228 protein-coding genes, 1 tRNA gene and 2 pseudogenes (2 of these 231 only partly in view) are annotated in these 222498 nt (G+C 66.9%); 104 read left to right on the top strand and 127 right to left on the bottom strand.

What is annotated here, in order from left to right; all coding sequences use genetic code 11:
* From ACAH01_RS05470 to trpC, 5 genes are all read right to left on the bottom strand, one after another.
* Positions 1–255, bottom strand: the start of a protein-coding gene (locus tag ACAH01_RS05470) for a 3-dehydroquinate synthase II (protein WP_153554044.1). Its footprint begins 912 nt before the window's first position; the window shows 255 of its 1167 coding nt (coding positions 1–255); its start codon is at positions 253–255; its stop codon lies beyond the left edge, outside the window.
* Positions 256–387: 132 nt separating this feature from the next.
* Positions 388–1194: a 2-amino-3,7-dideoxy-D-threo-hept-6-ulosonate synthase gene (locus ACAH01_RS05465; RefSeq protein WP_153554043.1), complete on the bottom strand. Its 807-nt coding sequence runs from the start codon at positions 1192–1194 to the stop codon at positions 388–390.
* A gap of 26 nt (positions 1195–1220) precedes the next feature.
* Entirely contained in the window at positions 1221–2051 is an 831-nt protein-coding gene (gene trpA, locus ACAH01_RS05460; RefSeq protein ID WP_170095034.1) for a tryptophan synthase subunit alpha, read from the bottom strand.
* Positions 2052–3299 carry a tryptophan synthase subunit beta gene (gene trpB / locus ACAH01_RS05455; protein ID WP_372480496.1) on the bottom strand — a complete coding sequence of 416 codons (1248 nt, stop codon included), beginning with the start codon at positions 3297–3299 and terminating at the stop codon, positions 2052–2054. It abuts the gene before it with no gap.
* Entirely contained in the window at positions 3292–4095 is an 804-nt protein-coding gene (gene trpC, locus ACAH01_RS05450; protein WP_372480495.1) for an indole-3-glycerol phosphate synthase, read from the bottom strand. The genes trpB and trpC overlap by 8 nt, the downstream gene beginning before the upstream one ends.
* 180 nt (positions 4096–4275) lie before the next feature.
* On the opposite strand from trpC, the gene ACAH01_RS05445 reads away from it, so the two are divergent.
* From ACAH01_RS05445 to ACAH01_RS05435, 3 genes are all read left to right on the top strand, one after another.
* Positions 4276–4740, top strand: a complete 465-nt coding sequence (locus ACAH01_RS05445; protein ID WP_170095037.1) for an MGMT family protein — start codon at positions 4276–4278, stop codon at positions 4738–4740.
* Between the two features lie 169 nt (positions 4741–4909).
* The gene (locus tag ACAH01_RS05440; protein ID WP_018257935.1) at positions 4910–5212 is read left to right on the top strand and encodes a UPF0175 family protein; all 303 of its coding nucleotides are present in this window, start codon (positions 4910–4912) and stop codon (positions 5210–5212) included.
* A complete protein-coding gene (locus ACAH01_RS05435) occupies positions 5209–5727 on the top strand; it encodes a hypothetical protein (RefSeq protein ID WP_170095038.1) in 519 nt (172 codons plus the stop codon). The genes ACAH01_RS05440 and ACAH01_RS05435 overlap by 4 nt, the downstream gene beginning before the upstream one ends.
* Here ACAH01_RS05435 and ACAH01_RS05430 read toward each other — a convergent pair.
* From ACAH01_RS05430 to ACAH01_RS05415, 4 genes are all read right to left on the bottom strand, one after another.
* Entirely contained in the window at positions 5724–5951 is a 228-nt protein-coding gene (locus ACAH01_RS05430) for a PLDc N-terminal domain-containing protein (RefSeq protein ID WP_208627365.1), read from the bottom strand. The two genes, ACAH01_RS05435 and ACAH01_RS05430, sit on opposite strands and share 4 nt — an antisense overlap.
* A 330-nt stretch (positions 5952–6281) precedes the next feature.
* Positions 6282–7580, bottom strand: coding sequence for an aspartate--tRNA(Asn) ligase (gene aspS, locus ACAH01_RS05425; protein ID WP_372480494.1), 1299 nt, complete (start codon positions 7578–7580; stop codon positions 6282–6284).
* 35 nt (positions 7581–7615) lie between these two features.
* Positions 7616–8707, bottom strand: coding sequence for a glycosyl transferase family 2 (locus ACAH01_RS05420; RefSeq protein ID WP_372480493.1), 1092 nt, complete (start codon positions 8705–8707; stop codon positions 7616–7618).
* Between the two features lie 38 nt (positions 8708–8745).
* Positions 8746–9882 carry an MFS transporter gene (locus ACAH01_RS05415; protein WP_372480792.1) on the bottom strand — a complete coding sequence of 379 codons (1137 nt, stop codon included), beginning with the start codon at positions 9880–9882 and terminating at the stop codon, positions 8746–8748.
* Positions 9883–9999: 117 nt separating this feature from the next.
* Here ACAH01_RS05415 and ACAH01_RS05410 point away from each other — a divergent pair, with 117 nt between their 5' ends.
* Positions 10000–10167 (top strand): HVO_0758 family zinc finger protein, encoded by a 168-nt coding sequence (locus ACAH01_RS05410; protein ID WP_170095042.1) that lies wholly within the window; start codon positions 10000–10002, stop codon positions 10165–10167.
* On the opposite strand, the gene ACAH01_RS05405 is transcribed toward ACAH01_RS05410, so the two are convergent.
* From ACAH01_RS05405 to ACAH01_RS05350, 12 genes are all read right to left on the bottom strand, one after another.
* Entirely contained in the window at positions 10168–11253 is a 1086-nt protein-coding gene (locus ACAH01_RS05405; RefSeq protein ID WP_372480492.1) for an aldo/keto reductase, read from the bottom strand.
* 32 nt (positions 11254–11285) lie between these two features.
* The gene (locus ACAH01_RS05400) at positions 11286–12458 is read right to left on the bottom strand and encodes a bifunctional oligoribonuclease/PAP phosphatase NrnA (RefSeq protein ID WP_372480491.1); all 1173 of its coding nucleotides are present in this window, start codon (positions 12456–12458) and stop codon (positions 11286–11288) included.
* Positions 12459–12519: 61 nt separating this feature from the next.
* Positions 12520–13413, bottom strand: a complete 894-nt coding sequence (locus ACAH01_RS05395; RefSeq protein ID WP_372480490.1) for an SDR family oxidoreductase — start codon at positions 13411–13413, stop codon at positions 12520–12522.
* Between the two features lie 3 nt (positions 13414–13416).
* Positions 13417–13845, bottom strand: coding sequence for a DUF5791 family protein (locus tag ACAH01_RS05390; protein WP_372480489.1), 429 nt, complete (start codon positions 13843–13845; stop codon positions 13417–13419).
* A gap of 33 nt (positions 13846–13878) precedes the next feature.
* A complete protein-coding gene (locus tag ACAH01_RS05385; protein ID WP_372480488.1) occupies positions 13879–16986 on the bottom strand; it encodes a hypothetical protein in 3108 nt (1035 codons plus the stop codon).
* Positions 16986–17864, bottom strand: coding sequence for a hypothetical protein (locus tag ACAH01_RS05380; RefSeq protein ID WP_372480487.1), 879 nt, complete (start codon positions 17862–17864; stop codon positions 16986–16988). The genes ACAH01_RS05385 and ACAH01_RS05380 overlap by 1 nt, the downstream gene beginning before the upstream one ends.
* Entirely contained in the window at positions 17861–18250 is a 390-nt protein-coding gene (locus ACAH01_RS05375; RefSeq protein ID WP_372480486.1) for a hypothetical protein, read from the bottom strand. The genes ACAH01_RS05380 and ACAH01_RS05375 overlap by 4 nt, the downstream gene beginning before the upstream one ends.
* Complete coding sequence (locus ACAH01_RS05370) at positions 18231–18695, bottom strand: hypothetical protein (RefSeq protein ID WP_372480485.1); 465 nt, start codon at positions 18693–18695, stop codon at positions 18231–18233. Before ACAH01_RS05370 ends, ACAH01_RS05375 begins: the two co-directional genes overlap by 20 nt.
* Positions 18696–18729: 34 nt before the next feature.
* Positions 18730–20424: a hypothetical protein gene (locus ACAH01_RS05365; protein ID WP_372480484.1), complete on the bottom strand. Its 1695-nt coding sequence runs from the start codon at positions 20422–20424 to the stop codon at positions 18730–18732.
* Positions 20421–22274 (bottom strand): ATPase, T2SS/T4P/T4SS family, encoded by a 1854-nt coding sequence (locus ACAH01_RS05360; RefSeq protein WP_372480483.1) that lies wholly within the window; start codon positions 22272–22274, stop codon positions 20421–20423. Before ACAH01_RS05360 ends, ACAH01_RS05365 begins: the two co-directional genes overlap by 4 nt.
* A 22-nt stretch (positions 22275–22296) precedes the next feature.
* Positions 22297–22752 carry an ABC transporter gene (locus tag ACAH01_RS05355; RefSeq protein WP_372480482.1) on the bottom strand — a complete coding sequence of 152 codons (456 nt, stop codon included), beginning with the start codon at positions 22750–22752 and terminating at the stop codon, positions 22297–22299.
* Positions 22749–23333, bottom strand: coding sequence for a hypothetical protein (locus tag ACAH01_RS05350; protein WP_372480481.1), 585 nt, complete (start codon positions 23331–23333; stop codon positions 22749–22751). The genes ACAH01_RS05355 and ACAH01_RS05350 overlap by 4 nt, the downstream gene beginning before the upstream one ends.
* An 80-nt stretch (positions 23334–23413) precedes the next feature.
* On the opposite strand from ACAH01_RS05350, the gene ACAH01_RS05345 reads away from it, so the two are divergent.
* The gene (locus ACAH01_RS05345) at positions 23414–24490 is read left to right on the top strand and encodes a tubulin/FtsZ family protein (protein ID WP_153554021.1); all 1077 of its coding nucleotides are present in this window, start codon (positions 23414–23416) and stop codon (positions 24488–24490) included.
* Between the two features lie 69 nt (positions 24491–24559).
* On the opposite strand, the gene ACAH01_RS05340 is transcribed toward ACAH01_RS05345, so the two are convergent.
* A complete protein-coding gene (locus ACAH01_RS05340; protein WP_372480480.1) occupies positions 24560–25903 on the bottom strand; it encodes an alkaline phosphatase family protein in 1344 nt (447 codons plus the stop codon).
* 371 nt (positions 25904–26274) lie between these two features.
* A complete protein-coding gene (locus tag ACAH01_RS05335) occupies positions 26275–26808 on the bottom strand; it encodes an inorganic diphosphatase (RefSeq protein WP_018258046.1) in 534 nt (177 codons plus the stop codon).
* A 240-nt stretch (positions 26809–27048) separates the two neighbouring features.
* Between ACAH01_RS05335 and ACAH01_RS05330 the strand changes: the two genes are divergently transcribed.
* On the top strand, positions 27049–27408 hold the full coding sequence (locus ACAH01_RS05330) for a PadR family transcriptional regulator (protein WP_153554019.1): 360 nt from the start codon (positions 27049–27051) through the stop codon (positions 27406–27408).
* 19 nt (positions 27409–27427) lie between these two features.
* Here ACAH01_RS05330 and ACAH01_RS05325 read toward each other — a convergent pair whose 3' ends face one another.
* Both ACAH01_RS05325 and rnhA read right to left on the bottom strand, forming a co-directional pair.
* Positions 27428–28024, bottom strand: a complete 597-nt coding sequence (locus ACAH01_RS05325) for a rnhA operon protein (protein ID WP_153554018.1) — start codon at positions 28022–28024, stop codon at positions 27428–27430.
* A complete protein-coding gene (rnhA, locus tag ACAH01_RS05320; RefSeq protein ID WP_372480479.1) occupies positions 28017–28610 on the bottom strand; it encodes a ribonuclease HI in 594 nt (197 codons plus the stop codon). Before rnhA ends, ACAH01_RS05325 begins: the two co-directional genes overlap by 8 nt.
* Before the next feature lie 171 nt (positions 28611–28781).
* Here rnhA and ACAH01_RS05315 point away from each other — a divergent pair, with 171 nt between their 5' ends.
* The gene (locus ACAH01_RS05315; protein ID WP_153554016.1) at positions 28782–29258 is read left to right on the top strand and encodes a DUF5797 family protein; all 477 of its coding nucleotides are present in this window, start codon (positions 28782–28784) and stop codon (positions 29256–29258) included.
* An 82-nt stretch (positions 29259–29340) separates the two neighbouring features.
* Here the strand turns inward: ACAH01_RS05315 and ACAH01_RS05310 are convergent, their stop codons facing one another.
* The 3 genes from ACAH01_RS05310 to ACAH01_RS05300 form a co-directional block, all read right to left on the bottom strand.
* Positions 29341–30381, bottom strand: coding sequence for a DUF5787 family protein (locus ACAH01_RS05310; protein ID WP_372480478.1), 1041 nt, complete (start codon positions 30379–30381; stop codon positions 29341–29343).
* A gap of 66 nt (positions 30382–30447) precedes the next feature.
* Positions 30448–30867 (bottom strand): hypothetical protein, encoded by a 420-nt coding sequence (locus ACAH01_RS05305; protein WP_170095058.1) that lies wholly within the window; start codon positions 30865–30867, stop codon positions 30448–30450.
* A gap of 105 nt (positions 30868–30972) precedes the next feature.
* A complete protein-coding gene (locus ACAH01_RS05300) occupies positions 30973–31401 on the bottom strand; it encodes a bis(5'-nucleosyl)-tetraphosphatase (RefSeq protein WP_153554013.1) in 429 nt (142 codons plus the stop codon).
* 226 nt (positions 31402–31627) lie between these two features.
* On the opposite strand from ACAH01_RS05300, the gene ACAH01_RS05295 reads away from it, so the two are divergent.
* From ACAH01_RS05295 to ACAH01_RS05285, 3 genes are all read left to right on the top strand, one after another.
* Positions 31628–31789 (top strand): hypothetical protein, encoded by a 162-nt coding sequence (locus ACAH01_RS05295; RefSeq protein ID WP_164731970.1) that lies wholly within the window; start codon positions 31628–31630, stop codon positions 31787–31789.
* A 134-nt stretch (positions 31790–31923) separates the two neighbouring features.
* Positions 31924–32250: an uS10/mL48 family ribosomal protein gene (locus ACAH01_RS05290; RefSeq protein ID WP_153554012.1), complete on the top strand. Its 327-nt coding sequence runs from the start codon at positions 31924–31926 to the stop codon at positions 32248–32250.
* A 185-nt stretch (positions 32251–32435) separates the two neighbouring features.
* Positions 32436–33413 carry an aldo/keto reductase gene (locus ACAH01_RS05285; protein ID WP_372480477.1) on the top strand — a complete coding sequence of 326 codons (978 nt, stop codon included), beginning with the start codon at positions 32436–32438 and terminating at the stop codon, positions 33411–33413.
* A gap of 152 nt (positions 33414–33565) precedes the next feature.
* Here ACAH01_RS05285 and ACAH01_RS05280 read toward each other — a convergent pair whose 3' ends face one another.
* Together ACAH01_RS05280 and ACAH01_RS05275 are read right to left on the bottom strand one after the other, a co-directional pair.
* Positions 33566–33985 carry a DUF371 domain-containing protein gene (locus ACAH01_RS05280; RefSeq protein WP_153554010.1) on the bottom strand — a complete coding sequence of 140 codons (420 nt, stop codon included), beginning with the start codon at positions 33983–33985 and terminating at the stop codon, positions 33566–33568.
* 25 nt (positions 33986–34010) lie between these two features.
* Positions 34011–34184, bottom strand: a complete 174-nt coding sequence (locus ACAH01_RS05275) for a hypothetical protein (protein WP_170095060.1) — start codon at positions 34182–34184, stop codon at positions 34011–34013.
* A 108-nt stretch (positions 34185–34292) separates the two neighbouring features.
* Between ACAH01_RS05275 and ACAH01_RS05270 the strand changes: the two genes are divergently transcribed.
* The 3 genes from ACAH01_RS05270 (at position 34293) to ACAH01_RS05260 (ending at position 38021) form a co-directional block, all read left to right on the top strand.
* Positions 34293–36119: a hydrolase gene (locus tag ACAH01_RS05270; RefSeq protein WP_372480476.1), complete on the top strand. Its 1827-nt coding sequence runs from the start codon at positions 34293–34295 to the stop codon at positions 36117–36119.
* A gap of 254 nt (positions 36120–36373) precedes the next feature.
* Positions 36374–37264, top strand: a complete 891-nt coding sequence (locus tag ACAH01_RS05265) for a coiled-coil protein (RefSeq protein WP_153554008.1) — start codon at positions 36374–36376, stop codon at positions 37262–37264.
* Positions 37265–37355: 91 nt separating this feature from the next.
* Positions 37356–38021, top strand: coding sequence for a LysE family translocator (locus ACAH01_RS05260; protein ID WP_372480475.1), 666 nt, complete (start codon positions 37356–37358; stop codon positions 38019–38021).
* Here the strand turns inward: ACAH01_RS05260 and ACAH01_RS05255 are convergent.
* A complete protein-coding gene (locus ACAH01_RS05255; protein ID WP_153554007.1) occupies positions 38018–38737 on the bottom strand; it encodes an HD domain-containing protein in 720 nt (239 codons plus the stop codon). The two genes, ACAH01_RS05260 and ACAH01_RS05255, sit on opposite strands and share 4 nt — an antisense overlap.
* Before the next feature lie 640 nt (positions 38738–39377).
* Here ACAH01_RS05255 and ACAH01_RS05250 point away from each other — a divergent pair.
* On the top strand, positions 39378–40103 hold the full coding sequence (locus ACAH01_RS05250; RefSeq protein WP_170095063.1) for a GNAT family N-acetyltransferase: 726 nt from the start codon (positions 39378–39380) through the stop codon (positions 40101–40103).
* Positions 40104–40186: 83 nt separating this feature from the next.
* Here the strand turns inward: ACAH01_RS05250 and ACAH01_RS05245 are convergent, their stop codons facing one another.
* On the bottom strand, positions 40187–40366 hold the full coding sequence (locus tag ACAH01_RS05245; protein ID WP_170095064.1) for a hypothetical protein: 180 nt from the start codon (positions 40364–40366) through the stop codon (positions 40187–40189).
* Between the two features lie 115 nt (positions 40367–40481).
* Here ACAH01_RS05245 and ACAH01_RS05240 point away from each other — a divergent pair, with 115 nt between their 5' ends.
* Positions 40482–40898, top strand: coding sequence for a Rieske (2Fe-2S) protein (locus tag ACAH01_RS05240; RefSeq protein WP_015764031.1), 417 nt, complete (start codon positions 40482–40484; stop codon positions 40896–40898).
* A 16-nt stretch (positions 40899–40914) separates the two neighbouring features.
* Here the strand turns inward: ACAH01_RS05240 and ACAH01_RS05235 are convergent, their stop codons facing one another.
* Both ACAH01_RS05235 and ACAH01_RS05230 read right to left on the bottom strand, forming a co-directional pair.
* On the bottom strand, positions 40915–41205 hold the full coding sequence (locus tag ACAH01_RS05235) for a transcriptional regulator (RefSeq protein WP_015764032.1): 291 nt from the start codon (positions 41203–41205) through the stop codon (positions 40915–40917).
* A gap of 205 nt (positions 41206–41410) precedes the next feature.
* Entirely contained in the window at positions 41411–42046 is a 636-nt protein-coding gene (locus ACAH01_RS05230) for an FAD-dependent oxidoreductase (protein ID WP_208626706.1), read from the bottom strand.
* A 178-nt stretch (positions 42047–42224) separates the two neighbouring features.
* Here ACAH01_RS05230 and ACAH01_RS05225 point away from each other — a divergent pair, with 178 nt between their 5' ends.
* The gene (locus tag ACAH01_RS05225) at positions 42225–43988 is read left to right on the top strand and encodes a 2-oxoacid:acceptor oxidoreductase subunit alpha (protein ID WP_372480474.1); all 1764 of its coding nucleotides are present in this window, start codon (positions 42225–42227) and stop codon (positions 43986–43988) included.
* A complete protein-coding gene (locus ACAH01_RS05220) occupies positions 43985–44848 on the top strand; it encodes a 2-oxoacid:ferredoxin oxidoreductase subunit beta (protein WP_170095068.1) in 864 nt (287 codons plus the stop codon). Before ACAH01_RS05225 ends, ACAH01_RS05220 begins: the two co-directional genes overlap by 4 nt.
* A gap of 177 nt (positions 44849–45025) precedes the next feature.
* Here the strand turns inward: ACAH01_RS05220 and ACAH01_RS05215 are convergent.
* Together ACAH01_RS05215 and ACAH01_RS05210 are read right to left on the bottom strand one after the other, a co-directional pair.
* A pseudogene (locus tag ACAH01_RS05215) lies at positions 45026–45217 on the bottom strand (AAC(3) family N-acetyltransferase); the annotation flags it as partial.
* Positions 45218–45648: 431 nt separating this feature from the next.
* Positions 45649–46815 (bottom strand): hypothetical protein, encoded by a 1167-nt coding sequence (locus ACAH01_RS05210; RefSeq protein WP_372480473.1) that lies wholly within the window; start codon positions 46813–46815, stop codon positions 45649–45651.
* Between the two features lie 127 nt (positions 46816–46942).
* Between ACAH01_RS05210 and ACAH01_RS05205 the strand changes: the two genes are divergently transcribed.
* The 3 genes from ACAH01_RS05205 to ACAH01_RS05195 are packed head-to-tail and all read left to right on the top strand — an operon-like array spanning position 46943 to position 49451.
* On the top strand, positions 46943–48175 hold the full coding sequence (locus ACAH01_RS05205; RefSeq protein WP_372480472.1) for a digeranylgeranylglycerophospholipid reductase: 1233 nt from the start codon (positions 46943–46945) through the stop codon (positions 48173–48175).
* Between the two features lie 51 nt (positions 48176–48226).
* Entirely contained in the window at positions 48227–48970 is a 744-nt protein-coding gene (locus tag ACAH01_RS05200) for an ATP-NAD kinase (RefSeq protein WP_372480471.1), read from the top strand.
* A gap of 52 nt (positions 48971–49022) precedes the next feature.
* Complete coding sequence (locus ACAH01_RS05195; protein WP_170095072.1) at positions 49023–49451, top strand: hypothetical protein; 429 nt, start codon at positions 49023–49025, stop codon at positions 49449–49451.
* A gap of 449 nt (positions 49452–49900) precedes the next feature.
* Here ACAH01_RS05195 and ACAH01_RS05190 read toward each other — a convergent pair whose 3' ends face one another.
* From ACAH01_RS05190 to ACAH01_RS05155, 8 genes are all read right to left on the bottom strand, one after another.
* Positions 49901–50173, bottom strand: coding sequence for a hypothetical protein (locus ACAH01_RS05190; RefSeq protein ID WP_170095073.1), 273 nt, complete (start codon positions 50171–50173; stop codon positions 49901–49903).
* Complete coding sequence (locus tag ACAH01_RS05185; protein ID WP_153554092.1) at positions 50166–50480, bottom strand: hypothetical protein; 315 nt, start codon at positions 50478–50480, stop codon at positions 50166–50168. Before ACAH01_RS05185 ends, ACAH01_RS05190 begins: the two co-directional genes overlap by 8 nt.
* Positions 50481–50544: 64 nt before the next feature.
* The gene (locus tag ACAH01_RS05180; RefSeq protein WP_170095074.1) at positions 50545–51312 is read right to left on the bottom strand and encodes a cytochrome bc complex cytochrome b subunit; all 768 of its coding nucleotides are present in this window, start codon (positions 51310–51312) and stop codon (positions 50545–50547) included.
* 2 nt (positions 51313–51314) lie between these two features.
* On the bottom strand, positions 51315–52118 hold the full coding sequence (locus ACAH01_RS05175; protein ID WP_170095075.1) for a cytochrome bc complex cytochrome b subunit: 804 nt from the start codon (positions 52116–52118) through the stop codon (positions 51315–51317).
* Positions 52119–52122: 4 nt separating this feature from the next.
* On the bottom strand, positions 52123–52977 hold the full coding sequence (locus ACAH01_RS05170; RefSeq protein ID WP_372480470.1) for a ubiquinol-cytochrome c reductase iron-sulfur subunit: 855 nt from the start codon (positions 52975–52977) through the stop codon (positions 52123–52125).
* 2 nt (positions 52978–52979) lie between these two features.
* Complete coding sequence (locus ACAH01_RS05165) at positions 52980–53396, bottom strand: hypothetical protein (RefSeq protein WP_372480469.1); 417 nt, start codon at positions 53394–53396, stop codon at positions 52980–52982.
* A complete protein-coding gene (locus tag ACAH01_RS05160; protein ID WP_372480468.1) occupies positions 53396–54073 on the bottom strand; it encodes a halocyanin domain-containing protein in 678 nt (225 codons plus the stop codon). The genes ACAH01_RS05165 and ACAH01_RS05160 overlap by 1 nt, the downstream gene beginning before the upstream one ends.
* A gap of 61 nt (positions 54074–54134) precedes the next feature.
* Entirely contained in the window at positions 54135–54998 is an 864-nt protein-coding gene (locus tag ACAH01_RS05155; protein WP_372480467.1) for a hypothetical protein, read from the bottom strand.
* Between the two features lie 114 nt (positions 54999–55112).
* On the opposite strand from ACAH01_RS05155, the gene ACAH01_RS05150 reads away from it, so the two are divergent.
* Entirely contained in the window at positions 55113–55598 is a 486-nt protein-coding gene (locus tag ACAH01_RS05150) for a hypothetical protein (RefSeq protein ID WP_153554099.1), read from the top strand.
* A 19-nt stretch (positions 55599–55617) separates the two neighbouring features.
* Here the strand turns inward: ACAH01_RS05150 and nth are convergent, their stop codons facing one another.
* Complete coding sequence (gene nth / locus ACAH01_RS05145; RefSeq protein ID WP_372480466.1) at positions 55618–56304, bottom strand: endonuclease III; 687 nt, start codon at positions 56302–56304, stop codon at positions 55618–55620.
* Positions 56305–56567: 263 nt separating this feature from the next.
* Positions 56568–57029: a redoxin domain-containing protein gene (locus ACAH01_RS05140; protein WP_372480465.1), complete on the bottom strand. Its 462-nt coding sequence runs from the start codon at positions 57027–57029 to the stop codon at positions 56568–56570.
* Positions 57030–57138: 109 nt separating this feature from the next.
* Between ACAH01_RS05140 and ACAH01_RS05135 the strand changes: the two genes are divergently transcribed.
* Positions 57139–57672, top strand: coding sequence for a GNAT family N-acetyltransferase (locus tag ACAH01_RS05135; protein ID WP_170095082.1), 534 nt, complete (start codon positions 57139–57141; stop codon positions 57670–57672).
* Between the two features lie 33 nt (positions 57673–57705).
* On the top strand, positions 57706–59148 hold the full coding sequence (locus tag ACAH01_RS05130; RefSeq protein WP_372480464.1) for an RtcB family protein: 1443 nt from the start codon (positions 57706–57708) through the stop codon (positions 59146–59148).
* An 82-nt stretch (positions 59149–59230) separates the two neighbouring features.
* Here ACAH01_RS05130 and ACAH01_RS05125 read toward each other — a convergent pair whose 3' ends face one another.
* Positions 59231–60373, bottom strand: a complete 1143-nt coding sequence (locus ACAH01_RS05125; protein WP_372480463.1) for an acyl-CoA dehydrogenase family protein — start codon at positions 60371–60373, stop codon at positions 59231–59233.
* Between the two features lie 61 nt (positions 60374–60434).
* Positions 60435–60824, bottom strand: coding sequence for a hypothetical protein (locus ACAH01_RS05120; protein ID WP_170095085.1), 390 nt, complete (start codon positions 60822–60824; stop codon positions 60435–60437).
* A 133-nt stretch (positions 60825–60957) separates the two neighbouring features.
* Between ACAH01_RS05120 and ACAH01_RS05115 the strand changes: the two genes are divergently transcribed.
* Positions 60958–61758: an RIO1 family regulatory kinase/ATPase gene (locus ACAH01_RS05115; RefSeq protein ID WP_208626726.1), complete on the top strand. Its 801-nt coding sequence runs from the start codon at positions 60958–60960 to the stop codon at positions 61756–61758.
* 6 nt (positions 61759–61764) lie between these two features.
* On the opposite strand, the gene ACAH01_RS05110 is transcribed toward ACAH01_RS05115, so the two are convergent.
* A complete protein-coding gene (locus ACAH01_RS05110; RefSeq protein WP_170095087.1) occupies positions 61765–62646 on the bottom strand; it encodes a DMT family transporter in 882 nt (293 codons plus the stop codon).
* Positions 62647–62707: 61 nt separating this feature from the next.
* The gene (locus tag ACAH01_RS05105) at positions 62708–63295 is read right to left on the bottom strand and encodes an NAD(P)/FAD-dependent oxidoreductase (RefSeq protein ID WP_372480462.1); all 588 of its coding nucleotides are present in this window, start codon (positions 63293–63295) and stop codon (positions 62708–62710) included.
* Between the two features lie 150 nt (positions 63296–63445).
* Here ACAH01_RS05105 and ACAH01_RS05100 point away from each other — a divergent pair, with 150 nt between their 5' ends.
* On the top strand, positions 63446–65401 hold the full coding sequence (locus ACAH01_RS05100; protein WP_372480461.1) for a methyl-accepting chemotaxis protein: 1956 nt from the start codon (positions 63446–63448) through the stop codon (positions 65399–65401).
* A 34-nt stretch (positions 65402–65435) separates the two neighbouring features.
* Here the strand turns inward: ACAH01_RS05100 and ACAH01_RS05095 are convergent, their stop codons facing one another.
* The 9 genes from ACAH01_RS05095 to ACAH01_RS05055 all read right to left on the bottom strand — a co-directional run bounded on the left by ACAH01_RS05095 (position 65436) and on the right by ACAH01_RS05055 (position 75817).
* Positions 65436–65915, bottom strand: a complete 480-nt coding sequence (locus ACAH01_RS05095) for an SRPBCC family protein (protein ID WP_208626730.1) — start codon at positions 65913–65915, stop codon at positions 65436–65438.
* 50 nt (positions 65916–65965) lie between these two features.
* Entirely contained in the window at positions 65966–67219 is a 1254-nt protein-coding gene (locus ACAH01_RS05090; RefSeq protein ID WP_372480460.1) for a Glu/Leu/Phe/Val dehydrogenase, read from the bottom strand.
* 84 nt (positions 67220–67303) lie between these two features.
* A complete protein-coding gene (locus tag ACAH01_RS05085) occupies positions 67304–68134 on the bottom strand; it encodes a CoA ester lyase (protein ID WP_372480459.1) in 831 nt (276 codons plus the stop codon).
* A 106-nt stretch (positions 68135–68240) separates the two neighbouring features.
* Positions 68241–69371, bottom strand: coding sequence for a zinc ribbon domain-containing protein (locus ACAH01_RS05080; protein WP_372480458.1), 1131 nt, complete (start codon positions 69369–69371; stop codon positions 68241–68243).
* A gap of 42 nt (positions 69372–69413) precedes the next feature.
* Positions 69414–70565 carry a PP2C family serine/threonine-protein phosphatase gene (locus ACAH01_RS05075; protein WP_372480457.1) on the bottom strand — a complete coding sequence of 384 codons (1152 nt, stop codon included), beginning with the start codon at positions 70563–70565 and terminating at the stop codon, positions 69414–69416.
* Positions 70562–71782, bottom strand: coding sequence for an FHA domain-containing serine/threonine-protein kinase (locus ACAH01_RS05070; RefSeq protein WP_170095095.1), 1221 nt, complete (start codon positions 71780–71782; stop codon positions 70562–70564). Before ACAH01_RS05070 ends, ACAH01_RS05075 begins: the two co-directional genes overlap by 4 nt.
* A gap of 25 nt (positions 71783–71807) precedes the next feature.
* Positions 71808–72989: a VWA domain-containing protein gene (locus tag ACAH01_RS05065; RefSeq protein WP_153554117.1), complete on the bottom strand. Its 1182-nt coding sequence runs from the start codon at positions 72987–72989 to the stop codon at positions 71808–71810.
* A 61-nt stretch (positions 72990–73050) separates the two neighbouring features.
* On the bottom strand, positions 73051–73431 hold the full coding sequence (locus ACAH01_RS05060) for a hypothetical protein (RefSeq protein WP_372480456.1): 381 nt from the start codon (positions 73429–73431) through the stop codon (positions 73051–73053).
* Positions 73424–75817, bottom strand: a complete 2394-nt coding sequence (locus tag ACAH01_RS05055; RefSeq protein WP_372480455.1) for a penicillin acylase family protein — start codon at positions 75815–75817, stop codon at positions 73424–73426. Before ACAH01_RS05055 ends, ACAH01_RS05060 begins: the two co-directional genes overlap by 8 nt.
* Positions 75818–75967: 150 nt before the next feature.
* Between ACAH01_RS05055 and ACAH01_RS05050 the strand changes: the two genes are divergently transcribed.
* The 4 genes from ACAH01_RS05050 to ACAH01_RS05035 all read left to right on the top strand — a co-directional run bounded on the left by ACAH01_RS05050 (position 75968) and on the right by ACAH01_RS05035 (position 77201).
* The gene (locus ACAH01_RS05050) at positions 75968–76252 is read left to right on the top strand and encodes a hypothetical protein (RefSeq protein ID WP_372480454.1); all 285 of its coding nucleotides are present in this window, start codon (positions 75968–75970) and stop codon (positions 76250–76252) included.
* An 83-nt stretch (positions 76253–76335) separates the two neighbouring features.
* Positions 76336–76530, top strand: a complete 195-nt coding sequence (locus ACAH01_RS05045) for a hypothetical protein (RefSeq protein ID WP_372480453.1) — start codon at positions 76336–76338, stop codon at positions 76528–76530.
* Between the two features lies 1 nt (position 76531).
* The gene (locus ACAH01_RS05040; protein ID WP_372480452.1) at positions 76532–76978 is read left to right on the top strand and encodes a hypothetical protein; all 447 of its coding nucleotides are present in this window, start codon (positions 76532–76534) and stop codon (positions 76976–76978) included.
* A gap of 58 nt (positions 76979–77036) precedes the next feature.
* A complete protein-coding gene (locus ACAH01_RS05035) occupies positions 77037–77201 on the top strand; it encodes a hypothetical protein (protein WP_170095101.1) in 165 nt (54 codons plus the stop codon).
* Between the two features lie 297 nt (positions 77202–77498).
* Here the strand turns inward: ACAH01_RS05035 and ACAH01_RS05030 are convergent, their stop codons facing one another.
* The 3 genes from ACAH01_RS05030 to ACAH01_RS05020 all read right to left on the bottom strand — a co-directional run bounded on the left by ACAH01_RS05030 (position 77499) and on the right by ACAH01_RS05020 (position 79791).
* Positions 77499–78467, bottom strand: coding sequence for a phosphoadenosine phosphosulfate reductase family protein (locus ACAH01_RS05030; protein WP_153554123.1), 969 nt, complete (start codon positions 78465–78467; stop codon positions 77499–77501).
* A gap of 180 nt (positions 78468–78647) precedes the next feature.
* The gene (locus ACAH01_RS05025) at positions 78648–79247 is read right to left on the bottom strand and encodes a hypothetical protein (RefSeq protein WP_170095102.1); all 600 of its coding nucleotides are present in this window, start codon (positions 79245–79247) and stop codon (positions 78648–78650) included.
* Positions 79248–79452: 205 nt separating this feature from the next.
* Positions 79453–79791 carry a 2Fe-2S iron-sulfur cluster binding domain-containing protein gene (locus ACAH01_RS05020; protein ID WP_170095103.1) on the bottom strand — a complete coding sequence of 113 codons (339 nt, stop codon included), beginning with the start codon at positions 79789–79791 and terminating at the stop codon, positions 79453–79455.
* A 231-nt stretch (positions 79792–80022) separates the two neighbouring features.
* Here ACAH01_RS05020 and ACAH01_RS05015 point away from each other — a divergent pair, with 231 nt between their 5' ends.
* Positions 80023–81396 carry a geranylgeranyl reductase family protein gene (locus ACAH01_RS05015; protein ID WP_170095104.1) on the top strand — a complete coding sequence of 458 codons (1374 nt, stop codon included), beginning with the start codon at positions 80023–80025 and terminating at the stop codon, positions 81394–81396.
* A gap of 4 nt (positions 81397–81400) precedes the next feature.
* Here the strand turns inward: ACAH01_RS05015 and ACAH01_RS05010 are convergent, their stop codons facing one another.
* From ACAH01_RS05010 to ACAH01_RS05000, 3 genes are all read right to left on the bottom strand, one after another.
* Entirely contained in the window at positions 81401–82672 is a 1272-nt protein-coding gene (locus ACAH01_RS05010; RefSeq protein WP_372480451.1) for an amidohydrolase, read from the bottom strand.
* A 76-nt stretch (positions 82673–82748) separates the two neighbouring features.
* Entirely contained in the window at positions 82749–84653 is a 1905-nt protein-coding gene (locus tag ACAH01_RS05005) for a beta-CASP ribonuclease aCPSF1 (protein WP_372480450.1), read from the bottom strand.
* Between the two features lie 334 nt (positions 84654–84987).
* Positions 84988–86046: a hypothetical protein gene (locus tag ACAH01_RS05000; RefSeq protein ID WP_372480449.1), complete on the bottom strand. Its 1059-nt coding sequence runs from the start codon at positions 86044–86046 to the stop codon at positions 84988–84990.
* A gap of 105 nt (positions 86047–86151) precedes the next feature.
* On the opposite strand from ACAH01_RS05000, the gene ACAH01_RS04995 reads away from it, so the two are divergent.
* The 10 genes from ACAH01_RS04995 (at position 86152) to ACAH01_RS04950 (ending at position 100107) form a co-directional block, all read left to right on the top strand.
* Positions 86152–86640 carry a hypothetical protein gene (locus ACAH01_RS04995; RefSeq protein ID WP_170095108.1) on the top strand — a complete coding sequence of 163 codons (489 nt, stop codon included), beginning with the start codon at positions 86152–86154 and terminating at the stop codon, positions 86638–86640.
* Positions 86641–86689: 49 nt separating this feature from the next.
* Positions 86690–87415 (top strand): hypothetical protein, encoded by a 726-nt coding sequence (locus ACAH01_RS04990; protein WP_372480448.1) that lies wholly within the window; start codon positions 86690–86692, stop codon positions 87413–87415.
* Positions 87416–87499: 84 nt separating this feature from the next.
* The gene (gene proS / locus ACAH01_RS04985; protein ID WP_372480447.1) at positions 87500–88954 is read left to right on the top strand and encodes a proline--tRNA ligase; all 1455 of its coding nucleotides are present in this window, start codon (positions 87500–87502) and stop codon (positions 88952–88954) included.
* Positions 88955–89231: 277 nt separating this feature from the next.
* Positions 89232–91112: a right-handed parallel beta-helix repeat-containing protein gene (locus ACAH01_RS04980; protein ID WP_372480446.1), complete on the top strand. Its 1881-nt coding sequence runs from the start codon at positions 89232–89234 to the stop codon at positions 91110–91112.
* A 437-nt stretch (positions 91113–91549) separates the two neighbouring features.
* Complete coding sequence (locus ACAH01_RS04975) at positions 91550–92803, top strand: Glu/Leu/Phe/Val dehydrogenase (protein WP_153554133.1); 1254 nt, start codon at positions 91550–91552, stop codon at positions 92801–92803.
* Positions 92804–93068: 265 nt separating this feature from the next.
* The gene (gene gltB, locus ACAH01_RS04970; protein WP_372480445.1) at positions 93069–97655 is read left to right on the top strand and encodes a glutamate synthase large subunit; all 4587 of its coding nucleotides are present in this window, start codon (positions 93069–93071) and stop codon (positions 97653–97655) included.
* A gap of 164 nt (positions 97656–97819) precedes the next feature.
* Positions 97820–98107 carry an AbrB/MazE/SpoVT family DNA-binding domain-containing protein gene (locus ACAH01_RS04965; protein WP_372480444.1) on the top strand — a complete coding sequence of 96 codons (288 nt, stop codon included), beginning with the start codon at positions 97820–97822 and terminating at the stop codon, positions 98105–98107.
* Between the two features lie 3 nt (positions 98108–98110).
* Positions 98111–98590, top strand: a complete 480-nt coding sequence (locus ACAH01_RS04960; RefSeq protein WP_372480443.1) for a type II toxin-antitoxin system VapC family toxin — start codon at positions 98111–98113, stop codon at positions 98588–98590.
* Positions 98587–99084 carry an NUDIX hydrolase gene (locus ACAH01_RS04955; protein WP_372480442.1) on the top strand — a complete coding sequence of 166 codons (498 nt, stop codon included), beginning with the start codon at positions 98587–98589 and terminating at the stop codon, positions 99082–99084. Before ACAH01_RS04960 ends, ACAH01_RS04955 begins: the two co-directional genes overlap by 4 nt.
* 36 nt (positions 99085–99120) lie before the next feature.
* Positions 99121–100107, top strand: coding sequence for an NAD-dependent epimerase/dehydratase family protein (locus tag ACAH01_RS04950; RefSeq protein ID WP_372480441.1), 987 nt, complete (start codon positions 99121–99123; stop codon positions 100105–100107).
* Positions 100108–100321: 214 nt separating this feature from the next.
* Here ACAH01_RS04950 and ACAH01_RS04945 read toward each other — a convergent pair whose 3' ends face one another.
* A complete protein-coding gene (locus tag ACAH01_RS04945; protein WP_372480440.1) occupies positions 100322–101263 on the bottom strand; it encodes a hypothetical protein in 942 nt (313 codons plus the stop codon).
* Positions 101264–101404: 141 nt separating this feature from the next.
* Between ACAH01_RS04945 and ACAH01_RS04940 the strand changes: the two genes are divergently transcribed.
* Positions 101405–102463, top strand: a complete 1059-nt coding sequence (locus ACAH01_RS04940) for an NAD(P)-dependent glycerol-1-phosphate dehydrogenase (protein WP_170095117.1) — start codon at positions 101405–101407, stop codon at positions 102461–102463.
* A gap of 142 nt (positions 102464–102605) precedes the next feature.
* On the opposite strand, the gene ACAH01_RS04935 is transcribed toward ACAH01_RS04940, so the two are convergent.
* Positions 102606–103010 carry an SHOCT domain-containing protein gene (locus ACAH01_RS04935; RefSeq protein ID WP_170095118.1) on the bottom strand — a complete coding sequence of 135 codons (405 nt, stop codon included), beginning with the start codon at positions 103008–103010 and terminating at the stop codon, positions 102606–102608.
* 182 nt (positions 103011–103192) lie between these two features.
* Positions 103193–103660, bottom strand: coding sequence for a hypothetical protein (locus ACAH01_RS04930; protein WP_372480439.1), 468 nt, complete (start codon positions 103658–103660; stop codon positions 103193–103195).
* An 840-nt stretch (positions 103661–104500) separates the two neighbouring features.
* Here ACAH01_RS04930 and ACAH01_RS04925 point away from each other — a divergent pair.
* Positions 104501–104686: a hypothetical protein gene (locus ACAH01_RS04925; protein WP_170095120.1), complete on the top strand. Its 186-nt coding sequence runs from the start codon at positions 104501–104503 to the stop codon at positions 104684–104686.
* 296 nt (positions 104687–104982) lie between these two features.
* On the opposite strand, the gene ACAH01_RS04920 is transcribed toward ACAH01_RS04925, so the two are convergent.
* Positions 104983–106773: a prolyl oligopeptidase family serine peptidase gene (locus ACAH01_RS04920; protein WP_372480438.1), complete on the bottom strand. Its 1791-nt coding sequence runs from the start codon at positions 106771–106773 to the stop codon at positions 104983–104985.
* 151 nt (positions 106774–106924) lie between these two features.
* On the opposite strand from ACAH01_RS04920, the gene ACAH01_RS04915 reads away from it, so the two are divergent.
* Complete coding sequence (locus tag ACAH01_RS04915; protein ID WP_170095122.1) at positions 106925–107758, top strand: hypothetical protein; 834 nt, start codon at positions 106925–106927, stop codon at positions 107756–107758.
* An 11-nt stretch (positions 107759–107769) separates the two neighbouring features.
* Here ACAH01_RS04915 and ACAH01_RS04910 read toward each other — a convergent pair whose 3' ends face one another.
* On the bottom strand, positions 107770–108498 hold the full coding sequence (locus tag ACAH01_RS04910) for a Yip1 family protein (RefSeq protein ID WP_372480437.1): 729 nt from the start codon (positions 108496–108498) through the stop codon (positions 107770–107772).
* A gap of 123 nt (positions 108499–108621) precedes the next feature.
* Between ACAH01_RS04910 and ACAH01_RS04905 the strand changes: the two genes are divergently transcribed.
* Entirely contained in the window at positions 108622–109680 is a 1059-nt protein-coding gene (locus ACAH01_RS04905) for a glycosyltransferase family 4 protein (protein ID WP_372480436.1), read from the top strand.
* A gap of 100 nt (positions 109681–109780) precedes the next feature.
* The gene (locus ACAH01_RS04900; protein WP_372480435.1) at positions 109781–111664 is read left to right on the top strand and encodes a DEAD/DEAH box helicase; all 1884 of its coding nucleotides are present in this window, start codon (positions 109781–109783) and stop codon (positions 111662–111664) included.
* Positions 111665–111753: 89 nt separating this feature from the next.
* On the opposite strand, the gene ACAH01_RS04895 is transcribed toward ACAH01_RS04900, so the two are convergent.
* Positions 111754–112371 (bottom strand): class I SAM-dependent methyltransferase, encoded by a 618-nt coding sequence (locus ACAH01_RS04895; RefSeq protein WP_170095125.1) that lies wholly within the window; start codon positions 112369–112371, stop codon positions 111754–111756.
* 149 nt (positions 112372–112520) lie between these two features.
* On the opposite strand from ACAH01_RS04895, the gene ACAH01_RS04890 reads away from it, so the two are divergent.
* Complete coding sequence (locus ACAH01_RS04890) at positions 112521–112670, top strand: hypothetical protein (protein ID WP_372480434.1); 150 nt, start codon at positions 112521–112523, stop codon at positions 112668–112670.
* 268 nt (positions 112671–112938) lie between these two features.
* Here ACAH01_RS04890 and folP read toward each other — a convergent pair whose 3' ends face one another.
* The 6 genes and pseudogenes from folP to ACAH01_RS04860 form a co-directional block, all read right to left on the bottom strand.
* Entirely contained in the window at positions 112939–113730 is a 792-nt protein-coding gene (folP, locus tag ACAH01_RS04885; protein WP_372480791.1) for a dihydropteroate synthase, read from the bottom strand.
* A 459-nt stretch (positions 113731–114189) separates the two neighbouring features.
* Positions 114190–115380: pseudogene (locus ACAH01_RS04880) on the bottom strand (folylpolyglutamate synthase/dihydrofolate synthase family protein); the annotation flags it as partial.
* A 214-nt stretch (positions 115381–115594) separates the two neighbouring features.
* On the bottom strand, positions 115595–117286 hold the full coding sequence (locus ACAH01_RS04875) for a glycosyl hydrolase family 18 protein (RefSeq protein WP_372480433.1): 1692 nt from the start codon (positions 117284–117286) through the stop codon (positions 115595–115597).
* Positions 117287–117480: 194 nt separating this feature from the next.
* The gene (locus ACAH01_RS04870) at positions 117481–118032 is read right to left on the bottom strand and encodes a hypothetical protein (protein WP_372480432.1); all 552 of its coding nucleotides are present in this window, start codon (positions 118030–118032) and stop codon (positions 117481–117483) included.
* 39 nt (positions 118033–118071) lie between these two features.
* Positions 118072–118653, bottom strand: a complete 582-nt coding sequence (locus ACAH01_RS04865; protein ID WP_372480431.1) for an SHOCT domain-containing protein — start codon at positions 118651–118653, stop codon at positions 118072–118074.
* A gap of 56 nt (positions 118654–118709) precedes the next feature.
* Positions 118710–123476: a PAS domain S-box protein gene (locus ACAH01_RS04860; protein WP_372480430.1), complete on the bottom strand. Its 4767-nt coding sequence runs from the start codon at positions 123474–123476 to the stop codon at positions 118710–118712.
* Between the two features lie 316 nt (positions 123477–123792).
* Here ACAH01_RS04860 and ACAH01_RS04855 point away from each other — a divergent pair, with 316 nt between their 5' ends.
* The 3 genes from ACAH01_RS04855 to ACAH01_RS04845 are packed head-to-tail and all read left to right on the top strand — an operon-like array spanning position 123793 to position 125005.
* Positions 123793–124026, top strand: a complete 234-nt coding sequence (locus ACAH01_RS04855; RefSeq protein ID WP_346775264.1) for a HalOD1 output domain-containing protein — start codon at positions 123793–123795, stop codon at positions 124024–124026.
* Between the two features lie 2 nt (positions 124027–124028).
* Positions 124029–124184 carry a hypothetical protein gene (locus ACAH01_RS04850; protein WP_170095132.1) on the top strand — a complete coding sequence of 52 codons (156 nt, stop codon included), beginning with the start codon at positions 124029–124031 and terminating at the stop codon, positions 124182–124184.
* A 50-nt stretch (positions 124185–124234) separates the two neighbouring features.
* Positions 124235–125005, top strand: a complete 771-nt coding sequence (locus ACAH01_RS04845) for a PAS domain-containing protein (protein WP_170095133.1) — start codon at positions 124235–124237, stop codon at positions 125003–125005.
* A gap of 168 nt (positions 125006–125173) precedes the next feature.
* Here ACAH01_RS04845 and purH read toward each other — a convergent pair whose 3' ends face one another.
* Positions 125174–126754, bottom strand: coding sequence for a bifunctional phosphoribosylaminoimidazolecarboxamide formyltransferase/IMP cyclohydrolase (purH, locus tag ACAH01_RS04840; protein ID WP_372480429.1), 1581 nt, complete (start codon positions 126752–126754; stop codon positions 125174–125176).
* A 111-nt stretch (positions 126755–126865) separates the two neighbouring features.
* On the opposite strand from purH, the gene ACAH01_RS04835 reads away from it, so the two are divergent.
* The 3 genes from ACAH01_RS04835 to purB are packed head-to-tail and all read left to right on the top strand — an operon-like array spanning position 126866 to position 129890.
* Positions 126866–127429 (top strand): hypothetical protein, encoded by a 564-nt coding sequence (locus tag ACAH01_RS04835; protein WP_372480428.1) that lies wholly within the window; start codon positions 126866–126868, stop codon positions 127427–127429.
* 47 nt (positions 127430–127476) lie between these two features.
* Positions 127477–128469 carry a PrsW family intramembrane metalloprotease gene (locus ACAH01_RS04830; protein WP_372480427.1) on the top strand — a complete coding sequence of 331 codons (993 nt, stop codon included), beginning with the start codon at positions 127477–127479 and terminating at the stop codon, positions 128467–128469.
* A 38-nt stretch (positions 128470–128507) separates the two neighbouring features.
* A complete protein-coding gene (purB, locus tag ACAH01_RS04825; RefSeq protein ID WP_372480426.1) occupies positions 128508–129890 on the top strand; it encodes an adenylosuccinate lyase in 1383 nt (460 codons plus the stop codon).
* An 88-nt stretch (positions 129891–129978) separates the two neighbouring features.
* Here the strand turns inward: purB and ACAH01_RS04820 are convergent, their stop codons facing one another.
* Complete coding sequence (locus tag ACAH01_RS04820; protein WP_372480425.1) at positions 129979–130431, bottom strand: helix-turn-helix domain-containing protein; 453 nt, start codon at positions 130429–130431, stop codon at positions 129979–129981.
* A 153-nt stretch (positions 130432–130584) separates the two neighbouring features.
* Between ACAH01_RS04820 and ACAH01_RS04815 the strand changes: the two genes are divergently transcribed.
* The 5 genes from ACAH01_RS04815 (at position 130585) to ACAH01_RS04795 (ending at position 134976) form a co-directional block, all read left to right on the top strand.
* A complete protein-coding gene (locus tag ACAH01_RS04815; RefSeq protein ID WP_372480424.1) occupies positions 130585–131199 on the top strand; it encodes a hypothetical protein in 615 nt (204 codons plus the stop codon).
* A gap of 46 nt (positions 131200–131245) precedes the next feature.
* Positions 131246–132574, top strand: a complete 1329-nt coding sequence (locus ACAH01_RS04810; protein ID WP_170095140.1) for an MFS transporter — start codon at positions 131246–131248, stop codon at positions 132572–132574.
* A gap of 138 nt (positions 132575–132712) precedes the next feature.
* Positions 132713–133603: an alpha/beta fold hydrolase gene (locus ACAH01_RS04805; protein WP_372480423.1), complete on the top strand. Its 891-nt coding sequence runs from the start codon at positions 132713–132715 to the stop codon at positions 133601–133603.
* Positions 133604–133642: 39 nt separating this feature from the next.
* Positions 133643–134344, top strand: coding sequence for a helix-turn-helix domain-containing protein (locus tag ACAH01_RS04800; RefSeq protein ID WP_170095142.1), 702 nt, complete (start codon positions 133643–133645; stop codon positions 134342–134344).
* A gap of 8 nt (positions 134345–134352) precedes the next feature.
* On the top strand, positions 134353–134976 hold the full coding sequence (locus ACAH01_RS04795; protein WP_372480422.1) for a phosphoribosyltransferase: 624 nt from the start codon (positions 134353–134355) through the stop codon (positions 134974–134976).
* A gap of 28 nt (positions 134977–135004) precedes the next feature.
* Here the strand turns inward: ACAH01_RS04795 and ACAH01_RS04790 are convergent, their stop codons facing one another.
* Positions 135005–136165 (bottom strand): M20 family metallopeptidase, encoded by a 1161-nt coding sequence (locus ACAH01_RS04790; protein WP_372480421.1) that lies wholly within the window; start codon positions 136163–136165, stop codon positions 135005–135007.
* A gap of 3 nt (positions 136166–136168) precedes the next feature.
* On the bottom strand, positions 136169–137410 hold the full coding sequence (lysA, locus tag ACAH01_RS04785; RefSeq protein WP_372480420.1) for a diaminopimelate decarboxylase: 1242 nt from the start codon (positions 137408–137410) through the stop codon (positions 136169–136171).
* A gap of 167 nt (positions 137411–137577) precedes the next feature.
* Between lysA and ACAH01_RS04780 the strand changes: the two genes are divergently transcribed.
* From ACAH01_RS04780 to ACAH01_RS04770, 3 genes are read left to right on the top strand one after another with little or no spacing between them, the layout of a single operon-like run.
* On the top strand, positions 137578–138252 hold the full coding sequence (locus tag ACAH01_RS04780; RefSeq protein WP_372480419.1) for an SCO family protein: 675 nt from the start codon (positions 137578–137580) through the stop codon (positions 138250–138252).
* Complete coding sequence (locus ACAH01_RS04775; protein ID WP_372480418.1) at positions 138249–138770, top strand: TlpA family protein disulfide reductase; 522 nt, start codon at positions 138249–138251, stop codon at positions 138768–138770. The genes ACAH01_RS04780 and ACAH01_RS04775 overlap by 4 nt, the downstream gene beginning before the upstream one ends.
* A 1-nt stretch (position 138771) precedes the next feature.
* Positions 138772–139431 (top strand): cytochrome c biogenesis CcdA family protein, encoded by a 660-nt coding sequence (locus ACAH01_RS04770; RefSeq protein ID WP_372480417.1) that lies wholly within the window; start codon positions 138772–138774, stop codon positions 139429–139431.
* Positions 139432–139502: 71 nt separating this feature from the next.
* Here ACAH01_RS04770 and ACAH01_RS04765 read toward each other — a convergent pair whose 3' ends face one another.
* Together ACAH01_RS04765 and ACAH01_RS04760 are read right to left on the bottom strand one after the other, a co-directional pair.
* Positions 139503–140426 (bottom strand): ferritin-like domain-containing protein, encoded by a 924-nt coding sequence (locus ACAH01_RS04765; RefSeq protein WP_372480416.1) that lies wholly within the window; start codon positions 140424–140426, stop codon positions 139503–139505.
* A 263-nt stretch (positions 140427–140689) separates the two neighbouring features.
* Positions 140690–141520 (bottom strand): 2,3,4,5-tetrahydropyridine-2,6-dicarboxylate N-succinyltransferase, encoded by an 831-nt coding sequence (locus tag ACAH01_RS04760; protein WP_372480415.1) that lies wholly within the window; start codon positions 141518–141520, stop codon positions 140690–140692.
* A 287-nt stretch (positions 141521–141807) separates the two neighbouring features.
* Here ACAH01_RS04760 and ACAH01_RS04755 point away from each other — a divergent pair, with 287 nt between their 5' ends.
* Positions 141808–143088, top strand: coding sequence for a hypothetical protein (locus ACAH01_RS04755; RefSeq protein ID WP_372480414.1), 1281 nt, complete (start codon positions 141808–141810; stop codon positions 143086–143088).
* A 54-nt stretch (positions 143089–143142) separates the two neighbouring features.
* Here the strand turns inward: ACAH01_RS04755 and dapB are convergent, their stop codons facing one another.
* Positions 143143–143901, bottom strand: coding sequence for a 4-hydroxy-tetrahydrodipicolinate reductase (gene dapB / locus ACAH01_RS04750; protein ID WP_170095151.1), 759 nt, complete (start codon positions 143899–143901; stop codon positions 143143–143145).
* Entirely contained in the window at positions 143898–144824 is a 927-nt protein-coding gene (gene dapA / locus ACAH01_RS04745) for a 4-hydroxy-tetrahydrodipicolinate synthase (RefSeq protein WP_208626831.1), read from the bottom strand. Before dapA ends, dapB begins: the two co-directional genes overlap by 4 nt.
* Positions 144825–145249: 425 nt before the next feature.
* Between dapA and ACAH01_RS04740 the strand changes: the two genes are divergently transcribed.
* The 9 genes from ACAH01_RS04740 (at position 145250) to ACAH01_RS04700 (ending at position 155667) form a co-directional block, all read left to right on the top strand.
* Positions 145250–146164, top strand: a complete 915-nt coding sequence (locus tag ACAH01_RS04740) for a polysaccharide deacetylase family protein (RefSeq protein WP_170095153.1) — start codon at positions 145250–145252, stop codon at positions 146162–146164.
* Between the two features lie 53 nt (positions 146165–146217).
* Entirely contained in the window at positions 146218–147222 is a 1005-nt protein-coding gene (locus ACAH01_RS04735; RefSeq protein WP_372480413.1) for a GNAT family N-acetyltransferase, read from the top strand.
* Between the two features lie 127 nt (positions 147223–147349).
* Positions 147350–148936 (top strand): beta-N-acetylhexosaminidase, encoded by a 1587-nt coding sequence (gene nagZ, locus ACAH01_RS04730; RefSeq protein ID WP_372480412.1) that lies wholly within the window; start codon positions 147350–147352, stop codon positions 148934–148936.
* Positions 148937–149188: 252 nt separating this feature from the next.
* Positions 149189–150382: a BMP family ABC transporter substrate-binding protein gene (locus ACAH01_RS04725; RefSeq protein ID WP_372480411.1), complete on the top strand. Its 1194-nt coding sequence runs from the start codon at positions 149189–149191 to the stop codon at positions 150380–150382.
* Between the two features lie 52 nt (positions 150383–150434).
* On the top strand, positions 150435–151988 hold the full coding sequence (locus ACAH01_RS04720) for an ABC transporter ATP-binding protein (protein ID WP_372480410.1): 1554 nt from the start codon (positions 150435–150437) through the stop codon (positions 151986–151988).
* Complete coding sequence (locus tag ACAH01_RS04715; RefSeq protein WP_372480409.1) at positions 151985–153115, top strand: ABC transporter permease; 1131 nt, start codon at positions 151985–151987, stop codon at positions 153113–153115. Before ACAH01_RS04720 ends, ACAH01_RS04715 begins: the two co-directional genes overlap by 4 nt.
* The gene (locus ACAH01_RS04710; RefSeq protein WP_372480408.1) at positions 153112–154167 is read left to right on the top strand and encodes an ABC transporter permease; all 1056 of its coding nucleotides are present in this window, start codon (positions 153112–153114) and stop codon (positions 154165–154167) included. Before ACAH01_RS04715 ends, ACAH01_RS04710 begins: the two co-directional genes overlap by 4 nt.
* A 57-nt stretch (positions 154168–154224) precedes the next feature.
* The gene (locus ACAH01_RS04705; RefSeq protein ID WP_153554176.1) at positions 154225–154722 is read left to right on the top strand and encodes an NYN domain-containing protein; all 498 of its coding nucleotides are present in this window, start codon (positions 154225–154227) and stop codon (positions 154720–154722) included.
* 108 nt (positions 154723–154830) lie between these two features.
* Positions 154831–155667 carry a hypothetical protein gene (locus ACAH01_RS04700; protein WP_372480407.1) on the top strand — a complete coding sequence of 279 codons (837 nt, stop codon included), beginning with the start codon at positions 154831–154833 and terminating at the stop codon, positions 155665–155667.
* A 40-nt stretch (positions 155668–155707) separates the two neighbouring features.
* Here the strand turns inward: ACAH01_RS04700 and ACAH01_RS04695 are convergent, their stop codons facing one another.
* The gene (locus tag ACAH01_RS04695) at positions 155708–155890 is read right to left on the bottom strand and encodes a hypothetical protein (protein ID WP_372480406.1); all 183 of its coding nucleotides are present in this window, start codon (positions 155888–155890) and stop codon (positions 155708–155710) included.
* A gap of 200 nt (positions 155891–156090) precedes the next feature.
* Between ACAH01_RS04695 and ACAH01_RS04690 the strand changes: the two genes are divergently transcribed.
* From ACAH01_RS04690 to ACAH01_RS04680, 3 genes are all read left to right on the top strand, one after another.
* Positions 156091–156582, top strand: a complete 492-nt coding sequence (locus ACAH01_RS04690; protein ID WP_372480405.1) for a PUA domain-containing protein — start codon at positions 156091–156093, stop codon at positions 156580–156582.
* A 120-nt stretch (positions 156583–156702) separates the two neighbouring features.
* Positions 156703–157101, top strand: a complete 399-nt coding sequence (locus tag ACAH01_RS04685) for a nascent polypeptide-associated complex protein (RefSeq protein ID WP_372480404.1) — start codon at positions 156703–156705, stop codon at positions 157099–157101.
* Positions 157098–157832, top strand: a complete 735-nt coding sequence (locus ACAH01_RS04680) for a tRNA (adenine-N1)-methyltransferase (protein ID WP_153554182.1) — start codon at positions 157098–157100, stop codon at positions 157830–157832. Before ACAH01_RS04685 ends, ACAH01_RS04680 begins: the two co-directional genes overlap by 4 nt.
* A gap of 47 nt (positions 157833–157879) precedes the next feature.
* Here ACAH01_RS04680 and ACAH01_RS04675 read toward each other — a convergent pair whose 3' ends face one another.
* The 4 genes from ACAH01_RS04675 to ACAH01_RS04660 all read right to left on the bottom strand — a co-directional run bounded on the left by ACAH01_RS04675 (position 157880) and on the right by ACAH01_RS04660 (position 160867).
* A complete protein-coding gene (locus ACAH01_RS04675; protein ID WP_372480403.1) occupies positions 157880–158590 on the bottom strand; it encodes a lysostaphin resistance A-like protein in 711 nt (236 codons plus the stop codon).
* Between the two features lie 125 nt (positions 158591–158715).
* Positions 158716–159330 (bottom strand): hypothetical protein, encoded by a 615-nt coding sequence (locus ACAH01_RS04670; RefSeq protein WP_170095162.1) that lies wholly within the window; start codon positions 159328–159330, stop codon positions 158716–158718.
* 45 nt (positions 159331–159375) lie between these two features.
* Positions 159376–159699: a transcription factor S gene (locus ACAH01_RS04665; protein ID WP_153554185.1), complete on the bottom strand. Its 324-nt coding sequence runs from the start codon at positions 159697–159699 to the stop codon at positions 159376–159378.
* Positions 159700–159829: 130 nt separating this feature from the next.
* Positions 159830–160867 (bottom strand): hypothetical protein, encoded by a 1038-nt coding sequence (locus ACAH01_RS04660; RefSeq protein WP_372480402.1) that lies wholly within the window; start codon positions 160865–160867, stop codon positions 159830–159832.
* Between the two features lie 222 nt (positions 160868–161089).
* On the opposite strand from ACAH01_RS04660, the gene ACAH01_RS04655 reads away from it, so the two are divergent.
* Positions 161090–161374: a DUF5789 family protein gene (locus ACAH01_RS04655; RefSeq protein WP_372480401.1), complete on the top strand. Its 285-nt coding sequence runs from the start codon at positions 161090–161092 to the stop codon at positions 161372–161374.
* 113 nt (positions 161375–161487) lie between these two features.
* On the opposite strand, the gene ACAH01_RS04650 is transcribed toward ACAH01_RS04655, so the two are convergent.
* The 4 genes from ACAH01_RS04650 to ACAH01_RS04635 all read right to left on the bottom strand — a co-directional run bounded on the left by ACAH01_RS04650 (position 161488) and on the right by ACAH01_RS04635 (position 163765).
* Positions 161488–161760, bottom strand: coding sequence for a preprotein translocase subunit TatA (locus ACAH01_RS04650; protein ID WP_372480400.1), 273 nt, complete (start codon positions 161758–161760; stop codon positions 161488–161490).
* 23 nt (positions 161761–161783) lie between these two features.
* The gene (locus ACAH01_RS04645; RefSeq protein ID WP_015764138.1) at positions 161784–161987 is read right to left on the bottom strand and encodes a hypothetical protein; all 204 of its coding nucleotides are present in this window, start codon (positions 161985–161987) and stop codon (positions 161784–161786) included.
* 41 nt (positions 161988–162028) lie between these two features.
* The gene (nreA, locus tag ACAH01_RS04640; RefSeq protein WP_372480399.1) at positions 162029–163327 is read right to left on the bottom strand and encodes a DNA repair protein NreA; all 1299 of its coding nucleotides are present in this window, start codon (positions 163325–163327) and stop codon (positions 162029–162031) included.
* A gap of 66 nt (positions 163328–163393) precedes the next feature.
* Positions 163394–163765 carry a hypothetical protein gene (locus ACAH01_RS04635; RefSeq protein WP_170095167.1) on the bottom strand — a complete coding sequence of 124 codons (372 nt, stop codon included), beginning with the start codon at positions 163763–163765 and terminating at the stop codon, positions 163394–163396.
* Between the two features lie 169 nt (positions 163766–163934).
* On the opposite strand from ACAH01_RS04635, the gene ACAH01_RS04630 reads away from it, so the two are divergent.
* Together ACAH01_RS04630 and ACAH01_RS04625 are read left to right on the top strand one after the other, a co-directional pair.
* A complete protein-coding gene (locus tag ACAH01_RS04630; RefSeq protein WP_372480398.1) occupies positions 163935–164573 on the top strand; it encodes a hypothetical protein in 639 nt (212 codons plus the stop codon).
* A gap of 914 nt (positions 164574–165487) precedes the next feature.
* Positions 165488–165670: a hypothetical protein gene (locus ACAH01_RS04625; RefSeq protein WP_372480397.1), complete on the top strand. Its 183-nt coding sequence runs from the start codon at positions 165488–165490 to the stop codon at positions 165668–165670.
* 117 nt (positions 165671–165787) lie between these two features.
* On the opposite strand, the gene ACAH01_RS04620 is transcribed toward ACAH01_RS04625, so the two are convergent.
* Together ACAH01_RS04620 and lonB are read right to left on the bottom strand one after the other, a co-directional pair.
* A complete protein-coding gene (locus ACAH01_RS04620) occupies positions 165788–166606 on the bottom strand; it encodes a lysostaphin resistance A-like protein (RefSeq protein WP_372480396.1) in 819 nt (272 codons plus the stop codon).
* A gap of 4 nt (positions 166607–166610) precedes the next feature.
* Positions 166611–168692 carry an ATP-dependent protease LonB gene (lonB, locus tag ACAH01_RS04615; RefSeq protein ID WP_170095172.1) on the bottom strand — a complete coding sequence of 694 codons (2082 nt, stop codon included), beginning with the start codon at positions 168690–168692 and terminating at the stop codon, positions 166611–166613.
* 158 nt (positions 168693–168850) lie between these two features.
* Here lonB and ACAH01_RS04610 point away from each other — a divergent pair, with 158 nt between their 5' ends.
* The 3 genes from ACAH01_RS04610 to ACAH01_RS04600 all read left to right on the top strand — a co-directional run bounded on the left by ACAH01_RS04610 (position 168851) and on the right by ACAH01_RS04600 (position 172875).
* Positions 168851–169399: a nicotinamide-nucleotide adenylyltransferase gene (locus ACAH01_RS04610; protein WP_372480395.1), complete on the top strand. Its 549-nt coding sequence runs from the start codon at positions 168851–168853 to the stop codon at positions 169397–169399.
* Positions 169399–170163, top strand: a complete 765-nt coding sequence (locus ACAH01_RS04605; RefSeq protein ID WP_372480394.1) for an S-adenosyl-l-methionine hydroxide adenosyltransferase family protein — start codon at positions 169399–169401, stop codon at positions 170161–170163. The genes ACAH01_RS04610 and ACAH01_RS04605 overlap by 1 nt, the downstream gene beginning before the upstream one ends.
* Before the next feature lie 288 nt (positions 170164–170451).
* Positions 170452–172875: a DUF5059 domain-containing protein gene (locus ACAH01_RS04600; RefSeq protein ID WP_372480393.1), complete on the top strand. Its 2424-nt coding sequence runs from the start codon at positions 170452–170454 to the stop codon at positions 172873–172875.
* 210 nt (positions 172876–173085) lie between these two features.
* Here the strand turns inward: ACAH01_RS04600 and thsA are convergent, their stop codons facing one another.
* Positions 173086–174648, bottom strand: a complete 1563-nt coding sequence (gene thsA, locus ACAH01_RS04595; RefSeq protein WP_372480790.1) for a thermosome subunit alpha — start codon at positions 174646–174648, stop codon at positions 173086–173088.
* Positions 174649–174810: 162 nt separating this feature from the next.
* Here thsA and ACAH01_RS04590 point away from each other — a divergent pair, with 162 nt between their 5' ends.
* Positions 174811–175620 carry an amidohydrolase family protein gene (locus ACAH01_RS04590; protein WP_170095176.1) on the top strand — a complete coding sequence of 270 codons (810 nt, stop codon included), beginning with the start codon at positions 174811–174813 and terminating at the stop codon, positions 175618–175620.
* 26 nt (positions 175621–175646) lie between these two features.
* On the opposite strand, the gene ACAH01_RS04585 is transcribed toward ACAH01_RS04590, so the two are convergent.
* Together ACAH01_RS04585 and ACAH01_RS04580 are read right to left on the bottom strand one after the other, a co-directional pair.
* A complete protein-coding gene (locus ACAH01_RS04585) occupies positions 175647–176567 on the bottom strand; it encodes a glycosyltransferase family 2 protein (RefSeq protein WP_170095177.1) in 921 nt (306 codons plus the stop codon).
* A gap of 83 nt (positions 176568–176650) precedes the next feature.
* On the bottom strand, positions 176651–177355 hold the full coding sequence (locus ACAH01_RS04580) for a class I SAM-dependent methyltransferase (RefSeq protein ID WP_153554199.1): 705 nt from the start codon (positions 177353–177355) through the stop codon (positions 176651–176653).
* 217 nt (positions 177356–177572) lie between these two features.
* On the opposite strand from ACAH01_RS04580, the gene ACAH01_RS04575 reads away from it, so the two are divergent.
* From ACAH01_RS04575 to ACAH01_RS04565, 3 genes are all read left to right on the top strand, one after another.
* The gene (locus tag ACAH01_RS04575) at positions 177573–177842 is read left to right on the top strand and encodes a helix-turn-helix domain-containing protein (RefSeq protein WP_018256205.1); all 270 of its coding nucleotides are present in this window, start codon (positions 177573–177575) and stop codon (positions 177840–177842) included.
* A 103-nt stretch (positions 177843–177945) separates the two neighbouring features.
* Entirely contained in the window at positions 177946–178728 is a 783-nt protein-coding gene (locus ACAH01_RS04570; RefSeq protein ID WP_372480392.1) for an MBL fold metallo-hydrolase, read from the top strand.
* A gap of 36 nt (positions 178729–178764) precedes the next feature.
* Positions 178765–179454, top strand: coding sequence for a YkgJ family cysteine cluster protein (locus ACAH01_RS04565; RefSeq protein ID WP_170095179.1), 690 nt, complete (start codon positions 178765–178767; stop codon positions 179452–179454).
* On the opposite strand, the gene ACAH01_RS04560 is transcribed toward ACAH01_RS04565, so the two are convergent.
* Positions 179451–179861, bottom strand: coding sequence for a TRAM domain-containing protein (locus ACAH01_RS04560; protein ID WP_372480391.1), 411 nt, complete (start codon positions 179859–179861; stop codon positions 179451–179453). The genes ACAH01_RS04565 and ACAH01_RS04560 overlap by 4 nt on opposite strands.
* A gap of 219 nt (positions 179862–180080) precedes the next feature.
* Between ACAH01_RS04560 and ACAH01_RS04555 the strand changes: the two genes are divergently transcribed.
* The gene (locus ACAH01_RS04555; RefSeq protein WP_372480390.1) at positions 180081–181328 is read left to right on the top strand and encodes an RNA-guided endonuclease InsQ/TnpB family protein; all 1248 of its coding nucleotides are present in this window, start codon (positions 180081–180083) and stop codon (positions 181326–181328) included.
* A gap of 167 nt (positions 181329–181495) precedes the next feature.
* A complete protein-coding gene (locus ACAH01_RS04550) occupies positions 181496–181903 on the top strand; it encodes a hypothetical protein (protein ID WP_372480389.1) in 408 nt (135 codons plus the stop codon).
* A gap of 63 nt (positions 181904–181966) precedes the next feature.
* Here the strand turns inward: ACAH01_RS04550 and ACAH01_RS04545 are convergent, their stop codons facing one another.
* The 3 genes from ACAH01_RS04545 to ACAH01_RS04535 all read right to left on the bottom strand — a co-directional run bounded on the left by ACAH01_RS04545 (position 181967) and on the right by ACAH01_RS04535 (position 184978).
* Positions 181967–182881, bottom strand: coding sequence for a M48 family metallopeptidase (locus ACAH01_RS04545; RefSeq protein ID WP_372480388.1), 915 nt, complete (start codon positions 182879–182881; stop codon positions 181967–181969).
* A 160-nt stretch (positions 182882–183041) separates the two neighbouring features.
* On the bottom strand, positions 183042–184277 hold the full coding sequence (locus ACAH01_RS04540) for an ABC transporter permease (RefSeq protein WP_170095182.1): 1236 nt from the start codon (positions 184275–184277) through the stop codon (positions 183042–183044).
* Positions 184277–184978 (bottom strand): ABC transporter ATP-binding protein, encoded by a 702-nt coding sequence (locus tag ACAH01_RS04535; RefSeq protein WP_153554206.1) that lies wholly within the window; start codon positions 184976–184978, stop codon positions 184277–184279. The genes ACAH01_RS04540 and ACAH01_RS04535 overlap by 1 nt, the downstream gene beginning before the upstream one ends.
* A gap of 99 nt (positions 184979–185077) precedes the next feature.
* Here ACAH01_RS04535 and ACAH01_RS04530 point away from each other — a divergent pair, with 99 nt between their 5' ends.
* The 3 genes from ACAH01_RS04530 (at position 185078) to ACAH01_RS04520 (ending at position 187534) form a co-directional block, all read left to right on the top strand.
* A complete protein-coding gene (locus ACAH01_RS04530) occupies positions 185078–186148 on the top strand; it encodes a DUF2092 domain-containing protein (RefSeq protein WP_372480387.1) in 1071 nt (356 codons plus the stop codon).
* A gap of 193 nt (positions 186149–186341) precedes the next feature.
* Positions 186342–186563 (top strand): hypothetical protein, encoded by a 222-nt coding sequence (locus tag ACAH01_RS04525; RefSeq protein ID WP_372480386.1) that lies wholly within the window; start codon positions 186342–186344, stop codon positions 186561–186563.
* A 131-nt stretch (positions 186564–186694) separates the two neighbouring features.
* Complete coding sequence (locus tag ACAH01_RS04520; RefSeq protein ID WP_372480385.1) at positions 186695–187534, top strand: pantoate kinase; 840 nt, start codon at positions 186695–186697, stop codon at positions 187532–187534.
* A gap of 36 nt (positions 187535–187570) precedes the next feature.
* Here ACAH01_RS04520 and ACAH01_RS04515 read toward each other — a convergent pair whose 3' ends face one another.
* Positions 187571–188977: a sugar porter family MFS transporter gene (locus ACAH01_RS04515; RefSeq protein ID WP_153554209.1), complete on the bottom strand. Its 1407-nt coding sequence runs from the start codon at positions 188975–188977 to the stop codon at positions 187571–187573.
* A 190-nt stretch (positions 188978–189167) separates the two neighbouring features.
* Between ACAH01_RS04515 and ACAH01_RS04510 the strand changes: the two genes are divergently transcribed.
* The 5 genes from ACAH01_RS04510 to ACAH01_RS04490 all read left to right on the top strand — a co-directional run bounded on the left by ACAH01_RS04510 (position 189168) and on the right by ACAH01_RS04490 (position 195275).
* Positions 189168–189911: a 4-phosphopantoate--beta-alanine ligase gene (locus ACAH01_RS04510; protein ID WP_372480384.1), complete on the top strand. Its 744-nt coding sequence runs from the start codon at positions 189168–189170 to the stop codon at positions 189909–189911.
* 90 nt (positions 189912–190001) lie between these two features.
* Positions 190002–192602: an AAA family ATPase gene (locus ACAH01_RS04505; RefSeq protein WP_372480383.1), complete on the top strand. Its 2601-nt coding sequence runs from the start codon at positions 190002–190004 to the stop codon at positions 192600–192602.
* 201 nt (positions 192603–192803) lie between these two features.
* Positions 192804–193727 carry a sulfide-dependent adenosine diphosphate thiazole synthase gene (locus tag ACAH01_RS04500; RefSeq protein WP_372480382.1) on the top strand — a complete coding sequence of 308 codons (924 nt, stop codon included), beginning with the start codon at positions 192804–192806 and terminating at the stop codon, positions 193725–193727.
* 176 nt (positions 193728–193903) lie between these two features.
* On the top strand, positions 193904–194026 hold the full coding sequence (locus ACAH01_RS04495; protein WP_255318004.1) for a hypothetical protein: 123 nt from the start codon (positions 193904–193906) through the stop codon (positions 194024–194026).
* 4 nt (positions 194027–194030) lie between these two features.
* The gene (locus tag ACAH01_RS04490) at positions 194031–195275 is read left to right on the top strand and encodes an RNA-guided endonuclease InsQ/TnpB family protein (protein ID WP_372480381.1); all 1245 of its coding nucleotides are present in this window, start codon (positions 194031–194033) and stop codon (positions 195273–195275) included.
* 180 nt (positions 195276–195455) lie between these two features.
* Here ACAH01_RS04490 and ACAH01_RS04485 read toward each other — a convergent pair whose 3' ends face one another.
* A complete protein-coding gene (locus tag ACAH01_RS04485) occupies positions 195456–195923 on the bottom strand; it encodes a bifunctional nuclease family protein (protein WP_153554213.1) in 468 nt (155 codons plus the stop codon).
* An 88-nt stretch (positions 195924–196011) separates the two neighbouring features.
* On the opposite strand from ACAH01_RS04485, the gene ACAH01_RS04480 reads away from it, so the two are divergent.
* The 3 genes from ACAH01_RS04480 to ACAH01_RS04470 all read left to right on the top strand — a co-directional run bounded on the left by ACAH01_RS04480 (position 196012) and on the right by ACAH01_RS04470 (position 197287).
* A complete protein-coding gene (locus ACAH01_RS04480) occupies positions 196012–196305 on the top strand; it encodes a hypothetical protein (RefSeq protein ID WP_372480380.1) in 294 nt (97 codons plus the stop codon).
* Positions 196306–196423: 118 nt separating this feature from the next.
* The gene (locus ACAH01_RS04475) at positions 196424–196963 is read left to right on the top strand and encodes a hypothetical protein (protein ID WP_372480379.1); all 540 of its coding nucleotides are present in this window, start codon (positions 196424–196426) and stop codon (positions 196961–196963) included.
* Between the two features lie 66 nt (positions 196964–197029).
* A complete protein-coding gene (locus ACAH01_RS04470) occupies positions 197030–197287 on the top strand; it encodes a hypothetical protein (protein ID WP_012807550.1) in 258 nt (85 codons plus the stop codon).
* Between the two features lie 4 nt (positions 197288–197291).
* Here the strand turns inward: ACAH01_RS04470 and ACAH01_RS04465 are convergent, their stop codons facing one another.
* From ACAH01_RS04465 to ACAH01_RS04430, 8 genes are all read right to left on the bottom strand, one after another.
* On the bottom strand, positions 197292–197555 hold the full coding sequence (locus tag ACAH01_RS04465) for a DUF3194 domain-containing protein (RefSeq protein ID WP_153554216.1): 264 nt from the start codon (positions 197553–197555) through the stop codon (positions 197292–197294).
* Positions 197556–197948, bottom strand: a complete 393-nt coding sequence (locus ACAH01_RS04460) for a prefoldin subunit beta (protein ID WP_012807552.1) — start codon at positions 197946–197948, stop codon at positions 197556–197558.
* Between the two features lie 73 nt (positions 197949–198021).
* Complete coding sequence (locus tag ACAH01_RS04455) at positions 198022–198786, bottom strand: aldo/keto reductase (RefSeq protein ID WP_170095191.1); 765 nt, start codon at positions 198784–198786, stop codon at positions 198022–198024.
* 39 nt (positions 198787–198825) lie between these two features.
* Positions 198826–199218 carry a hypothetical protein gene (locus ACAH01_RS04450; RefSeq protein ID WP_372480378.1) on the bottom strand — a complete coding sequence of 131 codons (393 nt, stop codon included), beginning with the start codon at positions 199216–199218 and terminating at the stop codon, positions 198826–198828.
* A 106-nt stretch (positions 199219–199324) separates the two neighbouring features.
* Positions 199325–201670 carry a bacterio-opsin activator domain-containing protein gene (locus tag ACAH01_RS04445; RefSeq protein ID WP_372480377.1) on the bottom strand — a complete coding sequence of 782 codons (2346 nt, stop codon included), beginning with the start codon at positions 201668–201670 and terminating at the stop codon, positions 199325–199327.
* Positions 201671–201791: 121 nt separating this feature from the next.
* The gene (locus ACAH01_RS04440; RefSeq protein ID WP_372480376.1) at positions 201792–202037 is read right to left on the bottom strand and encodes a KEOPS complex subunit Pcc1; all 246 of its coding nucleotides are present in this window, start codon (positions 202035–202037) and stop codon (positions 201792–201794) included.
* A 1-nt stretch (position 202038) separates the two neighbouring features.
* Positions 202039–202173: a DNA-directed RNA polymerase subunit P gene (locus tag ACAH01_RS04435; RefSeq protein ID WP_012807557.1), complete on the bottom strand. Its 135-nt coding sequence runs from the start codon at positions 202171–202173 to the stop codon at positions 202039–202041.
* Positions 202173–202454 (bottom strand): 50S ribosomal protein L37ae, encoded by a 282-nt coding sequence (locus ACAH01_RS04430; RefSeq protein ID WP_049940679.1) that lies wholly within the window; start codon positions 202452–202454, stop codon positions 202173–202175. The genes ACAH01_RS04435 and ACAH01_RS04430 overlap by 1 nt, the downstream gene beginning before the upstream one ends.
* Before the next feature lie 218 nt (positions 202455–202672).
* On the opposite strand from ACAH01_RS04430, the gene ACAH01_RS04425 reads away from it, so the two are divergent.
* Positions 202673–203419 carry a TMEM165/GDT1 family protein gene (locus tag ACAH01_RS04425; RefSeq protein ID WP_372480375.1) on the top strand — a complete coding sequence of 249 codons (747 nt, stop codon included), beginning with the start codon at positions 202673–202675 and terminating at the stop codon, positions 203417–203419.
* Here the strand turns inward: ACAH01_RS04425 and ACAH01_RS04420 are convergent.
* From ACAH01_RS04420 to pth2, 5 genes are all read right to left on the bottom strand, one after another.
* Complete coding sequence (locus tag ACAH01_RS04420; RefSeq protein WP_153554224.1) at positions 203416–204138, bottom strand: DUF2103 domain-containing protein; 723 nt, start codon at positions 204136–204138, stop codon at positions 203416–203418. The genes ACAH01_RS04425 and ACAH01_RS04420 overlap by 4 nt on opposite strands.
* Before the next feature lie 78 nt (positions 204139–204216).
* A complete protein-coding gene (gene truD, locus ACAH01_RS04415; protein WP_372480374.1) occupies positions 204217–205563 on the bottom strand; it encodes a tRNA pseudouridine(13) synthase TruD in 1347 nt (448 codons plus the stop codon).
* A 105-nt stretch (positions 205564–205668) separates the two neighbouring features.
* A complete protein-coding gene (gene psmB / locus ACAH01_RS04410; RefSeq protein ID WP_153554226.1) occupies positions 205669–206382 on the bottom strand; it encodes an archaeal proteasome endopeptidase complex subunit beta in 714 nt (237 codons plus the stop codon).
* A complete protein-coding gene (psmA, locus tag ACAH01_RS04405; protein ID WP_153554227.1) occupies positions 206375–207118 on the bottom strand; it encodes an archaeal proteasome endopeptidase complex subunit alpha in 744 nt (247 codons plus the stop codon). The genes psmB and psmA overlap by 8 nt, the downstream gene beginning before the upstream one ends.
* Before the next feature lie 89 nt (positions 207119–207207).
* The gene (gene pth2, locus ACAH01_RS04400; RefSeq protein ID WP_170095197.1) at positions 207208–207546 is read right to left on the bottom strand and encodes a peptidyl-tRNA hydrolase Pth2; all 339 of its coding nucleotides are present in this window, start codon (positions 207544–207546) and stop codon (positions 207208–207210) included.
* A 147-nt stretch (positions 207547–207693) separates the two neighbouring features.
* Here pth2 and dcd point away from each other — a divergent pair, with 147 nt between their 5' ends.
* The 3 genes from dcd to ACAH01_RS04385 all read left to right on the top strand — a co-directional run bounded on the left by dcd (position 207694) and on the right by ACAH01_RS04385 (position 209909).
* On the top strand, positions 207694–208284 hold the full coding sequence (gene dcd, locus ACAH01_RS04395) for a dCTP deaminase (RefSeq protein WP_170095198.1): 591 nt from the start codon (positions 207694–207696) through the stop codon (positions 208282–208284).
* 96 nt (positions 208285–208380) lie between these two features.
* Positions 208381–209277 (top strand): thiamine-phosphate synthase family protein, encoded by an 897-nt coding sequence (locus ACAH01_RS04390; RefSeq protein WP_170095199.1) that lies wholly within the window; start codon positions 208381–208383, stop codon positions 209275–209277.
* Positions 209277–209909: a class I SAM-dependent methyltransferase gene (locus tag ACAH01_RS04385; RefSeq protein WP_372480373.1), complete on the top strand. Its 633-nt coding sequence runs from the start codon at positions 209277–209279 to the stop codon at positions 209907–209909. Before ACAH01_RS04390 ends, ACAH01_RS04385 begins: the two co-directional genes overlap by 1 nt.
* Before the next feature lie 22 nt (positions 209910–209931).
* On the opposite strand, the gene ACAH01_RS04380 is transcribed toward ACAH01_RS04385, so the two are convergent.
* The 3 genes from ACAH01_RS04380 to ACAH01_RS04370 all read right to left on the bottom strand — a co-directional run bounded on the left by ACAH01_RS04380 (position 209932) and on the right by ACAH01_RS04370 (position 213116).
* Positions 209932–210696, bottom strand: a complete 765-nt coding sequence (locus ACAH01_RS04380) for a DUF6775 family putative metallopeptidase (RefSeq protein WP_170095201.1) — start codon at positions 210694–210696, stop codon at positions 209932–209934.
* 338 nt (positions 210697–211034) lie between these two features.
* A complete protein-coding gene (locus ACAH01_RS04375) occupies positions 211035–212582 on the bottom strand; it encodes a (R)-citramalate synthase (RefSeq protein ID WP_372480372.1) in 1548 nt (515 codons plus the stop codon).
* A 153-nt stretch (positions 212583–212735) separates the two neighbouring features.
* Positions 212736–213116, bottom strand: coding sequence for a DUF192 domain-containing protein (locus ACAH01_RS04370; protein WP_153554233.1), 381 nt, complete (start codon positions 213114–213116; stop codon positions 212736–212738).
* A gap of 78 nt (positions 213117–213194) precedes the next feature.
* Between ACAH01_RS04370 and ACAH01_RS04365 the strand changes: the two genes are divergently transcribed.
* From ACAH01_RS04365 to ACAH01_RS04355, 3 genes are all read left to right on the top strand, one after another.
* On the top strand, positions 213195–213761 hold the full coding sequence (locus ACAH01_RS04365) for a hypothetical protein (protein WP_372480371.1): 567 nt from the start codon (positions 213195–213197) through the stop codon (positions 213759–213761).
* Between the two features lie 49 nt (positions 213762–213810).
* Positions 213811–214362, top strand: a complete 552-nt coding sequence (locus ACAH01_RS04360; RefSeq protein WP_372480370.1) for a GMP synthase subunit A — start codon at positions 213811–213813, stop codon at positions 214360–214362.
* A gap of 77 nt (positions 214363–214439) precedes the next feature.
* Positions 214440–216299, top strand: a complete 1860-nt coding sequence (locus ACAH01_RS04355) for a DUF2070 family protein (protein ID WP_372480369.1) — start codon at positions 214440–214442, stop codon at positions 216297–216299.
* Positions 216300–216667: 368 nt separating this feature from the next.
* Here the strand turns inward: ACAH01_RS04355 and ACAH01_RS04350 are convergent.
* A tRNA-Ser gene (locus ACAH01_RS04350) sits at positions 216668–216753 on the bottom strand.
* A gap of 123 nt (positions 216754–216876) precedes the next feature.
* On the opposite strand from ACAH01_RS04350, the gene ACAH01_RS04345 reads away from it, so the two are divergent.
* Positions 216877–217833, top strand: coding sequence for an AAA family ATPase (locus tag ACAH01_RS04345; RefSeq protein WP_372480368.1), 957 nt, complete (start codon positions 216877–216879; stop codon positions 217831–217833).
* Positions 217834–217835: 2 nt separating this feature from the next.
* On the opposite strand, the gene ACAH01_RS04340 is transcribed toward ACAH01_RS04345, so the two are convergent.
* From ACAH01_RS04340 to ACAH01_RS04320, 5 genes are all read right to left on the bottom strand, one after another.
* The gene (locus ACAH01_RS04340) at positions 217836–218351 is read right to left on the bottom strand and encodes a hypothetical protein (protein ID WP_372480367.1); all 516 of its coding nucleotides are present in this window, start codon (positions 218349–218351) and stop codon (positions 217836–217838) included.
* On the bottom strand, positions 218348–219703 hold the full coding sequence (locus tag ACAH01_RS04335; RefSeq protein ID WP_372480366.1) for a DUF58 domain-containing protein: 1356 nt from the start codon (positions 219701–219703) through the stop codon (positions 218348–218350). The genes ACAH01_RS04340 and ACAH01_RS04335 overlap by 4 nt, the downstream gene beginning before the upstream one ends.
* A complete protein-coding gene (locus tag ACAH01_RS04330) occupies positions 219703–220278 on the bottom strand; it encodes a hypothetical protein (protein ID WP_372480365.1) in 576 nt (191 codons plus the stop codon). Before ACAH01_RS04330 ends, ACAH01_RS04335 begins: the two co-directional genes overlap by 1 nt.
* Positions 220275–221216: a DUF4129 domain-containing protein gene (locus ACAH01_RS04325; RefSeq protein WP_372480364.1), complete on the bottom strand. Its 942-nt coding sequence runs from the start codon at positions 221214–221216 to the stop codon at positions 220275–220277. Before ACAH01_RS04325 ends, ACAH01_RS04330 begins: the two co-directional genes overlap by 4 nt.
* Positions 221217–221350: 134 nt before the next feature.
* Positions 221351–222498, bottom strand: the 3' portion of a protein-coding gene (locus ACAH01_RS04320) for a hydantoinase B/oxoprolinase family protein (protein WP_372480363.1). 442 nt of this gene lie beyond the right edge of the window; only the last 1148 of its 1590 coding nucleotides appear in the window; the start codon falls outside the window, past its right edge — the gene reads right to left on this strand; the stop codon is at positions 221351–221353.

The following is a 222498-nucleotide window of genomic DNA, read 5'->3' as shown; positions in this document are numbered from 1 at the left end:
GCCGTCGCCCTCGCCGTCCTTGCCGACGACCCGAGCGTCGGGTTCGGCTTCCTCGCCCTCGGCGTCCATGACCGTCACGTCGCCACCGGCGAAGGCGGCGACGTTGACCTCGCCGAGGTCCCGGACGCGGGCCACGTCGTGTTCGTCGACCAGCACCCAGTCGACCCCGGCTTCGAGGCCGGCGGTGATTCGGCGCTTTCGGGTCTCCCAGTCGCCGACCTCGCTGTCGGCCTTGAGCCACACGCTTCGTGTCATTGTCCCACCTCTCGAATCGGTCCCGCTTGAACGTGGCGAATGCGGGCAATCGGCCCGGCTAGAGGGATCGCCGTCGGCGCGTCACTGTCTCGGCGGTCAGAAGTCGCCAGCGGTGGTCGCGTTCGTCGTTCGCTACGCCTCGACGGCGAGTCCGGCCGCACGGAGCGCGTCGGCGGCCTCGCTGTCCTCGTGGACGACGCTGGCGACGGCGCGAGCGATCTTCTCGGGTTCCTCGTGCTGGAAGATCGAGCGTCCCATCGAGACGCCCGCCGCACCGGCGTCCATCGCCCCGCGGACGATGTCGAGGGTCTCCTCGTCGGTGCCCTTCGAGCCGCCCGCGATCAGGACTGGCAGTGCGGTCGACTCGACGACGCGCTCGAACGTCGCTGGCGTGCCGCTGTAAGCGGTCTTGACGAGGTCGGCGTCGAGTTCCTCGGCCAGTCGGACCGCGTGGCCGAGGTCCTCGGCGAACAGCTCTGGGTCCTCGTCGCGAACGTCGTGGCCGCGGGCGTAGGCCATCGCCAGCACCGGCAGCCCGTACTCGCGGGCCGCGCTGGTGACCTCTGACAACTGTGAGATCTGGTCAGGTTCGTGCTCGCTGCCGACGTTGATGTGAAAGGAGACGGCGTCGGCCCCGGCCCGGATGGCGTCCTCGACGGTGCCGGTCGGCCGTTTGTCGCTCTCGTCTGGCCCGATCGATGTCGACCCGTTGAGGTGGACGATGTAGCCCGCGTCGTTCGTGTTCTCGTGGACGCGATCGGCGACCCCGCGCTGGGTGAGGACGGCGTCCGCGCCGCCGGTCGTGACCGCGTCGATCGTCGATTCGATGTCGACGAGGCCGTCGACGGCCCCGAGTGTGATGCCGTGGTCCATGGGGACGATGACGTGTCGCCCCCCTGTCCCGATCCGCGCCAGTCGTGCTGCTTTCCCTGCGGTCATGTTGTGCGAATGTGTGGCAAGTACGATTATGTTCCTTCCGGTTGCGGCCGATTCTGTGCGCCCCGAAGCGCGCCCTGCTTCAGTTCGCGGGCCTTCTGTTCGAGGCGTGCTGCGACCTCGTCGGCGGGGTCGCCGTTCTCGTGTCCCTGGGCCACGATGTCGACCAGCGCGGAGCCGACGATGATGCCGTCGGCACCGGCCGAGACGATCCGCTCCGCGTGATCGCCGTTCTTGATGCCGAAGCCGACGGCCTTTGGCACGTCCCACTCGCTGATGCGGGCGAGGCTCTCCTCGGTCGCGTCGTCCACGTCGTCGCGCGCGCCGGTGACGCCCAGTCGCGCCTGCACGTAGACGTACCCCGAGGTCTGATCCATCATCGACCGGAGCCGGTCGCCCTTCGTGGTCGGTGCGACGATGAAGATCAGGTCCAGTCCGTACTCGTCACAGGCCGCCCGGAGCGGTCCGGCCTCCTCGGCTGGCAGGTCCGGCACGACGAACCCCTCGATACCGACCTCGGCGGCCTTCTTCACGAAGGGCTCGGGGCCTTGCCCGGAGCCGTACTGGTAGATGAGGTTGTAGTAGGTCATACAGACCAGCGGCACGTCCACGTCCAGCTCCTCGACGAACTCGAAGAACCGATCCGGACTCATCCCGGCGTCCAGCGAGCGGACGACGGCCTCCTGGATCGTCGACCCCTCGGCGATCGGTTCGGAGAACGGCAGCCCGAGTTCGATCACGTCCGCGCCCCCGCGAGCGAGCGCCTCGACGTACTCGATCGAGGCGTCGTAGTCGGGGTCGCCAGCGGCGAGGTACGGGACGAAGGCAGGTTCGTCGGCGAAAGCTCGCTCCAGTCCCATCTAGATCCTGCCTCCGATCTCGTTGAAGATCGACATGTCCGGCGCGATGTCCAGATCGCGCTTCTGGGTCTCCTCGATGACGGTTTCGAGGTCCTTGTCCCCCCGGCCGGAGACGTTGACGATCACGGTGTCGCCGAGGTCGTCGTGGTGCTCTTCGAGGTAACCGAAGGCGTGGGCAGTCTCCAGCGCCGGGATGATCCCCTCGTCCTGGGAGAGTCGGTGGAACGCCGTCAGTGCGGTGTCGTCGTCGACGTTGACCGGCGTCACGCGCCCCTCGTCGACGAGGTGGGCCAGTTCCGGACCGACGCCCGCGTAGTCCAGCCCCGCCGAGACGGAGTGTGACTCCATGATCTGGCCGTCAGAGTCCTGTAGGAGCTTCGTGCGCGCCCCGTGGAGCACCCCCTCGTCGCCGGTCGACAGCGACGCCGAGTTGGGTGCGACGCCCTCCTCCTCGTCGACCGACAGCGAGGAGCCCCCGGCCTCGACGGCGTAGAGATCCACACCCTCGTCCGGAACGAAGTGGTGGAACGCGCCCATCGTGTTCGAGCCGCCGCCGGCACACGCCAGCACGGCGTCGGGTAGCTCGCCGGTCTGTGCCTGGATCTGCTCGCGGGCCTCCTCGCTGATGACCGACTGGAAGTCCCGAACCATCGCCGGGAACGGAGCCGGCCCGACCACCGAGCCGATGACGTAGTGGGTCGTCTCGACGGTCGTCGCCCAGTCTCGCATCGTCTCGCTGATCGCCTCTTTGAGCGTTCCCCGGCCCGTCGTCACGGCGTTGACCTCGGCGTCGTTGATCCGCATTCGGAAGACGTTGGGCCGCTGGCGGGCGATGTCGGTCTCGCCCATGTAGATCTCGCAGGGCATGTCGAGGTGGGCCGCGGCCATCGCCGTCGCCGTGCCGTGCTGGCCAGCGCCGGTCTCGGCGACGATCCGCTCTTTGCCCATGTACTTCGCCAGGAGGACCTGCCCGAGCGCGTTGTTGAGCTTGTGGGCCCCGCCGTGGAGCAGGTCCTCGCGCTTGAGGTACACCTCGGTGTCGTAGCGCTCCGAGAGCTGGTCGGCCCGCTGTAAGGGCAGGGGCCGGCCGCCGAAGTCCGCCAGCCGCTGGCGGAACTCGTCCATGAAGCCGTCCTCGTTGTCGATCACGTACCGCTCGTAGGCGTCGGTCAGCTCCTCGATGGCCGGCATCAACGCCTCAGGTACGAACTGTCCGCCGTAGTCGCCGAATTTGGATTCGCTACTCATGTGTATTCGTCGCTGTCGTCAGTCGTCGCGTGTTCGCTGTCACGTCTGTCTCCTCGGCCGGTGTGCCGTGGTCCATGATCGCAGAGCCGACGAGCAGGGCGTCGGCCCCGGCCCGGCGCATCCGGGCCACGTCGGCCGGGCTCTGGATGCCGCTCTCGGCGACGAGGGTCACGCCCTCGGGTGCGTCCGGTGCGACTCGCTCGAAGGTGCCCAGATCCACCGCCAGCTTCGCCAGATCGCGGTTGTTGACGCCGACGATCTCCGCGCCGGCCTCGATGGCCCGCGCCAGCTCGTCGGCCGTGTGGGTCTCGACGAGGACCTGGAATCCCCGCTCGCGGGCGGCCGAGAGCAGGTCCGCCAGATCTCCCGTGCCGGGCTCGTCGAGAAAGCGCACGATCAACAGGATCACGTCCGCCTCGACCACGTCTAACTGGTCCTCGTGGAGGACGAAATCTTTGCGAAGGACCGGCACGTCGACGGCCTCACGGATCCGGGCCAGCGTCGCCGCGGACCCACCGAAGTGCTCTGGCTCGGTCAGCACGGAGAGGGCCGCCGCCCCGCCCTCGACCATCTGCTCGGCCAGCCCGACCGGATCCGCCGTGCGTTCGCCCGCCGCAGTCGGACTCGTCGGCTTTACCTCGGCGATCACCGGGACGCGACCGTCCGCCTCGGCGTCCGCGAACGCGTCGGTCAACGACCGGGGCTCGACGTCGACGCGGCCGTCGGCACCGCCACGCTCGCGGGCCGCCGCCAGGATCGCCTCGACCGCCGGTGCGATCTCCTCACTATCGCCCATTACTGTACACTAACGGACAGAGTTGCACATAAGACTTGCCCTTGGCGACGACGCCCTCGGTTCGCTCGCTGGCCCTCGGTGGGTCCGGTTTGCTGGCGGGTACCCGTCGGCGTCTCGGACGGCGACCGGTCGTCGATCGGGAGCCGAATCTTCAAGACGCGACCGGGCGAGTGATCGGACATGGCCAGCCCAGATGCGGGAATCTACGCGCGCGAGTTCGAGTTTCTCGACCGGTACGTCCAGTTCGGGGCGGCGGGCGAGAAGATCATCCAGCTGTCGTTCCCCGAGCAGCCGGCAGCGGAGAGTCGAGCCGACCACGACCTCCTCGACCGAATCGAGGCGTATCTAAGCAACGAGACGGACGATTTTCGTGACGTCGACGTCGGCCTGACCGTCTCTACCGAGCGCCGGAGCGTGCTCGAAGCGGTCCGGGAGATCCCTTACGGCGAGGAGGCCGGCGTCGACCAACTCGTTCGGATGGCCCCAGTGCTCGATCCGAACGACGACGAGAGTCGACGGATCGTCAGGGAGGCCCTCGCGGACAACCCGGTCCCACTGGTGATCCCCGACCACCGCGTCCGGGACGGCCCCAGCGGCGCGCCGCCGGCAGTCGAGCAGAAACTCCGGAGCATCGAGGGACTCTGAGACGGATTATTGTAGATCTTTACCGGATTGACCGCACACCGTGGTGCGGTCGACCGGGAAAACGGCTACAATAATCCGTATGAGACGCGTTCGGGACGACACTCGCCTTCGACCGGGCGCGGACCCGAGGGCCACACGTTTATGTAATACGGCGTAGTTGGACGCAAACATGCCGACGATCAGTGCGCGTCTCTCCGACGAGGAGCAGGCAGAGCTGGACGCCGTCGCAGAACTGCTCGCAGAGGACCGCTCGACGACGATCAGGAAGGCCCTCGACGAGGGGCTGGAGACCCTCCGGATTCGGGTCGCGGTCGAGCGCTACCAGTCCGGCGACGTGTCGGCCGCCGAGGCCGCACAGCTGGCCGATCTCTCGATCGCCGAGTGGCTCGACGTGGCCCGGGAGCGGAACCTCACGACACAGCTCGCGCTGTCGGATCTGGAGCTCGACGCCGACACCGCGACGGAGCTATGAGTCGGATCTACGTCGGTCCGACGGCGGTGTACAGCCTCGGACAGGTCGGCGAACTCTCTTTGCTGACCTCTTTCGACGGCGACGTCGTCGTGCCCCAGCCCGTCCGGGAGGGCTCGACCGTCGAGCCGACGGCGACGAACCTCGACGAGTTGCTCGACGGCGACGACGTACGAGCGATCACCGAAGCCGACGCCGACATCGAGCACGCGCAGCGACTCCTCGGCGAGAAGGACGTGGGGACGGCGGCGTCGGTGATCGCGGGAGTCCTGGCGCGTCGGGACCCCGACGATCGATCGGCCGTCGCCGTCGTCTCGGAGGATCGGACCGTCCGCCAGATGTGTCGCGGACTCGGTGCCCAGGTCACCAGCAGCTTCGGCGTCGTCGTCCGGGCGACGCTAGAAGACAAGTACCTGAGCCCGCGACAGGCAAAGCGGATCGTCCGCCGGATCGACCAGCACGGGATGCACCTGACCGGCGAACTCCGCGAGCGCGCCGTCGGCGAAATCGGCGACTAGGGTGACACCGCTTGGGACGCCGACGAGTCCTCGCGAACGAGGATGTAGATCAGCAGTCCGATGACACCGCCGACGAACGTGACGACGGCCCACAGCGTCGCGGTGTCCATGCCGCGGTCGGTGGCGTCGGTGTACACCCAGTACGACACCCACACCCACAGCGCGGTGATTGCGAGGCCGAACAACAGAAACACCAGGAAGAATCCAGCCTGGAGGGGGACCATTTGGAACACGCGTGGCTGGTGTCGTGGGTCCAATAAAAATCGTGTGGTAGCCGTCGAGAGCCGCTCGCTACGGACTGAGTCGCTGCCGATCTGACGAGACTCGCCTCGCTCGCCTCGTTGGTTCCCAACGTCTTCGCCCTACGGGCTCAGACGTTGGCGATCTCGCGGGAACACCTGAAGACGGTCCTGCTCGCCTCGCGTTGCTCGGCTGCGCGGGCCTGCGACTTCCGAGCACCCGCTCAACTGCCAGCGACCAGTCCTAGGGACTGAGTCGCTGCCGATCTGACGAGACTCGCCTTGCTCGCCTCGTTGGTTCCCAACGTCTTCGCCCTACGGGCTCAGACGTTGGCGATCTCGCGGGAAGAGAACGGCTTCGCGGATGTTGCCGAGTCCGAGCATCGTCATGATGAGGCGTTCGCCGCCCAGTCCCCAGCCAGCGTGTGGGGGCATGCCGTACTTGAACATCTTCGTGTAGTAGTCGAAGGCTTCGGGATCGAGACCCTGCTGTTCGAACCCTTCGACGAGGTGGTCGTAGCGGTGTTCGCGGGCACCGCCCGAGACCAGTTCCATCGACGGGTGCATCATGTCGAAGCCGGTCGAGACCTCGTCGTCTTTGTCCATGATGTAGAACGGCTTGATCTCGCTTGGCCAGTCGGTGATGAAGTAGTGCTCGCCCACGTCCTGGCCGAGCGCGTGTTCGCCCTCGGTCGGCAGGTCGTCGCCCCAGACGAGCGGCTCGTCGAGTTCGCCGGTGGCATTGATGCGCTCGATTGCCTCCTCGTAGGTCAGGCGCGGGAACTCGCCGTCGGGTGCCTCGAACTCGTCGGCCAGGTCCAGCGCTTCGAGCGCGTCCTGACAGTTCGCCTCGACGGCCTCGTAAGCGGCCTTGACGACGGCCTCACAGGCGTCCATCGCTTCGGTGTGATCGGCGAAGGCCGACTCGAAGTCGATCGAGGTCGCCTCGTTGAGGTGGCGCGGCGTGTTGTGTTCCTCGGCGCGGAAGATCGGGCCGATCTCGAAGACTCGCTCCAGTCCAGAGCCGACCATCAGCTGCTTGAACAGCTGGGGGCTCTGGTTCATGAACGCTTCCTGGCCGAAGTAGGTGATCGGGAACAGTTCCGTCCCGCCCTCGGTGCCGGTGGCGACGATCTTGGGCGTGTTGATCTCCGTGCAGCCGAGTTCGCGGAACTGTTCGCGCACCGCGCGCAGCACTTCCGCGCGGATCTCGAAGATCGCCTTGACCTCGTCCTTGCGGAGGTCCAGCGTGCGGTTGTCCAGTCGGGTCGACAGCTCGGCGTCGACCTTGCCGGAGGGGTCGAGAGGCAGTTCGGGGTCGGCCTCGCTGATCACGTCGACCGACGCGGGCGTGACCTCGACGCCGGTCGGTGCGCGGGGCTCTTCTTCCACGTCGCCCGTCACGGAGATGACGGACTCGCGGTGGACGTTCAGACCCGTCTCGACGAGGTCGTCGTCCATCTCGTCTTTCTCGAACTTGACCTGAATCTTTCCGGTCGTGTCTCGGAGGATGAGGAATGCGATGCCACCGAGGTCGCGCACCTCGTGGACCCAGCCGGCGACGGTGACCGTGTCACCGGGCTCGGCGTCTGCCGTGTACGTTCGATCGTCCATGGGCGTTCGTTTGACGGGCGGGACTTAAACTCCGTTTATTCTCTCTCGTCGATTGCGTCCCGTGACAGTCCGCGGATCGTCTCGGGAGCCACGTCACAGCGATCCCAGGCCGGCAGTCGACGGTCCTCACCGGGGTCGGCCACCCCACGGACGTACTCCCGGACCTGCTCGCGCTCGCTGGCAGCGTCGTAGGCCAGCCCGTTGAACCGCGCGTCGGCGGCGTACTGGTCGACGAGCGCGTCGGCAGCGGTCGTGTACGCGTCCCGGAGGCGGTCGTAGTCGACGGCGACGCCCTGGTCGTCGAGCACCCGGAAGAGCGCACTCCCGACCGCCTCGCACATGTCGCCCAGTCCCGACGGGCCGCCGACCGAACGGTGGTCGTGCTCGTGGGTCCCCAGGTCGACCTGTGCGCTGCCGGAAAAGCCCGCCGCGTCGTAGGCGTCCCCGAGCGTGCCGATCTCCAGTCCCCAGCCGGGCTGGGCGCGGAGCGATCTGGCGACCGCGCTCGTCGCGGCGAACTCGCCGGCCAGCGCGTAGCGGAACGACAGGAGGTAGTCGATCACCGGATGATCGACCGTCTCGTCGAGGGCGCGCAAGAGCGGGCGGACGAACAGGCGAAACAGCCGCCCGTAGAGCCGTCCGTCCTCGACGCGGGCGTAGTAGCCCTTGGCGAAGCTGTGGTCGCCGGCCAGCGGTGCGAGCAGCTTCGGGACGTGCTCGGCCCCGTAGCTCGTGGCGTCGGCGTCGTGGACCACCACGTAGTCGTGGCGCGCGGCAACGCCCAGCGCGAGCCACACGTCTCGGCCTTTGCCGGCCTCGGCGACGAGGTCACGCTCGCGGAGGTGCTCCTCGACGCGGGGCGCGTTGCACCACAGTACCTCGGCGTCGAAGTCGAAGCCGTCGATCCACTCGGTCACCGCGACCACCTCGCCCGGGCTGGCCCGCAACGGGACGTACACCTGCTCGGGATCGACCGACGCCACCGTCGAGAGGACGTGCTCGGCCGCGAGGCTGGCGTGCTCGCGCTCGGTCATGGGGACGACGACCGCGGCCCGATCGGTCGGCGCGTCGGGGTTCGTGCCGTCGTAATCGTGTAGCGTAGCGATCCGTTCCTGGACGTACTCCATCACCACTCACTTCGACTCCGTGGGCAAAAGCGGCGTGCCTACGCCCGCGCCCCCGTCGGCAACTGTCCGTCGACGTACAGTCCCATCAGCGCGACCAGGACGACGGCCAGGACCGTCGCGAGCCAGGTGAAGATCGTCTCGAAACCGTAGCCAGCCGACGAGAGCGTCCCGACGAGGGAACTCCCCGAGGCCTGGATGATCATCATCGTCCCGCTGTAGACGGCGTAGGCGCTCCCGCGGTGGTGGTCGGGGAGCGAGCCCAGCAGGTAGGTGTCGACCGCGGGAAAGAGGCTGTGGATCACGTAGCCGAGAACGGCGCTGAGGACGGCCAGCCCGAGGTAGCTGGACAACAGCGTCGTGGCGTACACGCAGGCCAGGAACCCGCCGATGATCGAGAGGATGTAGGGCAACACCGGCAGTCGGTCGGCCAGCCGCCCGGAGACGAAGAAGGCCGGCACGCCAGCGCCGAACGCGATCGTCAGCAGCTGATTCGCCTGGGAACCGGTCAGCCCTTTCGCGAGGAAGTACTTCACGTAGAAGTTGAACAGGCCGTTCCAGACCAGCCCGGTGACGCCGATGACGGCGACACCGGCGAGGATGATCCGCCACTGGTGCCGTGCGGCTCCGAGGAAGGCGGTGTCCTCGTCGCCGGCGTCGGGCATCTCCGTCCGACGAGCAGTGAGCGCGAAGGCGATCCCGGAGACGACCGCCGCGACCGCGATCGCGCGAAAGACGGTGCGCCAGTCGCCGAACCCGATGGCGACACCGACGATCGCCGGTGCACTGACGGCTGCGAACTGACTGGCGGTGCCGTGGATCCCCAGGGTGGAGCCGACCCGGTCGGGAAACAGTTCGCTCGCCAGGGGATTGCCCGCGATGAAGTACGAGCCGCTGGCGAGTCCCATCAGGAAGGCCCCCACCATCACGGCCGGGACGCTGTTGGCGAGCGACGTGGCGACGGCCGCGACCGCCAAAATCCCCGAGGACGCGAGGATGACGGCGCTGCGAGAGATTCGCGTCAGCAGGTAGCCGGTCGGGATGCGGGGCAGCGCGCTCCCGAGCCACGCGAGCGTCGCGATGGTCCCCAGCGCGGCGTCGTTGGCGTCGAGTGCGCCACCGAGTGGCTCCAGCAGGGGCGCGAACACGACCCGAGCGAGGTTGACCAGGAAGACCAGCCCCAGCAACGACCCGAAGACCGTTCGGCGAGACACGCTAACTGGTCGGTCAGTCAACGGCACAAACCTTCCGGTCCGTCGCGAGCCTTTTTACCCTCGGCCGTTCCACCACCAGCCATGGACTCAGTACGGTCCGGACTGCGGGCGGGGGATCTGGAGAAGGACAACTACGGGCGGCTCTCCTGTACCAGCTGTGACCAGGAGCTGGGAACGGAGAACGATCCCGACGAGATCGGAAAGATCCGCGTCTGTCCGAACTGTGAGAGCAAGTGGCAGGAGATGTAGCTACTCGAAGACGGCGTCGAACGCGCTCGCACCGAGTGGTTCGTACCGGCCGGCGGCGACGTTCTCGACGACGTGCTCGGGCGATCCCATCCCCACCAGCGCGGACGTGACGCCCGGCGGCGACCGGGCGAAGTTGATCGAGCGCTGGACGCTGGTGTCGCCGTCGAGTCTGGCCGCGATATCGTCGGGCAGCCCCGTCGACAGCTCCCCTTGCATGATCGACGCGCTGGTAAACACCGACAGCTCGGCCTCGTGTGCGAACCACAGCGCCGACTGGGTGTCCTCCGCACCCTCGTGGGCCTCGACGGTGAAGGCGTCGGCCATCTGCACGTTGAAGGGAAGCTGGACCCCGCGAAAGCCCGTCGTCTCGTTGTCGACCGTGTCGGCCGCCGACTGTGCACGGCGCACGATCTCGGGCAGTGAAAGATAGCTGTCGTGGTCCGCGGGCACCCGGAACGCGTCCCACGTCGCCACGCCGTAGTGTCTGATGTCCCCCGCCGCGCGGCGTCGCTCCAGGCGCTCGAAGGTCGCTTCGAGCTGGTCGTACACCGCCGCTCGCGAGTTCGCTTCGAGCTGTGTCTCCGGGTTGTGGACGTAGTAGAGGTCGATCGTGTCCACCCCGAGGTTCTCCAGCGAGCGGTCGAGCTGGTCCTCGATGAACGCCGGTGCGATGCAGTGGTGCCCGCGGACGAGGTCGTCGCTGTCGACGATGCCGGTGTCGAGATACTCCGACCTGACGTACGCGCCGGGATCGCTCGGACGGTCCTCGTCGAAGGGGACGAACCCGCCTTTCGTCGCCACGAGGACCGCCTCTCTGTCGACCGGCCCCGTCCGGACCACGTCGCCGACGACGCGCTCTGAGCGCTGGTGTCGGTAGTTGATCGCCGTATCGACGACGTTGATCCCCGAGCGGAGCGCGTCGGCGATCGCTTCCCGGTAGCGCTCGTCTTGCTCGTCGGTCGGGTCCCCCAGGTAGGTGCCGACGCCGATACTGGAAACGACACAGTCGCCGAACCGCCTGAAGTACGTGCGGGCGAAGTCGTCGTGGTCGTCACGGTAGGCCCAGGTCGCCGACTGAGTTGCCATAGTCGTCGTTGGCTCTCGACCGCCAAAAGCGGTCAGATGTCGCCGGCCATCGCGTCGAACAGGTGCCCCTTGAAGTCGGCCATCGCGACGCCGCTGCCCGGTCCGATCCCGTTCATGTGATCGATCGAGAGCTGGCCCCCGCCCATCCGGGCGTGGCCGCCCGCCGACCCCATCGGAATGTCGTCGACGACCGCCTGGAGGACATTGCCCATGTGGACACGATCGTCGCGCGAGCGCCCGGAGAGGTGCAGCGTGTCCTCTTTCCGCCCCATCACGACGACCGCCGTCACACCCTCCAGTCGGAGCAGTTCGTCGGCGGCCTGTGGAATCGCGTCCACGTTCGAGATCGCACCCACGTCGCTGATCGCGAAGGCGTTCTCGATCTGGCGGTCGGTGATCGCACGGGCTTTCACGTCTAACACCTCGGCGTCGACCTGTGGGTTCGCGATTCTGTCGAGCAGGTCTTCGTCGATTCCGTCGTAGAGGTATTCGGCCGCCGAGAACTCCGCGGACGAACACCCCTTCGTGAGCTGCTTGGTGTCCGACTGGATGCCGTAGAGCAGTCCCGTCGCGACCTGTTGGTCGATCTGCTCGTCGTCGTCGGCCGCCGCGTCGTCGTCGGCCAGTTCCCAGTCGAGTTCCTCGAAGTACTCCGCGAAGATCGTCGCACAGGCACCGTATCCGGTGCGCACGTCGGAAAACTCCGACCCCTCGCCGCCGCCGGGGTGGTGGTCGATGACGGCGATCGGATCGATGGTCTCCGCGCCGGGAAAGCCGCGCGCCTCGTTGTGGTCGACCAGGACGACCTCGTTTTCCTGTAGCTGGCCGGCCTTCTCGATGCGATCGAAGTCCAGGTCGAGAACGGTCTGAAATGCACGGTTTTCCTGGTGGCGAATCTGTCCGGGGTAGTACAGCGTCGGCGACGAACCGGCCTGCGCCGCCAGCCTGCTGACGGCCAGCGCACTCGACATCGCGTCCGGATCGGGATTCGGATGCATCAACACGGCGATCTCGTCGGTCGACGCCAGCAGTCGCTGGAGGCGTTCGGCCGGCGATCGGCGGAGTCTGTCGATCGCGAGCCGGACCCCGACGAGAAAGACGAGGAGTCCGACCACCACGAGCGCGGCCACCAGCGGCGATTCACGCGCGAACACGGTGACGCTATCGACGACTCGCTGGAGGCCACCTACTTGCCAGATCGGCATACGGACGCAGTTTTCAGCGTCACCGGATAAGAAGTTTCCCCTGGTCTGATACGTGTGGCCGTCAGTTCCCGGCCCGGTAGCGCTCGATCGCGTCGCGGTACCCCGACCGGAAGGTCGGATGGGCGAACTCGTAGCCCAGCGAGTGCAGTCGGTCGTTCGAGCAGCGCTTGCTCGTCTGGATCCGACGACGCGCGGTCTCCGAGAGATCGTCGTCCGCGAGACGCTCGCCCGTGGTCTGTTTGGGTGGCTCTGCGACGCCACACTCGTCGGCCAGCCAGTCGGCGAAGGCCCACTTCGAGACCGGTTCGTCGTCGACGACCAGCACGGTCTCGTCGCGCGCCACTCCCTCGCGGAGGAAGAAAGCGACCGCGCCCGCCGCGTCCGCGCGGTGAACCATGTTCAGGTACCCCTCGGTGACGGGACCGTCGAGGTACCGCTCCAGCCGGTACCGGTCGGGACCGTACAGTCCGGCAAAGCGGGCGACGGTCCCGTCGATGCCGCGGTCCAGCGCCCGCTCCCTGGCGATGCGCTCGGCCTCGGCGAGGACCCGCGTCTTGTCGGTCTGGGGGTCGAGCGGCGTCGTCTCGTCGACCCAGTCGCCGTCGTGGTCGCCGTACACGCCCGTACTCGACGTGTACACGAGCCGCGCTGGCGACTCGTCGCGCGCTCCGAAGTGGTCGATCACCGTCTGAAGGCCCTCGACGTACACCCGGCGCGCCGCGTCGGCTCCCCGCCCGCCGGAACTGGCAGCGAAGACGATCGCGTCTACGTCGGGGACGGCAGCGAGCTCGTCGGCCTCGGTCACGTCGGCCCGGACCGCCGTGCCACCGGCGTCCTCGATCGCCGCCGTGGCGTCTGGAGAGCGGCGTACACCGATCACGTCGTGGCCCGCGTCGGTCAACTGGCGACAGAGCGCCAGCCCGACGTACCCGCAGCCGAGGATGGCGACCCGCATCGGTTACCCCTCGCGCTGGGCGATGAACTGGTGGAGGAGGGCGTACTCCGCGACAGTCATCGGAAACCGGCCCTCGACCTTCTGCTGGATCTCCTTCGGTTCGAGCTGGCCGTCGACACCCGACGCGAGCGTTTCCACGTCCAGGACCGCCGTCGTCATCCCCATCAGGAGGATGTCTCGCGCGTCCGCCGCGATCGTGTCGGCGTGGGGACGGTCCTCGTCGAGCGCCAGGATCGCCGCGGCTTCGGTGAGTTCGATCTCCGGGGAGGCACCGTCGAGGAGTGCCGTGAGCCGGTCTCGGTCCAGCGGCGTCTCGTCGACGGCCCGGTCGACGCCGACCGATTGGACGGTCTCGGCCAGCCGCGTCTCGTAGGCCCGCCGGAGAGTCTCTGGTGACTGCTCGCCCGCGTCCTCGAATTCGCCTCTGAGCATACTCACCCTACAGGACGGGCCTACAAGTCAGTGTCACTCCGGTCCCGGATCGGGCCACCCCTCGGACTCCTCGATCGCGACGCCGTTGGTGTCGCCAACGCCGGTCTTGCCCGGCGGCACGACGACGAGGACCGTCGCCGTGGCCTCGAAGTCGACGCGGGTGGACCGCCCGAGCCGCTCGGGAGACCCGTCGTCGTCGACGTCGAGAGAGACGTTCTCGCCGTCTCTGGCGTAGACGAACTCGCCGCCGGGCGTCGTCGGCCGCCCCTGGGAGACGCGCACGCCGAAGCGGGCGTACTCGCCACGGACCGTGACGTGCCAGACGTTCGTCGTGGCGTACCACGAGCCCGGTACGGGTGCCAGCGGGAGTCCGGCCGGCATCGCCTCGAACGTGTCGTTCACCACCGCACCGTAGGCGCGCTTCGTGGCCCGTTCCGCACCGGCGGCAGCGGCCTCGCGGGCCAGCTCCCGCGCGACCGTCTGCGTGCGCGATCGGCTCGCGTCGACGGCGTCGGTGTCCGGTCGTCCGCCCTGCTCCCGTAACGTCGCGCGGCGCGTGGCGTTCAGTCGGATGGCGAGCCGGTCGCGTGCAGCCACCGAGAGGTCGGCCCGCTCGCCGGCGAGAGTGACGAGTCGGTGGCTGACGGAGCCGTTCGCCAGCGCCAGCGCCCGAGCGTGGGTCGTCTGCCACGGCGCGAGCGCGTCTCGAAGCATCGCCTCGCGCTCGCTGGCACTGCCGGCGACGCCCCGTCGGGACAGCACCGACCGCTGGCCGTCGAGCACGTGCTCGTTCGCCGATGCGACTTCCCGTCGGAGGGTGTCGCGTTCGCGGGTCAGCGCCGAAACGTTCTCGGCGTGGCGTTCACGCTGGCTCGCGTCCGTCCGTCGAACTTCCTCGCCCTCCACAGCGGCGGCGTTTGCCTCGGCGAGCGTCGCGTTGGTCGCCTTCAGCGTCCGGGCCGCCGTGTCGAGTCTGACTCCCGATCGATCGCCGAACAGACCGTCGACCAGCGAGTCCGAGACGGTCTGGTGGGGCACGGTGAAGACGTTGACGTTGCGCGCGACCAGCGGGTGAGACTCGTTCTCGATCGCCGGGTCGTCGTCGTGGCTGAGCGAGGCCTGCGTGAGGTAGGCCGGTGCGCCGTCGGCCGTTAGCGCGACCGGACCCCCGACACCGTCCAGTCGCGGCTGACGATCTGACGGCGGCCGTCCGCGAGCGTCGAGTCCCTCGCGCAGCGTCTCGATCGACGTACCGGCCTCGTCGAGCCGATCGCCGAACGCGTCGGCCCTGCCACGCCGGTCGTCCGCCCGCGCCCGGAGGCGGGCCTGCACGCGGTCGAGGTACGCGACCCGGACGGCGATCCGCGCCTTCGTCGCCGCGCTGTCGTAGCTGGACGGTGCGTCGATCAGCCGCGTCCGCTCTCGCTCGACGGCCCGTGCCAGCGCTGCCGGCGGGTTCGATTCGTACGACCCGACACGTCCCTGCCGCACCTCGACGGCGACGGACCGGACCCGTTCTCGGAGCCCCATCAGATCCCGATACGCCCACTCGGAGGCGTTCGCGGGCACGTCCAGTGCGATCGTGTGAACGTCAGAGTTCGGCCCGCTGTGGACCGCGTATTCGAGGGCCGCGGATCGGCCGCCCTGGCTGTCGATCAGTCGCCCGATCGCGCGTTCGCGAGCGTCGGCGAGGTTCGGTCCGTCCAGCGGGCCGGCACCGCGCTGGTGGGCTCGCCGGATCGGTCGAACGGGTGCCTGCGACGTGCGGTCGTGACGGCCGACGACCGCGAGGGTGACGGTCTGTCGGCTCGTGCCCGTCCTGTCGGTGGTCCTCCGCTCGATCTCGACGCTCCCGTTTGGCCCCTCGACTCGGCGCTGCCAGACTGCTACCGCTCGCTCCGTAACGACCGTCTCTCGCCCGTAGGTCTCGAACTCGTGCCAGCCGTCGGGGATCGGTGGCGGCGCGACGGAGACGTTCCGGTGGCGGAGCGATCGCTCACGGCGCTTGTCGACGCGCGTCCAGTTCGAGCCGGCGGGGCGTGGTGCCGACACGCCGACGTGGCGGTCGCCCTCGACGCGGCAGACCGTCCGGACCTCGACGCTGTAGGCGTCCCGTATCGTGCTGTCGATGGCTCCGTCGTCGAGCACGTCGACGAACGCTCTGTCTGCCGTCTCGTTGACCGCGATCTCGCGCCGGTCGTCGGGACTCGACCGGCGCGGTGGCTCCAGTCCCTCGATGTCGCTCGCCGCTGGCTTCGTCGGACCGCTCAGAACGGCGTCGGTCACGCGCGAGTCGGTCCCCGTGGCGACGGTGAGATCGCGTGCCGTCGTCCGTGCCGCCGCGACCGCGAGCGTGCGACGGCCCCGTGGATCGGCGTGGCCGATCGTCTCGCGCTGGAGGTCCAGCAGTGCCTCGTTGGTGACGACGCCCACGTGCTGGTTCGAGACGACGTTGCTGATCGGCACCTCGCCGTACTGGAGGTAGCCCCGCGACCACGCCAGCGCGTACAGCTGGGTCGTCAACCGCTGGCTCAGCCCTCGCTCCGTCACCCCGGCGTCGAGTCGCCGCTGGTAGGTACTGACTCGATCGTGGGCCGCGAGCACCGGCGTCACGACGGTGACGGTCGGAGCGATCGTCGTCCGAGAGCGCACCTGCCCGCCGCGGTGGGTCCGAACCGTCACGTTCTCGACGGTCACCCGGATCGCGGTGCCGTCGTCGTCTGCCCGTTCGATCGTCACGCGGTCGATGGCGGCGCGGCGCTCGGCCCGCGTCTCCGTCGAAGGCAGCGAGACCGAGCCGGTGACCTCGCCACGACGGACCGCGACCCGAGAGAGGCGATCGCGGGCCTGTAGGTAGATCCGGAGCCGTAGCGCGTCGCGAAACGCCGTCTCTTCGCCGAGAAGGCGACCGGCGGCGGTGTCGGCCGGATCGACGACGGGGTCCGCTGCGGCCGCCCGGCTGGCGGTCGTCACGGCCTCGCGCAGTTCCGTCTGTGCGGTCGCGGTCGTCCGTTCGGTGACCACCTCGGTCTCGCTGTCGGCGGGTGGACGCCCCGGATCGATCGTCGTCGCAAGCGTCGCGCTGCTGACGAGCAGGAGGACGCCGATCAGTGCGAACGGCACGCGGCCACGATCGTCCATCACGGCGACCACGTCCTGACGACGATTCGCACCTCGTCCGTCGAGACGGCGCGGGCCGTGGCCGCCGGTGTCTCGAATCGGTCGCGCATGTCGGCCGCGAACCGGTCGGCCAGCGCAGCCGTGAGCCGGTCGTTCGTCGCCGCGACGGAGCCGTTCTCCAGGTCCAGAGCCGGCGCGTCGGTGAGTCTGGCGACGCGGCGGTAGCGGTGGGCCGCCAGCGTGTCGGCCGGCGCGTCCCCCCGGAGCGCGACGCGGCTCTCGGCGGGCGAGAAGAACCCCTCGACGACCGCCGCCGCGACCACGTGCGCGACGCCGTCCGTGCCGTCGGTCCGGGCGGCCTCGCGTGCGCGCTCGTCCACTGGCGCGACGCCGCTGTCGACGGTGAGCCGAGCCGCACGTACGTCGGCGCTCGCGGGCGGTGTCGGTCCGGCGTGGACGCGACCGCTCAGGGGCGCACCGTCGTAGGGTTCCCAGACGGCGGTGACGCCGACGGCGGTCGCGCGGCGCTCGACGGCGGCGTGAGTCTCGTTGCGAACCGCTCGCTCGAACCCGCCGCCGGCAGGGGCGATTCGCTCGCCGTCGAGCGTCGCGGCGGTCCGCGTGGCTGCCGCGAGGAGCCCGGCGACCGTCCCGTGTGCCGTCCGGTCGAAGTCGCCGCTGTGGCCGTAGCTGACCCCGTCGCTGTGGTTGTTTCGCGGCGTCAGTTCGTAGTCGACGCCGACGGTGGTGGTCGCCAGCGCGGTCGCCGTCTCGTCGGCGTGGTCGTCCCCCGACTGCGGCGTGTCGAGGCCACCTGTCCCGGCGACGAGCGTCCCGACGGCACCCCCGAGCAGGAGGAGGAACAGCGTCGTGTCGACGACGGTGCTGATCGCTCTCATCGCCACACCGCCACCCGGAGGCGGCCCGCGTCGACGTGGGCCGGCTTCGTCCGGACGCTCACCTGCTCGCTCGCGGTCCCGGCGTCGTCTGGCGGGACCGGTCCCACCCGCCACTGTCGGCCGTCGGCGGTCACGCTCACGTTCGTGTGATAGCCCGACGGACCCGCGTCGACGGCGTCGGAGAGCCGTCCGGGCTCGACGACGCCAGCGGGCGCGAGGTGATCGTCGACCGCCGAAAGTGTCGTCTCGGGCAGTTCTCGTTCGCGTTCGCCCGGCAGTGTGTCGTCGAGGACGCCAGCGTAGAGCGACAGGGCGATCGAGACCGCGGCGACCGCGACGAGGGCAACGATGGGCTCGACCTGTCCCCTATCCCACGAGCGTGACACTGGTCTCACCCCACTGGACGCGTCGCACGTCGATCTCCGTCGGTGCCTGTCGCCACTCCCCTCTGGACTGAGCGTCCGCGACCGCCTGCTCGAAGGCCGCGCTCGTCTCGAAGACGCTCGCTGGCGGCTGCCCGTAGAGGACGAGCGCGAGCCGATCGTCCGCCAGTGTGGGCGTCACGGGGCCGTACGCGAACGTCGCACTCGCGGTCCCGCCGTCGTTACGCAGCGAGAGCTGGCGAGGACCGAGCCGGATCGCCGTCGCGTCGATCGGAACCGTCGCTCTTGCGTCTGGCGGTCCGACGGCGACGCGATCGACGGCGTCGGCTGCTGTGGTCGCGTCGGGCGGTGCGGTCGTGGGGAGCGCGACGACGACGCCGAGCACCGCGACGCTGACGGCCGCGACGCCGAGCCACGCGTACAGTGCGTCGACCGGGACCTCGAACATGGCACGCCCTCGCCGCGCCTTCGGACTTAAACCCTCACACGAGCGAGGTCGCGCCGACGAACGCGGTGAGGTACGTCGCCGTCGCGGCCAGCAGCGCCAGCCCGACGCGATAGCCGACCAGCGACCGGTCGAGCCCGTCGGTCAGCCCGGTCGCCAGCGTCGTCAGGACGATCGCGAGCACGAGGACGTACCACCCGACTGCGAGGCCGAGATCGGCGGTCGCGACACTCCCGCCGAGGGGGCCGGCCGATCCCATCGCGGCCGACAGCGCGACCGTCGCACCGCCGACGAGTGGCGCGAACACGGCCGCCGTGTTCGAGAGCGTGTTCGTCACCTGTGCGACCGCACGGCGGTTCGCCTGCTCGGCCTCGTCGATCGTCTGGAGGTGATCGGCCATCGCCAGCAGGGCGTCCCCGGCGGGCCGTCCCTCCCGAGCCGAGAGAGCCAGTAGCGAGGCCGCGCTCTCGGCCCGTTCGCTCGGCACCGTCGCTAGCGCGCCGCGTTCACCGACGAACGCCGTCCGGAGGTCGACCCCGAGGCGACGCTGGCGACCGGCCACCTCGGCCAGCACCGTCCCGGTCGCTCCCGGAACCGCCGTGGCGGCATCTTCGACGGCGCGCTCGGTCGCGGTCCCCCGTGTGACGCGCCGGCCGATCAGCGACAGCGCGTCGGGGAGCCCCGCTTCGACCGCCTCGACGGTCGACCGGACCGACTGCATCGGCTGGAAGGCGACCACCAGCGCAGTCCCCAGACCCGCCCCGGCCGCGGCGACGAACCCCATCCAGTCAGAGAGGACGAGGCGGACCGACCAGCCGGCGAGGAGAGCGGCCGCGATGCCGGCTACGGCGGCGTGTGTCGGACGAGACCACACGTCCGGATGGGATCGGCGTATCGGCGTCGGCCGGAACGCGACCGGCCGCTTGGTCAGCAGCCAGGCGCTGGCGAGGGTGACGGCGAGTGGCAAGAGCACGTCGTAGACGACCACGAGCAACGACAGCGGTGCCGGCACGCCGGCCGCGCCCAGCGCGGGCAAGAGCGCCACGAGTGCGAGGGGCAACAGGACGCCGAAGGCGTACAGCGCGGTCGCCGGCCCGCTGATCGAGGCCGCGAACGCGGCCGTCCGGTCGTGGATGCCGTCGAGGACCGTCGTCCGAGCGCGTTCGAGCGTCGCCCCGCGCTGCTGGGCCGGTTCCCGCCCGGCGCTCTCGACGAGCGAACACGCGCGTTCCAGTTCCGGCAGCCACGGTCGCCACTCGCGCCCGAACGCCTGGAGACCGGTGTTGGGTCCGTTCGCCGTCCGGCGGACGTGACTCGCCAGACTGTCGGCCAGCGCGCCCGGAACGGACCGGGCACCGAACGCCGCGGCGGCCCCCGGTGCCGGCGTCAGGGACAGCCGCATCGTGAGCCGAGTCACGAGCGCCGGTGCGTCGCCCAGCGCCTCCGCTCGCCGGACGCTTGCGAACGCGACGACGAGCTTCGTCGTGGCGAGCACGACCGCGGCACAGACGAGACAGCACCCGGCGACTGCCAGTCCGACACTGTCGCCCAGGACGGTCTGAACGAGGAGGCCAACCAGAGCCAGCGCGACGGCTGCCACGTAGCTCGCCCCCATGACCGTCTCGGCGTCGACGCCCCAGCCGAGGAAGGCGACCGCACGCCGGAGCTCTGAATCGGGCGACACCGAGAGGGGCCAGCACCGCGCGACCGCCCGGAGCAGCGCCCGTTTCATGCCTCGACCGGCCGGCCAGTTCGGCGTTCCCGGCGTCTGATCTCGTCCGTGCGCTCGGTCAGTCCCGCACGCACGTCGGCGTAGGATTCGTCGCTGTCGGCGAGCGCAGCGAGGAGTTCGCTGTTGCCCCGTTCGAGCCGATCGGTCGACTGCAAGCGTCCCTCCCGGAGCCGATACAGCGGCTCGAACGCCACCGCGTCCCCGGCGGAGACGACCTCCTCGATCGCCGCGACGCGACGCGCCGGTCCGTCGTCGGTCTCGAAGCGCCCCATCGTGACGACCAGATCAGTCGTCGCGAACGACGAGGCGGGCACGTCGAGGTCGGCGACGACGCGTTCGCGCACGTCTTCGCCCCCGTCGCCGTGGATCGTCCCCAGAACGGCACTGCCGCCGGCACCGACACGCATCGCCTCGTAGAGGACCTGGGCCTCCTCGCCGCGGACTTCGCCGACCGCGAGCGCCCCCTCGCCGAGTCTGAGCGCGGTCCGCAGCGTCTCGTCGGCCGGCAGTCCGGGACCGTCGCCCCGCGCCGTCACCAGCGACTGGACCTCCCGTCCGTCGGCCTGGAGCTGTGCGACCGGCAGCTCCGGGGTGTCCTCGATGACCAGCGTTCGCACGCCGGGGTCGAGTTCCCACAGCAACGCGCCCAGCAGCGTCGTCTTGCCCGCTCCGCGAGGGCCGGCGACCAGCGTGGCGGCCGCACGGTCGACCGCCAGCGAGAGCAACGCGGCGGCTGCCGGCGGGACGGTGTCGTTGTCGACGAGCTGTGGGAGCGTCCACACCGTCCGGTCGTGGGCTCGCAGCGCGAAGGCCGGGCCGTCACTGACCGGCGCTGTCGTCCCGGCGATCCTGACCCGCCGGTCGCCGACCGTCGTGGTGGCGTCAAGCGTCGGACTGGCCCGCGAGAACGCCCGTCCGCTCTCGCGGCGGAACTGCGAGGCGAGCGTTTCGACGCCGCGCCGGCTCACCCGGACGTTCGTCGTCGCCAGTTCCCCGTCGACGCGCACCCGCAGCGGGTTCGACGCGACCGGTGCGGTCGCGAACACGTCCGTCACGCGCGGGTCGTCGAAGCACTCGGCGAGGACGCCGTAGCCGGCGGTGTGCCGGTCGAGCACGCGCCCGAGCCGTTCGACCGGCTCGTCGTCGGAAGCGACCGTCCGGATCGCACGCCAGGCGGCACGCTTGCCGGTCACCGTCCCGTCGGCGACGAGTTCCCGGCCGCGTTCGAGCGTCGCCATCGCAGCGTCGTCCAGCGTGGCCCCCAGCGGTTCGAGGTGGTACACCGGGAGGTCGTCGTCGCGTTCGTAGAGTCGCACGCGTCCCCCCGTCGAGAGTCGCCGGCTGTCGCGGAGCCGACCGTCGGCCGGCGGATCGGCGGCGAGACGGGTGTGTCCGATCGTCGGGCCGACGTACGGGGAGAGCGACGCGATCTCGCCGACTCGCCGGGCGCACACCCCCAGACCGGTCTCGGCCGCGATCGACGCGACTGGACCCGCGCGACCGACGGCCTCTCGGGCGGCGTCGATCGGATCGGTCAGGGCCCGTTCGGCGAGGGTCTCGTCATGGAACCGCGTCCGTTCGACGAACCGGCCGGCCGCACAGAGCAGGGCCGCGTGGTCGTCGAGATAGGCCCGTTCGCGACCGTTCGACCGCGTCACCACGCGCTCGGCGTCGCGTTCGGCGAGCGTCTCGACGACCGTCCGGCGACAGGCTGCCGACTCGGCCAGTCGACCGTCGTCTGGACAGTCCGTGGCGTCGACCAGCAGCGTCTCGCCGCTGTCGTTGCGTCCTCGTCGTACTGTACATCCGCAGTCGGAGGCCGGCGTCGAACGGCTGAACCACCCTCGCATGGGCGGCGGTGGCCCCCTCATCTCACTTCAACCGTCGGACGGTGAGCACCGGCACACCCGGCTGCCCGTCGAGCGAGATGACGAGCCGGTGGGGACCACTGCGCCGGAGCACGACGGGACTACCGTCGGCTGTTCTCAGTGGGACACCGGGGAGCTGTCGCGTTCGGGGTTGTCCGCCCGTGAGGAGCCAGGAGAGCCGTGCCGGCGTCTGGTCTGTCGAAGGGCGGAGCGAGACGCGCTCGACGCCGCCGCTGGTCCACGTCCGGACCGGAACGCGGAGCGTCACGACGCGGCGCGCACCCGGCCCGCCGATCGGATCGTCCGTTTCGAGGAGCGTGTCGGCGGCGCGTTCGAGATCGCTCGCCTGGTCCGAGACCGTCGCCGAGGCACGCTGTCGACGCGCGTCGTCGATCGGACCGAGCGTCGCGGCGACGAGCGCGGTCGCGAGCACGACTGCCAGCACGACGCGATAGATCACAGCCGCGATCGGAGTCTGGCGAGGACACCGCTCTCGTCCCCGCTGTCGCTGCCGTCGACGCTGTCAGTGCCGTCGGCTCCAGTGGCTCCGTCGATCGGGCCGACAGCGCTTCGGCCGTCGCCCGTCGGTCCGGAGACGGGCTGGTCGCTCCGGTCAGACCTCGACGAGTGAACTGGTCGCCGTGTCCCGCTGGCTGTCTCCGTCGACACGGGTTCTCGGCGGTGGCGCTCCGGAGCGGCGTCGGCGCGATCGGCCGACTGCGGCGTGCTGTCCGGACGGCGATCGTCTGTGCCGTCGGCGAGTCGCGCTTCGAGTCGATCCACCGCGGCCACCGCGGCGTCGGCCCGCTGCTCGACGTCCTCGTTGACCGACCGGACGTTGCCCACGTAGCCACGGAGCGCCTGCGTCGCGGCTTCGAGTTCGTCGATCCGTCGCTGGGCGCTGTCGAGTTGCTCCTCCAGTTCCTCGACCCGGCGGGCGAGATCGCCTCGTTGCTGGAGGGCGTCGAGATCGTGGTCGTCGCCCGTCAGCGTCCGTTCGACCGCCCGCAGTCGCCGGTCCAGCCGTTCTCGGTCTGGCATGGCCGTCGGTGGTCCTGTCATCGCATTTGAACCCTCGGAACGGGGTAACGTTGATTAGTCGTCCTGTTCAGTCCTACAGTATGAAGGTCGTCCTGATTGGTGTCGGTCAAGCCGGGGGGAAGATCACGCAGTCACTCGCAGAGTTCGACTACGACATGGGCTTCGACGCCGTCAAGGGGGCACTGGCGGTCAACACGGCCCGTCCGGATCTGAGCGAACTCGACATCGACACGCAGCTGATCGGCCAGGACAGGGTCAAAGGTCACGGCGTCGGCGGCGACAACGAACTCGGCGCGGAGATCATGCAAGAGAGCGCCACCGAGGTGATGGACAACCTCGACGGTCGACTCACCACCGAAGCCGAAGCGATCGTCGTCGTCGCCGGCCTCGGCGGCGGGACGGGATCGGGCGGCGCACCGATGCTCACGCGCGAACTCCAGCGCATCTACAACATCCCCGTCTACGTCCTCGGCGTCCTCCCCGGTCGAGACGAAGGCGGACTGTACCAGGCAAACGCCGGCCGCTCGGTCAAGACCTGCGCCCGTGAGGCCGACTCGCTCATCCTCATCGACAACGACGGCTGGAAGGCCTCCGGCGACAGCCTCGAAGCCGGCTTCGAACGCATCAACGACGCCATCGCCCAGCGGATCGGTCTCCTCTTTGCCTCCGGAGAGGCCGTCGAAGGCGTCGGCGAGAGCGTCGTCGACTCCTCGGAGATCATCAACACGCTCAAGGGCGGCGGCATCGCCTCCGTCGGCTACGCCGCCGCCGAGTCAAGCGAGGACCCCGGCGAGAACGTCAACACGATCACCAGTGTCACCCGAAACGCCCTCCTGACGAGCATGAGCCTCCCGGACGCGATCGACGCGGAGCGTGGCCTCCTCGTGATCGCCGGCCACCCCGAGCGGATCTCGAGAAAGGGCGTCGAACGCGCCCGCAAGTGGATGGAAGAGGAGACCGGCAGCCTCGAAGTTCGGGGCGGCGACTTCCCCATCGACAGCGAGAAACTCGCGTCGCTGGTCGTCCTCGGCGGCGTCGAACGCTCCGAGCGCGTCCAGGAGTTCATGGACCGCGCACGCGAGGCCGAGCAAGAGAAGAACAAGGAGATCGATCCGATGGAAGGCCTCGAAAACGACGGGCTCGACGACCTGATGTGAGTCCCGTCTTTTCGCGCGAGCGGTGAGAGATGTGCGGCGCGCCTTTCGAACGACTACGCTCGGTCTATCCTACACCAGACTGGTGCCGTCGAACTCCGTCCGATCGAAGTCCACGTCCATCAGGTCCAGGATCGTCGGCGCGATGTCGTAGAGGTCGGCGTCGTTGATCCGGGCGTCCGGATCGTCGACGAACAGCGTCGCGTTGTCGAAGCTGTGCATGCCGTTGCGCGGGCCGACGCCGAAGACGTCGTCCGAGCCCTTGAAGCCAGCCTTGAGGTCGAAGCCGTGGTTCGGGACGACAGTCAGGTCGGGCGCGATCTCGTCGTGGTCGCCGCGGTAGGCCTGTTCCTTGGTGACGACGCGGTCTGCGACGGGGTTGCCGTCGGGACCGGTCAGGTTCTCCAGTTTCTCCTGGAGTTCGTCGCGGACGGCCTCGTACTCGTCTTCTGGCACGGAGCCACGCGGCTCCCGGCCTTCGAGGTTGATGTAGAAGCGACCGGGGATCAGGGAGTACGCCTTCGTCGACTCGTCGATGTCGCCGAGCGTCTCGTGGTCGTCGTCCTCGTAGGTGAGCCACCCCTCTTGCTGGAGCCACTCGTTGAGGTGGACCTCGTAGTCGAGACTGGTGAAGCCGTGATCGGAGGCGACGACCATCGTGACGTTGTCGGCCAGCAGGTCACGGAGCTGTCCCAGGTAGTCGTCGACCTTGCGATAGAACTCCAGGAACTCCTCTTTGTACTCGCCGTCTTCCTCGTAGTGCTTGAACAGGAAGTGGTTCACCCGGTCGGTGGTCATGAAGACGCCGAAAAAGAGGTCCCAGTCGTCCTGTTCGATGTAGTGTTTGAACGCTTCGAAGCGCCGGTCCAGGGTCTTGTGTGCGTCCTCGATGAACTCTTCTTTGTCCTCGCTGTGGCCGAGTTTGGCGTTGACGTCGATGCGGTAGTCGTTGTCGTCGAGGTAGTCGCCGAGTTCGTCGGGATAGGCGGCGTCGTCGACGCCCGGCGAGAGGAATCCGGAGACCATCCGCTGGACGTTGCGCTGGGGTGGGAACGTGACGGGGACGTTCAGCACCGTCGCGTCGCCGCCGTCGTCTGCGACGCGGTCCCACAGGCGTGTCGCCTGTACGTCGCGGCCCATGGGAACGTAGGTGTCGTAGGAACCGATCTCTCGGTCCTGAAAGCCGTAGACGCCGGTCTCGCCGGGGTTGACGCCGGTCGTCAGCGCCGGCCAGCACGCGCTGGATTCCGGTGGGACGATGCTGTCGATCGGTCCAGCGGTGCCGTCCTCGGCGATCGCCGCGAGGTTCTCGAATTCGTCGTAGTGGTCCGCGATCAAACTGTGCGGTACCCCGTCGACGCCGAAGAAGGCGACTCGGGGTCCGTCGTCGCCGCGAATACGGTCGAACAGGCCCATGTCACCTCGTTCATCGTTCGGGGACAAGAAGCTTCTTTTCGCGGCCGAGTCGGGTGTGCGTCACCGGAAGCGGCAATCACTGCTCGGGTTCGGCGCAGTCGTCGTCGGCCGACGAGGAGTCGTCGCGATCGAAGTTCGCCGGAACGACCGTCAGGTGGTTCATACCGACTGTCTGTTTCGTAGCCATCACGGGAGACAGTTCGCCCCCGAAACCCAAGTAATTACCCATAATCATAATTAATCGGCAATACGGACCGCCATTACTCCAGAACATGCAAGGGCCGTGTCGACTCGATGCCCCCAGCGATAGCTGGGTGGACGGATCGTGACACCACACAAAAATGGCGGAGTCGAACGGCGACGCGGCTCGCTTACGCGATCTGCTCGTCGTACAGCTCCTGGGCGTGTTCGATCGCGTCGTAGGCGGCCTGCTTGTCCTCCCAGCCCAGCGTCTCGACTTCCTTGCCCGCTTCGAGGTTCTTGTAGGTCGCGAAGAACTCGTCGATCTCGTCGAGTTGCTGCTGTGGGATGTCGTCGAGGTCCTCGATGTGGTCGTAGCGGGGATCCTCGCTCGGGACGGCGATGACCTTGTCGTCTTGCTCGCCGTCGTCGTCCATCTTCATCAGGGCGACGGGTCGGGCCTCGATGATACAGCCGGGGAACGTCTGGTCCTCGACGAGGACGAGCACGTCGAAGGGGTCCTCGTCGTCGTAGTACGACTGCGGGATGAAGCCGTAGTCCGAGGGGTAGTGGACGTTGCTGTGCAGCACCCGGTCGAGGACGACGCCGGGAACGTCCTTGTCGTACTCGTACTTGTTGCGCTCGCCTTTCAGGCACTCGACGACCGCGTAGATCTCTTCTGGCGGGTTCGGACCGGTTTCGAGGTCTTCCCAGAGGTTCGTCATCATCGGCGACTGCGACGGGCGTCCAAAAAGTACTTTCGTAATCAACTACGACTATCGAGAGGAAGCGCAAGACGACGGGTATTTCGCCGCCGGTGATATTCGCGGGTGATAACAACACCCGTTATTTGGAATGTTTTCGATACACTGGCGCAGAGAGCACGACGGCGCAGTCTCTCGGTAACGCGCCGACCTGCGAGCGAGTTAACAAGTGTTAAATAGCTTGATGACATTCAGCTAACCATGTCAGAGGCACAAACGAAAACTGACACACCCGGCATCGCAAGTGAATTGACGGCGTTCCAGCAGAACATTCTCGTCATCCTCTCCGAAGAGCCACGCTACGGGCTGGCCATCAAGCGAGAGCTAGAGACCTACTACGACGACGAAGTCAACCACGGGCGTCTGTACCCGAACCTCGACGACCTCGTCGAACTCGGCCTCGTCGAGAAGAGCGAACTCGACAAGCGAACGAACCAGTACGGACTGACCGAGGCGGGGAAGGAAGCTGTGCTCGACCAGCTTTCGTGGGTCTTCGGGAAGTTCGTCACCGAGGAATCGCGCGCCGAAGAACTCCGGGACCTCGTCCAGCAGCACGAGTAAGAAACACGATCGCCCCGAGTCACTCGGGGTGATCGCTGCCGAGTGGGTACGGCACGTCCATTTTTTCGAAGGTGCGACGAAGTGACTCGTCCAACAGCGACGCCTGTCGGTCGTCGGGCCAGACGTTGCGCTCGAAGTAGTCGTCGCGAAACTCGACGAGCTCTGCCCGCGTGAGGTCCTCGATCGGTTTCGCGTAGTGGTTGCTCGCGAAGTCTGCCAGCGCGCGGGCGTTCGCTGCGTGGACCTCGCCGTCGGCGTCGGCGACCGCTGCGACGAGTTCGTCGTTGTGTTCGGCCACCACTGCCCAGTCGCTCCCCTCGCCGGGGCCAGACAGCGGCCGTTCGATCCCACGGTCGACGTCGTCGATCCGGTCCGGGTGGATCTGTCCGTCGGAGACCCACTCGCGCGGGTGACAGACGAGCACGTCCCGGGCGTCGTCTTCGCGGACCCGAGCGGTGTACTCGTACTCGGCGAGCAGTTCGTCGCGCTCGTCGCGGTAGGCCCGCGCTTCCGCGTCGTCGACGGCGTCCCTGGCCAGTCGGGTGAGTCGCTCGGCCTCGTCGATCACGTCTGTCGGCAGCGCCGAATCCGTCGTCGAATCGTCGTGTTCAGGCATCGTCGAGTGCCTCGTTGGCCAGTTCGTCTGCGCGTGCGTTAATCTCTCTCGGTACGTGTTCGATCGACCACTCGTCGAAGGGCAGCAGTCGCTCGCGGGCGTCGACGCGGTGCTCTCGGAGTTCGGGATCGTTCGTGTTCCACTCCCCGCGGACCTGCTTGACGATCAACTCCGAGTCGCCGCGGAGACGGATCTCGTCGAATCCGTGATCGCGTGCGACTTCGAGCACGCGAAGTAGCGCCCGGTACTCGGCCTGGTTGTTCGTCGCGGTGCCGATCCGCTCGCCCCCGTCAGCGACGATTCCGTCGTCGGTCACGAGCACCCAGCCGACCGCGGCGGGACCGGGATTCCCGCGCGAGGCCCCGTCGAAGTACGCGTGGACCCGCCCGCCGTGTTCGCGAAGGAGCCCCTCCAGCTGGGCCGTGTCACCGCCCTGGACGACGACTTTCCCGTCGTAGGCGACCACCGTCCCACCGCCGTAGCTCGCCCGCCACTCCTCGTGGTCGGTGTTGCCCGCCTCGACGGTCACGCCCGCCGCTTCGAGGCGTTCGCGAGCCTTCGTCTCGTCGCACTCGATCGTCGGCATCGTCTCGTTGATCACCGACCGACCGATAAAACGCTTCCCTCTCCGAGACCGGCGACGGGTCACGGCACACGTCTGCCACGTCGTTCGGTGGGACCCGCCACTGCGACGCCCAGCCGACGACTGGCGAGAGTCCAGAACCACCAAGTATGGTGGTGGTCGTACAGGCTACCGATGGCACTTTCCGAGGAGGCTCGCGACCGACTCGCCGACATCGTCGAGCTCCAGCCCACGAAGAACGCGGATCTACAGGATCGGTGGGGGATGGACAGCGGGAGCGAGGTCCACCAGTACCTCGAAAACGAGCTCAAGGAGTACTACTACCGCGACGAGAGCAGCCTCATCTGTGCCACGCCGGAGGCCGTCGAGGTCGTCGGCGGCGACCCGGCAGACGGCCAGCAGGTGACGGTCACCGAGTTACAGCAGGCGGTGATCGACTGTCTGGCCGGCCCCGACGAGGAGAGCCAGAGCGTCGTCTCGGTCCTCCACGACTTGCGCGAGGCGGGCCACGACCCCGAAGTGGACGACGTTCGATCCGCGCTGCGGTCGCTCGCGGACAAGGGGATCGTCGAGACCGTCCAGAAGACCGTGCCGACCTTCCGGCTGGCCGTCGGACGCGACCAGATCGACGTGGCACAGCTCGACGATTGATACGAATTCTCGTCGCCGTTTGCCCGGTCGACCGCATACCGTCGCGGTCGATCCGGTGAAGATCGACGAGAATCCGTATAATTCACGCAGTGTCGTCGTCGAGGCCGGGCCGGTGCCGCCGTCGCTGCTCGTCGAGCAAGCGTCTGATTCCCGCGCCGGGTCCGCCGTCGATGGGCCACCCACCGGTCCGCCAGGTGGGCGGTTCGGGCTCACAGTCCCGACAGGCCGCTCGACACGTCGACGGCGTCGGCACTCGTTCCTTCGCTTCACAGTACGGTACGACGCTGTCGCCCTCGGTCCGGAGCTGGAAGTGCCGACAGTCCGGTCGCAGCGACTCCGCGTAGGCCCGCCAGCCCCGTTCGTAGGCGCGTTCCGCGATCGACCGCCGCTTCTCGGCCTTCCACTCGGGGTCGACGTACTCGAAGCGCGCGGCGCTCAGGTCGTCGTCGGGTCGCTCCTCGATTCGCGTGCCCGGCTCCGAGACTGCGAGAGACTGGGGGTACCACGCCACGTCGGCCTCGACCGTCGACGGATCGACCGTCAGGACGCCGGCCGCCGCGGGGAGATCCTCCAGCAGGATCGGCTCGACTCGCTCGTCGGTCCGCTCGGTCGCGACCCACACCTCGTCGGCCAGCCCCAGCGCCACGTCGCGTTCGATCTGGGGCGCGAGCCTGCTGGCAGCACTCGCGTCCAGATCGGGCTTGTTCTCGATGGCGACGATCCGCTCGATCCAGTCGGGATAGGCGTACTTCCGTCGAATCTCGATCCGGTTGCCCCGCTTGCGACGGTCCAGAACGCCGCGGTCGGCGGCCGTGTGAATCGCCTCGCGGACGTACCGCCAGGGGTAGCCGGGATGGGGCAGCGCGTCCCGGTAGTACGCCCACTCGGCGGGCGCGTATCCGAGGACGTGACGGAGGTCCGAATCGAGTCGCTGGCGGCCGAAGGCGGCCCGCCGACGGAGTCCGGCGCGATCGCACTCGACGACGATCGTGTCCCAGCGGCGTCGCTTCGTCCCCAGTTGCCGAGCGACGAGAACGGGGTTGTCGCGGTCGCCGTCTGGCGGCCACGCTCGTTCGGCCCACTGGCAGACGCGCAGTTCGAAGGCAAACTCGGAATCACTCATCGGAGAACTGTACTGTCTCCCTGACGGCCGCTCCACAGCACCGAACAGCAGTGGGTGCGAGACCGTTCAGGAGTTGAGGACACTCCCGATCGCACCACCGATGGTGTACCCGATCGGCGACATGAACAGGAGGCCGATGAGATTGGTGATCGCACCGAGACCGCTCAGCATCGCCATCCCGCCGGCCGCTTCGCCGGTCGCACCGCTTGCGGCACCCATGACGCCACCGAGGATAATCTGTCCAGGGATGAACACGACGTTGAACGCGACGGCTGCGATCATCCCCGTGACGAGCGCGAACTTGATCCCGCGTTTGACCTCCGAGAGTGACGTAAAGACGACGACGACCACCGCGCCGAGGACGACCTCTTTGAAGAACGGTACGATGCGGATGAGGTTGATGATCGGGACGAATCCCATCACGAGAAGCGCGACGAAGATCGTGCCGATCGACTTCTTGACTTCGGAATCGTCGAAACCAAACATCGGTGCTCATGGCGTACAGCCCATCGTGTCTAAAAGCTACCGCTAACGGTAAGGAAATATGCGCCAGAGGGCGGTCGGTGGACCGGAGTACGGTCCACACGCCGCTCACTCCTCCTCTAGCTTCTCGTCGAGGAACTCGTGAGCCTGTTCGAGGATCTCACGAGGGCCGTCCTGCGTGACGGTGTTGATCGCCTGCTCGTAGTCGCGCCACTGCAGGTCGCGGTGTTCGTTGGACAGCTCTGCCGATGCTTCGTAGGACTTCGCGACGAACAGATGCACCGTCTTGTGGATGGTGTTGCCGTTCGCCTCGAAGACGTAGTCGTAGTCTTCGCGAAAGCCATCTAACAGCCGGAAATCGCCGATTCCGGCTTCCTCTTTCACTTCGCGGATGGCGGTCTGTTGTAGCTCCTCGTCGCCTTCGACCCCGCCCTTGGGGAACTCCCAGTCACCGGGTCTGCTCTTGAGCAGCAGGTACTCCCGCCGGCCACGCGTGTCGCGAAAGAGGATGGCTCCCGCGCTCGTGGCCTCGATCATTAGATACGCTTAGACCGGCCCTACTTATGAGGATATCGGAGCGACGACGGCCAGACCCGCATCCGTGGCGGGCGCGACCGTACCACCACGTCGGAACTGGGTACACCTGTGGCCGGCCGTGCGCACCATCGCCATACCGGACTGGTGGCCCACACCACGGCCTCGCGACGACGGTTCCGACCGTGATGCGACACTGTTTTGATCGTGGTTTCGTATCCAAAAACGTATGCCGTACATGTCGGCCGACGACTTCTCGGTTCACGACGACGACTGCGAGAAACAGGAGAGCGACTGGATGCCGCTCTCGGACCTCCCCGACGAAGTGACCTCGATCGACGACCTCGACTGTGAGTGCTGGGCCGACTACGAGTCGCTGTCGGAGATCTAAGTAACAATTGAAACGATTGACACACCGATCGCACTGCTGTCGTGCGATCGGGTGTGCATTGACTTGCAATGGCTACTATAGCCCGGTCCGAAAGCGAGCCCTTTTGAGCACGCTCGCCGACACAAACACCAGAGATGCCCTTCGTGACGAAACTTACACTGGAGAGCGGAGATCGGCGGCGTCTGGACAGCGTCGTCGACGAGATCAAAGAACAGGCCGAACGGAAGGGTGTCGAGCTCAAGGGCCCACACCCACAGCCACCGGACCACCTGCGCGTGCCACAGTCGAAGACGCTCGGCCCGGCCGGCGGGCGCTTCGAGTCCTGGGACTACACCGTCTACACGCGCACGATCGAGATCGTCGACCACGAGGAGTTCGCCCGCGCGGTCGCGGGCCGAGAGTTCGACGACGGCATCCACGTCGCCGCCGAGGTCGAACAGCGGAGTCACCTGGGTTCCTGACGGGTCCCGACAGGAGTGAGCGCAGGCCCCGAGCAGTATGTTCCGGCTTAGACGTTCGTCACAGACACACAGCTGGTAGTACCAGCGACGGCGACCGTCACCCGCCGGAAGCCAGGGCCGTCGTCCGTCCTGTGCAGATTTGCCAGACCACGATTTTTATGTGAGTGGAAAATCGTTCACAACACATGGAGTACACACGACTCGGTTCGACTGGGTTGCAGGTATCACCGATCTGTCTCGGGACGTGGCGGTTCGGGCTGGAACACGAGGACAGCGGCGTCGTCGAGACCGATCGCGAGGACGCCCACGAGCTGCTCGACGCCTTCGCAGCGCAGGGCGGGAACTTCATCGACACCGCCAACGGCTACGGGCAGGGCCGCAGCGAGACCTGGATCGGCGAGTGGCTCGAAGACCGGGACCGGGAGGACTTCGTCGTCGCCTCGAAGTGCTACTGGTCGCAGGTCTCTCGGTTCCAGGAGAACCTCTCGAAGAAGAACGTCAAAGCGGAGGTCGAGGGCTCGCTCGACCGGCTGGGCACCGACTACCTCGACATCCTCTACTGTCACCGCTTCGACGACGGGACGCCCCCAGAGCGCACGCTGCGCGCGCTCGACGACCTCGTCAGCCAGGGGAAAGTCCACTACGTCGGCATCTCGACGTGTGACGCCTGGAAGCTCACGAAGGCGCTGTGGGAGGCCGACGTGAACAACTACGAGGCCTTCACCGTCACCCAGCCCCAGTACTCTGCCACCTACCGCGAACCGGTGGCGGAGTACCTCGACGTGTGTGCCGATCAGGACCTCGCGGTCTGCCCGTACTCGCCGCTCCACGGCGGCTTCCTCACCGGCAAGTACGAGCGCGTCGGCGACGGCGAGATCGAGGCCCCGGACGGTTCCCGCGGCGACATCGACGACCACTTCGAGGACTGGTACTTGACAGAACAGGCCTGGGACGTGCTCGACGAGGTCCAGGCCGTCGCCGACGAGGCCGACGCGACCCCGGCACAGGTCTCGCTGCGCTGGCTGATGGACCACGAGCGGTTCACCTGCGTCCCGATCGTCGGCGCACGCACGGTCGACCAGCTCGACGAGAACCTCGGCGCGGTCGAGGTCGAACTGTCCGACGACCAGTTCGCTCGGATCGACGACGCGATCGAGGTCTGAGGCGGACAGTTCGTCGCCACGTCACTCGACTGTTTCGTTCGGATCGACGACTTCGCCAGTCGCCGGCCCGCCGCTGCTGTTCCTGGCCGGCTCGGGATCGGGCACTCGTAGGCGTGTCTCGGGCCAGCCGCGACAAAAGCCCTCCAGTTCGGTCAGGGCGTCTCGACGGCGAACGTGATCGTCGCGTCGGCACCGTCCGCGAGCGCAGCGACGAGCCCCCGATCGAGGTCGGTCGCCGCGGCGTCGGCCTCGACCATCACGGTCCGGTCGTCGACGTAGTCGCTGGTCCGACAGACGTGGCTCCGGTCGCTCTCGAAGGTCAGGTCGGGGTGGCCGCTGCCGGTGACGGTGTCGGTGTTCCCGCCGGCTTCGATCGTCATCGTGATCGTCGCGTCGCCGTCCTGGCAGGCCGCGACGAAGTCGGGGTCGAACTCGGACGGGACTCGATCGGCCTCGATACCGAGGATACAGTCCCCGGCGGGCGTGAGGAAGTCGTCGCTGGTCACTTCCAGCGTACTCTCGTGTTCGGCGCTGACGTGCTCGTGGCCGTGTGCGTGAACGACTTCGTCCATACGGACGCCTGCCGCCGCCCGCACTTCAGCGAGTCGACTCGGGCCGGGAGACGGTGATCGTCACCGCACCACAGGCACACTCGTAGGCCGACTGGCGACCGGCGGCCGTCTCGAAGACGATAGCGGGTTCCTCCGGCAGCGCTCGGTCGCATTCCGGTGCCTCACAGGTGGCCGAACCAGTCGTGAGTTCCTCGATCATGGTCGATCGTTCGGCCGACACCCACGTCAAGGTCCGGAAACCCCGGAGTGAAAGTGAAAGTGGTGGTCGAGGGTAAAGGATATGCCCACGGGGAACGCCCGATGATGCATGTCGCTGGAGTGGAGCGCTGGGGCGGTCGATCCGGGGGGAGATCCGCCGTCAGCCGAGACCTGGCAGCCGATCGACGTGCCTGGGCGACCGACCGAGTTCGTCGACGCCGAGGCCGTGGCCTACCGGGCGACGTTCGAGGACCCGCGAGATCCGACGGAAGCACACGCCGTCCTCGTTCTTGAGGGCGTGTACGCTCACGCGCGCGTGTGGCTCGACGGTGAACTGATCGCGGAACACGACGCGTACTTCGAGCCACTCCGAGTGCCCTTGCCCGTCACCGAGGACAACGAACTGGTCGTCGAGTGTCGCCGTCCCGACGATCGGTTCGGCGGAATCTACGACACCGACCGCGTTCCGACCGCCTCGTCCGTACCGGGCATCTGGTGGGACGCACGCATCGAGACCCACCCGGACCCGTACGTCGCCGAGTTGAACGTCGCGCCCCGCGTCGACGGGGAGGCAGCCTCGGTCGCGGTCGAGGCGACGGTCGTCACCGACGAACCGCTCGACGATCGGCTGACACTCTCCTTGCGACCGACCGGCGAGGTTCGGGGCGGGGGAATGATGAACAGAGCGCGGGTCGACACCGACGCCGGCCGAGCCACGGTCGACCACGAGATCGACGTACGGGACCCCTCGCTGTGGTGGCCCCACGACGTGGGGAGCCAGCCGCGCTACGCCGTCCGGGCGAAGCTGGCCGACGACGAGCGGACGGTCGAGACTGGACTGCGGTCGGTGTCGTACGACGAGTCGGGACTGCTCGTCAACGGACAGCGCGTCCCGGCGCGGGGCGTCACTCTCGTCGACGGAACGGTCGAAGACGTTCGGCGGGCGGTCGACGCGAACGCGAACCTCGTTCGAGCCCACGCCCACGCGCTCTCGCCCGCGGTGTACGAGGCCTGTGACGAGCAGGGCGTGCTCGTCTGGCAAGACCTCCCGCTGACCGGACCCGGCGAATTCGACGCCGACCGTGCCGCGAGTCTGCTGGAGCGGCTCGTGTGGTCGCGCCGTCGACACCCGAGCCTCGCAGCGGTCAGCGTCCACGACGGGCCGGTCGCAGACTACGCCGACGGGCTGGGCTCGGGACTGCTCGACCGAGTTCGGTTCCGCTGGCGGGCGTGGCGTGCCGACTACGACGGTGCGCCCGCTGAACAGGTGGCCGACGGCATCACCGAGGTCCCGACGTTCCCCGTCGTCGGGCCGGCGGGCGTCGATCCCGACGCGGCGACGATGTATCCCGGCTGGACGTTCGGGGAGCCCCGCGACGCCGAGTGGCTCTGTGATCGCTACGGGCTCGGTACCGTGGTCGCGGCGTTCGGTGCCGGGGCCCTCGCGGACGGCGACGAAGCAACCGACTTCGAGGGGGAACGTCACGCGGCCCGCGTCGACGGCGGTGTCGACGACTCCCAGGCGACCCAGGCCAGCGTCGTCGGGACCGTCGCCGAGACGCTCCGCCGACGCGACGCCGACGTACTCGCCGTCGACACGCTCCGCGACGCCGACGGGGCCGGCATGGGCGTTCTCGCCGAGGACGGGACACCCAAAGCCGCCTTCGAGCGACTCCAGAGCGCCTACGAACCGACACAGGTCCTGCTGGCCGACCCGACGCCGGGCGACAGCGAGGTAGTACTGGTCCACGACCGGCCGACCGGCGGTCTCGCGACGGTCGAGTGGGACGTAGACGGTGAGAGAGAACAGACCGAAGTCGAGATCGAGGCCTACGGTCGCCAGACGGTGACGACGATCGCGCCGCCGGCCGGTTCGGACGTGACCCTCGCGGTCGCGATCGACGACGTGGTCGCACGGAACCGGTACACGCTTTAAAATAACTGCGTTCCGTGTGAATATCTCACAACCACCGTTCTGGGCCGTGTGACCGGCAACCACGGTAGTTGGTGCATCGGAATATTTAAACCACATCCACCCGAATGTGTAGCTACCAGAACGTCTTCGACGTTCAGGCAGTATCGCGTTACGCCCAGCATGACAGGGAACCCTGCTTATCGGAGACAGCCCATCATCGTTAGGGAGTCGACTGCCCAGCGTCGTGGCGGACATGGCATCGAGGATTAACAACAATGGTAGATTCGATAGATCAATCGAAGAACGTAGAACTCACAGAAGACGATCTCGAAAACAAGTCCAAAGGCGAGCTCATCAAGCTCGCGGGACAGCTTCGAGACCGACGAAACGAACTCAACCAGATGGCGTCCGAGCGCGCGTCCGACCGGGACGACCTCAACGCCAAGACGCGTGAGAAGGTCGACGAGGCCCAGGAACACCGCGAGAAGCGCGACGAGCTCAACGAGCAGGTTCAGGAACACAAAGAGAGCCGCAACGAGCTCAACGCCGAGGCCAACGAGCTGTTCGACAAGGTCGAGGACCTCAAAAACGAGATGGAGCTGGACGAGGGCAAGTCCATCGAGGAACTCGAATCCGAGATCGAGGACCTCGAATTCAAACAGCAGACGGAAGTCCTCTCCAGCGAGGACGAGCGCGAACTCATCGAGAAAATCGAGGAGAAGCGCGACAAGCTCGCCAGCAAGAAAGAGAAGCTCGACCAGACCGAGGACCTCGACGGCCTCAAAGAGGAAGCCGAGGAGGTCCGCTCGGAGGCCAGCCAGCACCACCAGAAGGTGACCGAGCTCGCCGACGAGGCCCAGAAGCACCACAACGAGATGATCGAGGCCTATCGCGAGGCCGACGACATCCGTGACGAGGCCGACGAGATGCACGAGAAGTTCGTGGAGGCCCAGGAAGCGGCCGACCAGCACCACGAGGACTTCGTGCGCGTCCAGAAGCGCCTGCGCGAACTGGACAAGAAAGAGGAAGCCGAGGAACGCTCGGCTCGCGAGGAAAAGCAGGAGGCCGCCCGCGAGGAGGCCGAAGAGATCTACCAGAAGTTCAAGGAAGGCGAGACTCTCGACACCGAGGACCTGATGAAGCTGCAGAAGGCCGGCAAGCTGTAACTGCTCTCTCACTCTCTCCCGTTTTCAGCCGTCCAGCAGTGCCGACGGTCGCGAACGACAGGATTACACCGGACAGGGACCAACGCCCCCCGTGGAACTGTTCGTGACACTGCTTGGCGGCGTCGTGTTCGGACTCGCGCTGGCGGCCCCGCCGGGACCGATGAACGCCGTGATCGCCGAGGAGAGCGTCCTCCGGGGGTGGCACGCCGGCTTCCGAGCCGGCCTCGGTGCGATGATCGCCGATCTGGCCTTTCTGGGCCTCGCGATCGTCGGTCTGGTGACGGTCGTGCGCGACAACCCCGACGTGGAGACGGCGATGCTCGCGGGCGGCGGCCTGTTGATGCTGTACTTCGCAGTCGGTGCAGTCGACGACGCACAGACGTTCGTCGGCGACGATCCGGGGGACGGAAACGGGTTCTGGAAGGCGTTCCTGCTGGCGCTGACGAACCCCTATCAGGTGGTGTTCTGGCTGACCGTCGGCGTCGGACTGCTGGAGCCGGGCCGACTGGACGTGCTGGCACCCCTTCCCGTCGTCGGCCCGTCGCTGGCAGAGCGGGTCGTCGTCCAGACCGGGCACCCGGTCCTGCTGGTCGGGCTGTTCGCGGGCATCGTACTGTGGATCACGAGCTTCCCCGCGGCGCTCGTTGGGGCCCGAGAGCGTGTCGAACGCCTCGCACCGGCGGTGGCATGGCTCTCGGCGCTCGTGCTTGCGGGCTTCGGTGGCCTCTTTCTCGTCGAAGCCGTGGGCCGGCTCTAGTCGTCGCTGCCGACGCCGGTCGCCACGTCGCCGACGAGGGAGTCGTCGTCCATCTCGGCGACTTCCATCTCCAGCCACTCCTGGAACCACTTGGCCCGTTTGAGACGGCGGTGGACGATCGCTTCCGCGGTCTCGCTCTCGATGCGCTGGCGAGCGTCCTCGCCGCGTTCGATCACGCGGCCGACCATCTCGGCGGCGTCCATGTGCGAACGCGACTCGTAGCCCATCCGCAGGAGCATCAACGCCGTCCCGTTGGCACCGACCTTGTCGAGTACGTCGGCCTCGATGAGACACTGAGTCTCCAGCGGGAGGTCGGTCAGATCGTCCTGGTAGGAGTGGTCTCGGACGGCGCTACACACCTGCTCGACGAACGAATCGGGATAGTCGCCGTGGCTCAGCAGGTACTCGCGGGCGATCGTCGCGCCGACCTCCGCGTGGACGTCCTGCTCGGCCTCCAGCTTCGCGATGTCGTGAAACAGCGCCGCCACGCGGGTCACGTCGACGTTCGCCCCTTCCTCGCGTGCGATCTCGACGGCGAGATCGACGACGTTCAGGATGTGGTTGAAGCGATACTCCGCGGAGTGCCACGGGTACCACCGCATTCGGCCGCCTTCCTCTTCGTTCTCGACGCTCGCGGCGAGATAGTCGTGGACGAAGTCCCGCATCGCCTCGAACTCGGCGTCCGAAACCGGTGATTCACGGATTTCGACGCCCACAGAAGCACCTCCGTCGTCGCAGTTCGTTATTCATCTTACGTACAAAAAGGTCCGTTCGACTCTTTAGCGTTACGACACCTCCAACGACTCGAAACGATCCCGAATACACCCACAGTCAGGCCACAGAAGCACCACAGCGACGCTCTCGGGGTTAGTCGAGGCGAACAGAGAGACGAACGCGTGTCTCGATCGTGGTCGTCGAACGTCAGGGCACGTCTGATCGAGGGTCGTCGAGGCGTCGCCATATTCATCGTTGGTTGTCACACGGTCAGCGCGTCGCGAAACGAAAAGAGACAGGGGCGACAGATTCGACCGCGGTCGTGGTTGAGCGACGTATTGGACGCAGTCGGAACCTGTCACCGAGAAGTACGCTCTGGAGCATGAATGCCAGATCAGAGCCGATTGGTTTCTGTCACCGTTCGATCTTTTGTTGCCGTATCGTACACCTCCAACAACAGAAGGCAGGCATTCGGACAGTAATAAGCGTTTCTCCGGGAGAGAATAAAGTAGTAAAGCACGGCCCCACACCTCTAGGAGTTCTAGGGAACTGTACGGAGAATGCCGGGCCAGAACACACGACTCCCCGGAAGTAGTGTTGCTCGTCTGAATTTTTATGCCGCCGGGGCCCGAACGAGGACGTATGTCGATCAGAAGAGCGGCGTCCCCAGACAAGCCCGCGATCCGCGACGTTGCCCGACGGTCGTTACAGGCGTCGTACTCGCTCGGACCGCACGCGATCACGAGCGCGATCGAGGAGTGGTACGGCGAGGACCGACTCGACGAGACGCTGTCCGACGACGGCCGCGTGTTGCTGGTCGCCGTCGAAGACGAGCAGGTCGTCGGCTTCTCGGAAAGTACGCTGGCCGGCGCAGAGATCGGAACGCTCCTCTGGTTGCACGTCGATCCGGCTTACCGAGGTCACGGCATCGCTTCGGAGCTGTTCGAGGCGACGAGGACAGAACTCGAATCGCTCGGTGCCGAACGGATCCACGGACGCGTGCTCTCGGACAACGCCGACGGAAACGCGTTCTACCGTTCGAAGGGCTTCGAGCCTGCCGGCGAGGAGACCGTCGAGATCGACGGGCGAACCTACGTCGAGCAGCGCTATGTCGAGACCAGCCCGAGCGGTCGCGAGCCCATCGAGACCGACGGTACCACCGTGTTCGTCGACCACGACGCGACCGAGAAGGGCTCTGTCGACGCCTTCCACCTGGTGTACCGAGACCAGGCGGACAGCGATCTGTACGGCTACTACTGTGTGAACTGTAGCACGCTCGCGAACGCGATGGACGCGATGGGACGGATCGAGTGTGACAACTGCGGCAACGTCCGCAAGCCCACGCGCTGGGACGCCGCGTACCTCTAGGTGTCCCGTCGTACGGACGTTACAGCGGCAGAGCGAGCCGGTCGCGAAGAGAACCGAAGGGCGAGTGCGATGGGGCCAACAGGTCAGGGATCCGGGCCGCGGCCGTCCCGCGCTGGGCGCAACACGAACGCGTAGTAGAGGACGAACACTGCGATCGCGATGGCGACGCCCAGAATCGTATCCATCAGGACCGTTTCGAGCGACGAGTGCAACGCGACGGCTGAAGCGATCGTACCCCCGAGAACGAAGCTTCGGACGAACATAGGCGTAGTTCGACCCACCGTTATATAAACGGAGATCCTCGTTTTCAGTCGCTGGGAGAAGGGGCGTACAGAATCGGGGCGTTGAAACGGGGCTGTCCCGAACGGGGAGGCGAGCATGGACGCCGACCGACGTATCGTCGACACCGAGGCCGTTCCCGACGACGGCACCGTGCTGTTCACCATCGTCGACGGGAGCGAACGGAGAGAGGGGATCTTACTGCGACTGTCCGACGGCATCGTCGCCTTCGAGAACTACTGCCCACACTGGCGAGACGTGCGTCTCGACAAGGGTTCGGGGGCGACGCTACGGGGAGCCGAACTCGTCTGTGAGAAACACGGCGCGACCTTCGAGACCGACACCGGATACTGTAACTTCGGTCCCTGTGAGGGCGCGACACTCAGCGAGGTCGACGTGACCGTCGCGGACGGCGGCGTCTACCTCACCGAAGACGGCTGCGAGTTCGGCGGACTGGGGCCGGCCGACGACGGTGACCTGTCCTCGGGGAGTCGGATCGGCTTCTCGGGGAACTGAAGCTGTCGGGAACCGGTCACTCGATGCGATAGGCGGGCTCGGAGATCGCCTCGCTCTTGCACTCGGGGCACCTGCTGGGTCGGTTGGTCAGGTCGTCGAAATCGTCGAATCCACACTCTTCGCAGGCCGGCGGTGCGACGAGCAACTGCTCGTCTGTCGACTCCAGCGAGCGAGCGATGTGTTCGACGTGATCGAGCGCGTCGCTGGTCCGTATTTCGAACTCTCGAGCGATCGCGCCCGCGGCGAGCGCCTCGGCCCGGAGTCGGTCGGCGATGCGCTGGCGCGTCGTCCGACTTGCCTCGCGCATGATATTCTTTGGCACACTATCGGTAAAATACTTTTTGTCTCCGGAATCGCCCGGCGACGACGGTTCCGACACCGCAGTTGTACTGTGATTGTTACGAGAGGCCGCGATCCCGGTGGGTGACAGGCGACACAGACGGACGCCCAGCAGTGCCAGCCGACGACGCTGTCGGTCCGAGACTCCCAGCGGAACACCCTGGGAGTCCCAGCTACCCGAAGTTCTCGATCTTGGCGTCGTCAGTCGTCCCGCCGGCATCCTCGACGGCGGCCGTCGCCGCGTCGATGAAGTCGGCGAACCCGTAGACGAACAGCTGGCCACCGTCTTCGAGCGCCGCGGCGGTGGCGTCGGTCAGGTCCTCGTCGGCGTCCAGGAGTCGCACGAAGGCACCGGCGTCGTCGAGCGCCGCCAGTCGCTCCTCGTGGACCGGCTCGTCGTCCCGGTAGACGATCGCCGCGTCGTTGCCCTCGGCCAGCGCACGCTCGGCGATTCCGACGGCGGGACCGACACCGGGACCGCCGGCCAGCACGACTGCTCGTGACTCGTCCTCGTAGTAGTCGCTGCCGAAGGGACCGGCCACGGTGACGGTGTCGCCGGCCGTCAGATCGCCAAGCAGCGGTCCGACCGTTCCGTCGGGATCGATCCCGACCGTGATCTCGAACGTCTCGGTCACCTCGGGCGAGGAGATCGTGTAGAATCGCGGTTCGGTCTCGCCGTCGACTTCGAAGGTGAGCTTGACGAACTGTCCCGGTCGAGCCGAGAAGTCCGCTGGCGTCTCGATGTCGATCGCCACCGTGTCGGGGCCGACCGCTCGGACGGCCGCGACGCGACAGTCGGTGTCGTCCATGGAGTCGCTTGGTGGATCGGCGCCAAGCCGGTTTCGATCCCGGCGACGCAACGTGTGACGAAAATTGTGACTCGGAATCGTGTATATATCCCCGACGCTACGATTGCAGAATCGCTCCACCCGATAGTCGACGGTTTACAGAAGGTTTTTCCTTTGGCGACGGGTACCCGAGGCTAGAATGCCCGAAGACCTCAACTGGGCCATCGGCGGCGAAGCCGGCGATGGAATCGACTCTACCGGGAAAATCTTCGCCCAGGCACTCTCACGGGCAGGTCGACACGTCTTCACGTCCAAGGACTTCGCGTCGCGTATCCGCGGTGGGTACACGGCCTACAAGGTCCGGACGGCTGTCGACCGCGTCGAGAGTGTCGTCGACAGACTGGACGTACTCATCGCACTGACAGAACGTACCATCGACGAGAACATGAACGAGCTCCACGAGGGCTCGGTCATCATCTACGACGGGGAGCGGACGACGATGCAGAACGTCGAGATCCCCGACGAGATGATCGGTCTCGAAGTGCCGCTCAAGCGACTCGCCGAGGAGGCCGGCGGCGCGATCATGGCCAACGTCGTCGCGCTCGGTGCCGCCTGTGAAGTGACCGGCTTCCCCATCGAGAACTTAGACGAGTCCCTGGAGAAGCGCTTCGGCGACAAGGGCGAGGCGATCGTCGAGAACAACAAGAAGGCTGCCCGCGCCGGCCAGGAGTTCGTCCAGGCGGAGTACGACCACGACTTTGGCTACTCGCTGGAGACGACGGACAACGACTACGTGCTGCTCAACGGCGACGAAGCGATCGGCATGGGCGCGATCGCCGCCGGTTGTCGGTTCTACTCCGGCTACCCGATCACGCCCGCGACGGACGTGATGGAGTACATGACCGGCCGCGTCGACCAGTTCGGTGGCAAGGTCGTCCAGGCCGAGGACGAACTCGCCGCGATCAACATGGCGCTTGGCGCTGCCCGTGCCGGCGCGCGTGCGATGACGGCCACGTCCGGCCCCGGGATCGACCTGATGACCGAGACCTTCGGGCTCGTCGCGACCACCGAGACGCCGCTGGTGATCTGTGACGTGATGCGCTCTGGCCCCTCCACGGGGATGCCGACCAAGCAAGAACAGGGCGACCTCAACATGGCGCTGTACGGCGGCCACGGCGAGATTCCGCGGTTCGTCGTCACGCCGACGAACATCTCGGAGTGTTTCTGGAAGACCGTCGAGGCGTTCAACCTCGCCGAGAAGTACCAGACACCGGTCTTCCTCGTGTCCGACCTCGCTCTGGCAGTGACCGAACAGACGTTCGCACCAGAGACCTTCGACATGGACGAGGTCGAGATCGAGCGCGGGAAGGTCGTCGACGAGGACGACATCGACGGCTGGCAAAACGAGAAAGATCAGTTCCAGCCACACTTCCCCAGCGCCGACGGCGTCTCGCCACGGGCGTTCCCCGGAACGAGCGGCGGCGCACACATGACGACCGGCCTCGAACACGACGCGCTCGGTCGCCGGACCGAAGACACCGAGGTCCGCGAGGAACAGGTCGAGAAGCGCGAACGCAAGGTCGAGACCGCCCGCGAACAGGAAGACTGGGACTACCGCGAGTTCGGCGATCCCGACGCCGACACGCTGGTCGTCTCGTGGGGCTCGAACGAGGGGGCGATGCGCGAAGGACTGGAGATGCTCGCCGATGAGGGCCTCGACGTGCGCTTCATCTCGGTGCCCTACATCTTCCCGCGACCCGACCTCAGCGAGGAGATCGAGGCCGCAGAGCAGACGATCGTCGTCGAGTGTAACGCCACCGGACAGTTCGCCGACGTGATCGAACACGACGTGCTCGAACGCGTCGACCGCGTCAACAAGTACGACGGCGTCCGCTTCAAGGCCGACGAACTGGCCGAAGAGATCAAAGACGCCGTCGCCGAGGAGACAGAGGTGTCAGCATGAGTTCAGACATTCGCTTTACCGACTTCAAGTCCGACAAGCAACCGACCTGGTGTCCCGGCTGCGGTGACTTCGGCACCATGAACGGCATGATGAAGGCGCTGGCCGAAACGGGCAACGACCCCGACAACACCTTCGTCGTGGCCGGCATCGGTTGTTCAGGCAAGATCGGAACGTACATGCACAGCTACGCGCTCCACGGCGTCCACGGACGCGCGCTCCCGGTCGGTATCGGCGTCAAGCTCGCCAACCCCGACCTCGAAGTGATGGTCGCTGGCGGCGACGGCGACGGCTACTCCATCGGTGCCGGCCACTTCATCCACGCCGTCCGCCGGAACGTCGACATGACCTACGTGGTCATGGACAACCGTATCTACGGGCTGACCAAGGGCCAGGCCTCGCCGACCTCGCGCGAGGACTTCGAGACCTCGACCTCGCCGGACGGTCCGAACCAGCCGCCGGTCAACCCCAAGGCGCTCGCCCTCTCCGCGGGCGCGACGTTCATCGCTCAGTCGTTCTCTTCGAACTCCCAGCGCCACGCCCAGCTGGTCCAGGAAGCGATCGAACACGACGGCTTCGGCTTCGTCAACGTCTACTCGCCGTGTGTGACGTTCAACGACGTCGACACCTACGACTACTTCCGCGACTCGATCCAGGACTTGGAGGAGACCGACCACGACGAGACCGACGCCGATCAGGCCAAAGACAAGATCCTCGACGGCGACAAGGAGTACATGGGCGTGCTCTACCGCGACGACGACTCCGTGCCCTTCGACGAGCGCGAAGGATTCGACCAGAACATGAGCGAGATCCCCGACGGCGCACCCGACGGTGCGATGGACCTCGTTCGAGAGTTCTACTAAACCATCTTTTTGCTCGGCGGGTTCGAGTCGCGCTCTCCGAGCGCGCTCGAACCGCTTGAGCAAAAACATGGGTGAAAAAGGCTCGACCTCACTCCGTTCGGTCGAGTGAACCGGGCGACCTACCGGGTCCTTCGGACCGCTCGGTCGCCCGGATGCTACGACGAAAACGATCGGTACCTCAGCCGTCACCGTCGTCTTCGGGAAGTTCGCCCGGTGTTCCGCGAGATGGAGCGACGTGTTCGTGTCGGAGTCGATGCCCAGCATCAGGACGCGCCCGCCCCGTTCGTACACCGCACCCAGCGGCGAGTCGTCGCCCAGCCCGTAGTCGAAGCTGTGGTCGGCGACGACGGCGTCGGCGTCCGCGCCCATCGCCGCGAAAGGGCGGACTACACGACGTCGTTGCCGAGACCGATCACGAGATCGACAGCCGACGGACCGACGAACAGGGATTTACCCACGCCTACGTCTACGACGGGCCGATGAGCACGATCCACATCGACTATGACTGCAGTACCCACCGGGAGAAGGGGATGCGAGGCGTGATCGCAGTGGGCGACGGTGCGAAGCTGTAGCGTCGCTTGATCGTGCTCAAAGTTTGCCGGGCAGTACGTCGGGTTCTCCAGACCGATAGATGTCCTGGCAACCACCGTTTTCGTGGTCGGGTCGTTCGCCCCGTCTGCTCACGGGCCGCAGGCCCGTTCGCATGGTATGCGAGACCGCTGGTCCCGCACTACTCACAACCGCTCCCCGAAAAACGTGGGCGAAAAAGCGGGATTCGCGTCGTGCGCGAATCCCGTGGCTCAGGGCTTGCCGGGGAGTACTTCTGGCTCACCAGACCGATAGATGTACTCTACGGCGACGCCGGTCAGCGGCGAGTCGACGGCGGTCGCGTACTCCTTGGCCAGATCGAGGTACTGTTCGGTGATGTCGACGACCCGGCGGTAGGCCGCCTCGTCGTCGGGTGCCAGCAGGTACTCGGCAGTGACCGGCGTCAGCTGGCCCTCTCGACGGTCGTCGGCGTAGTCGTCCACGTCGTCGAGCCAGATCTGTGCGCCGACGATCGCGAGCACGATAGCACGGGCGAACTCGTCTTCGATGTCGAGGCCAGCGAGTCGGTACAGGTCGAGCATACCGTCGTACAGCACGCCGACGCGGGCGTACTGAGTCTTCATGTACGGAAGTTCTCGTTCGGCCTCCGAGAACAGTTCGGCGACGTCGTCGTCGGTGAACGCGGCGAACTTGTACTCGTCGCGAACGTCCGCGAGTGCCGTGTCGTCGCCGTCTTCGGCGGCGTCCATGAGGTCGCGAAAGTGGGCGTCCCGATCCTGGTGGGCCTCGCTGTAGTCGACGGCCCACTGGTAGCGCTGGGCGACGATCGGCGGCAGCCCGTCGAGGATCTCGTCGAGGTGGTCCTGGAGCGCGCCCTGTGCGACTTCGGCGACGCGGCGCATCTCGTCGGGCTCGAAGTCGACGGCGAAGTCCTCGAACTCGGCGTCGTTGATCGCATCGCGCATGTCGCCGTCGATCAGCGCCTCGATGGAGAGGCGGGTCATCTGCTCGGCCCGAACGACCATCTCACGGGGCGACAGCTCCTGTGCGGGGCCGGCCTGGAGCGCCGTCTCGTCGACGTCGGGGACGCCGCTGGCGATCTCGTCGGTCACGGGGTCCTCGTCGGCTCGCTGGCGCGCACGGCGGTAGACGTAGCCAAGCGTCAGCTGTGCGGGCAACACGAGCTTCGTGTCGTACTCGAAGCTGACGCTGTCGCGGTCGAACGCCTCCGCGAGGGCGTCCTCGACGAGCGCGAACACGTCGTCGATCATCCGCTCGGTCCGATCGTCGATCTCGCCTTTCAGCGACAGACTCCCGTAGTCGAAGACGCCGACGTCGGCGTAGTAGCCAAGCACCGCTCTGACTGCCGTCGGGAGCCGACCGCTGTCGGCGAGTCGCCCTGCACCTGTCTTGAGCATTGAGACCACCTGCGGACGAAATCGCCCGCGCTATCGAAGTGCTGTGCTCGGCGGGGGCTTTACGCTTTCGAGAGACGCGGCGACGACGTTCAGCAAGACTCATTACCGGCACGTCGTATCACAGGATATGAGTGAGCGTTTTGACGTGGTCGTCGCCGGTGCCGGGCCAGCAGGGGCCCAGTGTGCCCGGGACCTGGCTGCGCGGAACTACGACGTTCTCGTCCTCGAAACGGAGCCAGAAGACGGGTTCCCACGTCAAAGCAACAAGTCGACGGCGGGCACCTTCCCCTCGATGATGGCGTCGTTTTCGATCCCCGACGACGTGGTCATGCAGTACACGGACAGCGTCGTCCTCGAATCGCCCAACGACTACTACGTCCAGGATCAGGCCGGCGCGGTGCTCGAGTTCGCCGAGTTCAAGCAGTTCCTCGTCGCCGACAGCCGCGAGAAGGGCGCAGAGTATCGCTTCGACTCGCGGGTGACCGCGCCGATCACCGAGGACGGCGAGATCGTCGGCGTCAGCTACAACGGCGATCGGGAGGTCTACGCCGAGATCGTCGTCGACGCGACGGGACCGGCCGCGCCGCTGGCGAAGAAACTCGACGTGTGTGACCTGAAGCGCGAGCACCAGGCTATCGGAATCGAGTACGAGTTCGAGAACGTCGACGTGAACCACCCCGAGTACGCCGACCTCCGGGACGCGATGATGCTCCGGCTGGACCACGACCTCGCACCGGGTGGGTACTCGTGGATCTTCCACACGGGCGGGCGGTCGGCGAAGGTCGGGCTCTGCTACATCCAAAACGACTCCCACAGCCAGCGAGCGAAGGAGGGAATGGGCATCGACGACTACCTCGACTACTGGCTCGACCGTGATCCCCGGTTCGACGACGCCGAAAAGCTCGAATCGAAACAACACCGCGGCTCGGCACACATCCAGCGGCCGTCCTCGATGAGTACGGACTCGTTCATGGCGATCGGCGACACCGTCCCGACGATCGATCCGCTGTGGGGCGAGGGGATCCACAAGGGGATGAAGTCGGCCCGGATGGCGGCGATCACCGCCGACGCCTGCCTCACGCCCGAGACGCCAAACACCGACGCCGAGACGATGGCGACCTACGACAAGCTCTGGCACAGCGAGGTCGCACCACGAGCTCGCGAGCGACTGTTGATGACGGAACTGCTCTATCTCGTCCCCAACAGTCGCTACGACCAGCTGATGGCCGACCTGAAGGAAGTCAGTGCGGGGACGCTCGCACGCGTCAACGCCGGCGAGAAGCGCGCGATCAGTAAGCTGTTGCACCTCTCGGACCTGCCGACGCTCGTGAAGTACGCCCGTCGGCGACTGAGCGCCTGACTGTCGCGGTCGTTCAGCAGCTTTTTTGCCGGCCACTCGGATGCACTACCAATGAGTTCTGGGGCACCAGTCGTCGGTGTCGTCGGTGAGATCGACGACGATCTCGTCGATGCAATCGAAGACGCAGGGGGGCGGGTGCGAACCGGCACGGCCGAGGCCGTCGTCGCAGATGCCCCCGACGTAGTGGTCGCCGTCGGCGAACCCGCGACGCTCGCGGTCGCACGCCAGCACCCGTCGATGCCGGTCGTTCCCGTCGAGGCGGGTCGTGGACTCCGCTCGGTTCCCGGAGACGCCGCCGTCGAGGCGGCCGACTCGATCGTCGCCGGAGAGTGGACGACTGAATCCCACCCGCTCGTAGCCGTCGAGCTAGACGGCGAGCGAGTCGACCGCGCCCTGCTGGACGCGACGCTCGTCACGTCGGAGGCCGCCCGGATCTCCGAGTTCGCCGTCACCGCACGGGCGACCCGCGTCGGGCAGTTCCGGGCCGACGGCGTCGTCGTCGCCACGCCGGCCGGAACGCCCGGGTACGCACGGCAGGTCGGAACGCCGGTCGTCGCCGCCGAGACCGGCGTCCTCGCGATCGCTCCGATCGCACCCTTCGCGACCAACCCCGACCACTGGCTCGTGGGCGACGAACGGATTACTCTCACTGTCGAGCGGGACGAGGCCGACGTAACGCTGTTCGCCGACGATCGATCCGTCGCTCCGGTCCCACCCGGTGAGACGGTGACGCTGACGACGGATCGCTCGGTCACGGTCGCCGTGCTCCCGGCGAGCCGACCCAGATTCCCGTAGCTCGGACCGAGAATTGGAAAGACACTAATGGGCGTCGGACGGATTTGCTTCTATGGAGCCGTTCGTCAACATCTTCGGGCAGCTGGACACGCTCCAGAGTTTTATCGAGCCTGTCCTGCTCGCGCTCGTCGTCGCCAACATGGTGACGCGATACCTCGCCCACAACCGTCACGTCGAACAGTACGAGGACGGCGGTGCGGACGCGATCAGCCGCTTTATTCCTCACGAGGCGACCAACGTGCTGCTGATGCTGGCCTCGTTTTACTACCTCACCGTCAACCACCACGGGGGAATGGTCCTCTCGATGTTCGTAGCGGGACTGCTCATCACCGATCTCTTCGAGTTCGAGTCCCGGAAGGTCGAAGCCCGTCGTGACATCCCGCTGGACCGGCCGAAGGCGTCGCTGAGCCTCTGGACGCTGTCGCTTCTGTACCTGGGCTTCCAGATGCTCTTTACCGGGACGCTCGGAACGATCCTCTGAGACGGATTATTGTAGATCTTTCCCGGATTGACCGCACACCGTGGTGCGGTCGACCGGGAAAACGGCTACAATAATCCGTATGAGACGGGCCGTCGCCGTTTTCCGGTCAACCGTACGTGGCGTGTGGCCGGCCGTGATTGCTACCGATCAGTGGTGGGTCCGACAGTCGTCGCTTCGTCTCCGATCGGCCACACGCACTCGTGGCCACGTTTCTGTTCTGTGATCGGCAGCTCCCGTTTCGACGCCGGCAGCGCGCTCGCCGGCTCGGCGACGACGCGATGCAGTCGGCCGTCACCGTCACGAGCGGGGCGCTACGCTCGATACATCACAGACAGCACAGACGATGTCTCTGGCGTCGCCCACGGGACAGCGGCATATTGCGATGGCACGGAAGAGAGCAAAGCGGCTGTCGATCTCACGTGCGGGAGCAGCGAGAACGACGCCGTCGGTCAGTTGCTACGCTCGGCCCAGACCTGGCGGCCTTCCTCGACCAGCGGGATCAGGAGCCAGAACGTGAGCGCGCCGATGATGGCGAACCAGAAGAACGCGTCGCCCATGAACAGGGCCACCTGATCGTAGACCGTCAGCGCCTCTGCGGGGGGCGCTTCGCCGGTCAGCTGTGCGCCTTCGAAGCTCGGAGTCCTGTACCAGCCGGCGACCGTCATCCAGCCGAGACCCCCGATCACGAGGGCAGATAGCCCTTTGATGAACTCGTCAGCCATTACCTGAATCTTCGGCAGCGTCGTCTTTAGACTTTCCCATTTCCTCGGTGCGAAAGCGCGTCGAAAAGGCGTAGACGACGGCACCGAACACGATCAGTCCGATCCCGGCGAGTGCCACGATCGGGTCGATCTCCGACGCCGGGAGCGTCGCTCGTTCCGTCGCTCGGTCGACGAGCACGAAGCCACCGACGACGCCGACGACCGCAAACAGCGTCGAGAACACGGTGACGGTCTTGTACACCCGGAGGGGGACGACCACGTCACGGTCCTGGTCTGTGCCCGCGTCGACCGACTGTTCGTCCGTCATCGACGGCTCTAGGAGCGGCAGCTACTTATATCGGGCGAGACGGCGACAAAAGAGCGACGGCGAGTTACTTCGGCGGTCGCAGCCGGTAGTAACGACGGTTGAGGTTGAACATGTACCCCTCTCGCATCGTCCGGAGCGCGGCGTAGGTGATCGCTCCGCAGACGATCGGGAACAGGAAGCTCAGGTCGAGCAGGAGATCCGACCCCATGGGGATGAGGTTCTGGACCGACAGCGCCGCGATGGTCAGGCTGAAGACCACGCCGGCCATCCCGACGGCCGCCCAGAACGGCTGTTCGACCGGTCGCCGCGCCGAGCCCTTGTTGAGGAAGGGGACGATCGCGACGATGCCGACGACGACGACGTTCGCGATGACGCCGTACATCCGGTCGCTCATCAGCTTCTGGCCGCCGAGGAGACTTATCTCCGGATTCAGACTCTGGATCTTCAGGAGGCCAAAGGACCAGTAGAGATACCAGTCGGGCAGGATGATCGCCGGGGTCTTGTTGGCGTTGGCCGGGTGGGGCATCTCGGGGGGGAGTGCCGCCGAGAGGAACAGGATCATCCCCACGAAGAAGGAGGTGAGCGCGAGGTTGCGCATCATCTCGTGGGGCCAGGCCGGGAACGCCAACACGTCGCGCTCGACGTAGTCCGACTGCTGGCGCAGGTCCTGATCTTCACGCCGGGACCGCTCGAAGTACTCGTAGGTCAGGCGGGCGAGTCCCTCGGTTCGTTCCTTGCGCTCTCGCCACGTCGGCGTCTCGTCGTCCGGCGCGACGATGCCTGTACCGGAACCGTCCGTACGAACGTCGTCGTTGGTGTCGTTGTCGCTCATGATTAGTGTGGTTCAGCGATGCCCTGCATCCAGACGATACCGATGTGGACTGCGATGATCGCAGTCGTGATGAACGGCAGGAAGAACACGTGTAGGATGTACATCCGTTGTAACGTGCTCTGTGACAGGGTGAACCCGCCGAACATCAGCTGTGCGACCCACTCGCCGATGAGCGGGATCGACAGCGCCATCTCGACGCCGATCTGGCCGGCCCAGTAGCTCAGCTGGCTCCAGGGCAGCAGGTAGCCCGTGTACCCGAACACGAGCGTCAGCGAGATCAGCACGATGCCGATGATCCAGTTGACCTCACGGGGTTCCTTGTACGCGCCGGTGAAGTAGACCCGGAGCATGTGGAGGAACACGGCGGCCACCATCACCTGCGCGGCCCAGCGGTGGATCGACCGCAGGAGGTACCCGAGGTTGAGTTCGCCCATGATGATCTGGACCGACTCGTAGGCGACCGTCGCGGTCCCGTCGGAGGCGGCCGCAGCCGGTGCGTAGTAGAACCCGAGCAGAGCACCCGAGATCGCCGCGACGACGTAGGAGATCGTCGAGAACGATCCGAGCGCGTACAGCGGGTACCAGTACCAGAACTTGTTGTCGAGGTTGTACTGTTCCGTGTGGCTCTTTGGCATCTGCATGTTGACCTTGTAGTACAGGTCTTCGAGCAGTTCCAGGTAGTCGACGATGCGCAGTCGCTTGTCGAGCCACAGCAGCGCCGTCAGGTAGATGGATTCGAGCGTCGTCAGCTCTCTGGACTCCATCCACCCTTTGTGGTCGTGGTCGTCTTTGCGTTCTAAACTCATTGTTCTATAGTGGCCGCGGCAGCGCGGTGAAGGTCACCTGTGTCGGGCTGAACGGGTCGTACACCGACTGGTGGCACTGGCAGTACACCTTGTCTTCGGCGTTGTACGCAGCAGCGCCCGACAGCGTCTTGTAGCCAGGGTTACAGCAGAAGTGGGTACACTTGTTGACCCAGGCCATGAAGGACTGTTCGGTCGCCTCGGCGAAGTACTGCTGGACCGGGCCCGGAACGCTGGAGTACTTGCCTTCTCCGTTCGCGATCTTGGGGACCTCCGGGGATCGGAGGACCTGCACGGTGATGCTCTGTGCGTCACCATCGGACCGCCAGTTCGCGGTCGCGGGTTTGCCCAGTCCATCGCTCCCGATGTCGTTGCCCCACTCCTCGTAGTTGTCGAACATATCGACGGTGAGGGGGTCGCCGTCGGAGTACTCGGACTGCCAGTCGTAGTCACCGGTCGTCATGGTGAACGTGTTGTTCTGATCGGCCTGGGGCTGGACGCCCTCTGCCGTCTGGAGCCCGCAGTACTGGAGCATCTGCGAGGAGTAGGGGATCCCGCTCCCGCCGAAGTCGTCCTCGATCGCGATTCCACGCTCGGGATCGTACTCCGGCCAGAGGCCGTTCAGTTCCCCGTCTTCGATCGTGATCGGGATGATCGGCATGCCGCGTGGAGCCGGACCTGCCGTGTTTTCGATCGCGACGTACGTCGACGAACCGCCACCGACACCGCCCGACGACGTGGTACTGTCGAGGGCTGCTGCGCCGCCAGCGCCGACGCTCGACAGCGTCGCGCTCCCGACGACGCCCTTGACGAACCGTCGACGACCGGATTCGGCCGGATACTTGTCTTCGTCTAGTGGCATAGTTATTTCTTGTAGTAGGGGTAGACCGCTCGCTTGATGCTCTCGATAGGATCGTCGCCGCCGAAGGACTCGCCGTCGACGTCTTCCTCGCGGATGTAGAGGTCTTCCCACTTGCGACGACGCTTCTTGACGATCATCACGTCCGGGAGGAACTCTTTGCGATACAACAGCATGATGAACGCGAGATCGATGAAGATCACGGTCAACACGCCACCCATGAACATGTTGGCGTTGATGATCCGTGCTGTCAGGGACGGCCCGACACCCGAGGCCCAGCCCGCGAGGATGCCGTAGGTGAACAGGCCGACGAAGACGACCTCGATGATCGTCAGGAGGACGATCCCCAGGGCCGCCGCCGTACTCTCTCGTGGCTGTTCGTAGCGATGAATGTCGCCGTAGTTAGAGCCTGTCGATGACATCAGTTGTTCCCTCCTTTGGTGTTGGCCGATTCACCGTACTTCAGCAGGTAGAACGTAAAGATCGTCGAGACGACCATCGCGAGACCCGCACCGATACCGACCCAGTGGGGCTGGATGGGCACACCGGCTTCCTCCGGGTCGAGCGTCTCGACGCCACCGCCCTCGCCGCCAGAGCCACCGCCCGCGGTGGCGTAGTCGGTCCCGACGACGATCGCCCCTTTCATGTTGAGGCTCTTGTGCGGGGAACAGTAGTACGGGTAGATGCCGTCCTCCTCGAAGGTGTGTTCGTACTCGACACCGGTCGTCTCGACGGCGCTCCCGGAATCGAGTGGACCTTCGCCCTCGGAGACGACGTTGTGTCGCCCGCCTTCGCCGGTCCACTCGAACTTGACGGTCGCGCCGTTGTCGACGTGGATCGCCGGTGGGCCGAAACCGAAGGCACCGCTGTTTGCCTGGGTGCCGACCTTGACGGTCGCCGAATCCTGGCCCGTCGCGTCGACGGTTTCGCCGTCGAAGTTGCTCACGCTGCTTAACCAGTCGCCGTAATCCGGTGGGCCGCCACTGCTGCCGCCATCGCCGCCTTCCTCTTCCTGGGCGACGGCAGCGCCGGTGGCGCTGGCGGCCGCGGAGGCCCCAGCGACACCCCCGGCAGTCCGGACGAACTCCCGCCTATTCATAGACGTGCGAAACTCAGGACCGAATTTGTATAAACCCACCGAATACCGCCAGCAGGCACCGTTATCCTTCGTGTTGACCGTCCTCACTCTCCCCGGAACCGTCGGGTTCCAGCGCCGGCACGAACTCCGGACGCTCTCCGTCCGAGAGGCCGATCGCCCGGAGCCGATCGCGGTACTCCTCCGAGCGGAACTTGTCCGAGAGGCGGGCGTTGGCGACCACCAGGAAGAGCACGAGCGCGATCGCCAGGAACGCCAGTCCGGCGACGATCAGGAGGACCGGGCTCGCACCTTCACCGCCGATCTGACCGGCGGCGGCCAGGATACCGCCGCCGATCAGCACGAGTCCGGCGAGCAACTGGACACCGGCGATCAACTGGAGCATCCAGTTGCCCAGTTCGTTGCCGCCCTCGGGGACCTCCTCCGGTTCGGGGAGCGGATCGTCGCTGGGCGGTTCCGGCACGTCGTAGTCGTCCATCGAACAGAGCGCGACGGTCGGCTTCACGTCGCGCAGCACCGTCCCGTGTCCCTCGACGGTCCCGTCGGGAAAGACCAGCGCGTACCCCTCGTCGGAGTAGGCGAGCACGCGCTGGGGGTCCGTGTGGCGTTCGACGCGGGCGAACACCTCGCGCGTGGCGACGCGCGAGCGGAGGTCGTCGGCCACCCGATCGAGCAACTCACCACCGGTGATCCAGCTCTCCTCCTCGAAGGCGACTTCCCACTCTTCGGCGGTCATCTTCGCCATGTCCTCGGGGCCGAAGTCGTCGAAGTCGTACTTCTCTTCGACTTCCGCCCGGAGCGCCTCGACCGACGCTTCGTCGGTTGCTGGCCCGGACGACTGCTCGTCGTCGGCGTCGATCCCGCTGTCGGCTGTCGCCCCCTGCTGGTCGGCTTCGTCTCCCGGCGGCGTCGATTGCGGGTCGGCCATGTGGCGACGCTAGGTCCCAAAGGCTCTTGTGCTTTCTGACATCACCGCTGTCGCCGTCCGGCAACGCGGCCGGGTCTCCGGCACGTTTTAGCGCGGGCTTTCCCTAGGTGGGGTATGCCGGTCTCCGACGCCCTCGTCGCGACGATCGTCTTCCTGGCCGTGACCGCGAGTCTCCCGTGTTTCCTCTACGGCGCGTACTACATCATCGAGACCGAGCCCGTCACCTGGGGCGTCCTGATGCACCACCTGAAGTTCGTCGTCACCGGCCTCGTGTTGACGACGGTGCCGATGTTGGGCTGGATGCTCCCCCGGCTGCCCGACCAGTTCGGCGGGCTCTCGGCGCTGCACGCCGTCCTCGGACTGCAGGCCTACGCGATGCTGCTGTTCGGGATGACGGGGATCGTCCGCATCTTCGGGGCGAAGTACGAACACGACCTCTACGAGGAGTACGATCAGGAACTGCTGCTCGACGAGATCGGGGGCGACCGGATGGACCACTGGCGCAGTCGCCTCCGGATCGGCGTCTTCGGCTACGTGATCTTCTGGCTGCTCGCCTACGTGGTCGGCGTCGTTCGCTACGTCATCAGATACCTGCTGTGACGGGCCGACGCGCACTCGATCACGACCAGGGCTCGCCGCTGGCGAGGTCCACGTCGCCGTCGCCCTTCTCGGACGGACAGATGTCGGCCAGCACGCAGTCGCCGCAGTCGGGATTGCGAGCGTCACACACCGCGCGGCCGTGGTCGATCAGCAGGTGTGTGAACTGCTGCCACTCCGACTCGGGGACGACCGGCATCAGGTCTTCCTCGATCGCTTCGGGGCGCTCTTCCTTGGTCAGTCCCAGCCGTCGCGTGATGCGCTGGACGTGCGTGTCGACGACGATCCCCTCGACCACGTCGTGGCCGTGCTGGAGCACGACGTTGGCCGTCTTGCGCCCCACGCCCGGCAGGTCGGTGAGCCCGGACATGGTGTCTGGCACCGCCCCGTCGTACTCCTCGACCATGATCTGGCCGGCCGCCGTGAGGTAGCCGGCCTTGTTGTTGTGGAACGTGATCCCGTAGATGTCCTCGGCCAGTTGCTCCTCGTCGGCCTCGGCGTAGTCACGAGCGGACTGGTACTTCTCGAAGAGGTCTGCGGTCACTTCGTTGACCCGTTCGTCCGTACACTGCGCCGAGAGGACGACGGCGACGAGCAGTTCCAGACGACTGGTGTAGTTCAGCGAGATCGCGGAGTCGGGATACTCCTCGTGCAGTCGCTCGATGACTTCCTCGGCCTGTGCCTCCCGCGTCGCGAGCGTCGTGCCCATAGGCGTGGCTCGGTCTGGCGAGGCTTGAGCGATTCGACTCTCGTACTCGTCGTGGCTCCTGTGAATGCCGACGGAACGACTGCGAACAACCAGAAAGTCCCACCCTTCGGCTGGCCGGTCGGCCGACACTGGTGGGATTTTCATACGACCGGCTGTACATCTGTGACCGATTTCGCCACCCCGAGGTGGCGAAGATCTTCACGAAGGTACAGCCGGCAGTATCAGGAGACGACAACTGTGACGCCGATCACGTTGTCGACAGTTCAGATCGATTCGAGCGCTCCGAGCACGTCGTCGATCGGCGGATCCGCGGCCGGGTCCTCGGCCCGCCACGCGAACCGGAACCGACAGGACCGGTCGACGACGAACAGTGCGCGCCGAGGCCGCCAGCCGTCGGGCGTCTCCGCGAGGGCGTCGTACCGCTCGGCGAAGAATGCGTTCGGGTCCGCGAGCAGCGGGAACGGGAGATCGAGGTCCGTGGCCAGCGCTTCGACGGTGTCGAGGTCCGCGATCCCGACGCCGAGCACCGAGAGCCGGTCGATCGATCGCGACCAGTCGACGGCGGCGAGATCACGGAGGAGCGCCGTCCCGGACTCGTCCGCGCCGAGGAAGGCCACCACGACCGGGGCCTCGTGGGCCGCCGCGGAGAGGCGATAGGTCTCGTCGCCGTCGGCGAGCGGTCGCGGGAGGTCGAAGTCGGGAGCGGGGTCGCCAGCGTCGAGCATACCCCGACGGAGGAGCGACCGGCACAAGAAAGCGCGGTGTGTCCAAAGACGCGATAACACACACCACGCCGGGGAAACACTCAGGTGTGTCTCGCCGGTGGGTTGGCGTATGCCCGGCCCACTGTTCATCGACGGCGACGGCGTCGAGTTGCGGACGATCGAACGCGAAGACCTCGACTTCTGTCGGCGGACGCTGAACGATCCGACGGTCCGTCCGGGACTCGCCGCGACCGATCCGCTGACCAGCAGCGCCGAAGAGGAGTGGTACGAGCGCCACGTCGTCGAGGGAGACGACGTACACCTGCTGGTCTGTGACGACGGCGAGCCGGTGGGGACCGTCGGTCTCAACGGCGTGAACGAGACCTTCGGCAACGCGGAGCTTGGCTACTGGATCGCCCCCGACTACCACCGGAACGGCTACGCGACGGCGGCGGCCCGAGCCCTCGTCGACTACGCGTTCACGGAGCGGCGGCTCCACAAGGTGTACGCCAACGCCTTCGCGTTCAACGAGGGCTCTCAGCGCGTCCTCCAGAAGGTCGGCTTCGAGCGAGAGGGCGTCCACAGAGAGCAGGCGTTCGTCGACGGCGAGTACGTCGACGTGTACCGCTACGGCCTCCTGGCACCCGATCACACGGCACCGTGAGGTTCATGCGCGCGAGCGGAGTACCTCTCGCGTATGATCGAACTGACGGGAGACCACACCACGGCTCGGGTCATGGTCGAGGACGAGTCGCTTGTCGAGGAGAACTGCCTCGACCAGATCCGGACGCTGATCGACCACCCCGCGTTCACCGAACCGGTCCGCGTGATGCCAGACACCCACTGGGGAGCCGGCGCACCGATCGGCTTCACGATGCCACTCGGCGAGCGCATCGTCCCCAACATCGTCGGCGTCGACGTGGGCTGTGGGATGGCCGCGACGAAGCTGGGTTCGACGCTCCCGCTCTCGGACGCCGAACGCGAGCGCCGCGTGCGCGACGTGATCCCGATGGGGCAGGCCGTCCACGACTACGACGACGCGGTCCACCTGATAGAGGCGTTCCCCTTCGAGCGGGCCAACGAGGTCTTCGAGGCGTTCACGGCCAGCTTCGAGGAGCAGTTCGGCACCGCGATCGATCCCCTGGAGTTCGACTTCGACGGCTACGACGCCGACTACTTCGAGGACCTCTGTGAGCGGGTGCTGGCCCAGCAACGCCAGAGCATGGGCTACGTCATCCGGGGCGTCGGGACGCTTGGCGGTGGCAACCACTTCGTGGAGTTCGCTCGCGCCCAGACGACCGGGGACTACTGGCTGATCGTCCACAGCGGCTCGCGATACCTGGGCAAGTCGGTCGCCGAGTACTGGCAGGGCAAGGCGACCGAGCGGCGCAACGTCGCGACGATCCGCGAGTCGCTTCCGGAGCGGTACCACGAGTACCTGAAGTTCGACCCCACGGCCGTCTCGGATCGAGACCTCTACGAGTGGGTCACCGGCGGCAAGGGCGAGTCTCACCTCCGGAAAGACGCCATCCGCGAGGCGTTCGACGGCGGCGAGATCGAAGCCGTCTTCGACCGCCTCGGCGACCTCCGGCCCGACAGTGGCGACCGCAACACCGATCTCGACTACCTGGCGGGTCGCGAGGCCCACGGCTACTACGTCGACATGCTGTTCGCCCAGCAGTACGCCCGCTGGAACCGCGCGGTCATGTCCGACCGGATCTGCGAGGCCATCGGCGTCGAGCCCGTCGAGCGGTTCCAGTCGATCCACAACTACGTCGACTTCCGCGACCTGACGATCCGCAAGGGCGCGACGCCGGCCCGCGAGGGCCAGCGACTGATCGTCCCCTTCAACATGGCCGAGGGGTCGCTGCTGGCACGCGGGCGGGGCAACGACGAGTGGCACGACACGGCCCCCCACGGCGCGGGCCGCGTGATGGGCCGGGGCGAGGCCCACCGCACCGTCGACATGGCGGACTTCGAGGCGGCGATGGAGGGCGTCTACTCCGAGTCGGTCGTCGAATCGGTCCGCGACGAAGCCCCGATGGCCTACAAGTCCGCCGACGCCATCGCCGACGCCATCGAACCGACCGCCGAGGTCGAAGACTGGCTCGACGCCGTCCACAACCTGAAGGCGAAGTGATACTACCGGCTGTACATCTGTAACCGATTTCGCCACCCCGAGGTGGCGAAGCTCGTCACGAACTGACAGCCGGCAGTACGAGTTACAGTCCCAGTTCGCGTCCCAGCACGAGCCGCTGGATCTCGCTGGTCCCCTCGCCGATCTCCATCAGCTTGGCGTCCCGGTAGAACCGCTGGGGTGCGAAGTCGGTCGTGTAGCCGTACCCACCGAGCACCTGGACGGCGTCCTCGGCGACCTCCCGGCAGATCTCGCTGGCGTCGAGCTTGGCCATCGAGGAGAGGCGTCCCACGTCCTCGCCCTGATCGTACTTCGTCGCGGCCTTGTGGGTCAACAGACGGGCGCGTTCGATCTTGCGGTCCATCTCGACGAGCATGTCCCGGACGGCGTCGAACTCGCCGATTGGCTGGCCGAACTGCTCGCGCTCTTTGGCGTATTCGAGGGCGGCTTCGAACGCGCCCTGTGCAAGTCCCACGGAGAGGGCGGCGATGGAGATACGCCCGCCGTCCAGGGTCTTCTTCGTCTGCTCCCAGCCGTCGCCGGGCTCGCCGAGGAGCCTGTCTGCCGGAATCCGGCAGTCGTCGAAGCGGATCTCACAGGTCGGGGACGCGTTCAGCCCCATCTTCTCCCACTCCGTCGTCACTTCGAACCCGTCGTCGGCCTCGGGATCGACGAGGAAGGTCGAGATACCGTCGTAGCCCGCACCCGGTTCGGTGACGGCCTTGACGACGAGCGAGCCCGCGACCGAGGCGTTGGTGATGAACTGCTTGGTGCCGTCGAGGACCCACTCGTCGCCCGCTCTGGTCGCGGTCGTGCTCATGTCGCTGGCGTCGCTCCCGCTCTCTGGCTCGGTCAGCGCCCAGCCACCCAGATACTCGCCCTCGGCCAGGGGCCGGAGCCAGCGCTCGCGCTGTTGGTCCGTGCCGAACAGCTCGATCGGCTTCGAGGCCAGCGAGACGTGGGCGGCATAAGAGAGCCCGATCGAGCCGGACACCCGGCCCAGTTCCTCGGTCACGAGGGCGTACATGAGCTGGTCGCCGCCCAGTCCGCCCCACTCCTCGTCGATGGGGACCCCCATCACGTCGAGTTCGGCCAGCTGATCGAAGATCTCGGCGGGGAAGCGGTGCTCGTCTTCGATCTCCTGGGCGATGGGTTCGATCTCGGCCGCACAGAACTCCCGGACCGAATCGCGAATCATCCGGTGTTCGTCGGGGAGGGTAAAGTCCATATCGCTGCCTTCGAGGCGAGCGAACATATAGCATGGTGACGACAGACCGATGAGGCGGGCGCTACGCGGTAGCCGCGTTCAACCAGTCGATTGCGTCGTCGACGGACTGGAACGCGCGGATCTCCTCGATGGAAGGAGCGTCGATCTGCTGCTCGACAGCCATGGTCTGGAGGTTCTGTCCGACAATAGCCAGATACTCCAGCCCCGTCGCCTTCGCCGCCTCGTTCCATCCTTCGGAGATGAAACTCTGGATCTGTCCGTCAACCACGACGCTGTCCGGGAAGACGGAGATGGTACCGACCTTCTGTGCTGGCTCGTGGGTCGCGACCCATGCTTCGTTTATCGCTTCCATCGTCTCTACGTCACCGCTCCACGACCGAAGGTCCCAGACAACAAATTCGCCGTGGTCGTCCGCGTCGACAGGAACGTCGTACGAGTCGAGAGATTTCATTACATAATGACGGTGTTGAAAGTGAGATAATAAGGATTTGGGAGCAAGTACAAGGACTGAAAACAAAAGTGTATCATATTATATGTTTTTCGGCGTCAGAACCGCTTTGAGTGTGGCCCCCCTCGGTACGCTCATGGCGTTTCGACGGTTCCTGCGCGGTCGCGTCCCCTGGGAGACCCTGGAGGGCGTCGCCGGGGAGATGTGCGAGCGGTACGACGAGCCGTCGGTTCGCGTCGAGTTCCTCGACGCGGACAACTGGCTGTCGACGCCGATGGCCGTCGACGATCGCTGGTTCGTGAAGCTGATCACCGAGCAAAACTCCCTGGTCCACGCGCTGTTGACCGCCGGCCGGAACCTCGGGGCCTTCTCCTCGGGGACCGAAGGCTTCTTCGAGCACTTCGGGACGCCCTACGAGATGGCCGACCACGAGCTGGCGGCGACCCGAACCATGCGCGAGCTGGGAGTGAACGCGCCCGAGCCGATCGAGGCCTTCGAGTACGAGGGCCACGGGGTGCTCGTACTGGAGTACATCCCCGACTTCGCCGTCCTCGAAGAGCTGTCGGACGAGACCGCGAGCGACCTCGCACCGGCCGTCTTCGACTTCCTCCACCGAATGCACGACGCGGGGCTCGCACACGGGGACTTCCGGGCCGAGAACGTCCTCGTCGCCGACGGCGAACTGTACTTCATCGACGCGACGAACGTCCGTGACGGTGCGATCGACGACGCCCGATCCTACGATCTCGCGTGTGCCCTGGGTGCGTTGACGCCCCTGACCGGCGGGCGGCGGGCCGTCGACGCGGCCGCCGACCACTACACGCCCGCAGAGTTGCTCGCGGCCCGCGAGTTCCTCGATTTCGTCAACATCCGGCCGGACCACGACTTCGAGGCCGCCGGACTCAAAGGTGAGATCGAGAAACTCGCAGAGCAGTAGCGGCGATCACTCCGACGACCGCGCGGTCAGCGTGATCCCGGCCAAGACGACCGCTCCGCCCGCGACGGTCCACGACGACGGCACTTCCGTGAGCAAGAGCAACGCCAGGAGCGCGCTGCCCAACGGTTCGCCAAGCAGCGTCACGCTGACCAGGCTCGATTCGACGTGGGCCAGCGACCAGTTCACGAGGGTGTGTCCGAGGATGCCGGGACCGACGGCCATGCCGAGAAAGAGGAGCCACTCCCGGCTCTCGTAGCCCGTCAGCGGGAGGCCCTGTGCGAGGACGACCGCCAGCAGCGCCAGCGCGGCGACGCCGTAGACGACGGTGACGTAGGGGAGCAGGGGGAGTCGCTGCCGCAGCGACCGGCCGGCGAGGACGTAGCCGGCGGCCATCAGCCCGCCGACCAGCGCGAGGGCGTTGCCGTACAGCGGTCGCGGGCCGACGGCCGTCCCGCCCAGCAGATCGCCGAGGGACATGACGACGATCCCGGCGATCGCGACGACGACTCCCAGAACCGTCCGCCCGGTCACGCGCTCGTTCAGGAGGAGCCACGCGCCCGTGACGACGAAGATCGGCTGGGACTGGACGAGCGTGACGCTGGCGGCGACGCTGGTCCACGAGAGGCTCTCGAACCAGGTCGCGAAGTGTGCTGCCAGCGCCACCCCCGTGAGGCCGGCGGCCAGCAGGTGCCGTCCGGAGAGGTCGCCGAGCGCGTCGGCGTGGCGAGCGAGCAAGAGGGGAGCCAGCAGCGCGGTCGTCAACAGGACCCGATAGAACGCGGCGACGACCGGCGGTGCCGTACTCCAGCGAATCAGGATCGCGCTCGTGCTGATCGCGACGACCGCGACGGCGAGCGCGAGACGCGGCCGAGAAACACTGTCGCTCACGGCCGTACGTGGAACAGCGATGGCTTGAACGCTGGGAAGTCGGCGAGACGGTGGCCGGCCGTCACTCGGCGTCGGCGGGTACGTCGAAGTCGTGGAAGTGCTCGCCTTTCTCCTTCGAGAGGATGTTCAGCGCCGCCGCCGCGCCGTCGCCAGCGGAGATGACCGCCTGCCACTCTTCCGCTCGGACCATCGCGCCGGTGGCGTAGGCGTCTTCGACGCTGGTCTCCATCGAGACCGTCACGTCGACGGTGTCCTCGTCGGTGAACGCACAGCCCAGCGAGTCGGCCAGCGACCGGTCCGCGCCGGTCGCGAGCACGAGGTAGCGCCCTTCGACGGTCTGGTCGCCACCGGTCTGGTCGCCGGCCTCGGACACCGCTTCGGTCGTCACCGCGAACCCTTCGGCGGTCTCTTCGACGGCCGTCACTGCCTCGTCTCGCAGCGTGACGCCGAACTCCTCGACCTGCTCGCGAGACTGGGCGACGAACTCGGAGCCGTCCATCGAGTCGATGCCGAGGTAGTTGAACAGGTGTGCCTTGTGCATCCACGTCTCGTCGGTGTCGAAGACCACAGTGTCGAGACCGTTCTTCTCGGTGAACAGGGCACCACTCAGGCCGGCGGGGCCGCCGCCGACGATGACAACGTCGTGCATAGGCAGGAGTTCGCAACAGTGACATAAATAACTCCGGCGACACCGGCGTAACCGGGTGTGCTGAGAGAAACGGTCGGAAACGACCCGCCCGATTATTGGCGCTGATAGCGCGGCCACATCGTTTTTGCTGTCATCTCCCCACGGTCAGCTATGGCGGACATCGCAGCGGGGCCAGACCAGAACCACAGTCGACGAAGTTGGGGAGCGACGCTCCGAGAATTCGTCGAGTACATTCCGAGCGGCGACACGATTCCCGACGAAACGTGGCGTGGACGCCACCGAAACATCCTCCTCTTGCTGGTGGCACACGTGCCCTTCCTGCTGGCACTCGGTCTCGCCGACGGAACGGAGTCGATGGTGACGGGCGCGCAGTTGCCCGAGATCCCAGTGACGAACGTCCTCGCGGAAGTCGGCGTCGTCGTCACGCTGGCGATCGTTGCGTGGCTGCCGCTGTTCAAGCGGCGAACTCGGACCGCGCTCGCGACGCTGGGGCTCGTGACGACCTCGGGATTCCTGGTCCACTTCTCGGGGGGCTACATCGAAGCGCACTTCCACTTTTTCGTCGTGATGGCCGTCGTCGCCGTCTACGAGGACTGGCTCCCCTTCGTCCTGGGGATCGGTTACGTCACACTCCAGCACGGCTACTTCGGCATGATCGATCCGAGCCGGGTGTACAACCACGCTGCCGCGATCAACAACCCGTGGGCCTGGGCGTTCATCCACGCCGCGTTCGTCCTGGGCCTGGCCGGCGCGCTGATGGCACACTGGTACTCGACCGAGCGGTCCCGAGAGCAGGCCCGGGAGCAGCTTCAACAGGCCCGCGCCAAGACCGAAGAGGTCGAGGATCTGGAGGCCAAGCAGGCGGAGATCGAGCGTGCGAAAGCCGAGGCCGAGGAGGCGAAAGCCGAGGCAGAGGCCAAACGCGAAGAGGTCGAACAGCTGTACGAGCGACTGGAGGCCGACGCCGACGACTGCAGCGCAGCGATGGCACGAGCGGCAAACGGTGACCTCACCGTGCGCCTCGAAACCGACAGCGACAGCGAAGCGATGGCCCAGATCGCGGTCTCGTTCAACGAGATGATCGCAGAGACGGAAGCGACGATGCAGGAGATCCAGTCGTTCGCCCAGGAAGTCGCGGACGCCAGCATGCAAGCAAACGCCAGCGCCGACGAGGTCAAACAGGCCAGCGAGGGCATGAGCGGTTCGATACAGGAGATTGCGAGCGGCGCGAGCGAACAACGCGAGCGGCTCGCAAGCGTCGCCGACGAGATGACCGACCTCTCGGCGACGGTCGAGGAGGTGGCCGCGTCGGCCGAGACGGTCGCCGACAGATCGCGCGAGACCGCCGAGATCGCCGAGGCCGGCGAGACGACCGCACAGCAGGCGATCGAGAACGCACGCGAAGTTCAGGCCGCCATCGACGAGACGGTCGACAACGTCGAACTCCTCGACGAGCAGATGGCCGAGATCAGCGAGATCGTCGAGCTGATCGGCGACATCGCCGAGCAGACGAACATGCTGGCGCTCAACGCCAACATCGAGGCTGCTCGTGCCGGCGGCGAGAGCGGGACCGGTGGCGGCGAGGGGTTCGCCGTCGTCGCCAACGAGGTCAAGCAACTGGCCGAGGAGACCCAGGAGTCGGCCGCCGAGATCGAACAGCGGATCGAGCGGACCCAGAGCCAGACCGACGCGACCGTCGAAACGGCCCGCAGCGCCGAAGCGGACATGCAGGCGGAGGTCGAGGCCGTCGAAGCGGTCGCCGACTCGTTCCGGCAGGTCGCCGAAAACGCCGAGAAGACCGACGACGGCATCCAGCAGATCAGCGAGACGACCGACGATCAGGCGGCAAGCACCGAGGAAACCGTCTCGATGGTCGAAGCGGTCGCAGACATCAGCGAGTCGACGGCAGACGAGACCGAGAGCGCGTCCGCGGCGGCCCAGCAACAGGCCGCGTCGATGAACCAGGTCAGCACCAGCGTCGAGGCCCTCAGCGAGCAGGCCGAGCGTCTCCAGTCGCTCCTGGCGAAGTTCGAGGTGAACGCGACGGCGACGGACGGTGGGACCGACCCAGGAACGGACGGGACCCGCGACGCTGGCCGCCGCTGACGCGGACACCCCGTTCGAGCGCGATTTTCGGAGACTACTCTAACAGCTGCTTCGTGGTCCGGTGTCGGTACCGGAACATCGGCTCGAAGCCGACGTAGGCGAATGGACCGATCGCTTTGCCGAGCGGGCCACCGGGGAACTGGTACTCGATCCGATCGTGGACCAGCGTCGCGTCGCCCTCCGCGACGAACCGGTGGGTGTGCAGCCAGTGGGCGAAGGGTCCTTCGGTCATGTGGTCGCGGAACATCGCGTGCTCGTCGCTCTCTTCGCGGGCGACGATCTCGGAGGTCCAGGTCTGGCGCGGTCCGACACCCAGCGGCCGGACCGACGAGACGATGACGGACCCTTCCGTGAGCACGTCGGGGTCCGGTTCGCCGTCTGGGCCGCGTGACTCCTCGATGACGAGGTTCATCCAGTCCGGCGTCAGGGCTTCCAGCCCGTCCCCGGTCGAGTGAAACTCCCACACGTCTGCCAGTGGCGCATCGACGCGAACCGACCGCTCGTAGACGCTCATGTGACGCCCTAGGCGGGCAACGGTGAAAAGCGAGTGGTCCGCGACAGCCCTCAGGGCCAGGTCCCGGCTTCCGTGGCCGCGCGGTGGACCCGCTCGATGGCGACGGCGTACATCGCGGTCCGCAGCGTCGGCGCGTCGGTCGCCTCGTACCGCTCGATCAGGGCGTCGAACGCCGACGTGATCACGGTCTCTAGCTCGTCGTTGACCCGGTCCAGCGACCACGAGAAGCGCTGTCGGTTCTGGACCCACTCGAAGTACGACACCGTGACGCCGCCAGCGTTGGCGAGGATGTCGGGGAAGACGGCGACCTCGCGGTCTGCCAGTACGTCGTCGGCGTCGGGAGTCAGCGGACCGTTCGCGGCCTCGATGATCACGTCTGCACGTACGTCACGCGCGATGGCGGCGTCGATGGCGTTTTCCAGGGCCGCCGGCACGAGCAGATCCACGTCCAGCGTGAGCAACTCGCGGTTGCTCAGTTCCTCGCTAGCTCCCTCGAAGCCCGTCACCGAGCCGGTTTCGCGCTTGAACGACTTGGCCGCGCTGGTGTCGATCCCCGACGAGTCGTACACCGCCCCCGAGGAGTCAGAGACCGCGACGACGGTCCCGCCCTGCTGGGCGATCAGTTCGGCCGCGACAGAGCCCGCGTTGCCGTACCCCTGGACCGCGACGGTTGCGTCGGCGATGTCTCCGCCGAGGTAGTCGAAGGCCTCGCGAGCGACGATCGCGACCGACCGGCCCGTCGCCTCGACGCGGCCCTCGCTGCCGCCGGATTCGATCGCCTTGCCGGTGACGACGCCGGGCGCAGTCGTGTTCTCCAGGGTCTCGTAGGTGTCTTTGAGCCAGTTCATCTCGCGCTGGCCCGTGTTCACGTCGGGCGCTGGCACGTCCCGATCCTCGCCGATCAGCGGCCGCAGTTCCGTCGCGAACGCGCGGGTGATGCGCTCGACCTCGCTCTCGGAGTAGTCGCTGGGGTCGAAGGCGATTCCGCCCTTGCCGCCACCGTAGGGGATGTCGACGGCGGCGCATTTGTACACCATCCACCCCGAGAGGGCCGTGACCTCCTCGCGAGAGACCTGCGGGTGATAGCGGATTCCGCCCTTGTACGGGCCGCGGTCGCCGTTGAACTGCGACCGGAAGGCGCGAAACGTCTCGATGGAGCCGTCGTCCAGCTCGACCGACAGCGTCGTTTCGAGGACCCGTTCCGGCCGCTTGAGGCGTTCGAGCGCGTCGTCGGGGACCGCGACGAACGCCGCGGCATCGTCGATCTGCTCCTGGAGACTTTCGAAGGGATTGACCTCGGACATGCCGGAAGTGACGGCCAGTGGGCGCAAAAGTGTGTCGACAGTTGACGCATCACACGACTCGTCTGGCAGTGGCCGCCGACGGGATCACTCCGCTGCCCGCGCCAGGATGCGCTCGGCCTGGCGAACCTGTGGCGCGTCGATCATCTCCCCGTCGACGACGAACACGCCACGCGCTCGCTCGTCGGCCGCCTCGCTGGCCTCGATGATCCGGCGGGCCCAGGCGATGGCCTCGTCGTCCGGCGTGAACGCCGCGTTGACGACCGGGACCTGCGCCGGGTGGATCGCCATCTTGCCGTCGTAGCCCAGCCGCCGGGCCTCCGTGGCCGCCTCGCGCAGCCCCGCCTCGTCCTCGTACGCCGGATAGTGGGTGTCGATCGCGTCGACGCCCGCCGCACGTGCCGCCAGTAGTGCGTGCTGGCGCGCGTGGGCGACCTCGCGACCGCTCTCGGTCCGGGTCGCCCCGAGATCGCCCGCCAGATCCTCGGCACCGAACAGGAGCGCGTCGGTCGCGTCGGCGGCGGCGATCGCCTCGGCGTGGAGGACGCCAGCGGCCGACTCGACGAGTGCCAGGACCGGGACGCTCGCGTCGCGTTCGGCGAGCATCCCGGCCACCGTCTCGACGGCGTCGGCGTCAGGTACCTTCGGAGCCATCACGCTGTCGGGCTCGCCACCCGACAGAACGACCGAGAGGTCTCTGGCCGCGCCGTCGTCGACCGGGTTGACCCGCACGCACAGTTCACACGTCGACTCGACCGTCGCCAGCACGTCACGGACCGCCTCGCGTGCGGCCTGCTTCCGGTCGGGAACGACGGCGTCTTCGAGGTCGAAGACGACGACATCGGCCCCGCTGTCGGCCGCCTTCCGCAGTTTCTCGGGCTGGTCTCCGGGGGCAAAGAGGACGCTCCGTCGAGCCATATCGACGCTTCGACGGCCAGCTACGTAACTGTCTGGCACGCTGTCAGAGAGTTCCGAACGTCGTCGCTCCTCGCAGGTCACCAGAAAGAGACCGCTCGCTCCGTCGTCAGGGCGTCTCGACGTCGAGCGAGACCACGTCCGACAGACGGAGTTCGTCACCGGGACCGATCGGCTCTCGATCGCCCTTCGACAGCCGAGTGCCGTTGAGTTCGGTGGGATTGTCGCCGAGATCGACCACGTAGAACTGGTCGTCTTCGCGCACGAAGCGGACGTGTTCGCGGTGGATCAGCACGGACGTGTCGTCGTCCTCCCCGGCGTCGGCGAGCAGCGACCGGATCTCTCGACCGACGGTCTCGTCGTCGCCGACGACGACGGACTGCCCGTACGCAGAGAGCGCGAGTCGAGACGGAGCGACGGTCCCGCTCGCGTCGCTCCCGCGGTGGGCGTCCAGATCCTCGCCACACGACGCACAGAAGGCGTCGTCGGGCTCGACGTCGCTCCCACAGCCGGGACAGGCGTCGAGGGTCGTCTCGTCCGTGCCGCGGTGGGCATCCAGATCCTCGCCACACGACGCACAGAAGGCGTCGTCGGGACCCACGTCGCTGCCACACTCCGGACAGGCGTCGAGGGTCGTCTCGTCTTCGTCTTCGTCTTCGTCGGCGGTGCGGTGGGCGTCCAGATCCCCACCGCAGCCCGGACAGAAGGCGTCGGACGGATCGACGGCGGTGTCACACTCGGGACAGCTTCCCAGCGTCACCGCCTCGTCGGGCTCGCTCGTCTCTACGCTCCCCTCGTCGACGGTGTCGGCGGGCTCGCTCGTCTCGTCGACCGCTTCGTCGACGGCGTCGCCCGGTTCCGGCGCGTCGTCGGTGTCCTCGGTGCTCGGGCGCTCTGGCTCGTCTGTCGCCGTGTCGGTCGCCTCGTCCGCGGTGTCTGCGGACTCACTCGCCGCGTCGCCCAGCGGCGAGTCGTCCGGCTCGGCGTCTGGCTGCGAGTCCGTCGGATCTTCGAGGTCCAGCTCGTCGTCGCCGAACAGTGGGTTGTCGCTGACGGCGTCGCCCTCCGGGTCGTCCTCCCCCGTCTCGGCCTCGGGCTCGTCGTCCGTGGCCGCCTCGATCTCCCCGTCGTACTGCCACTCGCCACACTCCGAGTTGGTACACCACCCCCCTGCAGCGGTCGGATCGAACGCTTCGCCACACAGCGGACATTCGACCGACCTACTGGTACTTTCTGACATACGTGTTCGATCAGTCTACCTACGCATAAAAAATAGTTTTCCTCAGGGCGTTTCCCCTTCCTCCGGGAGCAGGACCGTCTCACGGTCCTCGACGGGTTCCGTCGCCAGCGCGCGGGTCAGCGGTCGATTCTCCGGTGTCGTCGGAAGCGCCGGGTCCTGCAAGAACAGCGTCGAGAGGTTGTCCTTCCCGCCCCGGTCGTTGGCCATCTCGACGAGCGCCTCGCTGGCCGCGGCCAGCGACTCCGCCGTCAGGACGCACTCTCTGATCTCCTCGTCCGTGACGACGGCGTCGAGGACGCGCTGGGCCGCCGCCTCCGAGCGGTCCGACTCGACGTACTCGTCGTACAGTTCCGGGGCGTCGGTCTGGGCGTCGATGAGCCCGTCGCTGGTGACCAGCAACACGTCCTCGGCGTACAGCGGGACGACGTTGCTGTCGACCGCGACCGTCGCAGCGTCCGGGTCCTGGTCGGCCCCGCCGCCCAGTGCGCGGGTGATCTCGTTGCCGCGAGGGTGGACGTGGGCCGCCACGTCGTCGATCTCGCCGCGGTCGCGGAGTTCGGTCACGACGCCGTGGTCCCTGGTCAGCAGTTCGATCGTCTCGCGCGCCTCGTTGAGCAGGTACGCGCGGCTGTCGCCGACCCACGCGTAGTAACACCGACCGCCGAAACAGAGGCCGGCGACGACGGTCGTGTACGCTCGGTTGCCGGTCTCGTTCGTGTAGCGGACGATCTCGCGGTGGGCGGTCGTGATGGCCGCCTCCAGCGCGCTCTGGATCTCGGCCGGCGTCGGCGGGTCGGTCGCGACCGCATCGGGCAGGGTCACGTCGAACGCCGCCGGGTTGCTCCGGAGGGCACGACTCGCAACGGCCTGCAGTTCGGTCGTGATCGTCGTCGTGGCGATGTAAGAGGCCACGTCGCCGGCCTCGTACCCGCCCGCACCGTCGGCGAGGACGAAGGTAGCGACGCTGCGGTTCCGTGGCTCCGATCGCTCCTCGGACGCCGCTCCCGTCTCGTCGCTTTCCGCCTCGGCGTCGGTGCCGTCGTGGGCATCGTCCGGCTGGCCGTCGACCTCCTCCGAGCGGTCGACGAGGCCGTCGCGGTGGCCCTGTTCGATCACGTCGACCGCGAGACTGTCCTCGTTGATCCCGCTGGACCGCTTGCGTTCGCCGATGTCGTAGTTCGTCGCGTAGATCATGTCTGAGAGACGTTGAACTCGAATGTCGTCCCGTAGCTCGGGTGGACGAGCGCGATGAGGTCCCCGTCGCCGAGCGCGTGCTCGCTGGGCGGGTCCTCGCCGTTTCGGTCGGTCGGATCGCCGCCACGCGCTTCCAGTAGCTCTTTGCCGCCGGGCTGGAGGAGTCGCTGCCAGCCGGTCTGAGTGTTGACGTAGGTCCCGTTGAGGCTGTGATCCTCCAGTCGCCAGATCGCCTCGTCGTTGCTCGTATCGAAGCGAACGTGGATCGGAGAGACGTGCTCGTCGGCGTCTTCGAGCGTGATCGACGGCGTCGTCGCGCCGCCGTCCCGGCCGATCGTGTCGCCGGGGTGGATGGTGAACGACCGGTCTTCGCCCAGCGCCTCCAGGCTCGCCTGTGGCGGCGGACTGGGGTCTTTGGCCTCTAGCACGTACTTCATCGAGGTCGCGTTGGGGTAGCGATCCCGGTAGTCGGTCTGTGTCGCGCGAGCGATGATCTCCGCGAGGTACGTCGGGCAGTCGACGCCGAAGTCCCGGGGGTCGACGCCGTCTTTCTTCGGGACGGTTCCCTTCAGCAAGAACAGGAGGATCTTCCCGATCGAGTACACGTCAGACCACGGGCCCTGCCCGTCCTCGGCGTCGCTGGCTTCGGCGATCTCTCGGGGTTTGTACGGTCCGAGAATCGTCGTTCCGGCGTCGTCGGCGTCGGTTCCGTCGAACCCCGTCGCCGTGTTGAAGTCGATCAAGATCGGGTGGTCCTGTCCGGCGAGCATGATGTTGTCGGGCTTGAGGTCCCGGTAGACGATGTCGTTCTCGTGGAGGAAGCTCATCGCGTCACAGAGCCCGATCCCGACCCGCCGGACCTCCGCGGGATCGAGCGGCCCGACGCGGTCGATGGCGTCGTCCAGCTCGTAGCCGTCGACGAACTGGACGACCAGCACCGGGGTGTCGCCCTCGTCGGTGCGCTCGATCAGGTCCATCACGTTGTCGTTGCCTCCTGCCGCCCGGACGGTTTCGAGCGCGTCGGCCTCTTTCAGGAAGTACTGCTCGATCACGTCACGGTCGTTGCTGGAGCCGGCGTAGTTTGGGACCTTCACCGCGACCGTGTCGCCGCTGTCCTCGTCGATCGCCTCGTAGGCGACCGCAAAGCCGCCGCTGCCGGCCTCGCCCTGAACGCGATACTGGCCGGCGACGAGGTCGCCCGCCTCGAACGTCGTCATCGAGTCTCACCGCCGACGCGGGCCATCACTGGATGCCGTCGTCGCTGTCGACGATCTGGGTCGCCTGGCTCTGTTCGGCACGACCGCCCTCTTTGACGATCTCGGTCTGGCGTTCGGCCTCTTCGACGGCGTCGGCGTCCTCGCCGTGGATCACCGTCATCTGCTCGACTTTCGTCTCGGCGGCCTCGACGTTGCCCTTGCCAAGCTCCGTCCGGATGACGGTCTGTTTGTGGTCGATGTCGACGGACTCGTTGTGCTCGGCCAATTTCTCCTGTTCGTCCGTGTACTCGACGGCGATCTGGTCGCTCGCAGTGTCGCCGCGGGCCGAGAGCTGTACGTCTGCGAGCACCTCCTCGCTGCCGGGCTCGCGGGGCGGCGCGTGGATCTTGAGGACGACCCGCTGGCTCTCCCGTTCGATCAGGTCGGGGAGCTTGATGCGGGTGGCGTTTGCCTCCCACTCGGGCGAGACTTCCTGGGCCTGCGGGAGCGCGCGATACACCTCGCTGACCTCGACGCCGGGAGCCACGTCGAGATCGAGGTGGGCGTCCGGCGCGACGACCGAGCCGGCCTGCTCGACGGCCTCGCCGAAGAAGTCCTCGATGTCGCCGGGCGCTTCGAGGTGAGTCCACGTCCCGCGCCCGACCGTCCCGAGCGTCCGGATCGTGTCCTCGTTGTAGTCGGTCCCGATCCCGGCCGACTGGATCCGGATCCCGGCGTCGTCGATGGCTTCGGCCAGTCCCTCGAACTCGTCGGGCGTGCGTTCGTTGTCCTTGCCGTCCGAGAGCAAGAGGAGTCGCTTGACCGTGTCGGGGCCGGTCGCGGAGGACGACAGCGTCTCCTTGGCGGCCTTGAGCCCGTTGTACATGTCGGTGCCGCCGCCGGCAGTCAGCTCCTCGACGTGGTCCATCGCGGTCTGGCGGTCGAGATCCGACCACCGTGTCGCGGGCAGGATCACCGTCGCCTCGGTGTCGAACGCGACGATACTCACGTAGTCCTCGTCGGCCAACAGCCCGAAGACCCACGCAGCGCCGTCGCGAGCGCGTTTGATGTTGTCTCCCTCCATCGACCCGCTCGTGTCGATACAGAGAGCGATGTGGCGTCGCACGTCGGTCTCCTGTTCCCCCGGCTCGACGTCGATTTCGGCGGTCACGGTCGTGCCGTCGGCCGGCACGTTCGGCCGATTGACGCTCGTATCGATAGATGCCATGGGTGACAGTAGCTCGCGACTCGTATGTATAAATTGTGCCTGTCGGCCGACAAAACAATAGCTAATCGCCGGCCGTCGCGTCGGGAACCAGTCCGCGGACGGTCGCGCCGAGGGGCGCGGCGACGACCGGCACGACCACCGGCACGAGGCCGAAAACACCCATACGGAGCGTGGCCACGAGCGAGCCGCCGAGCGCGAGTTCGAGCGCGAAGAGGGCGACGACCGCGATCCCGAAGCCGAGTCCGGCGAGGACGGCACGCCGGAGCGTCGGCCACGCCAGACCCACGAGAGCCCCGCCCGCGAGGAGACCACTCCAGTGGACCGTCGCGAGCAACGCCCCCACCGTCCCCGCGAGCACCGTCGCACGCCAGCGGTCCGTCGGATCCGTCTGGAGCCGCCAGAGCCGATCCGGGAGCCCGGGGACACCGCCGTCGTCACGCACTGTCGCCACCTCCCGGCCGGAAGCGAATCGAGGGCGATCCCGTCAGACTGGGAGTCAACGGCGAGTACTCGCCGTCGGCCCACGCACGGAGCTGGTCGGCGTAGTGATCCGAGAAGTAGTCGCCGTCGTTGCCCCCCGGCAGCACCGACAGCGAGCGCTCGCCGTCGAACCGCGCGAGCAGTCGGTAGCTGCTGCCGATGCCCGACTCGACGCGGACGTTCCGCAGCGTCGCGGACGATCCGTCGGTGGGGTACTCGGGGTAGTTCAGGAAGCCCAGATCGAACGGGTGGTCGATCTCCGTTCGGTTGTAGTCGCCGTATCGCTCGTACCCCTCGGCGTCGATCTCGGCGGCGGTGTCGGCCACGGCAGCGGCGAGGAGCGACTCGCGTTCGCGGGGCTCGCCGATCGGCGGGTCACGGAACCACGGATCGTCGGGATCGAGGTGCAACAGGACCCAGTCGTTCGGAACGAGTGCTCGGTCGAGCCCAGCAGCGTCGAAGAGCGGCCCGAACACCCGCTGGCGGTAGTGATCGAGAAAGAGCGCGAAGACCAGCGCCGCCCGCGAGTCCCGGACCATGCGGAAGTCCCAGTCGACGAGTTCGTCGGCCAGCGAGCGGGCACGGTCGCTCATAGCCGGCCGTGCGGCCAGGATCTCTGGGACGAAGAGCGCCGCCCGGCGGTCGTAGCTGTCGAGCTGGAGCGCCCGGCTGTCGGCCGGGGTCAGGGGTGTGTCGGCCGCCACGAGTTCGTCGAGCCGATCGTAGAGCCGCTGGCCGCGCCAGGGTGCGGAATACCCATCCGAGAGGTAGTACTCGCTGGCGGCGTCGGCGACGACGCGCTGGTTCGCCGTCGCCAGCAGTGCGGGGTCGTCGGCGTGGGGTTTGTCTTCGAAGGGGATCCAGCCGTCGCTCTCGAAGTCGGGCTGACCGTAGGGTTCGTAGCCCGGCCACTCGCCTTCGCGTGCGGACCCGTCGAAGACCCGGTCTCCGGCGACCGGTTCGCCGTCGGTCCGTCTGATCGGCACCAGGCCGGTGACGTGGTAGTGAGTGTTCCCGTCCCGGTCGGCGTAGACGGCGTTCTGGGTGGGCTGGTCGAACATCGAGAGGGCCGCGACGGCCTCGTCCCGGCCGTCGCTCCGGTTGAGGCCGCGGACGGCCCTCGCAGTTCGGCCGGCGGTGAGTCCGGTCCAGGCGACGCCGACGCGCTGGCTCCGCCGTTCGAGGAGCGGCCCGTGGACCGTCTTCCTGACGGTCACCTCGCGGTCCCTGCCGCCACTGACCGCGACGGTCTCGGTGCGGGTGTCGAACGACCGCCACTCGTCGCCGTAGCGGTACTGTTCGCCGTCGATCTCGTAGTCGTACACGTCAAGCACGTCCAGACCGGCGTTGGTGAACCCCCACGCGCCCGCGTCGTTCTCGCCGATGACGACGAACGGCTGACCGGGGAACGTGACGCCGCTGACGGAGTGGTCCGGCAGTTCGTGGTGCATCTCGTACCACACGGGCGGCGCGAGCAGCGTCAGGTGCGGGTCGTTGGCCAGCAGGGGCAGCCCGCTCTCGGTGTGTTCGCCGCCGACGACCCAGCTGTTCGAGCCGACGCCGTCGGGCCACTCGAACCCCGCGAGCCAGCCGGCGAGATCGCCCGCACCGCTCCCTCCGGCGGACCCGGCTGTCCCGTCGGCGAAGGACACGTCGGGCCGGCGCGAGCGGAGGATCGCGGCGTCGTGATCGTACCGACGCGGGGCGATACGGTCGGCCGTCTCGGCCCCGAACGCGTCGGCGATTGTCGCCCGCCGGAGCGACGTGAAGTCGCCAGTCAGCCCCCACGAGATCTGTTTCTGAATCAGCATGCTGTCGACGGGCGTCCAGGGTTCGGGCTCGTAGCCCAGCAGCCGGAATTCGAGCGGGTCGGATCGACGACGCCGGAACGCGTTCACGCCCGCCGCGTGGGCCGCTACGGCCTCGCCCGCTGGCGTTCCCGACAGCAACTCCCAGTTGGCCTCGGCCGCGGCGGCGAAGTCCATCTGTCGATGGAACAGGTCGCTCTCGACGGTCTGTTCGCCGACGGCGGCCGACAGTTCGCCCCGCATCCGGCGGCGGATCAGATCCATCTGGAAGAGTCGATCCGCCGCGTGGACGTAGCCCACCGCGAAGTAGAGGCTGTCCTCGTCGTTGGCCGCGATCGTCGGGACGCCCTGGTCGTCGTACCGTACCGTCGCTTCCCCGTACGGTGTCGCGACGGTCTCCGGAACCGAGTCGGTCGCCGCGTCCCAGACATCGCCGCTCAGCGGTGCGAACCGGTCGAGGCCGCTCCGGAGCGGCTCGACGACCGACGCACCGACGCCACCGGCGAGCAGGGCCGCGACGAGTGTGCGTCTTGTTGGCACGGCCGTACAACGTGAGCGACTGGTAAGAACTTTGCCGCGAGGCCGGACGGCAGCCGCCGCGGCGCTCGGTAGTGTTCCCGCTCGACATTCACAGCTAGCGGCAAATTTTATGGGAAAGTGGCGAGAAGCTCTAGGCAGAGGGCGGTATGTATGCACACACCACAGTCGAACGGCGAGGGCGGACCAGAGACCCGAGAGACCACCGCACCGGGAGCGTCTAGCCTCGGTGAGCACGCTGCCTGTGGACTGGTGGCGCTCCTCGTCATGGGGGTGGCGACACTCTATCTGTACCCCGCGCTGGTGGTCGCCACGCGACCCCTCCTACTGCTGTCCTCGACGGTGATCGTGGTCGCGCTCCTCTGGGTGTGGCTCTCCGTCTGGCTGAGTATCGAGATCGTCCTGGAGTGGCAGACGACACGGGCTCGCACACAGTGAGAGACTGTGGTGGTCGTCGCCGCGACGCCGAGAACGGCCGACAGGGCCGAAACCTCCAAATCATCGGGCCGCCCAGCACGACCGTGACAGACATCACGACCCGCGTCGTCGAGACCGTCGCCGAAGCGGCCGACAGCGACGGCTGGTGTTCGCGCGACCAGATCGTGGCGCTGATGACACAACGGGGTGTCGACCGGATGGAGATTCGGCGGGCGCTCCAGCGCGGCGTCGACGAGTCGCGACTCGAACGAGACGGCGACCGGTACCGGCGACGCTGAGATGCCTGCGCCAGACGAAGACGGCCGAGAGCGACCCGGTGGCCGTCGACCCAGCGATCTGTCTCTGCGGTCGGGCGAGCCACGCATCGGCGGGCGACTGGTCGCCGCACTTGCGGAGGGACTGGGGCTGACCCTCGTGGCCAACGGCTTCTACCTCCCGCTGTCGGGTCCCGACAGCACGTGGGGCCACCTCGCACTGGCCGCCTTCGGCGGCGTCGTCGTCCTCGCTGGCGTGATCGCCCACCGCGGCGACACCCCGTGGCTCGCGGCACCGTTTCCGCTGGTCGGGCTCGGACTCCTCGCGACGACGCCGGGGTTCGGCGTCGGATCGCTGTCGGTGACGGCGTGGGCGAACCTCGCCGCGCTCGCGACCATCGGCGCGCTCCCGCTCGTGTGGTACCTCCGGCAGCGAGCCACGGCGCGCCACCGGGCCAGAAAGCGCGTGTAATCGCCCTGCCCAGCCGACAGTCAACAGACTTTTCTCCCGTCTCGGTACAACCGAGCACATGACCGACACGGCCCTCCGAGAACGACTGGACGCCGCTCTCGTCCTCCTGGCTGCGAACTTCCTCCTCCTGCTGGTGGTCGCGTTCGAGGTCCACCCACCGGGCGCAGTCGGCGCGCTCGTCCTGACGCTGCTGGTCGCCTACGCTCACTTCCGCAGGTCGTAGCGCGTCCGCGATTCGAGCCACGGGTACGACGATCCGCTCATACGGATTATTGTAGCCGTTTGCCCGGTCGACCGCACACTGTCGTGCGGTTGATCCGGGAAAGATCTACACTAATCCGTATCACACCGCGAGAGAAGGCAGAGCGTCTGGCCGACTACGACGGCCACACGAGTAACCCAGAAGCACACGATTCGCCGCGAGCGTCCCCAGAGGGGGCGCTCGCGGTTTTTCACCCACGTTTTTGCGCGAGCGGTGCGCGCGAAGCGCGAACCCGAAGCCGAAGCCGAAAAACGTGGGTTACATGTAGCCGAGGTCGCGCAGGCGCTCCATCAGGTCCTCTTTGTCCTGGGCGCGGCCCGCGCGCTCGGTCGTCGAGTCGAGGTCCTGCTGCCAGGCGGGTTCCTCGGCTGCCTTGTCGGTCGAGACTTCGGAGCCGAGCGAACGGAACCCGGCGAAGTACTTCGGCGAGACGGGGATGTCGTCCTGCTCGATGCCGTCGGGCAGGTCGTCGTCGGTCTCGGGGACGTACCCCTCCTCGGGGAATCCCTCGACGGTGTCCGGGACGACGAAGTTCCAGAAGGCGTCCCAGACGGCAGCCTCGTCGAACTGGAGGATCGTCTGGATGCGGTCGTGGGGCGGGTAGATGTCCGGGTCGTGGCGCGGGGAGAAGAACGTCTCGTCGGCGCGGGACTCCTGCTCGTCCCAGCGGATGCCCGAGATGATGCCGTCGACGTCGTGGGCCTCGATGGCGTCGTTGAGCGCGACCGTCTTCAGCAGGTGGTTGCCGACGTAGGTATCGAGCAGGAATGGGAAGCTGTCCTCCTCGTACTCGAGGATCTCGCGGACGTGGTGCTGGTTGTGCTCCGAGAGGGCGTCGATCGGGATGTCGTCGCCCGGATCGAGTCCGTTCTCTTCGACGTAGTCGCCGACGTCGGTGTTACGAGCCCAGATGACTTCGAGGTCCCACTCGTCGGCCCAGTGCTCGACGAACTCGATGAGCTCGTCGAAGTGCTGGTAGTGGTCGATGAAGACGACCGGCGGGACTTCGAGGTCGAAGCGGTCGGCGACCTCCTTGACGAAGTACAGCGTCAGCGTCGAGTCCTTGCCGCCGGTCCACATGACGACCGGGTTCTCGTACGCTTCGAGGCCTTCCTTGGTGACCTCGATGGCCTTCTCGATCTTGTGGTTGATCGACGGGTAGTCCTCCGGCGTCTCGCCCTCGCCGTCGGTGTAGTCGACGTCGAGGTAGTCGGGGAAGTCTGCCATTGGTAATGAGATATAATTAGATGGGCTGTAAGTACTTTTTGGAGTTCGAGTGGACGCGTGACTCGGACACACACGACACGCGTCGCACCACGGTTCGGACGGTTCGACAACCGCGAACACCGACCGCTGGCCGGGACGAGCGGACCTGGGAGACGGGTCCCGCTGGCAGGGAACGGAGCGTTAGCTGATGAACTCGTTGTTTCGCCAGTCGACGCTCTCGTTTTCGGCGTCGTCGCGTGGCTCTTCGACGACGTTGATCGTCGCGGGGAGTTCCTCGCCGTCGACGATCCGGACCGCTTCGAGTTCCTCGTCGACGCAGACGATCGCCGTAAGCGTCCCCTTCTCGGCGTTTTTCGCGACTTCACAGAGGACCTGGAACATCGGATACTGCAGGGCCGTGTTCTGGAGCACCGTTTCGAGGTCGCCCTTGAAACAGGCGTACTCGACGAGTTCGGAGGGGATCTCTTCTTCCTCCTCCTCGAAGGTCCCCCACTGTGGACTGCCACCACCGCTGTTGGGACCGGGGCCGGGTCCGTCCATCTCTTCGGGATCTTCCTCGTAGACTCGATTCTCCGTGACGCTGGCCTTCAGCTGGGCCGTCGGCGTGTACTTGCTGATCGTGTCGTCGGCCGAAACGGCGCTGATGATCAGCGTGTTGTTCCGCCGCGTAATCTCGACGTCGGCGATTTCGGGGGGAAGGTCGGGTTCCTCGAAGAGGTCGTACGTGTCTTCGAGTGGCAGTTCGAGTGTCGAATGAAGTCTGTATACACGGCTGGTCATGATTGTGCAGGTGTGGCAGTCTCCGACGGCTGACCCCTGGCGCGGGTCTGCAACGATTCGATTCGACATAGGAGCCACTCGCTTATATGATCTGTCCTTCTCGAAAGCGCGTGGTAACGTCTCTGAGACCGACAGAACGCGGACGAGGTGGGTTCGAGATTCAGTTCTGCGATTCTTTCTGTCTCGGACGAAGGAATTAATACGCTCAGTCGTCGGCGGCCGCCTGCTCGTCGCCGGCCACGTCGGCCGAGACCTCCGCCTCGATGCTGGGCGGGTACTTCCCGCGGTCGAGTTTGAGGTCCGAAGCCGGCCGCGCCATACAGGTCAGCGCGTAGCGTTCCCGCTCTGCCTCGGTGAGTCCCCGTGCGGCGGGCTGGACGACGTCGCCGTCGACGATCTCTGCCGAACAGGCCAGACACATCCCCACGCGACAGGAGTACTCCTGTGCGATCCCCTCTTCGAGACACCGGCTCAGGATCGTCTCCTTCTCCGAGACCGTGATCTCTTCGCCGGTCCCCACGAACTCCACGGTGTACTCGGTCATGTCCCGGCGTTCGGAACCGCTCGGCAAAACTCTTGTTATCGGACGAGTCGGCGCTGTCGGGCAGTTGGCGTCCGAGAGACGATCTCGCGCCGGGCGTGGCATCGACCACGACAGAGCGTACCGGAACCGTACACGTCGCGGCGCTGGATCCTCGCCGAGACCCTGGCGAACCGACAGATACCGGCGTCGTCGGGATAAAGAGTTTTCTCCCTCGGGAGATAGGTCCCGTCCATGACCACCCACGAGTACGACGTGGCCGTCGTCGGCGCGGGCACGTCGGGCTGTTACGCCGCGGCGACGCTCGCCCACGAGGGCTACGACGTCGTCATCGCCGAGCGCAAGGACGCCCAGGAGGCGGGCCACATCGCCTGTGGCGACGCGCTGAAGGGAGCCTCGAACTTCCCGACGGCGATCCCGAAGTCCCAGATCGAGGGCGCGTTCACGAACACCGGCGTCGACCACGGCCGATTCGAGATCCCCGAAGAGGACACGGTCCTGGAGATCCCGGTCCCCGGCGAACTGGCCGTCATCGATCGCTGGGAGTACGGCCGACTGCTCATCGAGGGTGCCGAGCAGGCCGGCGTCGAATTCCACTACGACACCGTCGTCCAGGACGTACGGCAGGACGACGGCGGTCGCGTGACCGGGCTGGAGGCGATCCGGAAGGGCGACCACGCGAGCTACGAGGCCGAACTGGTCATCGACGCCGCTGGCGCGCTGTCGATCATCCAGGAGAAGGCGACGCTCGATTCGGCGACCTTCGACACGAACGTCACGTACTCACAGTTCTGTTCGGCCTACCGAGAGATCGTCGAGACCGAAGAGCCGGTCCCGTGGGACGACGCCCTCGTCTTCAAGCCGGCAAAGCGCGCGGCGGGGTACGTCTGGTACTTCCCGCGAACAGACACCGAGATCAACGTCGGCCTGGGGTTCCAGATGACCGAGGAACCGATGGAGCTCGTCGACGACCTCAAGCAGGACCTCCAGGGCCGTTCGGAGTTCGAGAACGCCGAGGTCCAGGACAAGCTCGGGGCCGCGTTGCCGACCCGACGACCGTACGACTCGGCGGTCGCACCGGGCTTTATGGCCGTCGGCGACGCCGCTGGCCACGTCAATCCGACGACCGGCGGCGGCATCGCCGGTGCGGCCTACGCCGGCCAGTACGCCGGTGAGCAGGCCATCGAGGCCATCGAGGACGGTCGCGTCGACGAGGAGGCGGCGCTGTGGGAGTACAACGAGCGCGTGATGGACCACTTCGGGGCCCGCTACGCCGCGCTGGACGTGTACAACATCTTCACGACGGCCTACGACGTGGACGATCTGATGGGGCTGCTCGCCGCGATGCCGGCCAACAAGATCGCCGACGCGCTGTACTCGGGCTCGGCCGACATGGGACTGGGACTGAAGCTCAAGACCGCGATCAAGAGCTTCGGCCACTGGGGGACGATCTACGACCTCTACAAGACCAAGCAGCTGGCCGACCGGCTCCTCGAACACTACGAGTCGTACCCGTCGAGCCCCGCCGGGTTCGACCGCTGGCAGTCCGAGCGCGACGACCTGATGGACGAAATCTACGCCGTCACTGGTGCGGATCCGAAGTACTGAGCCTTCAGTCGTCTTCCTCTGCGATCTCGCACACCGTCTCCGAGAGCCAGTCGACGCCGATCGCCAGCGACGGCTCGTCCACGTCGAACGTCGCGGTGTGGTGGCCGCCGGGGTGGTCGGTGCCGACACCGACGTAGGCCGCAGTGCCGCCCGTCTCCTGGACGCGTCGCATGAGCACCGTCGCGTCCTCGCTGCCGCCCAGCGACGCGGTGCGGAGCCGCGAGTCGACGCCGGGGATCCCTTCGGCGACCTCGTAGCCCAGTGAGACGAGTTCCTCGTCGTTGGTCGCGCTGGGCGCTTCGCCGGTGCGCTCGACCGCGTACTCACAGCCGTGCATGCCCGCGGCGTGTTCGATCACGTCGTTCACGCGCTCGCGCATGTACGTCATCAATTCCGTCGTCTCTCCTCTGACCTCACCCTCGATGCTCGCGTGTTCGGGGATGATGTTCGAGGCCGTCCCACCCTCGACGACGCCCGCGTTGATCCGCGTCGGGCCGTCTTCGTTGCGCGGGATGGCGTAGAGGTTCTGGACGGCCGCCGCCATCGCCTGCACGGCGTTTTCCCCCTGTGCGGGGTGGCCACCCGCGTGGGCCGGCTCGCCCGTGAACTCGGCGTGGAACTGGCTGACCGCCAGGAAGTCCGTCACGCCAGCGACGATCTCGCCGGTCGGGTGGTCGAGCCCGATGTGTACCGCCAGCAGCGCGTCGATGTCGTCGAGGTGCCGGTGGCTGACGGCTTTGGCCCCGCCGATGATCTCCTCTGCGGGCTGGAAGAGCACCTTCAGCGTCCCGGTGAAGTCGCTGTCGGCGATCGCTTCGAAGACGCCGACGCCGATGGCAGCGTGGGCGTCGTGGCCGCAGGCGTGCATCGCACCGGTCTCCGAGCGGAACCCCTCGGCGACGGGTTCGTGGTCGGGATCGTCCGACTCCTCGCGGGGGAGGCCGTCGATGTCGACCCGCAGCCCGACCGTCGGCCCCTCGCCACGCTCCAGGACGACCATGAGCCCGGTCTGTCCGTCTTCGAGGTGTTCGACCGTCTCGGGGTCTGCGCCGGCATCGAGGGCGCGTTCGCGCCACTCGGCCAGCGTCGTCTCCTCGGGAACGCTCAGACGGTCGTCGGCGTCGAGAAAGTCGGGGCCGACGACCAGTTCGTCCGCGGTGGGTTCCAGTTCCTCGACGAGGCGGGCCGTCGTGTAGAACTCCCGCCAGGCGGGCTCTGGGTGTCGGTGGAGGTCGCGTCGCAACGTCCTGAGTCGCTCGTACTGCGAGTCGTCCATACTGACCGGGAGCGGCCCCAACGTCTTACTGGTGTCGGAGCCCGCCAGAGCTGCCGGCGCTCACCGCGGCGACGCCCTACACGAACCGGAAGGTCTCCAGGTTCTTCGGGGCGAACGTCCGGAGATTGTGGTCGTGGTACAGCGCAGACGAGAGGTCCTGTGTCGCGGACTCGTCGCCGTGGACACAGAGGACCTTCTCGGGACTGGGGTTCATCGTCCGGACGAAGTTCTCCAGTCCCTGTCGATCGGCGTGGCCCGAGAAGCCCTCGACGGTCTCGACGCGCATGTCGAGGGACACGGTCTCGCCGCCGTCGCCGATCGGGAGGTCGTTCCAGCCGTTCCGGATGCGACGGCCGAGCGTGCCACTGGCCTGGTAGCCGAGCATCGCCAGCGTCGAGTCGGCGTCGCCAGCGAGGTGTTCGAGCCAGGAGTGGACCGGTCCGCCGGTGACCATCCCGTCGGGTGCGAGGACGATCCCAGGCTCGTCGTCGGCCAGCGCGGCCCGATCGGCGTCGCCGTCGACGGGCTCGAAGGCGTCCGCGAGGAAGGGGTTGTCCGCCTCGTCGAAGATGCGGTCGCGCAGGTCCTCGCGCAGGAACTCGGGGTAGGTGGTGTGGACTGCCGTCGCCTCCCAGATCATCCCGTCGAGGTAGATCGGCATCTCGGGGATGTCGCCGGCCCGCATCGCGGCTTCGAGGACGAGCATGAGCTCCTGGGAGCGGCCGACTGCTGGTGAGGGAACGACGACCGTCCCGTCGCGGTCGTGGGTCTCCCGGACGAGGTCGAGGAGCTTGCGCTCGGCGTCCTCTCGGTCGGTCTGGTAGTCGTTGCGACCGCCGTAGGTCGACTCCAGGACGAGCGTCTCCACGCGGGGGAACTCGTTGGTCGCGCCCTCGAACAGGCGCGTGTCGTCGTAGTGGATGTCCCCCGAAAAGGCGACGTTGTAGAGCCCGTCGCCGATGTGAAAGTGCGTGACGGCCGACCCGAGCACGTGGCCGGCGTCGTGCAGCGTCAGCTTGATGTCGGGTGCGATGTCGGTCACGTCGCCGTACTCGAGCGTAATGGTGTGCTTGATGGCGTCTCGAACGCGCTCGGAGTCGTAGGGCGGCGCGTGGCCCTCCCCCGTCGTCGTGTCGAGCGCGTCGAGGGTCAACAGGCCGAGCAGATCACGGGTGGGCTCGGTACAGTAGATCGGGCCGTCGTAGCCGTACTCGAACAGCAGCGGGACGAGCCCGGAGTGATCGAGGTGCGCGTGGGTCAGCACGACCGCGTCGATGCCGTTCGCGCCGGCACCGAACGCTTCCGGAATCTCCAGATACGGCTGTTCGTCGGAACCGGGCACGTCGCCACAGTCGACCAGGACGCGCGACTCGGGCGTCGAGAGGATGAAGGCGTTGCGACCGACCTCTCGACAGCCTCCGAGCATCGTGATCCGGACGTACTCGTCGTCGGACATCGGCTCGCGGTGGATCTGTCGACCAACGCGTTCGAGCACGTCTCGACGCTCGTCACGTTCCTGCTGGAGGAGGTTCCGGACGTTCTGGACCGTCGCCGACTCGATCGGCGGGGTCCGGACGACCTCGGGGGTCCAGCCGACCCGCTGGGTGATCTTCCGGAGGGTCTCGCCGCTCTGGCCGATGACGACGCCCGGCTTCGTCGCCTTGATCAGGACCTCGCCGGTGTCGGCGTGGAAGTCCAGCTCCGAGATCTCGGCTTCGTCGGGCACGGCCTTCCTGATCGCCTCTTCGGCGCGGGACGGCGGCGTCAACACGTCCGGGTCCGGCCGGACGGAGATTCGCTTTCGAAGCTCGCTGGCCAGTCGGCGCACCAGATCACCGTTGCGCGCGAACTGCTTTGGATCGCGGGTGTAGATGACCAGTTCGGGCCCCTCGTAGGTCACGTCGGAGATCGTGATCTCGCGAGGCACGACTTCGTCGATCGTTTCACGCACCGTTTCGAGTTGCTTGTCTACCGTACTCATAGCTCAGAGAGTGCCCCCGGCGTCGTGGGCGGTCGGCGTACGCCGGGACGGACGCTGTGTAGTAACATAGTTCACGTAATCGGCGACCGTCGAACGCTGCAGGCCGGAACCGACGGCCGGAAAACCGATCCTACCTCAGCGTATTCCCCACAGGTAATAAAAGCCTTCGCAATGCGGAAGGGTCCGATTCGCACTGTCGACTGGAAGGTCGTGACGGTGTTCCCCACCTCGGGGTGGGAAGTCGGTCACAGAGGGACAGCCGACGGCGTCACCACGCAATCCGGCACGATGGCGGTCGTGTCTTCGACGGGACACAGCGACGAGAGAGCCCCGCTCACTCCCGACGGACGGACAGTCCTTCGAGGTGGTAGATCGACTCGACCTTCGCAGCCGTGTGCTGATCCGCGTGTGACTCACCGGCGAATCCGACCGACGGCGTCACCTGAAACTGGTACACCGTCCCCGCCGTCGCAGTGAACTGGACCTCGACGGTGTACGGGTCGAGTGCCGTCGTGAGGAACGACCCCGCCGTCGGGTCGCGCCGCTCCAGGTCGATTGCCCAGTTGATGACCGCTCTGGCGATCAAGCTCCCAACGACCCCGACGTAGGGGGCGACGAGTCGGTACGCGAGAAATTCGAGCAGCTGTTCGGCCGCCCCCGTCTGGAGCCCGCTGTTGGCGCGCTGTAGATCCGGACGCGTCTGATGAGCCACAGTCCGGTCGTTCGTGAGGACGGCCAGGTTCGTCTCCGAACAGAGCGTGTAGTCACGGTTGCGGTTCTCTCGGGGCGCGTACTCGTAGGCACCGTTGCCCCAGTAGCTCGCGGTCAACGTGTAGGTCCCGCTCTCGGGAGCCCGCCAGTACGTGCGGAACGCTGCACTGGCGTTCATCCCCAGTGTCCCCGTCCCGACCAGCGCGCCATCGACGGTCAGGTGTGCCTCGGAGTCGTTGGAGACCGAAGCCCGGTTGGTCAGAGCGTGGGTCTGGTCGTCGCCGGTAATCCCGCTCGACTGCGGTTCGGCCGGCAGCTGTTCGGTCTCGTGAATCGGAACCGACCCGATCGTCGACACTGGCTCGATCCGTCGTGGCGTCGCCGTCCGGGTCTCGGCCTCCGTGCTTGTTCGTGTCGCGGTCGGCGTCTCCGTCTGGGTGGGAGTTCGCGTCTCCGCCCGAGTGGGAGTCCGGGTCTCGGTGTGCGTAGCGGTGGCGCTCTCGGTCGGCGATCGTCGTGTCGCCGTTCGAGACGGATCAGTTGACCCGTCCGCGACGTCGTCGGAACAGCCCGCGAGACTACTCGAAAGGGCAGTCAGGCCGACCGCTGCGGACTTGAGTACGCCACGCCGATCGACGTACCGGCGGAGCGTCTCGGCTCCCGATGGTCTCTGGTCGGGCATACATCTCGTCACGCGAGGCCGCGACAAAAATATCCCCGTCCACGCGAGAGTGGCGTATCGACACGACGGCGAGACACAAGTGTGGGGCGTGTGTGAGAACGAACGATGAACGTGACACCCGAGACGGTCAGACGCGAACGCGACTGGGTCCGAGAGCGTGCGGACGTGATCGTCCCGTTGCTCAACGAGACGAGAGCACAGCTCGGCGATGCGTTCGAGGTCGCCGTCGAACCCGTCGACGAACCGGCGTACCTGGCCGCCGTCGACGAACTGTTCGCCGACGGGGACCGCGCGGTCAACGTCGCCGCGCTGATCGGCCTACTGCGTGATCTGGACGTGACCGACGACTATCCCGGCTTCGTCGTCGACGAACTGCTGGGTCGCGAGCTGGCCGCGATGATCGCCGGAGACCAGCCCTTGCGACTGCTCGCAGAGGCCACCTTCCACTACGCGGACGTGACGACACACGGCACCGCAGACGATCCCGCGGGTGCCGACGACCTCGACGCCGCGCTGGCCGCGGGCTTCCAGACGCGACTCCCCGGGTGGCCGTGGCGAGAGACGGACAGTCCCTTCGCGGTCGGGGATTCGTGAGAGGGGAGTTGGCCATACTCTTTTGAAACACGGCTTCGTGGGGGCGATTATGGATACGATCGGGGTCATCTGTGAGCCGGACGACGCCGTCTTCGGCCGGGCGGCCGAGCGGCTCGCCGCCAGGGGGTTCGACGTGGAGTTCCTGCCGCCCGGTGAGCCGATCCGACCCGAGGACATCGACGCGCTCGACGCGCTGGCGAACAGAACCGTCTGTCGGCAGGCCTTCGACGCGCTCTCGTATGCGGACCGCAACGGCGTCGAGACGCTGAACGGCTTCTTCCCGACGACGGCGCTGTCCTGTCGACTCGTCGTCCTCAACGCGCTGGAACAGATCGGATACCGCGTGCCCGCGATCGCGTTCAAGAAGCCCGACGCCGACTACGTCGGGAAGAACCGCTTTCGGTGGGACGGGCCGGCGGGGGTCGACGCCGATCCGGAGTTCTACCAGCAGGTGGTCGGTTCCGAGCCGTCGGTCGAACGCTACTACGCGCTCGACGACGGGATCGAGACGCACTTGCAGGCGCTGACGATCAGGACGAAGCTGACCGAACGGCGGCCGGTGCTCGAAGAGACGACTGTCCGCGTCCAGCTGGCGACACGCATCCGCGAGCTGCTCGATCGGTTCGACGCACGCGCTATCGGGGTCGACTTCGTCGTCGACGAGCACGACGAGTGTTACGCCGTCGACATCAGCCCGGTGCCGAGCTTCGACGGGGCCGGGATGGAACGACGGCTCGCGGACTCACTGGCGTCGCTGACGACGATCGGTGCGTAGCTCCGGGGACCGACGACAAGACGGGCAGTGGCGGCGACCGTGGAAACACAGCGCGTTTATCCCCCCGGTGTCAGAGTGTTCGGTATGAGCGAAGAGCAGGAACTCGGGATTACGGAGAGCAAGGAACACAGTCCCGGCGAGTGGTACGCGGAGGTCGTCCAGAAGGCCGGTCTCGCGGACTACGCGCCGATGGGCGGGTTCATCATCACGCGTCCGCGAGGGTACGCCATCTGGGAGCAGATCCAGGACCACCTCGACGGGTGGTTCAAGGACACCGGCGTTCAGAACGCCTACTTCCCGATGTTCATCCCCGAGAGCTACCTCGAACGGGAGAAAGACGTAGTCGAAGGGTTCGACCCCGAGGTCGCGTGGGTCACCCACGGCGGCCACGAGGAACTCGAAGAACGACTCGCCGTGCGCCCGACGAGCGAGTCCATCATCGCCCCCTTCCTCGCCCAGTGGACGCGCTCGCACCGCGACCTGCCGCTGCGGATCAACCAGTGGTGTTCGGTCGTCCGGTGGGAGGCCACCGAGACCAAGCCGTTCTTCCGCACCAAGGAGTTCCTGTGGCAGGAGGGCCACACCGCCCACCGCGACGAGGACGACGCCTGGGAGGAGACGATGACGCGGCTCGAACAGTACGAGAAGCTGTACGAGGACGTCCTGGCGATGCCGCCGCTGAAGGGGCGCAAGCCCGAACACGACAAGTTCCCCGGCGCACACACCACGACGACGGTCGAGACGCTGATGCCCGACGGCAAGTCCGTCCAGGCCGCGACCTCCCACTACCTCGGGACGAGCTTCGCCGAGGCGTTCGACATCACCTACGTCGACGAGGACGAGGACGAGGAGACGGCCCACACCACCTCGTGGGGGCTGTCCTGGCGCGCGATGGGCGCGCTCATCATGACCCACTCGGACGATCAGGGGCTCGTCCTGCCGCCGACGCTCGCGCCCAAGCAGGTCGTCGTCGTGCCGATCTGGCAGGAAGACACCAAAGACGAGGTCCTGGAGTACGCCGCCGACGTGGCCGCCGAACTCGACGAGGCGGGCGTTCGCGTCCACTTCGACGACCGCGACCACCGCAACCCCGGCTTCAAGTACAACGACTGGGAGCTCAAGGGCGTGCCGCTGCGCGTCGAGATCGGCCCCAACGAGGTCGAAGACGAGGAACTCACGCTCTCGCATCGCCCCGACGGCGAGTCGATCACCGAGAGCCGCGAGGACCTCGAAACCACCGTCCGAGACCACCTCGACGAGGTCTTCGCGAAGCTGTACGCCAGCGCCGAGGAGACGCTGGAAGGCGAGATTCGCGAGGCCACCTCTCGCGAGGAGATTCTCGGCACGATCGGCCAGCACGGCGGCTACGTCAAGTGTGGCTGGTGTGGCGACGAAGACTGTGAGGAGCCGATCAAAGAGGCCATCGCCGCCGAGATCGTGATGGTCCCCCTCGACCGCGACGAGGAGCCGATCCACGAGGAGTGTGCCATCTGCGGCGAGGACGCAGAAGAGACGGCGTACTTCGCGAAGAGCTACTAGCGTACCGCGCCGGAGGCGCGGGTTCACCGGTCCGAGCGGGGCGAGGCGCACCGCAGGTGAGTCTCGAATGCGAACGGGGAACTGTGTGACCCGTGAGCGGAGTGAGGACCGGATTTTTCGCCGACGTTTTTGCGCGAGTGGTGCCCGCAGCGAGCGAAGCGACTGCCAGACTGAACTACAGACGTACGCCACCAATTTTTATGTCGAATTAGCTCGTGAGAAACGGTAGCTGACCGGCCTCCGGGGGTGGTGTGGGGCCGATCGGACACAGGGGACCATGGGACACAGCAACAGCACACACAGGGGTGTGGCTCTCGTCGTCCTGGCACTGGTAGTCGCAGCCGGGGTGCCGGGCGTCGTCGGGGGCCAGACCGCGAGTATCGACGAGTGTCGGACGATCGAACAGAGCGGGACCTACGAGCTGTCGGACACGATCGAGGCGACCGACGTGGATCGCTGTCTCGAAATCCGGAGCGACGGCGTCGTCATCGACGGCAACGGCCACACGCTGGCCGGCGGTGACCGGGACGAGGGGACGGTCGGGATCCACGTCGGCGGGAGCGAGAACGTCCAGATCCAGAACGTCGTCGTCACGGGATGGGGCACCGGCCTCCAGGCGGCGGCCGCGGACGGCGCGACGATCAGCGGCGTCACCGCCGTCGAGAACACGGACGGAATCGAGGTCGTCGGCAGCGACGGCGTGACCCTCAACGGCCCGACCGCTCGGGCGAACGCACAGCGGGGACTCTCACTCGGGCGCGGAACGACGAACGCCGTCGTCCGCGGCGGAGTCGCGGCCGACAACGGGGAGGACCTCGGCGTCGCGGGCGGCGACGGAAACCGAGTCCGCTCGCTCTCGCTGGGCGAATCGACGGCCGCAGAGACGAGACTCTCCGCGACGCCGATCAGGAACGCCTCGATCCGGAGCGTCGAGTCGATCCCGGACGCCCCGGACGGACAGCAGTCGGCCGGTCGGGCCGCCGCGATCACGGCGCGTGGCAGCGACACCGAGCTCTCGCTTGCCCTCCACTACGAGGACGGTGACGTCGACGACGAGTCGGCGCTGTCGATCTGGAGCTACGGGGCCGAGAGCTGGGCGACGGTCGGCGGCAGCGTGGACGCGGAGCAAAACAGAGTCAGCGCGTCGATCGACCGGTCGGCGTTCCCGACACGGACGACGCGATTCGCCGCCCTGTCCGGCGACGGGAGCCTGACACGCCAGACGGCGACGGAGACGCCAACGGCGACGCCGACCAGCACGCCGGTGTCGACCGAGGCGACGGACACGGCGACGCCGACAGCGGAGAGCGAAGACGCGACTGCGACACCGGCGGACGGTGACGACGACGCGACGCCGAGCGACGAGCGCGAGTCGACCGACACACCGAAGCCGACCCGAGAGGGCGACGAGTCGGCTGCCGGCGATGGGACAGCCGCGAACGCGAGCGCCGACGGCACGGCCGACACCGAGGGCACGGGCGGCGAGCAAACCGGCGCGACGACGACCGACGGAGGCGCTGGCGAGAGCGGCGGCGGACTGTTGATCTATCTGCTGGCGATCCCGCTCCTCGGACTCGTCGTCGGCGGTGTCGTCACCGGAGGACTCCTCGTCCGACGATCCGATCGAGTCGGCGAGTGGCTGGCCGGTGGCGAGCAAGACGACGAGAGCGACGCAGAGGAGGACGACGATGCGAAAGCGGAGCGCGAGGACCAGACGACCGGCGACGCCGTCCGTGGCGTCCGAGATCTGACCAACTGTGGAGATTGTGGCGAGATCGTCGGAACGAACGAACGGTTCTGTAGCCAGTGCGGTGCGAGACTCCGCGAGAACGCCGTCGACGACGGCCCCGAGAATACGGTCCCGACGGCGCTGACGCTGTCGGTCGGCGGCCGCGAGATCGCGGTCGGAGACGGAACGACGGTCGACGAACAACTCCGCTCGCTGTTGCGCGACGGTGGGAAGCCAGAACAGACCAAGTGGATCGACGACGAGCATCTCGTGTTCCAGCGAACGGACGACGGATTCGTTCTCAGGACCCGTGGCGACAATCTGACCAGAGTGAACGGCGAGCGAGTGCGCCCCGGCGAGGCGGAACCGATTGCGCCCGGCGACGAGATCGAAGTATCGGGACTGCTCGCGCTCTCGGTCGAGCAGTAGCACGCCGCCCGCTACTGTTCCGAGAGCTGTCGACTCACCAGAGAGGGTGTCAGCTCACGGAATCGGAGCCGTCGCTGTCGTCGACGCAGTCTGTCACGTGAGAGTGACCGAGCGACAACAGTGGCGAAACGAAGATGGGGTCGAGGGAGCGTGTGACATTCTCCGGTGCCCCCGGGAGAGAGTGGCGGATGGTCCACCATAAAAGGGCGTCAGACTGTCGTGTGACAAACGACAGACTGAGGGGAGAAGTCGGATCTTGTTGCCGCCAGACTGTCCAATCTCTGCCTTGTACGTCATATAGCCACATACAAGGTATATCGGCACCACCAAACAATACCTATTCATCAGAAGAATATCACGTCATGTTTTTATATTGGACGGTCATGGGATCTGTACCGTTTCGTTATCTTTTAAGGGCGATGTACAAACATTCAGTTATGGCAGACGTAAACCCGTTCGAGAGTTTCCAGGAGCAGGTAGACGACGCGGCAGCGTACCTCGACGTCGACGAGGGGATGCTCGACCGTCTCAAGAACCCGGAGCGCATTCTGGAGACGAACCTCGCCGTCGAGATGGACGACGGCTCCATCGAGGTGTTCCGCGCGTACCGCTCGCAGTTCAACGGCGACCGCGGTCCGTACAAGGGCGGGATTCGCTATCACCCGAACGTCTCTCGTGAAGAAGTGAAGGCACTGTCGGGCTGGATGGCTTACAAGACGGCGACGGTCGACATCCCGCTGGGCGGCGGGAAGGGCGGTATCATCATCGACCCCAGCGACTACTCCGAGAGCGAACTCGAACGCGTCACCCGCGCGTTCGCGAAGGAGCTGACGCCGCTGATCGGCGAGGATCGGGACGTGCCCGCGCCGGACGTGAACACGGGCCAGCGCGAGATGAACTGGATCAAAGACACCTACGAGACGATCGAGCGCACGACCGAGCCCGGCGTCATCACCGGCAAGGACCTCGCGAGCGGCGGCAGCGAGGGTCGCGTCGAGGCGACCGGTCGCTCGACGGTCATCGCCGCCCGCGAGGCCTTCGAGTACCTCGGCGAGGACATCGCCGACGCCACCGTCGCGATCCAGGGCTACGGCAACGCGGGCTGGATCACCGCCAAGCTCGTCGAGCAGATGGGTGCGACGGTCGTCGCCGTCTCGGACTCCAGCGGTGGGATCTACAGCGAGGACGGCTTCGACGCCGTCGCAGCGAAAGACCACAAGCGTGAGACCGGCTCCGTCGTCGGCTTCCACGGTGCCGACGAGGAGATCACGAACGAGGAACTCCTCCAGCTCGACGTGGATCTGCTGGTCCCGGCCGCACTGGAGAACGCGATCGACGCAGAGATCGCCGAGGGCGTCCAGGCGGACGTGATCTCGGAGGCAGCCAACGGCCCGATCACGCCCGACGGCGACGACGTGCTCGAACAGAAGGACGTGCTCATCGTCCCCGACATCCTCGCCAACGCCGGTGGCGTCACGGTGTCGTACTTCGAGTGGGTCCAGAACCGCCAGCGCTTCTACTGGGACGAGGAGACCGTCAACGAGCGGCTCGAAGACATCATCGTCGAGCAGTTCGACACGCTCGTCGACGCCTACGAGGAACACGACCTCCCGAACATGCGCATCGCGGCCTACGTCGTCGCCATCGAGCGTGTGCTGACCGCCGCCGAGCAGTCCGGCACCTGGCCGTAGATCGGCGCTGGGTTCGTCGTCGACACGCCTGTCGCTGCGTTCCCGTTCGCATCGGCGACGCTACCGTCGCTAGCGACGAGCGGAGAGACAGCAGAACTGCCTTTTTTGCCGTGTAGCGGCCGGTCGTACCGACGATATCGGAGATCCTCATGGTCGATCCGCACAAACCCTTATATGTTAATAATACTCATGCAAATGTGTATAGTGTACCCTTATTGTATCAGGGACACCCTCTTGTGGGGGAACCCCTATGCTCGGATCACACATGGTTGAGCGACAGCAGAGTGACCAGTCCGGGAGCGCCGCAGGGCTCGCGGACCCGACCGATACTCGGTCGAACTGCGGTGTCGGGGTCGTCATGGACCTCGACGGCGGGTCACACGACTGGGTGGTACAGGACGGACTCGAACTACTGGCGAACCTCGAACACCGCGGAACGACTGGTGCCGAAGAGAACACCGGCGACGGCGCAGGTATCATGCTGCAGATCCCCCACGAGTTCTTCGCGGACGAACTCGACGTCGATCTCCCCGAGCCCGGCGCGTACGCCGTCGGGACGCTCTTTCTCCCGCAGGACGACGACGAGGCCGCAGCGCTGAAAGATCTCGTCGAATCGACGCTGGCCGAAGAAGGGCTCGACGTGCTGGCCTGGCGGTCGGTGCCGACGGACAACGAGGACCTCGGCGCGACGGCACTCGAATCGGAGCCGGACGTGACACAGGTCGTCGTCACGTCGGCCACCGGCGCGACCGGCGACGCCTTCTCGCGACAGCTCTACGTCGGTCGCCGCGTGCTGGAGAACGAAATCGAGTCGACGGAGCCGGCGGGCCACGAACGGTTCTACGTCTGCTCGCTGGACCACGAGACGATCGTCTACAAGGGTCTCCTGAAGGCAGAACAGCTGTCGGGCTACTACCCCGATCTGAGCGACGAGCGGTTCGAATCGACGTTCGCACTGGTCCACGCCCGTTTCTCGACGAACACGCTCGGCGCGTGGCACCTCGCTCACCCGTATCGGAACATCATCCACAACGGCGAGTTCAACACGATCCAGGGCAACATCAACTGGATGCGCGCCCGCGAGACCGACATCGAGAGCGACGCGTTCGACGACGGCGAGCAGAGCGGGCAGTCGGACATCGAGAAGATCAAGCCGATCATCGACGATCCCGACCAGTCCGACACCGCCAGCGTCGACAACGCGCTCGAACTCCTCTTGCAGGACGGGCGAGACCTCCCCCACGCGCTCCGGATGCTCATTCCGGAGGCCTGGCGCGGCGAGATGAACGACGTACAGGGCGACCGGCGGGACTTCTACGACTACCACGCCTCGCTCGTCGAACCGTGGGACGGACCGGCCCTCGTCGCCGCGACCGACGGTGACCGCGTCGGCGCAGTGCTCGACCGCAACGGCCTGCGCCCCTGCCGGTACGACATCCTGCAGGACAACACGCTGGTGATGTCCTCAGAGGCCGGCGCGCTCGATCACACCGCCGACGAGATCGAGGAACGCGGCCGTCTCCAGCCGGGACAGTGCTTCCTCGCCGATCCCGAAGAGGGTCGCGTCATCCCCGACGAAGAGGTGTTCGAGGACATCAGCGACGAGAAGTACGGCGAGTGGGTCGAACAAGAGCAGGTCGACATCGACGACATCGCCAGCCGCGAGTCCGACGCGCCGATCGGCGACGTGGACGGCCTCCGGAGCCACCAGGCGATGTACGGCTACACCTACGACGAGGTCGACCACCTCATCCAGCCGATGGCCGAGAAGGGGAAAGACCCCGTCGGCTCGATGGGCGACGACACGCCGCTGTCGGTGCTCTCTCAGTTCAACCGACCGCTGTTTACCTACTTCAAGCAGCTGTTCGCGCAGGTGACGAACCCACCGCTGGACTACATCCGCGAAGAGCTCGTCACCTCGCTGGAGTCGCGGCTGGGCTACCAGCGGAATCTGCTGGCCGAGACACAGGAACACGCCCGCCAGCTCGTGCTCGACTCGCCGATCCTCAGCGACGAAGAGACGGCGGCGATCAAGGAGCTGGGCTCGTCTGACGACCGCGACGGGAACGGGATGTCGTCGACCGTCCTCGATATCACCTACGAGAGCGGGACCGACCTCCGGGAGGCGATCGAGGACGTTCGCGACGAGGCGACTGCGGCCGCGACCGACGCCGACGTGCTCGTGCTCTCGGACCGCGCCGCGGGCGAAGACCGCGTCCCGATCCCGAGCCTGCTCGCGGTCGGTGGTATCCACCACCACCTCGTCCGCAACGGGCTGCGCAACCACGTCGGACTCGTCGTAGAGTCCGGTGACCCGCGGGCGGTGCATCACTTCGCGACGCTGATCGGGTACGGCGCGGGCGCAGTCAACCCCTACCTCGCCTACCAGACGATCGACGACCTCGTCGCCGGACCGGACGGTGCGGACCTGGAGGCGGCGATCGGCGCGTACATCACCGCCGTCGAGGACGGACTGCTGAAGACGATGGCCAAGATGGGCATCTCGACGGTCGAATCCTACCAGGGAGCCCAGATCTTCGAAGCCGTCGGGCTGGGCTCGGACTTCGTCGCCGAGTACTTCGAGGGGACGACCTGCCGCACGGAGGGGATCGGCATCGACGAGATCGAGGCCGACCTGCTCCAGCGCCACGACGTCGCCTGGAGCGAAGAAGAGCCGGACATGCCCCGACAGGGCGAGTACGAGTTCCGGTCGGACGGGATCCACCACCAGTGGAACCCCGACACGGTGGGCAAGCTCCAGCAGGCGGTCCGGATGGGCGACTACGAGACCTACAAGGAGTTCGCAGCGGAGATCAACGACCAACAGCAGAACCTCCAGACGCTGCGGGGCCTGCTGGAGTTCGACGACGAGGCCCGCGAGTCGATCCCGGTCGACGACGTGGAACCGGTCTCGGAGATCGTCGAACGCTTCGAGACGGCGGCCATGAGCCTCGGGTCGCTGTCGCCGGAGATGCACGAGAACAACGCGATCGCGATGAACCGAATCGGTGCCAACGCCAACACCGGCGAGGGCGGCGAGCCCCCGGAGCGGTTCGGGACCGAGAAAGAGTGTACGACAAAGCAGGTCGCCTCCGGGCGCTTCGGCGTCACGAGCGACTACCTCGCCTCGGCCGAGGAGATCCAGATCAAGATGGCCCAGGGCTCCAAACCCGGCGAAGGCGGCCACCTGCCCGGCAAGAAGGTCAACGAGATGATCGCCCACGTCCGGTACGCGACGCCGGGCGTCGGCCTCATCTCCCCGCCGCCGCTGCACGACATCTACTCCATCGAGGACCTCAAGCAGCTGATCCACGACCTGAAGGCGGCCAACCCCGACGCCGACATCAACGTCAAGCTCGTCGCCGAGGACGGCATCGGGACGATCGCGGCCGGCGTCGCGAAGGCAAACGCCGACGTGGTCCACATCTCGGGCCACTCTGGCGGGACCGGCGCGTCACCGAAGACGTCGATCAAGAACGCCGGCCTCCCCTGGGAGCTGGGACTGGCCGAAGCAAACCAGATGCTGACTGGGACGGAGCTGCGCGACCGGATCAGAGTCACCTCCGACGGCGGGATGAAGACCGGGCGCGACGTGGCGGTCGCCGCGCTGCTTGGCTCGGAAGGGTACATCTTCGGCACCGCGTCGATGGTCACCTCGGGCTGTGTGATGGCCCGGCAGTGCCACGAGAACACCTGTCCGGTCGGTGTCGCCACCCAGAACGAGAAGCTGCGAGACCGCTTCCCGGGCGAGCCCCAGCACGTGGTCAACTACATGACCTTCATCGCCCAGGAGCTGCGCGAGATCATGGCCGAACTTGGCTTCGAGACCATCGACGAGATGGTCGGCCGAGCGGAGGTGCTCCGACAGCGCGACGACATCGAGAATCCCAAGGCCAAGAAGCTGGACCTCTCCGGACTCGTCGCCGAGCCCGAGGGCGACCAGCGCATCAAGACCCGCGAGCAGGACCACGACATCGACGAGCAACTCGACTGGGAGCTCATCGAGGCCGCCGAGCCGGCCCTCGAAGACCGCGAGCCGGTCGCGATCGAGACGGAGATCGACAACGTCCACCGCGCGGTCGGCGCGACTCTCTCGAACCGCATCAGCCAGGCCTACGGCACCGAGGGGCTGGCCGACGACACCATCCGCGTCGACCTCGACGGGACGGCGGGCCAGTCGTTCGGTGCCTTCCTCCAGGGTGGCGTGACCATGGCGCTGGACGGGACCGCGAACGACTACGTCGGCAAGGGGCTCTCCGGCGGGAAGGTGATCGTCGAGACGCCACAGACGGCCGCCTTCGATCCCGCCGAGAACATCGTCGTCGGCAACGTCGCGCTGTACGGCGCGACCCAGGGCGAGGCCTACGTCAACGGGATGGCCGGCGAACGCTTCGCCGTCCGCAACTCCGGGGTCAAGGGCGTCGTCGAGGGCGTCGGCGACCACGGCTGTGAGTACATGACCGGCGGTGCCATCGTCGTCCTGGGCGAGACGGGCAAGAACTTCGCGGCCGGGATGTCCGGCGGCGTCGCCTACGTCTACGATCCCGACGGCGACTTCGAGCAGCGAGCCAACACCGGGATGGTCTCGCTGTCTCGCTCGCTGGAAGGGAAAGACGAGCAGATGATCACCCGACTGGTCGAGAACCACGCCGCCTACACTGACTCGGAGCGCGCGAAGGCGCTGCTCGACGAGTGGGACGCGGCGCTCGACGACTTCGTGAAGGTGATGCCCGACGCCTACGCCGAGGTCATCGAAGAGCGCGACCGCGACGACGTGCGCAACGAACCGCCCGCGTCGGCCACGCCCGAAGCCGGCGCGGTCGATAGCGGGATCGCGACCAGCGACGACTGAGACGGATCGCTGTCGCCGACCGGTGATCGTCGACACGGGAAGACGATGACCGGAAACGATTCCTTGCCGTCGAATCCGTGTACCAGGTCACCTGTCTCTCAGATCGGTCACTTCGCACAACGCTTATTCACCCGCATCGTCAAATGGGAAACAGGTGGTTCGAAATGGGAAAAACGACGCCCGACGACGATCAGGAGTTACGTGGGGAGCGTGTCTCGCTGCACGTCGACGACCGCGGTCGCGTCACGATTCCGAAGCCAGTCCGTGAACGACTGGGGATCGAACCGGGAACGGACGTGCCGGCGTGGCTCTCCGGATCGGTCCTGACAGTCGATCCGGCACCGAGTTCGCGTCTCGAAACGGCGACGGCCGGTCGAGAGATGTGGGAGGAGTCGACACCGACCGACGCAGGGTCGTCACTGTTCGGTCCGATGGACGAGGACGACGCCTGATCGATGAGCGAGACGATCCCGCGCGGTGTCAAGATTCTCACCGACGTGAACGTGCTGGCAATTGGATTAACAGACGACCATCCCGCTCACGAGTACGTCTGGCCGTGGATTCGTGACGCACTCGACGGGCCGAACGTGTTGCTGATATTCGACTACTATCCGTTTCGCGCTCAGTACATTATGACTCGCCAGTTCGGCGTCAGTGAGACCGACGCCCGCAACGCCGTGCAATCTCTCGTCCAGAGTCCAGCCCGACTCGTTGGGGCCAGCGAAGGGACGATACTCGACGCCTACGAGGTCAGCGCCGAACAGAATCACGACGTGTACGACTCGTTCATCGTCGCGCTGGCGCGGGAACACGATGCTGACTACCTCGTGACGACCGATACCGACTTCGTGGACCTGTGTGCCGACGAGGCTGTTGAATATACCAATCCGGTTCCCGAGGACGAACTCGACGTACTGTCGCTCACTGACGGATGACGCTCGACCGAACCACGCTCGATGCACCACGCGAGTCCCAGACGATCAGGCTCCCGGCCGAGACGCTGTCGTCGATGCGCGAGTGGGCCGTCGCAGGCACCGGCCTCACCGCGGCGGCGCGCGTTCGTGATCCGAACGGCCGGACCGCCTTCGTCAAGAACGACTGGTCTGATGGGTGGGTCCTCCCGGGCGGGGCGGTCGAGCGAGACGAGTCCCTCGCTGGTGGGGCCCGGCGGGAAGTCCGCGAGGAGACGACACTCGACGCCGACATCGTCGCGCCGCTGGTCGTGTTCGAACAGTCCTACGTCGACGAGAGCGACGAGAAGACCGCCTTCACCGCGCAGTACGTCGTCTACGACGCGCGTGCCGACGGTGAGATTCCCGACGCGGACCGACTCGGTGAGACCGACGACGAGATCCGTGCCGCGCGATGGTTCCAGACGCCGCCCGACGCGCTCCACGACGGTGATCTCCTGGGGCAGTATCTCGAGTGACCAACCGTTTTCCCGTCGCCGACCGAGAGAGCCACTATGGACTCGGTGCTGATCATCGGCGGGACGCGCTTCATCGGCCGGGCGACGGTCGAGGAGTTCCGCGAGCACGGCTACGACGTGACGATCTGTAACCGCGGGAACCACGCCAATCCCTTCGCAGACGATCCCGGCGTCGCACACGTCGCGGGGGACCGACGCGATCGCGACGACCTCGAAGCGGTTCGCGAGCGGGTCGACCCCGACGCCGTGATCGACTGCGTGGCCTACTTCCCCGAAGACGTGCGCGAGGCGACCGACGTGTTCGCCGACTGCGACGCGTACGTCTACGTCTCCAGTGGCGCGTCCTACGGCGTCGAACGCGTCCCCAAGCGCGAAGACGAGACGCCCCTGTGTGAGTGTACGGACGAGCAGGCGACTACGGAGGGGGCGGCGACCTACGGGCCGCGGAAGGCCGAGGGCGACCGGGCGGTGTTCGCGGCCGCCGAGCGCGGCGTCAGGGCGATGAGCGTCCGTCCGACGGTCGTCTACGGCCCTCACGACTACACCGAGCGGTTCGACTACTGGATCGATCGCGTGGACACCCACGACCGCGTCGCCGTGCCGGGCGACGGGCTGAGCCTCTGGCAACTGGTCTACGTCGAGGACGTCGCCAGCGCGCTCCGGGTCGTCGCCGAGTCGGGCACTGCCGGCGAGGCGTACAACGTCGGCGACGACCACGTCCCGACGCTGGGCGAGTGGGTCGATCTGCTGGCAGAGGCCTGCGACACGACGGTCGAACGAGTGGACGTGAGCGAGCGCGAACTGAGTCGTGCGGGACTCGAATCGACGGCGTTCCCGCTGTATCGGCCCTCGCCACACGTGCTCTCGACGGCGAAATTACGCTCGCTGGGCTGGTCGTCGACGCCACACGAGGCAGCACTGGCGGCGACGGTCGACGAACACCGCGAGAGCGAGCGCACGGGGCGCGACGAGGGACCCGACCGAGCGGACGAGACGGCGCTGTTGGCGTCGCTCGACGAGTGAGTCGGCGACAGCGCCGAAACGGTCACCTCACACCCACTGGTCCAGGCAGTCCGTCGAGCAAAACGTCAGGTCAACGTCCGAGTCGGCGTCGTGGACGTGGGCTCTGAGCGTGTACGCCCGAGTGTCGGTGTCGCAGTTCACACAGGACATGACACCCGTTCTTCGAGGCCCGGACGGATTGTTATAGAGTGTTTACCAGTTCGTCGCCGAGTCGCTACCACAGCGGCCCCGGTTCGAAGAGGAACACGACCGCCTCGCTGGCGACGAGCAGTGACGCGTACGCGAGCGCCGGAACGAGCAGCGAGTCCGTCCGCTCGTAGGTGTCGGCGGCCACTCCGAGCGTCGCCACGTTGGCGAGCCCGTACAGTCCCGCAGCGATGGAGTCGATCGAGGCGACCCACTGGACCCCGGAGAGGACGACGAACAGCACTGCGGGCACGGCGGCGACGGCCCAGATCCACCTGGCGTCGAAACGTGTTCGGGAGACGTGGACAGCGAGCGACGCGAGCGCGAACAGCCCGACGCCGACGTACTTCGAGGTCTCACCGATGCCGCCGACCAGTCCCTGATCGCCCAGCACGAACGCACCCAGCAGCGTCGTCAGGGCGATCGCGGTGTCACTGCTCGTGATCGATCGAAAGCTCCCCTGAACGAGGACCTGGTTGAGCGCCAGCGCCAGCGGGACGGCGACGAACACCCTGGCGAGCGTCGTGCCGGCGGCGAACGTGGCCGACGCCCGCTCGGCGTAGGCCGTGAGCACGAGCGTCTTGAACGGGACGCTCGTGACGTTGCCGACGAGGTCCGTCACGCCGATCAGGACGAGCGGCGTGACGACGGCCAGTGCAACCATCGCCAGATCCGATCTGCCCGGAAGCGCCGTGCCGACGGGCACGTTTCGGGCACGGACGTAGACGGCCGCGATGACGACGACGCTCGCGACCAACGGCCCGCTGTAGACGAACGAACTCGCGAGGAAGGCACCGAGGCCGTCGACACCGAGCGCGTCGGCCAGCGGGAGGTTCCGGACGGCGGGACCGACCACCCGCTGCCACAGCGTCCCGGTCCACAACTGGACCGCCAGCAGCGCCGCCACGACGATCAGCAGTTCCGTGGCCAGCGGGCGGCGGCTCTCGTCGAGTGAGCCCGTCGTTGCCATGTCCGTCCAGTTCTGTCCCACTCGGTAAAAAACGGGGTGACGATCGACGAGTGCGCGCGTCGGTCGCGCGACCGACCCGCCGTCCTGGGACGATCGCCGGCCACGACAAGTGTTTTCACGCCTGGCTGACCACCCACGGGTATGTTCGACAAAACGAGCTGGATCAGGCTCCCCCACAACGTGGTGGTGGGCCACGGCGTCCTCGACCAGACCGTCGCGGCCGTCGAGGACATCCACCTCTCCGGGCGGCCGCTGATCGTCGCCAGCCCGACGCCGTACAGCGTGGCCGGCGAGCGCGTCGTCGCGCAGTTCGAGGACGCCGACGCAGATCCGGCCGAGGTGATCGTCGAGGAAGCCAGCTTCGGTGCCGTCGAGTCGGTCATCGAGACCGCTCGCTCGGTCGACGCCGGCTACCTACTGGGCGTCGGTGGTGGGAAGGCCATCGACATCGCGAAGATGGCCGCCGACGAGCTGAACCTGGGCTTCGTCTCCGTGCCGACCGCCGCCAGTCACGACGGCATCGTCTCCGGACGCGGCTCGGTCCCGGAGGGGGATACGCGCCACAGCGTCGCCTCTGAGCCGCCCCTGGCCGTCGTCGCCGACACCGAGATCCTCGCCGAGGCCCCCTGGCGGCTGACCACCGCGGGCTGTGCCGACATCATCTCGAACTACACCGCCGTCCGGGACTGGCAGCTGGCGCACCGACTGAAAAACGTGGAGTACTCGGAGTACGCGGGCGAGCTGGCCCGGATGACCGCAGAGATGCTCGTCGAGAACGCGGGCTCGATCAAGCAGGGGCTCGAAGAGTCGTCGTGGATCGTCGTCAAGGCGCTGGTCTCCTCCGGCGTCGCCATGTCGATCGCCGACTCCTCGCGGCCCGCCTCCGGCGCTGAACACCTCTTTTCCCACCAGCTCGACCGAATCGCGCCCGACGCCGCGCTCCACGGCCACCAGGTCGGCGTCGGCTCGATCATGACCGAGTACCTCCACAGCGGCGCGAAAGGGCAGTGGATCGACGTTCGCGACGCCCTGGCCTCGATCGGCGCGCCCACGACGGCCGACGAGCTGGGGATCGACGACGACACCGTCCTGGAAGCGCTGACGACCGCCCACGAGATCCGAGACCGCTACACGATCCTGGGCGACGGGATGAGCGAGCCCGCCGCCCGCGAGGCCGCGACCGTCACCGGCGTTATCTAGACCCCACCTGTGCTCGCCACCACTCGCACAAAAAGCGAGTCTACCGGCGACCCGCTGGGTCCGCCGGACCGCTCGGTCGTCCGGATGCGACAGCAAACGTTTGGTCGGTATAGCGGAGAGATGTGTCGCTCAGTACAGGAGATCACTCTATCACACGTTCGCGTTCGGTTGTCTGCTGCTCCAATTCATCGGTTTTGATGAGGCGATCCAGACGCTCCTCAAAGGCTTCGTCATCAAGTTCACCCTCTGCATACCGTCGCCGAAGCGTTTCAATTGCCGTTTCCTTTGATTCGTCTGTCTGGTGACCGTCCTGTAGACTGTCCACAGGAGCCGCATTCGCCTGACGAACGACCCCTCGTATTAATTGTCCGGCGACACCAAGCGTTACAGCACTGAGCAAGAGGTACAAGAGTGCTGCCGCGACGTTTTCAGATAGTCCAATGAGTCCGTATACGAGTGCTGGGACACCAATCAAACAGGCGATGATGGCGGTCGCAGTTCGACCGGCAGGACTTTCGGGGGCATATCGGTGGACCAATTCAAACATGGTCGTTTTGTAATCAGTCTACAGTTTAAGTATCTCGGAAGCGGAGCGAGGATCTCATCAACGACCGAATTTGAGATTCGTGTAGAGAGGCAGCACATTGGTCAACGCGCACACAGACGTACCGAGAGTCGAGCCTGCTACTGCGGACAGACTGGATCGAAGAATCACCCGCGTGACGACGGCTACACGAATTCGGGGATCGCCGACTCGGCTGCCCAGACGCCCCGCTCGGTCTGGCCGCCGTCGTACACCGCGTCGACGAGGACGAGCAGTCGGTACACGGTCTCGGCGTCGGTGTCCTCGGCGTTGCGGACGCCGGCAATCGTCACGCGGACGATCTCGTCGATCGTACAGTCGACGCCGGTCGCGTCCGCGACGGCGTCGCGCGCCCGCTCGGTGAGGGGCTTCTCGCTGCCGCCGACACAGCGCGGGACCCGTTTGCGGTCCTCGCTCTGGACGTGCAACACCTCGCCGTCGTCGTTCTCCACCCGGACGTACACGTCCGCGAACCCGTCGCGCGCGCGTTCGGCGGCGTCGCGATACGCCGCCGGTGAGAGGCTGAGCGTCGTCTGGTTGACCGGGAAGGGACCGTGGCGCTGCTGGAGCGACTCGATCCCGTCGCCGATCACGTCTGGAGACCGACTCACCATTCTCGTACCAGTTACTGTGCGTCCGGTCAGATAAAACCGGTCAGTCGTTGTCTCCTTTTGAGAAAGCCGTAGCAGTATCAATGCCAGGCATCAACGGTAGAACCTAACCAACATTATAGTAACAATTGAAACGATTGACACACCGATCGCACTGCTGTCGTGCGATCGGGTGTGCATTGATTTTCAATGGCCACCATAGTAAAAAGTCCCTGACACTACCGGCTGTACATCTGTGAATGATTTCGCCACCCCGGGGTGGCGAAGCTCGTCACGAAGTGACAGCCGGTAGTATGAGACCCAGGGATTGCCAGTACAGATGAAGGGGGAGGTGGAATCCCGAGAGTGGAAAATGTGTCGAGAAAAGAGAAGAACAAGCGGGGTATTAAAGAAAACACAAACACGAATGCGATGGGTTTTAGCGGCGAAGCACAAGAACCAACCCACATTATGACTAACCCACCAACCGCAGTTGTTCCGACTCTCCCTCGAGACTCCAAATGATCCAAAAGGAAGTAGACGAGTATATCAGAATTTCCGGCATGAATTAAATAATATATGGTTCCTAGTACCAGACGTACCGTACTATACAGTATACCTGCAGTGATGGTCGGTACCAGTGGCTGTCTCTCCTCGGGCAAATCTTCTGGACACACACAAGATACATCGACAAAAATTATTAATAAGGGTCAAGAAAAGCGCACGAACACCGTCAACATCTTGAGCGACAGCGGAAACCAGACGGTATTTCGAGGAACCCTGTCGGCGGAGCTTCCACCCTGTGAAATCGTCTGTGTTCCCTATTCGAGCGCTGGTGACGAACAGCGGTCGTCGAGACTCGAAATGACGGCGCGCTCGAAAAACAGTGGAGAGCAACAGTATCGGTACTACGAGTACGAGACGACGATCAAGTGGAACGAGCGACCGGCGAAGGTCTACACCCTCCACGCCGGTCCGGACGGAGGAGTTATCGGTCAGGGAGGGCAGCGGATGTTCGAGGACACAGAGGACGGCTACGTGGACCCATGATATCCTTGTACAATGGCATAAATTTTAATATTATGCATACTCGTAGTACCAGACGTGCCGTACTGTGTGGCATACCTGCGGTCATGGTCGGTACCAGTGGATGCCTCTCCGGAGCGGGCCCGCGGGATACACGCAGGACGCAGCGACTGAGGTCATCCATGAGGGACCGGAGTCCTCGTCGTTCATGTCGGCTCAGAGGGCGAATTTATTACTGATGGGTGGACGTTTGAAGAGTCCGGTGACGGGTACGTCGAAAGCTGACAATCAGCAGTAGCGAAGACGCTGGCGAAGCAGTCTCACACGTGTTCGTCGAGGAACTCGACGACCTGCGTGTAGGCCTCGATTCGGTTCTCGCGCTTGCCGATCCCGTGGCCCTCGTCGTCGAAGACCAGCAGTTCGACCGGGACGTCCTGCTCGTGGACCGCGTCGACGATCTGTTCGGCCTCGCCGACCGGGACGCGGGGGTCGTTCTCGCCGTGGATGACGAACAGCGGCGCGGCGATCTGGTCCGCGCTGTGGATCGGCGAGACGGATTCGAGGAACTCGCGGTCGTCGTCCAGAGAGCCGTACTCGGCTTCGCGCAGCGACCGTCGCCAGTCGCCGGTGTTTTCGAGGAAGGTGACGAAGTTCGCGATGCCGACCACGTCGACGCCCGCGGCCCACAGGTCGGGGTACTCCGTCATCGCGGCAAGCACCATGAACCCGCCGTAGGAGCCGCCCTTGGCCACCAGTCGGTCGGGGTCGACCGCCGGGTGATCGTGGAGCCAGTCGACGCCGGCACGGATGTCGCGGACGCTGTCCATCCGGTGCTCCACGTCGTCCAGTTGCATGTAGTCGGTCCCGTAGCCGCTCGATCCCCGGACGTTGGGCTCGAACAGGGCGTAGCCACGCGAGAGGAAGTACTGCTGGAGGCCGGAGAAGGAGGGGCGGCGCTGGCTCTCGGGACCGCCGTGGATGTCGACGATCACCGGGACGCCGTCGTCGTCTCTGCCCTCGGCCGGCGGCAGCGAGAAGAACGCCGGAATCTCCCGGCCGTCGAAGGTCTCGTAGTGGACCAGTTCCGGCGGGTGGAACGTCGAGTCGGGAATGCCGGCCGTCGAGGCGTGCGTCCAGCGGGTGGCCTCGCCCGTTTCGGTCTCGACGACGAAGACGTTCGTGTTGACCGTCCGGCCGGTGACCGTCACCGCGAACCGATCGGCGTCGGGTCCCCACGAGACGCCGCCAGCGATCCCGCCGGGCAGGTCCGGCGTGGGGAACGCCTCGATCGTGGTCTCGTCGGTCAACCGTCCGACGGTCAGGTCCGTGTAGCCGTCGACGTTCCGAGAGTAGGCGAGCCGTCCGGTGTCGACGTCGACGGACACGCCGTCGACGTTCCAGTCGTCGTCCGAGACGACCTCGCGGAGCGTCCCGTCGAGATCGAGGCGGGCCAGCCAGCGCAGGTCCGCATCGCTGTCGGTGACGAGATAGACGCCGTCGCCGTCGGGTGCCCACTGGGCGCTCCCGTAGCGCACGTCGCCGTCGTGGGGCGTGAGGTGGTCGAAGTCGCCGGATTCGAGATCGAGCACGGAGAGGTCTTGGTCGACGTTCGAGTGGGCCTCGCCGACGAGGAGCTTCGAGTCGTCGGGCGACCAGCCACCGACGGTGAGCCAGCCTCCGCCCTCGTGGACCAGTGTGGCCTCGTCGTCGTCCCGACCCTGCACGTAGATGTCGAAGACGCTCTCGTCGCGGCGATTCGAGGCGAAGGCGAACCGCTCGCCGTCGTGGCTCCAGCCGCCCCATCGGTGCTTGGCGTCCGGCCGGTCGGTGAGTGGCGTGCTCTGGCCGTCCGCGTCGAGCCGGAACAGCTGCAACCGCTCGTTGCCACCCTCGTCCTTGCCGAAGATCAGCTCCGGCCGTTCGGGCGAGTACGAGGCGAAGGACACGGAGTCGTCGTAGAAGGTGCGCTGCTGGGGCCAGCCGCCCGGTTCGTCGACGCTCCAGAGCTGGAACGTGCCGGTCGTGTTCATCCGGAAGGCGAGCTGTCCGTCGGGCCCGAGCGTCGCCCCGGTCGCAGATCTGATGTTGAGATAGCGTTCGAGATCGTACACGTCAGATGTCTTGGCGAGCGCGAGTATAACGGTTTGGCGCTCGCTGAGGGGACTGCGGTATTGAGAGTATATATGTATACAGGTTAGAAATAAAATAATAGATATGTAATCTAGAGGTATTTTATGGCCGTCGGCTGTCGATGAAACTGCAATGCCAAACCGAAGGACATTCCTCCTCACTGCGGGTTCGCTCGCGACTGTCGGAGCTACTGGTGCTGTCACTGCACAGCGACAGTCACAGAAACCGACGACCGACGTAGTCGGCGAGGCGTTCCACCAGGGACTGGTGCGAAACGGGTCCGAGGGCGCGACTCGCGCACTCGAAGGCTTCCGGCTAGAGCCGTCGGTCGAGGCGACACGGGACTTCCAGGTCAACGAAGACGTGCGAGCGGAAGTCGCGGCAGAGACGAACGATTCCACCACCGAACAGGACGTGGAACCGGAGTACACGTACAACGATCCGGAAAACTCGGACTCGGAACTGGTCGTCGGCGTCAGCGACGCGGGCGGCGACGAGGTGTGGGTCGCGGTCGGGATGACACTGGAGGGGCTCAACCGCACCATCCGGAACTCCTGGTGGTGTGACGACGCCATCGGAATCGGGTACATCAACGGCGACTGGGCCCCTGTCGGAGAGCCAAGCGTCAGCGCGACGGAACGTCACTCGGCGAAGTTCACCTCCGACGACGTCGCACAGGACGCACTCGCCGGGACGGTCGATATCGTCAATCACAACGACTTCGGTGCCGCGGCCGGGGACTCGCTGCCGAGTGCGTCCGCGAGCCTGACCGCGAAGTTCCGACTGCGCGACGACGGCGAACCGAGCACGATCTGGGGCTCGTACACGCACACCTTCGCCGGCTCGCCGACCTCGTCGATACAGGGCATCTCCGGCGGTGCCGGTGGCCTCTCGGTCAATCTGAGTCTGGGTGCTGCGAACGCGTGGAGTATCGCACACCCGACTGACCCAGCAGACAAGCTGTAACGTCGAGCCCACTAGGCCAGTCCGACCACGAACAACAGGAGCGCGACGATGCCGGCGACGACGGCCGCCCCACCTCGGGAGACGTTCCGGCCGCGTTCGAGCCCGAACACCCAGATGACGGCACCCCAGAGCGAACCGGCGGCGTTGAGCGCCAGCGCGATCGGCACCCACTCGTTGATCCGGCCAAGCAGCATCGATTGGAAGGTGGCGGGCTCCATCCCCATGGTGATGGTCACGGGATCCATCGTCACCCACAGCGTCGCGATGGCAAGGGGCAACGTCACCAGTGTCGGGGCGAACCCCCAGGCGGCGACGGTCAGCGTGTTGCCGAACGACCCCTGGCCGCCGGCCAGCGCCGTCCCGAGATGGAGCAGTCCGGCGACGGCGAACAGGAAGATTGGAACGCCGACGAGGATCGGGCCGTAGAACTGCCCCATCGCTTTGTCGATGATCACGTCGATGTTGCGCTCGATCTGGGCCGGTTCGTCACAGCCGAAGGTCGTGTTCGTCTCGGAGAACGTCTCGTTCATCCGCCCGTCACAGAACTGTTCGGACGGGCGGTCCGGGTTGTCGACCATCACGGTGCCGTCGATTTTCGCGGTGAAGACCGCACCGAGTCCGGCCACCATCACGAGCGTGCCGACCACGACCAGCGCGGCGACGACCAGACCACGATCGAACGTCGGCTCGTGGTCTGCGAAGTATCTATCCGGGCGGAGGAGGGGCGTTCGCGGGGCCATGTACGGACGGCTGCAGAGACGGATGAAATGCTTTGTGGATTCCGGCAAGAGAGCGCACGTCGCGGTCCCGACGGACGCCCCGGCAACGGTTGGATTTTTCACGGGCCACGTTGACCGTCAGGTATGCGCGTCGCGTTCGTCGCCATGGAGACGACCCACCACCGGGACACAGAGGGGGCCCGCCGACTCGAACGCGTCGCCCAGCAGCTGACCGAGCGGGGCCACGAGGTGACGATCTACTGCGCTCGCTGGTGGGACAGCGACCTGCGGACCTTCGAGCCCGAGGACATCACCTACCGCGCGGTGACGGCGACGCCGAACGCGGCAGCGTTCGCGACGCGCCTGCCCGTTCGCCTCGCGCGTCACCCGCCGGACGTGATCCACGCCAGTCCGCGCCCGCCCGGTGGCGTCGTGGGGGCCAGCGTCGGCGGGACGATCACGCGCGCCCCCGTGCTGGTCGACTGGTTCGGCGACGAGGCGATCGGTGCCAGCCGACTGGTCGACCGCGCGGCAAAGAGCCCGGACTGCGTGGTCACGCCGTCGGAGATGGTCCGGACGACCGTCCGGGAACACGGTGCCAGCAGCGACCAGACGGCGATCGTCCCGGAGAGCATCGACATGGCACAGATCCGAGACACCGAGCCCGCAGCGACCGTCGACGTGGCCTTCGCCCACCCGCTGGACGAGAGCGCCAACGTCGAGAGCCTCCTGCTCGGCCTGGCAGAGCTTCGGGAACGGGACTGGTCGGCGAAGATCGTCGGCGACGGACCCTACCGCGAGGACTACGAGCGACAGGTCCGCGACCTGCGCATCGAGGACCGCGTCGAGTTCGTCGGAGCCTGTGACCGCGAGGAGCGAATCAGCATCTACCGTGGCGCACACGTCTTCGTCCAGACGGCCTACCGGGAGTACTTCGCCAGCGAGTTGCTGTGGGCACTCGCCTGTGGCTGTATCGGCATCGTCGAGTATCAGGCCCGCTCTAGCGCCCACGAACTGATCGAACACCGCGAGCGCAGCTTCCGGGTCACGAGCACCCAGCAGATGGCAGACGCCATCGTCGCGAGCGGCGACTACCCCCACGAGACGATCGACGAATCGCTCGCCGAGTACGACCACGACGCCGTCCGCGAGCAGTATCTCGAACACTACCGCCGGCTGATCGAGGCCCACGGCCTGCTGTGATGTGGCGCGTCGTCGACCGGGCAAACGTCGCGAGAATCCGCATGCATCACTGGCGCCAGTGACACAAGGTGTTTACTCGTCGGGCCGATACCCATCCCCAGTGACCACAGAGGACGACGCCGAGGCCGGCGGTGACGGCGCGGGCGACCAGCCCGAGACGCTGACCGTCGCCGACGTGTACGACGCCATCGACGCGGTCGGCAAACCACACCTCACCCCGGCGGAGGTGGCCGGCAAGACCGGGTTCACCGCCGACGCGGCCCGCGAGGCGCTGGCGCGGCTGAGCGAGGACGCCGAGCTGGAACGCCAGGACGTGGCCGGTGCCGAGGCGGTCTACTACCCGCCGGACCTGGACGCGGTGACCGACCGCGAGCGGGTGATTCTCTTTCCGGACCGCCACGAGATCGTCGTGGAACACGCAGACCAGTTCACCCGCGCACAGCTCTCGCAGTTCGCCCACCTCGTCGACACGAACCGCTCCGGCGGCGCGATCTACGAGATCCGAGAGGAGGACGTGTGGCAGGCTCCCTACGAGTCGCTCTCGGACCTGCTTGCGACGATCCACGACGTGGTCGGCGAGCGCTCCGAACACCTGGCGGAGTGGGTCCGCAGCCAGTGGGAACGCGCCCGGAAGTTCAGGCTCGTGACCCACGAGGACGGCTACACCGTCCTCGAAGCCGAGAACGACGACCTGATGGGCAACGTCGCCCGCCAGAAGCTCGACGACGACGTGTTGCGTGCGCCGATCTCGGACTCGGAGTCGTGGGTCAACGAGGAGCAGACCGCCCAGCTCAAGCGCACGCTGTACGAGGCGGGCTATCCGGTCCGGGACGACCGCGACCTCGAAGACGGCGACGCGCTGTCGGTCGAACTCGGCCTGCCGCTGCGGGACTACCAGGCCGACTGGGTACAGCGCTTCCAGGAGCAAGGGTCGGGAGTGTTCGTCGGCCCGCCGGGATCGGGCAAGACCGTCGCGACGATGGGCGTGATGGAAGCCCTCGGCGGCGAGACGCTGATTCTCGTCCCCTCCCGAGAGCTGGCGAGCCAGTGGCGCGAGGAACTGCTCAGACACACCGACTTGGACGAGAGCCAGATCGGCGAGTACCACGGCGGCGAGAAGACGATCCGGCCGGTGACGATCGCCACCTACCGGACCGCCGGGATGGACCGCCACCGCAAGCTGTTCGACGAACGGCGCTGGGGCCTGATCGTCTACGACGAGGTCCAGCACATCCCCGCGGACGTGGCCCGCCGCAGCGCCCGCCTGCAGGGCAAGCATCGCCTGGGACTGACCGCGACGCCGGTTCGAGAAGACGACAGAGAAGAGGAGATCTTCACGCTCGTGGGGCCGCCCATCGGCACCGACTGGTCGGCGCTGTTCGACGCCGGCTTCGTCCAGGAGCCGGAGGTCCAGATCCGCCTCGTCCCCTGGAGCGACGACGCGACCGCCGACGAGTACGTCTCCGCCGTGGGCCACGGCCGCCGCCAGACCGCCGCGACGAACCCGGCGAAGATCGAAGAACTGCGCTACCTGCTGGCCGAACACCCCCACGCGAAGGCGCTGGTCTTCGTCGAGTACCTCGACCAGGGCGAGGCCATCGCCGCGGCGCTGGACGTGCCCTTCATCAGCGGCGAGACTCGCCACGCCGAGCGAGAACGGCTGTTCGACGACTTCCGCCGGAACGAGCGCGACACCCTGGTGATCTCTCGGGTCGGCGACGAGGGGATCGACCTCCCCGACGCCGAGCTGGCGATCGTCGCCTCCGGCCTCGGCGGATCCCGCCGACAGGGAGCACAGCGGGCCGGCCGGACGATGCGCCCCGTCGGCGACGCACAGCTCTATCTCCTCGCGACGCGGGGCACCGAGGAGGAGGACTTCGTCCGCCAGCAGATGCGCCACCTCGTCTCCAAGGGGATTCGCGTGACCGAGCAAGACGCCGAAGCGGTGGGCGAACCGACTGGCGACGACACAGTAGCCGAGTAACAGTTCTGGGACTGCGGGGGCACGCGCTCGGTCCCCCACATTCAGTGTCGCAGTACGCCGGTCGGCGGCGACAGACGGAGAGATCGGTATTACGCCCGCCCCCAGAACACGGAGAATCCGTCCGATTCGACCTCGGGCAGTCGCTCGTCGACGATCTCGAAGCCCGCCGTCTCGACGATCTCGCGGCTCTTTGCGGGGCCGAAGTAGCTCCACTCCATCGCCGTCCCGGTGTCGAGCCAGTCGTCGTTGCGGCCCTCCCACCCCTCGATGGCACCCATCGACACGAGCAGGTCGCCGCCGGGTCGGAGGACGCGGTGGAACTCCGAGAGGACGCGCTCGTGTTCTTCCTTCGGGACGTGGATGATCGCGTAGAACGAGCAGAGCGCGTCGAAGGCGTCGTCGGCGAAGGGCAATCGAGCGAGGTCGCCTCGGACCAGGTCGGCCGCCGGGACGTGCTCGCGGGCCAGTTCGAGCTGGCTCGTCGCGATGTCCAGCCCGACCGACTCGTGGGCGCGGTCCAGACGCTCCAACACGGGCCGGCCAGCGCCACAGCCGGCGTCGAGCACGCGACTGCCGTCGGCCAGCGACGCGAAGCAGTCCGCACCGATCCCGTCGTCGAGGGCCGGCGGCGTCTCCGTCTCCCGGTACTCGTCGTAGGCGGTGGCGATCTCCTCGTACCCGCCCCGGACCACGTCGCGTTGCTCCATGCCAGCGGTCGCGGCGGCGAGGAGGATGGCTCTTGTGGTCGTCTGGAAACCGTTCTCGTGGTACTGTGTCGACCGTGTCGTGACAGTACTCTTGGCGGTATCCGTCGACCGCCCGGTATGTCCGTCACAGAACTGACCACCGACGAGCAGTGGGACGCGGCCGTCCCGATCCTCCGGCAACGTACGTCGCGCTGGCGTGCCCGCGGGACAACGACGATGGGCTGGCGTTCTACGACAGCGAAGGGCTGGAGCAGTGGGGGTACGTGGTGGAGACGGAACTGGACGGCGACGGGAACTGAACGGTCTCACTCTCGATACGACGCGAACGCTGCCAACTGAACGCCCTCGCCCCGCTCGACGGTGCTGCGAGCTATTCTCGCTACGCTCGGATAGTGCCCTCGCAGCACCGTCGAGTGCGTCTCGCCGGTTCGGCCACCAGGACCGCACAGCACGGCACCGCAGCCACGCACCTCCCCAACCGATTCGCTCCTTTCAGTCGCTCATCCCTCGCACAGTGATCGCTCGCGATGGAACGCGAGCGAGCGCGCGCCGCCCTCGATTTCCGTCTCAGTTCTCCTCGACGAACGACTCGGGATCGTCAGCGGCTTCGACGACGTTCACCGCGCGGACCGCTTCGGGCACGTCGTGGACGCGAACGATGTCGGCTCCTCGTTCGGCGGCCAGCGTCGTGCCGGCGATGGTGGCGTCCAGACAGTCACCGGCCTCGGCTCCGACGAGTTCGAACATCGACTTGTGGGAGTGGCCGACCAGGATCGGGCAACCGAGCGACTGGAACTCTTCGAGTCGGCCCAGCAGCTCGAAGCTCTCGGCGGCCGTCTTCCCGAATCCCAGCCCCGGATCGACCACGATCTGCTCGCGGTCGAGCCCCGCTTTCTCGGCCAGCAGGACGCGTTCGGTGAGCTGGTCGATGCAGTCCTCGACCACGTCGTCGTAGTCGACGGCGCTGTCGGGATCGACCGGCACCTCGATGCTGTGCATCACGACGACGGGCACGTCGTAGTCGGCGGCGACGAGGCGCATCTCGGGATCTTCGAGCCCGGACACGTCGTTGAGGATGTCCGCACCGGCGTCCAGTGCGGCGCGGGCGACCGGTGCCTTGCGGGTGTCGACGGCGACGGCGGCGTCGAGGTCGGCGAGGCGCTCGATCACCGGGACGATGCGCTCGATCTCCTCCTCGACGGGAACCTCGTCCGCACCGGGGCGGGTGGACTCGCCGCCGACGTCGAGGACGTCGACGCCGGCCGCGACCATCGACTCGGCGCGGGCGACGGCGTCCTCGACGGCGTCGTACTCACCGCCGTCGTGGAAGGAGTCCGGCGTGATGTTACAGATCCCCATGACTGCGGTGCCGTCCTCCCAGGGATAGCCGCGGTCTCGATCGGGCTGCTGGATGTCCAGCGCGGTCCGGAGTTCGTCGGCCAGCGACGCGAGGCCGTACGGTTGGCCGTCGAGTTTGTCCGTCAGGCGGCGGAACTGGGCCATCGTCCCCATCAGGAGTACGTCGAGCATCTCCTCGTCCTGGTCGTTCAGCCCCGAGATCGCACAGTCCCCGCCCAGCGAGAGCAGTTCTTCTTTGAGGTACTGTGCCTGTCGGGGCTGGACGCGCGTCTTGAGGAGGCGATGGACTGCCTTGCCGCGCATACGCCACGCACCGGCGTCGGTGACGTGAGCGGCGTCGATGGTCTCGCGTGCCGCCGCCACGCCGTCGACCTGCTTGGGGATCGTCGGCCGGATCCAGCGCTGGCGAGCCTCGGCGACGGCGTAGAGCGAGCCCGTGACCAGTACACAGTCGTCCTCGCCGGCCGCGTCGAGGGCCACGTCGAACGCGCCGGCCACGTCGCTGCGCGTCTCGACGCTGGCTGCGGTCTCGTCTCGGAACGCCTTCGCGACGACCTGCTCGTCTTCTGCGCGGTCTCGGTCGGGCTCGCAGGCGACGACGTGGTCGGCCCCGTCGAGTGCCCCCGCGATGGCACGCAGGTCCTTGTCGACCATCGAGCCCGCGACGACGTGGAGGTCGTCGTAGTCGAACGTGGCAAGCGTCTCGACGACCCGTTCGACGCCGCCGGGGTTGTGCGCGCCGTCCAGTACCACCAGCGGGTCCCGTCCCATGATCTCGAAGCGACCGGGCCAGTGGGCGTTTCGCAGGCCGCGTTCGATCGTCGCCTCGTCGACGGCCGCGACCTGGCGACACAGCGTCGCGGCGATCCCGGCGTTGATCGCCTGATGAGCGCCCAGCAGCGGGAGGTTCGTCTCGACACGCCAGTCGTCGCCCGTGATCGACACCGACCCCTCCAGTCCTTCGCGGCCGTTGTCGGTGACCGTCACGTCGCCGCTGGTGTCGGCGACGGTGACCACGTCCCCGGCCACGTCCCGGACGGCGTCGAGCGCGTCGCCCTCGGTGGCGGTCACGAGCGGGCGGTCCGCGGGCGCGACGTGTGCCTTGTCTCGGGCGATCTCTGCGACCGTGTCGCCCAGGATGTCCGTGTGTTCGAGCGTCACCGTCGTCACCGCGCTGGCGACGGGGTCGACGACGCTGGTGGCGTCGAGCTTGCCGCCGATGCCGACCTCGACGACCGCCACGTCGACCGACTGGCGCTCGAACTCCCAGTAGGCCAGTGCCGTCAGCGTCTCGAAGAGAGTCGGCGAGGTGCCGTCGGCCGCCCGATCGGTGACGTACGGCTCGACGGACTCGACGAACTCGACGACCGCCGACTCGGTGATCTTCCGGCCGTTGACCCGGATGCGTTCGCGAACGTCGTCTAAGTGTGGCGAGGTGTACAGGCCCACGTCGAGCCCCGCCTCCCTGAGCGTGCGTTCGACCATGCGAGCCGTGCTTCCCTTGCCGTTCGAGCCGGCGATCTGCACGCAGTCCAGCGAGTCGTGCGGGTCGCCCAGATGGGCCAGCAGCGACCGAGTGGCCTCCGTGCCCGGTCGGAGCGCGAATCGGCGGAGATCGAAGAGGAAGTTCGCCGCCTCGTGGAACTTCATGCCCAAAGCAATCCAGTGGGCGCGCTTTAGACTGGCGGTTACGGGAGCCGGCGAACGTCGAGCCACGCCTCACACGACGGCACTGCGATGGGCGTGGAGATCGTCGTCCCAGCGGCGTCTCATACGGACAGTTGTCGTTGCGTACCGTGAGCGCTGGACGGGTAGACGCTCACCGGAACATCACTACAACTGTCGTCTCCCGGTCGCTGGCGCATCACTTCCCGAGTGCGTCGTTGACCGCGTCGAGCAGCGTCTCGTTGGGGTCGTGGCCGGAGGCCCAGTACATGATGGCGTGGCCCCGCTCGTCGGCGTAGTCGGCCTTGACCGTGACCGACTCCTCGTCGTCGTAACTCAGCAGGCTGGTGCCGTCGAACTTGTAGGGGACCTTGGCCTCGTCGTCCCAGTAGCGAGTGTGGTCACCGAACTGCTGGGCGATGTCGGCGAAGCCGGTCGCCCCGCCGCTGCCCTCGAAGGGCTGGAGCAGTCCGTCGTTGGCCGTCCCCTCGACGCCCGTGAACTCTCGACCGTAGAAGGCAAGCCCCATGACGAGTTTCTCGGCGGGCCACCCCTGGTCGCGCATGTACGAGAGGGTGTTGTGGATCGAGTCGTCGCTGTCGGCACCGGAGGTGGCGTACAGCGGTGAGTTGTGGTTAGTCTCGTCGACCCAGACCGGAGAGTGCATGTCGTAGGTCATCATCTTCGCGTAGTCCAGCGCGTCGGCGAGTCGGTCGTGGGGGAGCCCGGAGAGGTGTGACTCTGCATGGTTCAGCGCCGCAGTGAGGTAGTAGTCGGTGTCGTCCTCCTCGGCGGCCGCGTCGAACTGTCGGCGACACTCCTCGATCAGCGCGGCGAAGTTCTCCTCGTCGTCGGGATACGACGTGAGTCCGTCGGGACCGTACGGACCGGGGAACTCCCAGTCGATGTCGATACCGTCGAGATCGCGGTCACGCAGTAGCGCGACACACTCGCTGGCGAAAGTCTCCCGGCTCTCCTGGTCGCTGGCCAGTTCCGGGAACCCCTGGGAGTTCTTCCAGCCGCCGATCGAGAGGAGCGTGGTGACACCGTCGATGCCCCCGGCGTCCCACGGTGCCGAGACGGAGCCGTCGGCGCTGACGCTGCCGAACGTCTGGATGACGTGGGTGAGCTTGTCGGCCGGGGCCGCTCCCTGGAACTCGTAGGCCATGACCGGGTGCTCGTCCCAGCCCGGCGAGGACCCGTCTTCCTCGGAGACCGACACCGTCGTCGTGGCCGAGTCACTGGCCCCCGAGCCGTCGGTGATGGTCAGGCTGACGGCGTACTCCCCGGCGGACTCGAACGACCGCGTGTGTTCGACGCCGGTCACGGTGTCGGCGTCGATGGTCCACTCGTAGTCCAGCGCGTCGCCGTCGGGGTCCGAGGAGTCGGCCCCAGAGAACGTCACCGTCTCGCCCGGCGTCGGTGCCGAGGGCGTGACGCCGACGACGGCCGTCGGTGCCCCGTCCTCGTCACCGCCGGAGCCGTCGTCGCTCTCGACCAGTGTCCAGACGGTCGCGTCGGCGGCGGGCTCGGTCCCTTTCGTCCACCACGCTGCCTCCCAGACGGAGCCGTCGTGGGTCACCCGGTCCCCGCCACTGTAGGCGACGCTGGCGTCCCAGGCCGGGTACGAGCTGTCGTCGGAGTCGTCACCGCCACCGTCGGCGGCGTCGACCCGTTCCCAGACCGCCGCGTCCGTCGACGGGGCCGTCCCCTGGGTCCACCAACCGGCCTCCCAGACGGAACCGTCGTAGGTCACTCGATCCCCGCCGGTGTAGACGGTGCCGTCGTCGTAGGACGGGGGTGATTGCTGTGCCGCTGCTGTGCCAGCGCCGGTCACCGCTGCGACCAGCGCCGAGGCGTGCCGAAGAACGTCGCGTCGTGTTTCTCTCATAGGTACGAACGGCCGACCGATCGGGGCGCTCCGCCGGAGAACCCGACGCCCAACATCCCCCCGCGTCGGTGGCTAGACAGTGCCACACGAAGGGCGGGAATAATACTGTCGATGCACATCGAAATAATGTGTCGGAAGAGAGAACGACCACCAGTCGCTTCGCCCCTCGCCGCCGGCTTTCGCGTCGCTGACGGTCAGTGCTCGCGTTCGTCGGGCCGCTGGACGCGGCGCAACACGGCACCACCGAGCGAGAGCAGGGCCATTCCGACCAGCGGCGCGGCGTCGACCGTCTCCTCGTCGGCCGGCGACCGAGATCGCTCGGGGCTCGGCTCGTCGCCGTCACCGAACGGACCCGGGAGCGTCCCCACGTCCGGGATCGGAACGCCGTCGGGCACCGGAACGTCCGGCAGCGTCTCGCCGGACCGCCGACGGTACACCACCACTGCGACCGCCATCAGCAGCGCCACCACTGCGGTGCCGAGCGCGGCCACCAGGAGCGTCCGACGCCCGCCGTCGCTCTCTTCGGGACTGTCCTCGGGGGCGACCTGATCGCCGGCACCGGGTGGCGGCGTCTCGCCGACGCGTGGCCCGGTTCGCTCTCCGTGCGGTGCGCTCGCGCGCTCGTCGTCGGTCTCGTCGCGCTCGAACGCCGCTGACACGGACGGCTCGACGCCGAGCGATTCGAGGAGGGCACGCATCGCCTCGGCGTCGACGTCGAAGCGAAACACGCTGAACTCGTCGGTCATACGACTACCGACGGCGGGCCGCGGTATAAAATCAGCGTGCTACTCGGCGTCGGATTCGAGTTCGGTACTGGAGGGTGCGCTGTCGGCCGCTGTTCGGGCCGTCGTCTGCTCTTCGCCGGCGGCGAGGTCGGGCTCGATCTCGTCTCCGGCCGACTCGGCCGCGTCGTCGTCGGCCTCGGCCAGCAGCACCTGCAACTGGCGCTCGTACTCGACCTCCGTGATATCGCCGTCGACGTAGCGCTCTTTCAGTCGCTCGCGCTTGGTCTCCGTCGAGACGGCGAAGCGGTCGGCGAGCCCCAGTCGAGACAGCGGCGGGACGAGTCGCTCGGCGCGTTCGAACCCGTCGGCGACACGGTCGTTCTCGGGCAGAGAGGGCAGCGACGCCCGGCGTGCCAGGGTGACCAGAAAGGCCAGTGCGAACGCGACGTCTGCGGCGACCAGGAGGGCAGCGATCGACAACACGAGTGCCATATCGCCCAGCACGGCACCGAGACCGGCACCGCCGGCCAGTCCGGCGAGGACCGCGACCAGTCCCACACCGACGGTCCCGACCGCGAGGACCGTCGTCACCGCGACGAGCGCGAGCAACAGCCAGTGGCGATTGCGGCTGAACCAGGACACGGGCAGGCTTGGAGCGGCGGCGATAAAAACGCGCGGTGATCGAGCGCGACACCCACTCATTCCGCGTCGGGCTCGTCGTCGAACAGCTGTCGCATGACCCGCTGTTGGCCCAGCCGGAGGTGGCGGTTGACGGTCGGCTGTGACACGTCGAGCATCGCTGCGAGCTCCTGGCCGGTCGTGTCGCGCGGCCAGTTGAAGAATCCCGAGAAGTAGCCCGTCCGGAGGACCTCCCGCTGGCGATCCGTCAGCGCTTCCAGGATCGTCTCGGCGAGCGCGGGGTCGGACTCCGCGGCGCGCGCTCGTTCGCGTCGGCTGACCAGTTCGACCGTTCCCTCGTCGGTGAGCGTCTGGACGAACGAGCGCACGTCCACCGAGGTCGGCACGTCGACCTCGACGTCGATACCGGACTCCTCGGCGGCGATCTTTCGCACTCGCCCGCCCTGGCGGACGAGTCGAGCGATGACCGTCTCGCCCTGGATCGTCACCTCGAACACGCCGCCGTCCTCGCTCTCGGAGACGAGGTGGTGGTCGGCGATCGTATGCCGGTCGGCCAGCAGCTCCGAGACGGTCGTGGGATCACAGCCACTCATCCGGACGAACAGTCGTGTCTCGTCTGAGGAGACGGTGCCCACGCCCTCGTAGGTGACCGTACAGCCGCTCTCGAACGCGATGTCGAGCAGCGGGTCCGTCGTGTCCTCGACGCGCAGTTCGAGCGCGGTCAGCGTGTCGGCGTTGAGCGCCCGCCGGGTCGTGATGCTCGTGATCGCGTTGGCGATGCTCGTCCCCAGCTCCGCGAACACGGCGGTCTCGAACTCGCCGAACACGTCCGGCTCGTCGGCGTACACCGTCAGCACGCCGTACTGGTAGTCGTCGAGCGAGACGGGGACCGCGAGCGCCGACTGGTGACCCACGGCCAGTGCCGCCTGTCGCCACGCCGCCTGCTGGACGTTCTGGGCGATGTTCGAGACGGCGACCGGCTCGTCGTCGAGCGCCGCCGAGACGGCCGGGTCCGAGTGCGTCGCCGAGCGGTCGAACGACGGCGTGTCGAGATACGATTCCCCCTCACCGGCCCAGGCACGAGCCTGGAGCGTCTCGCCGCCGGGATCGAACGACCCGATCCAGGCGAAAGAGATGTCCTCGTCGTCGACCAGTCGCTCGCACACCGCCGCTTCGAGCTGGTCTCGGTCGGTCGCACCGATGAGGGTCTGATCGACGGAACGGATCGTCTCGTTGGCCCGGATCTGGCGTCTGAGTCGGTCGTTCTGGGCCTCGATCTCGGCCTCGCGCTCGCGCAGCGTGGCCTCGCTTTCGAGTCGCTCGAAGGCGGCCGCCGCGGTCGCGACCAGCGTCTCGACGAGAGAGCGATCCCTCTCACCGATCTCGCCTGCCTCGTCGAGTGCGGCGAAGACGCCGTGGCTCCCGATCGGCACCACGATGCCGGTGTCGGCCGCGTCGACGAAGGGGCCCGACTCGCCGCTGGTGTCGACGCCTTCGAGGACGCTCTGGGTCCCGGTGACGTAGGCGTGCCAGAGGAACGACTCCGTCCCCGGCCCGACGGCATCCGGCTCGCCGCCACAGAGCGCTTCGAAGCCCGGAGACACCGAGGCGGGTTCGAGCAGGTTCGTCGTCTCGTCGTACAGGTAGATCCCGACGGCGGCCTGGTCGAGCAGCGACGCGGCCGTGTCGACGATCAACCGGGTGGCGTCGTCGATCGACTCCGTCGTCAACAGCCCGCGCGCCGAGTCGTGGAGCGACTCCAGCGCGAGTTCGCGTTGCTTCTGTGCGGTGATGTCCTGGACCGAGCCTCTGATCTCGACGACAGTGCCGTCTTCGAGGACCGGCTCTCCGATGGTGTGGACCCACCGCTGGGTGCCGTCGGGAGTGTCGAGTCGCAGTTCCTGCTCCCACGCGATCCCGTGGTCGAGCGCGCGCTCGATGGCGCTGCGGTGTCGCTCCCGGTCGTCGGGGTGATAGAACTGGGGCATCGCCTCCACCGAGCGGGCCTCGTCGTCGGCCAGTCCGAAGATGTCGAACAGTTTGTCGGTCCACTTGGTGTCGACGGCCGCGCCGTCCTCGACGACCGCTGCCCAGCCGCCGATCGCCGCCATCTCTTCGGCGCGGGAAAGCAGGTCCGTCGTGCGTTCGAGCTGGCGCTCCCGGCGCTTTCGCTCGCTGATGTCTCGCCCGATCCCCGCGACGAGCTGGTTCCCGTCTGGGTCTTCGAGAGCGACGGCGACGAACTCGTGGGGGACCCGCTCGCCGTCTTTGGTCAGGTAGGGAACCTCGACTACCCCGTCACCGGTCGCTTTCGTCTCCTCGATCGCCGCCTCGATCTGGTCTCGGTGTTCGGGCGCGAAGAAGTCCGTCGCGTGCATCGATTCGATCTCCGCGTCCGAGTAGCCCGTCACCTGGGTGTGTGCGCTGTTCCAGCGCTGGAGGGAGCCGTCCTCGTCGAGGACGTAGAACACGTCGTCGACGGCGTCGAGGATGTCCTCGGTGAACTCCCGGTAGCGGTCGAGTTCGCGCTGGTGTTCCCGGAGCTGGCGCTCCTGGCACTTGCGCTCCGTGATGTCCTCCATGACGGCCATGATCCCGGTGATCTCGCCGTCGACGCCTCGCAGCGGGGCCGCCGAGAGGCTCACGTCGATCAGCGTGCCGTCCTTGCGGCGTCGTCGCGTCTCGACGCTGTTGATCGACTCGCCGGACAGCAGGCGGTCCCGGAACGCGTCGAACTCTGAGGCTCTGTCGGCCGGGACGAACGGCAGCGTGTCGCCGACGACCTCCGACTCGCTCCAGCCGAAGATGCGCTCGGCAGCGGGGTTCCACAGCTCGACGACGCCGTCGGTGTCGATCAGAACGAGGGCGTCGGGCGAGGCGTCGATCAGGGTGTTGAGCCGCTCGTTGGTCCGGCGAAGCTCGCGCTCCTGAGCCTTGCGATCGGTCACGTCGGTGACGACCCCCTCCAGGGCTCGGACGGTCCCGTCGTCGTAGATGCCGACACCGCGTTCCCACAGCCACCGACGCTGCCCGTCCGCTGTCTCGATCGGGTAGGTGACCTGGAACTGTTCGTGGTCGTCGACGGCGCGCTGGACCGTCTCCCACAGCTCGTCGTTGTCGCCGACGATGACGTCTTCGGCCCAGTTGACCGCTCCGCTCCGGATCGCCGCCGGGTCGTAGCCCGTCAGCTCCCGGCACCCGTCGCTGACGAACTCGAACGGCCAGTCGGGTTCGTTTCGGCAGCGATACACCATCCCCGGGAGGTTGCTCATCAGCGTCGCCAGTTCGCGCTTTCGTTCACGGAGCTTTCGTTCGCGTGCCTGTCGCTCGGTGATGTCCTTGCTGATCCCCATGACGCCGATGATCTCGCCCGACTCGTCACGGTACGGGTACTTGTTGTCGAGGAAGGTCCGGCGCTCGCCGTCGATCTCCGCCGTCGTCGTCGTCGTCACGGTTTCGCCCGACGAGAGGACGTGACGGTCCTCCGAGACGAGCGTCTCGACGGTCCCGCTGTCGAAGAGTTCGTCGTCTCGCTTCCCCAGGATCTCCGCCGGCTCGCGGTCGAACAGCGCCGCGGTCGCTTCGTTGACGAACTGGTAGACGCCCTCGGAGTCCTTGATGTAGATCTGGTTGGTCGTGTTCTCGACGATCGCCTCCAGTTTCCGCTCGTGCTCTTTTCGCTCGGTGACGTACTGCGTGACGCCGATGAGGCCCCGGATCTCGCCGTCGGGTCCCCGCCAGGGCACCTTGGACGTGACTACCCACTCCTTCGCCACGGGATCGTACTCCTCTTGCCCGATAATCGGCTCGCCAGACTCGATGACCTGCATGTCGTCGGCGTAGGTCCGTTCGGCCAACGCCTCGTCGTAGATGTCGAGGTCGGTCTTGCCGCGGTACCACTCCTCGTCCTCGGGGAACTCGGTCACCCGGTCGGAGACCGACTTGCGGACGTGTCTGCCCGCCTCGTCTTTGACGTACAGGGAGACGGGCAACTCCTCGAACAGGGAATCGAGCATCGAGGCGTGTCGCTCCAGCGTCGCCATCCGTTCGCGGCGCTCGACCGTCTGGCTGATCCACCGTCCCATGAGATCGACGAAGACCTTCTCGGCGTGGCTGAGCGAGCGCTCGCGGGGCTCCGAGCCGGCGAAACAGAGCGTCCCGTACAGTTCGCCATCGACGAGCAGCTTCGAGCCGATGTAGCTGCGCACGTCCGAGTCCGCGTACTCGGCCTCGTCGAGGTCGCTCGCCGCGGCCGTGTCGGCGATGCCGAGCACATCGGCGGACGTGATCGTCCGCTGACAGAGCGTCTCGGAGAGATCGAACACGCTCCCCTCGGCGACGAGCGGACCGGTCGCCCGCTCGATCTCGTACCGGTCGTCGGCTTCGTCGATCTGTGCGATGAAGCCGGTCTCGACCCCGAGTCGCTCACAGCCCAGTTCGAGCAGTCGATCGAGCTTCGCGTCGTCGTCGAGCGCCGGGTCGCTCGTGATCTCGTAGAGCGAACGGCGAAACGCCTCGTCGGTCCGGTCCTCGGCGTCGGTCGCCGCGACGAGATCGCCGATCGCGTCGTACAGCGCACCGATCTCGTCGTCGCGGTCGGTCGTGAACGTAACGTCGTCCGCGCCGGCTGCCACGCGACGCACCTTCTCGGTCAACTGTGCGATCGGATCGTCGGCGTCGCCCCGGACCGCAAGCCCGACCAGTCCGGTGAGCACGAACGCGATCGAGAACGTGTCAAAGCCCGTCGCACCGCTGGAGACCGAGACGAACCACTCCCCGCTGGCCGCCCCGACGAACGGGGCCACGTCGTGCCAGAGTGAGATCATGTGTCTGAGTTAACAACGGACGATAATGACTTGCAGGGGTCGCACGGACGAGCCCGCGCGTCACAGTCGAATCGAGGTAGTCGCGCAATACCCGCAGTGATACTGCCGGCTGTCACTTCGTGACGATCTTCGCCACCCCGGGGTGGCGAAATCAGTCACAGATGTACAGCCGGTAGTATGAAACCACACGACGGAGCCGCGGCGACGGAGAGACGCTATATGTATAGCCCAGAGACGCCCCCGCGACGAATATAGTTCTAGGGGAAGCCAAAGGAGACAGCGGGCTACGTTTCAATCAGAAATGACGACCACATCCGTGAAACGCCACTCGCAAACACCGTCGCTGCGCGTCGTCGAGGCAGTTGCAGCCGAAACCGACACCGATCCGACCGAACTCACGCCGCTTGGCACAGTCGTCGACACGGACGCGCTCGACGCACTCGTCTCGTCTGCTGGCGACCTCTCTGTGAACTTCGAGTACGAAGGCTACCGAATCTCGATCGGCACCGACGACCAGCTCGCGCTCGAACCGCTGACGGGAGGGATCTGAGGATGTCGACGAACGAATCCACTCGGGCCGACGACGACCAGATCCGCGAAACCTACGAAGAGTACGTCATCCGCGGCGAGAGCGTCGCGATGATCGCGGATCCCGAGCGCACGCACGCCTGGATCCAGTCGGACCTGACCGTCGAAATCGAGCAGTGAACGCCCCACCGCCGTGTCGGCCCACCCAGTCCCGATCGAACGATCCGCCAATGGACACGACCATCGAGACGACGCCAGTTCGCCCCACGAGCGCGCGACCGGCGACGGTCCTCTGTGTCGACGCCGACCGCGAGTACCTGTCGGCGATCGAACGGGCCTTCGAGGACCGCGACGACCTGCAGGTCCGCGTCGAGACCGATCCGTCGGCGGTGCCCGACCGGCTCGACGGCGTCGACTGTCTGGTCAGCGCCTACCGATTCGACGGCTCTGACGGACTCGAACTGCTGAGAGCGGTCCGCGAAGTCGCTCCGAGCGTCCCGTTCTTGCTTCACTCGGCCGTCCCCTTCGAAGAGATCGATCGGGACACCCTGTGGGACGGCCCGACAGATTACCTCGAAAAAGCGTCTGGGGACTCCCACATGGCACTCCTTGCGTATCGCATCGGCCGACTCGTCGGGCGACACCGTCTGACGACGAGCGCACGGCGCTGTCACGAGGCTCTCGAAGCGAGTCGCGAGGCCACGCTGATCGTCACGCCAGACGGGACAGTGACCTTCGCCAACAACCGGCTCGCGACGGAGCTGTCCGCGTCGCCGGCCGAGCTGCGAGGCCGAGAGTGGACCGAGCTACTGGAGGCGGCGTCCGTCCGGCGACTCCGGACCGAGGCGTTCCCCGTCGCCGCCGACGGCTGGAGCTGGACCGGACAGACGACGCTCGCTACCGACGCAGACGACCCCAGCAGTTCACGGACGACGCTGTCGACGCTCGACGACGGGAGCGCGATTCTGGTCTTTCACGAACTGGACCGGACCGACGAGTAGTGGCAGACGGTCCGTGCGGAGGACCGTGACCGGATCGCGCGAACAACGGGCGAGACGCTCACCGGGTCATCGCGACACCCGTCCGTCTCATACTACCGGCTGTACATCTGTGAGCGATTTCGCCACCCCGGGGTGGCGAAGATCCTCACGAAGTGACAGCCGGCAGTATCAGTCGTGTCGGAACGACCGCTGGCCGGTGAAGACCATCGCCACGTCGTGCTCGTTGGCGGCCTCGATGACCATGTCGTCGTTCTTCGAGCCGCCCGGCTGGATGACCGCCTCGATGCCCGCCTCGGCAGCCGCTTCGAGACCGTCCGGGAACGGGAAGAAGGCGTCGCTTGCCATCACGGCACCCTCGGCGTCCTTGCCTTCGGCGTGCTCGTCGGCTTTCATCGCGGCGAGTCGGACGGCGTCGACCCGAGAGACCTGTCCCATGCCGATCCCGACCGTCTCGGTCCCCTTCGCGAAGAGGATGCCGTTGGACTTGACGTGCTTGAGCGTGTGCCAGGCGAACAGCATCGACTCGATCTGTTCGTCGGTCGGCTCGCGGTCGGTGACCACTTCGAGGTCGTCGGCGGTGAGGTGCTGCTGGTCACGTTCCTGCACGAGTCGCCCGCCGACGAGGGGCTTCTCGGTGAGTTCCTCGGTCACGTCGTAGTTGTCGTTGACATCCAAGACACGCAGGTTCTCCTTCTCGAAGAGCACGTCCAGGGCGTCGTCGGTGTAGCCCGGCGCGACGACGACCTCCTTGAACGAGTCGACGATCTGCTCGGCCGTGGCCGCGTCACACTCGCGGTTCAGTGCGACGATGCCGCCGAAGGCGCTCATCGGATCCGTCGAGAGGGCGCGCTCGTAGGCCTCGGCGACAGAGTCGGCGGTCGCACAGCCCGCGGGATTGGTGTGTTTGATGACCGCCGCCGCCGGCTCCTCGAACTCCTTGATGAGGTTCAGCGCGCCGTCGGCGTCGTTGTAGTTGTTGTAGGAGAGTCCCTTCGCGCCCTCGTTGAGCTGGTCGGCGTGGACGACGCTGGCCTCGTCGGTGGTGCGGTCGGCGTAGACCGCGGCGTCCTGATGGGGGTTCTCTCCGTAGCGCAGGTCCGCGGCGCGGTCGTTGCTAGCGAGGCGACGGCTCGGGAACGCGCCGCCGTCGTCGCCGTCGATCTCGACGGTCTCTGACTCCCAGTCGACGGTGACGCGATCCTCGGCGAACCACTCGACCGCACGCTGGTACGCGGTGAACTCGGCCTCGTAGAGGACGCGCTCTTTGAGCGCCGCCAGGTCGTCGTCCTCGTAGACCGGGACGGGCTCTTGGGTGACGATGGGACCGTCGTCGACGCTCTCGTCGACCACGTGGACGGTACAGCCGGTGGTCTTGACGCCGGCGTCGAGCACCTGCTCGTGGGCGTCCATCCCCGGGAACGCCGGCAGCAGCGACGGGTGGACGTTCAGCGTCGTCGGCACCTCGTCGAGGAACGTCTCGGTGAGCACGCGCATGTAGCCGTCCAGACAGACCAGATCGAAGTCGTACGCCTCGATGGCGTCCAGGACGCGCAGTTCGTGTGCCGCCCGCTCCTGGTCGTCGGGGCGCTCGACGACCTCGGTGGGGATGTCGCGCTCGGCGGCGGCCTCCAGAACGGGCGCGTCGGCGTCGTTCGTGAGCACGACCGCGATCTCGGCCCCGCCGGGCGCGCGGTCGGCGATGTTCATCAGGTTTCGGCCACGGTTGCTGGCCAGACCGGCGATTTTCATGGTCGAGAGGGCGCGGCGGGCGCGCAAAGTAATTGCGGTGTCGGAATGACACAATCGACACGGTTCGGCTCGACAGTAACGCTTTCAGGGGCCGCCGCCCAGCGACGAGGTATGACCGAAGCTGAGCGCCCGTGGGCACAGCTGGCGCTCGTCGTCGGCGGCCTCTGCTGGATCGGCTGGAGCCTGGCGACGATCGTCACCGGATCCGTCGACGGATCCGTCCGACTCCTCGTCGGTGCGTCCGGGTTCGTCCTGGCGGTCGGACTGCTCGGCGTCGTCTTCCGGCTCCCCTGGATCTACCAGTTCCCCGGCGGCGAGGGGAGCGGGGTCGCGCTGCTGGGCGGTCTGGCCTTCGCCGCCGGCCAGTGGTCGAGGGTCCTGCTGGGCGGGGCCGGATGGTTCGCCGAGGGCGTCGTCGCGCTGGGCGTCCTCGGACTGGCCGGTGGGACCGTCCTGCTGGCCGCCGGTGTCGTCCGGGCTCGCCGGGTCCCGCCCTGGCTCGGCGTCGCCCTGTTCGTCGGGACCGTACTGTTTCTCGGGTTCGGGAACGGGGACGGGCTGCGTGCGTGGCTCGCACCGCCGCTCGGCCTGGCGTGGCTCGCGCTCGGGGGCTACCTCTTCCGGTACCCAGAGCAACCCTCGGGCCACCTGGAACCCAGCGCGATCAGCCGGTGATCCCGTCCGGCGAAAGACACTCCACGGAGGCTGGTGATAGCCGAGCCATGCCAGACCGCGATCCCGTACAGGATGGACTCCCCGGCGAAGACCTCTACGACGTCGCCGAGTGGGATGCACGGTCGCTGTTAGATCGATTCTCGGTGGCGCTGTACGGCCTCTTGCACACGAGTCGTCGCTGGGCCCTGCTGGTCGTCGCGCTTTTCCTGTTCGTCGTCCAGCTCGGATTCGCCGGCCTGCTCGTCGTGCGCGAACCGAACCTCGGCGTCCTGGCGCTGCTGTCTGCCGTCCCGGCGGTCGCGCTCGTCGCGTACGTCTGGTACGGCGACCCGACCAGGCGGGAACCGATCGACACGCTGGCGATCACGTTCGTCCTCGCGGTCGTCTTCGCGGCGATCGCAGCACTGGTCAACACGCTGTTGAGCGGCGTCTTCGAACTGATCCCGGTCGTCGGGACGGCGCTCTTTTTCTTCCTCGTGGTCGGCCCCATCGAGGAGACCGTCAAGTGGCTCGCGATCCGGACCTACGCCTACGAGACCGAGAGCTTCGACGCCGTCGTCGACGGGGCGGTGTACGGTGCCGTCGCCGGGCTGGGGTTCGCGACGATCGAGAACGCGCTCTACATCGCGCAGGGCTACCTACAGGCCGCCAGCCTCGGTGAGATGGCACAGCTCCAGCAGGCGATCGGCACCTCGCTGAGCCGATCGCTCGTGGGGCCGGGCCACGTGCTGTACTCCGCGTTCGCGGGCTACTACCTCGGGCTGGCGAAGTTCAACCCCGACGACCGCGGCCCGATCGTGGTCAAGGGGATCGTCGTGGCGGCGCTGATCCACGGGGCGTACAACACGCTCGTGTCGGTCCTCCCGTCGGTGCTGCGGGTCTGGAACGTCCTGACGCTGCTTGCCTTCGTCGCCATCTTCGATGGGATCGTCGGCTACGCGCTGTACCGGAAACTGTCGCGCTATCGGTCGTACTACGCCCGAGCGAACGAGGCGACGGACGCGGCGACCGAGACGGGCGACGATCCCGTCGAACCCTGATCGACACGCTTTTTCGCCGGCCTCGCAGATCCCTCAGTATGACTGACCGGGGTCCGCTCGACGCCGTCTCGCCGCTCGACGGCCGCTACGCTCGTTACACGGAACCGCTCGTGCCTTACGCCAGCGAGCGCGCACTGATGCGTGCTCGCGTCCGGGTCGAAGTCGAGTACCTGCTCGCGCTGGCCGATCTCGACGCGACGCCGCTGACGATCGACCCAGCCCAGCGCGACCACCTGCGGAACTGCTACGAGGCGTTCGACGAGGAAGACGCGGCCGTCGTCAAGCAACTCGAAACGGAGGGGTACGGCGAGTACGCCGCGACCAACCACGACGTGAAGGCCGTCGAGTACTTCGTTCGCCTCCACCTCCCCGACGGACTGGACGCGGCCAACTGGATCCACTTCGGGCTCACCAGCGAGGACGTGAACAACCTCGCTCACCGACTGCTGGTCGGTCCGGCCGTCGAGGACGTGCTCGTCCCGGAACTGCGCGCCGTCCGGGACCGCCTGGTCGCGTTCGCTCACGACTACGGCGACCTCCCGATGCTGGCCCGCACCCACGGCCAGCCCGCGACGCCGACGACCTTCGGCAAGGAGATGGCGGTCTACGCCTCGCGGCTGGGGAGAGCCATCGCCCGGATCGAAGCCGCGGCCGACGACCTCTCGGGCAAGCTGGCCGGCGCGTCCGGCACCTACGCCGCTCACCACGCCGCGTATCCGGACGTCGACTGGCCCGCCGTCTCAGAGGCGTTCGTCACGGACCTCGGGCTGGCACACGAACCGCTGACGACGCAGGTCAACCCCTGTGACGACCTCGAAGCCGTCTTCGACGCCGTCCGGGGAGCCAACAACGTCCTCCGAGACCTCGACCTCGATATGTGGCTCTACGTCTCCGATCGCTACCTCGGACAGGAGGCCGTCGAGGGCGAGACCGGCTCCTCGACGATGCCCCACAAGGTGAATCCGATCGACTTCGAGAACAGCGAGGGCAACCTCACGAAAGCGAACTCGGATCTGGTCTTTCTCGGCGACTACGTCACCACCTCCCGCCTCCAGCGGGACCTCTCGGACTCGACGGTCAAGCGCAACATCGGGTCGGCCTTTGCCTACTGTCTGATCGCCTACCAGAAGTGCCAGAATGGGCTGGACAAGGTCGTTCCCAACGAGCAGGTCATGCGCGAGGAACTCGACGACACCCCCGAGATCATCGGCGAAGCCGTCCAGACCATTCTCCGACGCGAGGGCCACGACGACGCCTACGAGCAGGTCAAGAAAGCCACGCGGGGCAAGTCCGTCACCATCGAGGACTTCCAGGAGATGATCGAGGACCTCGACGTGAGCGAGTCCGTCCGCGAGGAACTGCTCGCCGTGACCCCCACGGGCTACACCGGCGTCGCCGACGAACTGGCCGACGACGTGTAGGGCACGAGCGCGGATCTCCGATCACTGCACACGCACAGCGCCCAAGACGCTGGGCGCTGGCGTCGACTGGCGCTGGGCGGTCGTGTGATCAGTCCTCGGCCGTCGCGCCGCGGCTCTCGTAGTCCACGTCGGGGCGGTTCTCCAGATTCTCGATGGCTTCGATCCGGTCGGTCCGCTCCATCTGCTCGTAGACGCTGCGCCAGACCGCGGCCTCCTCGTACATGCTGACCGCTTTCAGGAGAACGATCCCGTCACCGGTGACGGCGTAGAACGTCGTCGGCGGATCGTCGATGCTCTGGGAGCGCGGGACCGGCATCTTCTCGACGACGTTCCGGTCGACCAGTTGCCGGAGGTGATAGCGGAGATTCTCTTCGCTCGTCTCGGGATTCCGGTAGACGAGTTCCTCGACGGAGAGGACGCCGTCTGGCTGGGCGAGAATCTGGTGGAGGATCGTCAGCCGCGTCTCGTCCAGGACGAAGCGCCGCCGCTCCAGTTTCTCGCCGAAGCCGTTCGGTCGCTCGCCGCGGTCTTGCGTGGCCATGTCTAGTCGATGCCGCTTCTAGCCGATAAGCGTTCGGGTCGGCACTAAATCGTTTTAGTCGTCACTTTGCTAATTTAGTTATCACTATTGTGACCACGACCGTCGACGACCGGACCAGCCACGATTATATACCGCCCCCGCGACCGCGGAACTATGAGTGGGCCGAGCTTCGACGGGCAGGAGGTCCTCGACGACACGCTGTCCTTCCTCGGGACACTTCCGCCCGGACAGATCGCGGCGATGCGGGACGTGGTGTACGGCGACCTCGACCGGTTCGCCGACGCCGAGAGGACCTACTTCGTGCTGGGTAACTACGACGAGTACGAGAAGGAGCGCGTCGAATCCGTCCGGGACGCCCTGACAGATCGGGCTGCAGACCGGGTCGCGTTCACGCTGGAGGACGTCGACCCCGACGTGGACGTCTGGCGGAACTTCTACGTGAAGTTCCGGGTGTTCGCCCGGCGAGCCGACCACGTCGTCCTCGTCGCCGAAGACAACGACGGTGGGCACGAACTGGAACTGGGCGAGGTGGATCACGAGCGGCTGTACGTCCTCAAGCGGGACTACGACGGGGCGTCGCTCGATCCGCCGGCCGACGACGAACGATCGGCCGCCGACCCGGCGTTTGGCGACCTCGACTACGAGCGCTTCGACGCGATGATGCTGACGCTGTTCGCCCACCTCGACGACGAGGGCCGACTGTTCACCTGGGCCAGTGAGGGCGAACTGGCCCGCGCCGTCGACCGCGTGATCGCCGCGACCGCCTGACAGTCGAGCACAATCCTCACGGGGTTCGGGACCGACTGGGTGGTAGATGGTACTGGACACGGACGGTCGCGTCCTGACGCTCGCGTTCGCGCGGATGGCCGACGCGCTGGGCAACTCCTTTCTGATCATCGTCCTGCCGCTGTACATCGCCAGCGGCCAGATCTCGCTGTCGGGCATCGCCGGCACGGAGATTCTCGGGTTCGTCCTGCGCGAGGAGACCCTGATCGGGCTCGTGCTCTCCCTGTTCGGTCTGCTGAACAGCTTCGGCCAGCCGTTCACCGGGCGGCTCTCCGACCGGACCGGGCGGCGGCGCGTGTTCGTCCTGACGGGACTGGCGATCTTCGCCGTCGGCAGCGCGACCTACCCGTTCGTCACGAGCTACTGGTCGGTGCTCGGGGCCCGTGCTCTCCAGGGAATCGGCGCAGCCTTCACCGTGCCGGCCACGGTCGCGCTGGTCAACGACTACGCGGCCAGCGACCGCGAACGGGGCGGCAACTTCGGCGTGTTCAACACCTTCCGGCTGATCGGCTTCGGGTTCGGGCCGATCGTCGCCGGCGTCGTCATCACGGGCGGGCTGGCGGCCGAGACCGTCGTCAGCTACGGGCTCCCGGACTGGCTGGGCCCCCTGGCCGGCCACACCTTCTCCGGGTTCGTCGCCGCCTTCGCCGTCGCCGTCCTCGGTGCAGTCGTCAGTTTCGTGCTCGTCGTGGCCCTGATCGAGGACCCGCCGAAAGTCGTCGGCGGAGCGGGCAAAGACCTCTCGATCGCGGTACGCCACCGCGACGGGAACGGACTCGATCCCGTCTTCGTCCTCGGCGTCGGGACCTTCTTCATGGCCACGACGATCGCGCTGTTCGCCACGCTCGAAGGGCCGATCCGCGCGCGACTGGACGAGACGACGTTCCTCTTTTCCGTGCAGTTTGCCGCCGTCGTCATCGCCAACGTCGTCTTCCAGATCCCCATCGGGCGCGCCTCGGACGTGTACGGCCGTCGGCCGTTCATCATCGCGGGCTTCGTCGTCCTGATCCCCGCCGTGTTCGCCCAGGGCGTCGTCACGGGACCGTGGACGATGCTCGGGGCCAGACTGCTCCAGGGGGTCGCCGTCGCGCTCGTGTTCGCGCCGTCGCTCGCGCTGGCGGGCGACCTCGCCGGGGACCGCGGGTCGGGGACGACGCTGTCGGTGCTGACGATGGCGTTCGGACTCGGCGTCGCACTCGGGCCACTCGCTTCCGGCGTGCTGTACAATCTCGGCGGTCTCGTCGCGCCGTTTACGTTCGGTGCCGTGCTGGCCGTGCTCGCGCTGGTCCTGACCTACTTCGAAGTCGAGGACACCCTGGAGCGTGGTCAGGCCGCCGAGCCAGCCCCACAGGAGTGACACCACGCGGACGGCCACGGAACGCCAGTCGCTCCACGGACTCCGACGACGTGAGTGTCGTCGATGCCGACCCTACCTATAAACCACCGCATAGATCCGGGAAAACTGCCAGTCGGACGGGCGGCCAACGATCCGGCAATGGCTGAATCCGCGGCTGTGACACGAGGTGACGAGAGACCCGACGACGCCCCCACGACGACGATCTCGCTGAGCGGCGGTCGTCGGCTCAGGTACGCGGAGTACGGCCGTCCCGACGGGACGCCTGTGCTGTTCTTGCACGGGACGCCCGGCTCCCACCGGCTCGGTTCGCTGTTCGAGACGGCCGCACGAGAACGCGGTGTCAGACTCCTCGCGCCCGATCGGCCGGGCTACGGCGGTTCGACGCCGTGGTCGGAGCGATCGATCGGCGACGCCGACCAGTACCTCCGTGCGGTCCTCGACGACGCGAACGTCCAGCGAGCCGGACTAGTGGCGTTTTCCGGCGGCGCGCCACACGCACTGGCGATGGCCACGCGGTGTCCCGACGCCGTCTCGCGGGTCGATCTCGTCGCCGGGGCGACACCGCCGGACGTGTCCGGCGAGACACCCACGACACAGCGGCTCCTCGGCGGGCTGGCGACCAGAACGCCGACGCTGCTCGGTGGCCTCCTGCGCGGACAGGCGTGGCTCGCCGAGCGCCTCGACCCGTCGTTCGTCGTCGCACAGTACACCGCGGGCGACGCCGACGAGCCGGTCTCCGAGGAAGTGGCGACGACCGTCGAAGCCGACTTCCTCGAAGCGCTCGCCCACACCACGAGCGGCACCGTCACGGAACTCCGGACCGCGGCCACGGAGTGGGCGCTCGACTACGAGTCTCTCACCGCCGACGTGTGTCTCTGGCACGGGACCGCGGACACGAACGTCCCGATAGCGAGCGTGCGAGCGTTCGAGGACCGACTCCCGACCGCGACGATCGAGACGGTCGACGGTGCCGACCACCTGCGGACGCTCCTTCGAGCGATGCCGGCGGCGCTAGAGAGCTATCGATGACCCCGGCGGGCGTCGTCCGGGCGGCCGCGTGAGGTCTTTATGCCGGACGGACGAACGGCGGCCAACGGCCGCATGAAACGGATCCAGTTCTCGGTCACGTACCCCGACCGGCTCCGCCATCCACTTCAGGGACACCTCGACGGCGACGGGCCGCTCACGCGAGCAGAGCTGTTGCTGTGGAGCCCGACGGCGGACGCGACGACGCTGTGCTGGTTCGACGGGGAGCCGGCGGCCGCCGAGCGCGCGGTCGCGACGATCGACTCCGTAGAGACGACCAGCCACGTCCGGGACGGGGACGGGACCTACGTGTTCCTCCAGCAGGATGGGTTCGAGTTTCCAGACGTGGTACTGGATCTGATCGCCGACGCTGCGGTGATCTTCCGCCCGCCAGTGGTGTTTCGCGACGACGGGACGATCTCGTTCGAGGCCGTCGGCGAGACGAGCGCTCTCAGTGCCTTTCACGACGCACTCGCGTCGGTCGGCGATCTCGCGATCGAGCGGGTCCGGTCGTTCGAGCGCGCCAGTCGCCCGTCACAGCTCACCGACCGACAGCGAGCCGCGATGGAAGCGGCAGTGGCGGTCGGGTACTACGAGATTCCGCGCGAGGGGACGATCGAGGACGTGGCGGCGCGACTCGACTGCGCGACCAGTACGGCGGGCGAACTCGTCCGGAAGGCCGAGGCCGCGGTCGTCGAGGGCCAGTCGCGATCGGCACCACACCCTAACGACAGGCTCCCGTAGTCGTCCGTATGTTCCGCGACCGCACCGATGCCGGCCGACAGCTGGCCGAGGCGATGGCCGAGCGCGGCGTCAGCCCGGAGGTCGTCCTCGCGATTCCACGCGGTGGCCTGCCACCGGGCCGGGTCGTCGCCGACCGCTTCGACGCGCCGCTGGACGTGATCGTCGCCAGGAAGGTCGGCGCACCGAACAACCCCGAGCTGGCCCTCGCCGCCGTCGCCGAGGACGGGAGCGTCTGGCGCAACGACGAGCTGATCGCGCGACTCGACGTGACCGACGAGTACGTCGACGCCGAACGCGTCCGCGTCGGCGACGAGGCACGCGAGAAGGCCGAGCAGTACCGGACCGGCCCCTTCCCGTCGCTACGGGATCGGCGCGTCGCCATCGTGGACGACGGGATCGCGACGGGCGCGACGATGCGGGCCTGTCTCGCCCGGGTGCGTGCCGCCGAACCCGCGTCGATCGCAGTCGGCGTCCCCGTCGGTCCGGCGGACACGATCGACGACATCGCGGCGAGTGCCGACACCGTCGTCTGCGTCGAGACACCCGCGGCCTTCCGGGCGGTCGGGGCCTACTACGAGCGTTTCGACCAGGTCAGCGACGAGGACGCGATGGCGACGCTACGGTCCCGATAGCGGACCGAGCGTACGCGGATTCAGACGGTCAGAGCAGCCGTTCGACGGTCGCCTCGACTGCTCTCGCGGCCTCGTGGATCTCGCTGCGGCGGACGTACTCCCGGTCGCTGTGGGCGACCGCGCCCTCCTCGTCGGCCAGCACGCCCGGCCCGAAGACGACCGTCGGTGCGTCGGGCGCGAAGTGTGCGGCCTCCGTCGCGGCACCGAACGGGCGGATCGCACCGTCGCTCTCCGCGGCGAGCGTCTGGACGAGCGTCGCTTCCCGGTCGGTCTCGAACGCCTCGGGGAACGGCGTGTCTGGCCGGACGAGCGACACGTCCAGAGACATGCCCTCCGGGAGCCACTGCCGGAGGTGTGCTTCGAGCCGTTCGGGGAACTCGTCGCTGGTCTCCGGGGGGACGCTGCGGCGGTCGAAGGTGATCGTACACTCGGCGGGCACCTGGTTGGGTGCCTCGCCGCCCTCGATCATGGAGGGGGTGAGCGTCGGCCGACCCAGCGTCTCGTGTGCCGGCGTCGCCGCCGCGTCTCGGGGCTCGGTGTGCTCGCCGTCCGACTCGGCGGCGGAGAGCGCCTCGCGCTCGTCGTAGCTCTCCATGGCCTGCATGATCGGCGCGGCGGCCCGGATGGCGTTCGCGCCGTCGGCGGGGTCGGAGGCGTGGGCGCTCTCGCCGTGGATCGTGACTCGGCCCTCGAACTGGCCGCGGGCCGCGGTACACACGTCCAGGTCGGTCGGCTCGCCGACGACGTACCCGTCCGCCGACAGCGTCTCTTCGAGGTGGCCTGCACCGGTCTGGTGGGTCTCTTCGTCGGGCGTGACGGCGAGGGTGAGCCGACCGGTCGACAGCTCGGCCCGGAGGAAGGCGGCGAGCAGCGCGGCCAGTGGCCCCTTGGCGTCACAGGCCCCGCGGCCCCGGACCACGTCGCCCGCCGTCGAGGACCCGTCGGCGGCCTCGTAGGGGACGTGTGGCGGGACGGTATCGATGTGCGTGTTCAGGACGAGGTGTGGACCTTCGTCGTCCGCCTCGCGGCTGGCCAGCACGTTCCCGGCCTCGTCGACGGTGGCCTCGTGGCCGTCGGCGGCGAGCGTGTCGACGAGCAGATCGCGCATCTCGTCGACAGAGTCGTGAGACGGCGTCTGGACGGCCTCGCGGTGGAAGGCGTCGACGTCGAACGTCGGGGCGTCGGCCATCGATTACTCTCCGGCCTCGTCCTCGACGCGAACCACGTCTGCCATCGTCTCGCGGCGGCGGACCACCCGCTCGTCGCCGTCCTCGATGGCGACTTCGGCCGGGCGGGGCTGGGAGTGGAACTGGTTGGCCAGTTCGTAGCCGTAGGCTCCGGCGTTGCCGATCGCCAGCAGATCGGTCCGCTCGGGACGGGCGATCGGACGATCCGTCGCGAACACGTCTGCACTCGTACAGCACGGGCCGCCGATCGAGACGGGGTGTGGCTCTCGGTCGGGGGCTGAGACGTTCCGGATCGGGTGATAGGAGTCGAACATCGCCGGGCGGATCAGCGTCGCCAGCGAGGCGTCGACGCCGACGACCGTCGTCGCTGGCGTCTCCTTGACCGTGTTGACCGTCGTGAGGATCAGCTCGGCGTCGGCCACGATGTAGCGGCCCGGCTCCAGTTTGATCTGAGCCGAGAGGTCACCGACCGCCTCGCGGACCCGCTCGCCGACGGTCGCCACGTCCAGGGGTTCGGTCTCCTCGCGGTAGGGCACGCCGAAGCCGCCGCCGAAGTCGACGAACGACAGCTCGTCGTCCCCGACCGTGCGAGCGAGGTCCGCGACTTTCGCGATGGCCCGACAGTGGTCGTCGAGGTCGTCGCGCAGGACGCCGCTGCCCGCGTGGGCGTGCAGCCCCACGAGGTCGAACCGGTCGCGCAGCGCCGCGGCCAGCTCGGGCACGTCGTCGTAGGGGATGCCGAACTTCGCGTCCTTGCCGGTCGCGACCTTCTCGTGGTGGCCCGTCCCGATGCCGGGGTTGATCCGGATGGCGACGCGACCGTCGTAGCCGCGGTCTTCCAGGCGGTCGAACGTGTCCTCGGCGCCCGCGGTGATCGTCAGTCCGGGGTACTCGTCGGCGAGCTCGACCGCGTAGTCGAGGTCGCCCGCAGGCGGATTGACGGCGGTGTACTGCAGCGTGTTGGGGTCTGCGCCCGCGTCGATCGCCCGCTGGAGTTCGCCGGCAGCGGCACACTCGATGTCCGCGCCCGCTTCGAGGAGTCCCGAGAGGACGGCACGGCCGGTGTGGGCCTTCGCGGCGTACATCACGTGCGCGTCGGGGAAGGCCGCGGCGAAGCGCCGGTAGTTCGCCGCGACGCGGTCCACGTCCAGCACGTACAGCGGCGTCCCGTGTTCCTCGGCCAGCCGGGCGAGACGGTCGTGGTCCCAGTCCGCCAGCCGACGGACCGGAGGCGAGTCGCTACTCATTGGGGAGTACACGGCGCGGACCAGTAACAAGGGTTCCGCTTCGCACCGTCGACTGGCGATCGACCGGCCGCCCCGCATCCAGAGGCGACGCCGCTGCCAGGGTCGGAGCCGCGACATTCGAGGGGTGTACCAGATCGTACATGGCGACGCGCGTGCAACGACAGCCCATGCGACGACGGACCTTCCTGGCGACTCTGGGCGTCGTCGGCGCGGCGGGCACGGCCGGCTGTCTCGGTGCGATCGGTACGAACGACCGCCACCCCGACGTCGTCCTGCCCGAGCCAGACCGAGAGTTCGACAGCAGCGAGCTTCCGTATCCGGCGTGGGGACAGCGAGTCCCGGCAGAGACAGTACCCGCGGCACTGAGTTCCCAGCGTGTCTCGTTTCGGACGGTCGACGAGCCGTCGCTGATCACGTTCTTCTACAGCCACTGTCAGACGGTCTGTCCCGTCCTGATCTCGACGCTGCGCAACGTTCGCGCCCACGCCAGAAACAACGGCTACGCCGGTGACGTCTCCTTTCTGCCGGTGACGTTCGATCCGGCCCGCGACACCGCCAAGCGGCTGCGGACCTACGCCGAGGAGATGAACGTCGCCGCCGACGGCGACGGCTGGCGGTTCCTCCGGCCACAGTCGAGCGAGCGGGCGACCGAGGTGGTACAGGCGGCGTTCGGCGTCCACTTCGAGCGGACGGAGCCCGAAGAGATGGACGAGTACATGTTCTCACACGCGTCGATGACGCTGCTGGTCAACGGCGACGGCTTCGTCGAGCGCGCGTACCGCACCAAGTCTCCCGACGAAGACCAGATCGTCGAGGACCTGACGGCGGTGAGAACGGCGTGAAGCGACGCCGTCTGCTCGCGGCGCTGGCCGGGGCCGGACTCGCCGGTGGTGGCCTGTGGGCTGCCCAGAACGGGATGCCGGGCGTCGCCACCGAGGCGGCGCTGCCTCGGCGCGTCGAGACGCTTTCGGCTGCGGGCTCCGAAGCGGGCGAGGCGACGGTTCCGACGCCGGACACCGTGACGGTCGTGGATCTGTTCGCCACCTGGTGTGATCCCTGTGACGAACAGATCGAGATTCTCGGGGCGATCCGGCCCGACTACGAGGACGTGTCGTTCGTCTCGGTGACCAACGAGCGCCCGAGCGAGACGCTCACGCGTGCAGAGATCGCCGACTGGTGGGACCGGAACGGCGGTCGCTGGACCGTCGGGATCGATCCCGGTAGTGATCTCTTGACCGCGTTCGGTGCCGACGGACTCCCGTACGTCGCCATCGCCGACGCCGACGGGACGATCAGCTACCGCCAGAGCGGTCTCGCCGGCGAGAGCGAACTCCGCGAGCAACTGGATCGGCTGGTCTGAGATGAGCGACATCGCCGTCGCCGGTGTGCTCGCGTTCGCCGCGGGTGCCGGAATCTCGACGTTTTTCGCTCCCTGTGCGTTCCCGCTGTTGCCGGGCTACGTGGGGTACTACGTACAGCGCCGCGAGGGGTCCGGGCCGACGGTGGCGGCGGCCGCCGTCGCCGGCCTCGGAGCACTCGGATCGCTCTCGGTCGTCGCTGCGCTCGTCCTCGCAGTCGGGGAGCCGATCAAACGGGCCCTGCCAGTGTTCGAGCCGCTGGTCGGCGTCGCACTGGTCGGCTTCGGCGCGACGGCACTGCTCGGTCGTGGACCGGAACTGCGGATCGGGCTCCCGCGGCGACCGCGCTCGCTGCTGGGCTTCGGGCTCTTCGGCGCGATCTACGCCGTCGCCGCCGCGGGCTGTGTTGTCCCGCTGCTCGTCGGTGTCGTGACCCAGGCACTCGCCTTCGAGAGCGCGATCAGCGTCCTCGTGGTCGCGGTGTACGCGCTGGGCGTGACGCTCCCGCTGGTCGGCGTGACGCTGCTTGCCGGCGTCGGCGTCGATCTCTGGCACGCTCTGGGTACCCACACCGGTCGGATACAGCAGGCCGCGGCCGTCGTGATGATTCTCGCGGGCCTCGGACAGCTCGCGCTCGGCGTCTCCGAAGTCGGCGTCGTGTAGCGCCGTGTCGGGACGGAGTCACGAGGAGCGTCGACCGACGCCAGAGCGTCCCGAGACGAGGTGACCGGTCGTTACCCACTCTCCTCGTCGGTCGGGGACGCGGTCTCGTTGCCGGGCGCTTCCGTCTCGGTCTCGTCGCCGGGGACTTCTGTCTCGGTCTCGTCGCCGGGGACTTCTGTCTCGGTCTCGTCGCCGGGGACTTCTGTCTCGGTCTCGTCGCCGGGGACTTCTGTCTCGGTCTCGTCGCCGGGCGTGTCGGTCTCCTCGTCCGGTGGTTCCTCCATCTCTTCGGCCATGAACGGCTGGATCGCCGACAGTACGTCCGGGATGGGGAGCGCTGGATCGTAGGCGTTCGGGAAGGGCGACTCGCCGACGAGTGCGTTGAGCACCGCGGCGTGGCGCGCCTCGACGCTGTGGATCGACAGCGCCGCCGAGAGGATGTCCGGACTCTCGATGCGCGGTGCCACACCGGCGTAGGCGGCGACGCCGGTGTTTTCCAGCACCTGTGCGGTCTCGATGAACGTGGCGGCAGAGTCGAGCGCGAACTCGAACGCGGGGGGTTCGGCGGGCGTCGCTCCGAGCGTCTCGATGACGCGGGCCAGCTGCTCGGTGTGGGACTGTTCCTGTGCGCTGATATCCTCGAAGAAGGTGACCAGCAGATCGGCCGGCACTTCGAGCGCGCTCGCGCTCGCCAGTTCGTCGCCGCCGAACTGTTCGAGTCCCGCGTCGTAGAACGCGTCCTCGAGGTATTCGAGCGTCAGCGCGTAGTTGAGCACGTCCACGTCCGTGTCGGGCTGGTCGAACTGGGGCGGGATCTCTGCGGGCTGGTTGCCAGCCGCGTCGTCCTCCTGGGCCGTCGCGGCCGTCCCGACCAGCCCCGCACCGATCACTGCGCCCGTGCCCGCGAGTACGTCGCGGCGCGAACGCATCGTCTGTCGAAGGTCTTCCATCGTCGGCAATACTGTGCTGTCGTCGGTTCGTTGTCTGTCTGTCATGTGTGTGTCCTGCCAGCGCCGTGGCGTCTCTCGCTTGCGGAGATGGACGGTTTGTTATGCGCAGAGATTTCCAGTCGGCGCTCGATACGGCCGCGTTACTCGGTCGCGGGGCGTTCGATCTGGGACGGCCGCGTTGCCACTCCAGATGACGACAGAGAGCGACGAGCGACGGCGTCTGTGGCCGGCGTCGGTGACGGCTGCCGAGAGTAAGGCGAGACAGTGTTCGGGTGCGGTCGGCTTACCGCCGTGTGGCGGCCAGTCGCTCACTCCCGTAGCGCGTCCTCTCGTTCCGTCGCCTCCAGCGTCTCCGCTTCCACGTCGGTCGCGACGACGGCGGGCTTGTACGCGCCGCCGTCGAAGAGGTCGTGGTCGCTCACGCTGGACTCGACGAAGCGGGTGAACGCGCGCCGTTCGGGGGGCAACTCGCCGTAGATGATCTCCTCTTCGACGAGGTCGTAGATCGGAATGCGGGGCGTCAGCAGCGTGTTCTCGCCGACGATGCTGTTCTCCCCGACGACGAAGCCGCTGGTGACCCGACAGCCCGCGCCCAGCGAGACGCCGTCCTCGACGACGACCGGCGTGCTCTCGACCGGTTCGAGGACGCCGCCGATCAGCGTGTTCGCGCCGAGTTTGACGTCGTCGCCGATCTGGGCGGCAGAGCCGACGGTGTCACAGGAGTCGACGAGCGTGCCGTCGCCGACGTGTGCGCCGATGTTGACGAACGCGGGCGACATGAGGATGGCGTCGCCGCCGACGTAGGCACCGCGCCGGATGACCGTCCCGTCGGGCGTGTTGCGGCTCCCCCGTTCGTGCAGGTCGTCGGTCTCGCGCAGCGGGAGCACGTCGTGGTAGGTAACGTCGCCGTACTGGCGGGCGACGGTCTCGCGGAGGCCGAAGTTCAGGAGGATCCCCTGTTTGACCCACGCGTTGGCCTCCCACTCCCCGCTGCGTTTCTCGGCGGCCCTGATCTCGCCGGCTTCGAGCGCGGCGAGAAAGTCGTCGAGGACGGCCAGGTGGTCGTCGGTCGCGTCGGCGGCAGTCAGTCCGTCCTGTTTGCGCTCCCAGAGGTCGCGTACGTCTGCTTCGAGGCTCATTGGGACGGGATTGCGCCTCCTCGGATATACGTCTCTGGGTTTCCGACCGGAGCGACTCGCCACGGATCGACGGTCCAGTAAGTGACGATTTCAGACGAAGAACCGTGGGAACGGTCGTATACGGTCGAACTAACAATGCGTGCGTCGACCCACCGTCGGCCCACGACAGATGAGAGCCGACATCGATTCAGCGAGCGAGACGACGGCCGGGAAGCGTCAGGGAGACACGACGACCGCCGCGACGACACGAGAGCGAGGCCCATAAGGTGCGCGGAGAGACGAATCGCGTGACGGTCGACGATGTCACGGCGACCGACACGACGCTGCGAGCGACGGTGACCACGAGTGGCCGCGTCGGGCGCTTCGTCACCGACGACCCCTTCGTCGCCGACTACGGCGTCGACGTCGCCGCCGTGCCGGAGTCGCTGCTCGTGGTTCCGGTGCTCGCACACGTCTGTCCCGTCGCCTGGGCGACGGGGGCGACGGTCGCAGTCGATCGCGTCGACGCGGCGTTCCTCGACTCGCTCAGACACGTCGGCCAGCGCCTCTGTGAGATGTACCCGTCCTTCATGCAGGGAGGACGGATCGTCTGTGGGGAGACCGTCGACGGGAGCCACGATCCGGGCGAGCGCGCGGGCAGCGCGTTGCTGTTTACCGGCGGCGTCGACTCGACGGCGACGTACGTCCGCCACGAGTCCGAACAGCCCGACCTGATCAGCGTCAGAGGGTGGGTGATGCGAGAGCGGGACCGCTGGCAGCGCAACCGCGAGTTCTTCGCCGACTTCGCAGCCGAGCGGGGCCTCGACGCGCACTTCGTCGAGTCGAACATGCTGTCGTTCCTCGCGACGCCGCTGTTGCAGGCCCACTTCCAGCGGTACCTCGACGGCGCGTGGTACAGTTCCGTCGGCCACGGACTGGGGTTGCTCGGCCTGTGTGCGCCACTGACGGCGGCCGCGGACATCGGCCGGCTGTACATCGCAGCGACCCACACCGAGGCGTGGACCCGTCCGTGGGGCTCGCACCCGACGATCGACGACCACGTCCGGTGGAGCGGCACGGCGGCGACTCACGACGGCTACGAGTCGACCCGCCAGGAGAAGATCGAGACCATCGCCGACTACGTGGACAGCCACTCCCGAGAGATCACGCTCCGGACGTGCGTCCACGCCGAGGGGCCGCGGAACTGTAGCCACTGCGAGAAGTGTTACCGGACGATCGTCGGACTCCTGCTGGCCGGCCTCGATCCGAACGACCACGGGTACGACTACGACGCCGCGACGGTCGCGGCGATCAGAGACACCTTCGAGTCCGGCGAGAAACACCTCTCGGCACAGAAACGCTACCACTGGGAGACGTTACAGGACGCCGCCCGCGAGGTCGAGGCGATCGAGGCACCCGGCGGCGCGGAGCTGCTCGGGTGGCTCCGCGACGCCGACTTCGGGGCGTCGGTCGAGCAGTCGGCTCGACCGCTCGGCCAGCGCCTCCTGCAGGCGACGGCTCGCCAGGTCCCGACGAGCGTCTACGCGACGCTGTACCCGGTCTATCGACGGCTGGCCGCCGGTCGGTGATCCCGAGTCGAGACGACAGCGTGCGAACCCGCTCGGTGTCGCGACGAGGCCGCGTCAGGCGTCGTCGACGACCGCCCCGAAGTCGTACCAGCCGGGCGCGCGGCCGACGAGCCACTGGGCCGCGTCGAGCGCGCCAGCGGCGAAGACGCCGCGATCCTCGGCGCGATGGGACAGCGAGAGCACTTCGTCGTTGCCCGCCAGCAGCAGCTCGTGCTCGCCGCGGATGTCGCCGGCACGGCGGGCGAAGACGCCGATCTCGTCGTCGTCTCGGGGTGCGTGGCCCTCGCGGCCGTACACCGGCTCCACGTCGCGCTCCTCCTGGACGGTTTCGAGGATCGTGTTGGCCGTCCCCGAGGGGGCGTCGACCTTCCCGTTGTGGTGGCTCTCCAGCAGTTCGAGGTCGTAGTCGTCCAGCGCGCCGACGGCCTCGCGGACCGTCCGCAGGAGGGCCTGGATGCCCCGCGAGAAGTTCGTCGCCTTCAGGACCGGGATCTCGTCGGCGGCTTCCCGGAGCCGTGTCAGTTCGTCCTCGTCGAAGCCAGTCGTCGCGACCGCGAGTGCGACGCCGTTGTCGAGACAGCCCGCGAGCACGTCCATCGTCGCTTCGGGCGTCGAGAAGTCCACGACGGCGTCCACGTCGTACTCCTCGAGGACCGTGCCGGCCTCGCTGGCGGGACGCAGTGGCAGGCCGTCCGTCTCGTCGGTCGTGCTGGCGAAGCCGGCGACGATCTCCACGTCGTCACGTGCTCGTCCGGCCTCGACGACCGCGGCCCCGGACCGGCCGGTCGCGCCACAGACGGCGATCCGCGTCATCGCTCGGCCTCCTCGTACTCGGCTTCGAGGTCCTCGTCGGCGAGGTCGGCGAGGACGGCTTCGAGCCGGTCGACGTGTTCGCTGGCGAGCCGAGAGAGAGGCTGGCGGAGGTGGGCCGGTCCGTATCCCCGAATTCGCATCGCCTCCTTGACCGGAATCGGGTTCGTCTCGACGAACAGCGCGCGGAAGAGCGGTCCGAGTTCGTGGTGGATCGCGCGGGCACGCTCGTAGTCACCGGCGACGGCCGCGCCGACCATGGCACAGGTGCGTTCGGGTTCGACGTTGGCGGCGACGCTGATACAGCCGTCCGCGCCGATCGAGAGCATCGGCAGGGTCATGCCGTCGTCGCCCGACAGCACCGAAAAGTCCTCGTCGCGGGTCCGCTCGACGATCTCGGAGATCTGATTCATGTCGCCGCTGGCGGCCTTGAACCCCGCGACGTTCTCGTGGCTGGCCAGTTCGACGGCGGTGTCGGGCTCGATGTTCTGGCCGGTCCGAGAGGGGACGTTGTAGACGATCTGGGGGCAGTCGACGGCGTCGGCGATGGTCCGGTAGTGGTCGACGAGACCGCGCTGCTCGGGCTTGTTGTAGTACGGCGAGATGAGCAAGAGAGCGTCGGCACCGGCGTCGGCCGCTCGCTGGGACAGCGACAGCGCCTCGCGGGTGTTGTTGCTCCCCGTCCCGGCGATGACCGGGACGTCGTCGACGGCGTCGACGACCGCCTCGACGACCTCGATGTGTTCGTCGTGGGTCATCGTCGCCGACTCGCCGGTCGAGCCGGCCGGGACGAGGCCGTCGACGCCTGCCGCTTCGAGGCGCTGTGCGTCGCGTCGGAGTGTTTCGAAGTCGATGCTGCGGTCGTCGTCGTCGTGGAACGGCGTGGGAATCGCAGGGAACACGCCGGTGAGGTCGATCTGTGTCATTGCTGTCGTGTGTCGGTGGTGGTCGAGGCATCGATACCCGGCAAAAGAGCGACCGGCCCGAGACGGGAGCGCCACGCCCGCAGCGAGCCGTCAGAAGGGGCGCTTGCGCTTTTTCGGCGGCGTGGACGCACTGCTTGCCACCCTGTCGAGACGGAGTCGTGCGTCCCGTCGCATACTGCACACGGGTCGGGCGACGGACTTATGCGTTGTGTTTGCCGGTTCTCGGACGGCGGTCGACGACGGCGTCCACCGCCGGAGATCGGAGTCGCCTGGTAAATACCCTATAACAATGCCAGTATCGAGCGTCCGTGGAACCGCAACACAGATGGTAGCGATGTTACAAACAGGAGTCTGCCGGACGCTGGCGAGGGGGCTACCGGTATCGACCGTGACGGAACCGACCAGACACGGCCCGAGAGGAAGCGATGTCTGACTGGGTACCCGGAGACGCCGAGTTCGCACTCTGTCTCACTCACGACGTGGATCGACCGTACAAGACCTACCAGTCGCTGTACTACACTGTCGCCGAGCGCGATCCCTCACACCTGCTGGACCTGCTGCCGTGGCGCAACCCCTACTGGACGTTCGAAGACATCGTCTCACTGGAGGGGTCGCTGGGCGTCAGGTCGGCGTTCTACTTCCTGTCCGAACAGTCGCTGTTCCGGGATCGCTCGGTCAGCGAGTGGACCGACGCGGAGAGCTGGCGGCTCTACGCCGGCCGGTACGACCTCGGCGATCCCGACATCGCACAGCTGATGTCGTCGCTGGACGACCGGGGCTGGGAGGTTGGGTTACACGGTTCCTACGAGTCCTACCGGGAGCCGTCGATGCTGGAACGAGAGAAGCAGTGGCTCGAAGAGACTCTCGGACGGGCCGTGCGCGGCGGCCGCCAGCACTACCTCAACCTGGAGCGGCCGACGACGTGGCGCTACCAGCGTTCGATGGGCCTCCAGTACGACGCCTCGCCCGGCTCGTCCGCCGAGTTCGGGTTCCAGGACGGCTACCGCCCGTTCCGGCCGTTCGACGACCACTTCGTCGTGTTCCCGACGGTGCTCATGGAGTGTGCGCTACCGAACCCCGGCGAGGAGTACGAACGCGCCTGGGCGGCCTGCCGGCGACTCCTCGACGAGGCGTGCGACCACGAGGGCGTGATGACGGTGCTGTGGCATCCGCGCTACTTCAGCTCCGACTACGACGGGTACACCGAGCTCTACCGAGAGCTGATCGAGTGCGCGCTCGATATGGGTGCGTGGGTCGGACCGCCGGGCCAACTCTACGAGCACTGGCAAGACGACAGAGCGCAGGTCCCGACGCCGGAGAGCGAACGAGCGACCCAGTGACCGGCGTAGGAGGTCGATAACAAAGCCCGAACGGGCAGGTTCTCCGGTGAGAGATGGAGATCGAACGACTCGATATCGACGAGTGGGGCGAGGCAGTTCCGGACTCGGGGATCGAACTCTTCCACCAGCCCGAGGCCCTCGAAGTGCTCGCAGACCACGTCGACGGCGACCTCGAACTGTACGGCGGGTTCAAGGGCCAGCAGGCGATCGGACTGCTCCCGGTGGTCACCGACTCGAAGCTCGTCGGGACGACAGTGACGTCGCCGCCGCCGTCGATGAACGTCCCGCGGCTCGGTCCCGTGGTGATGCCGACCAGCCCCAAGCAATGCAAGATCGAATCGGTCAACTCGAAGTTCACCGAGGCGGTGCTGGAGACGATCGACACCGGCGGCTCGCTGTCGCTGTTCCGGATGGTCTGTAACAGCCAGTACCTCGACCCCCGGCCCTACGTCTGGGCGGAGTACGACCTCACGACGCAGTTTACCTACCGCCTCGACCTCGCGGACGCGACGACCGACGAGACGATGGCGGGCTTCTCCAGTAGCCTCCGCAGAGAGATCCGCTCGGCCAGAGAACTGGACGTGAACGTGAGCGTCGAGGGCCTGGACGGTGCCCGAGCGATCTACGAGGCCACCCGCGAACGCTACGCCGAGCAGGATCGGTCCTTTCCCATCGAGTGGTCGTACGTCCGCGATCTCGTGGCGGCGCTCGGCGACCGGGCACGCCCCTACGTCGCCCGCGGACCCGACGGATCCTTTCTCGGCGGGATCACGGCGCTGTACTCGCCCGACGCCGCGTACTTCTGGCAGGGCGGAACGCGGAGCACCTACGAGGGCGTCAGCATCAACAGTCTCGTCCACTGGCAGATCATCGCCGACATCGTCGCGGACGACGCGCTCTCGTCGGTGACCGGCTACGACCTGATGGGCGCGAACACCGAGCGACTCTGCCGGTACAAGTCCAAGTTCGGCGCTGACCTGGTTCCCTACTACGTCGTCGAGTCCGACGGTATCGGGATGGACCTCGCCAAGGCGACCTACAGCACGCTGAAACGGTGACCCCGTTCGGTGAGTATGGGGAAACGATCTCCGAAAGTACCGTTTTCGGCGCGCATGCGTTCTCTAATGGGAAAATCGGAGCGTCGGGCCGACAGAACTACGTGGGTGCAATTGAGACAGTATCACCATGTCTCTGCCAGACGTGGCCGAACTCGATCTCGCCACCAAAGTCGGACAGCTGTTCGTCGTCGGCTTCGAGGGACCGGAACCGACGGACGACCTCCGCGAACTCCTCACCGACTATCGCTGTGGCAACGTCATCTACTTCAGCCGGAACATCGACTCGCCCGAGCAGGTCGCCGAGCTCAGCCGCGAGCTACAGACCATCGCCACCGAAACGGAGCCCGAGATCCCGCTGTTCGTGACGGCCGACCAGGAGGGCGGCGTCGTCTCACGGACCGACTGGGGGACCGAACCCCCGAGTCAGATGAGCATCGGTGCGGGCCGGGACGCCGACCTCGCCCGTTCGGTGGGCGGCGCTGTCGGGGCGGAACTCGCGTCCATCGGCGTCAACTTCGATCTGACGCCGGTGCTGGACGTGAACAACAACCCGGACAACCCCGTCATCGGCGTGCGGTCGTTCGGCGAGGAGCCCGAACTCGTCGGCGACCTCGGTGCGGCGATGGCCGACGGCATGCAGGCCGAGGGCGTGCTGGCCTGTGGGAAGCACTTCCCCGGCCACGGCGACACCAGCGCCGACTCGCACCACTCGCTGCCGGTCGTCGACCACGACCGCGAGCGCCTCGACGCCGTCGAACTCGCCCCCTTCCGCCGGGCGATCGACGACGGGATCGACGCGATCATGACGACACACGTCTCGTTCCCGACGATCACCGGCGACGACGAACTCCCGGCGACCGTCTCCCGAGACGTACAGACCGGACTCCTCCGCGAGGAGTTAGGGTTCGACGGCCTGGTCGTCACCGACGGGATGGAGATGAACGCCATCGCCGACGAGATGGGGACGCCGGAAGGGTGTGTCCAGGCCGTGGAAGCGGGCTGTGATCTCCTCCTGGTCTGTCACACCCCCGAGGTCCAGAAGGCCGCCGTCGACGCCGTCGTCGACGCCGTCGAGTCAGGCCGCATCGACGAGTCGCGGATCGACGACGCTGTCGAGCGCATCCTCGACTACAAGGAGCGACGCGAGGTCGGCGAGGAGACGCCCTCGCTCGACCGCTGGGAGGCGACGAGCGAGCGCTCCCGCGACGTGGGCCGCGAGGTCGCGGCGGCCGGCATCACGGTCCCACGGGATCGAAACGAGACGATCCCCTTCGACACCGGACGACCGCTGCACCTCGTCGGCTTCCCCGGCGGACGCGCCTCGCCGGCAGAGGACGACCGCTACGAGCCGACACTGGTCGCCGACGCACTCGAAGCCGGCAGCTTCGACGTGGAACTGCACGTGGTCGAGACCGCCGACGCCCTGCCGTCGTTCGAGGGCGACGAGCAGGTCGTGCTGGCGACCTACAACGCCGCTGGCGACGACGAACAGGTGCGAGCGGTCGAGCAACTCGACGAGGCCGTCGGCGCCTTCGCCGCGCTGGTGGTGCGCAACCCCTACGACCTCGCTCGCTTCCCCGACGTGTCGACGGCGGTGTCGACCTACGACTACACGCCCGCGACGCTGTCGGTAACCGGCGAGATCCTGGCCGGCCAGCGCCGGGCCAGCGGTCGGCTGCCCGTGACGATCGCGGGCTTCGAAGCGGAAGACTGAGACGGACGGTCGTCGTCGTTTTCCCGGTCGATCCCACGCCCTCCCAGAGTCCCTCCGAGACAGAGCGACAGGACTCCGTGCGAGGCGACGGGCGTCGTGGTGGCGCGAGTTCGGTCGGCGACGGGCTTTGTATTTTTATTCTGATATAGAAATTCCACACGCTCTAGAGTATCTCGTGGAGACTTCACCGCCTCGTCCGCCTGTTTTGGGGACGAACTTATATACCTAGAAAATAATTATATCCACATCCCAATGGTTTCAGAACCAGATCCAGACGACGAATCGACGGCAGTCGACAAGCGGGGAGACTCCGGCACACCGATCAACCGACGCGACGTGCTCCGGTCGGGAGCGGCGGTCGCTATCACCGGCGGCCTCGCCGGCTGTCTGACCGGCGACAGTGGCGGTGACGGCGGCGATGGTGACAGCGACGGCGAGATGGAGATGGACACGACCGAGAGTGGCGGCGGGACGACGAACATCGCGATCGTCTCCAGTTCCGCCGGCTTCGGCGACCGCGCGTTCAACGACCTCGCACTGGAGGGGCTGGAAAACGCCGCCGAGGAGTACGACATCGAGCTCCAGCAGGTCGAAGAGACCAACCAGTCAAACTACGGGACCGTCCAGTCCCGCCTCGCAGAGAGCCAGAACCCCGACTACGACCTGATCGTCCTGGTCGGCTACCAGCACACCCAGGCACTGGAGACCAACGCCGAGGAGTACTCCGATCAGCGCTGGATGCTGATCAACGACCACGTCGAACGGCCAAACGTCGGCGGCTACATCTGGGCCAACCACGAGATGTCGTTCCAGGCGGGCGTCCTCGCCGGGACGATGACGACCCGAGAACTCACGCACGAAGGGAACGCCAACGACCCCGACGGGACCACCGTCGGCTTCGTGGGCGGCGTCGACGGGGCGCTGATCAACGCGTTCGAACGCGCCTACGTCGCTGGCGTCGAGTGGGTCAACGAGGACGTAGACGTACGCGTCGGCTACATCGGTAACTACGAGGACACACAGACGGCGGCCAACATCGCCTCCTCGCAGTACGACGCCGGAGCGGACATCGTCTACCAGGCCGCGGCGGCCGCCGGACAGGGCGTCTTCCAGGCCGCCCAGGAAGCGAACCGCTTCGCCATCGGCGTCGACGCCGACCAGTCGGTGACGCTGCCGGACTACCAGGACGTGATCATCGGCTCGGCGATCAAGCGCATCAACGAAGGGACGTACCGGGTCGCGGAGGGCATCGTCCAGGACAACTGGGACGAAGTCAGCGGTCGAAACGTCCTCGGCCTCGACCAGGACGCCGTCGCGGTCGTGCTGGGCCAGGCCATCGGCTCGAAGCTGCCCGACGCCGTGAGCCAGAACCTCGAAGAGTCGAAGCAGGCCATCGTCGACGGCGACGTGACCGTCCCCTGTACGGCCGCCGGCTGTCAGGACTGAAGCCACAGCCACCATCGCACTTTATGAGACACGACACCACCACCACACAGCCATGAGCGGGAGCGGGGCACCAGCCGTCGAACTCGACGGCATCACCAAACGCTTCGGGGATGTCGTCGCCAACGACGGCGTCGACCTCACACTCGAACGCGGGACGGTCCACGCGCTCGTCGGCGAGAACGGGGCGGGCAAGACGACGCTGATGAGCGTCCTCTACGGGCTCTACGAACCCGACGGGGGAACGATCCGCGTCGACGGACAGCCCCGGACGTTCGACTCGCCGCGAGACGCGATCGACGCCGGGGTCGGCATGATCCACCAGCACTTCCAGCTCGTGGATACGATGACCGTCCTCCAGAACGTCGTCCTGGGCCACGAGCCGACCGACAACGGGCTCGTCGACGAGGCCAGCGCGCGGGCGACGATCGACGAGGTCTGTTCGACCTACGGCTTCGACGTCGACCAGCACCTGGAGACGCGAATCGAGGATCTCGGCGTCGGCGTCCAGCAACGCGTCGAGATCGTCAAGAGCCTCTACCGGGGGGCAGACACGCTGATCCTCGACGAGCCCACCGCGGTGTTGACTCCCCAGGAGGTCGCGGAACTGTTCGACGTGATGGAAGCGCTGACCGAGCGCGGCCAGTCGCTGATCTTCATCACCCACAAGCTCGACGAGGCGATGGCCGTCGCCGACGATATCACTGTCCTCCGGGACGGGAAGTCGGTCGGGACCGTCGACGGAGCGACGACGAGCGAGCAGGAGCTCGCGCGCATGATGGTCGGCCGAGACGTGCTCTTCGAGGGACAAGAGCGCACGACCGAACCCGGTTCGGTCACCCTCGACGTGGCGGATCTGCGCGTCCAGGACGACCGCGGGCTCGAACAGGTCAGCGGGATCGACCTCTCGGTGCGGTCCGGCGAGGTGCTGGGGATCGCGGGCGTCGATGGCAACGGGCAGGCAGAACTCGTGGAAGCGATCACCGGACTGCGGCCGATCGAGTCCGGGACGGTCAGCTTCGAGGGGCGAGACATCACCGAGACGAGCCGGCGCGACCGCATCGAGTCGGGCATCGCCTACATCCCGGAAGACCGCCAGACCGAGGGGCTCGTCCAGGAGTACGACCTCGTCCGGAACGCCCTGCTCGGGAACCAGACCATCGAGCCGTTCGTCGAGAACGGCTTCGTCGACTGGGATCGCGTCCGCGAACACGCGGCCGAGATCGTCGCCGAGTACGACGTGCAACCGTCCCACGTCGAAGCCGACGCCGGGTCGCTCTCGGGAGGCAACCAGCAGAAGTTCGTCGTCGGACGCGAACTCAGACACGACCCGGACCTGGTGGTCGCCTCACATCCGACTCGGGGGGTCGACATCGGTTCGATCGAGTTCATCCACGGTCGACTCCACGAGATGCGCGACGAGGGGATGGCGATTCTACTGGTCTCCTCGAAGCTCGACGAGGTCCAGAAGCTCTCGGATCGCCTCGCGGTGATCCACGAGGGCGAGTTCGTCGACGTGGTCGATCCAGACTCCGTGACCGAGGAGGAACTCGGCCTGCTGATGGCCGGGCAAGAGCGGGCGGCCGCCGACGGAGGTGTCGGGCGGTGAGCACGGCCAGCGACCGAGCGCGTGCCGTCCTCGATCGGGCGGCCGACCGGATGCTGCGAGCGAGCGTCCTCGAACGGTTCGCGCTGGCGGTCGTCTCGACGCTGCTGGCGTTGCTGATCGGCTCGGTGATCGTCTGGGCGACCGGCTACGACGCCGTGGAGTTCGTCACGTCGCTGCTGTACGGCGCGGTCGGGAACCTCTCGAACGTCGCGTTCACGCTGCGTCAGTCGACGATGCTGATTCTGACCGGCGTCGCCGTCGCCGTGGCCTTCCGGGCCGGCGTGTTCAACATCGGCGTGCAGGGACAGTTCGTCGTCGGCGGGTTCGCGACCGCGCTGACGATCCTCTTTCTCGCGCCGCTGTTGCCCGGCGGCCCCGTCGGGGGCGTCGTGTTGATGGTCCTCGGGACGATCACGGCGATCGTTGCGGGCGGTGCTTACGGGGCGCTGCCGGGGCTGATGAAGGCCTACGCCGACGCCAACGAAGTGATCACCACGATCATGCTGAACTTCATCGCGTCGGGCGTCGTCTACTTCCTCATCGACGCGTACCTCCGACCGTCGGGGACCTCCGCACCGAACACGGAGTCGTTCCCCGACTACGTCGACCTGCCCGGTTTCGCGTTCGGGAGCGGCTCGTTCTCGGTCATCGGGCTGGGGGTCGCGCTGGCGACTGCGATCGGCGTCTACGTGGTCATGGTCCGCACGAGCTTCGGCTACGACCTCGTGACCAGCGGCTACCAGGAGTCTGCGGCGGCCTACTCCGGAGTCGACCCGAAGCGGACGGTCGTGACGACGATGACGTTCTCGGGGATGGTCGCTGGCGTCGCCGGTGCGATGTTCGCGATCATGGTCCTGGGGTACTACAGCGACCCGAGCACGTTCCCGACCTTCGGGTTCGACGCCATCGCGGTGAGCCTGCTGGCGGCGAACAACCCGCTGGGCGTGATCCCGGCGGGCCTGCTCTTTGGCGGTCTCGACGCGGGCGGCCAGTACATCGGGTTCACGCTCGACGTGCCCTCGGAGCTCGTCGACGGCGTCATCGGTCTCATCGTGCTGTTCGTGGCCGCCCCGGAGCTGTTCCGAATGAGTGCCCGCCGCTTCGGACTCGGGGGTGACGAGCGATGAGCGTCGCCGACTACGCGGCCGAGCACCGACTCGCCGTCGGCGGCGGGCTCGCAGCGCTCGCTGCCGTCGCAGCGATCACGCTGCTGGATTTGCCCGGCGCGGCGCTGCTGACCGTCGGAGCCGCGGAGCGATCGCTTCAGGCCGCGATGCCGATCGCGCTGGCCGCGATCGGCGGACTGTACGCCGAGAAGAGCGGCGTGTTCAACATCGGTCTGGAGGGGTTCATGATCTTCGGGGCCTTGACCGCTGCCGCCGCGGCGTGGCTCATCTCCGGCGAGAGCGCGATCACGCAGGGCGATCTCTGGCTGGCCATCCTCGTGGCAGTCGTGTTCTGTGCCCTGCTGACGGTGGCCTTCGCCGTCCTGACGATCCGGTACGAGGCAGACCAGATTGTCGCCGGGCTGGCGGTGTGGTTCATCGGCCTGGGCTTTGGCCCCTTCGGCGCGACGGTCCTGTGGGGTGGCGTCTCCAGTCCGACGCTGCCCAACGTGAACGACGTCGCGGTCCCCGGTCTCGCCGAGGTGCCGGTCCTCGGACCGCTGCTGTTCGACACGTCCCCGCTGGTCCTGTTGACGCTCGTGCTGACGGCCCTCGCGTGGGTCGTCCTCTATCGGACGCGCTACGGCTACTGGATCCAGGCGGCCGGCGAGAACCCCGAGGCGCTGGACACGGCCGGCGTCGACGTGAACCGTGTTCGCTACGCCACCGTGATCTTCTCGGGGGCGATGGCGGGCCTGGCCGGCGCGACGCTGTCGGTCGGCATCGGGAGCGGGTTCACCGGCACCGGCGTCACGATGGTCGACGGACGGGGCTGGATCGCCATCGTCGCCTACCTCTTTGGCAACTACAACCCGATCGGGGCCTTCCTCGCGTCGCTGCTCTTTGGCGCGATGGACATGCTCCAGATCCAGCTCCAGACGGTCGGCATCGCGCTGCCCGGATCGATCACCGGACTGTTCCCCTACGTCGCCGTGCTCGTCGTGCTCACGCTGGTGGGGTACACGCGCGTGCCCGCTGCGGTCGGCGAGGCCTACGAAACGGAGTCTGAATAGCTCCGCCGACCACTGCGAGCCCCAAGAGCTATTCCCGCCGCTTCCTCACACGAGTACATGGTCGTTTCACATCCGGGGCAGCGTGTCGGCGTGCTCGCCGACGCCCAGAATCTCTATCACACCGCCCGGAGTCTCCACTCGCGCAACATCGACTACGAATCGCTGCTCGACGAGGCCGTCCAGGGCCGAGCCCTCACTCGCGCCATCGCCTACGTGATCCGGGCCAACTCCCCGGAAGAGGAGAGCTTCTTCGAGGCGCTGGAAGACATCGGCTTCGAGACCCGCATCAAGGACATCAAGACCTTCGGCGACGGCTCGAAGAAGGCCGACTGGGACGTGGGGATGAGCCTCGACGCCGTCTCGCTGGCCCCACACGTCGACACGGTCGTGCTCATCACCGGCGACGGCGACTTCGCTCGTCTCTGTCGGTATCTCCGCCACGAGGGCGTCAAAGTCGAGACGATGGGCTTCGAGGAATCGACCGCAGAGGAACTGGTCGAGGCCGCAGACCACTTCCGGAACCTCAGCGACGACGCCGAGCAGTATCTGTTGTAGACTCTGTTCGTTCTGGGTACGGTGATTTTTGGCCACCACGGCAACTTCATTCTAGTAGCAACACCGCAAGAAATAACATCTGGGAAGTTGGTAACTATATTAATCTTGGTGATAGATCGAACGCAACCGTTCATATTCGCTACGCTCGCTATCGGGGTTGGGTTCGTCATTGCCAGCTATCTTTCGTCCAAGGGAGAACTCGGGCAGTGGTTCCTCGTGTACGCCCAGTTCGGTCTCGCCTACCTCATCGTCGGAGCACTCGTATACTATGAACGAAAACACCACCTCTCGACCAGACGACTGCTCGCACTCCTGACCGCCCCCGGCTTACTTGCGACGGCGATAGCTAGCACGAGTCTCGTAACACCACTACAGTTCGACACACTCTATCCGGAGACGCTGTTCAGATTGCACCTGGGTTACTTCTGGCTTCTCAGTGCGTTCTTCGTTCCGTTGCAGTACGGACTCGCGCGGATCGACGACCGGCGGACACAGTGGGGAATAGCCGGTTCGACCACGCTGTTCGTCGTCGCAATGCCGGTATCTGCGGTAGTACTGCTGTTTTTCCCGTGGGCACTGGACAGTTCGCTGGTGGTCTTGGCAGAACACCTATCGTCAATCTCGAATTTCGTCGTCGAAGAGCTGGGCCCAGTGCAGCGAATACTTGTGGTCGACGCTGTCGCGTCGGTCGTTCCGTATGCAGCTGGCAGTATCGTCAAGGGCCGACGGAACAGACATCCCTCGCGAGCGATCTCTCCCGCGTCACTGCCAGCGGTGGCCGTACCAGCAGTGGTATTGGTGTCTGTGATGATCGAATTCAGCCTCGATCCGTCGGCGTCGGGTAACGGAGAACGGCTGCTACTCGTGACGCTGCTTGCGGGGATCATCTGCTCGGTTATCGCGAAAAACCTCGTGCGCTATCGAAGACAATCGACCGCGTCGTAGCTGGTGTGGCATTCGAGAGTGGCCGCCATCGAAAGCGAGCTCAGACCGGACGCTTGTCTTCGGAAGTGCCGACGAACAGCGCACCGGCGGCCATCCCGAGCGCGGCGATCGAGGCCGCCCACACCGGGAAACCACTGCCTAACTGACCGGTGCCGAGGATGATCGCGCTGCTGGCGACGAGCAAGAGCGTGCCCAGTACGACCTTTCGTGTATCGGTTGCCATACCGTCGGCTAGTGGGTCATCCGGTATAAATTTCCCCAAAATCGCCAGAGACCCTCACGATTAATCGAGAGATATCCCACAGTATCGAGGGTTTACACCCGAAGTCGCCAGTCACTCCTCCGCAGGTGTCGTCGCCGGGTCAATCACTCGCGGCCCGCCAGAACGGTCGACTTTTGGTCGACGGCGACCTTCGCCGGACAATGAGCGAGCGAGCCGCCGATCTCCTGACGCGTGTCGCGACCTACCAGTTCGGCCCCGGAGCCGACGAGGCGCTGTTCCCGGACGTGGACGGGCTGGACGTGACGACGACGCGCTCGGGACGACCGCGACAGGTACGGGACGGCGACGACCGACTGCTGGAGTACGGCAGCGACGGTCGATTCACCCTGGGTGTCGCCGGTGGGCGACGCCTCCTCGACGGCCTCGACGACGCGCGCCACCAGGTCGTCGTCGGCGACGACAGCGAGCCGTTCGTCCGCGAGGGACGCAACGCCTTCGCGAAGTTCGTCACCGACGCCGACGAGGGGATCCGGCCGGGCGACGAGGTGCTGGTGGTCCACTACGACGGCGACCTCCTGGGCGTCGGCCGCGCGGAACTGCCCGGCGAGGCGATGCTGTCGTTCGAGACGGGGATGGCGGTGAAAGTACGCCACGGGGCCGGTCCAGACTCGTCTGAAGCCAGTAGCGATTGAACCGACTCACACGCCGATCGCACCACCGTCGTGCGTCGGGTGTGCACTGATTTTCGATCGCGCTCCCACGCGACGACACAGGTCGGTGTCCTTTTGACGGCGGACCACGCACGGACGGGTATGTTCGGAGGAGGCGGCGGCGGACTCAATCCGCGCAAGATGAAGCAGATGATGGAACAGATGGGCATCGACATGGAAGACATCGATGCCGAAGAAGTGATCATTCGGACCCCCGACAAGGAGCTGTACTTCACCGACGCCGAGGTCCAGCTCATGGAGGCCCAGGGCCAGTCGACCTATCAGGTCGTCGGCGAGCCCGAGGAGCGAGCGCTCGAAGCCGGCGACGACGGTGAGAGCGAGTCCGACGCGTCGGCCGACGACGCCACCGGCGACAGCGGGATTCCCGACGACGACGTAGAGCTGGTCGCGATGCGTGCCGGCGTCGACGAGGAGACCGCCCGCGAGGCGCTCGAAGCAGAGGACGGCGACCTCGCAGGCGCAGTCGAGCGTCTGGAGTGACCTACCTCCTCATCCACGAGGGCGAAGACCGCGAGTACCTCCTCGCGGCCGGCGAGACCTTAGAGACCGACCTCGGCGTGCTGGAGGTCCCCGACGATCCCGAGCCGGGCCAGGTCGTCGAGACACATCTCGACGAGCCGTTCACCGTGCGCGAGCTGCGCGGCCCGGACCTGTTCAACCACCTCGAACGCACCGGCGCACCGATGATGCCACGAGATATCGGGATCGTCGTCGGCAAGACCGGCCTCCAGTCGGGCGACCGCGTGCTCGATGCCGGCACCGGAACGGGCGTCCTCGCGGCCTACCTCGCGCGGATGGGCGTGACGGTGACCACCTACGAGCGCGATCCCGACTTCGCCGACGTGGCCCGCGAGAACATGGCGATGGCCGGCGTCGAGGACCGCGTCGACGTGCGCAGCGGCGACGTGACGGCAGCCCTGTCGACGCTTACCGAGAGCGACTTCGACGTGGTCACACTCGACACCGGCGACGCCGCGGCGGTCGTCGAGCGAGCGCCGGAGCTGCTCGTTCCCGGCGGCTTTCTCGCGGTCTACTCGCCGTTCGTCGAGCAGGCCCGCGAAGCGATCCAGACCGCGCGGGACGCCGGGCTGCAGGACGCAGAGACGCTAGAGACGATCCAGCGCGCGCTCGACGTGAGCGAGCGGGGCACCCGACCGTCGACGCGAGGCGTCGGGCACACCGGCTACCTGACCTTCGCACGTAACCCCTGACACTGGCGGCTGTCGGTCCGTGCGGCTCGACTGCGCGTCGTCGACGATCAGCCGAGGCTGATACCCGTCGCCAACAGATTGATGCCGAGGTGTGAAATCGTGCTACTGGCCGTTCCGTAGCGGTGTCTGAGAACGCCCAGAACGACCGCGATCACGATCAGCGACACGAGCCGGAACGTCGGCGCACCGAGGTCGACGACGACGTGTTTCGCCACGAACGCCGTGGCAGTCACACTGATTCCCAGCACCGGGCCGTACGCGTCGACGAGTGCGGTCTGGACCACGCCGCGCCAGGCCAACTCCTCTGCGATTGGGACGACGACGCCGTTGACGACCAGGAGTGTCACGAGGACCCAGACGGCCGTCTCGGCACCGCCGGAGGGTGTCGGTACCGAGGGGACGCCGACGGTGAAGACGTAGACGACCGCGAACGCCAGTAACAGGACGAAGTAGACGACGACGCCGACGAGGCCACCGAGGACGGCACCCCGAGATAGCTCGTAGCGCCAGCGGTTAGGCCCGATGCCGCGCCGGTTCCCGATAGTCGCTGCCAGGACGGCGAGAGCCGGGAACGTGAGCGCGATCAGGAGCATGTCCGCACCCGCACCGCTTCCGACCGCGTCGGCGAGTAGTGGTGTCCCGCGACGACGCACGAGAAACTCCACCGCGACCCACGTTGCGACGACGACGGCCGCGAGCGCGCGGGGGTCCGACGACACGCGCCCGAGTCTCCCGACGGGTGGTTCTGCGTCAGACATCTCGGTGGTCGTTCGACCGCAGTGGAGATTGCGTGTGGCTGGTCTGGTTCACGGTCCCCGAATCGAGGTCCCGAAAGAAAGGCGTTTCCTCCACGGCGAGTGGCGCTGCCGGCGAGATCACCGGCCTACTCGATCGCCCGGATCAGCTCGATCAGCTCGTTTCGGTACCGCTCTGGCGTCCTCGTCAGCACCGCGGGTGGCTCGTCGATTCCGAGGACTTCGGCCACGGGGCGGTCCGGGTACGCGCCGGCACCGATGCGAAAGCCCTCGCCGTGCCAGACGCCGACCCAGCCGGTGATCGGCAGCGTCGCGTCCAGCTCCGACAGCGGCAGTTCTGCCCGATACTGTGTGAGCTTCGCTCGATCACCAGACGCGACGCGGACACGCTCCGTGCGGCCCCGGCCGATCGACTCGAAGCCACGGTCGCGCAGCTCGGACTTGAACGTCCTGTTGGCCTCCGAGCGGACCGTCGGGAGGATCATCGCAGGGCCGATGCCGGGCGACAGCGACGGCGTGAAGGTCAGTTTCGTCGCGAAGAAGAACCGCCAGCGCTGGTCCCGACCGCCGTACTCGGCGGCGGCCCGACGCGTTCGCTCGTCACCGTACAGCACCGTCGCGCCTTCGACGCGGGTCCCGGGGAGCTGAAACACCGTCTCGACGGTCTCGTCGGTTCGCGTCCAGTCGCCGTCGGCGAGGCGTTGCTCGGGGACCGAAGGGAACCGTTCGTCGGAAGGTGACACACCTCGTACTGACAGTGGCACCCACCTAACAGTTCCGTCGAACTGTCAGTGGTCGTCTTCGCGCCACTTGTGGTCGCACTCGGTACAGGTGAAAAAGCGCGTCTCGGACTCGTCGGCGGCCCGGATCTGCTTCATCTCCCAGAAGGCTCGGTCGTTGCCACACTCGGGACAGTGTGCGTCCGTCGTCGGCCCCATGTCCTCGGCCTCGACCTCGGAGGTGTCGACGATCTCGCTCTCTTCCTGTCCCTGCGTGGTCACCATCGAACTTTCGTCCGCCGCGTCGCGGGCCTTCTCGGCACCGCAGCTGCCACAGACCCAGACGCCGTCTTCGGCTTTCATCATCGAACCGCAGTCGTCACAGAACTCCATAGTTGACTGGGATTGCCATCGAAGTGGTTTAAGCTCGGGGGTTCACCGCTCAGACGGAGCGCTGTCGTTGCGTACCGGTGAGCGTCTTCCCCGCTCAACGCTCACCGGTACATCGCGACGGCCGTCCGTATCAGCGTTCCAGCCAGCTCGAACAGGCGTCCAGGTCGTCCATGGTTCGCTCGTGGAGCTGACAGTACGGCGTCGACTCGCCGTCTTCCATCACGTACTCGAAGTGCCGACAGTTCCCGCAGTACGCTTCGAGGGCGTCCTCGTCATCCTCCTCGTCACCGTCGCTCGTCGAATCGAGGAAGTCGTTGCTGAAGGCCGCGCCACCGGTCGCCGTTCCGTCGGCGTCGATCACTTCGCCGCCGTCGGCGCTGGGTTCTGTCTGTGGCCCCCCGGAGTGGCCCGTGGCGGTGTCGGCGGTGTGATCGAGGGAATCCGTCTGGGTGGCCCGGTCACGCCGAGCGTCGTCCGGCCGGCGATCGGCGGCTGGCGACCCGCCGTCGTCGGTCACGTCGCTGTCGGCGCGTGTGGCTCCCGTGACGGTCGCGCCGTCGTGGCCGGTCGACGCGGTCTCGCGGTTCGTCTGGGTCTCGACCTCGCCGTCGAGGTCCGTGCCGAAGAGGCCGACGCCGCCGAAGCGACCGAGCGAGCGGGCCTCTTCGACGAGCTGGATCGTCCCCTGGCGGGTGATCTCCATGCGGGCCGTCCCGCCGGGATCGTTGCGGGTCTTGAACGTCGCCAGCGCGACGAACAGACACCAGAAGATCGTGACGACGCCGAAGAAGTAGACGGCCGTCGTCGCCAGCGTCAGCAGCGGCGCGGCGGTGACCCAGTCGTAGGGATAGACGTGCTGGAACATGGCGACGCCGATCGCCGTGATCCCCGTCCCGACGATTGCAGCCCCACGGACCGACCGCGACGCGGGGAGGACGGCGAAGACCCCGAGCAACACGGCCGGCAAACCCAGCCCCGCGAGGACGCCCGCCAGCTCCCGAGCCGGGTACCGTCCCAGCGACTGGACACCCACGTTCGTCGTCGCCAGCGCGATGGCACCCACCACCATCGTCCCGCCGACGAGAAAGAGCCCGCTGCCGAGGAGTTGCTGTCGCCGGCTGGCCACGCGGCCGACGTTGCCCTCGTACACGTCTGTGAGACTCGTCATGGGGCGTTCTAGGGCCGCTGCCCTGAAAACTACCCGTCAGACGCGTGGCAGACGGGAAGAGAGCCCGAACGTCGTGAGGGATCTCGGAAAGCTCGAACGGTGACGATGAGGTGCCCTGCGAAAGCAGGCGGGCTGATCGACACGCCAGTGCGGTGGTCGTTCGACGGGAGCCGACGCCAGCGTTCCGAAAACCCTAATCACGGCCGCTCGGAAGGTGGCAGTATGAGCGACGACGAGGAAACAGACGAGGGGCCGGCAGTCGAACTCGGCGACGGCGATTCCGTCGCCGGTGCGCCCCTGGCACGCGTTAGCTCCCGACTCATGTGGGGTATCGAGCACAGCACGATCGTCGAGCGCGAGGGCGACACCGAGATCCGCACGCCCGACGGTCCACAGCCACTCGCCGACCTGATGGACGACGTGGACGTCCCCTACTTCGAGCACCGCCGCGAGTTCGAGTCGGCCGTCCGTGAAGTGCTCGGCGACGGCCCGGTTCCGACCGAGTAACACGGCGGACTGTTCTGTCGCAGTCGCCGTTCACGGCGCGTCCAGCGGACACGCTGTACGCCGAGTAGAGAGCCGTCAGTTCGCGCGAGAGCGCGACCCGTGGTCACGCCGGTTCAACTGCGAGACGCCTCGTCGGACCGATCCCGCCGCTCGTCGTCGGTGTCGCTCTCGGCGCTGGACTGCTGGTGCCGGAGCCGCTCGACTTCGCGTTCGAGTTCTGCCACGCGTTCGTCGGTCTCGTCGTCGCCCGAGAGCCACCGCAAGAGAAGCACGACCAGTCCGACGACCAACAGGATAGGGGCCGCGAGCATGATGAGGATCAAGAACACGATCACGAGCTCTTGCGTCCCTGGGAGACCGATCTGGAGGGCAATCACGTCTGGCACATCTGTCACGCCAGAGCAAGAACTTACTGGTCGTCGAGTCGGTCCACGCGGCGCTGTAGCTCTTCGACCTGCTGTTCCAGTCGGTCGAGGCGCTGCTGGTCTGGCGAGCGGTTCTGCCTGACGAGCAAGACGCCGCCGACGAGCGCGAGCGACACCACGAGAAAGAGCAACAGGAGCGCGCCGACGAAGAGCAGTTCGACGCCGACCGGGAGCTGTAGCGGTTCCATACCGGCGTCTGGACGGCGAGGCGTATAAGCGCTGTCGGCGATCAAAAGTCGGCCAGCGTCGACTGGAGCCCGGCGACCATGTCGGATTTGCGCCGGAGCGTCCCCAGCGACACCGGGAGCTGTTCGGTGACGGCAGTCACGGCGTCGCGGAAACTCTCGGCGACGGCGGGCTGGTCCTGGTAAGCAGTGTCGCCGGGTTCGCTCGTCTCGTGAGCGACGCCCGCCTCGAAGGCGTTTCGGACGCCCTCGCGGACCTGCCAGACGCCGACCGGTGCCCAGTAGTCGTCGGTGACCTCCCGCAAGACGAGGCACTTCGCCTGGCGGTCTCGCTCCTGGAGGTGTTCGAGCACGCCCAGTCGCGAGGCGTAGTACGCGCCGGCAGTCTCCTCGACGTAGCCAGTGCGGCCCTCGTAGCCCTCGTTGGCGCTTGCGAGGTAGTGGGTCTGGCCGGTCGGATTCCAGACGCTCTCGGGGGCTTTCATCTCGACGAGTTCGAACTCCCACTGGCCCGGAGTCATGAGGACCCAGTAGCGGTTGCCCATGTACTCGTTGTACCAGACCTCGGTCTGGTCGATGGTGTTGCGGTTCTGGATCGTCCCCCGGAGATACTGTCCGACCGTGTCGTCGACGGCGGTGATCGACCACCGCGTCGGGACGAGTCTGCGCTGGCGGCCCCGTCCCAGCGCGCCCGCAGAGAGGATCGTATTGACCTCGTACACGTCGAATCCCCGGCGGTAGAGGTAGTTCATCGCGCCCTCTGCCTGCCAGTCGTCGTCCTCGAGGGTCTTCTCGACGGCGCGGGGGACGTGTGGGTTCTCCGCGAGGTCGGCGGTGGTCGCGCTGGCACGCGGCCCCGTGGGCGTGCCCACGTCGTCGAAGCGAACGTCCAAATCCGGCGTACCGTCGAGTCCGACCTCCACGTCGACCGGGTGGTCGGCGATCGCGACCTCGCGCTGCGTGCCGACGAAGCCGTCCCACACGTCCGACACGTCGACGTTCGCCGAACGCGTGGAGTTGAGCAGCCCCGTCCGGCGCTGGAGCACGTCGTCGATCCCCAGCCCGTCCCGGTACCACTGGCCGCTGGTGGCGAACTGCCCAGCGTCGGCGTCGGACGCCATCGGCGAGAGCACGCCCGTCGACACGTCGGGATAGCCCGACCGGCCGACGAAGATCTCCGGCGCGGTCGAGCCAAAGAGCGCGTCGCCCTGGACGGCCTCCTCGAACTGTCGTTCGACGTCCTCGAGGTGGTTCGTGATCTCGTAGGACTTCTCCTCGGCGAGGCGACGCCGCTCGGCGGCCTCGTCGCGATCGAACCCCTCGATGAACTCGTCGAGACGCATCGAGAGACCGTTGGACGTTCGGCGATAAAACAGTGACTCTCGTGGCGGGCACGCCGACCGACGACCTCACGCGTACTGATCGTAGAAGTACAGTCCGACCGCGACGAGCAGCGCGAACGAGCCGACGGTGTCGATCAAGCGCACTCGCTGGACGAGTTCGAACCCCGCGAGACCCTGATAGGCGATCGACAGCCCGGCGATACCGAGTGTCGCCACCAGCGCCACCGCGACGGGCTCCGTCTCGCGGGCGCGACTGATCCGCCGAGTGCCGACGCCACAGGCCAGTAACACGAGCACGCCGATGAGGAGATCCGAGAGCGGCCCAGCGTAGGGGTTCGTCGTCGAGAGTTCCGTGACGAACAGCGCCACGTACACCAGCAGCGCACCGACGACGACCTGTCGCTGGCGCTGTGAGCGGATCGCGAAGATGTCTGTCATCGTCGGGCAATGGACTGGGGGAAAGATAACAGTGACGAGCACGAGACGGTGCCAGCCGGCGGCGCTCCGGACACCGGCGTCTCGTTGGTCGACGACGTGAGGGCTCCGCTGTCGCGCTCGGCTGGGACAGAACGCAACACATAGGAAACTGGCACCGACAGTGGCGTCTGTGCCCTCCAACACAAACAGCGACGTTCCGCGAGACGTCTCCGCCGTCGTCCGTCGATACCGACGCCTCGAACGACCGATCAGTGCCGGCATCGCCGTCCTCGTCGGACTCGTCGCGGCCGCCGCGATCATCACGCTCCCGCTGGCGGTCGGCCTCGCGGTCGCAGTCGCCGTGTTCGTCATCGTCCGCGTCCCCATCTTCGAGACCGGTGGGACGACGACGCTGTCGACCCAGCAGCGTCCCGACGAGGTGCGTGCGGCCTTCGAGAGTGCCAGCCCGCCACCGCTGGTCTTCCAGTGGGAGCTGGCCGACGAGGTCGAGCGAGTCGACGGAGGCTGGAGCTACGAAATCTCGTATCTCCTGGGACTGCGATCGGTCCGACTGCACGTCGAGACCCGACCCGGCGACGACGCCGACCTCGAACTGGTGGTCACCGTCGGCGACGAGTCGTGGGGGACCTACCGCGTCGACATCGAGGCCCGCGACGACGAGACGATCGTCGTGATCGACACGACCTCGGATCGCAGATTCGGCCTCCGACGACTACCACAGTGGTTCGTGGGCCAGCGATACCGAAGGGCGGCGCTGTCTGCACAGGGCTACACCGTCGTCGAGCAGGACACGCGACTGACGCTCTAGAGTCGCTCTGCGACCCTAATTGCCGGTTTCTGAACGACTTAAATTGGCGTGTAGCAAATGCACGAGTCTCTACAGCTATAACTCTCTAAAAAGATGAGAAGAATGATTGTAGTGTGTGACGAGTGCTCTGACGAGCTGATATAGTACAACGTTTTGATAGGAACACTCTCGGGAATGCTATTATAAGCATTCCTCGTCTATCGAGAATTAGTGGTAAATGTTTGAATGTATGTCTTGGAGAGATCCCAGAGAGGCTGCTTTAATATTGGCTAAAATAATTCTTGCACTCGTCATATCAGCGGTAGCAACAATTGCTGTAATGGTTCTTGTTCCGCTCGGTGACTTCAGCCCGCAAACTCCGGGGAGGGCGATTATGATTATCGTGTTTTATAGCGTCTGGGCGATGTTGACGTTTAAGTTTTTGTTTGGAGAATATATACCTCGCGAATCACTCAAAAGAGATGATATTTAATTCTCATCAATTAATTTTGTCCTTGGCGCGAAAAGAGCACCCACTGACGAACGCTCCGTTGACCAGCGCCCACGAAGCGTGGAAGCACGTCGAGCCCGGCACCTTCGAACTGACCGTCGGCGAGGAGATGTCAAGATCGAAGTCGCAGAGATAGTTATTTGTGGTCGATTATAGACACTATTTTTCTTTTAGCAGCCGGTGGGTTTGTTTGATCACAATACAACCTCTGCGTTTTCTTGATCTTCCGGATACGACCATGAATCCGAATCTGTGTCGATGCTTATTCCGAGTGGTAGATGCGTAAGAACGACACTTTTCAGTATATTAAAAATTGGTATTAAAAACTGATATATGAATTAGTTTCGTTAGGGACACATGGTTGGGATGTCAGTTCACATAATAACGCACAAATTATTTATGTATATCGGGAAGCGGTTCAAATATGGATGAGATCAAAGGATATCTGTCAATTATAACAATGCTCCTCGGATTTCAGACACTCAACGCAGTTTCTGATAACACGAGCAGTCTTTTTAGTGAAGTTGGAGCAGGTCTCGCCATCTTAGTGATACTGCTTGTCCCAATTTACCTCCTCGGAAAAGCAGTCTACCCGAAATTACGATGATATGATCTTCTGACGGGTTTATATGTGGTAACAAAGTAGCTCGCCGCGCTACAGTACCGCGACGAGGCGCTGGCCGCACGAGTACAGGGCTGTCGACCGGGAGACCGAGGTCTCGTTCTAGGGATCGCCCGCGAACGTCTCAACGGTCAGCCGGTCGTAGCCCATTCCCTCGTGGACCGCGAGCTCCAGGGCGTTCACGAGGTAGTGGGCGACGACCACCACGAGCAGGCTGTTCGTGAGGACGTAGCCGGCCGCGAGTGCGAGTCCGAGCCCGCCCGTGACGAGCATGCCGACTTTCCCCTGCGCGCCGTGAGCGGCACCGAAGACGACCGACGAGACGACCGCGAGCAGCCACGGCGAGAGGGAGAAGCCGGCGGCCAGCGCACCGATGGCAGCGCCACGGAAGACGACTTCCTCGACGACGGCGACGGTCGGCAGCGCGACGCCGAGCAGGAGGACCCACCCGCGGACGGAGTCGGGGGCGAGCAGTTCCCGGACGGCCTCGTCGTAGCCCGCACCGGTCGCGTCGGCGATCGCACCCGCGGCTTCGTTGGCGAGCCAGAGGGTGACGCCGAAGCCGATCCCGACGGCGACGCCGGGGAGACCACGGGCGAGAGCGGTCTCGGGGATTCCGAGCGCCCACGGCGGGATCGAGAAGTACACCGCGGCCCCGACGACGACCGCGCCGAACAGCCCCTGGGTCACGACGACGTTGGCGAGCAAGGCACCGGGCGACAGCCGCGCCCGCGGGTCCGCCACTGGCCGCTCGAAGCGCGGCACGACTGGGTCGGTCGGTCGCGGATCGTGTGGCGAGGGCTCCCTGAACCGGACGGGATCGTCGTCGCCACTCAGGGCCGACTGGGACGCTCTCGCGAGTGCGAGAAGCAAGAACAGAGAGACGGCGAGCAGGCCGGCGAAGGCGGCCCACCGCGCCACGGTTCTACTGCGGGCTGGGTGAGCCGCTCTGCTGGCCCACTTCGCGTTCGAGCGCTTTGCCGGTGATGGACTTGAGCCGGTCGACCAGCGAGTCCTTCTCGGGCTCGCCGGCCAGGGCCACTTCCAGCACCTCGGAGATGTGTGAGACTGGGACGATCTCGATCATCTCCTCGTACTCCTCTTCGATCATCACGTCCTGGGTGTTTGCCTCGGGGATGATGACCGTGTCGAGCCCGGACTTGGCCGCGGCCTCGATCTTGTGGGTCACGCCGCCGACGGGCAACACGTCGCCCCGGACCGACAGCGAGCCGGTCATCGCGAGGTTCTGCTCGATCGGGACGTTCTCCAGTGCGGAGATGACCGCCGTCGCGACCGTGATCGAGGCGGAGTCGCCGTCGACACCGCCTTCGCCGGCCTGGACGAACTGGATGTGAACGTCCTTCTCGGAGATGTCCTCGTCCGAGAACTTCTTGATGATCGCCGAGACGTTCTGGACTGCCTCCTCGGCCATCTCTTTGAGCTGGCCGGTGGCGATCACCTGACCGGGACCCTGCGAGGGCGTGACCTCCGCCATGACCGGGAGAACGATCCCGCTGTCCTCGCCCATCACGGCCAGGCCGTTGACGCGGCCGACCACGTCGCCCTCGTTGACGGTCAGCTCGTAGTCCTTGCGGCGTTCGATGTAGTCGTCTGCGAGCTGTTGCTCGATGGAGCGACTCCGGCCTTTCGCCTGGAGCACGTCCTCGCGCGTGGTCACGTCCTGATCCTCCGCGCGGGCGATGTCGCCCGCGACGCGGACCAGTCCGCCCAGTTCGCGCAGCTTCAGGGTCAGGTGCCCCTTGCGGCCCGCACGGCGGCGGGCTTCGAGGATGATCTCCTCGACGGCCTCGCGGTCGAAGTGGGGGAGTCGCCCGTCGTTTTCGACTTCCTGTGCGATGAAGCGGGTGAGCTTCCGGCGCATCTCCGGGGTGTCCTCGATGGTGTCGTCCATGTACACCTCGTAGCCGTACCCCTTGATCCGGGAGCGCAGCGCGGGGTGCATGTTCTCCATGGCGTCGAGGTTCCCCGCCGCGATCATGATGAAGTCACAGGGGACGGGCTCGGTCTGGACCATCGCGCCCGAGGAGCGCTCGGACTGGCCCGTGATGGAGAACTCGCCCTCCTGGATCGCGGTCATGAGCTTCTGCTGGCTGCGGATGTCCAGCGTGTTGATCTCGTCGACGAACAGCACGCCCTTGTTGGCCTTGTGGATCGCGCCGGCCTCGACGCGGTCGTGGCTGGGCGTCTCCATCCCGCCCGACTGGAACGGGTCGTGGCGAACGTCGCCCAGCAGCGCACCGGCGTGGGCACCGGTCGCGTCCTCGAAGGGCGCGGTGGTCTGGTTCGACCGGTTGACCAGCAGGTTCGGGATCATCGAGTCGTTGCCACGCGAGCCATAGCGGAACGCCAGGTAGATGACACCGGCCGCGAGGATCCCCAGCAGGACCGACCCCTGGATGATCAGCGCGTAGCCGATGATGATGGCGATGATGATCCACATCAGGAAGGTCCGCATCTGGTTACGCTTGCGGGCCTCCTCCTTGTGGGCGTCGACGATCTGCTCACCTTTCCCGGCGGGGACGGTCCGAACCTTCGGCTCGTTTCCGTCGTCCGGGTTGTGGTAGACCAGAACGTCCTGTAGTTCCTCTTTCGGGAGCAGTTGGCTCATCGCTTTCGCCAGCATCGACTTGCCCGTCCCGGGCGAGCCGATCATCATCACGTGACGGCGCTGTTTGGCTGCCTTTTTGATGACGTCACGGGCGTGGTCCTGCCCGATGACCTGATCGACGAGTCGGTCGGGGACTTCGATGTCGCTGGTCGACTCGATGCCGAGCCCACCGAGGAGCCCGTCTTCGTCGTCGAGGGATGCGCCGCTCTCGACTTCGACCTCACTGCCGAGGTTGTCGAGGCCGCCACTTTCGGCCCCGCCACCCTCTTCAGTGTCACCAGCGTCGTCGGCCGCGCTGGGGTCGTCGTCTTCGGGCGGCGTCCCGGTCACCTCCCGCTCGTCGTCGGGAGTGTCGTCGATCTCGGTATTGTCGCTCATACAAACGTTGCTAACACCAGATTGGAGGGACTGTCCACTGATATACTTTCTCCCCGCGACCGTGCTTGCCACACGAGTGGAACCGCAAGAGGGGAGTCGGTTGTAGTGGTAAACGGCCACTCGTCGGGTTTATCATTTCCGACACCCAGAGATGGGGTATGCGGGGTTTCTACATCGGTCGATTCCAGCCGTACCACAACGGCCACCACACGGTCGTCGAGGAGATCGCGACCGAGGTCGACGAACTCGTCTTAGGGATCGGAAGCGCGGGCGACTCCCACACGGACCACGATCCGTTCACTGCCGGCGAGCGGATCATGATGATCACGCGTGCGGTCCGCGAGTTCGAGCGCGCGAACGACCTGGTCACGTACGTGGTCCCCATCGAGGACCTGAACCGCAACTCGGTGTGGGTGAGCCACGTCCAGAGCATGTCGCCGACCTTCGACGTGGCCTACTCCAACAACCCACTGGTGATCCAGCTGTTCGAGGAGGCGGGCATCGAGGTCCGACAGTCGAAGATGTTCGACCGGGAGCGGCTGGAAGGCAGTGACATCCGGCAGGCGATGATCGAGGGCAACGCGTGGCGCGAACGTGTCCCCGACGCCGTCGTCGAGACGATCGAAGAGGTTCACGGCGTCCAGCGGATCCGGACCGTCGCCAAGGACGACGTGGTCGAACGCTGGGAAGTCGGTGACGACGAGTGATGATCACGCTCAGTAGCGACTTCGGTTCGCCGTACCCCGCAGCGATGAAGGGCGTCGTCCTCCAGAACAGCGACGCGCGCATCGTCGACGTGAGCCACGAGTTCCCCCGGCAGGACGTTCCCGGCGCGGCGTTCTGGCTCCGGCAGGTGCTGCCGTACTTCCCGCCGGCAGTCCACTGTGTCGTCGTCGATCCCGGCGTCGGGACCGATCGGGCGGCGATCGTCGTCCGGGTCGGCGACCACGCAATCGTCGCGCCGGACAACGGCGTCGCGCTCCCGGCCGCCAGGGCGATCGCGGACGACGGCGACGTGATCGAGGTCTTCGAGATCGAGACCGACGAGCCGGCGAGCGCGACCTTCCACGGTCGGGACGTGTTCGCGCCGATGGCGGCCGCCGTCCACGAGATCGGTGTCGACGCCCTCCACGAGGTCGCGGATCTCGTCCGGGCCGACGGCTACGAAGCGCTCGCCTTCCCGGAGCCGACCGTGAGTCAGACCGGTGCCAGCGGCGCAGTACTCGTCGTCGACGGGTTCGGGAACGCGATCACGAACGTGCCGGGCGAGGCGATCGAGGGCCGGTTCGGCCAGCAGGTCCGGATCAACGGCGAGCCCGCACCGGTCAGACGGACGTACGCGACGGTGGAACCGGGCCAGCGACTCGTCACCGTCGGCAGCCACGGCAACGTCGAACTCGCGGTGAATCGCGGGCGCGGGGACGAGGCCTTCCGCGTCGACGCTGGCGATCGAGTGGAGCTGGCGTACTAGTTTTAGGCACTCCGAAAAACCGACAAGCTTATTACTTTTAGGCTGTCCTAAACAAATGCGTGGGTCGCCGACGGTCGTGATCGTTCCCTGGTTCCGGGAACACACTCCGTGGAGACCGTCGAGCCCCACCGTCTCAGGTCCCAGTTGTATCGTCGGCCACCGTGGCCATACCCTGGCGGCTGTGGGCATCGCTGCCGCCACCGTCTGTCCCTCTATCCACCACCCTCAGTTTTTAGGCTCGCCGAAAATTCGACGCCCTTATGTACTTTAGGCGTGCCAAAAACACGTATGCAACACAGAAGAGACGTACTCGCGAGTCTCGGTGTCGCACTGTCGACCGCACTTGCCGGCTGTTCGGAAGACACCGACGGCGAGACCGTCAGCGAGAGCAGCGACGAGGCGACCGAGACGGACCAGACAGGGTCGAGTGGCCCCGAACTCGCGGCTTCGGCCCAGCTCAACGTCTACCGCGCCCGGCTGTTCGACGCCGTGGCGCTCGGTCGTGCTGGCCAGACCGCCGCGGGGGCCTCGATCGCCGAGTCGATCTTCCAGCGGTTCGAGAACGCGACCGGGGAGTACGGTGCTCACGAGACCCTCGAACGGACCAGCGAGTCGGCTTACGAGGGCTTCGAGAGCGCACTGGGCGAACTCCGGTCGACGCTGGAAGACGGCGACACCGACGCGGCCGCCGAGGCCGCGACGACGGCCAGCGACCAGCTCCAAATCGCCCAGCAGGCCCTGGTCGGCAACGACGCCACGCGCGCGCTCGACGCGCTCCTCCTCGGGAGCCGCGCCGCCAACGCTCGCGTACTGGGCGAGGCGGGCCACTTCGAAGCGGCGGCGACCGTGGCCGCCGAAACCACCGAGCGGTTCGAAGACACGCTCGTCCACGGCGCGCTCGAAAACGCCGACGAGGGTGCCTACGAGGACTTCGAGTCCGGACTGGCGTCGATCCAGCGCGCCGCCAGCGAGGAGGATAGCGAGGGCGTGACCGACGCCGTCGCCGCGGCCCAGTCGGCGGCGGTGGCGGGTGCCTACGCGCTGGGCACCGAGTCGATCGCCGGGACCGGCCACCTCGCAGCGATGCAGGCACAGGGGTACGACGCCGCGGCGCTCGCCGGTCTCGGCGGCCCGAGCGACGGGCTGGCGCACGCGACGACGCTGACCACGTACCGGGCACGGATTCGGGACGCAGCGTGGCTGGCCGACGCCGACGAGGGGTCGACGGCGGGAACCGTCGTCGGGAACGTCTTCGCGGACTTCGAGGGTGCGCGTGCCCACGAGGCGCTGGAAGAAGCCGACCACGAGGCCTACGAGGGGTTCGAGAGCGGCCTGGAGTCGCTCCAGTCGGCCGTCGAGAACGGCGAGGGCGTCGACGACGCCGTCGCCACGGTGGACGAACACCTCCGGACCGGCGTCGCGACGCTGGCCGGCGATCACGCCCCGGTCCTGCAGGCCGGTTTCTTCCGGGCGCGTCTCGCCGACGCACGCGAACGCTACGAGCGAGGTGAGCCCTCGGTCGCCGCGTCGATCTCCCAGGAGCTGTTCGAGCGTTTCGAGGCCGACGAGCTCGGGTTCCACGAGACGCTCGAAGAGACCAGCGAGGACCTCTACCACCGCTTCGAGGAAGAGCACCTGGCCGGCCTGATCGAGGCCTACGAGAACGACGACAGCGAGGCGATCACTACCCACCACGAGGGCGCGCTCGACGCGCTCCTGGCGTTCGAGGCCACGACCGGGGACAGCGTCGCGAGCGCAGCCGAGACCGCGTACTTCGTCGCTCGCGGATTCGACAGCGCCACCGTCGCCACGCTGGGTGACAGCGAACGGGCGGCGACGATCCCACGAGATGCTTTCGAGCACTTCGAGAGCGGTGCAGCGGGCTACCACGAGGCACTGGAACACGCCGACCACGAGACCTACGAGACGTTCGAGTCCGATCTGGGCGCGATCCGGTCGACCGCGGAGTCGGGCGGCGACGTGCGCAGTGCCGTCCAGACGTTCGTCGGCACTGCGATCGACGGCGTCTACGCCATCGTCGGCGCTGCCGGCGGCTCGAACGGCGCGGCCGCTGGTGCCATCGTACAGGACGTTTACGCGACCTTCGAAGAGGCCCGCGTCCACGAGACACTGGAAGAAGCCGACCACGAGGCCTACGAAGGATTCGAGGCGGCGCTGGAAGCGTACGCGGGCGGCCTGGACGGCGAGGGCGACGTGCCCGTCGGTCGCCTCGCAGACGCGACGCTGCGCGCACAGTTCGCCGTCGCCGGTGCGCTCGACGACGCTCCCGTCAGCCAGGACGGCGAGGGGAGCGCCGAGACGGCGGAGACCGAATCGTCGCTGGAAGGCGGTCCGAACGTCGTCGACGGCGTCCCGGACGACGCCGACCACGTCGTCTCGATGAAAGCAGTGGCCTTCGAGCCGGCCGAGGTGACCGTCTCGGTCGGCGATACGGTCGCCTTCGAGCACGTCGCCGGTGAAGCCCACAACGTGGTGGCCCGAGAAGAGGAGCTCCCGGCGGACGCGAGCTACTGGGCCTCTGGTGGCTTCGACTCCGAGACGGCCGCAGTCGAGGGGTGGGACGACGGGAACGGTGCCGTCCAGTCGGGCCAGTCCTACGTCCACACCTTCGAGACGGCCGGCGAACACCCCTACTACTGTGTCCCCCACGAGATGGCGGGTATGGAAGGGACTGTCGTCGTCGAGGAATAACGCGATCGCACTCTGTTTTATCCTGCCGGCTGTTACTTCGTGACGAGCTTCGCCACCCCGCGGTGGCGAAATCGGTCACAGATGTACAGCCGGTAGTAGTAGCCACACGACGCCAGTGCGGTCGGCGTGGCTGGCGGCTCGATTCGTGCGATAGCCGTCGCTACTCCGACAGTCGAAGAAAAAATCGAAGGTGGTCGTCGACGGGCGTCGTTACGCGTCCGAGGAGATGACGTCGTCGATCCGGGCGATCATCGTCGCGGCCTCGGTCGCGCTCTCGACGGCTTCGCGCTTGACCGCGGCGGGGTCGAGAACGCCGTAGTCGACCGGGTCGTCGATGACGCCGGTCTGGCCCTCGCTGATGATGCCTGCGATGCCCTCACTCTCGTGTTCGGCGCGCAGGTCGACCAGCGCGTCGATCGGGTCCATGCCCGTGTTCTCCGCGAGCGTGCGCGGGATCACGTCGACGGCGTCGGCGAAGGACTCGACGGCGAGTTGCTTGCGACCCTCGATGGACGCAGCCTCGCTTCGGATGTGGTCCGCGATGGCGATCTCGGTGGCACCGGCACCGGGGACGACCCCACCCTTGTCGAGCGCGGCGACGACCACGTCGAGCGCGTCGTTGAGCGCGCGTTCGAGTTCGTCCGTGACGTGGTCGGTCCCGCCGCGGGCGAAGATGGTCACCGTCTCGGAGCTGGCACCGCCCTGCACGAAGGCCAGTTCCTCGTCGCCGTACTTCTGGACGCTCACGTCCTCGGCCTCGCCGAGGTCTTCGGCCTCCAGCGTGTCGACGGAGCCGACGCGGCTCGCGCCGGTGGTGTGGGTCACGTCCTGGAGTTCGTCGCTGTCGACGCCGTCGAAGGCGACGATGCCCTCCTTGGAGAGCTGTGCGCCGACGCGGTCGTCGACGTCACCGGAGACGAACACGACGTCTGCGCCGACCGCGGCGATGGCCTCGGCGTAGCTCGACAGCTCCTCTTCCTCGGCCTCGATGGCGGCGTTGAGCTGGTCGACGCTGGAGACGTTGTACTCGGCGTCGATGTTGCTCTCGCGGACTTCGAGGTCGGCGTCGATCACGGCGATGGTCGCGTCGGCGACCGCGCTCGGCATGTTGCCGTGGACCGGCTCCTCCTCGATGATGATCCCCTCGACGAGCTCCGTCGCAGAGGAAGACGAGCCGGCCTGGCTCCGAATCGCGATCTGGTCACGCGTCGAGCCGGGGCCGTCGGTCGCCTGTCGGACGGCGGCGACGACGGTCTCGGCGAGTGCGCCGGCTTCCACGTCGCCGGTGCCCTTCCCCGTCATGGAGGACTCGGCGACGCTGGTCAGCGTCTCGTCGTCGATGTCGACGTCCAGCACTTCGCCGTCGATGGCTTCCTGGGCGAGCTGTGCCGCCTCGTGGTAGCCTTCGACGATCGTCGTCGGGTGGACGTCGTCTTCGAGCAGGTCCTCGGCCTGTGTCAGGAGCTGACCGGCCAGGACGGAGGCCGTCGTGGTGCCGTCGCCGACCTCGTCTTCCTGGGTCTCGGCGACTTCGACGATCATCTGGGCCGCGGGATGCTCGATGTCCATCTCGTCGAGAATCGTCGCACCGTCGTTGGTGATGACGACGTCGCCCGAGTCCGAGACGAGCATCTTGTCCATGCCACGGGGGCCGAGTGTCGTCCGTACGGACTCGGTAACTGCCTTCCCGGCGGCGATGTTCGAACTCTGTGCGTCGTCTCCTTGCGTACGCTGGGCGTCCTCGTCGAGAATGAAGAGAGGCTGGCCACCCATGCGTCGCTGGCCGGACTGTGACATTGTTGTATACCTCACTTATGTGTCGTTAGCGGTTCTATATAAAACCATCGGTAGGGAGAGAGCCCTCGATGACGCTCGCCACCGCCGGATCGGCCGGACCGTCAACGCTTTACTACCCGAACCCGCCACGTTAGTGCAATGCTGGAGCTGGAGCACGGGTTCCGGGTCGTCGACGTACACGCGCGACTGGAGCCCGAGGCGTCGCGGCGTCCGCGGGAAGGGATGGGCGAGCCCGAACGGCTGGAACGCGAGATGCACCAGGCCGGGGTCGTCCGTGCCGTCACGTACTCCGACTACCGCGAGCGGGGCTATCTGAAGGCGAACAACGCCGTGGCCCGGATGACCGTGGGCCGTCCGATGGTCGCGTTCGCACGCGTCGACGGTGCCCGCGATCCGGGCGCGGGAGCCGGCTCCCGGCTCAGGAACATCACGGCCTCGCGCGAGGAGTACCACACCTCGCCCGAAGACATCGAGCAGTACGCGTACGACGACCGATTCGTCGGGTTCAAGCTCCACCCCGCCAGAGACGGCCTCCCCGACGAGGCCGTCCTCGAAGAACTCGCCGCCGTCGACAAGCCGATCCTGGTTCACGGCGGCGAGGAGTTCCCACCGAGCGCCGTCGAAGAGCACTTCCTGCAGTACGATCTGCCGGTGATCGTCGGCCACTTCGGCGCACACCCGCTGCGGCGCGACCTGATGCACGAGTCGATCGACCTCCTCGAACAGTACGACCAGTGCTACCTCGAAACGAGCGCGGTCCGCTACCGGGACCCCCTGGAGCGAGCGATCATGGAACACCCCGATCGAGTCTGCTTTGGCAGCGGTGCGCCCAACGTCCACCCGAACGTCGCCGTCATGGAGATTCTGACCCTCGACGTGCCCGAGGACGCGATGAAGAAAGTCTTCTCGAACAACCCCGCTCGCGTCATCGAAGAACTCGCACCGTAGCGCCGGGAGCCGCCGGCCAACGTCGGTTACGCCGTCGGGCCGTCGTCGCGGTCGTCGTACACCTCGACGGCGCGGTCTCTGCGTGCGGACCGACCGTTCGGATTGCGCCGCGGCGGAGCGTCGTGGCGACGGGCCGTGACGCCGTCTTTCCCCCCGAGAGCGGTGCCACGAAGGACGCGCCGACCGGTCCCGAGCCACTGTGAGGGGTCGGCCTCGCCACGGATCACGTCCAGCAGCGAGTCGACGGCGTCGCGGCCGGCGTGGGCGACGACACGCCGTGCGACGGTCGGGCGGACGCCGTAGTTTTTCACCAGCCGATAGGTCAGCGACTGGTACTTGGCGTGCCAGTCTTTCTGTCGGATCCCGCCGTCGGCCTCGAACTCGCTACGGACGCACATCGCGCTCTCCCAGGTCACCTCGTGGTCGCTCTCTGCCAGCCGGTGGGCCAGATCGCGGCTCCCGCCGATGTCGAGGTACTCGTCGAAGCCGTCCAGTTCGTCCAGCACGTGGCTGGCGAACGCGACGTTACCGGGGTTGAAGTAGGTCACGTCGCGCCCCGCGATCGTCCGTTCTTCCGGAGCCTCGGTCGTCATCCCGGCCGGGAGCTTGCGGTGGGTGGGACCGGTGACGACAGCAGCATCGGCCAGCGCGTCGGTCACCGCGTCGAGCCACCCATCCTCGATCGAGAACGAACGGTCGAGGAGTGCAACGGCGTCCCCGGTCGCGCGGTCGATACCCGCGTTGCGTGCCGTGTTGATGGTCCGGTCGGCGATCTCGACGAGCACCTCCACGTCGTCGCGCGCTCGGACCATCCCCGTGGTGCCGTCGGCCGACGGGCCGTTGACCACGATGGTCTCGGCGTCGGGGACGTGGGCTGCCAGGGTGTCGAGACACCGTGACAGCTCTTCCCGACCGTTGAGTGTCGGGACGACCACGGAGAGATTCATGGGCCAACCACGACGCTCGAAGGTCTTAAAGATCACCGAATGACGGCCGGTATTTCGGAGTATCCGTCCGAAGACGGGCGGAATTAAACGCGCGTGTCCCAGTAGGAGACCGACGCGACCTTGTCGCCGACGGGACTCGCGCCGACGACCTCGTCGATCGAACGGAAGCCGGACGCGAGATCGTTCGGAATCTTCCGGTAGAAGCCGTAGGGGAGGACGAAGTCGTGTGCTTCGCCGGCCAGTTCGAGCCCCGCGCCGTCGAGGAGTCGGTCGACCTCCCACCGAGAGTAGAGGCGCGATCCCATCGGGAGCGCCCAGTTGTACAGCGATCGCAGCGAGAAGCGGTTGAACGTGTCGAAAAAGACCTGGTGCTTGGAGACCCGGCGCATCTCTGCGAGGAAGGAGGCCGGCGTGTCCGCCAGGTGGAAAAAGCGCATGGCGACGACGGTGTCGAAGTGGTCGTCGGGGAAGGGCAGTCGAGCGGCGTCGCCACGCATGAACTCCACGTGGTCGTCGACGCCGGCCGATTTCGCCTTCTCGCGGCCCTGTGAGAGCATCGGGCCGGAGATGTCCAGGCCGACGATGTCGGCACCGCGATCGGCCAGCATCGCGGTGAAGCGCCCGGTTCCACAGGCTACTTCGAGCACGGACTTGTCGTCGACCGGACCGATGGCGTCGAGGACGGCCTCCTTCTCGCGGCGGTCGATGAGTTGTCCGCCACGGGAGAAGCGCTTTGACTCGTACTCCTCGGCGACATCGTCGGTCTGGTACCACTCCTGCCCTTTCACGGTATCGGGTGATGGCTACCCGGGGATAAAACGGTGCTGTTTCACCGTAGTACGTCGTCGGTCAGACAGATCGAGCGCGGTCGGCGGGCAGTTCTGCCGGCGGCCAGCGTGGCACGCGTCAGAAAATATAAGGTGTCATTATACACACTGTAGACTTCCTATTGTATGGTCATACATATAGCCAAGTTTTACGAGTACCCTCGGGGGAGTAGCGTGTATGAGCACGATTCAGGAGGAGACGAAGCCCGCGGCGTTCACCCAGACGGAGTTTCGCGAGCAACTCCGCGAACTCCCGCCGAGCGCGAAGCTCGTCGCGAAGGTCCTGGAGACCGACGCACCGCTGTCCCAGGGGCAACTGGCCGAGGCGTCGCTGTTGCCCGACCGGACGGTCCGCTACGCGTTGAACCGACTCGAAGAGTGTGATCTGGTCGACTCCCGGTACAGCTTCAACGACGCCCGCAAGCAGGTCTACTTCCTCACCAACTGATTTCATACGGTTTATTGTAGTTGCTTACCGGTGATCGTCTGCTCCGTGGCGACGATCACCGGTAAATCGCTACAATAATCCGTATCCGTCGCTCCTCCCTGGGGTGGGTATGGAGCGGATCAGCGTCCCCGTCGCGACGCGCGCGCCGAGCGGACAGACGAACGCGTACGTCCTCGGGCGCGACCGTGCAGCCGTGATCGACCCGTGTGCTCGCCACGAACGCGTAGACGACGCGCTGGCGTCACGCTCGCTCGCTCACGTCCTCGTCACGCACCACCACCCGGACCACGTCGGCGGTGTCGCCGACTACGCGGCCGAACACGACGCCACGGTGTGGGCACGTCGGGGCCGCGAGTCGGCCTTCGAGGCCGCGACCGGCGTCGCGCCCGACCGGACGTTCACCGGCGGCACGGAGATCCCGGTCGACGACGACCAGCTGCGAGTCGTCGAGACGCCGGGTCACGCGCCCGAACACGTCGCCTTCGCGACCGGCGACGGACTCGTCTGTGGCGACCTGGCCGCGGCGGCCGGCAGCGTCGCCGTCGGAGCACCGGAGGGAGAGATGCGAGCCTACTGTTGCTCGCTGCGGCGCGTGATCGCGCGTGCGCCCGACCGACTCTTCCCCGGTCACGGCCCCGTCGTCGACGACGCGGGCGAGACCTGCCGTCGCCTCCTCGCACACCGACTCGATCGCGAGCGCCGGGTCGAGGCGGCCGTCGCCGAGGGGAGCGAGACGCTGCCGGCGATCACCGACGCGGCCTACGACAAAGACGTCGAGAGCGTGCGAGACCTCGCCGAGGCGACCGTCGCCGCCCACCTCGAAAAGCTCGCCGTCGAGGGGCGCGTCGCGTGGGACGGCGAGCGCGCACGACCACCGTCGGCGTGACGCGGCCCTTTTGTTCGGCCGGTCCGAACGGCGTGTGTGACGCTGGAATCGGACCTCGAACGGGCGCGAGCACTCGACGTGAGCGGGCTGGCCGACGCGATCGAGTCGATCGGCTTCGAGTGTACGCGCTGCGGGGAGTGCTGTACGGCGACGGAGCCCGCGGTCGAGCCCGCCGAGGACGACGCCGCCGAAGAGACGGAGAGCGAGCCCCACACGGCGACGATCTTCCCCGACGAGATCCGACAACTGCGCGACGACGGCAGGGACTTTCGAGACGTGGCCCGCCCGATGCCCTACGGGCTCTCGGAGACCGAAGACGGCGTCGAGGGCGAGACCTTCGAGTGGGCGCTCCAGACCGACGCCTGTGGCGACTGTACCTTCTACGCCGAGGACGACGGCGTCGGAGCCTGCACGGTCCACGAGGACCGGCCGCTGATCTGTCAGACCTACCCGTTCTCGGTAGCGCTGGACAACACCGTCCAGCCGATGGGAGAGGCCGTCGACGAGGCCGGACTCGTCCGCGCTCACGAGTGTGAGGGGCTGGGTCGAGACATCGCGCGGGAAGACGCCGAGGAACTGGCCGCGACGCTCAAAGAGCGGGCGATCCGCGAGCTGGAAGAAGCCATCGCAGTGAGAGACAGCTACGAGCCGGTCGAGCGCGCGGACGGCGAGGTAGTCGTCTACGACTCAGAAGGAGCGAAACGGCCCGACGGCACGCCCCGCTAGGCGGTCTCGTCGATGATCTCGCCGACGGCGAAGTTCGACTTGACCTCGCTGACCTCGACCTTGACGCGCTCGCCGATCTCGGCGCCGGGGACGATGATCACGTAGCCCCGTTCGACGCGGGCGATGCCGTCGCCTTGCTTGCCGATGTCTTCGATCTCCACGTAGCGGATCTCGCCCGGTTCGACCGGGGGCTGGGGCTCCGAAGACGGCGTCTGGGACGGCTGTGGCGACGGGTCCTCGCTCTCCTCGCTCGCTTCGTCGGCCCGGATCAGCGCGACGCGATACGTCTCGCCCGGATCGACGGATCCGGTGTCGACCTCCCGCTGTGGGACCTCCACGGTGTAGCGGTCGCCCTCGTCAGTGATCTCCGCACTAAACAGACACAGTAGTTTCTCCGAGATTTCCAAGGCTGTAGACCTCCGCTTTCCGTATGTACATCCATTAATAAAGTATTTGTCGTCGATTTCAGCGTAATTCAAGGTGGAGCCTCCGGCCTCAAGGAGCGACCGAAGCGTAGCGGAGGGAGCGAGTAGGCCGGAGAGGAAACCGACTTGGCACGACACAACCGGCATACTACGACCGACTGACTCCCGAACGTATAATTACCGTCGCCACTTCTCTGAAGTATGGATGTGCGTCGAACCGCCGTCGTGAAACTCGCTGTTTCCGACGAGCAACGCGACGCACTCCACCGAACCGCTGACCAATACCTGGACTGCGCAAATCGAACCGCAGACTACTGCTGGTCCAGCACCTCCTACACCGAGTGCAAGACCAACAAACGGCAGGTTCGAGACGCGCTCTACTCCGAACTTCGAGAGGAGACGGACCTACAGGCACAACTCGTTCAAGCCGCCATCAAACGCGCCGTCGAAGCCGTCAAAGCGTGTGTCGAACGCTGGAAGAAGGGACAGCGCGTCTCTTGCCCCACGTTCACCGCTGAAACGCTGGACTACGACACGCGGAGCGCGACCTTCTACCGCAACAAGGTGTCGCTAGCAACTGTCGAAGGGAGGGTCGAACCCTCGTTTGTTCTCCCGGCGGACAGTCCGACGCCCTACGAGCGGTACGTACTCTCAGAGGACCACGAGTTCCGCGAAAGTACGCTTCGGTACGACACGGCAACCGACGAGTTCTACCTCAACATCTCGACGCGGCGGATTGACAGCGACGACGAGGTTTCGGAAGATACTGAGCACCCCGACCAAACGGTCCTCGGTATCGACCTCGGCGTCAACAGTCTCGCCGTTGCCTCAACCGGCACGTTCTGGCAAGGTGACGACTATGACCACTGGTGCCGCGAGTTCGAGAAGCGGCGTGGTGAGATGCAACAGCGCGGCACGCAAGCCGCGCACAATGCCCTGCTTCGCCTCGGCAAGCGCGAGGAAGCCTGGCGGAAACAGTACATCCACATCGTCGCAAACGAGATCGTTTCGGAAGCTGTCGAGAACGGATGCGACGTGATCGTGTTCGAAGATCTAACGGACATCCGCAAGCGGCTTCCACAGGCGAAGTGGCACCACATCTGGGCGTTCCGACGCCTTTCCGAGTACGTCGATTACAAAGCTCCCGAACAGGGCGTCTCCGTGGAGCAAGTCGAGCCGAACCACACGTCCCAACGCTGTTCTCGGACGGACTGTGGGTTCACGCACGACGATAACCGCCACGGCGAACACTTCGAGTGCCAGAAATGCGGCTACGAGGTGAACGCGGACTACAACGGCGCGAAGAATATCGGGCTACGGTATGCTCGAAAACGAAAACACAGACTCCGGTCCTCGCCCAAGTCGGGGAGCGGAGACGCACCAGTAGACGTGCGTGTGAATGGTGGGACGTTGAACGGCGAGAGTCACCGGCCTATTGCTGGCGACTGATTGCCGGGAGTCCACATCAAAGCCCCACCCTCAAGGACCGAGGTGCGTATGCGCCGAGGGAGTAGGGTGGGGTAGTTTACGAGCGACTGCCCTCGATCACACCGAACGTCGGGCCGTCGGGAGGAACTATTACATACGATGGCTCGGTAACTACAGCTGTAATACCTATGTCTCGGATCACGAAGGCGGTCTCGCTGCTCGGGACGCTCGTCGCGATCACGACCGTGTTTACGCCCGCGCTGTACGCGGTCAGTCACACACAGGCGCTGGCGAACGTCTTGCTGGGCCAGTTCGCCGCGATGACGATCGGCTACACGGCGTATCGCATCGCGTCCGGGAAGCGGCCGACGCTCCGGCCGGCGCTGATCGGCCTGCTCTGTGGGCTCGGGATCGCAATCTCGCCCGTGGTGCTCGTCCCGGTCACCGGTTTCACGACGGTGACGATGTTCGGCGGCGGGTTCGTCGCCGCGATCGGTCTCTACGGCGTCGTCGCGAGCCAGTTCGGCGAGGACGAGGATCGGATTCCGGACCTGTCGGCAGAGCGCAGTCCCGACAAGAGCCCGAAGGCAGCCTGATACTGTCGCCGTCCGTCCCCACTCCCGGAACGACTGCCCTGGACACAGTGTCGGCCGGCGGTGTCAGTCGTCCCGAAGCGTTTCGAGATCGACGCCGTACCGTGCGAACCGACGGCTCAACGGCGGGTGTGTCGCAGTGACCCGTGCGACCAGCCCGCGCCCCTCGCCGGTCGGGGGAGCGGCGAGCGTCCCGTCCGCCCCCGAAGCCTCGTTGCGGGCGGTCGTGACGCCCAGGAGCCCCCGGCAGAACGCGTTCGCGCCGACGATGGCGACCGCGCGGTCGTCGGCCTGTCGCTCTTCGAGACGCCGTCCCAGTGCGATCAGGGCCAGCGGGAGCAGTACCACGCCGAGACTCCCAGCGAGGTAGTACAGCTGTGGGAGTGGGGTGCGCCGGAAGACGCCGGCCCCGACGTAGACGGCGAGTCCGACCAGCGACAGCGCGGGACCGAGATGCTGTCCGGCCACGACCCAGAACACCGCGGCCCCGACGACGTGGGCGACCGGATCGCGGCTGTCGAGCCAGTCGATGTGACCGCCGTCGAGGTGCGCGAGTTCGTGCCCGACCACACCCCGGAGTGCCTCCCGGTCGAGGTCGTCGACGATCCGTTCCGAGAGGAGCAAGACCGGCCCGTCCCCGCCCTGGAGGACGGTGACGCCGGGTTCGGGCGACGCCTCGACGACGACGCGAGGCGTCGAAACGTCCACTCGATCGGCCACGTCGGCCACCAGCTCGCGGCAGCGTCGGTCGGCCGGTCGTCCCGTCTGCGCTGCGGTGTCGAGGATCCGGCGACGGGTGAGCCTGCCGACGGCGCGTTCCAGCCCGACGCTGCCAGCGACCAGCGCCGCGACGACGACCGGCTGGAGACCGGTGAGCCAGCACGCTGTCACGGCGGCGAGGAGACACGCGACCAGCGCGCCGTCGACGAGACGGCCGGCGGTCTCGGTCCCGAGGGCGTCGGCCAGCATCTTCTCGACCATCGAACGCCGGAACGTAGGGCTCCCGCGAGCAAATACGTGCGGGTCGGGCTCGTGGTTCCGACGAGTCTGGGTCCTCGGTCTCCCGTACTGTTGGCTGTCTTCGTGACGAGATTCGCCACCCAAAGTGGCGACACCGGTCACAGACAGACAGCCGACAGTGTCACTCGTATCGGAGGGCGTCGATCGGGTCGACGCGGGCGGCCCGCCACGCCGGATAGAGCCCCGCGACGACGCCGACCAGCACGCCGACCAGCACGGCCAGCGCCGACCAGAAGGGTGCGAACGCGAAGCCCACCTCGGCGTAGCGGGTCCCACCCCAGGCGACCGCGAGCCCCAGCGGGAGGCCGAGCAACGCGCCGCCGGCACCTAGCAGCGTCGCCTCAAGCAAGAACAGCTCCATCACGTCGCGGTTGCGCGCGCCGACGGCCTTCATGATCCCGATCTCGCGGGTCCGCTCGGTGACGCTGACCAGCATGATGTTGGCGATGCCGATCGCGCCCACCACCAGCGCGATGACCGCGATCCCCGTGACGAAGCGCGTGATCTGGTCGATCACGTCGCTGATCTGCTCGGCGAAGTCACCGCTGGTCCGGGCGACCAGCTCGACGCCGTCGGGCGCGAGCTGGCGGGCGTCGGACCGCTCCTGTAAGTACGTCTCGACCGCGTCGGTGACGGCCAGCGTCGAAGCCGGATCGGCGATGACGGTCACCTGTGGGTACGCGTGCAGGCGAGCGTTCGCGTTCGGACTCTCGACGACGCTCTCGTAGAAGGGATCGGCGGGGACGTAGAGCCCCGGCTGCGGGCCGAAGTTGCCCACCGGCAACTCGCCGGCGGTCCCGTTGACGATGCCGACGACCGTCAGAGTCCACGTCTCGTCGGCGCGATCGACCGTGATCTCGTCGCCGACGGTGACGTTCTCCGCGAAGGTTGCCTCGGCCGCGGCGCGGTTGAGGACCGTCTCGTTCGCACCGCGCTCGAAGCTCCGTCCGGCGACCAGCGTCTCGTCGGTGACGGCCTCGGGGGTCGTGGCCGTCGCCTGCTGGAGCGCCACCGTGTCGCCCCGATGGGTCACCGCGTTGATCGGGATCGACCCCCGCGGGACGACCGCCTCGACGCCGTCGATCTCCGCGAGGCGGTCGAGGTCGTACTCGGTGAACACGGGCTGGAGCGCCTGCTGGAACCCCTCTTCGTCGGCGGGCTGGCCGAGCACGTAGACGTTGTTCGCCCCCGAGTCGGCGATCCCGCCGACGACCTCGGCCTGGACGCTCGCGCCGAAGGTCGCGAAGGTGACGACCGAGGCGATGCCGATGACGACGCCGATCACCGTCAGCGTCGAGCGGAGCTTGTGCGAGCGGATCGAGCGGGCCGCGATCGTGAACGATTCGCGCGGGTCCATCAGTCGCTCAGCTCCTCGATCCGTTCGACGACGCCGTCTCTGACGTGGACGATGCGCTCGGCGTGGTCCGCGATGCGGCGCTCGTGTGTCACCAGCAAGATCGTGTTGCCGGCCGCGTGGAGGTCGTCGAGCAAGCTCATGATCTGCTCGCCCGTCTCGGTGTCGACGTTACCGGTCGGTTCGTCGGCCAGGATCAGCTCCGGGTCCGGTGCCAGCGCACGGGCGATCGCGACCCGCTGGCGCTGACCGCCGCTGAGTTCGGTCGGGCGGTGGTCCAGTCGCTCGCCCAGCCCCACGTCGGCGAGCAGGTCGCGGGCGCGCTCGCGGCGTTCGGTGCGCCCCCAGCCGTCGAACACGAGCGGCATGGCGACGTTCTCGACGGCGGTCAGCCGGGGCATCAGGTTGAACGTCTGGAAGACGAACCCCACGCGGCTCCCGCGGATCGCCGCCCGTTCGCCCTCGGTGGCCGCCGAGAGATCCCGCCCGCCGACGGTGACCGTCCCCTCGGTGGCGGTGTCCAGCCCGCCGACGAGATTCAGGAGGGTGCTCTTGCCCGAGCCACTCGGCCCCATCACGGCGGTGTAAGAGCCCCGAGGCAGCGACAGGGACACGCCAGCGAGCGCCTCCACGACGCCGCCCAGATCGTACGTCTTGCGCACCCCAGACAGCGTGACCACGTCGTCCGCGTCAGCCTGAGCCATTCACTCGCACTAGGGCCGGGACGCCTATCAGCGTTGTCCGAACCTCTCGGATATCGGATAGCAGGAACACACTTTACAGTCCAGCCCTAACCCCACGTAATGAGTCCCAGAGTGGATGGTCGCCGCGGTCTCGTCCTCCTCGTGGTCGTCGCCGTCGCCGTCGCTGGATCGGCCGCCGTCACGGGCGCGTTCGCCACGTTCCAGCAGCCGACGGGCGACGAAGTGCTCGACGAGGTCGAGCAACGGTACGAGAGCGCCGACTCGATCACGAGCACGGCGACGGTGACGGTCGAAAACGAGAGCGCGTCGACGACGGCCACCGTCGAACTGGCCGCGGACGACGAGAACCGGACCCGGATGGTCGTCGAGCGAAACGGTGAGACGGTGCGGGCGGGCTCGAACGGCACCGTCGCGTGGTACGTCGGGCCGAACCGATCGGCCGCCTGGCCCGTCGACTCGCTGGAAAGCCAGGCCGGCGAGCAGTGGACCGGAGCCGACGGCGAGTACGGAGAGACGGGCGAACGGCTCTCGCCCGACGGCACGCCGCTGAACGCCTCGAACGCCTCGGCGACGCTCGTCGGAACGCCCACGGTCGACGACACCAGCACCTACGAGGTCGAACTCACGCACCCCGAACGTGCGGGATCGACGACGCTGTGGGTGACACAGGACGACTACCGCGTGGTCCGGGCAGTCGCCACCGACGGCACGAACCGCACCGTCGTCGCGATCGAGTCGACGGTGTTCGACGTGTCGATCCACGACAGCACCTTCGACCCGCCGACGGATCGCGTCGCGCTGACGACGGTCGATCGCTACGACAGCTTCGACGCCGCGCAGTCCGAAACCGAGCTGTCGCTGCCTCGCCACGACGCGACCTTTAGCGAGGCGACGGTGACGGTCCGACAGGGCGAGACGATCGTCGGCCAGCGCTACGTCGACGACGGGACGAACGTCACCGTCCTCTCGACGACCGCCGACGAGCGCCTCGATCGACTGACCGAGAACGCGACCGAGCGAACGGTCGACGGCCAGACGGTCCACGTGGCCACGGCCGAGGACCGCGCGATCGCGGTCCGGCAGAACGACGGCGTGACGACCGCGGTCGTCGTGGAGGGGTCGACCGACCGGGCGGTCGAGATCGTCGGCGAGCTGTATAGTAATAATTGAAACGATTGACACACCGATTGCACTGCTGCCGTGCGATCGGGTGTGCAGTGAATTTCAATGAGGGTATCATAGAACAGTTCACAAGGTGGGTTTATTTCGACATCGAAGCTGGTGAGTCGCTTACTCAGTACGCGTGCGAGTGCCGCAGGTCGGTTGCAAACTCTATTTGTTTGTGCTGGCGATTCGTATTAGTATGCTCTTCAGGACAGTATCGAGAATTGTGGCCCTGATAGCCGTGCCGATCATCCTTTGCTCTACAATCTTCATTCTATATGTCGGACTTGACGGTTCTATGCCGGCGATCTTCGGGTTCGAAAGGGGGTATGTTGCCATAGCCGGATTGCAGGTCTTGGCGGCGATTGAAATGCTGGTAATCGGACTTAAGCCCAATCTGTTGTCACAGAGCACCAATTGAAAGACTACCTAGACTGAGCGGATCGAGGGAACGAAGAACCGGTATGTGAACAGTTGTATGACACCCTGTTTCAATGGCGACTATAGTCCGGACCGGCAACGCTTACGGCCCCCGACCTGTTTTCCCGATGCATGACCGACGAGGCGACGGCTTTCGTGCCCGGCCACGTGACGGGCTTTTTCACGACTGACCCGGCCGACGATCCGACGAAGGCGGGATCGCGCGGCGGTGGGATCGCGCTGTCCGACGGCGTCACCGTCACCGTCGAGCGCAGCGACGAACGGTCGATGTCCCTGAACGGCGTCGACATCGAGATCGAGGCCGTCGAGCGAGTCCTCGACGCGCTGCGAGCGACCGTCGCGGTGCGAGCCGAGACGCCGCTGCCGCTTGGCTCCGGCTTTGGCGTCTCTGGCGCGACCGCGCTGGGGGCGGCGCTGGGGACCAACGCCGTCCTCGATCGCGGGCTCTCCGAGAACGAACTGGTGACGATCGCCCACGGCGCGGAGGTCCAGGCCGGGACGGGACTTGGCGACGTGGTCGCGCAGGCCCGCGGCGGCGTCCCGCTGCGGCTCGAACCGGGCGGGCCACAGGACAACTACATCGACGCCGTCCCCGCGCGGGGCCGTATCGAGTACCACGTCATCGGCGAACTCTCGACCGAAGCCGTCCTCGACGGCGACACCGCGGAGCTGACCCGTGCCGGCGAGAAAGCGCTCTCGCGGGTCGTCAAGGAACCCACGACGGAGTCGTTCGTCCGGGCCTCGCGCCAGTTCGCCCGCGAGGCGGGGCTGCTGACCGACGACGTGCGGTCGGTGCTCGAAGACGTGGCCGCGGCCGACGGCGACGGCGCGATGGCGATGCTCGGTGAGACGGTCTTTACCGTCGGTTCGGGGCTGACCGACGCGGGCTACGACGCGACGAGCACCGAGATCCACCCCGGCGGTGCGACGCTGCTGGATCGGTCGGGTTGATACGGGAACGATCGAGGACGTGCCGTCCGACCGCTCTTACTCTTCGGAGTCGCCGACGGCGGCCGCGGGCGTCGACGAGACGTTGTTCCGGAGGTCCGCCTCGATCGCTTCCAGGGACCGCCCCTTCGTCTCGGGCACGAGGCGGTAGGTGAAGACGAGCGCGACCAGGCTACAGAGTCCGAACAGCCAGAACGTCGAGGGCTGTCCGACGCTGGCGGTCAGGACGGGGAAGGCCAGCGAGACCGCGAGGTTCGCGCCCCAGTTGGCGACGGTGACGAGCCCCATCGCGCTGCCACGGGTCGCCAGCGGGTAGATCTCGGAGATGAGCAGCCAGAAGACCGGGCCGAGCCCGATCGCGAAGAAGGCGACGAACAGCATCAGGCTGCCCGTCGCGATCCAGCCCAGCGCGCCGCCGAAGCCGGGCAGGTAGAAGACGACACCGAGGATGCCAAGCGTAACGACCATCCCGCCGACACCCACCAACAGGAGGACGCGTCGGCCGACACGGTCGATCAGCGCGATGGCGACGACCGTCATGACGACGTTGATGACGCCGATCCCGACCGTCGCGAGGATCGACGTGACGCTGCCGAACCCGGTCGACTCCAGGATCGTCGGGGCGTAGTAGATGACGGCGTTGATCCCGGTGATCTGCTGGAAGACGGCCAGCCCGAGCCCGACGATCAGCGCGGGGCGCATCCACGGCTGGAGCAGGTCCCGCAGGCCGGTGCCCGACTGTTTCTCGACGGTCGAGCGGATCTCCGCCAGTTCCTCCTCGACGCCCTCCTCGCGGGTGCGTGCGAGGACGGCGCGGGCCTCGTCCGCGCGACCCTTCTCCAGGAGCCAGCGGGGGCTCTCTGGCATCTTCAGCATGCCGATCGCGAGGACGACCGCCGGCACCATCCCGGCACCGAGCATCCACCGCCACGCCCCCGCGTCCGCGAAGGCGTAGTTGACGAAGTACGAGACGAGGATGCCGACGGTGACCATCAGCTGGTTCAGCGAGGTCAACGCGCCACGGATCTTCGGCGGCGAGATCTCGGAGATGTACAGCGGGCCGACGATCGAGGCGAACCCGATCGCGACGCCGTCGATGAGCCGGCCGGCGACGAGGACCGGCACCGACGGGGCGACGGCCATGGTCAGCGAGCCGACGAAGAACACCCCGGCACCCAGCAAGATGAGCCGGCGGCGACCGATCCGGTCCGCGAGCCGCCCGCCGACGGCCGCGCCGAAGGCGGCTCCCGCCATCGCACCGCTGACGACGATCCCCTCGACGAGTGGGGACATCGTGAACGTGTCTTGGATGTAGAGGAACGCTCCGGAGATAATTCCAGTGTCGAACCCGAACAGGAGGCCGTTGAGCGCGGCGAGGGCGGCCGAGAGGTAGATGAACCGCCCCCCGTCGCCGTCCAGAACGCGCCGGAGTTGTGCTGTCGACATGTGTGAATCCCACACGAGCGTTTACAACATCTATAAAGAAGGCTTGCGATTTATCATCAAGATACGATCATGAAATAGTAGAGAAGACAGTGTAGTACTTCAGTAAGGCGATTGATGGCTAAAAAGAGAAGGTAAGAAATGTGTAACGATAGAGCGATGGACTTTCGACGGTCGGCGGTCACCTGTCTCCATGAACGAGATCGACGTTCCCGAGTCCCACCCGCGATACGAGTCGCTGCTGACCCGCCACCGGATCGAGGACGGCGTCGAGAAGGGCATCACATCCAAACAGGGCCTCATCGCACAGGGTCGCGGCGAGGCGTTCGACTATCTGCTCGGCGAACGGACGACCGACACCGCCGCCGCCGCCGAGCGCGCCGCCGCGGCCCACCTCCTGCAGGCCGACCACGCCGTGCTCTCGATCAACGGCAACGTCGCCGCGCTGGTGCCCGGCGAGATGGTCACGCTGGCCGAAGCGACCGGTGCCGACCTGGAGGTGAACCTCTTCAACCGGACCGAGGAACGGATGGAACGGATCGCCGACCACCTCCGCGAACACGGGGCCGCGGACGTGCTCGGACTCGCCGCCGACGGCTGGATCCCGGGCCTCGACCACGAGCGCGCGAAGGTCGACGCCGACGGCATCGGCGACGCCGACGTGGTGCTGGTCCCGCTGGAGGACGGCGATCGCGCCGAGGCGCTGGCCGACATGGGCAAGACGGAGCTCGTCGTCGACCTCAATCCCCTGTCTCGGTCGGCCCAGACCGCCGCCGTGCCGATCGTCGACAACATCATCCGGGCCGTCCCGGCGATGACCGACCACGCCCGACAACTGGCCGGCGACGAGGCGGCCCAGCGCGAGGCGATCGACTCTTTCGACGCCGACGAGGCGCTGTCCGCGGCCGAGCGGGCGATCCGCGAGGGCGAACTCTGATCGGTGTCCTGTCGCGCAGTCGACCGGAAGGCGTTTTTGCGACCGCTCGCCAGACAGTGATATGTGTCGGGTCAAACGGGTGAATCAGGTGTGACGATACCGGAACGCATCGAGATCGACCAGCCACTTCTCGACGGCCGGTCCGTCGCGGCGGGGTTCCGTTCGAACGATCAGGCGTGGTGTGACGGCCACGACCAGCTCCAGGGCTTGCTCAGGGTGTTGTACCCGGCCTATCGCGTCGAGTACTCCTACGCCGTCGAGGGGCGGTTCCCGTGGTCGAGCCCGGACCACGAACGCGAGTACGCGCTGCTCGACGGCCTCTGGGAGGACAACGACGCGGGACTGGCGATGCACCGCCACGCCGCGACCGAGACGACGACGATCGATCCGCGGGCGCGCTACGGCGACGCGTCGGTGCCGACGGTCGCGCTGGGCTTCCACGGCGACGAAGCCCGAGCGGCGTCCGTGTTGCCGACCCAGCTCGAACACGAGCGCGAACGGATCGGCCGCCAGATCGAGCGGTGGCACGAACAGGCCGACACAGAGGAATCCGCCGGCAACCACACGAAGGCCCGGCGCTTCCGCGAGCAGGCCGACGCCTACGAGGGCGGCGATCCGCTGGACGACCTCCGTGAGATCTACGGCCTGCCAGACGCCGTCGACGCGGGCTCGTTCGAGGGCGTCGAGTCGATCGATCGGGTGTCTCTCCCCTTCTGGATCGCCGAGTTCGGTGCCCAGGACCAGTCCGAACTGTGCTACGTCGCCGTCCGCCCCACCGACGAGGGGTGGGCGCGAGACACCATCACCTCCGTGGGCTGGCTCGAACAGTTCGTGGCGAGCCACCAGTCGGTGCTCGAATCGGACGGCCACTGGCTGGGTGCCGAAGACGTGGCCGTCGAGGGCACGCAAGACCGGATCGACCGTCGGCGCGAGGAGGCGGACGACCGGGCGGCCCACGGGCAGGACGACGAGGTCGTCGACCCGCCGGAGACGGAACTGCTCGACGCCCAGCGACTCGTCGATCCCAGTCCCGACCGGAGCTTCTCGGACGTGGGCGGGATGACGGGGCTGAAAGAGACGCTGGAGGGGAAGGTGCTGAAGCCCCTCGAACACCCCGACCGCTACCGGAAGTACGGGCTCAGCACCGTCGACGGCGTCCTGTTGCACGGGCCACCGGGCTGTGGGAAGACCTACATCACGGGCGCGCTGGCGGGCGAACTCGGCCAGTCGTTCGTCCGCGTCTCGCCGGCCGATCTCTCCAGTAAGTACATGGGCGAACCCGCACAGAAGGTCCAGGAGCTGTTTGCCATCGCCAGGGCGAACCAGCCCTGCCTGGTCTTTCTCGACGAACTGGACGCGGTCACGGTCGCGCGGGACAACGACGACTCGAACCAGAGCGAGCAGGGGATGGTCAACCAGCTCCTGACGGAACTGGAAGGCGTCCGCGACGAGGACGTGGTCGTCGTCGGCGCGACCAACCACGTCGAGGACATCGACAGCGCGATCCGGCGCTCGGGCCGCTTCGACGAGCGCGTCGAGGTGCCGCCGCCCGACGCCGACGCCCGCCGCGAGATGCTCCGGGTCCACCTCGCCGGGCGGCCCACGACCGACGACCTGGATCTGTCCGCGACCGTCTCCGCGACGGCGGGCTACGCCGCCAGCGACCTCGAACGCGTCGTCGACGAAGCGGCCCGCGCGGCGCTGGCAGACGACAGTCCGGTCGACACCGACCACCTCCGGGCGGCCGCCGAGCGGACCGAGACGAGCATCGACGAGTGGATCGGTCGCTACGAGTTCGTCGCCGAGGAGACCGACGGGACGGGGACGGTCGTCCAGCCGTCCAGTGTCGACCACCTCCAGGCCGACGCGATCGTCAGCGGCGACGTGACCCGCACGTTCAAGGACGTGGGCGGGATGGACGGCCTCCAGACGACGCTCGAAGAGAAGGTACTGGAGCCACTGCGCCAGCCCGAGCGGTTCGAACAGTACGGTCTCGAACCGACCAGCGGCGTCCTCCTCTACGGCCCGCCCGGCTGTGGGAAGACCTACATCACCGAAGCACTGGCGGGCGAACTCGATCACTTCTTCGTCGAGATCTCGCCGGCAGAGCTCGTCAGCAAGTGGATGGGCGAACCCGCCCAGCGTGTCGCGGACCTGTTCGAGATCGCGCGGGCGAACCAGCCCTGTCTGGTCTTTCTCGACGAGATCGACGCGGTCGCGGGGAGTCGCGGCGCCAGCACGAACCAGAGCGGCCAACAGCTGGTCAATCAGCTGTTGACCGAGCTGGAAGCCATCTCCGACGAGAACGTGATCGTCGTCGGCGCGACCAACCTGATCGAGGACGTCGACGGTGCGATCCGGCGCTCGGGCCGGTTCGACGAACGCGTCGAGGTGCCGCCGCCCGACGCCGAGGCTCGCCGCGAGATACTGCGAGTCCACCTCGCAGATCGCCCCGTCGTCGACGGCGTCGACTGGGATCGGCTGGCGACTGCCACGGACGGGTACGCCGCCAGCGACCTCGAACTCGTCGCCGACGAGGCCGCCCACCGCGCGCTGCGGGCCGGCGACAGCGTCGACACGACGCACCTGCTGGACGCCGTCGAACGCACCGAGTCGAGCCTGCGCCAGTGGGACGACGGCCAGCGCTACCAGCAGAGCGAGGAAACGTCGGACCTCCGGTACTTCGGCTAGCGCGACGTTGTTCTGCCCACACCGTCTAGTCGGTGGGTTCCAGTAGACGCCTCCGTTCACGAACACGAGAGCTCGCTGTGTGAGCGGGCCGGCGACGACGTGGTCCGCGCTTTCGATCCCGGAGAGCCACGCGTCCTGACAGCCGACGGCTTCGACCCAGACCGGAACCACTATTGCAACGTGGTGGTACCACTAGGTTGTATGAGCGAATTCGAGCAGTTCAGCGACGTCGGTGAGGCGGAAGTCACACGCGCGATCGGTCAGGAGTGGACCGAGGAGTTCATGGACTTCTCGGACTCCGACGTGATCATCGTCGGCGGCGGCCCCTCCGGGCTGACCGCGGCCAAGGAACTGGCCGAGCGCGGCGTCCAGGTCATGGTCGTCGAGAAGAACAACTACCTCGGCGGGGGCTTCTGGCTCGGCGGCTTCCTGATGAACAAGGTCACCGTTCGAGATCCGGCCCAGAACGTTCTGGACGAACTCGAAGTCGACTACAAGCAGTCCCAGGACAGCGACGGGCTCTACGTCGCCAACGGTCCCGAAGCCTGTTCCGGCCTGATCAAGGCCGCCTGTGACGCCGGTGCGAAGATGCAGAACATGACGGAGTTCACGGACATCGTCATCCGCGAGGACCACCGCGTCGGCGGCATCGTCATGAACTGGACGCCCGTCCACGCACTGCCCCGCGAGATCACCTGCGTCGATCCGATCGCCGTCGAGGCCGATCTGGTCATCGACGCCACGGGCCACGAGGCCATGGCCGTCAAGAAACTCGACGAGCGGGGCGTCCTCAACGCGCCCGGTCTCGAAGAGGAAGCCAGCGGCATGGACTCGACCGGCGACGACACCTACGGCGCACCGGGCCACGACTCGCCCGGCCACGACTCGATGTGGGTCGGCAAGAGCGAGGACGCCGTCGTCGAGCACACCGGCCTCGCCCACGACGGCCTCATCGTTACCGGGATGGCGACGGCGACGACCTACGGCCTCCCGCGCATGGGTCCGACCTTCGGTGCGATGTTGCTCTCGGGCAAGCGCGCCGCACAGGCCGCGCTGGACGAACTCGAAGTCGACGCCGAACCGGTCGACGTGACGGCGAAGAACGCGACCCCCGCGGACGATTAGCTGTATGCAGGCGCTAAGCCCCCGTCCTCAAGGAGCAACGCAGGGCGACGCCCGAGTAGCGCAGTAGGCCGGGGATACAGCGCCGTCATCGTCTATTCGTACACTGTTTTGTTGCCGGCCCACAGGCCAACGTTCACCGAAGTGATTTACGTGTAGCGTGCATAGTGTGCATTGCAGTGAAACGGAAGACAATCACCATTCGGGAGGACCAAGACGAGTGGATCGAGGACCAACACCTCAACCTCTCGTCGTTCATCCGAGAGCAACTGGACGAACTTATCGAGGAACGCAGCGAGTAGAGCAATGTACTACGCCTACAAATACCGTCTCAAGCCGTCCGACGCCCACCGTGAGGAGTTGGACCGCCATCGAGACATTTGTCGGCAACTGTACAACCACACGCTCTACCGGCTCAACGAGTACCAAGACGAACACGGCGAACTGCCGTCCATGACTACCCTGCGGTCGGAACTCCCCGACCTCAAGGAGTGGTGGGACGACCTCTCCGACGTGTATTCGAAGGTCCTCCAAACCGTCGTTGAACGGCTGTTCGACAACCTCAAAGGCCTCTCCAAGCTCAAGGAGAACGGCTACGGCGTTGGCCAACTCAAGTGGAAGCCACCACGGGAGTTTCGCAGTTTCACGTATAATCAGTCTGGCTTCAAGCTCGACAAGAAGGGCGGTCAGACCGTGCTGTCCCTCTCGAAACTCGGAGATATACCGATTCGGCTCCACCGCGCCATCCCCGACGGTGCGAAGCTCAAGCAGGTCACGCTCAAGAAAGAGGCGACAGGTGAGTGGTTCGCCACCTTCGGCGTCCAAATAGACCGCGAACCGTCCGAACCGCCTGAGGACCCCGAGAAGTGCGTCGGCATCGACGTAGGGATTCTCAAGTACGCTCACGACACCGATGGTACGGCTGTCAGATTGCTCAACCTCTCGGACGAACGTGAGCGGTTAGAACGCGAGCAACGGAAGCTCTCGCGCAAACAGCACGGGTCGAACAACTACAAGAAGCAACGGCGTCGAGTCGCGGAGTGTCACGCCGACCTCCGGCGCAAGCGCCGCGACTTCTTGCACAAACTCTCGAACTACTACGCTCGGAAGTACGACCTCGTGGCGGTCGAAGACCTGAACGTGAAGGGGATGATGGAGTCGCCCTCGAACAGCCGCAATACGGCGTCGGCGGCGTGGCGGACGTTCCTCTCGTTGCTCCAATATAAGTGCGACCGCGAAGGGACGCACTTCGTGGCGGTCAACCCGAGAGGGACGACCAAAGAGTGCGCGTCGTGCGGCGTTTCGACCGACAAGCCATTGTGGGTCCGTGAACACTCGTGTCCGTCTTGTGGATTTGAAGCGGACAGGGACGCGAACGCGGCGTGGAATATTCTTTCTCGCGGTCTCGAAGACATAGGAGTGGGACACTCCGAATCAACGCCTGTGGAGACTGCGCTCCCTGTGGATACCACTCAGGTGTCTGCAAAGCGCGTCGTGGAAGCAGGAAGCCCCACCCTCAAGGAGCGAACCGCGCAAGCGGTGAGTGAGTAGGGTGGGGTAGTTCACCGAGGCACCGACCAGAGGCCTCGTTACGCGACCGCGGAGCGAAGCGATGCGGGAGCGGGGAGCGCCGGTCCTCGTCATTGCGACCGCGGAACCCAGAGAACCGCGAGCAGTCAGCTTTCACAGAAGTACCGCGTACGTGCCCAGAGAGCAGAACGGAGCGGGTCGTTACAGCTCGAACTCGCTGTCGTCGTCTTCTTCGGGAGCTTCCTCGAAGGCGTCCGGTGGCTGGCCCGCCTCGTCGACGACCTCGTCGGAGACGATCAGCGGGCAGTCCACGCGCAGCGCGATCGCGATCCCGTCGGAGGGGCGGGCGTCGAACACCATCTCTTTGCGTCGGTCGTCGAGGTACTGCTCGGTGTCGATCTTGGCGTAGAACGTGCCGTCGGCCAGATCGTCGATCCGGACGCGGTCGATCGCCGCACCGAACTCCGCGACCATCTCGACCATGAGGTCGTGGGTCAACGGCCGCTCGAACGGTTCGCCTTCGAGCGCCAGCTGCATCGACTGGGCCTGATCGGAGCTGACGAAGATGGGGACGACCTCGTCACGCGCGCGCAGGAGAACGACCGGCGCGCCGGGACCTTCCTCACCGACGCCGATGCCGACGCCTTCCACCGTGGCCTCGTGTTCCATGGCCGACGGTTCGGTGCGGAGGTATGAAAAGCTGTGCAGTGGGCCACACCAGCGAGGCGTTGAGGGACGTGGCGACGAAAGCCGAGTCGTGACCGACGCGTACCGAGTCGCGATCAAGCCCTCCGCCTGGCAGCGCTCGCGGACGGTCGGCGAGTGGGTGAATCGCGAAGGCGCTCGGCGTCGTTTCGCGTCGAAGGCGCTGGCCCGAGAGTGGGCCAGGGCGTGCTCGGGACACGGCGTCCACCTGTGGGTGCAAGACGTGCCAGACCGCGAGAACCGGCCGATCGACGGCTACCTCGTCGGCGGCGCGCGCGGGACCGACCGCGCTACCGACGGGGCGAGACAGCAGTCGCTCGCCGAGCAGACCGACAATCCCGATTAATGCGAGTTAATCCGGAGCGTGAAACCGGTTGAAGCGGCTTAATTCGACAGAATTCGGCAGTATCGCGTCCCCCCTTCAAGTCCCATCGGCGGCGTAGGTGTGCCTGGAGACAACGACGATGCAACTCAAGACAATCGCCACGCTGGTGCTGGCCGTCGCCCTCGTCACGGGCTCGGCGGCAGCACTGCCCGGCAACGCACCTGCACAGGCCGACGACCACGCGAACGACGCCGACACCGTGGACGCGAACGCCGACCGCGACACGGACTCCGCCGAGAGCGACGACGCCGACAGTGGGGCGAACGAATCTGCCGACGCCGACCGCGGCCCGCCCGCCGACGTGCCCGGTGACGAACGACGCGGTCCGCCCGCGGACATGCCCGCACAGGTCCCCGACTTCGTCGGTGAGATTCACTCGCTGATCGGCCAGCACAGTGATGGGACGCTGGACGGCTCGCTGGGCGAGCGGATCAGCGACGTGACGCCGGACGACGAGAGCGACGACGCGGGAGCGGACGCGAGCGACACCGACGACGCCGAAAACGACGACGCAGACACCGACGACGAATCCGCAACTGAAGACACGGACACCGACGACGAGTCTGAGACGACCACCGACGACGGAGACAGCGACGACCAGACCGGAACGGACGCGTAAGCCGCCCGTCCCCGCTGACGCCGACCGAGCGCGACGTTTTTTACCACAGCGACCCTCGATCTGGATATGGCAGAGTCTTCCGACCGCATCGACACGAGCGACCTGCGTGACGGCCTCGAACTGAACCGCTGGCAGGCGATCAAGGCCGTCACTCCGTTCCTGTTGCTCGGACTGGCGGATCTCGTCCTGTTGCTCCAGTGGGGGCTCGACCCCCTCTGGGGGTTCATGATCCTGCCGCCGATCCTCTTCATCAGCGTGCTGGCCTGGATCGCGTTCCGGACCGGCTTCACCAAGGAACGGACACAGACGGCGGCAAAAGAGTAGCCCGCTACGACGAGAACAGGTCGTCGACGGCGGCCTGGGCCGCGAGCGCCGCGTCGTCTGCGACCTGCGCTTCGTCGTGGCGTCCGTCGGGGGCGTTCACGTAGACATCGACGTCGAGGACGCCGTCCTCGAACGAGACGGTCACGTCGAGATCCTCGACGGTGCCGGTGTCGTAGCGCGAGAAGACGACATCTTCGGCAGCCGTCGCGGCGGTTTCGACGACCGTCTCGTCGGTGGGGTCGTCACTGTGCGACTGATCGGTCGACATTTACGCGCCGCCAGCGCCGCCCGGACCGGGTGCGCCGCCGGGACCGCCACCGCCGCCCAGCATCTGCTGGAGCTCGCTCTGGAGGTCCTCGAACTGCTCTCGGACGCGCTCTTCCTGCTTTTCGAGGGTCTCCGTGCGGATCTCCAGTTCGTCGACCTTCTCTTCGAGGTCCTCGACGGCCTCGGCGTAGTCGGTCTTGACGAGCAGTTCGCCGACCTCGCGGTACATCGTCGAGTCCTCGTCGATGTCGTCGAGCTCGTCGAGCGCCGTCTGGGACTCCTGGAGCTGTGTCTCGGCCTGCTGCTTCTGGGCTGCGACCTGCTGTGCGGTCTCCTGAAGGTCCTGTAGCTCTTCGAGTTTCTCTTGTGCTTCCGGCGGCAGATTACCCTGCATACCCACCACCTCGGGTGCCGCACTGAAAAACCATTGCTTTCGATGCAGGCGTGTCGAATCCCGGGCCGGCTCGTTACTCTGGGTACAGTTCGACGCGTTCGTCGATACCCTCGATGCGGGCCACGTCGGCCTCGTCGAGCGTGAGGTCGGTCGCGGCGAGGTTCGCTCGCAGGTGGGCCGGCGAGGAGGCCTTGGGGATCGTCACGACGTTGTCGTGAGCGCACAGCCACGCGATCGCGACGGTGGCTGGCGAGGAGTTGTACTTGTCAGCGATGTCTTCGAGGACCGGATCGTCGAAGACTTTCCCGCCGGCCAGGGGCGAGTACGCGACGAGCGGGTAGTCGTGTTCCTGGGCGTCGGCCAGGAGTTCGTCCTGCCGGAAGTAGGGGTGGAACTCGACCTGGTGGGCCGCGATCGGGGCGTCGAGGTGCGTTCGCGCCGTCCGCAGCTGATCGGGCTCGAAGTTCGAGAGCGCGACGGCCCGCGTCAGGCCCGCGTCGGCGACCGCGTCGAGCGCCGACAGCGTGCTCGCCGGCTCGTAGTCACCGCGCGGGCGGTGGACGTAGAGGAGATCGACGGCGTCCAGACCGAGCCGGTCGAGGCTCGCCTCGGTGCCGGGACGCACGTCGTCGGCGGCAAGATGGTCGATCCACAGCTTCGTCGCGACCGTCAGGTCGTCCCGATCGACCGGGCTGGCCGCGATGGCGTCGCCGACCGTGGCCTCGTTCTCGTAGATCTGTGCCGTATCGAGGTGGCGGTACCCCAGTTCGATGGCGCGCGTGATCGGCTCGGTCTCGTCGATACCCATCGTCCCGAGGCCGACGGCTGGGAGGTCCATACGGCCACTACCGAACGGGACAACTAGTGTCTGGCGGTGCTATCGGAGGACTTCGTCGACGTGTTCGGCCCACTTCTCGACGGTCGGCTGGCCCCAGTAGCGGACCGATTCGCTCCGGCGGTCGAAGTCGAGCACGCCCTTCTCGTCGAGTCGCGGGAGGTGGACCTCCACCAAGTCCGTCCGGACGGCAGACACCGATCCAACCTCGAGACAGTCACGACCCATGCCGCGCTGTGTGACCGCCGTGGCGAGGGTCTCGACCGTCGCCGACGACGCCTCGGTGTCGGCGAAGTGCAGAACGATCGCCCGCCGACGCCAGTCTGCGAGCAGTTCGAACACGTCGTCGATCATCGGCACGGTGAGACCGCGATCGCGGGGCGTCATCCCACGCCACTCGTCGCTGTCGGGTTCCCCAGTGGGCTGGTTGGTCATGGGTCAAGCACTCGGTTGTAACACCCCCAGGTAGCAATAACTAGCCGCCTAGGTGGCTAGGCTATCGTTCGGCCAACAGGACCGGTCACAGTCCGGTGACACGAGATCACCGGTCGAGCACGCCAGCGAGGAGGTTCCGCTCTGCCCGGCGGAGATGCTCGTGGAGTGTCGGCGAGGCGATGCCCAGCGAGTCCGCGAGCCCCTCGGCGGTCGTCTCGCGAGGCCAGTCGTAGTACCCCGAGAGGTACGCCGCCCGGAGGACCTCTCGCTGGCGATCGGTCAGCGGCGACAGCGGCGACCGCTGGCCGTCGCTCTCGGGCTGGGTCCGCTTGCGCTTGGAGACGAGCGTTACGTCCGGGAACCACCGTTCGACGACGGTCTGGACCGACCGAAGGTCCGCGTCGTCGGTCGTCTCGACGACGAGGCGAGCACCACCGGGATCGATCTCGGTCTCGACGAGACGGGCACCCACCTCTGCGAGTTCTGTTCCCAGCGACGACGACCCGTGGAGTTCGACGAGAGAGTCCCCGTCGGTCCGGGTCACCGCCGCGTCCTCGACGACCTCGGACTCGCGGACCGTGTCGACCACCGTACTGGGGGCGGCTCCGTCGACCCGGAGGTACTGTACCACGCCGTCGCTGGTCTCGACGACGCCGGCCGTTTCGAGCGTACAGTCACAGCCCCGCGCGATCCGGGCGAGACAGGCGTCGTCGCTGTCGGAGCGAAACGCCAGCCTGAGCGGGGCCTCGTGCTGGAGCAGCCGCTTGTTCTGGATTGCTGTGAGGGCGAGCCCGATCGTCTCCCCGAGGACGGCGAAGCTGCGTGCGATGCGCTCGCTGAACGCGTCCGGTTCGGTCGCGTACACGGCGAGGATGCCGTGGGTCGTCTCGCCGTGACGGAGCGGGGCGACGATCACCGCCTCGAAGCCGGCAGCCAGTGCTCGCTCTCGCCAGGGCGAAAACGCCGCCAGGGATCGCGTGTCCGAGACGACCTGTACCTCGCCGGTGCGATAGGCACGACTGACCGGACCGGCGTCTGCCCCACCGTCGTCGGCGCGGAGCTCGATCTCGTCGAGGTGTTCGGTCCACGCACCGGCGCTAGTTAGCGGAGCGATCACGTCGTCGCCACCGCGGCGCTCGCCGATCCACGCCAGTCCGTAGCGACCGGACTCGACCAGCCGATCACAGACGGTCTGCTGGAGTTCGGTGGTGCTGGCAGCGGTGCCCAGCGAGCCGATGATGTCCTGTACCAGTGCGTTCGTCCGGCTCAGCGTGGAGAGCTCGTCACGCTGGGACTCGATCTGGCGGGTCCGCTCGCGTCGTTCGGTCACGTCGCGTGCGACGCCCATCAGACCGCCGTACGTGTCCCCGCCGGTCGACAGGAGCGTGTAGTGGATCGACAGCTCGCGGTGCTGGCCATCGCGGGTCCGGAAGGTCATGTCGACTTCCGCGCCTTCGGTGTCGGAGTCGTCCAGCAGCGACTGGACGGTGCGCTGACCGGCCTCCAGTTCGCCGGGAGCGAGTATCTCGGAAGCGTGCATCCCGATCAGGTCACCGCGTTCGTAGCCCAGCATCGCCGCGAACGACTCGTTACAGAAGTCGACGACACCGTTGTGGTCGAGCGTGTACAGGCCGTCCCGCGCCTGTTCGACCAGCAACGCGAACAGTCGCCGCCGCGTCTCGCGACGGACGCGGTCCGTGATGTCCTCGAACTGCTCGATCGTGATGCCGTCCCCCACACTCGCGAGGCGGTGTCGCTGGTGGACGTAGTAGCGGGTGCCGGTGGGGGTGGGAACCACGACCGAGTGATTTTCGACCGGGCCATCGCGAGCGCCGACTTCGCGGCGGCCACCGTCGTCGGGCTCTCCGGAGACGATCGCGTCCAGTCGCGCGTAGAAGTCTTCCGTTTCCGGGATCGAGCGCTCGATCCGATCGACGGGAAAGAGCGCTTCGAAGCTGTGGTTCGACCAGCACAGGCGGCCGTCGTCGTCGACGACGAACAGCGCGCTGGCTTCGGTCACCTCCCGACAGATCGTCGAGAGAGCACTCGCGCGCGCGGCTTCGAAGGCGTCGGGGAACTGTCCGACGAGCGTCTCGATCTTCTCTGCGAGGAGAGACGGCGCGTCCACGGTCTCCCGTTCGACGATCGTCTCGACTCGGCGTGTCGTCTCCGCTGGGATCGTCGCCGGGTCCACGCTCGCGTACAACACCGACGGACAGTCGACCGCATCGAGGAGCGCGCTGCGTCGGTCCGCCGCGACACCGTCGGTCAAGACGAGTCCGTCCCACGACTCGGACTCGGCGGCCGTGACCGCCTCGACACCGGTCTCGTGGTGCAGGCGACAGCCGAGGCGATCGGCGAGTCGGTCGGCGACGCTGTCGGTCGGCGTGTCGACGTAGAGCACCCGCTCCCCGTCGCTCGTCTCCGATTCGGACCCGTTTTCGCCGGTCATAGTGCCCACCCCGCTGTGATTATCTCAGTGAATACCTTCGACTGTGTTCACATAATCATTTCGACAAACCATCGACTAGCGCAAGTACCGAGCGGAGCGACAGTCGCAGTGACTGGCGGCGCTACGGGACGGTGCCGGCGGTCCGTTCGGCGACGGCGACGAGGGTCGCCCAGGTGTTACAGCCGGCACGGAGCGCCACGAGGTCGGCGGCAGTGATCTCGACGACGACCGTCGCCGCATCTCGTCGGAGCGTGGCAGTCGTCCGCTCCCCGGAGATTTCGCCGATCTCCGGGCGGACGCTGCGTGCGACGCGGCGTGCCTGCTGGTCGTCGTCGTACTCGAAAGAGAGAACGGCTTCGTGATCCACGCTACTTGACGTCGACTTCCTTGACGTCGCGCGACCGCTCTTTCAGCAGCACTCGGTGACCGCAGTACGGACAGCGAACGCCGCCGTACTCGTCGAGCGTCACGTCACGCTTACAGCGGGAACACTTGTAGCTCATTACTCGTCCTCGTCTTCGGCGAGCGCAGCGCGGATCGAACGGGTGACGGTCTTCCCACCGGGGGTCTCCGGACGGTACGTGCCGCCAGTGTACTTGTAGCCACAGTAGCTACACTCCCAGATGCCAGTTCCCTTGCGGTCGACGCGGTCTTTGCCACATTCGGGACAGGCGTGGTCGTCTCGCATGTCGTCTTCGATCTCGGCGACGCGGCGGCGGGCGACCCGGCCGTACCGTGCGCCGAAGCGACCGGCACTTCCGGTTCGTCCCTTGTCTTTGGCCATAGTATCGTACTGTCGGCCCAGGACTTTCATAAACCTGTTGAGTTTGGACCGGCCGCCGGGACCCGGACTGCCCACTGGCGACCGCCCAGATCCGACCGAGCCGTCGATCGACATCCCGTTCGACACGCCACGCTTATTTATTAGACCCATCTAATACTACGCGACTGACTCATGTTCGTCCACGCGGAGCTACCGAACGTCCACCGTGAGGTGAGACCGTGACTGGATTCGTCGAGATCGTCGCGGTCGCGATGATCGCGCAGTTGAGCGTGTTGCCCGGTGAGAAAGTCCAGTTCATCATCGCCGGCCTCTCGACGAAGTACAACCCACTGGTCGTCGTCGCGGCGGCCGGGAGTGCCTTCGCCGGCTGGACGGCCTTAGAGATCGCCTTCGGAGCGGCCATCCAGGCAGCGCTGCCGGGCGTCTACCTCGATGCCTTCACCGCCGGAATGTTCCTCCTGTTTGCCGTCCTGCTCTACCGATCCGCCCCGGCGACGGGAACCCAGCCGGACCCGGCGACGATCGCCGACGGTGACGGGGCTGGGGCCGACCACCGGACCGACGGCGGGACCGCGACCGTCGACCTGCCCGACGTGGTCACGCTCGCGGGCCGTGATTTCACCGTCCCCGACCGCTTCGGGAGTTTCCTCCCCATCTTCCTCCTGATGGCGGCCGGCGAGTTCGGCGACAAGACCCAGCTGATCACGATCACGCTCGCGGCCGAGTACGGTGCGACGGCGGCGATCTGGGCCGGCGAGATGCTGGCGATCATCCCGGTGAGCCTGCTGAACGCCTACTTCTTCTACACCTTCTCGCATCGGTTCGACCTGCGGAAGGCCCACCTCTTCGGGGCGAGCCTGTTCGGCTTCTTCGGGCTGGACACGGTGCTTTCGCTGCTGACCGGATTCTCGATCTGGGAGACGATCGTCGACGCGCTCACGACGGCGCTGCTGGCTGTCGTCTAGTCCTGTAAGTCGGCCTCGGTCAGCGCGTCGTTGAGGTCTGCCCGGACGCGCTCGCCGAGTTCTCGGTCGCCAGCCGTCGTCACGATACGGTTCTCCTGAACGCTGGAGCCGTCCCGGATCAGCAGTCTGACGTTGCCGTGTTCGTCCGCTCGGGTCGCCTTGGCGCGCACGCCGGTCCGCGATCCCGACCCACCGGCGTCGATCGGCCCCGGAATCACCTTCTTGACGTGGGGGTGGCCGGCGACCGTCTGGATCGCTCGCTTGCCGGCCCGGCCGCCCACGAGCGTCGAGTGTGAACCGCCGAGTTTCTCCTCGGGGGCGGCGTCGACGACCTCCAGTGCCGGCTCGCCGCGTCGCTCCAGGACGTGTTCGACCGGCTCGTCGCCGTCGACGCGATAGAAGGGGTAGTGGAGCTGACTGCGGACGGCCCCAACAACGTCGCGGTCGCCGGTGACGTACACCTCCTCTGGCCGTTTGCGACGGACGTCGTCGGCGACGAGCCCGGCGAAGTTGCGCAACTCGACGACGCCGGTCTCGCCGCCCGCTTCCGGCGTCGTCGTGATCGTCCGTGCGGCCACGACCGTCTCGTCGGCGAGTGCGGTGACCGTCGCCCGCTCGCGGTCGAGTTCGAGGACGACCACGTCCGTGTTTGCCGACCGACAGACCAGACAGTAATCGCCCGGCCGGTCGAGTTCGGAGCCACACTGCCGACACGACATACAAGCGTCTCGGGGATACGAACGCAAAAGCGAGGCGGTTCGACCGGGCGACCCGAGCGGCGGGCGGTTCCGGTCCCGTTACAACTGGGCTGGATCGCGCTTCAGGTACTCACGGAGCAGCACCGTCGCGTAGCTGCCTTTCGGCAGCGAGAACGCGAATCGGATCGCGTCCACCTCGCGTCGCTGGACGTCGATCTGGCTCCGGACCTGAACCGCGCGCCGGGTTCCCGACGAGTCGAACTCGCCCGGAAGCGAGAAGTCGGTCGGTTCGAGGCCGGCGTCGGCGAGCACCGCGCGCTCGATCTCGCCCGGTTCGCCCTCTGCTAGCTCCGTCTCGGTCCCGAGCAGCGGTGCGGTGACGAACGCTCGGCCCCGCTCGCAGTGTCGCTCGACGGTGTCGACGCGCTCGGCAGTGACCCGCTGTGTGCGGCCGGTGTCCGGCAGCGGGAGGTCGGCGGGCGCGTCGCCGTCGGCGAAACAGACCACGTCGCCAGCGACGGGGCGGTCGAACGGAAGCCCGCGGTCGAGGCGTTCCGAGAGGATGCGGTTGAACAGGGACGACTGGGCGGCGTTGACGAAGAGCGTCTGGAGGTTCGTCGGCAGCGTCTCCAGCGCGCTCCGGAACGCCGCTGGGGAGGCGTCGTCGGCGTCGGCCAGACTGTGACAGAGCGCCCGCTCGTACCCCAGTGCTCGGGGGAACCGCTCCAGTGCCCCCTCCCAGTCGTGGGTCTCTTGAACGTAGGCCCGTGCCGCCTGTGTCGCCTCGGGCTCGCGCTCGTTGGGGTTCCCGAGGTAGGCCATCACCGCGCCCTCCCAGTCGTTCCGGACGATCGCCAGCCCGACCTCGTGGGTGATCGGGCGCTTGCTGCCAAAGCGTTGCTGGCCGAAGTAGTTCGGCACCGCGACCGTCGGCTCGTCGCCGTCGGCGCTGCCGGCGAACTCGCGCAGTTGCTCGGTGATCGCGTCGACACCTTCCGGGCGGTCCACGTCCCGGACAGTGATCTCGAAGGCGTTGCCGGCGAGGTCACCGAAGAGGACCGGTCGTCCCGCCCGCCCGACGACGTCGATCTCCGCGCCGTCGATCTCGGGCACGTCGGCCGCGTCCGTGTCTGCGATCGAGAACAGCTGGGTCGTCACGGCACGCTTGTCTTTCGTCCCCGCCCACGAGACGCGCTCCCGAGAGATGCCGAGACGATCCGACAGCGCCGACGCGAAGTCGTTGGTGTCCCAGTTGTGTAGCGTCGCGCGCACGACGAGGTGGGCGTACGCGCCGCTGTCGGCGTCGGCGGGTTCGGCCTCGAACGCCTCCAGTTCCCGGACCACGAAGTCCTCGGGCGAGGCACGGAGTCGGCCACCGATGCCGTCGCCGTCGCTGACGTAGTAGCGCATTCCGACGGCCTGCTCGATCGACTGGGCTGGGCGCATGGTCTTGCTGGGTCTCGCCGCGGCGCGCACATAGGGCTAGCGGTGCCACTCCGGGAGACGACGACCGTCCGACGAACAGCGATAAGAGAGAACGAAACGGAGCGCCTACCGCGCGCCCTCGAAGTCGTCGTAGCCGGTGATGTCGACGCCGTCGCCGGTGACCGTGGCGACGTAGACGCCGTTGCCAGAGCCGGTGTCGCGCTCGGTCGCCGCGTACACGGCCTCGACGGCCAGTTCCTCTGCCTCCTCCATCGAGAGGTCGTCGTGGTAGCGGTCTTCGAGCTTCCCATGGGCGACCTGCATCCCGCTGCCGGTGACGGTGTAGTCGTCTTCCATGACGCCGCCTGCTGGGTCGATGCTGTAGACGTGACTCCCCTCCTCGTCGACGCCCCCGAGGATGGGGTTGATCGCGAAGAAGGGACCACCGCGGGCGAAGTTGCCCGCCAGCGTCGCCAGCGCGGAGATGCTCATCGGCTCGCCGCGGCGGACCTCGTAGAGGTCGGACTCAGAGCGCAGCGTCCGGATGAACGACTGCGCGCCGCCGACACTGCCCACGAGGGTGAGCGCGGCCGACGGGTGGATCTGCTCGACCTTCTGGACGGACTTGTTCGAGACGAAGCGACCGCCCAGCGACGCTCGCATGTCCGTCGCGATGACGACGCCCTCGTCGGTCGTGATGCCGATGGTCGTCGTGCCGGTCTTCGCGACGGCGTCGCCGTCGCCAGCGTCGGCGTCCATGTCGTCGAACGATGCGAGTTCCGGTTCGTACGGGTTCGCGTCGAGGTTCTTCATACCAGGGAGGTCGGGGAACTTACTCATCGTCATCACCTTCGAGTTCCAGCTCGGTAACTCGTTCGGCGATCTCGTCCTCCGAGAGCGCCGTGAACTGCTCGGACTCGACGTCGATCGTCGCTACGTCGACGCCCGTCGCGTCGAGGCCGTCGTCGCTGACCGATCCAAGCGCTCGCAGCGCCAGCGAGAGCCCGGCTTCGAGGTCCATCTCCTCCTCGTACTCCTCTTCGAGGAACGTCTGGATCTCGTCGCGGTCACCGCCGATCGCGACGGCCTGCCACTCGTAGGGAGTCCCCGACGGGTCGGTCTCGAAGAGGCGCGGTTCGCCGTCCTCGATGCCGCCGACCAGCAGCGCGACGCCGAACGGGCGTGCCCCGCCGGTCTGGGTGTACTGCTGGATGTAGTCGGTGACTTCCTTGGTGAGCGATTCGACGCCGATCTCCTCGCCGTAGCGCAGGTGGTTGACCTGAGCCTGTCGACGCGCCAGGTCGATCAGCTGGCGGGCGTCGGCGACGTGGCCCGCGCTGGCGATGCCGACGTGGTCGTCGGCCTTGTGGATCTTCTCGATGCTGTCACGTTCCAGCAGCGGGGAACGGGCGTGTCGATCGGCGGCCAGCACGACGCCGTCTGCCGTGCGGACCCCGACACTCGCCGTGCCGCGTTTGACTGCTTCGCGTGCGTACTCGACCTGGTAGAGGCGTCCGTCCGGGGAGAAGATAGTGATCCCTCGGTCGTACGCCTGCTGTTGATTTTGTCCTTGCATTGGTTTCGTTCACCTTGGGTAAGGGGCTGCCAGCCATAACCCTTGTGTCACAGACGGCTATTGCCGACAGCGGTGTCGCTCGCTTGGAGTCAGTACAGGGAGAGGTCACCCGTGACTGCGTCGATCCGGTCGTCGGCCGCCGGCCCGACGGCCAGCGCCGTGACGGTGCCCGGATCGAGTTGCGTGTGACCGGCGTCCCTGACGATCGCATTCGGCAGGCCCTTCCGCTCGGCGTCGTCGGCCAGGCGGAACAGCGCATCCTCGCCCGCGGCCGCGAGGACGACCTTCTTCTGACCCTGCCCTTTCCACTCGGACGTGGCCTGTCGATCGGCGTCCTCGTAGGCCATGAGCGAGGCGTGGGCGACCTGGGCCGCCAACTTGCCTTCGCCCATCCCGATGTCGGTCCGGGCGACGATGGCCTGCTTCATGCCATTGGGGTGGACCCGGGCAGGTATATGTCTGGTCCCCGCTACGCTTTTCGCCGCCATCTCCACGGGAAACTACCCCACGCGAGCCGAGAGAGCCCCGCGAGCGCGGAACGGAACGTTTTCACGACCGCGCTCGCGAGTACGCGTATGATCCTCTCGGATACGGACATCCTGCGACGGCTCGAAGCCGGCGATCTGGTGATCGAGCCACTCGACGACATCGACCTGCAGGTCCAGCCCGCCAGCGTCGATCTCCGACTGGGCCGGGAGTTCCTGGAGTTTCAGCACGCCAACATCCCCTGCATCCACCCAAACAGCGAGCAAGAGACCGAGGAGTACACCGACCGCGTCACGGTCGACGACGGCGACGAGTACATCCTCCACCCCGGCGACTTCGTGCTTGGGACGACCCACGAGCGCGTCGAGATCCCGGCCGACCTGATCGCCCACGTCGAGGGGCGCTCCTCGCTGGGGCGGCTGGCGATCGTCGTCCACGCGACTGCCGGTCTGTGCGATCCGGGCTACGAGGGCCAGATCACCCTCGAACTGTCGAACCTCGGGACCGCGCCCGTCGCGCTGTCGCCCGGCATGCGGATCTCGCAGCTGACCTTCACCGAGCTGAAGACGCCCGCAGACCGCCCTTACGGCGAGGAACGCGGCTCGAAGTATCAGGGCCAGACTGGACCGCAGGCCTCGAAGATCGAGAAGGATCACGAGTTCGGAGGCGACCAGAAATGACGGGCGTGACTGTCAGCGACCTGTCGGCGAGAACTCGGTGCGAGTTCGGAGGCGACCAGAAATGACGACTGTGTCCACGAACGGAGGGCGAGCGCCGTGAGGTTCGTCGAGGAGATCGTCGTCGACGAGTTCCTGCCGACCTTCAGGTCGCTGCTCGCGGAGGCGTTGCGCGAGCGTGACCTCACCCAGTCGGAGGTGGCCGAGCTGCTGGGGATCAGCCAGAGCGCCGTCTCGAAGTACGCCCACGGAGAAGTCGAGCGCAACGAGCGGCTGCTGGAGAACGACCGGCTGGCGGCGCTGGTCGAAGAACTGGCCGACGGGCTGGCCAGCGGCGAGATGACGCCAGTCCAGGCGTTGATCGAGACGGAAGTGGTCGTCCGCGAACTCGAACAGGGGGGCACACTGGCGGCGCTGCACGAGGACGCCGTGCCGGAACTCGCCGAGTACGGCGGCGACTTCGCGGTCCACGACCCCGACAGCAATCTCCGGGAGGCAGAACAGACCCGCTCGTCGGTTCGGCGTGGGCTGCGCCTCCTGGAGAACACCAGTGGCTTCGCCACGCTCATTCCGGCGGTCGGCTCCAACCTCGTCGAGGCTCTCAGCGACGCGACGGGCATCGAAGACGTGGCCGGCGTCCCCGGCCGGATCCTCGACGTGAAGGGGCGGGCGACGATCCCGGCCGAGCCGGAGTTCGGCGTCAGCGAACACGTCGCGGGCGTGTTGCTCGCGGCACGGGCCGGCGGCGCGGACGCGAACGCGATGGTGAACATCCGCTACGACGACGATGTCGTCGACGACCTCGAAGCCGCGGGGTACACGACGGTCGCGTTCGACGCCGAGGCCGACACCGAGACCGCGATCGCGGCCGCACTCGACGAGTGTCCAGACGCCGACGTGCTCTACCAGACCGGCGGCATGGGGATCGAGCCGATCAGCTACGTGATCGGACCCGACGCCAGCGCCGTCGCGGAGATCGTCCGCGAGATCGCGTAATGGGCGACGTGCGCGCGTTCTACGGTCGGTGGGCGACCATCTACGACCTGCTGGCGACACTGCCCGGCGTCCGGTCGTGGCGGCGCGCGGCCGCAGCAGAACTCTCGCTGTCGAGGGGGGCGACCGTCGTCGAGATGGGCTGTGGCACCGGCGCGAACCTCCCACACCTGCGGTCGGCGGTCGGTTCCGAGGGGCGTGTCCTCGGACTGGACGTGACCAGAGAGATGCTCAGTCGCGCACGCGGGCGCGGCGACGCCGACTTGCTGTGGGGGGACGCGACCCGACCGCCGCTCTCGGGATCGATCGAGGGGCTGCTGGGCACGTTCGTCGTGGGCATGTTCGCCGATCCGCGATCGGTCGTCGACGAGTGGTGTACCCTCGTCGAACCCGGCCACCGGGTGGCACTGTTGCACTTTAGCCGGAGCCAGCGCGCGTGGGCGCGCCCGATCGACGCCTGTTACCGGGCGTTCGTCTGGGCGTCCTCGACGGACAAGCGACAGACGGACGTGGCCGACAGTCACGAGCGCCGCGTCGAGGACGCCTATCGACGGCTGGCCGACCGGACGGCAGACTACCGCGAGCGACGGCTGGCGGGGGGCTACCTCCGACTGGCGAGTGGCCGCGTCGAGTGATCCCGACGGCGCTGGCGGTCAGTCAGGGACGGTACCGTTCGGCGTGGGCCGGACAGAAGTCGGTGCCCCGAAGCTGTGCGGCGACGACGCCGGGCTGGCGGTGGGGGTTGGCCAGCCGGCACCCGTCCTCGTCGCAGAAGTCCTCGCCGGTCTCCAGGTAGTGATACGCCTGGAGGACGTACCCCTTCAGCGCCTCGGTCGTCCGCTGGTCGTCCTCGACGAGGAACTCGCCCTCGACTTCGCTCTCGAGGACCTCTCGGGGCGGGGAGTCTCCCGAGACCATCGCGTGTTTCTGTTTTTCCTTGTAGTACTGTTCTGGCTTGGCCGGGGCCTCGTACAGCCCCGGAACCGACACGAGCGCGGGCTGGCCGAGGACGTTGACGCGCTTGTGCCACCGGCCGTCGTGGTCGCCCCACGTGCCGAGAACGCGATCGAGCACTGGAACGTGGAGGTGATCGAGCCCGCGCTCGTCGGCTGGCAGTCGCTCTCCGAGTAGCTTCTGGACCTGGAAGCCGTCGTAGATGACGCCGCCGGCCCGCTCGGGGTGGTCCAGCGCCCGCTGCTCGTAGCGAACGATCCCCAGCATCGTGTTGCCCGTCTCGCGTTCGTACGGCGAGAGGACCCGCGCGGAGGCGAACGCTTCGGCCAGCTCCTCGTCGGCGTACAGATCGAGGAAGCGATCCCGAACGTCGACGCTCGCCTCGATCCGCTCGGCCAGCCAGTCGGCGATGGCGTCCACGTCGGCGACCGTCGTCGGTGCCCGGTACAGTGTGACCCGTTCGACCATGTATTATCCAGTGGTACGACCGAGTGAAACAGTTGCGGTCTGAGACAGCCAAATGGTCAAATTTATGCATTGATGTGCAGGTATATGTACTATGGCCGACGAGCATCTCGCTCGCCCCAGAAATGTCGCTTTCCTCGGCGAATTCCAACGCTGTTTCCGTGCCACACGAGAGTCGACCGTCGAGCATTCGCGCGAACGAGCGGTTCGAAGAACCCGGTAGTTCGCGCGATTCACCCGCGAGCGCGCCGAAGGCGCGCTCGCGGCCTTTTTCGCCCACGTTTTTGCGCAAGCGGTGGCGAGCGAAGCGAGCCACCCGCAGCGGAAAAAGGTGGTAGGTCCTAGTCGTCGGCGACGACCGGCTCGTCCTCGTCGGCGATGAGGCGGTCGATGGCGTCGACCATCGCGTGGACGGAGGCTCGGGTGATGTCCGAGTCGCTGTTCGAGACCGTCACCGTCCGGTCGCCCCGAGACATCTCGACCTCGACGGTGACGACGGCGTCGGTGTTGCCGGTGATGGCGTCGACGTGGTAGGAGTCGAGGTTCCAGTCGACGGAGTGCCCCAGCGCCCCCTCGATAGCGCCCATCGCGGCGTCGACCGGGCCGGAGCCGGTCGAACTCGCGGGCTCGCGTTCCTCGCCGTCGACGGCGAGTCGGACGCTGGCCGTGGGAGTGCCGCCACCGGCGATGGTCGTCAGGTCCAGCAGTTCGACGCGGCGCTCGCGGTCGGTGCCCTTGACCTCCTCGGCGATGGTCAGCAGATCGGCGTCGGTGACCCGTCGGCCGCGGTCGCCGATCTCCTTGACTCGCTGGACGATCGTCGCGAGTTCGTCGTCGCTCACGTCGATGTCGTGCTCGTCGAGCGCGGCGGCGACGCCCGCGCGCCCGGCGTGTTTGCCCAGCGCGAGGCGGCGCTCGCGACCCACCTTCTCGGGCCGGTAGGGCTCGTACATCGCGTCGTCTTTCAGCGTCCCGTCGGTGTGGATGCCCGACTCGTGGGTGAAGGCGTTCTGGCCGACGACGGCCTTGTTCGGGGCCAGCTGGATCCCCGTCGTGTTGGCGATCAGCTGTGCGAGATCGTACACCTCGGTCAGGTCCATCGTCTCGACGCCGTAGCCGTGATCGAGTGCGATGGCGACCTCCTCCAGGGCGACGTTGCCGGCCCGCTCGCCGATGCCGTTGATGGTCCCGTGGACCATGTCCGCACCGGCGGCGATCGAGACCAGCGCGTTCATCACCGCGAGCCCGAGGTCGTCGTGGGTGTGCGTGCTGACCGGCCCCAGCTCCGAGAGCCGGGAGACGGCTTCGAGCGCGCCGTCCGGCGTCGCGTGGCCGACGGTGTCGGCCCAGCAGATCCGGTCCGCACCGGCGTCGATGGCGGCACCGAGCAGTTCCTCGAGGTAGTCCAGATCCGCACGCGAGCCGTCCTCGCCGATGACCTCGACCCACAGCCCCTGCGCTTTGGCGTACTCGACCAGCTCGACGGTCGAGTCGACGTTGTCGGCCCGGGAGGTGCCGACCTTCTCCTCGATGTGGCGGTCGCTGGCGGGGACGACGAGGTTGATCCCGTCGACGCCACACTCCAGCGCGAGGTCGATGTCGTCGCGAATGCCACGGCAGAAGCTCGTCACCGTCGCGTCGAGGTCGAGATCGGCCACGCGGGAGATGGTCTTTCGCTCGCCCGGCCCGGTACAGGCGCTGCCCGCCTCGATCACGTCGATCTCGGCCGCGTCGAGCTGGCGGGCGATCCGTGCCTTCTCGTCGGGCGACAGCGAGATGCCGGGGGCCTGCTCCCCGTCTCGAAGCGTGGTATCAAGGAACTGTACGCCGGCAGCATCAGAGAGGTCCCGCGTCAGCGGGTGACCCCCGAACAATGTCGTCTCTGTCACGGTTGTGTCCTGCGAGTTATCGTCGCTGGCGAATTTCGCGCCCAGCCGCCGTGAGGCGACTTCCTCTATCCTCGTTGTCGGAATCCGACATAGTACTCGAAGGTCAAGCGGCCGCCGCTGATTAATCTGTTGGGATCGGTTCGCACGGTCGGATCACGATTCGATCAGGACGCGGTCGCCGGGCTCGACGCCGTCGGCCGCGCCGCCCGGTAGCTCGACGACGGTGTCCGCGCGGGCCATCCCCAGCCCGGTCCAGGGAGAGAGAGTCTTCACCTGCGCGACTTCCTCGCCCCGGAGCCAGACCACGTCGATGGGGAACCGGACGAACAGCATGTGGATCGACTGGTAGCCATAGTCGCCGAGCAGTGCCGAGAGCGGCCAGGGCGGCCCGTGGAGCCGGAAGACCAGCGCGTAGTCGTCCGGGATCGAGGCCCGAAACATCAGTCCCTTCGCCTGTTCGACGGTCGACTCGGCCACCTCGACGGTGTCGGCGAGCGTCCGCCGTTCGTCTCCATCCTCGTGGACGACGCGCATGGCCGTTGGTGGACGCCGCGGGGCAAAACCCTTGCTGGCCCGAGACAGATTCAAGCGTCTCGATTCGTCAGTGGGAGTATGGAGAAGGCACCCGGCGGGACGAGCGTCGGCGTCGACGACCCCTACGCACACGTCGACCGCTGTGACTGGATCACGGACGACGGGAAGTGCCGGTGGGCAGTCGAACACGGCCACCACGATCCCGAGTTCGCCGACGCCCGCAGTGCCGAGGAGTTCCAGTGTCCCGTCGTCGCCGGGGGAGACGACCACGACCCCAGCGTCTCCTCGACGGAGGCGGCGGCGGGCCGCTGGGAGTGGCGAGACTGCCCGCACTTCCGGCGGCGAGAGCGCGACCGGGCGTGTACCCGCTGCGGGCTCGAAGAGCGACGGATGGCCCACACCGACGAGCGGCCGCTGCTGGAAGAACACCACCTGTCCTATCGCGAGGGCAGCGACGACGACCTGAACCACGAGATCACGATCTACCTCTGTCGGTGGTGTCACGCGAAAGTCCACCAGTCGTGGGCGCGGATCGACGACGACGCGAACCCGGACGCGGCGGCCATCGCCGAGCGGGAGGGGCGGCGCACCCGCGAACAGTCCGAACTCGGGTTCGAGTCGGCCGCCGACCGGTACGAGGAGTGACCGGCCAGTTCCAAGAAATATATACGGACAGACGGCCTCCGTTCGCGTAATGACTCAGATCGCCGTCATCGACAATCACGGCCAGTTCACGCACCTCGAACAGCGTGCGCTGCGTGACATCGGCGTCGACGCGGAACTCGTCGACAACGACACGCCGCCCGGCGAGATCGAGGCCGACGGCCTCGTCCTCTCTGGTGGCCCCGACATGGATCGCATCGGCAACTGCCCGGCGTACCTCGACATGGACCTACCGATTCTGGGAATCTGTCTGGGGATGCAGCTGATGGCCGACCAGCTCGGTGGCCGCGTCGGTGGCGGCGAGTACGGCGGCTACGCCGACGTGACAGTCCAGATCGACGACGACGAGGACCCACTGATCGGATCGCTGGCCCCGGAGACGCGCGTCTGGGCGAGCCACGCCGACGAGGTCAAGGAAGTGCCCGACGGGTTCGAACGCACCGCACAGTCCGACGTGTGCAACGTCGAGGCTATGAGCAACGGCACCGATCGCTTCGGCGTCCAGTGGCACCCCGAAGTCGCCCACACCGAAGAAGGAGAGGAAGTCTTCGAGAACTTCCTCGCCGTCTGTAACGGAGAGTAGCTCGTCAGATCTGTCGGTCCCACCGCGGGAGGGCGAAGACGAGTACATTTAACCGGATCGATAGGGAGAACTACAGTATGACAGCGACGCAAGGAAACCTCGCGGGGCTCTCGCGTTTTATCTTCCGGGCACCGCGCTGGTACACGAGCGTGACGTTCGCGCTGGTGCTGGCGGCCGTCACTGGCATCGCCGCCTTCGACTCGCGGTTCGTGTTGGACGACGCCTGGCAGGGCGTGTTCTTCGTGGGCATTCCGACCGTTCTCGCGAGTGTCGGCACGGCCTACGTCGACAACGCTCTGGGCGGGCAGCTGACGCCCAATCGCGCGTCGCTGCTGGCGCTGTTTTGCGAGCTGATCGTCATCGCCTTCGTCGTCGGTGCCGGCGTCGTCTCGGTGCTGACGGCCTTCGACCAGGAGTTCGTCCTCGATTCGCTGCTGGTGAGTCTCGCCGCGATCTTCGCCCTCCGTCTGCTGGTCGTGATCGCCGTCTCCCGGCGCTCGCTCCCGGTCGCAGCGATCGCCGCGAGTATCCAGCCGGCGGCGGCAGCCGCGCTGCTCGCGGTGTATACGGGTGCGACTTCGGCGCTGCTCGACGATCCGACGCTCCGACGATTCCTCTCGCGGCCGGATCACGCACCGCCGGAGCTACAGTTCCTCCAGCCGGTCGATTTCGGGCTACTCGCGGTCATGTGCGTGCTGTACGCCGGTGCGGTGTGGCTCTTCCTCGTCCTGCTGGATCGCCCGTGGCGCTCCAGTCTGGGCGTCTCGGTGCTGGATTTCATCCAGGGCTTCATCGGGCACATCGCCGAGGGAAGCCGCGAACTGGAGGACTTCTTCGAAGAACTCGGCGAGGAGGCGCTCGTCCCGGTGACGGTGCTGTCGGTTCGCCGCCCGGACGGCGAAGAGAAGGCCCGCTTCGTCCTCCCGATGATCCATCCGGGTCCGATGGGCGAGATCGGCGGCGGGAACCTCCCCAAACGGGTCGCTACCGAGGCCGACGGGCTCGCCTTCCCGCCCCACGCCACCGCGGGCCACGACTTCAACCTCGTCACCGAACGCGAGGTCGACGCGATCCTCGCGGCGGCGCGGTCGGCCTATCGGGACCTCGAATACACCGACCAGGCGACGGCGAGCCAGCGAGTCGAGGAGGGTGACGCGTCGCTGCTGGGCCAGGCGGTCGGCGACGACGCCGTGATCGTCTCGACGTTCGCGCCGGGGTTCGCCGACGACGTGGAGTACGCCGTCGGCCTCTCGGCGGCGGCCGAAGCGCGAGCGGGCTCGCTGGACGAGATCCTGCTGGTCGACGCCCACAACAGCAACGACGGTCTGGAAGGCGACGACCTGGGCCACGTCGTCCCCGGCAGCGAACGCTCGTTCGACATGATCGACGGAGCCGGGAAACTCGGGGCGGAGCTGGCCGCCGCCGACCGTGGCCGGCTCCGCTGTGGCGTCGCCTGGGACGAGACGCCCTGGGAACCCCAAGAGGGGATCGGGCCGCTCGGGATCCGCATCGCCGTCTTCGAGGTCGCGGGGACCAGAACCGCCTACGTCCTGATCGACGGCAACAACATGGAGCCGGGGCTGCGGGGCGACATCCTCGCCGAACTCGACGGCGTCGACGACGCAGAGGTGATGACGACCGACACCCACATCGTCAACACCGTCGAGGCGGAGAATCAGGTCGGCAGCTCGATTCCCGACGACGAGCTGATCGCGCTGATCGCCGAGTTGACCGAGCGGGCGATCGACGACCTCGAACCCGTCGAGGCCGGGATGGCCAGCGAGAAGGCGACCGTCACGGTCTTTGGCAACGACCGGACCGAGACGCTGGCCTCGACGGCCAACGCCGTCGTCTCGCTGGGCGGCGCGCTCGCGGTGACGTTCATCCTCACCGTCTTCACGGTCAGTATCGGGATCTTCCTCGTGACCGGCGGGTGACATCCTCCATGCCGTGAACGGCGGGATTCTCTCGCTGAATCGAGATAGGGCCCACTCTCGCGATGACGTATGCCGAAGAAACGCCGAGAAGCGAAGCCTCTCGTGCTCTATCTCGTTTCACCCGATAGAACGCCGAGGAGGAGATTTGAACCGGAGGAAGACGTTCCTGCTCATACTGCCGGCTGTAACTTCGTGAAGATCTTCGCCACCCCGGGGTGGCGAAATCATTCACAGACTTACAGCCGGTAGTATCACTTCGTTGCGCGGGCTGGGACTTCCGGGGTTCAAATCTCCGCGTGTGGCGTTTCCTGCTCACAGGTCGATCGACACGCACAGCGGTCGCTCGAAGGCTGGTATTCGCAGGAAAACGCCGAGGAGGAGATTTGAACTCCTGTGTCCTGAACGGACAGTTGCTCTCGAAGCAACCGCCTTGGCCGGGCTAGGCTACCTCGGCTCACTTCATCGTAGCGCGATGTGCTCTTTATCGGTTTCGGTTCGAGCCGGGAGTGACAACCGTTGGACAGCGCCACTCCGATTTCTCCGACAGTAATATTGTGTGTGGCCGACAGTGGAAATTATGGACGTGCCAGAAGCCAGTGACGTGTGTTCACGGGTGTTAGACGAGATCGGATCGGCAGTGATCGGCGAGCGATCGTTCTTCGAGACCGTGTTACTGGGCGTCGTCGGCCGCGGCCACGTCCTCCTGGAGGACGTGCCGGGGACGGGGAAGACGCTGACGGCCCAGACGATGGCCCAGACCCTGGGACTCAGCTTCTCCCGGATCCAGTTCACTCCCGACCTGCTGCCGGCAGACATCACCGGGACACACGTGTTCAACGAGCGCGAGCGGAGCTTCGAGTTCAACGAAGGTCCGATCTTCGCCAACGTCGTGCTGGCCGACGAGATCAACCGCGCGCCGCCCAAGACTCAGTCGGCGCTACTTGAGGCCATGGAGGAGGGGCAGGTCACCGTCGACGGCGACACCTACGACCTGCCGCAGCCCTTCTTCGTCATCGCGACCCAGAACCCGGTCGAGATGGAGGGGACCTTCGAGTTGCCCGAGGCGCAGGTCGATCGCTTCCTCGCGAAGACGTCGATCGGGTACCCCGACGAGGACGGCGAGTTCGAGTTGCTCCAGCGTCGGGCCGGCCGCGTCGAGCAGAGCCCCTCCGTCGAGACGGTGCTGTCGCCCGAGGAAGTCGACGAACTGCGAGCGCTACCGGAGTCGATCACCGTCGAAGACGACGTGTTGCGCTACGTCTCGAACGTCGCCCGGGCGACCCGAGAGCACCGCCACGTGGACGTGGGTGTCTCGCCCCGTGGCACCCAGCGGCTCTTCGAGGCGGTCCGTGCTCGGGCGCTGATCCGCGGTCGGGAGTTCGTGACGCCCGACGACGTGAAGGCCGTCGCACAGCCGGTGCTGGCCCATCGGGTCGTGCTGACGCCGGAGGCCCGCGTCGAGAACGTCGCCGAGGCCGCCGTCGTCGAGAGCGTGCTGGACGACGTGCCCGTGCCGACCGTGGCTCGCCAGTAGCGTCACCGATCGAGGGCGTAGGTAAACAGCAGCGCCGCACCGAGCAACAGGGCGATCGCGGTCGTGGGCTGGCCGGTGCTCGCGGCGTCGTAGACGACGTAGCCGACGACCGCGACCACGGAGCCGACGGCGACCGTCACACCCACGTGTGCGAGCTGGGCCCGCGTCGAGACCGCCGCGTGTCCGAGTTGCCGACCGAGGCCGATGCCGTGCTCACCCGCGTCCCACGCGACGACCGCCGCCCCCGCAGCGACCAGCATCGGGACCGGATCGGTCCCTGCGACGCCGGCCAGCAGGACGGCCCCGAACAGCCCCGCGGAGCCGATCCGGTGGAGCAGTCGCGACCCCCGGCGTACGCCGAACGAGACCACGACGAGTCCGCACAGACCGACGGCACCGGCAAGCAGCGTCGTCGCGCTGACCAGTACAGTCACGAGCCCGGCGGCGACGGCGACCGCGACCGAGGCCGTGCCCGGCCGGGTGTCGAGCGAGTCGGCGTCGGTGGCGCGGGTGCTCATCGCGACCCCCCGTCCCAGCGGGCGAGCGCGTGCGGGAACGGTTCCGTCCCGTCCCAGTCGACGACCGGAATGTCGCGCTGACGGAGGTCCGCGAGACGCAGCGACCGCCTGACTCCGGCCAGTCGGTGCCCGGCGGAGTCGTCGGTCGTCGGGTCCGGCGAGATCACCGTCGTCCGGTGGCCGTTGGCGTCGAGCCGGATCGCAGCGCCGGCCACGTGATCGTCGGTCAGCGGCGAGAACACGACGATCTGGGCGTCCGTGGGCGCGCGACGCCTGATCCGCTGGACCGCGGCGTAGAGGGTGGTCTCCGCGTCGGGCCCAGACGGCGAGAGCGCCGGCTCCGTCGAGAGGAACTCGCGTGCTCGAACGCGGTGTTCGTCCCCGTTGCCCGGCGAGAGCCAGCAGTCCGTCGGCGACAGCGCCGTCAGCCCCACGTCGTGGCCCGCGTCGGTCAGCGAGACGTAGGCGTGGCCCGCCGCGTCGACGGCCGCGTCGAGCGCCGTCCGACCCTGTGGTGCTGGGGCGGCGTACGCCGCCTGTCGAGCGTCGACGACCAGCACGACCGAGACGCTGCGTTCGACCCGGTACTGGACGGTCGTGAGGTCCCCGGTTCGGGCGGTGCGGTTCCAGTCGACCCGGTTCAGCGGGTCGCCCGGACGGTACTCGCGAGTCGCGTAGAACTCCACGCCGGGCCCGCCAGTGTCTGCCGGGAATCGGCCCGTGTGACGGGTGGTCTGTGATCGCAGCGGAAAGGCGACGCTCTGGCTCGGCAGCGACGCCTCGCAGCCGACGGTGTCTGGCGCGTCGACCGTGCCGCGTCGCTCCGTGGCCCCGGACGCGTCCCGAGCGAGGACCGTCGTCGGCTCGAACTCGTGGCGGCCTCGCCGAGCCCGCAGCGAGTAAGAGAACGTCGTCTCCTGGCCCGGTCGGAGCGCGGTCGCGACGCGGGGCGACCCCTCGACGACGGTCATCTTCGGCGGGACGCCGTCGACGAGGCGCAGGTCCGGCATCGTCCGGTCGCTCTCGTTGCGCACCGTCACGGTCACCGCGACGGTGTCGTCGGTGTCGGGAGCGTCGTCGCTGATCGAGCGCTCGACGCTCACCTCGACCGGCGGCGGCGAGGTGAACTGCCCGTAGCCCGCGAAGGCGATCCCGAAGGCACTGGTCAGCAGGAGGCCGGGCTCGCGGGTCAGGACGCCTACTCCGAGCGCCAGGAGCGCGAAGACGGTAACGCCGTACCACCGCCTCGTCCGGCGGTCGACGACCGTCCCCGGTTCGATCTCGAACTCGGCAGCTTCGTCGGTCGCGCCGGCAGCGCGGGTGGCCGCGGCCGGAATCGAGCTGAACGACATCAGGCCTCACCACCGTCCTCGACGATGCGATCGAGCTCCGCGGCCACGCGGCCGGCGCGTCGCGGGAACGGCCCCGACCCCCAGAACGTGCCGGTGACGGACTCGCGGAACGACGAGCCGGCACCGCTGGCGGACGCGAAGAACTCCGCCGCCAGCTCGTCGTCGGTCCAGGTGCCCTCGTCGAGGCGGCGGCGCGCTTCCGCCTCGGAGAGCCCGCGGTACTGTGTCAGCACCGACAGCGCCGCGTCTTCGAGGTCGCTCCGGACCGCGAGCGCCCGCTGGTCCCCACCGGAGACGCCGAACGAGGGGGCCTGCGAGAGCAAGGCGTCGAACTCGTCGCCCGGGACGGCCGCGGGCCGGCCACGCTCCGGCTCGGGGAGCCAGCCGGCGTCTGGGTCCCGCCCGAACCACTGGTAGGCGCGGGACAGCCCCGCGAGGACCGCGAGGCCGGCGAGCACCGTCGGGAGCAGCGACGGCAGCGAAGCGACGGCGACGGCGTCGGGAGCGAACGCGAGCACGAGGCCGACGACGGCGGCACCCGTCGCGACTGCCAACAGGAGCCTGCGGCGGTTCATCGGTCGCCCTCCGATCGGAGCCGATCCAGCGCGGACCGCGCGCTCGTCTCGCGCTCGCTGGTCGGCGGGCGCTGGCCGTACCGGACTTCGCGGAAGCGGTCGGTCAGAGTCGCTACGGCGTCAGGATCGAAGCCCGCCGCCCGTGCGCTGGCGGCGATCTCTGCGGGCGTCTGGGTCCGGCGGTCGGCGTCCTCGACCTCGCTTGCCAGCTCTCGCCAGGCCCGATAGACCGCGTTGGTCGCCTCGGCGTCGGCGTCTTCGAACCGGCCGCTCGCGCGTGAGGCCGCGACGGTGTCCGGCTCGCGGGACGGGTCGGGAGCGTCGGCGACCGATCCTGTCGACCCGTCGGCGTCTGGCGTCAGCCGCGACGCGAGCACGACGAGACCGGCGACGAGGACGACCGCACCGATCACGAGCGCGACCAGCGGGAGCGCGTCGGTCGCCGTGTCGGCGGCGACGGCGCTGGCGGAGCCACCACCTTCGACGTGCTCTGGCGATCCGGAGGTCGAGCGGTCGGTTTCGGGCTCGCCCCAGGAGAGCGTGAACACCTGAGAACCGAACAGCACGAGCCAGGCGACACCGGCGGGGACGATGGTGGTGACGGCGTGTTTGAGTAGTTCGGGCACCGCGCTGGCCCCCTCTCGCCACAGTCGGTACCCGACCCACGTCAGGTACGCGACGGTACCACCGACGAGCAGGAACTGCAACACGGGGCTGACCCAGTTGCCGAACGGAGACGAGGCGTTCGGAGCGACCGTATCGGCCATCGCCTCGGCGGTGTAGCCGGGACCGTCCGAGGAACCCGCTCCTTCTCCCTCGCCCTCGCCAGTCCCGACCGCCGTGGCCGTCTCGGGGTTGTCGAGCCCCGCTGCGGCGGCCGAGATCGCGAGGACACCCAACACGACGACGAGCACTGGTCCGATGCGGTCGACAGTCATCGACCCCACGTTCGAGGGGGCTGTATGTAAAATTACAGTGTCGAGATCGCCGACCGAAAGCGGACGGTCACGAACCGCCCGCGGCGATGTGCCACGGAGAGGCGGTCCCGAGAGACAGCCGAGGGGGACACGCGTCAGGCGTCGTCGGGCTCGCCGTAGCCGCCACCGCCCGGCGTCTCGACTCTGACGGTGGTGCCGGCCTCGACCGCGCGGGTGAGCTTCGAGGCCACAGCCTCGCCGTCGACGAAGTTCTCGCCGACGGTCCCGTCTGTCCCCCCGGCTCGGCCCGCTGGCGGCGTCTGGCGGCGATCGGTCAGCAGCGAGACGGTGGCGTCGGTCTCGACGACGATCTCCCGGACGAGTCCGTCACCGCCCCGATAGCGGCCGGGACCGCCCGTGTCCGAGCGCAGCGAGTACTCGGCGACCCGCAACGGGTACGCCGCCTCCAGCGCCTCGACGGGCGTGTTTCGCGTGTTCGTCATCCCCACCTGGACGCCGGAGGCACCGTCCCGGTTCGGCGTCGCGCCCGCGCCGCCGCCGATGGTCTCGTAGTAGGTGAACTCCGGTCCCCCGACGACGAGATTGTTCATCGTCCCCTGGCTCTCTGCCGGGACGCGGTCGGGTGCGGCCGCCGCGAGCGCGTCGAAGACGACCTCGGTGACCCGCTGGCTCGTCTCGACGTTGCCGCCGACGACCGCCGCGGGCGGCGTGGGGTTCAGCAGCGATCCCTCGGGTGCCGCGACCGTGACGGGGTCGTAACAGCCCTGGTTCGGCGGGATCTCCGGATCTGTAATACACCGTATGACGTAGTAGACGGCACTCTCGGCGACGGCGAGCGGCGCGTTCACGTTGCCCGCGACCTGCGGGGCGGTCCCCGCGAAGTCGACCGTCACCGCGCCGTCCTCGACGGTCACGGTAACCTCGATCGGCACCGCCGTGTCGGTCACGCCGTCGCCCTCGATCGTCCCCGAGGCCTCGTAGGTGCCCGGTTCGAGAGCCGACAGCTCGCGCTCCATCCGCGCTCGCGAGTAGTCGACGACGGCGTCGAAGGCCGCGAGCAGCTCCTCGCCGTGGTCGTCGAGCAACTCTCCGATCCGACGGGCTCCGCGCTCGTTGGCGGCCAGTTGGGCCTGCACGTCGGCCCGGCGCTGGGCCGGGTTGCGGACGTTCGCCAGCACCAGCTCTAACACGTCTGAGACCACCGTCCCGTCGGCGACGATCCGGACCGGCGGCACGCGCAGCCCCTCCTGCTGGATCTCTCGTGCCCCGGCGGGCAGGCTTC

Source organism: Halomicrobium sp. HM KBTZ05, from assembly GCF_041530035.1.
GTDB lineage: Archaea > Halobacteriota > Halobacteria > Halobacteriales > Haloarculaceae > Halomicrobium.
Note: the sequence above shows the minus strand (reverse complement) of the source record. Positions and strands in the feature narration are given on the sequence as shown.

Excerpts from the sequence above, each read along its gene's own strand:
- ACAH01_RS04910 (WP_372480437.1), bottom strand. The coding sequence starts at position 108,498 with ATGGCCCCGCGAACGCCCCTCCTCCGCCCGGATAGATACTTCGCAGAC.
- ACAH01_RS05035 (WP_170095101.1), top strand. The coding sequence starts at position 77,037 with ATGACCGACACGGCCCTCCGAGAACGACTGGACGCCGCTCTCGTCCTC.
- ACAH01_RS05170 (WP_372480470.1), bottom strand. The coding sequence starts at position 52,977 with ATGCCACTAGACGAAGACAAGTATCCGGCCGAATCCGGTCGTCGACGG.
- ACAH01_RS05310 (WP_372480478.1), bottom strand. The coding sequence starts at position 30,381 with ATGAGTGATTCCGAGTTTGCCTTCGAACTGCGCGTCTGCCAGTGGGCC.
- ACAH01_RS05190 (WP_170095073.1), bottom strand. The coding sequence starts at position 50,173 with ATGGCTGACGAGTTCATCAAAGGGCTATCTGCCCTCGTGATCGGGGGT.
- ACAH01_RS05175 (WP_170095075.1), bottom strand. The coding sequence starts at position 52,118 with ATGAGTTTAGAACGCAAAGACGACCACGACCACAAAGGGTGGATGGAG.
- ACAH01_RS05420 (WP_372480493.1), bottom strand. The coding sequence starts at position 8,707 with ATGGAGTACGTCCAGGAACGGATCGCTACGCTACACGATTACGACGGC.
- ACAH01_RS04850 (WP_170095132.1), top strand. The coding sequence starts at position 124,029 with ATGTCGACGAACGAATCCACTCGGGCCGACGACGACCAGATCCGCGAA.
- ACAH01_RS05095 (WP_208626730.1), bottom strand. The coding sequence starts at position 65,915 with ATGAGCGTCTACGAGCGGTCGGTTCGCGTCGATGCGCCACTGGCAGAC.
- ACAH01_RS04530 (WP_372480387.1), top strand. The coding sequence starts at position 185,078 with ATGAGTCCCAGAGTGGATGGTCGCCGCGGTCTCGTCCTCCTCGTGGTC.
- ACAH01_RS05220 (WP_170095068.1), top strand. The coding sequence starts at position 43,985 with ATGAGTTCAGACATTCGCTTTACCGACTTCAAGTCCGACAAGCAACCG.
- ACAH01_RS04725 (WP_372480411.1), top strand. The coding sequence starts at position 149,189 with ATGGTTTCAGAACCAGATCCAGACGACGAATCGACGGCAGTCGACAAG.
- ACAH01_RS04465 (WP_153554216.1), bottom strand. The coding sequence starts at position 197,555 with ATGTCGACCGATCAGTCGCACAGTGACGACCCCACCGACGAGACGGTC.
- ACAH01_RS04645 (WP_015764138.1), bottom strand. The coding sequence starts at position 161,987 with ATGGAACCGCTACAGCTCCCGGTCGGCGTCGAACTGCTCTTCGTCGGC.
- ACAH01_RS04735 (WP_372480413.1), top strand. The coding sequence starts at position 146,218 with ATGGAGATCGAACGACTCGATATCGACGAGTGGGGCGAGGCAGTTCCG.
- ACAH01_RS04955 (WP_372480442.1), top strand. The coding sequence starts at position 98,587 with ATGACGCTCGACCGAACCACGCTCGATGCACCACGCGAGTCCCAGACG.
- purB (WP_372480426.1), top strand. The coding sequence starts at position 128,508 with ATGACTGACCGGGGTCCGCTCGACGCCGTCTCGCCGCTCGACGGCCGC.
- ACAH01_RS05465 (WP_153554043.1), bottom strand. The coding sequence starts at position 1,194 with ATGACCGCAGGGAAAGCAGCACGACTGGCGCGGATCGGGACAGGGGGG.
- ACAH01_RS04385 (WP_372480373.1), top strand. The coding sequence starts at position 209,277 with ATGGGCGACGTGCGCGCGTTCTACGGTCGGTGGGCGACCATCTACGAC.
- ACAH01_RS04760 (WP_372480415.1), bottom strand. The coding sequence starts at position 141,520 with ATGAGCCTCGAAGCAGACGTACGCGACCTCTGGGAGCGCAAACAGGAC.
- ACAH01_RS04720 (WP_372480410.1), top strand. The coding sequence starts at position 150,435 with ATGAGCGGGAGCGGGGCACCAGCCGTCGAACTCGACGGCATCACCAAA.
- ACAH01_RS04435 (WP_012807557.1), bottom strand. The coding sequence starts at position 202,173 with ATGAGCTACAAGTGTTCCCGCTGTAAGCGTGACGTGACGCTCGACGAG.
- ACAH01_RS04605 (WP_372480394.1), top strand. The coding sequence starts at position 169,399 with ATGATCACGCTCAGTAGCGACTTCGGTTCGCCGTACCCCGCAGCGATG.
- trpC (WP_372480495.1), bottom strand. The coding sequence starts at position 4,095 with ATGGGCGATAGTGAGGAGATCGCACCGGCGGTCGAGGCGATCCTGGCG.
- ACAH01_RS05295 (WP_164731970.1), top strand. The coding sequence starts at position 31,628 with ATGCCGTACATGTCGGCCGACGACTTCTCGGTTCACGACGACGACTGC.
- ACAH01_RS04590 (WP_170095176.1), top strand. The coding sequence starts at position 174,811 with ATGCTGGAGCTGGAGCACGGGTTCCGGGTCGTCGACGTACACGCGCGA.
- ACAH01_RS04365 (WP_372480371.1), top strand. The coding sequence starts at position 213,195 with ATGGAGAAGGCACCCGGCGGGACGAGCGTCGGCGTCGACGACCCCTAC.
- ACAH01_RS04835 (WP_372480428.1), top strand. The coding sequence starts at position 126,866 with ATGACCGAAGCTGAGCGCCCGTGGGCACAGCTGGCGCTCGTCGTCGGC.
- ACAH01_RS05330 (WP_153554019.1), top strand. The coding sequence starts at position 27,049 with ATGTCAGAGGCACAAACGAAAACTGACACACCCGGCATCGCAAGTGAA.
- ACAH01_RS04330 (WP_372480365.1), bottom strand. The coding sequence starts at position 220,278 with ATGAACCGCCGCAGGCTCCTGTTGGCAGTCGCGACGGGTGCCGCCGTC.
- ACAH01_RS05285 (WP_372480477.1), top strand. The coding sequence starts at position 32,436 with ATGGAGTACACACGACTCGGTTCGACTGGGTTGCAGGTATCACCGATC.
- ACAH01_RS05105 (WP_372480462.1), bottom strand. The coding sequence starts at position 63,295 with ATGCACGACGTTGTCATCGTCGGCGGCGGCCCCGCCGGCCTGAGTGGT.
- ACAH01_RS05120 (WP_170095085.1), bottom strand. The coding sequence starts at position 60,824 with ATGAAATCTCTCGACTCGTACGACGTTCCTGTCGACGCGGACGACCAC.
- ACAH01_RS04635 (WP_170095167.1), bottom strand. The coding sequence starts at position 163,765 with ATGACAGACATCTTCGCGATCCGCTCACAGCGCCAGCGACAGGTCGTC.
- dcd (WP_170095198.1), top strand. The coding sequence starts at position 207,694 with ATGATCCTCTCGGATACGGACATCCTGCGACGGCTCGAAGCCGGCGAT.
- ACAH01_RS04930 (WP_372480439.1), bottom strand. The coding sequence starts at position 103,660 with ATGGTGAGTCGGTCTCCAGACGTGATCGGCGACGGGATCGAGTCGCTC.
- ACAH01_RS05240 (WP_015764031.1), top strand. The coding sequence starts at position 40,482 with ATGGACGCCGACCGACGTATCGTCGACACCGAGGCCGTTCCCGACGAC.
- ACAH01_RS05315 (WP_153554016.1), top strand. The coding sequence starts at position 28,782 with ATGGCACTTTCCGAGGAGGCTCGCGACCGACTCGCCGACATCGTCGAG.
- ACAH01_RS05305 (WP_170095058.1), bottom strand. The coding sequence starts at position 30,867 with ATGTTTGGTTTCGACGATTCCGAAGTCAAGAAGTCGATCGGCACGATC.
- ACAH01_RS04870 (WP_372480432.1), bottom strand. The coding sequence starts at position 118,032 with ATGACCGACGAGTTCAGCGTGTTTCGCTTCGACGTCGACGCCGAGGCG.
- ACAH01_RS05270 (WP_372480476.1), top strand. The coding sequence starts at position 34,293 with ATGTCGCTGGAGTGGAGCGCTGGGGCGGTCGATCCGGGGGGAGATCCG.
- ACAH01_RS04510 (WP_372480384.1), top strand. The coding sequence starts at position 189,168 with ATGAACGAGATCGACGTTCCCGAGTCCCACCCGCGATACGAGTCGCTG.
- ACAH01_RS05390 (WP_372480489.1), bottom strand. The coding sequence starts at position 13,845 with ATGCTCAGAGGCGAATTCGAGGACGCGGGCGAGCAGTCACCAGAGACT.
- ACAH01_RS04695 (WP_372480406.1), bottom strand. The coding sequence starts at position 155,890 with ATGGCAACCGATACACGAAAGGTCGTACTGGGCACGCTCTTGCTCGTC.
- ACAH01_RS04685 (WP_372480404.1), top strand. The coding sequence starts at position 156,703 with ATGTTCGGAGGAGGCGGCGGCGGACTCAATCCGCGCAAGATGAAGCAG.
- ACAH01_RS05140 (WP_372480465.1), bottom strand. The coding sequence starts at position 57,029 with ATGCTCGACGCTGGCGACCCCGCTCCCGACTTCGACCTCCCGCGACCG.
- ACAH01_RS04965 (WP_372480444.1), top strand. The coding sequence starts at position 97,820 with ATGGGAAAAACGACGCCCGACGACGATCAGGAGTTACGTGGGGAGCGT.
- ACAH01_RS04710 (WP_372480408.1), top strand. The coding sequence starts at position 153,112 with ATGAGCGTCGCCGACTACGCGGCCGAGCACCGACTCGCCGTCGGCGGC.
- trpB (WP_372480496.1), bottom strand. The coding sequence starts at position 3,299 with ATGAGTAGCGAATCCAAATTCGGCGACTACGGCGGACAGTTCGTACCT.
- ACAH01_RS04625 (WP_372480397.1), top strand. The coding sequence starts at position 165,488 with ATGGATGAGATCAAAGGATATCTGTCAATTATAACAATGCTCCTCGGA.
- ACAH01_RS04790 (WP_372480421.1), bottom strand. The coding sequence starts at position 136,165 with ATGGCCGACGCCCCGACGTTCGACGTCGACGCCTTCCACCGCGAGGCC.
- ACAH01_RS05200 (WP_372480471.1), top strand. The coding sequence starts at position 48,227 with ATGAGTTCTGGGGCACCAGTCGTCGGTGTCGTCGGTGAGATCGACGAC.
- ACAH01_RS04845 (WP_170095133.1), top strand. The coding sequence starts at position 124,235 with ATGGACACGACCATCGAGACGACGCCAGTTCGCCCCACGAGCGCGCGA.
- ACAH01_RS04950 (WP_372480441.1), top strand. The coding sequence starts at position 99,121 with ATGGACTCGGTGCTGATCATCGGCGGGACGCGCTTCATCGGCCGGGCG.
- ACAH01_RS04445 (WP_372480377.1), bottom strand. The coding sequence starts at position 201,670 with ATGACCGGCGAAAACGGGTCCGAATCGGAGACGAGCGACGGGGAGCGG.
- ACAH01_RS04525 (WP_372480386.1), top strand. The coding sequence starts at position 186,342 with ATGCTCTTCAGGACAGTATCGAGAATTGTGGCCCTGATAGCCGTGCCG.
- ACAH01_RS04705 (WP_153554176.1), top strand. The coding sequence starts at position 154,225 with ATGGTCGTTTCACATCCGGGGCAGCGTGTCGGCGTGCTCGCCGACGCC.
- ACAH01_RS04960 (WP_372480443.1), top strand. The coding sequence starts at position 98,111 with ATGAGCGAGACGATCCCGCGCGGTGTCAAGATTCTCACCGACGTGAAC.
- ACAH01_RS05010 (WP_372480451.1), bottom strand. The coding sequence starts at position 82,672 with ATGGACGACTCGCAGTACGAGCGACTCAGGACGTTGCGACGCGACCTC.
- lonB (WP_170095172.1), bottom strand. The coding sequence starts at position 168,692 with ATGAGCGACAATACCGAGATCGACGACACTCCCGACGACGAGCGGGAG.
- ACAH01_RS04430 (WP_049940679.1), bottom strand. The coding sequence starts at position 202,454 with ATGGCCAAAGACAAGGGACGAACCGGAAGTGCCGGTCGCTTCGGCGCA.
- ACAH01_RS05030 (WP_153554123.1), bottom strand. The coding sequence starts at position 78,467 with ATGGCAGACTTCCCCGACTACCTCGACGTCGACTACACCGACGGCGAG.
- ACAH01_RS05380 (WP_372480487.1), bottom strand. The coding sequence starts at position 17,864 with ATGAGAGCGATCAGCACCGTCGTCGACACGACGCTGTTCCTCCTCCTG.
- ACAH01_RS05020 (WP_170095103.1), bottom strand. The coding sequence starts at position 79,791 with ATGACCGAGTACACCGTGGAGTTCGTGGGGACCGGCGAAGAGATCACG.
- ACAH01_RS04500 (WP_372480382.1), top strand. The coding sequence starts at position 192,804 with ATGAGCGAATTCGAGCAGTTCAGCGACGTCGGTGAGGCGGAAGTCACA.
- ACAH01_RS04355 (WP_372480369.1), top strand. The coding sequence starts at position 214,440 with ATGACAGCGACGCAAGGAAACCTCGCGGGGCTCTCGCGTTTTATCTTC.
- ACAH01_RS04490 (WP_372480381.1), top strand. The coding sequence starts at position 194,031 with ATGTACTACGCCTACAAATACCGTCTCAAGCCGTCCGACGCCCACCGT.
- ACAH01_RS04555 (WP_372480390.1), top strand. The coding sequence starts at position 180,081 with ATGGATGTGCGTCGAACCGCCGTCGTGAAACTCGCTGTTTCCGACGAG.
- ACAH01_RS05410 (WP_170095042.1), top strand. The coding sequence starts at position 10,000 with ATGGACTCAGTACGGTCCGGACTGCGGGCGGGGGATCTGGAGAAGGAC.
- ACAH01_RS04655 (WP_372480401.1), top strand. The coding sequence starts at position 161,090 with ATGAGCGACGACGAGGAAACAGACGAGGGGCCGGCAGTCGAACTCGGC.
- truD (WP_372480374.1), bottom strand. The coding sequence starts at position 205,563 with ATGCGCCCAGCCCAGTCGATCGAGCAGGCCGTCGGAATGCGCTACTAC.
- ACAH01_RS05160 (WP_372480468.1), bottom strand. The coding sequence starts at position 54,073 with ATGAATAGGCGGGAGTTCGTCCGGACTGCCGGGGGTGTCGCTGGGGCC.
- ACAH01_RS04660 (WP_372480402.1), bottom strand. The coding sequence starts at position 160,867 with ATGACGAGTCTCACAGACGTGTACGAGGGCAACGTCGGCCGCGTGGCC.
- ACAH01_RS05345 (WP_153554021.1), top strand. The coding sequence starts at position 23,414 with ATGAAGGTCGTCCTGATTGGTGTCGGTCAAGCCGGGGGGAAGATCACG.
- ACAH01_RS04485 (WP_153554213.1), bottom strand. The coding sequence starts at position 195,923 with ATGGAACACGAGGCCACGGTGGAAGGCGTCGGCATCGGCGTCGGTGAG.
- rnhA (WP_372480479.1), bottom strand. The coding sequence starts at position 28,610 with ATGCCGACGATCGAGTGCGACGAGACGAAGGCTCGCGAACGCCTCGAA.
- ACAH01_RS05400 (WP_372480491.1), bottom strand. The coding sequence starts at position 12,458 with ATGCCGATCTGGCAAGTAGGTGGCCTCCAGCGAGTCGTCGATAGCGTC.
- ACAH01_RS05025 (WP_170095102.1), bottom strand. The coding sequence starts at position 79,247 with ATGACCAGCCGTGTATACAGACTTCATTCGACACTCGAACTGCCACTC.
- ACAH01_RS04815 (WP_372480424.1), top strand. The coding sequence starts at position 130,585 with ATGAGTGGGCCGAGCTTCGACGGGCAGGAGGTCCTCGACGACACGCTG.
- ACAH01_RS05325 (WP_153554018.1), bottom strand. The coding sequence starts at position 28,024 with ATGCCTGAACACGACGATTCGACGACGGATTCGGCGCTGCCGACAGAC.
- ACAH01_RS04470 (WP_012807550.1), top strand. The coding sequence starts at position 197,030 with ATGGCAGAGTCTTCCGACCGCATCGACACGAGCGACCTGCGTGACGGC.
- ACAH01_RS04515 (WP_153554209.1), bottom strand. The coding sequence starts at position 188,977 with ATGTCGACAGCACAACTCCGGCGCGTTCTGGACGGCGACGGGGGGCGG.
- dapB (WP_170095151.1), bottom strand. The coding sequence starts at position 143,901 with ATGACGCGGATCGCCGTCTGTGGCGCGACCGGCCGGTCCGGGGCCGCG.
- ACAH01_RS05435 (WP_170095038.1), top strand. The coding sequence starts at position 5,209 with ATGAGTCGGATCTACGTCGGTCCGACGGCGGTGTACAGCCTCGGACAG.
- ACAH01_RS05180 (WP_170095074.1), bottom strand. The coding sequence starts at position 51,312 with ATGAGCGACAACGACACCAACGACGACGTTCGTACGGACGGTTCCGGT.
- ACAH01_RS04800 (WP_170095142.1), top strand. The coding sequence starts at position 133,643 with ATGCCGGACGGACGAACGGCGGCCAACGGCCGCATGAAACGGATCCAG.
- gltB (WP_372480445.1), top strand. The coding sequence starts at position 93,069 with ATGGTTGAGCGACAGCAGAGTGACCAGTCCGGGAGCGCCGCAGGGCTC.
- ACAH01_RS04675 (WP_372480403.1), bottom strand. The coding sequence starts at position 158,590 with ATGTCTGACGCAGAACCACCCGTCGGGAGACTCGGGCGCGTGTCGTCG.
- ACAH01_RS04545 (WP_372480388.1), bottom strand. The coding sequence starts at position 182,881 with ATGGTCGAGAAGATGCTGGCCGACGCCCTCGGGACCGAGACCGCCGGC.
- ACAH01_RS04420 (WP_153554224.1), bottom strand. The coding sequence starts at position 204,138 with ATGTCGTGTCGGCAGTGTGGCTCCGAACTCGACCGGCCGGGCGATTAC.
- ACAH01_RS05195 (WP_170095072.1), top strand. The coding sequence starts at position 49,023 with ATGGAGCCGTTCGTCAACATCTTCGGGCAGCTGGACACGCTCCAGAGT.
- ACAH01_RS05205 (WP_372480472.1), top strand. The coding sequence starts at position 46,943 with ATGAGTGAGCGTTTTGACGTGGTCGTCGCCGGTGCCGGGCCAGCAGGG.
- ACAH01_RS05445 (WP_170095037.1), top strand. The coding sequence starts at position 4,276 with ATGGCCAGCCCAGATGCGGGAATCTACGCGCGCGAGTTCGAGTTTCTC.
- ACAH01_RS04325 (WP_372480364.1), bottom strand. The coding sequence starts at position 221,216 with ATGACTGTCGACCGCATCGGACCAGTGCTCGTCGTCGTGTTGGGTGTC.
- ACAH01_RS04665 (WP_153554185.1), bottom strand. The coding sequence starts at position 159,699 with ATGGAGTTCTGTGACGACTGCGGTTCGATGATGAAAGCCGAAGACGGC.
- ACAH01_RS05185 (WP_153554092.1), bottom strand. The coding sequence starts at position 50,480 with ATGACGGACGAACAGTCGGTCGACGCGGGCACAGACCAGGACCGTGAC.
- pth2 (WP_170095197.1), bottom strand. The coding sequence starts at position 207,546 with ATGAAGCAGGCCATCGTCGCCCGGACCGACATCGGGATGGGCGAAGGC.
- ACAH01_RS04550 (WP_372480389.1), top strand. The coding sequence starts at position 181,496 with ATGTCTCGGATCACGAAGGCGGTCTCGCTGCTCGGGACGCTCGTCGCG.
- ACAH01_RS04945 (WP_372480440.1), bottom strand. The coding sequence starts at position 101,263 with ATGGCAACGACGGGCTCACTCGACGAGAGCCGCCGCCCGCTGGCCACG.
- ACAH01_RS05275 (WP_170095060.1), bottom strand. The coding sequence starts at position 34,184 with ATGATCGAGGAACTCACGACTGGTTCGGCCACCTGTGAGGCACCGGAA.
- ACAH01_RS04740 (WP_170095153.1), top strand. The coding sequence starts at position 145,250 with ATGTCTGACTGGGTACCCGGAGACGCCGAGTTCGCACTCTGTCTCACT.
- ACAH01_RS04360 (WP_372480370.1), top strand. The coding sequence starts at position 213,811 with ATGACTCAGATCGCCGTCATCGACAATCACGGCCAGTTCACGCACCTC.
- ACAH01_RS05235 (WP_015764032.1), bottom strand. The coding sequence starts at position 41,205 with ATGCGCGAGGCAAGTCGGACGACGCGCCAGCGCATCGCCGACCGACTC.
- ACAH01_RS04905 (WP_372480436.1), top strand. The coding sequence starts at position 108,622 with ATGCGCGTCGCGTTCGTCGCCATGGAGACGACCCACCACCGGGACACA.
- ACAH01_RS04940 (WP_170095117.1), top strand. The coding sequence starts at position 101,405 with ATGTTCGACAAAACGAGCTGGATCAGGCTCCCCCACAACGTGGTGGTG.
- ACAH01_RS05135 (WP_170095082.1), top strand. The coding sequence starts at position 57,139 with ATGCCCGGCCCACTGTTCATCGACGGCGACGGCGTCGAGTTGCGGACG.
- folP (WP_372480791.1), bottom strand. The coding sequence starts at position 113,730 with ATGGGGATCTGTAACATCACGCCGGACTCCTTCCACGACGGCGGTGAG.
- nagZ (WP_372480412.1), top strand. The coding sequence starts at position 147,350 with ATGTCTCTGCCAGACGTGGCCGAACTCGATCTCGCCACCAAAGTCGGA.
- aspS (WP_372480494.1), bottom strand. The coding sequence starts at position 7,580 with ATGGACGATCGAACGTACACGGCAGACGCCGAGCCCGGTGACACGGTC.
- psmA (WP_153554227.1), bottom strand. The coding sequence starts at position 207,118 with ATGCAAGGACAAAATCAACAGCAGGCGTACGACCGAGGGATCACTATC.
- ACAH01_RS04585 (WP_170095177.1), bottom strand. The coding sequence starts at position 176,567 with ATGAATCTCTCCGTGGTCGTCCCGACACTCAACGGTCGGGAAGAGCTG.
- ACAH01_RS04915 (WP_170095122.1), top strand. The coding sequence starts at position 106,925 with ATGCCAAACCGAAGGACATTCCTCCTCACTGCGGGTTCGCTCGCGACT.
- ACAH01_RS04450 (WP_372480378.1), bottom strand. The coding sequence starts at position 199,218 with ATGACCAACCAGCCCACTGGGGAACCCGACAGCGACGAGTGGCGTGGG.
- lysA (WP_372480420.1), bottom strand. The coding sequence starts at position 137,410 with ATGAGTAGCGACTCGCCTCCGGTCCGTCGGCTGGCGGACTGGGACCAC.
- ACAH01_RS04860 (WP_372480430.1), bottom strand. The coding sequence starts at position 123,476 with ATGATCTCACTCTGGCACGACGTGGCCCCGTTCGTCGGGGCGGCCAGC.
- ACAH01_RS05080 (WP_372480458.1), bottom strand. The coding sequence starts at position 69,371 with ATGTCAGAAAGTACCAGTAGGTCGGTCGAATGTCCGCTGTGTGGCGAA.
- nreA (WP_372480399.1), bottom strand. The coding sequence starts at position 163,327 with ATGCGTCTCGACGAGTTCATCGAGGGGTTCGATCGCGACGAGGCCGCC.
- ACAH01_RS05050 (WP_372480454.1), top strand. The coding sequence starts at position 75,968 with ATGCACACACCACAGTCGAACGGCGAGGGCGGACCAGAGACCCGAGAG.
- ACAH01_RS05165 (WP_372480469.1), bottom strand. The coding sequence starts at position 53,396 with ATGTCATCGACAGGCTCTAACTACGGCGACATTCATCGCTACGAACAG.
- thsA (WP_372480790.1), bottom strand. The coding sequence starts at position 174,648 with ATGGGTGGCCAGCCTCTCTTCATTCTCGACGAGGACGCCCAGCGTACG.
- psmB (WP_153554226.1), bottom strand. The coding sequence starts at position 206,382 with ATGAGTAAGTTCCCCGACCTCCCTGGTATGAAGAACCTCGACGCGAAC.
- ACAH01_RS05150 (WP_153554099.1), top strand. The coding sequence starts at position 55,113 with ATGCCGGTCTCCGACGCCCTCGTCGCGACGATCGTCTTCCTGGCCGTG.
- ACAH01_RS04380 (WP_170095201.1), bottom strand. The coding sequence starts at position 210,696 with ATGGTCGAACGGGTCACACTGTACCGGGCACCGACGACGGTCGCCGAC.
- ACAH01_RS05115 (WP_208626726.1), top strand. The coding sequence starts at position 60,958 with ATGGCGTTTCGACGGTTCCTGCGCGGTCGCGTCCCCTGGGAGACCCTG.
- ACAH01_RS05005 (WP_372480450.1), bottom strand. The coding sequence starts at position 84,653 with ATGAGTACGGTAGACAAGCAACTCGAAACGGTGCGTGAAACGATCGAC.
- ACAH01_RS04995 (WP_170095108.1), top strand. The coding sequence starts at position 86,152 with ATGAACGTGACACCCGAGACGGTCAGACGCGAACGCGACTGGGTCCGA.
- ACAH01_RS05130 (WP_372480464.1), top strand. The coding sequence starts at position 57,706 with ATGATCGAACTGACGGGAGACCACACCACGGCTCGGGTCATGGTCGAG.
- ACAH01_RS05300 (WP_153554013.1), bottom strand. The coding sequence starts at position 31,401 with ATGATCGAGGCCACGAGCGCGGGAGCCATCCTCTTTCGCGACACGCGT.
- ACAH01_RS05100 (WP_372480461.1), top strand. The coding sequence starts at position 63,446 with ATGGCGGACATCGCAGCGGGGCCAGACCAGAACCACAGTCGACGAAGT.
- ACAH01_RS04690 (WP_372480405.1), top strand. The coding sequence starts at position 156,091 with ATGAGCGAGCGAGCCGCCGATCTCCTGACGCGTGTCGCGACCTACCAG.
- ACAH01_RS04345 (WP_372480368.1), top strand. The coding sequence starts at position 216,877 with ATGGACGTGCCAGAAGCCAGTGACGTGTGTTCACGGGTGTTAGACGAG.
- dapA (WP_208626831.1), bottom strand. The coding sequence starts at position 144,824 with ATGACACAGATCGACCTCACCGGCGTGTTCCCTGCGATTCCCACGCCG.
- ACAH01_RS05365 (WP_372480484.1), bottom strand. The coding sequence starts at position 20,424 with ATGAAACGGGCGCTGCTCCGGGCGGTCGCGCGGTGCTGGCCCCTCTCG.
- ACAH01_RS05085 (WP_372480459.1), bottom strand. The coding sequence starts at position 68,134 with ATGGCTCGACGGAGCGTCCTCTTTGCCCCCGGAGACCAGCCCGAGAAA.
- ACAH01_RS05000 (WP_372480449.1), bottom strand. The coding sequence starts at position 86,046 with ATGCCCGACCAGAGACCATCGGGAGCCGAGACGCTCCGCCGGTACGTC.
- ACAH01_RS05070 (WP_170095095.1), bottom strand. The coding sequence starts at position 71,782 with ATGACGACGTTCGAGGCGGGCGACCTCGTCGCCGGCCAGTATCGCGTT.
- ACAH01_RS05065 (WP_153554117.1), bottom strand. The coding sequence starts at position 72,989 with ATGGCATCTATCGATACGAGCGTCAATCGGCCGAACGTGCCGGCCGAC.
- proS (WP_372480447.1), top strand. The coding sequence starts at position 87,500 with ATGAGCGAAGAGCAGGAACTCGGGATTACGGAGAGCAAGGAACACAGT.
- ACAH01_RS04795 (WP_372480422.1), top strand. The coding sequence starts at position 134,353 with ATGTTCCGCGACCGCACCGATGCCGGCCGACAGCTGGCCGAGGCGATG.
- ACAH01_RS05335 (WP_018258046.1), bottom strand. The coding sequence starts at position 26,808 with ATGACGAACCTCTGGGAAGACCTCGAAACCGGTCCGAACCCGCCAGAA.
- ACAH01_RS05385 (WP_372480488.1), bottom strand. The coding sequence starts at position 16,986 with ATGGACGATCGTGGCCGCGTGCCGTTCGCACTGATCGGCGTCCTCCTG.
- ACAH01_RS04610 (WP_372480395.1), top strand. The coding sequence starts at position 168,851 with ATGCGGGGTTTCTACATCGGTCGATTCCAGCCGTACCACAACGGCCAC.
- ACAH01_RS05155 (WP_372480467.1), bottom strand. The coding sequence starts at position 54,998 with ATGGCCGACCCGCAATCGACGCCGCCGGGAGACGAAGCCGACCAGCAG.
- ACAH01_RS05040 (WP_372480452.1), top strand. The coding sequence starts at position 76,532 with ATGCCTGCGCCAGACGAAGACGGCCGAGAGCGACCCGGTGGCCGTCGA.
- ACAH01_RS04600 (WP_372480393.1), top strand. The coding sequence starts at position 170,452 with ATGCAACACAGAAGAGACGTACTCGCGAGTCTCGGTGTCGCACTGTCG.
- ACAH01_RS04455 (WP_170095191.1), bottom strand. The coding sequence starts at position 198,786 with ATGGACCTCCCAGCCGTCGGCCTCGGGACGATGGGTATCGACGAGACC.
- ACAH01_RS05430 (WP_208627365.1), bottom strand. The coding sequence starts at position 5,951 with ATGGTCCCCCTCCAGGCTGGATTCTTCCTGGTGTTTCTGTTGTTCGGC.
- ACAH01_RS04820 (WP_372480425.1), bottom strand. The coding sequence starts at position 130,431 with ATGGCCACGCAAGACCGCGGCGAGCGACCGAACGGCTTCGGCGAGAAA.
- ACAH01_RS04875 (WP_372480433.1), bottom strand. The coding sequence starts at position 117,286 with ATGAGAGAAACACGACGCGACGTTCTTCGGCACGCCTCGGCGCTGGTC.
- ACAH01_RS04575 (WP_018256205.1), top strand. The coding sequence starts at position 177,573 with ATGAGCACGATTCAGGAGGAGACGAAGCCCGCGGCGTTCACCCAGACG.
- ACAH01_RS05210 (WP_372480473.1), bottom strand. The coding sequence starts at position 46,815 with ATGCTCAAGACAGGTGCAGGGCGACTCGCCGACAGCGGTCGGCTCCCG.
- ACAH01_RS05075 (WP_372480457.1), bottom strand. The coding sequence starts at position 70,565 with ATGATCTACGCGACGAACTACGACATCGGCGAACGCAAGCGGTCCAGC.
- ACAH01_RS04535 (WP_153554206.1), bottom strand. The coding sequence starts at position 184,978 with ATGGCTCAGGCTGACGCGGACGACGTGGTCACGCTGTCTGGGGTGCGC.
- ACAH01_RS05280 (WP_153554010.1), bottom strand. The coding sequence starts at position 33,985 with ATGGACGAAGTCGTTCACGCACACGGCCACGAGCACGTCAGCGCCGAA.
- ACAH01_RS04780 (WP_372480419.1), top strand. The coding sequence starts at position 137,578 with ATGCGACGACGGACCTTCCTGGCGACTCTGGGCGTCGTCGGCGCGGCG.
- ACAH01_RS04980 (WP_372480446.1), top strand. The coding sequence starts at position 89,232 with ATGGGACACAGCAACAGCACACACAGGGGTGTGGCTCTCGTCGTCCTG.
- ACAH01_RS05250 (WP_170095063.1), top strand. The coding sequence starts at position 39,378 with ATGTCGATCAGAAGAGCGGCGTCCCCAGACAAGCCCGCGATCCGCGAC.
- ACAH01_RS04895 (WP_170095125.1), bottom strand. The coding sequence starts at position 112,371 with ATGGAGCAACGCGACGTGGTCCGGGGCGGGTACGAGGAGATCGCCACC.
- ACAH01_RS05395 (WP_372480490.1), bottom strand. The coding sequence starts at position 13,413 with ATGCGGGTCGCCATCCTCGGCTGCGGGTACGTCGGGCTGGCGCTCTGT.
- ACAH01_RS04990 (WP_372480448.1), top strand. The coding sequence starts at position 86,690 with ATGGATACGATCGGGGTCATCTGTGAGCCGGACGACGCCGTCTTCGGC.
- ACAH01_RS05405 (WP_372480492.1), bottom strand. The coding sequence starts at position 11,253 with ATGGCAACTCAGTCGGCGACCTGGGCCTACCGTGACGACCACGACGAC.
- ACAH01_RS04460 (WP_012807552.1), bottom strand. The coding sequence starts at position 197,948 with ATGCAGGGTAATCTGCCGCCGGAAGCACAAGAGAAACTCGAAGAGCTA.
- ACAH01_RS04765 (WP_372480416.1), bottom strand. The coding sequence starts at position 140,426 with ATGACAGACAGACAACGAACCGACGACAGCACAGTATTGCCGACGATG.
- nth (WP_372480466.1), bottom strand. The coding sequence starts at position 56,304 with ATGGGCACGACGCTCGCGACGCGGGAGGCACAGGCCGAGGAAGTCATC.
- ACAH01_RS05090 (WP_372480460.1), bottom strand. The coding sequence starts at position 67,219 with ATGTCCGAGGTCAATCCCTTCGAAAGTCTCCAGGAGCAGATCGACGAT.
- ACAH01_RS04925 (WP_170095120.1), top strand. The coding sequence starts at position 104,501 with ATGACGGCGCGCTCGAAAAACAGTGGAGAGCAACAGTATCGGTACTAC.
- trpA (WP_170095034.1), bottom strand. The coding sequence starts at position 2,051 with ATGGGACTGGAGCGAGCTTTCGCCGACGAACCTGCCTTCGTCCCGTAC.
- ACAH01_RS05230 (WP_208626706.1), bottom strand. The coding sequence starts at position 42,046 with ATGGACGACACCGACTGTCGCGTCGCGGCCGTCCGAGCGGTCGGCCCC.
- ACAH01_RS05370 (WP_372480485.1), bottom strand. The coding sequence starts at position 18,695 with ATGTTCGAGGTCCCGGTCGACGCACTGTACGCGTGGCTCGGCGTCGCG.
- ACAH01_RS04540 (WP_170095182.1), bottom strand. The coding sequence starts at position 184,277 with ATGGACCCGCGCGAATCGTTCACGATCGCGGCCCGCTCGATCCGCTCG.
- ACAH01_RS04520 (WP_372480385.1), top strand. The coding sequence starts at position 186,695 with ATGACCGACGAGGCGACGGCTTTCGTGCCCGGCCACGTGACGGGCTTT.
- ACAH01_RS05290 (WP_153554012.1), top strand. The coding sequence starts at position 31,924 with ATGCCCTTCGTGACGAAACTTACACTGGAGAGCGGAGATCGGCGGCGT.
- ACAH01_RS05125 (WP_372480463.1), bottom strand. The coding sequence starts at position 60,373 with ATGGACTTTACCCTCCCCGACGAACACCGGATGATTCGCGATTCGGTC.
- ACAH01_RS05245 (WP_170095064.1), bottom strand. The coding sequence starts at position 40,366 with ATGTTCGTCCGAAGCTTCGTTCTCGGGGGTACGATCGCTTCAGCCGTC.
- ACAH01_RS04935 (WP_170095118.1), bottom strand. The coding sequence starts at position 103,010 with ATGTTTGAATTGGTCCACCGATATGCCCCCGAAAGTCCTGCCGGTCGA.
- ACAH01_RS04370 (WP_153554233.1), bottom strand. The coding sequence starts at position 213,116 with ATGCGCGTCGTCCACGAGGATGGAGACGAACGGCGGACGCTCGCCGAC.
- ACAH01_RS05350 (WP_372480481.1), bottom strand. The coding sequence starts at position 23,333 with ATGCCAGACCGAGAACGGCTGGACCGGCGACTGCGGGCGGTCGAACGG.
- ACAH01_RS05340 (WP_372480480.1), bottom strand. The coding sequence starts at position 25,903 with ATGGGCCTGTTCGACCGTATTCGCGGCGACGACGGACCCCGAGTCGCC.
- purH (WP_372480429.1), bottom strand. The coding sequence starts at position 126,754 with ATGAAAATCGCCGGTCTGGCCAGCAACCGTGGCCGAAACCTGATGAAC.
- ACAH01_RS04805 (WP_372480423.1), top strand. The coding sequence starts at position 132,713 with ATGGCTGAATCCGCGGCTGTGACACGAGGTGACGAGAGACCCGACGAC.
- ACAH01_RS04975 (WP_153554133.1), top strand. The coding sequence starts at position 91,550 with ATGGCAGACGTAAACCCGTTCGAGAGTTTCCAGGAGCAGGTAGACGAC.
- ACAH01_RS04770 (WP_372480417.1), top strand. The coding sequence starts at position 138,772 with ATGAGCGACATCGCCGTCGCCGGTGTGCTCGCGTTCGCCGCGGGTGCC.
- ACAH01_RS05360 (WP_372480483.1), bottom strand. The coding sequence starts at position 22,274 with ATGCGAGGGTGGTTCAGCCGTTCGACGCCGGCCTCCGACTGCGGATGT.
- ACAH01_RS04335 (WP_372480366.1), bottom strand. The coding sequence starts at position 219,703 with ATGTCGTTCAGCTCGATTCCGGCCGCGGCCACCCGCGCTGCCGGCGCG.
- ACAH01_RS05265 (WP_153554008.1), top strand. The coding sequence starts at position 36,374 with ATGGTAGATTCGATAGATCAATCGAAGAACGTAGAACTCACAGAAGAC.
- ACAH01_RS04830 (WP_372480427.1), top strand. The coding sequence starts at position 127,477 with ATGCCAGACCGCGATCCCGTACAGGATGGACTCCCCGGCGAAGACCTC.
- ACAH01_RS04340 (WP_372480367.1), bottom strand. The coding sequence starts at position 218,351 with ATGAGCACCCGCGCCACCGACGCCGACTCGCTCGACACCCGGCCGGGC.
- ACAH01_RS05015 (WP_170095104.1), top strand. The coding sequence starts at position 80,023 with ATGACCACCCACGAGTACGACGTGGCCGTCGTCGGCGCGGGCACGTCG.
- ACAH01_RS05440 (WP_018257935.1), top strand. The coding sequence starts at position 4,910 with ATGCCGACGATCAGTGCGCGTCTCTCCGACGAGGAGCAGGCAGAGCTG.
- ACAH01_RS04810 (WP_170095140.1), top strand. The coding sequence starts at position 131,246 with ATGGTACTGGACACGGACGGTCGCGTCCTGACGCTCGCGTTCGCGCGG.
- ACAH01_RS04475 (WP_372480379.1), top strand. The coding sequence starts at position 196,424 with ATGCAACTCAAGACAATCGCCACGCTGGTGCTGGCCGTCGCCCTCGTC.
- ACAH01_RS05225 (WP_372480474.1), top strand. The coding sequence starts at position 42,225 with ATGCCCGAAGACCTCAACTGGGCCATCGGCGGCGAAGCCGGCGATGGA.